The organism is Neoalteromonas flava (assembly GCF_002807685.1).
Lineage (GTDB): Bacteria > Pseudomonadota > Gammaproteobacteria > Enterobacterales > Alteromonadaceae > Alteromonas_E > Alteromonas_E flava.
Genome location: NZ_PEAX01000001.1, coordinates 115344 through 346029 on the forward strand (window position 1 = coordinate 115344; position 230686 = coordinate 346029).

Below are 230686 nucleotides of genomic sequence, written 5' to 3' on the forward strand. Positions count from 1 at the left end.
AATTATACCCAAAAACATTGCCTCTAACATGCTTTTTTAAGCCTTTAAACTAAAAAACCGGGCTAAACCCGGTTTTTTAACACTTTATTAACAGGGGTGACGCCCCCGTTTAACATCAATAGAACGTTTTACCCTCGGCTGCCATTTTGACCAACACCTCGGCTGGGGCAAACTTACTATCAATGCTGTCGGCATAATGTTGCAAACGATCGACCACAAATTGAATGCCTAAACGGTCCATGTAGCGGAACGGACCACCCAAGAATGGTGGAAAGCCAATCCCGAAAATGGCACCAATGTCGCCATCACGAGCATTGCGGATAACCCCTTCATCTAGACAGCGCGCGGCTTCATTTAGCATCATTAAAACACTACGTTCAGCAATAGTTTCGCCACTCAAGCGTTTCTCTGGGCTGATGCTTAGTAATTCGTACACTGATTCATCAACTTCTTTACCCGGTTTCTTACCTTCGTATAGGTAAAATCCTTTTTCGTTCTTCTTACCTTTGCGACCATCTTCTAAGACTTTGTCAAAAGCACTCGGCGCAGTAAAGCGGTCACCAAACTGCTCGACTAAAAACGGAATAATTTTAGTTCCAACATCGATCCCGACTTCATCCAACAATTTAACCGGCCCAACAGGGAAACCAAATTTAACTAGCGACTTATCAATATGATCGATGGGCTCACCTGCTAATACCATGCAAGCAGCCTCGTTCATGTAAGGTGCTAGAATACGATTAACATAAAAACCCGCCCCGTCTTTAACGACAACTGGCGTTTTACCCTGACGCTTAGCAAACTCAACCGTTGTTGAAATCGTTTGATCGGAGGTTTTATCATGCGCAATAACCTCTGCTAGAGGCATCTTATCCACGGGTGAAAAGTAATGTAGTCCAATCACGTTTTCTGGACGTGCCGCTTTAGCTGCAATTTGTCCAATTGGAATAGAAGAAGTATTGGACGCAAAGATAGTGGACTCTTGGCACTCACGCTCAATATCCGCAACCATTTGTTGCTTGAGATTAAGATCCTCAAATACTGCCTCTATCACCATATCGACATCTTTGAATCCGCTGTAGTCGGTGGCGCCAGTCAACAAGGCTAGTTGCTGCTGCATTTTAGACTTCATCAGGATTTTGCGCTTAACGCGCTTATTCAGAATGTCATAGCTGTAACGGATTGCATTAGCGATACCTTCTGAACGAATATCCTTTATCCGAGCCGGAACTTTGGCTTTGGTAGCGGTTACATACGCAATGCCACCACCCATTAACCCACCACCAAGTACACCCACTTTGCGTACTTTGGATGGCTCAACGCCAGCAACACCCTGCTCTTTTTTCATTTCCGTCGTAGCAAAGAAAATATTGCGCAATTGTGCAGACTCTGGCGTCATCACCAATTCACCAAAATGTCTTGCTTCAACCCGCAAGCCATCGCGCATACCGTCGCTCATGCCAGTTTCAATGCAATCAATAATGCGCATTGGTGCTGGGTAATTGCCTTTGGTTTTTGCCAACGTCTGTTTACGCGCTTGGCTGAACAAGGTATTGCGCCCAAATGGCGTCTCTTCGAGTACACGATTAACCACTGACAATTTGGGTTTGTCACGATTAGGCTTAGATTTTTTCGCCAACTCAACAGCAACGTCAAACAAAATCGATTGCGGCACCATGTCATCGACGATACCGTATTTTTTGGCCTGCTTGGCCCTTGCCGGAGAACCCGTTAGCATCATCTTCATGGCTTGTTGAATTCCGATCAAGCGCGGTAAACGCTGGGTTCCCCCGCTGCCTGGCAATAAACCAAGTTGCACTTCAGGTAATCCAAGTTGGGTTTTATCTGAATCACTACACACGCGATAATGACATGCCAAGGCGAGTTCTAAGCCTCCACCCAAGGCTGGCCCGTGGATTGCTGCAACGAAGGTTTTATTCATTTTTTCAATACGATTGAAAACGTCCTGCCCCGCCGTCGACAAAGCCTCAGCGTCTGCCGCAGTCTCACATGCCGCTAACATGCTAATATCGGCACCCGCCACAAAAGAGTCTGGCTTACCGCTCTGTAATACGACCCCTTTAATCGCGCTGTCATTTTCAATTTCGTCGAGCATCGCGGTGATCTCTTCACCAAACGCCTGTTTCAATGTATTCATTGACTCGCCAGGCACGTCCATGGTCAATACGGCAATCCCGTCTTCACGTTTGTCTAAAGTAAATGCACTTGCCGTCATTATTCTGTCTCCACAATCATTGCTGCTGCTAGACCGCCTGCCGCACAAGCGGTCAACAAACCAGTACCACCACCGCGTCGTTGCAGTTCATTGAGCATTTGCGTGATCATACGCGTTCCAGTCGCTGCAAATGGGTGTCCATAAGCGAGTGAACTTCCCATTACGTTAAATTTATCCATATCAATCTCGCCCGTCGCTTTTGCTCGCCCGAGTTTTTCTTGGGCAAATTTATCGCTAGCAAACATTTTCACATTGGCTAAAGTTTGCGCTGCGAAGGCTTCATGCATTTCAATCAGTGTTAAGTCCTGCAGGCTCATACCCGCACGATCCAACGCCATAGGCGTCGCGTAAGACGGCCCCATAAGCATATCTTCCCAAACGTCTATCGCTGCGAATGCATAGCTCTTGATGTAACCTAACGGCGTGTAACCGAGCGCTTTAGCTCGACTTTCGGTCATCATTAACACCGCAGAAGCACCATCGGTTAGAGGAGTTGCATTGGCCGCTGTCACAGTACCATGTTTGCGGTCAAATACAGGTTTAGGCTTGGCATAGCCTTCCAAAGTAGAGTCGAAACGCACGTTATTGTCACGCTCCAAAGCCCCTTTGAAGGGTTCAGCATAAGCGGTCATCACTTCATTAGCGAGTTTACCCTCTTCCCAACTTTGCGCTGCTAACGTGTGACTGCGGTGAGCAAGTTCATCTTGTGCTTGGCGAGTGATACCATGGGTTTTCGCCATTTGCTCGGCCGTTTGCCCCATAGATAAGCCTGTAGAGTACTCAGCAACCGCAGGTGGCACAGGGGCTAGATCGCGGATCGATAAACGACGGAAAATTGCGAACTTTTGACTAAACGTCTTGGCTTTCTGAAGATCCACGAGCGCGCGCGCTAAATTCTTTGATACTCCGATCGGCGATACAGAGGTTGAATCCGCACCACCGGCAACGCCAACGGTAATATTACCTGCTAACATCGACTCGGCAATATTTACCGTAGATTGAAAACTGGTGGCACATGCGCGCGACACGCTGTAGGCATCGGTTGCCACTGGCATATTGGTACCCAGAACGATTTCACGCGCGATGTTCGGCGCTTCTGGCATTTGCACAACCTGACCATACACCACTTGTTCAACCCATTGAGGATCAACATTGTTGCGGATCAATAATTCATTCACCACCATTTTGCCCAGATCGACGGCGGGTACACCATGAAAGTACGTCGCCATTTTTGCAAACGGGGTTCTGAGTCCTGCAACAATGGCGATGCGGTCACCGTCACGCGTTGTCAGATTCTGTTTCGTAGCCATATTCCGGTCCTGTAATAATTCAAACCAAGTGGTCTGACCTGTAGAAGTGTGCTGATTCTTACAAAGTGTGAGCGAAATTTCAACGACTATTCGAATCACCTTGCAATTCTTCCATTAGAGCATAGTGGCTATTTATAGATTTTGCTGTTGAGATTTAGAACAAAATCCCAATATCAACCAAATAAAAAATCAGGTTGATTCAGCGCAGTTGTGCCACTGTTAAACGGATTGTACTGGACAGTGAATGAAGGTTTGCTTACAACTGCTCAATCGATTAGAAAAATGCAAGGGTTGACCGGAACCAATACGCTTTCTTGTTGACAAAAGGAAGCGCAAACATCTCGGGTTAGTGAAAAAAGGATGTCATTGATGGCAGTATCGCAGTTTGAACAATTACAGCAGTATTTAGACTCACAAATCATCGGGCAGCAAGAACTGACCCGCAATATTTTAGTTGCATTATTGGCCGACGGACATTTATTAGTTGAAGGACCACCAGGACTCGCCAAGACGCGCGCAGTGAATGCCCTCGCTGATGGTTTAGAGGCAGACTTTCATCGCGTGCAATTTACCCCTGACTTGTTGCCTGCTGACCTAACCGGTACTGACATATATCGGCCGGAAACGGGGGAATTTATTTTCCAATCAGGTCCGCTTTTTCACAATCTCGTGCTAGCCGACGAAATAAACCGAGCCCCAGCAAAAGTGCAAAGTGCGCTGTTGGAAGCCATGGCAGAAAGACAAATAACGGTCGGTAATAAGACGTATCCTTTATCGCGACTATTTTTAGTGATGGCGACACAAAACCCGCTGGAACAAGAGGGCACATACCCACTGCCAGAAGCCCAGCTAGACCGTTTCCTGATGCACATTGAGATCACCTATCCTGATGCTGCGAGCGAACTACAAATTTTGCGCTTAACGCGCGATGAAGCCAAGCAATCCGTTCGCAAGCCCGCACACAAGATCACCCAAGAGATTATATTCGCCGCGCGGCAGGAAGTACTTGGTCTCTACTTAGCCCCCTCGTTGGAGGAATACATTGTGCAACTCATTATGGCAACGCGCACGCCGGCAAAATTTGATCCCACGTTGGCGAGCACGATTGAGTTTGGTGCCAGTCCGCGCGCCACAATTGCTTTAGAACGCTGCGCGCGCGCGCACGCGTGGCTTGGCGGTCGAGATTTCGTTGGTCCTGACGATATTCAAGCCGTGTTTCACAATGTGATGCGCCATCGCATCATTCTGAGTTATGAATCGCAGGCCGAAGGCAAAACAGCAAATCAAGTCCTGACTCAGGTGCTTAACGCGGTGGCCGTACCGTAGGGGCTGTGGCAATGCACCAGGATAAGACGCTTGAGCACTGGCTGAGTGAATATCTGACCGATGGTATTCACCTCAACGCGAATGAACTAATTCGCTATCGCCATCACACTAAGAAAATAAGTCTCAACCCTACACGGACCCCTGCCGCTCGCTTGGCGGGTAGCTACGTGTCTAAGTTGAAGGGTCGGGGCATGGAATTTGATGAGTCACGGCATTATCAAGCTGGAGACGATATTCGGGCCATCGATTGGCGGGTTACAGCACGCACCGGGAAGACACACACCAAAATTTATCGCGAAGAACGTGAACGTCCAATCTACATTGTGACCGATTTATCTACTTCAATGCAATTTGGTAGCGAGTTTATGTTCAAGGCGGTACAAGCTGCACACGTAAGCGCGCTGATCGCTTGGGCAGGGATCGCCCGCGGTGACAAACTCGGCGCATTGGCATTTAATCAAACGGCGCACATAGAATGTAAACCCAAGAGTCGACAATCTGCAGTGCTGCAATTAATCCATCAAATCATTGAGTTACAACAACAAGCGCTGGCTATGCAAAAAAGCAAGCCGCCCGCGACGACTGACAATGCATTGTTCAATCAAAATTGTGCCCGTTTATTACGTCTTGCTAAGCCTGGAAGTCTCATCTGGATAGTCAGTGATTTTCATCACCTAGATGAACAAACCCTGCGTATTTTGTCTGATCTTAACCGGCACTCAGAAGTACGCGCTGCAGCGATATACGATCCCATGGAGTATCAGCTGCCAGTGACGCAAAACAAACAGTTGTTAAGCATTACTGATGGCACCACCAAACGCGCCTTGACCCTGGGTGATAATACCGTTAACCAGCGCTATTCTGACTGGGCGACGCAACGTAACTCGCGACTTAGCGAAGCGCTGGAGCGATCGCAAATCGCAGGCTTTAATGTCAGCGCGGGACTTCCGTTATTGGCCCAATCGTTGGCAGTTCAACCACGACGCTACGTTTTGGAGAGCCAGTAATATGGATCCGCTCGCCCAGCTTAATGATATCGCGTTAACCGAGCCCGCCGGTTGGTGGCCGTTAGCATGGGGTTGGTGGCTGCTCATTGGGCTAACCATTGGCGCTGTAGTTGGAATAATCGTATTTGCGTTATACCGTTATCGCAAGTACCGCGTGTTACGTCTGGCAAGGCAGCGAGTGCAACAGTTAGATATGACGCAAACTCCTTGGCAAGGTGCACAACAAATTAATGCACTACTGAAACAAACATTAATGCATTATTTTCCACACTTGCAGCCCCAACAGTTACATGGCCAGCACTGGTATGACTTATTGAACGCTACCCTACCTAAGCGACACCGGGCAGTGTTTGCTGCCATGGGGAAACATAGTTTTGCGGTTCATTACCTTCCTCCGCAACAAGTTGAAGCACAGACAGCATTAGACTATCAAAGTGCAGCGTTGCATTGGTTAACAAAAACCAGATTGACTTTTACCGCGGAGGCAAGCCATGTTTGAGTTTGTCTGGTGGTATGCTTTTTTTGCATTGCCTTTGCCGCTGCTTTTTTGGCTCTTACCAGCAATTAAGCAACAACAGCAGAAAGCGCTGCGAATACCGGTGATGCCAAATGATTTGCCGCAATCCAGCATTTCTCGTTCAAGTCACTGGTTAATTCGCTGGCTAAGTATTCTCGCCTGGATCGCATTAGTGACTGCGGCTGCCCGTCCGCAATGGTTAGGCGACCCCATTAGTATTCCCAATCAAGCGCGTGAAATGATGTTAGCCGTCGACCTCTCTGGCAGTATGGAGACCAAAGATATGCAAATCAATGGTCGCCAAGTGGATCGACTCGTCATGATAAAAAGCGTATTAGACGATTTTATTGGACGCCGAGTTGGCGATCGCTTAGGTCTAATTTTGTTTGCTGATACTGCGTATTTACAAGCTCCATTAACCTTTGACCGCGAGACTGTGCGAACCCTTCTTAATGAGGCTGTAATAGGTTTGGTCGGTGAACAAACTGCGATCGGTGATGCTATCGGGCTGGCAGTGAAACGTTTCCAAGCTAAACAGGATAGCAACAAAGTCTTAGTTTTACTTACTGATGGGCAGAATACAGCGGGCAATATTTCGCCAGAGCAAGCGCTTGAATTAGCCAAGGCAGAGGGCGTTACTATTTATACTATCGGCGTTGCCGCCGACAGTATGGTAGTGCAAAGTATTTTTGGCAGCCGTCGGATCAATCCTGCCCGTGAACTTGATGAAAGCATGTTAAATCGACTCGCCGTAGAAACGGGGGGACAATATTTTCGTGCTCGTGACCGCGAAAGTTTAGATCAGATCTATCAGATGCTCGATCAACTCCAACCGGTCGCCGGAGAAGCGAGAAAGATGCGCCCTCAAACCAGTTTATTTATGTATCCACTCGCACTATGTCTCCTAATAACCGTATTACTGGCCTTAGTACCTCTCGCACAGCGTGGCTTTGATAAGCTATTTGCGCAACGCTCCCAACAATCAACAGGAGCGTCATCATGATGGAATTACTCACCGAATTTAACTGGCAAGATTTTCATTTTATTCGGCCTCAATGGTTGTGGGCACTGCTCCCACTGGCTGTAATTTACATAGCTCTAGTGACCTTGTACCGCCAGCTCAGTGGCTGGCAACAGGTTCTCCCCACGCATTTGCAAGCGGTTATCCTTAGCGATGCTGGGGGCACTAGAAAAAGTCGTCGCCCCCCGTTTTGGTTGCTGGCGCTGGCCTGGCTATTAGCGGTAATCATGTTAGCCGGTCCCACATGGGAACGATTGCCTCAACCGGTATTCAATTTGAAGCAAGGTAATGTGCTCGTGTTGGATATGTCACTCTCCATGCGATCCACTGATATTGCTCCAGACCGCGTAACGCGTGCTCGCTTCAAGGCTATCGATTTGGTTTCCCAACTCGGCGATGGCGAAGTGGGAATGGTAGCGTACGCTGGTGATGCCTTTGTCATCAGCCCTTTAACCGAAGACGTCAATAACTTGATTGCAATGATCCCCAGTATTAGTCCGGAGATAATGCCAATTCCCGGCAGTTCGCCATTACGCGGATTTGAGGTTGCGACTGAGTTACTGCAAAATGCCGGTTATCAACAAGGTAATATTTTTTGGTTTACCGACGGTATGGAGCAACAACAGTTCAAGCTAATTGCCGAATTTGTTGAGAACTCTCCTTATACGATTCATGCACTTGCAATCGGGACTCAAGAGGGTGCGCCTATCCGCCAAGTGAATGGTGAACTATTAAAAGACAGTCAGGGTGCAATTGTGGTACCACGTATGGACCCAAGTAAAATAAGAGCGGTCAGTGCCCGCAGTGGCGGCGACTTTGCCCGCCTTAGCGCCAATGACAGCGATATCCAACAATTAGTCCAAGCCGGCGGCAGCTATGCGGATGGGCAACTGTTGACTGAAGATGATAATCCCATGCAAGGTGACGTGTGGCGTGATATGGGCGCCTATTTAGTCGTACTTTTGCTGCCCTTCGCAGCATATGCATTCCGACGCGGCATCATCATGTGCGTCCCCCTGCTTGGACTTGGCTTCTTAGTCCCGCCCCCCGCTGCTTTCGCGTCCACAGAAAGTGCAAGCCCAAACTGGTTGACCAGTGCATTTGCAACGGCTGATCAGCGCGGTCAAGATGCCTACGCTTCTGAAGACTTTAGTCGTGCGGCTGATTTGTTTAATGACCCAATGTGGCAAGGCGCTGCGCATTATCGTAACCAAAACTACGAGCAAGCACTTGCGGCGTACTCTCAAGTGGATTCTACCGCTGCTCTGTATAATCAGGGCAACGCATTAGCCAAGCTTGGCCGTCTGGAAGAGGCCATTGAGAAATACACCCAAGTGTTAGCAAGAGAGCCAGAGAATCAAGCAGCACAAGAAAACAAAGCACTGCTTGAAGAACTTTTGCAGCAACAAGATCAGCAAAATCAGCAAGAAAGTCCGTCGTCGCAAGAGCAAGATGGACAGGACCAGCAACAACAATCAAATGCCGACAACCAGTCTGGCGGTGATGGCGAGCAGCAAGATGAAGCCAATCAGTCGCAGGGTGATAATTCTCAAGACGCGCAACAACAATCGCAAAGTTCGAGTGAACAACAATCCCAGGAGCCGGAAAATGAGTCTGAGCAAAGCGCTGAGAATTCGTCTTCAAGCGATGCACAGCAGGCGCCTATGCGGGATCAAGAACCAGTGCCTGAGCAGAGTGAGTCGTCAACAGGCGAAACAGACCAGCCACAGCCTGAGAGTTCTACCAGTCCACCAGACGCGCAAGGCGGCGAACAAGATGCAAAGCTTGATCAGCAAGAAACACAAGCAGCCCAGGCCAGAGAAGAAGCGTTAACCGATGAAGAAAAGGAACAATTGCAACGCATGCAGACCTTGTTGCGAAAAATTCCCGATGATCCAGCATTTTTACTGCAACGCAAAATGCAACTCGAAAGTCAGCAGCGGAGGCGTGAGCGCGCGCCACCTAATCAAGCAACTGAGTGGTAGATCTTATTGTGGTTAAATTGAATTCCTGTGGTTTTGTTTATAAAGCAGCCCCCAAAGATAGTAACAAGGAGTAATTCGGGTATGTTTCAGCGGTACATAGTTACGCTTTTATCGTTATGCATGAGCTTTTTTGTCACTTTGGCAAATGCAGATGTAACCGGCGTGACCGCGCAAATAGACAAAAATCCAGTAATGCTCGATGAGTCTTTTACACTGAGCATTACCGCTGATGGTGATGTCGACCGCAATGCGTTCGATGCCTCAGTCTTACTGAATGATTTTGTTGTCGGGCAAACTTCGGTGAGTAGTCAAACCCGAATGGTCAACTTTGAAACCTCACGCTCTACAACGTGGAATGTGATTCTATTCCCGCGTGCTGTGGGTAACTACACTATCCCAGCATTGACTGTCGCAGGTGCAACAACCGATCCTATCGAACTCGCAGTAATTCCTGTTAGTAATAACAATGATCAAGAGATGCGTGATATTTTCGTCACCACCGCGCTCGATAATCAAGAGGTATATATTCATCAACAGCTGATCTACACAGTCAAACTGTATTTAGCCAAAGACATTGAGCGCGGCAGCCTGCAAGCCCCTGAACTGGTTGATGCAGACATCCGTCAAATTGGCAAAGATGCGGAATACAGCGAAATTGTAAACGGGAAGCGCTATCGAGTCATTGAGCGCACCTTTGCTATTATCCCACAGAAATCAGGCAGTTACAGCATCAATGGTCCAGTATTTCAAGGCGAAGTAATCGCCAATACGCGACAAAGTTTTGGTTTCTTTAACCGAACACAAACGGTAAACCGTGTAGGCCCTGCTCAAGAACTAACTGTATTGCCTGTGCCGGACGACATTCAAGGAGTATTTTTACCCAGTGAATTTGTTGATATTAGCGAAGAATGGAGTAGTGATATTGCGGAGTGGACAGTGGGTGAACCTATCACTCGAACTTTAACGCTCACAGCGGTTGGCTTGACGGACGCGATCTTACCAGAAATCGATGACCGCTACCCGCCGGCAATCAAAACCTATCCGGATCAGGCCAACAGTACCAGCGCTGAAAATGCACAAAGTATTGTTGCTCAGCGGGTTGAAAGTATCGCCCTTATCCCTTCAAAGCCTGGCAGTTTTGTGTTGTTACCCGTTGAAGTTGAATGGTTTAACATCTTGACTAAGCAAATAGAGACAGCGGTTATACCGGCTCGCACCATTCAGGTTAAGGCTGCTGCAAGCAACAGCACAGCTGCACCGCTCAGTCCCCCCCCCTCTTCAGCTTCCAATACGGTAGAGTCCAGCTTATCTGTTCAACCTGACACACCCAATCAAACCGGGCCCGCACTTTCGTCCAACCGATATCCACAGCCCATATTTGAATGGCGTTGGAACAACGGCTGGATGTGGACAACAGTATTATTAGTGCTGGTTTCCTGTGGTCTGCTTTGGTCACGTTCAAGCGATAAAGTTGCTCAGCCTGTAGCTCATAAAGCTAAGCCATCACAACGTGAAAAAGAATGCTGGCAAGCCTTGCATGGAGCGCTAAAGCAAAACAATAAAACATTCATCCGACGCACACTGCATGATTGGTTGGAAGTACTCGCCGGTCGATCATTTACCTCGCTGGCACAAGCGCTAACTTGGATTGACAGCCGAGAGCTGCAACAATTGGTTGATGAGATGCAACAAGCAGAGTTTGCGCAAAATCCGAAGCGCTGGGATGGGCGCGCGTTGAACCAGCAGCTAAAATCGTTGCGTCAGTTGAAGTTAACCCAATCCTCGCAAGAGAAACCACTTCCTGGGTTGTATCCGACATAACGCACAAAACGCCACTTATAAGCCCCCTGATTGGCAGTTCGACGACGAAAAAAACTCGGATCTACCGAGTTTTTTTGTATAGTTACGTTAGTTCTTCGCTGGCAACACCATTAACCGTTGCTAAAAGCGTTAAAAGATTAAGCGATCATACTATTTGGGAATTTTTTCATGTTCTCGCGAAATAAAAAGAAAGCGTCTGCGGTCTCTATAGACATGATAAATAAACAGCAGCGTTATGAAGCTCTAGTCAACGCGACCCACGCCGACGTGTATCGCTATGCCTACTGGCTCATCAGAGATAAAGCGATTGCCGAAGACGTCGTGCAAGAGACGTATTTGCGCGCGTGGAAATCACTTGACTCGTTACAGGACCCCAAAGCGGCAAAGTCATGGTTAATCACTATTCTACGCCGTGAAAACGCGCGGCGTTTTGAACGCAAGCAATTTGACTTGGTCGACATCGATGATGTTGCTGTTGAAGACGAAAGTATTGGTAATGAAACGGAACTAGAACACGCCGAATTACGGAAATTGATGGCAAATTTAAGTGAAGAGTACCGCGAACCACTGATGTTACAAATATTATTTGGATACAGTGGGGAAGAAATTGCCGAACAGTTAGGCCTAAATAAAAATACCGTGATGACGCGATTATTTAGAGCCCGAAACCAGTTAAAAGAGGCATTAGCAGATAGTCATGAAACAAGAGGTCACGCCCATGGATGATTTAGCATTCAGAAGAGCAGTATATGCTGACCCGAATACTAAAGATCCCGAGATCATAGCGGCAGCAAATGCAGATCCTGCCAAAAAGGCATTGTTAAATGAATTAAAGGCTCTCGATAAACAACTTGCGAGCGCCAGTAAAATTCCAGTGCCTGATGATTTGGCGCACAAATTAATTTGGCAAGGCACGATTACTGATTTTGCCCGCCATAAAAAACGCTCGCGAATTTATCTGAGCATAGCGGCTTCGGTGGCATTCGTGGTTGGTTTGAGTTTTACCTTGTGGCAACAACATGCGACGGTGAATATCAGTAGTGAAGCTCTTGCTCATATGTATTACACCGATATGCAAGAGGCACCACGCGCCAGCGCAGTATCTCTGGATATCGTGAATGACCGGTTAGCCGGTTATGGAGCTTCATTAGCAAGTGAAATTGGGGTGATCAAGTCGGCCAATTATTGTCGCTTGGATTCGGTAAAGTCGCTGCATCTTATTTTAGAAACCGCCAGTGGATTAGTGTCAGTGTTTGTTCTCCCTGATGATCGTAAAATGGATGTGTTATCCACTTTTTCAGATACGCAGTATGCGGGCGAAACCCTCAAACCGGAGCGCGCAAACGTATTGGTTGTCGGTGATAAAGGACAAGATTTAACTCCGATTAAACAAGAAGTGGAACAAAAGCTATTGTTTTCCGCATAGGTTGCTGCGCGATGGGCGCACCTACTGTGCATTTCAGCAAGCCTGCACTAAATTCCCTCACAACCAGTGATAGGGTTTATCGAGAGCGAACACTCGCTCTCGAATGCTTGTTCGATACATGCAAATAACTGCTTTTTCTCCGCGTTGTACTCTCACATACAAATTCCTGCTATGCTGGTATTCCATTAATAACAATAATTAAAAAACTATGGAAACCGGTACCTTAATATCTTTGGCTGTGTATTTTCTCGTTATGCTTGGGATTGGTCTTTGGGCCTATCGCAAAAATGAAGTCAGTGTTGAAGGCTACATGCTCGGGGGCCGCCAATTAAGCCCATCGGTTACTGCATTGTCTGCCGGTGCATCCGATATGAGTGGCTGGATGCTGATGGGCTTGCCAGGCGCAATGTTTGTATCTGGGCTATCCGCGAGTTGGATCGCCATCGGTTTAAGTATTGGTGCATTGTTTAATTATCTGCTGGTTGCGCCCCGTTTACGTGTGTTTACTGAAGTCGCGCGGAACTCTATTACGTTGCCTGATTTTTTTGAAAATCGCTTTAACGACCAATCTAGAATCTTACGCGTAGTCGCCGCAGTCGTTATCGTTATCTTTTTCACCCTCTATACCTCTTCGGGTTTAGTCGCTGGAGGGAAGTTATTCGAGTCTTCTTTTGGTTTTGATTACCAAATGGGCATTTTCATTACTGCCGGTGTTGTCGTCTTGTACACCCTCTTCGGTGGCTTTATGGCAGTGAGTGTTACTGACTTTGTGCAAGGGTGCATAATGTTCGTGGCTTTGGTCATGGTTCCCACTGTCGTCATGTTTGAACTCGGCGGCATTGGACCGACATTAGATGCGATTGCCGCATTTTCTCCGCACGCTTTAACCTTATGGACCGATATGGCATCTGGAACAACGCTATCGTTCCTCGGGGTCATTTCTTTGATGTCATGGGGCTTAGGTTATTTTGGTCAGCCGCATATTATCGTGCGTTTTATGGCCATTCGTTCGGTTCAAGATATCCCGGCAGCACGCAACATAGGCATGAGCTGGATGATTGTCTCTCTGGTTGGGGCGCTTTCAACTGGTTTACTTGGCGCCGTATGGCTACAAGCACAACAAATCCCATTAGCCGATCCTGAAACGGTATTTATTCTGCTGGGGCAGCTGCTCTTTCATCCTTTGCTAGGAGGTTTCTTACTTGCCGCCATTTTAGCAGCGATCATGAGCACGATTTCATCACAATTATTAGTCACCTCTAGCTCTCTTGCGAATGACCTCTATGCGTCTTTGGCCAATAAAAATGCCTCACAAGCACATCTTGTTTTCGCTGGTCGGTTAGCCGTTGTCGCAGTCGCCTTGGTTGCGATCGTGCTAGCGTTCGACCGTAGCTCTTCAATTCTCTCCTTGGTGAGCAACGCATGGGCAGGCTTTGGTGCTGCTTTCGGCCCTCTGGTTTTACTCTCCCTGTTCAGTAAGTCAATGTCTCGCGCTGCAGCCATTGGCGGCATGATCAGTGGGGCCGCTACAGTACTTATTTGGATTTACGCCCCGCTGAGCTTGAATGGTCAACCATTAAGTAGTGTCATCTATGAAATTGTACCGGGCTTTATTGTTAGTACGTTAACTATTCTACTGATCAATAAACTTAAGCCGTGCCAGGATCCGCAGGTACAGCAGTTTTTTACCGAATTTGAGTTATCAATAAAGAAATAGGTAGAGAAAAAAGTTATTAGCAAGCTCATCATTTCGGCACAACCTGTGTGCCGAATATGGTAAAGTTCTATACATAGAACTACTGGCTATATAGCAAATGGAGATCCGTCAGAGTATGACCGCTACAATCCCGAGCTTAACCCACTTAAAAGAACTAGAAGCTGAAAGCATACATATTTTCCGTGAGGTTGCGGCTGAATTTGATAACCCTGTTATGCTCTATTCAGTTGGAAAAGACTCTTCTGTTCTGCTGCATCTCGCCAGAAAGGCCTTTGCCCCAGGTAAAATTCCGTTCCCTTTGTTGCATGTTGATACCACGTGGAAATTTCGTGAAATGATCGAGTTTCGCGATCACATGGCCAAGAAATACGACCTCAACTTGTTGGTTCACACTAACCCCGATGGAATAGCGCAAAACATCAACCCATTTGATCACGGCAGTGCGAAGCATACGGATATCATGAAGACCGTCGCCCTTAAGCAAGCGCTGGATAAATATAAATTTGATGCTGCATTTGGTGGCGCCCGCCGCGATGAGGAAAAATCTCGCGCCAAAGAACGGGTATATTCTTTCCGTGATGAAAATCACCGCTGGGATCCGAAAAATCAGCGTCCTGAATTATGGAATATCTACAATAGCCAAATCAATAAAGGTGAAAGTATCCGTGTTTTCCCAATGTCCAACTGGACCGAGTTGGATATTTGGCAATATATATACCTTGAGAACATTGAGATCCCCTCTTTGTATTTATCTAAACCTCGCCCCGTAGTTGAGCGCGATGGCGTCTTGATTATGGTAGACGATGATCGTATGCCACTGCGCGAGGGTGAAACGCCGGAAATGAAGTCGGTACGCTTTCGTACCCTCGGTTGCTATCCTTTGACCGGCGCAGTTGAATCTGAAGCGAGCACGTTGCCGGAAGTGATTCAAGAAATGCTGTTAACTAAAACATCTGAGCGCCAAGGCCGGATTATTGATCACGATTCCTCGGGTTCAATGGAGAAGAAGAAAATGGAGGGCTACTTCTAATGGCTACTAACATTGTTTGGCACCAACACGAAATGAATAAACAGCGACGCGCTGAAGCCCTTGCCCAAAAGCCAAGAGTACTTTGGTTTACCGGGCTTAGTGGCTCTGGCAAGTCAACATTAGCAAACTTGTTGGAACAAAAGTTAACGGCTCAAAACAAACATACCTATTTACTTGATGGCGATAACATCCGCCATGGCTTGTGTGGAGACTTAGGCTTTAGTGCGCAAGATCGCGTGGAAAATATTCGCCGTATCAGTGAAGTCAGTAAGCTGTTTGTAGATGCCGGATTAATTGTAATCACTGCGTTTATTTCCCCTTTCCGCGCAGATCGCGATTTTTGTCGCAAGTTGTTGGCTCAAAACGAATTTATCGAAGTATTTGTGGATACACCACTCGCAGTATGTGAACAGCGCGACCCCAAAGGGTTATATAAAAAAGCGCGTAGTGGCGACATTAAAGACTTTACCGGTATCGATGCTGATTATGAAGCACCGCATAACCCAGAGATCCACCTCAATTATTTAGATGAATCTGCCGAGCAAACGGTTGAACGCCTCTATGCCGCGTTAGTTGAAAAAGGATTGTTGTAATGACGCAAAGCGAACTGATGGAACAGGTACTAGCCATCGCTAAACAAGCCGGTGACAAGATTATGCAAATCTATGCGCGCGACTTTGCGGTGATGGAAAAAAGTGATGAAAGCCCACTTACCGAAGCCGATCTGGCTGCGCACAATACGATTTGTGCAGGTTTAGCCAAGCTTTCTGATTTACCCATCCTTTCTGAAGAGTCCGCAGACATTGCATGGACGGAACGGCAAAACTGGACACGTTATTGGCTCGTTGATCCGTTAGATGGGACCAAAGAATTTATCAAGAAAAATGGTGAATTTACCGTCAACATCGCGCTGATTGACAATGGCGTGCCAGTAATGGGTGTTGTTTATGCTCCCGCCTTAGAGCAAGCATTTTTGGGGAGTCACGGTGAAGGCGCTTGGCGTGAACGAAATGGCTCACGCGAACCGGTAAAAGCCCTGCCGCATAAATCGGGTGACGCCTGGAAAGTAGTTGGTAGTCGCTCGCATCAAAGTCCAGAAATTCAAGCGTTGTTGAGTGCTCTACCCGGCGAAACCGAGTTAGTTGCTATGGGCAGTTCGTTGAAACTTTGCCTTGTCGCTTGCAATGAGGCGCATCTGTATCCGCGCATTGGTCCTACATCTGAATGGGACACTGCGGCCGCACACGCATTCGTTTTAGCGGCGGGAGGCTCAGTTACCGTACTAAGTACGGAAACGCCTGCTGAAGATGTCCTTGCAGATAATCGTCCTGAGCTTAAATACAATCAAAAAGAATCGTTACTCAACCCCTATTTTTTAGTGAGCTGTTAATCATGAATAGCGAAAGTGAATTATTAAAGTCTGATATTCTTGAATATCTGCAACAACATGAACGCAAGAACCTACTCCGCCTATTAACCTGCGGTAGCGTTGATGATGGCAAAAGTACGCTGATTGGTCGATTACTGCATGATTCTAAGATGATCTATGAAGATCAACTGGCTGCGATTACGCAAGACAGTAAAAAAGTCGGTACCACCGGCGAGAAAGTCGATCTCGCCTTATTGGTTGACGGCTTGCAGTCTGAGCGCGAACAAGGGATCACCATCGACGTAGCGTATCGTTACTTCTCTACCGACAAGCGTAAATTTATTATTGCCGATACCCCGGGGCACGAACAGTACACCCGCAACATGGTAACCGGTGCATCTACCTGTGATTTGGCGATTATCTTGGTCGATGCCCGTGGTGGAGTGAAAACGCAAACTCGCCGCCATTCATTTTTAGTCTCTCTACTCGGAATTAAACACGTAGTTGTCGCAATAAATAAAATGGACCTGATGGACTACAGCGAGTCAGTGTTCAATTCAATCAAGCAAGACTACCTAGAGTTTGCCAAAGCGTTAGATATTCCCGATATTCAATTTGTACCAATATCGGCGCTTGAAGGCGACAATGTCGTCAATAAGAGTGACAACACACCTTGGTATGCGGGCGAGACGCTCATGAATACGTTGGAGACCATTGAGATAGGTGAAGACGCCAATCTCGAAGATTTCCGCTTTCCAGTGCAGTATGTTAATCGCCCAAATCTCAATTTCCGTGGATTTGCTGGCACTATCGTATCCGGTGAAATAAAGCCCGGTGATGCAGTTACAACATTACCCTCAGGTAAATCCTCTACTATAGCTTCAATTGAAACCTTTGAAGGGCAGCTGGAACACGCGTATACGCCGCAGGCCGTAACCCTTACGCTGACCGATGAAATTGATATTTCGCGGGGTGATATGATTGTGAAATCAGACAACCTGCCGCTGCACGCCAATCGGCTAAAAACCCATCTGGTCTGGATGTCAGATGAGCCGCTAATGCCGAATAAGCAATATAGCTTTAAGTTTGCAACTAAGATGGTCACCGGCAGTGTTTCAGCCATTGATTATCAGATTGATGTAAACACGATGGAGCATAGTGAAGCGGTGCATTTAAATCTCAATGAAATTGCAGTTGTTGATATTAAACTCACGCAACCTGTGGCCTGTGACCCTTATACCCGCAATCGTCAAACCGGTGCGTTTATTGTCATCGACCGTTTGACTAATGGGACTGTTGGCGCAGGAATGATCATTGAAGAAAGCCAAGCCAACACCACAAGCGAGCACAATTACTCTGAATTTGAACTTGAATTCAATGCGTTAGTGCGTAAACATTTCCCACATTGGAATGCAATTGACATAAGTCAGGGCTAACGCAGAGATATTCATGGATTTCAGCCAATGGATCGTACTGGCCGTATTCGCCAGTACGATTGGTGCGCTTGTTTTTTCACAGCAACGACCCTCGACCATATTTGCCGGGGCAGTGTTATTGTTGCTGGTTAGTCAATCACTGACATTTACTGAAGTTCTAACCAACGTTACGAACCAAGGCTTAGTCACTTTAGTCCTTTTATTGATGGTCAGTAGTGCTGTTGATAAAACAGCTCTACTCAAGCGCCTCGGACGCACACTGATAACGCCGAAGTTTGGCGCCAGTTACTGGCGCTTATTTGGCGTGACTTTTTTCAGTTCTGCATTGCTCAACAACACCGCGATTGTTGCCAGCTTAATTGGACCGGTGAAACAAAACCAGTATCATCCGCCGAGCCGTTTACTCATTCCCTTATCCTACGCCGCAATTCTGGGTGGTACCGTAACGCTTATAGGTACCTCAACTAATCTGATTGTAGATAGCTTTCTACTTGAACATGGCCACGACGGTTTTAAATTCTGGGATTTCACCCTGTTTGGTTTGGTGGCTGGATTAAGCTGCGGTTTATTAATGTTTTTATTGTCTCCTTTGCTGCCGGCTCTAGCCAATCCCAAAGGTAATTTTCAACAGTATTTTATTGAGGCCAAGGTACAAGAAGACTCTGAGTTGGTATGCAAGAGTGTTGAAGAAAATCACCTGCGAAACTTACCTGAATTGTTCCTCGTCGAGGTCATACGTGATGGTAATTTAATTTCTCCAGTAAAACCTGATTTGATTATCCAAGCCGGCGATAAACTTATCTTTTCGGGCAATATAAGTCGCGTTGACTCACTCTCACATATTAAAGGGTTGACACTGTTTGCCGAAACCGACGGATTGCTGCGTGACAACCTGACTGAAGTTATCGTATCGAATCGCGCTCAAATCATTGGCCAAACACTTAAAAAAGTTGGCTTCAGGGCACTTTTTGATGCTGCAGTAGTCGCAATTCGCCGGGATGGTGAACGGTTATCTGGTAAACTCGGAGAAATCCCGTTACAGGCTGGAGATTTTTTACTCTTAGCCACAGGGCCGGATTTTGATAAGCGGCATAATTTGGCAAAAAACTTTTTTATTCTCAATGACCAAAAAATTGCTCGGCCACTGTCTTCCATTAATGAATTAATTACTATTATTGGATTTCTGCTGACGGTTGCATTAGCCGCATTTGAAGTGGTGCCCTTGCCTATAGGACTGGTATTTTTTATCGCCTTACTGGTAGGTGCAAAAGTGACCTCAAATAATGAAGTCAAACGCAATCTTCCTTTAAACCTAATCATTGTCATCGTCGGCGCGCTTAGTATGGCTACGGCGCTGGAAAATGTGGGTGTCATTGCCCTTTTTACCGATACCCTTAAACCCGTTTTAACAACCACCAGTTGGTTAACTGCACTTATCGCCGTTTATATTGTAACCGTTTTGCTAACTGAGTTTGTCACCAATAATGCAGCGGCTGCCTTAATGTTTCCGTTCGCTTATGGTCTAGTAGAAGCAATCCAAGCCCCATTAATGCCCTTTGCGTTAGCGATTGCCTTCGCTGCTAGCGCCAGCTTTATCTCACCCTATGGGTATCAGACTAATTTATTGGTATATAACGCCACGACCTACCGGTTTAAGCACTTCAGTGCAATCGGGTTACCTATCTCAATCGTCTATTCAACAATTGTACTGAGCCTGTTGAATTGGGTTTATTTGTAACTGGTTGATTTCGCTCCAAGGCTCTTAATGCCTGACTTTTGCGCATTATCCTCGCCACAAAAAATGATGTTAGTTTTTATCTTCTGCGGGGGCCGCCTTGAAACACCTTTACTCATAAAAAAAACCGACATGCAGTTACCTACACGTCGGTTTTAATTCATCTTTGCGAACTCTTTTAATCAATCACCTAAACAAAACTTTCTCGCGGTTAAACCAGAAAATACAGAAGTAAATCAAGCCACCAGCGATCAGCGCAGTAGATCCAAAGATTGGTAACAACGCATAGTAGTCCATCGTCCCTTTAATCAACTCTTTAATCGCAAGGGCTACATTAGTCAGTGGCACCCACGCCCAACCACCTTTTAACTCAACTCCTGGTAACATTGCTAGGATAACCGGGATAATGACGGCAAATACGATTGGAGTCATGTAGCCTTGAGCTTCTTTAAAACTGCGGGCGTAAATTGAGAGACTAAGTAACGCTGAGGCAAAAATTGCTACTACTGGCACCAGCATTAAAAACATCAAGACAAAGTCTAGCGCGCTAATTGCAGCCATGAATTGCATCACTGCTTCAATGGCCATTCCCTGACTCAGTACGGTTCCCCACACGCCCATACTAAGCACTGTAATGAGCGCAGATACGACACCAGATAAGGCAATCGCGAAAAATTTCCCCAGTACCAATTGGTGTCGTTCAATCGGCGAAATCAACAGAGTTTCCAAAGTGCCCCGCTCTTTCTCTCCAGCCCCAATATCTGTTGCCGGCAACATAGCGCCTTGTAAACACAAGATAAATACTAAGTAGGGTACCAAGCCGCCCAGTTTTTCACCCCAGTTCTCACGTTGGTCAGCGACGTCGACCTTTTCTAAAACAATTGGCTCTAGCACACCTTGCTGTTGCGCGTCGGTCAACCCAAGCTGAGTGAACACGGCTTTTTGATTGTTTTCGGCAATCACATCAACCGTATCGCGTATTCGCCGTTCAATACGATTTAGCCCTGCGTCATTAAAATAGACTTTGAGGGTGATCTGTCCGCTCTGCAATAAGTCGTTGCTGTAGTTCTCCGGGATCTCGATAACGAAATCGCCTTTTTCCGCTTTGACCCATTCGGTGATAACTGCGTCAGCAGGTAATTCAATGCGTTCTAGCAATGTATCTGCTTCCAACGCAGCAACTAACTCTGGCGCATAAGACTCATTGACAACTGCAAACTTCAGTACCTTGCTCTCAGCTTTCTGTAATGCTTGAGAAGAAAAGTAACCGACAGCGCCAATAATCACCGGAAACAGCAATAACGGTAACGCAATCATAAAAAACAACGTTTTCCGATCCCGTAATAACTCTTTGATTTCTTTGAACATGACTAACCACATAGTTATGCCTCCCTGTTAATTGTGGCAAGAAAAGCCGCACTCAATGAATCACCAGCAACCTGTCTGAAGGCGTCAAGCGAATCATCAAAACGAGTTTCACCACGATCAATTACGGTCACGCGGTCACACAACTCGGCTACTTCTTCTAAGTGGTGAGTGGAAAAAATAACCGGTACCCCCTGTGATTTAAGGCGACGAATGAAATTCAGCACTGTCTGTGCGGCCATAATATCAAGACCTGTAGTGGGTTCATCCAGGATGACTACCTCTGGCTCATGAATAACTGCGCGGGCAATATTGGTCTTTTGTTTCATACCCGTAGAAAAGTTTTCACTGCGCCGATCGAGGTACTCGTGTAATTCGAGCAAATCGGCAAGCTCTTCTATTCGCTGCTCAATCTGCGTATCATTCATGCCGTGTAGCCGGCCAAAGTAGGCGATATTTTCACGTCCAGTTAACCGCCCATAAAGACCTGTAGAGCCGGATAGAAAACCGATTTTCTGACGCGCTACAAGCGGCTTATTAATAACATCAATACCATTAATAATAATACTACCTGCATCCGGCTGAAGGGCCGTTGAAAGCATACGCAAAGTTGTGGTTTTACCTGCTCCATTGGGACCTAGCAAGCCTAATACTTGCCCGCTATCGCAGTGAAAACTGACATCTTTTACACTGTGAAAAAAACGCCCCTGTAAACGCGGGTCTTGTTTTTCTTGCTCACTAAGTTTCTTGGGGTTTTCAACTGCAAATTTCTTTGCTAGTTGCCTAACTTCTATCATTCCATCGTCCTTTTTTAGTGGATGACTTGCATCGTTCGAGCTTATAGTCTTAAGCTTTTCGTTTTTATTACATTTTTTGCAAAAGTTATTTGAATCTTATAGCCACGTTGTAATAACGTAAACAAATAAACCTATCTATCTTCAAGGAAGTCATGATGCAAGCTGTTGCTAATCCGCTCCAGGCATGTAGCGAAATATTTTTTAAACCCAATGGCGTATTTGCCACTCTAAATGTTAAACATAACTGGTCTTGGATTCCTTTTTTATTGGTCATAATCATGGCCATATTACCGACCTATTTGTATTTCAACTTTGTTGATTTTGACTGGTATCGCGACCTAATTATTGCGACCAATTATGGCGACTCAAGCCCCAATGAACAGCAAATGATGCGCGCTAATATGTCGATAAATGGCATGATGTTGGTTGGTACCGTTGGTGGATTCATTGGTTACGTTTTAATGAATGCAATCATAGCGACATACTTAAACCTAATGACGCGCAATGACGAAACAAATACCAATGGCTTTACTGATTGGTATGGATTTACTTGGTGGATCAGCATGCCGGTAATATTTTCAGCCTTTATCGCTATTGTGGTAATTGCGCTGGCCAGCGACCACCAACTATCGCCAGTAAGTTTAAGTCCAACATCCTTAGCTTTTTTACTCGGCTTAGAAATGGATTCTGATTGGTTCGGACTTGCTCAAACCGTGCGCTTAGAGAGCTTTTGGACCATCTATTTAATGACCGTGGGCATCAGTCAATGGACCAGCTTCAGTAGCAAAAAAGCATTGATTACTGCATGTATTCCCAACGCATTACTGTGGTCAATTTGGACCTTATCAATCCTTATTTTCTAACTGGTTCTCCACTTCCCTGGTCGCGCTCCTGTCGGCGCGGCCTGAATACTTCGCGATTCTGGTAAAACACTTCATCTTGTGCGCTCGCCCAACCAGGAATACCAAGCAAAGGTAATGGCATTAATTGTCGCGGTTTAGACAACACGTCTTCACTTTGTAGCGTCTCTAGTAAAGCACTATCAACTGTCGCAGTTTGCGCGCCTGAAATTACCTGTAACAGCGGTGTTTCCAGGGTCACCTGACACCATTTGGCCGTTAGCCCCGGAAAAGGCGCGAGTAACATTTCTAAGTTGGCATGACCAAACACCAAAGGCACGATGTGCGTACCCCACGCTTCACGTTGCTCGTATAAAGCATATTCCCAGTTATGTTCCCGTAGCGCGGCGAGTATATCTTCAGCCTGCCGGCTATTGCTAACCAACACTAAACCGCACTCATCAAAATGCGTGATCCGATTGCGCCTCGGCGTTCTCGGATTTACACCGTAATCAACAATATCTTGCATATGCCAAAGATTAAGAGCGTGTTTGGTCTGCGGAAACTGTAGCCAGATTAAACCATTAAAGAAATCATGCCAGCTATCTTCGCGGGTTGGGATAACCCCTTCCTCAGCAATAATTTGTTCGTAATAGCGCGGATCGTTGTCCAATCGAGCTTGGTCAACAAATTCAACATTCAGCTCGGTAGATTGCGCGTTAGCTAGTGTATTTAATACACTGGCTACCGTTTTACCGCCGACGTTTAACTCTGCGAGGTCAAAGGCGTTTGTCAGCCAGGCGAGATACGGACCTTTAGTTGCCATTGCAGTAAAGTCTCCCCAGCGCAGATCATGGCTAAATTGTGCTTTAGTGGTTGTCTGCATGAAGCAATTCTCTATACTGCAAAGTCGGCACTATAAATCAACCATTACAACTAAAAAAGACAGAACTATGAAACATTACTTGTTCCCCTTTGCCGTGACTGCGTCATTGGTATTAGGTGCCTGTTCTAAACAGGCTGATACGCCAGCGGCGACGCCAGAAGATCCGGCTAGCACTAATTTCGCAGATGTGTATGCCAGTATTGATGCTGAAGCATTAAAAGCCCATACCAAAATCCTTGCTTCAGATGAATTTGAAGGGCGTTTACCGGCTACCGTCGGCGAAGAGAAAACATTGGACTACTTAGTCAGTGAGTTCCAAAAGGCCGGCCTAAAACCCGGTAACGGCGACAGTTTTTTACAACCGGTTGAGTTAATTCAAATAACTGCTGACCCAAATATGACTCTGATGATCGGCGACAATGCTTTCACCTATAAAGAAGACATGGTGGCATCATCTAAACGTGAGCAAGATGAGACCTCACTGAGCAATTCTGAGTTGGTCTTCGTTGGTTACGGTGTCAATGCGCCCGAATACGGTTGGAATGATTATGAAGGCCTTGATGTTAGCGGTAAAACCGTGGTGATTTTGATTAATGATCCCGGATTCGAGAATCCTGAATCGGGTAAATTTCAGGGTACTACAATGACCTATTACGGGCGTTGGAGTTACAAATACGAAGAAGCCAGCCGCCAAGGTGCTGCAGGCGCACTTATCGTGCATGAAACAGCTCCCGCATCCTACGGTTGGTCTGTGGTTGCTAATAGCTGGTCTGGACCTCAATATGGTCTTCCGTCTGCTGATCAAGGCGCCAGTCGCGTTGCAGTTGAAGGTTGGTTGACCTTGGAAGCTGCGACTAAAGTATTTGCAGACGCTGGGTTTGATTTTGCTGAGCAAAAAGCCAAAGCGATGCAAGGGCCATATAGCCAAGCTCTGCCGATCGCTGCCAGCGTAACGGTCAAGAATAGCATTCAGCGCTCAGAGAGCTACAACGTACTTGCTACCCTACCCGGCAGTGAAAAACCCGATGAACATATTATCTATACTGCGCATTGGGATCACTTAGGCAAAGACGAAAGCAAAGATGGTGATCAGATATACAATGGTGCGCATGATAATGCCACGGGTACAGCCGCCAGTTTAGTGATGGCACAAGCCTTTGCTGACCTCAATCCGCGCCCAGCGCGTTCAGTTAGTTTTCTGATAGTTACTGCTGAAGAACAAGGCCTGCTTGGCAGTAAATATTATGCTGAGAATCCAGTAATTCCGCTCGACAAGACAGTCGCCAATATCAACATGGACGCGATGAATGTGCTCGGAAGAACCAAAGATGTGGCCGTTATTGGTATGGGTAAATCTGAACTTGAAACTTACTTAGCGGACGCAGCCAAGCGCCAAGGCCGTGTATTAACACAAGAAGGTCGTCCAGAAGCTGGTTACTACTACCGCTCTGATCATTTCAGTTTCGCTAAGTTAGGCGTTCCAGCGTTGTACGCCAAAGGCGGCGATGAACCCATAGATGAAGCAACTGCTGAATACCGCAAACGCGCAAATGTGATTGTGACTGGATGCTATCACCAAGTGTGTGACCAGTTCCGCGAAAACTGGGACTTTGGAGGCATCGAAGAAGATACTCAATTGTTATTTGACGTAGGTTATGCTTTAAGCACTACAGATAAATGGCCGCAATGGAGTGAAACCAGCGAGTTTCAACGTTAATCACGTCTAAGCAAAGCAGAATAAAGCCGGTTTATGCAGTAAACCGGCTTTTTTGTGCATATTCCAAAAAAGCACTTGCAATTTATCCTCACGATGGCACATTCCGTTGTGTGCGATAACAAAATAAAACAAAAAGCACCGTTAGGTACCGCAAGTTCCCTACCTTGGGCATCGACAGAAATCCCGACAATTGAATTAAACAGAGAGAACGCATTATATGTGTGGTATTTTCGGTATCCTGGATATCAAAACAGATCCCATCGAGCTTCGCAGCAAGGCCTTGGAGCTTACTAAACTATTACGCCATCGTGGCCCAGATTGGTCTGGCGTATGGAACGATGACAACGCCATTTTATGTCACGAGCGCCTGGCTATCGTCGATGTAGATACTGGCGCACAGCCGCTACTCAATAATACTGAAGACCACGTTCTAGCCGTTAATGGTGAAATCTACAATCACAAAGCGTTAGCTACCGAGTTAGCGTCAGATTATGCCTTTCGAACGCGCTCTGACTGTGAAGTGATTCTGCCTTTGTATGCTAAGCATGGTGTGAATTTTATTGATAAGCTTAACGGCATGTTTGCCTTTGTGTTGTACGACAAAACCGAAAACGCTTATCTCATTGCACGCGACCATATGGGGATTATTCCGCTCTATACCGGATTTGATGAGCACGGAAACTTTTATGTTGCCTCTGAAATGAAAGCCCTGGTACCGGTATGTAAAACCGTACAAGAGTTTCCACCTGGACATTACTTATGGAGTAAAACAGGTGAGTTGAAAAAGTATTATCAGCGCGATTGGATGGAGTATGACAACGTTAAAGACAATACCACTGACTTAGAAGAGCTTAAGCAAGCCTTTGAGAAAGCGGTAAAGTCACATTTGATGTCTGATGTCCCCTATGCCGTTCTATTATCCGGTGGCTTAGACTCATCTCTGGTATCTGCAGTGGCCGCTCGCTACGTCGCTAAGCGGGTTGAAGACAATGATGCGTCTGATGCTTGGTGGCCACGCCTACACTCTTTCGCCGTGGGTTTAGAAGGCGCCCCAGACTTGGTCGCAGCGCAAAAAGTCGCTGATATGATTGGTACTGTGCACCACGAGATCCACTTCACCATTCAGGAAGGTTTAGATGCTATTCGTGATGTTATCTATCAATTAGAAACCTACGACACCACGACGATCCGCGCAGCAACGCCGATGTACCTAATGACCCGCAAAATCAAAGCGATGGGAATAAAAATGGTACTCTCCGGTGAAGGTTCAGATGAAATTTTTGGCGGTTATTTGTATTTCCACAAAGCGCCAAACGCCAAAGAGTTTCATGAAGAAACCGTAAGGAAGTTGGAACGCTTGCACATGTTTGACTGTGCACGTGCTAACAAAGCAACGTCTGCTTGGGGAGTAGAGGCGCGCGTGCCCTTCCTTGATAAAGCGTTTATGGATGTGGCGATGCGCTTAAATCCGGAAGATAAAATGTGCCTTGACGGTCGCATGGAGAAGTGGATTTTACGCAAAGCCTTTGATGACGGTTCAACACTCCCTGCAGAGGTGTTGTGGCGTCAAAAAGAACAGTTCGGTGACGGGGTTGGCTATTCATGGATTGATTCAGTGAAAGAATTCGTCGACACGCAAGTGACTGATCAGCAGCTCGCGACGGCCGAGTTCCGTTTCCCCATCAACACCCCTGATACCAAAGAGGGTTACTACTACCGCACCATATTTGAAGGCTACTTCCCGCAAGAAACCGCGGCCAAATGCGTGCCTGGTGGTAAATCGATTGCGTGCAGCACGGTTGAAGCTTTGGAGTGGGATGAGAGCTTTAAAGCCATGGCCGACCCATCCGGACGCTCAATGGTGGGTGTACACGGCAAAGCCTAATAACAATGCCAGTCAGCTTTGCTGGCTGGCATTACGCTAGTTTTTTTCACCGTCACATAGACTTATCAAGTTAGCAGCGCTTCGTGCTGCATTATCTGCCTAGTCAGGTTGGTGCTAATCGTTGGTGACATCAATCCATAAAGACGAATCATTCAATGGCGTTTGCTCACTTAACAAGGGATTGTCGAGTTGAAAAACACGACGGTTGCTCAGATTAAAAGTTTCAATCAAACCGCCATAGTGTTGCATGAATAGTTCATCAAAAGAGCCGTCTTCTAAGGCTCGACGTAATCCAGTTTCAAGCAATTTTGCCAACGTTGGATTAGCTCGGTTGACGAAGTAATACATGGCTGCTGGGTATTGAATAGCCAAGTTTTGTTCTAATACAATATCCGTATCGACCCCTGACATCCCAACTTCACTCATCACTTCCACGACTGAGCGAGGAAAAAAATCAGCTTGAAACCGACTTAGCATGGCAAAATTATCTAAGTATTCAGTAGCCGAAGCCACATCAAACCCATTCGATTGTAGAATTTTAGTGTCTGGCCAATCTTCTCCCTGCACGGGTACATACCGCTGCAAGGCTGCCAATGATTGTACAGCATTGAACTCGCGTTGTTTGTCACGATGGATTAAAAACACCCGCAATCCAATAAGGCCTTTAAAAATGGGGATACGGATAGGCAACAAGTCCTTCTCTCGTTGCTCATCGGTCATACTCCAAACCACATTAACCGAGCGATTCTCGCGCAATTGCCGCAAGGATTTGCCCTGCAGCATAATCCGATCAGACGACAACAGCTGATAGCGTACCCCCGTCTTTTCTAATGCTAACGTTAACAGCTCAACCGGGTAATTATTGCGCAAATCGCCTTCGTTTAAGGCGCGCGGATAGGTAATGTTCCATACGGCAGCAAAGCCATTGAACGACGGTATCAATCCCAGCACGATCAACCCAATATAAAACACACCAGGTATTCGACAACGGCTAAACCGTGAATTCATCTATGCCTCCAGCGTTGAACACATATCTTCAATCGCGCGCTCTTCCTCATCTATTACCGAGACAATAATATCAAATCCGTATTCACCGCCCTTCTCTAATGTGTAAGAGGTAGCACAAGTCAAACATACATCATTCTGGCTGTTTTTAATTTGCCACCTGACTTTGGCAAACAAGACTCGATCGGAAAGGGACATTGCGTGCACAATGGTTGCATCATGTTGGATTGCGTTGGCTTGTTGGCAGCGTTCAAATAGACGAGTTAGACGCTGGGTAACTTCTTCAGTGGTGGAGCATACGACTTTGTCGTCGTTAGAAACAAAAACGCTAGGCACATGATAGAACGCCAACAACTCGCTTAACGAGACTTCACTCATTGCATGACTGAGAGAGTTAAAGAACTGCTCAAGCGCCTGTTCATCCTGAGTACTGATCACGATCACTCTATCCCCAAATACTTATGTGTTTGTAACGATAGCCGCCAGTTTCGTTGGATACAAGTGCTGATTGCTAATTCTGTTGCACGTGGGCGTTGTGAGATTGGCTGCAGGCTAATGCTTACATCGTCGCGTACAGGGTTATCTGCGAGTAAAGCGTCTAAATCATCAATGTGTTTTTGCATGGCTATCGGGTGTTTCACTTCATTTGCGCGCGCCATCGCGCTTGGCAACACTGAATAACCTCCCGGCATATCAATTTTTGGTGATACGGTAACCCATGTGGCGTCATCACAGCGCACCTCGAAGGTACCGCTGGTTTCTATTTGGGTACTAAATCCTTGGGCATGCAGGGTTTGGGTCAAATCGGTAAGATCATACATACAAGGTTCCCCACCGGTGATCACAACGTGCCTTGCGGTGTAATGCTCCTGAGCAAAAACCTGGATTAAATCACTAACCGTTAAGTTGCTGTATTGCGGTGAGTCAGCGCGCTTTGCCAGAAGGTCCGTGACTGGGATTTGCGCACTGTCGTCTACAACCCAAGTATGCTGGGTATCACACCAAGGACACCCGACTGGACAGCCCTGTAAGCGCACAAAAATCGCGGGGACGCCGGTAAAACTACCCTCTCCCTGGATCGTTTCAAAAACTTCGTTTACTTTCAACATATCAATCTGGGTAAATACTCTATACTTGGGATTTTAACAGGGATCGCATACACTGCGCGCAAATTATTTAGATATAACGGAGATTTAAGCGCCTATGCCTAAAGATATCGCGGTCGTCGTCTACTCTGGTGGAATGGATTCTTATACGGTTTTACATAAGGCGCTGCAATCACACGCGCAGATTGCGGCTGTTTCATTCAATTACGGTCAGCGTCACAGTAAAGAACTAGACGTTGCCGCCAGTGTTTGCAGCACTCTGGGTATTGAGCATAAAGTCGTAGACGTCACCAGTATCAATCAACTACTCGCTGGTTCTGCACTAACCTCGGATATTGACGTTCCTGAAGGGCACTATGAGGAGCCGTCAATGCAGCAAACCGTGGTCCCCAATCGAAATATGATTTTGCTTTCGCTTGCCGTCGGTTATGCGGTGTCGATCGGCGCTGAAAAAGTCTACTACGGTGCGCATTCTGGCGATCATGCGATTTACCCTGATTGTCGACCTGAGTTTGTTCAAAAAATGAATGCAGTTTGTCAAATTGCCAACTATCAGGCTGTAGAAATCGCCACACCGTATCTATATGAAAGTAAAACGGCTATCTTAACTGATGGATTGGCGATGGGCTTAGACTACAGCAACACTTGGACTTGCTATAACGGTCGTGAACGTGCCTGCGGTAAATGTGGTGCTTGTCAGGAAAGATTGGAAGCGTTTCGAGATAATAATGCCGTCGACCCACTAAATTACGAGGACATTTGAGGCGCCTAGCTTTGCGCTAACCGCCTCACTCAATTGAAGTCCTACTTTTGGCTTTCAGTGATAAAATAAGAAAGTTCTTTGATGCAGTGTCTAAGGACCGGATTCAAGCGGGTGTTTTTGCCGTTCATAATGAATAACTCATGCGAGAATTTAAATAACTCACCATTCGCAATCGGAACCAGACCCAAGCTAGCACCCTGCTCCTTGCGCATGTAATCCGGTAATAAACCGACGTATTCGCCAGTCATGATTGCAGACATACAAGCGTCATAGGAGTCTGAGAAGGTTTGAATCGCTAAGCGGCGTTCGTCTTCAATATAATTCGCTGAGGAAAGGCCACTGATACCTATCGCAGGGTAATCTTCAATCCTTACATCCTGGGGTAATTCTATATCACGATACTTGGCCAATGGGTGGGTTGGCGCACAATATAACCGCCCATCGCACGAGGTTCCTGTGGGGTGAAAGGTTACCGATTCAGGTTTAACCATGTCATAGGTTGACACCACAAGGTGACATTCGCCAGAAACCGCCACATGCTCAACTTCATTGTATAAGCGAGTTTGAATGTTGACGTGGATATCATCAAACTTTTTCATCGTGCTCTTTACCGCTTTACTGATGGCTAATTGCATCGAAAGCGGCAAACCTGCCATCATTACAATAGTAATGTGGCCAGAATAATCGTCATGCAGGCTTTTAAGGTTAAACACAAAGTTATCGAAAGCGTTAAAAATACGTTTGGTTTCCTGGAAAACCATTTCGCCTTCTTTGGTCATTTGAAAGCCGCCTCGTCCACGATGACAAAGCACGAGGTCCAGACGTTCCTCTAACTTTTTGATTGCTGCACTGATATTCGGGCGTTGCATACGCAACACAGGCTCAGCGGCGGTAAAGCCATTACAGCTGGCTACTGCGTAAAAAACACGCAGCAACTTAATGTCAGATTCTTGAAGACGATTTAGCATGGTGCACCATTTATAGGTATAGTTATTGATACGCTTTGCTAATAGTAGGCAAGCGCGCAGCTAAATACAACGCTTAATTTACGATAGCGCAACGATTTGCTTGCGCAAATGTTCAACTTCATCGCGCAGACTAGCAGCCTTTTCAAATTCAAGCTCTCGTGCGTATTCAAACATCTGCTTTTCCAACGCAGCAACCTGCTCCATTAATTCTGTCGCAGTCAGAGCCTTGTAGGTCTTCTGCTTTTCAGCCACTTTGCGCAGTTTGATTTTACCGGAAGCAGGATGCGCACTGTCACCAAGATCCATGATGTCCGTTATCGGTTTATTCAGCCGCATGGGAACAACGTTATTGGCTTTATTATAAGCCTCTTGCTTTTCCCGCCGTCGATTAGTTTCATCAATCGCTTTTTGCATGCTGCCAGTGACTTTATCAGCGTACATTATGGCTTTACCATTCACATGTCGTGCGGCGCGGCCAATGGTTTGGATCAATGATTTCTCAGCCCGTAAAAAGCCCTCCTTGTCGGCATCTAGAATAGCAACCAGTGACACCTCCGGCATATCCAAGCCTTCACGCAAAAGATTGATCCCTACTAAGACATCAAATTTACCCAGACGCAGATCACGAATAATTTCAATGCGCTCGACGGTGTCTATATCTGAATGTAGGTAGCGCACTTTAACCCCATGCTCATTCAAATACTCGCTAAGGTCTTCAGCCATACGCTTGGTCAAAGTCGTGATCAATACCCGCTCATCTTTTTGCACGCAGGCGTGGATTTCTGAGAGTACATCATCGACTTGTGTCGCTACAGGGCGGATCTCAATTTGCGGATCCAGCAAACCCGTTGGGCGCACCACTTGTTCCACAACATCGTTATCACAACGTTCAAGTTCATAGTTGCCTGGCGTGGCAGAAACATAAATCGTTTGCGGTGATATGTGTTCAAATTCCTCGAACTTCAAAGGACGATTGTCGAGCGCCGACGGTAAACGGAAACCATACTCCACTAGGGTTTCCTTGCGTGAACGGTCACCTTTATACATGGCACCGATTTGCGATACTGTTACGTGAGACTCATCAATAAATAGCAAGCCATCTGGCGGGAAGTAATCCAACAAGGTGGGTGGAGGCTCGCCCGGCGCTCGACCTGAAAGGTAGCGCGAATAGTTCTCGATACCCGAGCAATACCCCAACTCAAGCATCATTTCGATATCAAACTGGGTACGTTGACTGATGCGCTGTTCTTCAAGCAGCTTTTGATTGTCTTTTAATTGAGCGCGACGTTCTTTTAACTCGACTTTAATGTGCTCAATTGCATTAAGAATTTTCTCACGCGGCGTAACGTAATGGGTTTTAGGGAAAACCGTCGTGCGCACAACCTGTTTATCTACAGCACCGGTAAGCGGATCAAAAATACTTATTTTATCGATTTCCTCATCAAACAACTCAACCCGCACTGCAAATTTGTCTGAATCAGCCGGATAGATGTCGATAACATCGCCCCGCACACGAAAGTTACCGCGTTCAAAGGCTATATCATTGCGTGTATATTGCAGTTCAGCCAAGCGACGCAAAATATCGCGCTGGTCCATAGTATCGCCCTGACGCAAATGCAACAGCATCTTCATATACGACTTGGGATCTCCTAAACCATAAATGGCTGAGACACTGGCAATAATCACCACATCACGTCGCTCCATTAGCGCTTTAGTCGCAGACAAACGCATTTGCTCAATGTGATCATTGATGGACGCGTCCTTTTCGATAAAGGTGTCTGTGGTCGGCACATAGGCTTCAGGTTGGTAGTAATCGTAATAAGATACGAAATACTCCACTGCATTATGGGGAAAGAATTCTTTCATCTCGCCATATAATTGCGCAGCAAGTGTTTTGTTGTGCGCTAAGATCAAGGTTGGACGCTGCACGTTAGCAATCACATTAGCCATGGTGAAGGTTTTGCCTGATCCCGTCACTCCCAGCAAAGTTTGCGTTGCAAGGCCATCATCCAAACCTTCGACCAGAGCTTGAATAGCTTTCGGCTGGTCTCCAGCTGGCTGGTATTGTGACACTAATTCAAACTGCTTACTCATGCTTAACCTTTACTATTCTCAAGCAGGGCATTGTCAATGTCGCGGTTTATTGCCCGGCTAAACCAGTAGAAAGACACTACTGCCATGAGCAAATTGGCGATAACACTTCCCCAGAATAAGCCTTCTAATTGGTACAAGAGACTTCCAATAAACGCGATAGGTACGAAGAAAACGAACAATCGGATGATACTCAATACTAATGCTGACATCGGTTTGTGCATCGCGTTAAACGACGAGTTGGTTAAAATAACGATACCCTGCAAACCATAGCCTAGCGGCACGATCATTAAAAACAATTGGATCAAGCCAGCAACATAGGTGTCATCGGTGAATGCAGCAGCTATCCACGGAGATATTAACGCCATGATGACGAATATGCCGAGTTGCCACAACAACACAAACTTAACGCTTAATGTGTACGCTTGCTGAACGCGTTCGACCTTGCCCGCACCAAAGTTTTGGCTAATAAACGGTGGCAATGACATAGACATAGCCAATATTACGATACACGCAATGGACTCTAACCGATTACCAACTCCCCAGGCAGCTACGGCGCCAGCCCCGTAAACTGATACAACTTTAGTCAGTACTCCTCCGGCAATCGGCGTCAGCATATTGGCACCCGCCGCAGGTAAGCCAATCTTTAAAATGTTTACACTGGTAAAACGTAATTCCGCGAGAGTGAGCAATCGAGGCATCATTAAATTGCGGCGGATCAACAACGCTAAAATCCAAATGACGCCAAATCCCCATGCGATCATTGTGGCAACAGCTGCTCCTTGGATCCCCATCGCTGGGATAGGCCCAAAACCAAAAATGAGTAGCGGATCAAGTAACGCGTTTATCCCGCCCCCGGCTGCCATAATAATACTAGGTGTTTTGGTATCACCGGACGCACGCAACACACTATTGCCGACCATGGGTAATGCCAGAAATACCCCGGCAGCGTACCAAACCAACATGTAGTCATAAATATAAGGCATTAAGGCAGGGGTTGCGCCAAGTAACAAAAAGATGGGTTCAATCGTCAGTACACCCGCAATAGCCAGTACCCCAACCATCAGCGTTGCCAACATTAAAGAGCCAGTCGCAAACTCACGGGCATGAGTTTGGTCACCACTGCCGAGATAGCGCCCAATAATCGCAGAGGTTCCAATCCCCAAACCGATATTTAGACTGATCAAAGTAAAGGTAACCGGAAAGGTAAAGCTGATCGCAGCGAGCTGCTCGGTCCCTAACAAGCTGACAAAAAATGTATCCACTAGGCCGAAGGTCATTAACATGATCATGCCAAGGATCATAGGCATTGTCATGGTTCTCAACGTTAGGGCAATATCGCCGGTTAGCATATTCGTAGGAGATTTAGCACTCACTTACATTCTCGATTAATTGAAAGCCGTCATCGGCGAATCGTCCATGGTAACAATAAAGTCTGCACTTGCCCTCATTCATTTATCGTTTTAATCACGTTTTCTATCGCTAACGATGTGGGCTAGCAAAACCATGACATTTCCTCCCTCTTGAGTAGCTTCCATACCAAATTCACCGACTTGCATTCAACGTCAATTCTATGACAAAGACGGGTGTAACTCCTTCAGCGGGGAGGAAAAAACGCTCCTTTTAGGCCTCGCTCGGTTAATTAACACACAGGCAGAACGGCGACGTAATTGATCATCTACACATGATCAACCATTATTTCACAGAAAAATTCCAGATCATTGTTTTTATTGATTATTTTTTAATTTTTCCATACTTATCTATTTTTACTATTGACATCATTTATAGATTTATATGGGGTAGTACAAATTGTTTATTCACACATTTATCCACAGATTTAGTGGATAACTAAGAAAACTCAATAAAACCGCCACGTTAATGGCGATTGGTTAAAAATTAGGTAAGTTGTTACTAACCTTTGTTTGCCCATCCTTTCATTACACTTTTATTAAACACTGAACAACCGTACAGTGGTCAACGGTTTTTTAATAACTTTTGTTCAGCATTTTGATTTTTTTATTTCATTTAGTAATTAGTAGTAGATTTAATAACCTGCGATGTAATCACGTTTTCGGCTTATTGTTTAAAAAAAGTTCGACTAAGAGATATTTTAAAAAATAGCTCATACAAATGTTGACACCAAAGCGCTTGCTCTTTAATATTCGCGTCCGTTGAAAAGCAGGTCCCCCTTAGCTCAGTTGGTTAGAGCGACGGACTGTTAATCCGCAGGTCCCCCGTTCAAGTCGGGGAGGGGGAGCCACTTTTCACGTGCAAAATTGTTCCCCCTTAGCTCAGTTGGTTAGAGCGACGGACTGTTAATCCGCAGGTCCCCCGTTCAAGTCGGGGAGGGGGAGCCACTTTTGTGTCGCTCCGCATATTTCTGCAATAACCATAGATTTATCAAGTTGTTAATTGTTGCGTAAACAGCGATAATCACGATTCGCTCGTAAGTTGTATTTCTGCCCCTGTGGCACCCAACGCAAAGACGCTTATTAGATGACTGAATTCTTCTTATTGTTGGTAAGTACCGTGCTGGTCAATAACTTTGTTTTGGTCAAGTTTCTCGGCCTCTGCCCGTTTATGGGCGTTTCCAGTAAATTAGAAACCGCAATCGGCATGTCTATGGCGACAACTTTCGTGTTGACGCTAGCTTCGATGTCATCCTATTTAGTCGAAACTTACATATTGTTACCGCTTGGTATCGAATACTTACGCACATTGAGTTTTATTTTGGTGATCGCGGTTGTCGTTCAATTCACCGAAATGGTCGTGCATAAAACGAGCCCGACCTTATATCGCCTGTTAGGTATCTTTTTACCCTTAATCACAACCAATTGCGCAGTTCTAGGAGTGGCGTTGTTGAATATTACCGAGCAACATTCCTTTTTAGAGTCCATCTTTTATGGATTTGGTGCTGCGGTAGGTTTCTCACTGGTTTTAATTATGTTTGCAGCAATGCGAGAGCGACTGGCTGCGGCAGATGTTCCGGTGCCCTTTAGAGGCGCAGCCATCGGTATGATAACGGCGGGACTGATGTCATTGGCATTTATGGGATTTGTGGGGCTGGTTAAATTCTAATGACGATGTTAGCAGCGATTATTTCACTCGGAGTGTTGGCGCTATTGTTTGGTGCGACTTTGGGTTTTGCTGCGATCAAATTTCGTGTCGAAGGCGACCCCTTAGTTGAGCAGATTGACGAGATTTTGCCACAAACCCAATGTGGTCAATGTGGGTATCCTGGTTGCAAACCATACGCAGAAGCTATTGCCAACGGTGATGATATTAATAAGTGTCCACCAGGCGGTGAAGCTACCATAAAAAAGCTCGCTGACTTGATGGGAGTGGAGGCTAAACCACTGGATGCTGCGCATGGCGTGGAAGACGTAAAAAAAGTCGCTTTTATTCGGGAAGACGAATGTATCGGCTGTACAAAATGCATACAAGCCTGTCCCGTTGATGCCATTCTTGGTGCAGCAAAACAAATGCACACGGTGCTTGTTGACGAATGTACGGGCTGTGATTTGTGCGTCGATCCTTGCCCCGTCGACTGTATTGATATGGTGCCAGTAAAGCCCACTACACAAACGTGGCAGTGGAATTTAGACAACGCGAAAACCGGCGATATCCCGGTTAAGATGGTGTCGTAATGGCAATTACACCTACGTATGAACAGATCATTAAGCAGCTGGATGCTGGGACGTTATGGAATTTCCCCGGTGGCGTACATCCCCCGCAAAGAAAGTCGCTCAGTAATACATCAGCCATTGCTAGGCCTCCATTACCTGAAGTCCTTTATGTCCCGATTAAGCAACACACTGGGATCGAAGGTGAACTCTGTGTAAAAGTAGGTGAGGACGTCCTCAAAGGGCAACCATTAACTCGTTCAGTACTCCCCTACTCCGTGCCCGTGCATGCGCCCACCTCCGGCACTGTAGTCGAAATCGGTGAGCACCCCAGTGCGCATCCGTCGGGCGTCCCAGAATTAGCCATTGTCATTCACCCTGATGGGAATGACAAATGGACTGAGCTTAAGCCTATTACAAACTATCAAACTCTTGCCAAGCAGGATTTGATTGAACGGATTTGTGATGCAGGCATTGCGGGTCTCGGTGGGGCCGGTTTTCCAAGCCACATTAAAGTCGCGCCACAGAAGCCGATAGAGTTTTTGATCATTAATGGTATTGAGTGCGAACCCTACATCACTTCTGATGATCGCTTAATGCGTGAACATGCTTGGCAAATTCGTCAAGGAATCGATGTACTTAAGCATCTAATAAGTCCCACGGAAATTATCGTCGCAGTAGAGGACAATAAGCCAGACGCGTTGAAAGCACTGACCATTGCGTGTCAGGATCAGACTCAAATACGCGTCATTAGTGTTCCTACCAAGTACCCTGCAGGTGGCGAGAAACAGTTAATCCAAGTATTGACCGGACGTGAAGTTCCACGTAGCGGATTACCCAGTGATGTGGGCTGCGTAATGTTTAATGTCGGTACCTGCTACGCCATAGCAGACTTGGTATTCTCAGGTAAGCCTTTAATCGAACGTGTGGTGACGATTACCGGTGATGCGGTTGACGCACCACAGAATGTTTGGGCGTTGTTAGGCACCCCTGTAGCCCACTTGTTATCTTACGCAGGGTATAAGCCACACCAACAAAATCAGCAACAGGTCATTATGGGTGGTCCCATGATGGGATTTACTGTCACCAGTTTGGCCGTTCCTGTCGTCAAGATTACCAATTGTTTATTGGTGCCAGCAAAAAGCGAACTAGTTAGTGCCCAGGATGAAAGAGCCTGTATTCGTTGTGGGTTTTGCACTGACGCCTGCCCTGCCTCACTGCTGCCACAACAATTATATTGGTATAGCAAAGCAAAAGAATACGACAAAGCTCAGGAATATAATCTTTTTGACTGCATTGAATGCGGTGCCTGTGCCTACGTATGCCCAAGTGAAATTCCTCTCGTACATTACTACCGGAAAGCCAAAGCTGACATACGCAATCAACAAGATGCGGATGATAAAGCTGAGAAGGCCAAGCAACGGTTTGAAGCCCGTAAAGCCAGATTGCTTGCTGAAAAAGAAGCGCGCGAAGAAAAGCATCGCCTAGCGGCAGAGCAACGTAAAAAGGCGCTTGAAAGCAAAGAAGAAAGTAGCGGTGCGAAGGATAAAATAGCTGCTGCGCTGGCTCGGGCAAAGGCTAAGAAAGCGCAAGTGCAGGCAACGGACGAACAATCGCCTACCGATGAAATCAATCCGCAGGAAGAGCAGCACAGCAAAGTGCAAGCTGCAATTGCTCGTGCAAAGGCCAAAAAGGCGGCTAGCAAATCCGTAGCGACAGAAGAAAAGTCAACGGCTTCTCCCAATACAAAGCCGTCGGTAACTAGCGAAAACGCGCCTGTTGATGCAGATGCGAAACAAGCTAAAATCATTGCGGCCGTTGCTCGAGCAAAAGCCAAAAAGACAGCCAGCAAGTCCGCCCAGGAAGAAAAAATGAAAGCGGCTTCATCGAGTGCTGAGCCATCAGGAAGTAAGGAAAGCGAAACTTCTGAAGCAGAGGCCAAACAAGCCAAAATCAAAGCAGCCGTTGCTCGAGCGAAAGCCAAGAAGGCTCAACAGCAAGCAGGCAAGGAATAAGATAAGTCGCTATGAAATTATCTCTCACCAGCTCCCCACACCAGCGTATTCGTCGTGATACCGGCCAGGTTATGCGCTTGGTTTGTTACGCCATGTTGCCAGGAATACTGGCTCAGCTGATTTTTTTTGGTTGGGGAATTTTGTTGCAATTAGCACTTGCAATCTTTTCCGCAGTGGTTGCTGAAGCATGTATTCTTAAACTCCGTAAAAAGCCTTTGCAGCGCACCTTAAAGGATTACTCGGCAGTCCTGACCGGTGCATTACTCGCAATAAGCATCCCTCCCTTGGCACCATGGTGGTTAGTGGTTATCGGCAGCTTATTCGCGATAGTTGTGGTCAAGCAATTGTATGGTGGCTTAGGATTCAACATGTTCAATCCAGCCATGGCGGCATACGTCATGTTGCTGATCAGTTTTCCAGTGCACATGAGTAACTGGTTGCCGCCACAATCACTCACTTATGAGTCTGTATCATTTTTTGATGCGGTAGCGGTTGTTTTTACTCAGTACACAGTTGAAGGTTATAGCCTGGCTCAATTGCAAAGCAATATTGATGGAGTGACCATGGCAACCCCACTTGACCATGTTAAAACGGCTTTACTCTCTGGGCAAACCTATCCTGAAGCACTGAACTCGGAGATTTTCATCGGTAGTCTTGGTGCTGGGTGGCTTTGGGTTAGCCTTGCCTATTTGCTCGGCGGAATTGTTCTTTTGCAACAACGTGTAATCAACTGGCAAATCCCCTTTGGTTTGTTAGCCGGCGTTGCGGTTTTCAGTTGCTTCTTTTACCTGCTCAACCCTGACGGCTATCCATCGCCGCTGTTTCACTTGCTCAATGGTAGCGCGATCATTGGTGCATTTTTTATCGCAACAGACCCCGTTTCAGCGAGCACAACACCACGTGGACGACTGGTTTTTGGTGTTTTGATCGGATTTTGGATTGTAATCATTCGACTGTTTGGTAATTACCCTGATGCGGTTGCTTTTGCCGTTGTGATAATGAACATGGCAGTGCCTTTGATCGACTATTACACCCAACCGCGTACATACGGACACAAAGCCTAATGGAATGTTCAAATGCTCAATAGTGTAACCAAAAATGGCTTAATACTTAGCGCCTTTGCCATTGTGACTACCGCGGCGATAGCCTTGACCTTCGTCGGTACGCGCGACGAGATTGAACAGCAACGCCTAGCACTGTTGCAGCGCACCTTAGAGGCGGTAATGCCACCGGCGTATCATGATAACTCGCTGGCAAGCGCTTGTACTCTTGTCGAAAATACACAATTACATGGTGAAGGTGCGCAACGAATTTATCGCGCTGAATTAGCTGGTGAACCGGCTGGGCTTGTCGTCGAATCCACTGCGCCCAACGGGTACAGCGGCAATATTCATCTCTTAGTTGGTGTAACCTTAGAGGGTGTCGTTACCGGAGTCAGAGTGCTCGAGCACAGAGAAACTCCAGGATTGGGAGACAAGATAGACTTACGCGTCAGTGACTGGATTTTGTCTTTTTTGGGTAAACAGGTCACCACTGAAAATGCCGACCGCTGGCAGGTAAAGAAAGATGGTGGTCAATTTGACCAGTTTACAGGTGCTACAATTACCCCCCGCGCCGTTGTCCGTCAGGTCAGAAAAACTGTGCTAACGGCTTTGGAAAATCAACAGCAGTGGTTTGCGCAGCCCACAAACTGTGCGTTAGCCAAGGGGCAAGCATGAGCGAGTCAAACAAAGCAGAACTCAACAATCTTACATGGCAAGGATTGTGGAAAAACAATCCTGCGCTTGTTCAGCTATTAGGCCTGTGCCCACTACTTGCTGTAACCGCGTCAGTGATCAATGGCTTAGGCCTAGGGCTTGCTACTACACTGGTATTAATAGGTTCTAACGTCACTGTTTCTTTGGTCCGTAACTGGGTTCCATCAGAAATCCGTATCCCTATTTTCGTGATGGTGATTGCCGCTTTTGTTACCGTGGTTGAGCTACTCATGAACGCGTTTACCTATGAGTTGTATCTCGCGCTAGGTATTTTCATCCCGTTGATTGTGACCAATTGTGCGATTATTGGGCGCGCAGAAGCCTACGCGTCGAAAAACTCTGTGGGCTTTGCAGCTTATGATGGTCTGGCGATGGGCGTGGGTTTCACGGCTGTGTTGGTGGTGTTGGGCGCTATTCGAGAGCTGCTTGGTAATGGTACATTGTTATCCGGCGCTGAGTTATTACTCGGCGACTGGGCCAGCGCCTTAACAATCACGGTATTTACCACCGAAAGTCCATTTTTGTTGGCTATACTGCCACCCGGCGCATTTCTCGCCATGGGCTTTATCATTGCGTTTAAAAATGCCTTAGATGCGCGCCTGGAGAAGCTAAAAGCCCCCTCGACCAAAGTGGTGGAACGTGCGCGTGTTACAGCAGAATAATTAAAATACAGTCAAATGAATAAACAAAAACGTCACGAAATTCTAACTCGGTTACGCGCAGCTAACCCACATCCTACCACTGAATTAAACTTCAGCACGCCTTTCGAATTGTTAGTTGCGGTAACTCTCTCTGCGCAAGCAACAGATGTTGGCGTCAACAAGGCCACGGCTAAGTTGTTTCCAGTGGCTAACACGCCCGAAGCAATATATGCATTGGGCGTAGATGGTTTAAAAGAATACATAAAGACCATTGGCTTATATAACTCAAAGGCTGAAAACGTTATCAAAGCCTGCAAGATCCTTATTGACGAGCACAACTCGCAAGTACCAGAAGATCGAGCAGCACTGGAAGCCTTACCCGGCGTTGGCCGCAAAACGGCGAATGTTGTGTTAAATACAGCCTTCGGCTGGCCAACGATTGCAGTAGATACCCATATTTTCCGCGTATCCAACCGCACTAAATTTGCCATGGGCAAGAACGTCGACCTAGTCGAACAAAAACTGATAAAAGTCGTACCCGCAGAATTCAAAGTCGATGTACATCACTGGTTGATTTTGCATGGCCGCTACACTTGTGTCGCACGCAAGCCTAGGTGCGGATCGTGTATTATCGAAGATCTATGTGAATTTAAAGAGAAAACCAGCGAGTAGAGGGTAACTATATGCGTATGCTACACACGATGTTACGAGTGAGTGATTTGGAGCGTTCCATTCAGTTCTACACCGATACTATGGGTATGCGCTTGCTGCGTACTAGTGAAAACCCTGAATACCGTTATACATTGGCTTTCGTTGGTTACGCAGATGAGTCCGAGCAAGCAGTCTTGGAACTCACCTATAATTGGGATACCAAAGAATACACACACGGTGATGCCTTTGGACACATTGCATTTGCCGTATCCGATATATACGCTTTGTGTGAACAACTCAAAGCAAAAGGGGCTGATGTTTACCGCCCTCCCGGCCCGGTAAAAGGTGGTAAAACGGTGATTGCCTTTGTCCGCGATCCCGATGGCTACGCCATTGAGTTAATCGAAAAAGCCAGCGTTTAATTAACCATGTCTGCACTTCGCCATTGTACTGTCGTCATTCTCGCCGTCTTACTGGCCGTGGGCTGCACAACGCCCCACCGAACAGACGATAGCAACGAAGCTGCAGCACTGATCATTGCCCATCGCGGAGCTAGTGGTTATTTACCCGAGCATACACTCAGCGCGGCGTTACTCGCATACCAGCAAGGTGCTGACTATATCGAACAAGATCTAGTCATGAGCCGCGATGGTCACTTAGTTGTTTTGCATGATATTCATATCGACCGTGTTACCAACGTTGCAGAGGTTTTCCCAACGCGTAAACGCCAAGATGGCAGATACTATGCGATTGATTTTGACCTTGCTGAGCTAAAGGAATTAGCCGTAATTGAACGCCGTAAAGTGGATGGTTCTAAAGTTTATCCAGCCCGCTACGGCGGTGACGCTACATTTAAAATCGCAACCTTTGAAGAACATATTCAATTGATCCAGCAATTGAATAAGATCTTCAACCAGCAAGTCGGTATTTACGCCGAAATCAAAGCGCCAGCATGGCATCGCCTGCAAGGCAAAGATATCACTCTGGCGACCGTTGTAGCGTTAGATAGATGGCAGTTAAATAACCCTACAGCCAACGTCTTCTTACAATGCTTTGATTTTGCCGAAATACAACGTCTACGCGATGAGTTGAAGGTTAAAGTACCGCTGATACAGCTGATTGGTGATGATAGTTGGCAGGAATCTGATACCGATTATGCTTATCTGCTCTCGACTGCTGGGCTTGCCGAAGTGGCGCGCTATGCAGACGGTATTGGTCCGTGGTTACCGCAAGTACTCGCCGAACCGGACAACAGCGGCCTTACGTTGGCACAACGTGCGCGCCAGCAACAACTTCTGGTCCACGCTTATACCTTTCGCAGTGATGATTTACCTTCTCAATGGGCCAGTCACACCTTGTTGGACGCATTATTTAATGAGCACGCCATCGACGGCGTGTTTACCGATCAAACCGACGTAGTACGCGCGTATCTAGACCACATAAGTGCCACTGTTCAGCGTTAGGACTTGGCCATGCGGATAACAACTCTGCGGTTTTGGGCACGAGATGCTTCGGTATTATTCGGCGCAATATGACGTTTTTCGCCATGTCCGGTCACGTCGATACGATCTGGTGAAACGCCAGCATTGGCAAAAAAGTCACGGATCTCATTGGCACGTCGAATCGACAACTGTTCATTGTTCCAACGGCCACCATAACTATCAGTGTAACCATCAAGTAGCACTAGTTCTAATTCAGGATCTTCTTTCAGGTAATCGGCAATCATGGCTAAGCGACGCTCGGAATATTTATTAAGTTCAACACTGTTTTTCTTGTAACTCAGCACTGTGTAAGCAATGTCTTCAAAACTATAGGGCAATAGGTTTGACACACAGGAAACGAATTGACGGTAAGCGGGAATGAAGTTGGCCGCATTCAAAGCAACAGCAACTTTATCAAAACGATTGTACCAATCTTGATAATAAATCGTTGGCCAATAGCCTTTTTCCAGTTCACTCAGCATAGTCCAAGCCGTCGTCTCGGGGAGATCGCCGTTGTATTGCGTCCGAATGGTCATTTCAGCCAATGACTTTTGTTGCTGACCGGGCATCCAGCTAGGAGGCACCGAATACACCGCTGCGACGTCAAAACGTTTGGGTAACATCAGCATATCAAGTTCAAACATCATGTTGAGTTGTTTTGATGCCTGACTAGTAAACACGGCTTGTCCATAACCTGGGATGTCATGCTGCAAGTCACAAGCAATTCTCGTTTCAGTACTCACTCGCCAGTCAGATTGCTCGACCTCGGCAGCGTATTGGCGCATGTTTGCTAATACTTCAGGGAAACCGGCGATTGCGGTCAAACACACCATTGCCAATGTTTTCTTAAACAACATAACAGCCTCTTTGCCTCAGTGGTCGACAAAATGATAATTTTTCAATAACCCAGCGACTTATTTAGCTCAGTCCCGATCATAACTTTTATCGTCAACTCGGCGCAAAAGTTTAATCCTCTACTAGATAGATAGCGCTTAAATTGTCATACTGCCAAGCATTACGCGTTCACCACGTTTTCATGCAGTTTTAAACGAATTTATAAGATTAGCAATACATGCCCTATGCCCTCAATGCAATGGTAAATCGGTTCCGCGGCTATTTTCCCGTTATCATCGATGTTGAAACCGCAGGCTTCAATGCCAACACCGACGCGTTATTAGAAATTGCCGCGGTCACTGTGAAGTATGATAGTGATGATATGCTAGTGCCCGATCAATGCTTTCATCGTCACGTAATTCCTTTTGAAGGTGCCAATCTTGAGCAAGCGGCGCTAGATTTTAATGGCATTGATCCTACCTGCGCTTTGCGCGGCGCTTTGGATGAAGCCGACGTGATGAAAGATCTTTGCAAAACGATCCGGAAACTACAAAAGCAGGCTGATTGTCAGCGCTCTGTTATTGTGGCGCATAATGCGAGCTTCGATCAGGGCTTTGTGAACGCAGCAATCGAGCGCCAAGGTATAAAAAGAACCCCTTTTCACCCGTTTGTATCTTTCGATACTACTAGTTTGGCAGCTCTTACCTTAGGCCAAACGGTTCTCATTAAAGCATGTCAGGCGGCAGGGATCCGGTTTGATGCGAAGCAAGCACACTCAGCGCTTTATGATGCGCAAAAAACCGCTGAATTGTTTTGTTATATGGTTAATCGCTGGCACGTACTCGGTGGTTGGCCACCATCGCCAACTGGCGAATAATTGATTCAGGCGACAAACAAAAAAGCCAATCTGACGATTGGCTTTTTTATTTTGCTGACGTTGTTATAGGTCGTCAGACTGCTCTGATAGATATTTAGCGACACCGGCTGGGCTCGCATCCATACCCGCTTTACCTTCTTGCCATCCAGCCGGACAAACCTCGCCGTGCTCTTCATGGAAACTTAAAGCATCAACCATACGCAGCATCTCATCAATGTTGCGGCCCAGTGGTAAATCGTTGACCACTTGATGGCGGACCATACCCTCCGCGTCAATTAAAAATGAACCACGGAATGCAACACCGTCAGTCGGATGCTCAACATCGTACGCTTGACAGATTTCGTGTTTAACGTCGGCTACCAAAGTATATTTAACCGGTCCAATACCACCATCGTTAATCGCAGTGTTGCGCCATGCGTTGTGGCTGAACTGTGAGTCGATTGATACACCAATAACTTCAACACCGCGTTTCTGGAATTCTGCATAGCGCTTATCAAACGCGATCAACTCAGATGGACAAACAAAGGTGAAATCCAACGGGTAAAAGAATACAACGGCTTTTTTGCCCTTAATTGCTTCACTTAAGGTAAATTGATCAACAATTTCTCCGCTGCCAAGCACTGCAGCTGCTGTGAAATCTGGGGCTGGACGGCCTACAAGTACGCTCATGCGAGTCTCCATTTTGTTTTGTTTATGTTGGTTCAAAAAGATTAGTTAAAGACAACAAAAAGCACCTTCACCAATCAGCTTCAGCATATATTGGTGCGCTTTAGGCAAATACAAGTAGCCTGCACACTTTAAATATTCAAAGATCAAGCTCTAAGGTTATGAGTCCTACTTTGATCAAACAAACCGCCGCACTTAGCCGGTAAATTTTATATATGCAACTTCTTGAAAGTAAAATAGCCTTGCTTTTGATGCAAATAACAATTATTATCATTTGCAATTAACTTCTTGGGGTCAAGCATGTTTATTTGTCTGTGTTATGGCGTCACTGACCGTGCGATAAAACAAGCCGTGGAAGAACATGGCGTGGGTAATTTGCGTGAGCTTAACCAAGTTCTCTCGTTGGGTACTGAGTGTGGTCGTTGTGTGCAAATGGCACAACAAATAATAGATAGCACGATTATCGATGAGTCCTTATTTAAAGAAGTCTGTTAGAAAAGAGGTTTCACTCATTTAGTGTTCGCAATACTAATCGAAAACCTAATAGCATAAAAAAGCCAGAGATATACTCTGGCTTTTTTTATAGCTAACCGGATGTTCAAGTAACGTTCTAGTTAGATACCTGCTTCGCAGCAGTTTCTTTAATCAGTGGCTGTAATTCGCCTTGCTGAAACATTTCTAAAATGATGTCACAGCCCCCCACGAGCTCACCATCTACCCACAGTTGTGGGAATGTTGGCCAGTCGGCATAGCGCGGCAACTCGGCACGAATATCTGGGTTTTGCAAAATGTCAACGTAAGCAAACTGTTCCCCACAAGACATTAATGCTTGCGACGCTTGGGCGGAAAAACCACAACTGGGTAATTTGGGCGACCCTTTCATATACAACAAAATTGGGTTCTCAGCGATCTGCTGCTTAATCTTTTCTACTGTCGCTTGACTATCGTATGCGTCCATAAAGGCCTCTATTTTTTGACATGTAGGCAATATAGGTACTACGCTTGTCACTTTCAAGGCTAATAATTGAGTAAAAATAAGTCCTTGCCCTTTAAAAAAATGACCCCATTTAGCTGATAATCAGTAATATCAATAACGTAAGTAAAATCTCATCAGGATTAACCGACGATTACACCTGATGAAGTTTACCAATTTAACCAAGGAAAATAACGGAGACCATCGCATGGCTTTTGAATTACCTGCTTTACCTTATGAAAAAAACGCACTTGAGCCGCACATCTCAGCGGAAACTTTGGATTTCCATCATGGTAAGCACCATGCTACCTATGTCACCAAATTAAATGGTTTGATTGAAGGTACTGATCTTGAGAATAAAAGCCTTGAAGAGATTGTGAAATCTTCAGACGGCGGAGTGTTCAACAACGCAGCGCAAATCTGGAACCACACCTTCTATTGGAATAGTTTAAGTCCAAATGGTGGTGGTGAGCCGACAGGCGCATTGTCCGATGCTATTAACGCGAAATGGGGCTCATTTGCAGACTTCCAGGCAGCCTTTAATGATAAAGCTGTTAATAATTTTGGTTCTAGCTGGACTTGGCTGGTTAAAACTGCCGATGGTAGCTTAGACATCGTTAACACCAGTAACGCTGCAACGCCAATCACTGAAGCCGGTGTAACCCCGCTAATCACAGTAGACTTATGGGAACACGCTTATTACATCGACTATCGCAATGTGCGTCCAAAATACCTAGAAGGCTTCTGGGCGTTGGTTAATTGGTCATTTGCGGCAGAGAATTTCGCCTAAAACTCAGGCCAAAGTTTCCCCAACGCAGAGTCGTTGGGTGAGCTAAAAACCTACTGATAGTACCAGATCAGGATTAGAAACCAGAATTCGATTAGTCGACATTCTGGTTTTTTTTATTCACTACTGAGAGCGCTGGCACACTAGCGCTAATTGAGTCCCCTGTGTACTGAAAACTAACCGGCTTGCGCCAGCAGGACACTGCTCTGCGATAGACACATAGGCTTGCCATCCATCTTTGGCACCATAAGCCCAGCTAATTAATCCATTTTGCTCTGCATTAACAGTTACAGCTCGGCCGTCGGGAGTCCAAGCATAGTATTGGCTACTGGTTGGAAGCAAGGCTAGGCGACGTGTGCGATGCGATGAAGCGTCATACTCCATGAGATAATGCACATCACCAATCCGCTTAGAATAGCTGAATTTATCTGGCTGTTGCGGGATTGCCCAAAGGCTCGCCCCAATGTCCGTATCGATTATTCTGGGGTTGTTTGACGTGGGTAAAATAGTTGCCCGTTGCAAGGAGTGCTTGCCGCCTTCTTCAGTGCTCAAAACAAAAACCAACACCTCAGAGTCATTCAACCAGACATGATAGCCAATCGGCTCTACGTCGAGTAATTTTTGTGGTTGCGGTGCATCGAATGACCACTGTGCTAACCATTGCTTACCATTTTTATCCACCCAAATGCCAGATAACGCGGGTTGTGTCGAGCGTGGTGTTGGCGAATATTCACTGGTTGACGATTGGGTGATATTGCGCGTCGTGCTGGTCGCCATGTTGTATTGATACAAATCAGTTTGCCCTGCGGCGTCGGCGGCGGTGTAATAAAGTACCGCCCCATCCGCGCTAAAGTAGGGTTGATTGTGATAAAACGGAGCATCCGTTATTTGCCGCCATTCAATCACTGTTACCTGAGATTCTTCAGCGGTTGCGGGTGACAACGTAAGCATCCAGATATCTGAGCCCGGTGGCTGCTGTGCTTGTGCTGAGAGAGCACCCAATAGCATAATGATTACAGATAGGGTTAGTCGCATAGATTTCTCCTGTATACGATTATGCGAGTTTTTCTTTCGCCAATGGTAATAATATGACCGCAGCTAACAGGGCTAACGCTGCTGCGATAGAAAAGCTTAGGGTTGCACCACTGCCTTGCTCCCACAAATGCCCGGCCAGCCAATTCCCTAGCGCACCACCAGCACCAAAAGCCACGCCAATATAGATGGCCTGCCCGCGGCTTTGAAAGTGTGCAGTAAAATAATGATGAATAAAAGCAACACTGACCGCATGGGTGAGGCCAAAGCTAAAAGCATGTAGCGTTTGCGATAGCACCAATAATGGAGTCGTGTCAGCAAAAAATCCAAGCATCCACCAACGCACAGCGGTTAGTGCCAAGCTTGTTATCAATAGCCATTTGATGCCAAATCGCTGAATAAGCCGACTGGCGAGCACAAAGATGATCACCTCTGCTGCAACCCCTAACGCAATAAGAAAACCAGTGAATTGCCCCGAGTGCTCAAGGTCACGCATGTATAAAGCAAAAAAGCCATAGTAAGGGCCAAAGCTCACTTGTAGCAGCGTTGCCGATAATAAAAACAACAGGAATACGGGAGTCATTACCTGCCGCCAACTATTGCCACTGGTGCTCTCGAGGTGTTCATCGCGATTAACGTCTGCTAACAATAAGGTCGATAGAAACAGCAATGACAAAACTGTCACACTCACCCAGATAGGGACTTCAGTCCCAAAAATGTCGAGCAAATAGCCTGTCAGCATGGTTAGCAAAATAAAGCCAACGCTGCCCCATAAGCGTACACTTCCGTAGTTCTTCTCTCGGATTTTAGCTTGTTTTAGAGTGATAACTTCTAATTGTGGCAACACGGCCGTCCAAAACATCATCATCAAGCCGAAGGTCAACGTTAACGACCAAAATGACATAGCCCAAAATACACCAGCAAAGCTGAGTACCGTCAGCAGACAGCCCACGCGCAGTACCAATAACGTATGGCCTGTTCGATCGGCCAAGCTTGCCCAAATCCCTGGACCAAAAATGCGCGCAAAAGTGATTAATGCAAACAACTCTCCAATTTGCGCTGAACTAAAGCCTCTACCATCAAGGAACAAGCCGAGATAAGGAACAATAATCCCTAATTGCGCAAAATACAGAAAGTATGTGGCCGATAGACGCTTCAATCATCGACCCTAGCATAAGCTATATCATTCATTCGATAGCGCCTGGGATGGTCGGCGTAATGCGTTGAACGTGGGCGTTTTGCGCAGTATGCCGCAATAAGTGATCCATTATCACAATGGCCAACATAGCCTCAGCTATCGGCACTGCGCGAATACCCACACAGGGATCGTGACGCCCTTTAGTAACAATATCGGTTGCTTCACCACTAACCGTGATGGTTTCACCCGGGACTGAAATGCTGGATGTTGGCTTTAGCGCCATATGTACAATCAAGTCTTGCCCACTGGAAATCCCTCCCAATACGCCACCGCTGTGATTGCTGGCGAAACCTTCTGGGGTTAAGGTGTCGCGGTGCTCGCTACCTTTTTGTTCGACGACAGCAAATCCATCACCGATTTCTACACCTTTTACCGCATTGATCCCCATCATCGCATGTGCAATGTCCGCATCGAGCCGGTCAAACACAGGCTCACCTAATCCCACAGGCATGTTGGTGGCTATGACTGAAACTTTAGCGCCAATAGAATCACCGGATTTTTTCAATTCCCGCATGTACTCGTCAAGCGCGTCTAATTGAGCAGGATCCGGACAAAAAAATGGGTTGTCATTAATTGTTTCTGGCGCCTTTAACGCCATTGCGATCGGTCCAAGTTGTGAGAGATAACCGGTAATTTCAATCCCATGCACTTGCTTCAAATATTTTTTTGCAATACCTCCGGCGGCTACCCTTATGGCCGTTTCTCGTGCCGAAGAACGACCACCACCACGATAGTCACGTAATCCATACTTCTGTTGATAGGTGTAATCCGCATGTCCTGGGCGGAAGCGGTCGGCAATCTTGGAATAATCCTGGCTGCGCTGATCTTTGTTTTTTATTAACAGTCCAATCGATGTACCGGTCGTTTTGCCTTCGAATACGCCAGATAAAATCTGTACTTCATCATCTTCACGGCGCGCCGTGGTGTAGCGTGATGTACCGGGTTTACGCCGATCAAGGTCACCTTGCAAATCTGATTCATGTAACTCTAACCCTGGAGGACAACCATCGACTACCCCACCAATCGCAATCCCGTGGCTTTCACCAAAGGTAGTAACGGTAAATAATTTGCCAAAACTATTTCCTGACATGAATTATCCTTTTAAATAATCTAATAACGCGGCTTTAGACACAGCAAAAATGCCGTCCCCCCCCTGTTCCAGTTCAACCCACTCCACCGTTAATCCGGGGAAACGATCAGCGAAATGCACCATCGAATTACCGACTTCTACAAATAACCAACCGCTATCAGTTAAATAGTTTGCCGCTTGATTGATAATTGTCTCAACTAAATCCAACCCGTCCTCTCCGGCTGCCAGGGCTAACTCAGGCTCATGCTGAAACTCTGCCGGCAAGTCAGCCATATCCTCGGCGTCAACATAGGGCGGATTGGAAACAATTAGGTCATAACGTTGTTGAGTCAGCGCGGAAAAGACATCCGATTGCATTGCTACCACACGGCTCTCCAACCCATGCTCTTGAATATTAATGTTCGCAACATCAATTGCATCTGTGCTGATATCCAACGCATCCACATCGGCATCAGGGAAGGCATGAGCAAGCGCGATAGCAATACAGCCGCCGCCAGCGCATAAATCTAAAATAGTCCGTGGTTCATTAACATAACCAGCAAACGCTTGTTGTATAAGCTCTGCAAAGGGCGAACGCGGGATCAACACGCGTTCGTCAACATAAAACGGAAAGCCACAAAACCATGCTTGATTAGTTAAATAGGGTAAAGGCAAACGGGTTTGTACGCGTTTTAATACTAACTCAGCAATTTTTTGGCGCTCGCTGTGGGTCAACTTTGCATGAAACAGCGCTTCGCCGGTTACGTCGGAAAGGTTTTGTGGCAGATGCAACGCTGACATCACCAAGGTTACCGCTTCATCCCAGGCATTGTCAGTTCCATGTCCAAAAAACAAATCGGCATCATTAAAGCGACTCACGCTCCAGCGCACGAAATCCAAAATACTGGCCAAATCGTTAATGGCTTGATCAAGATAAATTTTATCAGTCATTGCAATAGTTAAACCCACGAGTAATGCCTGCTATCATACCGAAAATATTTGGCTTTCGGGCGTGCTATTTTGAATTTTTTTCACGGGGATAAAGAGTTTGGTTGAAGATGACGACATGCTGCTGTTTCGCCAGTCGATTGGTGGTGTCAAACCACTGCCTGAGAATGAAAAAGTCGCGCTTACCCAGCAACAACGCTTGCATGCAAAGCGGCAACGCAAACGTCAGCATGACAGCACAGACCAAAAGGATCAACGCCAAGCCAATGCGTATTTTACCTTTTCCGACGCATTTCATGGCTATATCCCACCCGAGGGGCCAACTCGCTATGCCGTCGATCGTGAACATCACGATCAAATTAAACGATTACGCCGGGGTGATTTTGCACCCGAGATCATTCTCGATCTGCACGGATTGTCGCGCGAAGAAGCAAAACTCGAAATCGCTGCCCTGTTATATCATGCGAAACAACAACATGTGCAATGTGTCTGTATTGTCCACGGTGTCGGTGCTGGGATCTTAAAGCAACAAGTCCCGCACTGGTTAATCCAGCACCCAGACATTGCTGCCTTTCATCAAGCACCATTGGAGTGGGGCGGTAAGGGTGCCCTATTAGTCAAGCTAGTACACGCCGATCCTAAGTTGGGTTAATTATTTATCTGCGTCTGCACTATTGTGTAAAAACAGGTAGGTATAGTAACCACCCATCACGCAAATAATGGCAATCAACAACAATGACATCCACACAACGGGATCTAGGAATAACTCTAAAGGCATGGTGCTTTCCTCCTGCACATCAACAATGCCTTTATTGTCGCCTACACCGGTAAACAGGTACTGATCTTGATCAATATTTTGGGACACGCGCAGAGTAAAGTTTGCGCTAGATCAAAAGAGTATACAGGAGGCGTTCTTATGCCAACCAAACACGCTATTACTGCGCCATTAGAATAATATTTTTACATTAAACGCAATATTGATTCGCGCACGATCGGAGGGGTTTGGCAATACTTCATGGATAAGATAACTCGGAAACATCACCATCAATCCATCTTCTGCTGGCACCGTAAATGATTGTCCAAAAGGCAAACCATGGGAGACTTGCTGATTAACAAAAGCATGACTATACAAGGCAAGATCGCCGGTTCCCGTGCCCTGCACATAATAAACCCCCGACCAATGCCATTTTGAGTGCGTATGAATGGCGTTGGCGCTGCCCGGCTGATTAACATTTGCCCAGTAGTTCATTTCAAAACGATCGGCTGAAAATGATTCGAGCGGCGCACACGGCGCTCCAATGTTTAGATAGTGGCGATGAATCGCTTTCACGTTATCAATAATAAAACGTTGCAATGGTCGCCAACCATTAAAGTCACTGCTGCCGCGCCAACAACCAGGATTAGCTAACGGATCAATGGTTGGGTTAGTTTGCTGATATTCGAGTATTTCCTGCTTAAGCGTTGCGTTTAATTCGACATGTCGCGGTACCATGGTGCGCCATATATCTGTATGCAAAATTCCCCCACGTGCAAGCATGATCCGTTCGTTATCAGCATTTACGTATTGCATTCCGGCCGGGAAAGGCGTGGGTTGTGTCATTTAGCGATATCTCTCAATATAAGGCGTTAAAAATTCAGTATAGCGTTGCCAGCGCGCAACGGCGTGAGTCGTAATGGGTTGTCTAACTTGCCAAATACTGGGCGTCTCAACATGGTTGGTCGACTCACGAATCACTTCTGCTGGCGGCAATGATACGCCAAGAAAATCACCGATACGTGCGGCGCCGGGCGCATAATCTGCAACTAACTGCTGATAGGATACATGAAGAATATCATCGCCAAACATTGACTGCCAATGGCTCATTAAGCGTTGATATTGATCGTAAACAAAGAAAATATCATCTAAGTCGTTGGTGTAGGCAAAGTAACGCGAGAAATTCTCAAAATAAATGGATACAGCAAGGTCCAGTGGGTCGCGCTGCATATTGATGATTTTGGCGTGCGGGAATAGCAGCTTAATCAATCCGATATGAAAAAAGTTAGTCGGTACTTTATTCACAATCCGCTCACCTGCAAAATTGGCAAATTGCTGGAAATAGTTTTCATATGCTTTGATCGTGGCTTGCCAATCAATACGTTCTTGCCGCATCAAACGCTGAAGGTATTGCTCATCTACTCCAGAAGCTGCTATGGCAACTTCCAAGGCGGGTGTCTCGCCACCGGCATAATATTCGGGTACTGATGATAAAATTTGCTCTACTAATGTCGTGCCAGAACGGGGCATACCAACCACAAAAACATGCTCGGTCACGCAATTCGATTTTGCCGACTGGTAGTTGTCCATGCTAAAAGCGGTTAGCAAACCGTCCACTTGCTGCTGCAGCATCGTTGAGCTAAAACGGCAAGTTTTGCTTTTTAACGCGTTGGCTCGAGTTGCCAACTGCCACGCCACCCCATAATTCCCTCGGTCATTTTTTGCTTTCGCTTGAGCAAATAGAACACGAGCAGCAGCTTCAGGATCATCATTCACAAGTGGAAGCATGGCTAAATGTTCATCCAACTCCGGTGTGAGCTTTTGCGACTTAGCTAACCCCGCAGCCGCATAACTATTGTCTGGCTGCTCCTGCAAAATTGCCAAATAATCCGCCTGTGCAGCGTCAAAATCACCAAGCATTGCTGCAATATTAGCACGCATTAAGCGGGCCTTAGGAGCCAATTCTGGCGCTGCGGGTTGAATATCCAGCCATTGCCGCGCAGCCGTCAGCGCTCGGGCTTGGACGGCGACATTGCAGCGCGCGACCAAAACATCCTGATTAGCTTGCAACACCTTGGGCACGCGCTTTGCCACTGTTAGCGCTGCGGCATACTGATGATATTGACAAAGTAAACGCAAAACGTGGACGTACAGATGGGCGTCTTGTGTGTGCGGAATGACTATGCATAAACGTTTGATATATTCATCGGCTTGTTGCTGTTTGCGCCCGAGTAGAATTCCGACCATGTGGGTGAGTAATTCTACATTTTCGGGCGCTAGCGATTCGATTTCACAAAGCTTTTGCCATGCGGGCTCGATCCTACCAGCCCCTAGAAGTTGGCGTACAGTTTCTAAGGCTTGGGAAGTCGTGAGTGATTGGTTACCAATTACCATATTAATCGCCAAAACCACCCGCGCTGTAATTCTTCTTCACAGCCTTTGAGCTGAGTGGCATAGCGCAAAGAACGCGCTTTTACGATACTTGCGACATTCACTAACCAGCGTTTCTTTAAATAGGAACGCCGTTTAAAACCGCCCCACCCTTCGTGATAATTGAGATACTGTCCATGCGCATCCCACTTTGAAATTCCATTAATCGTGTGCGTTTTGCTGATAAACCACCCCATAAAATCTATCGCATCGGCAAAATCATCACGGTCAGCCCATGAGTTGCCGGTTTCACGCACGTAGTCTTCCCACGTTGGTGTCTTCGCTTGCGAATATCCGTAAGCAGAACTGACTCTACCCCATGGGATCAAGCCGAAGAATACGTAGTCACGCGGTGGCAAGGCGTCGGCCTTAAATGAGCTTTCCTGATACATCATTGCCATCGGTACATGAATGGGTACGCCCCATTTATCACGCACATCAGCAGCTGCATCATACCAGTCAGGTTTTTCTTTAAAGATTGCGCACAGATTACTAATGTCACTGGGCGGGGTTGTAGTGCAACCGACAAGCATAACGAGCAGACTGATCAGACCAGCGAAAAAAATTGACTTGCTCAGGAACTTTATGCTCATTTTTTATTCAAATCTAGTGTTCTAGTATTGTGTGTGTTTCCCTGGAACCTTATCTGCCTGGCTAGCACCAGGCTTTTTTTTGTGCCCTGTTTAGCGTGCAAAATAGGCTTTAAGAAACGCATCAAAATCTTCTTTATCGTTTGCTTCAATAATCTTTTGCTGCTGCAGCGACTCGCGACTCTGCTGTTCGAAAAATGCCTGATCAAAATGCTGATAACCCTGACTTAAAAACGACGCCTTATATTGCCGCGACAATTCAAGCCCCCACTGACCGTTGTCCACGTTGCGACTCTGCAAGGTCGCTAAAATTTGCGCAGAGGGAGTTTTACCGCTGTCAGTGATTTTTTCGAATTCTCGCGCAACTGCCGCGCTATATTGCGAAGTTGCAGAAGCGCTATCCAGGACTTTTGCGACCTTTGCAAAGGTTTCAAATAATGAGATTGCCCACTGCTGCAGTGGAACTTCATTACTCGTCTGGTCTTGTCCTTCTTGCAGCAGCGTTAATGCCGGATCACGACCTTGGGTCACCACCCGCTTAATATTACGCTCGGTTTTGGTGTAAGCTTGTTGCGTGAAGTCGGGTGATTCCGTCAACAAACAACTTAACAAGAAGACATCTAGAAAATAGAACTGCTGCAAACTGATCCCAACCGGTTGCATGGGGTCAACATCTAACGCCCGTACTTCCACGTATGCAACACCACGACTCTCTAGCGCGTCAGTCGGCTTTTCTAGCGATCGCGCCACTTGTTTAGGGCGAATTGGCGAATATAACTCGTTTTCGATTTGCAAAATGTTGCTATTCAACTGCTCGTAAACGCCTTGCTCACCAGCCGCAAAACGTGCGTACTCAGCACTTGGCGTCCGAATCGCTTTACGCACAGAGGCAACATAATCCGACAAATTGTTGTAACACACGTGTAGGCTTGATTGTTGACTGTTGGTATAGCCAAGATCGCTCATGCGCAACGACGTTGCATAGGGTAAATACAAAGTGCCTTTGCCAATTTGCTGAAAATCAAAATTATGCTTTTTGCCACGTAGGAAAGAACCACACAGCGCAGGAGAGGCACCATATAGGTAAGGGATCAACCAGCACCAGCGACGATAATTTCTTATTAAGTCAAAGTACTGCTGGGAAACAAAAGCTGGACTGAAGACGCTACCTTTAAGTTCAGCATAAAGTTGCCAAAAACTCTCAGGAAGTGAAAAATTAAAATGGATCCCTGAAATTGCCTGCATCATTGCGCCATAACGATTTTTAAGGCCTTGCCGATAGGTGCTCTTCATCCGGGCAATATTAGAAGTGCCATATTGAGCGATTGGGATCTCGTCTTCGCTATCGACGTAGCAAGGCATACTCATTGGCCACAGCGCCTCATCACCCATTTCACTCAGCACAAACTTATGAATATCGCTTAATTGCGCCAATGTTGTATGGGGATCTTCCTCAGGGGGTGTAATAAATTCCAATAAAGCTTCAGAAAAATCCGTAGTAATACTGTCGTGAGTAAGCGCTGACCCTAATTGCTGAGGATGGGCTTGTTGCGATAATTTTCCTTGCGGGGTGATCCTCAACGCTTCACGCTCTACCCCATGCTTGATACCGGTTAACGCTGTACGAAAATGCGCAGTATCAAGACCGGCAAGAATTTTCTCTAAACTCAACGGATGATTCGACAATGGATCACTCACTTTTTATTGAAAATAGTTTCCCGACAAGTATATCGCTTTTTAACCGCAAAACTTGCCTTACTTAGATTTTGTTACACTAATCTAGATCAATCGTCTACCTCGTAGTCTAAAACTGTGCGACCCAGAGTTTCGAGCTGCGGCTTAAGTGCTGCTGCGTCGCCCACAACAAAGATGTGCATATCGCTCAAATCCATGTATTGCTGTGCCCACTGTTGCAATTGCTCGGTGGTTAACGCTTGAATAATACTGAGCTGTTGCTCAGTAAAATCTGGGGACAAATCATAGACCAGTAAATGCCTAAGAAAACGCGCTTTATTCGCTGGCGTTTCATAGTCCAAAGCATCTCCTTGGGTAAACGCTTTTTGCAACAAAGCCAATTCTGCGTCCGTCACTCCGTGCATTTTATACTCGCGAACCTCGCGCAACATTTCTTGAATACTTTCAAGTGTCGCAGTGGCATTAAAGTCACCACCCATAGAGAATGTACCTAAGGTTTTACCACCGCTGAAATAGCTTCCAGCGCCATAGGTAAAACCCTTATCCTCACGCAAATTGAGGTTTATTCGACTATTAAAATGCCCACCTAACGGGAAATTAGCCAAGCGTGCTTGAAAATAATCCCCCGTTGCATCGTAAGGCATTGAGCGTTTAGCAATACTTATGACAGATTGCACCGCATTGGGTTTATCGACTAAATAGATATTACCCGTCGCATATTCAGGAAAGGGCTGATACGTGGGAATTTCATAGGGTTTCACTGACCATTCTTGGAGCGGCAATAGCGCAGCTAATGTGTCGGTTTGGGAGATATCACCCACCACCACGATATTTGCCTGGGCTGGATTGTAATACGTTTGGTAAAACACTTTGATATCATCCAGAGTAATCGCCTCTACGGTAGTGGTAGTTCCGCTATCCGGTAAACTGATGCGATTATTTTCACCGTAAAGAATGGCGTCTTGCGCACGTCGAGCTAGTGTATTGGGATTTTTTATTTGTTGCTGCATGGCTTGTAATGTGCGCTGCTTAAGTTGCTTGAAATCAGCAACTTCAAAGCCTGGATTAAACAATTTTTCAAATAAAATGGCTAACGTTGGCGCGAGATTTTTACTCAGACTGCTCACATATACGGTAGTAAACCGACCCGACGCTGAGAACTGGATGTCACTGCCCAATTTAGCCAGTTCATTGGCTAGTTCAACGCCCGAGCGTTGCGCACTGGATTCATTCATCATTTGAGCAGTAAGTGAGGCTAATCCCGCTTTTTCAATAGGATCTAACAGCGGACCACCTTCGAGATTAATCGTTAGGCTAACTGTTGGTGTCTCATCCGTATTGATACCCAACACAGGTATCCGCGACGCTATTTTTGCTTGCCAGAATTCCGGCACGCTAACCAGCGGCGCTGGCGCTGTCGGTGGTATTTGACTGCGATCAAAGGTATCAACAATCTCCATAGGCTCAACGTCGGCATGTTGGCGAAGTGGCGGAATGTCACGTGCTGGAATACTATATTCCGGCAGATTAACGGCTGCTTGATTCTGGCCTTCAGGCACAATACTCAGTACAACGGCTGGATTGTTCTTAATGTACTTTTTGAACACCCGCATAACGTCATCTGCCGTTACTGCATTGTAGCGGTCAATATCCACTTGCACGAGGTCGGGTTGCTGTGCATAGAGCTCACCATTAGCCAATGAACTCACTTTCCGCGCGACACTTTGCAGACCAAAAATCGTACCTGCCTCAATGCTCATCTTCACTCGTGTTAAATCATCCGGTTCGACGCCACGTTGCTCAAAATCAACGAGGGCTTGTTTAAACGCACTGTGCAAATCATCTAAGTCTTGCGTGATCGCAGGATTGGCCAGTGCCAGCATCTGGAATTCACAGGCTAATTCACGGCAGGGGTGCATAACAGCAGCCTGTACTGTTTTGCCTGTCGACACGAGATCTTGATAAAAAATAGAGGTTTTGCCACCACCTAAAATATCCGCTAAAACATCCAGTGGTGCCTCATCAGGATGGCGGGCATGCACCGTTGGAAACGTCATTTGGATCAATGGCAAGTGCACATTATCTTCCAATACTACGTGTCTTGTTTGCGCTAAAGTTACCGCCTTTTTAGGGAGTTTCGTTACAGTCGGCCCAGCTGGAATTGGGGCAAAATATTTTTTCACCCAAGCTTTAGTTTGCGCGATGTCAATATCACCACCAATCGTTAGTATTGCATTATTAGGGCCATACCAACGCTGGAAAAAAGCTTTCAAATCATCAACATTGACGCGCTCTAGATCTTCTATATAACCAATAACTGGCCACGAGTAAGGGTGCCCCTGCGGATACAAGGCTTCACTCACGCGCTCAGTACGTAATCCGTAGGGTTGATTGTCTACGCGTTGTGCACGCTCGTTTTTGACGGTCTCACGTTGATTCTCAAACTTCTTTTGCGTAACCGCATCAAGTAAGAACCCCATACGGTCAGACTCCAACCAAAGCACTTTTTCTAAGTGGTTGCGTGGTACTGTTTGGTAATAGTTGGTGCGATCAGAATTTGTCGTACCGTTCATATCGCCACCGGCTTCGGTGATCATTGCAAAGTGTTGTTCGTCAGCGACGTGCTTTGAACCCTGAAACATCATGTGCTCGAAAAAGTGCGCAAAACCTGACTGCCCTGCTTGCTCGCGCGCCGAACCGACGTGATAGGTCACATCGACATGAACCAACGGGTCTGAACGGTCTTGATGCAGAATGACCGTTAAACCGTTCGTTAACTGATACTTTTCGTGGCTAATAGAAATCTGCTTTTGCCCACCTGAAGCTGGCTTATACGACGACGAACAACCGACAACGCTTAAACACAACGCTGCCAAAAACCATCCATATTTATTCATTTGCTACCAATCTTTATTTTCCAACCGATTCCAAAGCTACAACTGCCCAGAATATTCAAGTACACTCAAGCTACTATTTTTGTCAGAGGCTCACCATGAATGCTGAATTACTGCTTATCAATAAAGAGTTTGGTTTAAAACAACTCAGTGATAATGAAGCTCTGTATAAAAAATTATTACTGCGTTTTCTGCAGGAATACCGCGAAAGTGCCCAGAAGGTAGCGGAATTTCAAACGCAAAACAACCAGGACGCGATGCAATTACTTGTGCATACGATCAAAGGCGTCAGTGGCAATTTAGGGCTTGATTACCTGCACTCTATCGCCAAAGTGACGGATGATGATGTTAAAAGCCAAGGCGCGAGCGCAGAATTAAGTAGTTTACAATCCGCGTTAAGCCAGACATTAGCGCAAATTGAGGAATATTGTGATGCGTCTGCAGCTAATGCTGGCAACAGTAATCAAGCACTTGATGAGTTCAAGCAAGCGCTAAGTGCCCATCGTTTCATCAGTCCTGAACAACTTGACGACTTTCTGGAAGCAGCTCAAATCCCAGCACACAAACATGCAGCGATGCACGAGGCGATTGCTGATCTTGACTACACCACTGCGCAAACGTTACTCGGCGACTGATGCAACAATCCTGCATTGCGCCACGCGTTGAGGTTGTTTACCAGAATGACGCCTTCGCTATAGTCAACAAATCAGCTGGGATTTGTATGCATTACTCCGATGGCGAAAATAATTTGCAGCACCATCTAGCACAGGTCGGAATTGAGTCGTTTTTTCTCGTGCACCGTCTCGATACAGATACCTCAGGGTTAATGGTCATCGGAAAAAACAAAACTGTGACGGCCGAACTTAACAAACTATTCAGTAAGCGCTATGTACAAAAGTTTTACCTTGCCATCAGCGATAAAAAACCACAAAAAAAACAAGGCCACATAATAGGTGATTTACGCAAAGTCAGGCGTGGAAACTATAAGTTACAAAATAGCCAAGAAAATCCTGCCTATACCCAATTTTTTAGTTATTCCATCGCGCTGTCTGAAGCTCGCGCTCGCCTCTTTGTGCTCAAACCTTACACCGGTAAAACCCATCAATTACGTGTGTCTTTAGCTGCCATCGGTGCCCCCATACTGGGAGACCGTCGCTATGGCAAAAGGCCTGCTGACCGAATGTACCTGCATGCTGCCCAGTTGTCGTTTGTTTGGCGCAATCAACCTTACAGCTTCTCCGCATTGACGCCCGTAGGTGAACACTTTCAAGCGCCCGACGTTCACCGCATTCTAACCGAAATAGGGCCGTTTGGTGATTTACCGTGGCCGCGATCACAATTAGCCCAATGAATCAAACTATGCCGTTTAGACAGGTGGATATTATAGGTAATGGTGCAATTGGAAATGTCCTCGCCTACCACCTACAACACGTCAAAGAAATTGAACACTTAGCACGCCATGTTCGCACTGAGGCGGCGACTCGCTTTATCACCTTAGATGGCGCTGAACATAGTCTTGCAACGCAGCTTAACGTATGGCCAAGTGATTGCTCTTCTCATCTGGTGGTCATCCCAGTTAAGAGCTATCAGATAATTGCGGCATTAGCGCAGTTCAAGCAATATTTTTTGGCAAATACAACCCTACTGTTATTGCACAACGGGATTATTGAACCTGCGCTTTTGCAAGATTATGAAGAGCAACACCGGGTGTTTATTGCCACGACCAGCATAGGTGCATTCAAAGCAACGCCGAGTTCATGCCAACAGACCGGCAGCGGTGCTACTCTTGTTGGCAGTCGACAAGAGGTTTCACGCGCGGAAAAAGATGCGATTACACAAGTGCTTAATCATGGACTGGGTCCTGTAGAATGGACAACTAACCTTAAGCAAACGCTATGGGATAAGCTGGCAGTTAATGCAATTATCAACCCACTAACTGCACTCAACAACATGCGAAACGGTGGTTTACTCGCCGCAGAATGGCAAACCATGATTACTGCATTAGCCCAAGAAATAGCCTCGGTCATGCAAGCTGAAGGTCTCAAAGCATCTCCCCAGACAATTAGCGACAAGGTCAGAACCATTGCTACACTGACCCAGCGTAATTACTCTTCTATGCACCAAGATATCGTATTCGGACGGGAGACTGAGATTGAAGCCATCAACGGTTATCTGGCGAGGCGCGCTGACTCACTCGGTTTATCCTGCCCCAACAATCAGCGACTGTTGGCGGAAGTTACCGCACTATCATTTGACTCACGAAGATAAGCCGACACGCTCTGCGCCTCAAGAGGACGTGAAAAATAATACCCTTGTAAATAATCACAACCTAAATTACGCAAAACCTCTGCTTGTTCTGCTGTTTCAACGCCCTCAGCGACCACCAGCTTGTTAAGCGAATGACACAAGTCGACCATGCCTTTGATAAACCGTCCATCGCTGTCGCCTTCTTCTATGTCCACCACAAACTGTTTGTCTAGCTTAATAAAATCAACTTTTAGTTGGCGCAAATAGGCGAGCGAACTCATCCCAATGCCGAAATCATCCAAAGACAGTGTCAAACCTCGATTCTTTAGCTTACTAAGCACAGCAATTGTACTTTCTATATCCACCATAGTGGCACTTTCTGTCAATTCTAGCTCAAGGCGCTCAGGGTCAACCTGAAACTTTTCGAGTAAGTCAAAAATCTCGGGAACCAGCATTTCATCCAGTAGGTTATAGGGAGACAAATTGACCGAAACTTGCACATCAAAACCGGCTTGTAACCAATCTGCCAGCTGTTCAATAGCCTGCTTTAAAATTGTTCGAGTGAATTCGTTTATCAATTCGCTTTGTTCAAACAAGTCAACAAACATCGCAGGGGATAAACAGCCATAATCAGGATGCTGCCAACGAACCAACGCTTCCAGACCGTACACTCGGCCATCTTGATTGGCTATTTTGGGTTGGTAATGCAAGACCAATTGCTTTTCTTTTAGAGCGTTGGCTAGCTGACCGCGCAAAGCAAATTTAATGGTAGACACCTCGTCCTTTTCCGGATCGTAGAACTGAAACCCCAATCGCAGACGCTTCGCTCGGTACATGGCCATATCAGCATGTTGCAAAAGACCATTATTGCTGTGTTCGGCGCTATCGTTCAACGCAATGCCGATACTGGCACCGATTTCATAATAGGCATGATTGACTTGCAATGGCTCACGGAAGCACTTAATCACGGTTTCAGCGAAGCTTTGACATTGCTTGCGGTCAGCTCGCTTGAATAAGACAACAAATTCGTCCCCGCCTAAGCGCACTAACAATGCCCCTTTAGGCGTAACCTCTCGCAAGCGATCTGCAACCGCTCGCAAAACGGCATCCCCTGCAGTATGACCTAAAGTGTCATTGATCGCCTTAAATTTATCCAAATCGATAAGTACCATGGCCAACAGTGAGTCATTATCAGCGCTTTCAATCTCATGCAGGGTATCTGACAAATAATTTCGATTAGGTAATTTTGTTAATGTGTCATGTGTCGCTAAATGCCGTAAACGGCGCTGATTACTCTCAAACTGTCGAGTCACTATGGCACTAATTATCAGCGCAGCCCATATCGCTAGCCAAAAGGTCATAAAAGCGGTGATTGACAGTCGCTTTGCAACATATGACAAGGCTAGACTCAAAGCATCTGCGCGGCGCAATAAAATTAATGTATGCCCATCATAGGTCGCTTTTGCCCAGACTAATTCTTGCTGTCGCAACTTATGGTAGCCAGAGTCAGTTCGTTGCTGAGCTAAATCCTCAGCCAACGTTTGTAACTCTTCATTCCCATGCCCGGTTAACCATCGTGCTTGTTGAACATACCAAATCCCAACAATGGTGTTATCAATGCGTGATTCTGCAAACACGAGAAAGTCAGGCTCGGTCTGTTGAGGTTCAGAAAATAGTTGTTGCGAATAATAGATAAGTTGTGCTCGAGTGGTTTGTTGCTCCAACTCTAAACCTAGATCAGACGCTAATTTGTAGGCCACAAAGATAAAAATAACCGAGACAACAATCGCTAAACTAATCGAACCGAATAACAACTTACGCCGCAGACGAACGTCTTCTTCAGGCAAGAGACGTTCCTGTACCGACAGCATTACTCCATATGCTCCTTACAGGTACTGATGTTAGCCATGCCATATACCGGGCACCAACCAACAGCAAAGGAAATTAGATTCAGAACACCAAATATAATGACCAGCGTTTGCAGTAATAGGTCGCCAATATCGTCCCCGAAGAAGACTCCATAACCAATGGCAACGACGCTGATAACCCCTCTGATCATGCGATCAGCAAAGCACAAATTAATTTTTGGTCGCATCGCGCATCACACTCCAAAATAAGATTTAGGTACTTTTAGATTAGCACAGGCCGGAAACTTCTAGCTTTTTTACCCGCAAATAATTGTAGTAAACGCATGCGCTTAGAAAAGATTGAATCATTATGCCGTTCACCTCAGCGAACGGCAGGTCGATCAAAGTTCTGGTTTCATGTGTGGGAACAATATAACGTCTTTAATCGTTGGGCTGTCAGTTAGCAACATGACTAAGCGATCAATCCCAATTCCCTCGCCAGCGGTTGGTGGTAAGCCGTGCTCTAGAGCGCGGATGTAATCAGCATCAAAATGCATGGCCTCGTCGTCACCGGCATCTTTCTCTGATACTTGCTTAAGAAAACGTTCAGCTTGATCTTCAGGGTCGTTGAGCTCTGAAAAGCCGTTAGCAATCTCGCGTCCGCCGACAAAAAACTCAAAGCGATCGGTAATAAACGGATTCTCATCATTGCGTCGAGCTAATGGAGATACTTCCCACGGATATGCAGTGATAAATGTTGGTTGGTCGAGCCTTTCTTCTGCTGTCGCTTCAAAAATCTCACACAAGTATTTCCCTGCTCCCCAGATACCATCAACCTCTGGCTCTTTGATATGCAATTGCTTGGCTATCCGCTGCAACGTTTCGAGGTTTGCCTCTGGGTTCTCAATGGCGGCCTTATCTTCTGCTGAAATTGGGCCTAGTTGCTGTTCGGGCCAATAACGCAAAATCGCGTCATTCATGGTTAAGCGCACAAACGGTTGGGCAAAATCATAATCTGTCGATGCAACAACATTGCCTTCATTGTCTTTTTGCGTACTAGTGACTTTATGCGTGCCCAATACCTGTTGCGTGACCGAGCGTAACATTTCTTCAGTCAAATCCATTAAATCATAGTAATCCGCGTAGGCTTGATAAAACTCTAGCATGGTAAATTCTGGGTTATGACGGGTCGACAAACCTTCATTGCGGAAATTACGATTAATCTCAAACACACGTTCGAAACCGCCAACCACCAAGCGCTTCAGGTACAACTCAGGTGCGATACGCAAATACATATCGATGTCCATAGCGTTATGATGAGTGATAAATGGCTTTGCCGTAGCGCCGCCTGGGATCACTTGTAGCATTGGAGTTTCAACTTCAAGGAAATCGCGTTCGGCTAAAAATTGGCGAATTGCAGACACAACCTGACTGCGCACTTTAAAGGTCTTACGAGTTTGCTCAGACGTAATTAAATCAACGTAACGTTGTCGATATTTGGTTTCCTGATCGGCAAGCCCGTGAAACTTCTCTGGCAATGGTCGCAATGCTTTGGTTAACAACTCAAAGCTATGCATATCTACATATAAGTCGCCTTTCCCTGACTTGTGCAAAGGCCCACTGACGCCAATAATATCGCCGATATCCAGGCTGCCATAGCGCTCTTTAATGACTTTCTGGGTATCTTTACTGGCATATGATTGGATCCGTCCAGTCATATCTTGTAGGAGCAAAAATGGCCCGCGTTTGGCCATGATCCGGCCCGCAACGCTGACCGGAATATTCTGCTCAGCTAACGCGTCTTTGGTTTGCTCGCCATAATTATCTTGCAACTGTTGAGCGTAGTGCTCACGCCGGAAAGTATTTGGAAAGCCGTTAGCAGAACAATTTTCTCGGATACTGTCGAGTTTCGCGCGACGCTCTGCAATTAGTTTATTTTCTTCAAGTGTCGCCTGTGCCACAGTCGTGTTTGATTCAGTCATTGCAGGTCCTGTCTAAAGTCCAGATTTTAAGCTTGCTTGGATAAAGCGATCGAGATCACCATCCAGCACTGCTTGCGTATTTCGGGTTTCTACGCCAGTGCGCAGATCTTTAATCCGTGAGTCGTCTAACACGTAGGATCGAATTTGGCTGCCCCAGCCAATGTCAGATTTATTGTCTTCCATCGCTTGCTTTTCGGCCGTTTGTTTTTGCAGTTCATATTCGTAAAGCTTGGCCTTTAATTGCTTAAACGCTTGGTCTTTGTTCTTATGTTGCGAGCGGTCATTCTGACATTGCACAACAATGTTGGTTGGAATATGCGTAATTCGTACTGCAGAGTCAGTTCGGTTAACGTGCTGTCCACCCGCACCTGAGGCACGGTAGGTGTCTATTCTGAGATCGGCAGGATTAATCTCGATTTCAATATCATCATTAATTTCGGGATAAATAAACGCTGACGCGAAAGAGGTATGTCGACGATTACCTGAGTCAAAGGGAGATTTACGCACTAAGCGGTGCACTCCGGTTTCTGTGCGTAACCAACCAAATGCGTATTCGCCGCCAAAGCGAATAGTTGCACTTTTTATACCCGCCACATCACCATCGGACACTTCTATCAATTCGGTTTTAAAACCGTGCTCCTCTCCCCAACGCAAATACATGCGCAGCAGCATATTGGCCCAGTCCTGCGCTTCTGTCCCGCCGGAACCCGACTGAATATCCAAGTAGCAATCGCAACTATCATTTGGCCCAGAAAACATCCGTCGAAACTCAAGTGCTTCTAACTTTTCAGTTAACACAGACAGTTCTTGCTGTGCTTCGTCGAAGGTTTCTTGATCCTCCGCTTCAACCGCAAGCTCAACCAAGCCAAGTACGTCTTCGCTACCCTGATCCAACTCGCGAATGGTTTCTACCACTTGCTCTAACGCAACCTTCTCTTTGCCTAATGCCTGAGCCCGCTCTGGCTCATTCCAAACATCGGGACTTTCCAATTCACGATTAACTTCTTCGAGACGTTCTACTTTGAGATCGTAGTCAAAGATACCCCCTAAGCAACTGAGTGCGGGATTGAATATCTTCGATAGCGGTATGGACAGGATTCACTTCAAACATGCTGAGCTTCGGATTACAAAAATGATTGCGGATACTACCGAATTTAGCGCTGAGTTTACAGCTTGATTTGGTATAGATTAGATAAATTCAATACCGCAAGACGACTAATCGCAACCGAGTGATACTTACCTATTTTCTGGCTGTTCTAGCATTAACCTATTGGGTAGCGCTGCAATAACGATGTAGCATCAATCATTTTACCGCCCAATATACTATTAGCCACTTTCCGTGTAATTGCGCTAAGCATACGAAAAGTGGCATCGGTAAGGTTAATTTAACCCTTTAGTCCTTGAGTAAATGAAATCAAATTTCCGACTAAGCGGCCAATTTGCTGATTGGTCTTTTCGTCAGTTAACTCACCCGCGTCGTTGAGTAATGTGTTAACTTTACCAATGGCTTTTTGGTCTGGTATTACATGCACGCCGATATTTCCCAGCAACATCCGCAATACAACTAACACTCGCATACCCCCAAGGGCACCCGCCGAAGACGCCATAATAAGCGCACTCTTGCCTTTAAAGGCTTCAAGCGGCTTTTCGTCACCCACCTTGCGACTGGCCCAATCAATGGCATTTTTTAATAATGCAGGATAACTGGAATTATATTCCGGTGACACAATGATGAAACCGTCATGCGCCATTAACAGTTCTTTGAACGCTTGTGCATTAGCAGGAATACCTTGCTCGGCTTCATCATCTTCATTAAAAATTGGCATCGGATAATCTGCCAGATTGATCAGTGTTACTTCAGCTCCCTCAGCTTCAGCAGCCTTAGCTGCAGCTGCTGCGACAGCTTGGTTGTAGGAGTTTTTACGCGCGCTCCCTGAAAAAGCCAGTAATTTGATCATGCTATTTTCCTAAATTCATATTTTCAATTAAAGTGTTACGTGAATGGGCAGATAATGATCATCACAAGCCCGAAGCAGTAAAAGGCCTTTTATGTTTAAAAATCTTTTAAATTTAATAAACGGAACTAATGTAACAGGAATTTTAGAACAGGCAATCGATGCCATTATTAGCATCGATGCAAACAACAATATCACTTTTATCAATCGTGCCGCTGAAGCCTTGTTTGGCTATAAACGTGATGAAGTCTTGGGTAAGAACGTAAAAATGCTGGTACCCAGCGAATTCAGAGCGAACCATGATAATTATGTAAACGCCAACCGTCAGGGAAAAGCTGACAAGATAGTGGGTACCTCGCGCGATGTTCAAGTCGAAACGCGTTCAGGGGAACGCAAATGGTGCAACTTATCCTTGTCTAAGGTTCCTCACTCGGATGGCTTTCATTACACTGCGTTTATTAAAGATATTTCGGTGCAAAAAGAAGCACAAGAGCGTATCGACCAAACCTTAGAGCAGTGTATCGATGCGGTTGTTAGCATTGATGAAAATAACAATGTGACATTTTTCAATCATGCAGCTGAAAATCTTTGGGGCATTGGGAGAGATAAGGTACTTGGGCAAAATGTTAAAATGCTCGTGCCACAAATAATCCAAAGTCAGCATGATGAAATGGTCAACCGTAATCGTCGAACTGGTGAGGACCGCATTGTTGGTACATCACGCGAAGTCGAAATTGAGCGTGCCGATGGCGGTAAATTGTGGGGCAATTTATCACTATCTAAAGTCATGGTTGGCGATAAAATCACCTACACAGCTTTCGTAAAAGACATTACTGAGGAAAAAGCTCAACGTGATCAGATTGCGCTACTGTCGCTAGTGGCGAATGAAACTGACAACTCAGTGATAATCACTGACGCCCAAGGGTTAATTGAATACATCAACCCAGGATTTAGTAAATTAACGGGGTATAGCGCGGAAGACGTGGTGGGTAAAAAACCTGGGCAAATTCTGCAAGGCAAACACACGTCTGATGAGACTCGGAAGCGGATCCGCACAAAGCTCGAACGTCGTGAGCCGTTTTATGAAGAAATACTCAACTACACCAAGCAAGGTGAACCCTATTGGATAAGCCTCGCGGTGAATCCCGTTTTTGATGAGCATCAACAGCTCAAGCAGTTTGTTTCCATCCAAGCCAATATTGATAAAACCAAACGTCGCGCGCTAGAAAATGATGTCCGCATGGATGCCATCAGTCACGCTAATATCGTATTAGAGTTTAACGCTGAAGGACGCTTACAATTGGCCAATAAACTGGCAATAGATGCCTTTAAAGCCAAGGATCAAAGTACGCTGCAAGGTTCAATTAAGCTTTTAAAAGATTATATCAACGCGGAACATTGGCAACTATTGCATCAGGGGGAATTTATTAATACTGAATTCACAATCGCGGCAAACAACCAACAAGTTCGTCTTGCTGCTGCCATTTCTCCGGTGCAAGATGAAGATGGTAATCTGAATAAGATTCTAGTTTTTGGTGCAGATGTTTCTGAACGGAACGCTGTATTGTCACAAACACACACAGCCATGTCGCAGGTGCTTGCACGGATCAGTAGTATCATTGAAACCATCAATAGTATTTCGGATCAAACCAATCTGCTGGCCTTAAATGCAGCTATTGAATCTGCGCGCGCGGGCGAGGCTGGACGAGGTTTTGCCGTTGTAGCTGACGAAGTGCGCAGTTTAGCGCTACGCACAACTGAATCAGCCAAAGAGATTGGTTCTTTGGTCGACGAAACCCGTAAACATGTAGAAGGACTCAGCCAGTACATGGATGGTGGTCAATCATGACCACCTTCCAATTACATCCGTTTTGCAGTTCCAATACCTAACAGGTTTAGCCCTAACTGCAGTGTCTTTGCTGTCAAATGAGCTAGCGTTAAACGACTCACCTGAGTCTCAGCATCAACGCCTTCTTTAAGTATTGGGCAGGCTTCATAAAAGCGCATGAAACCACTGGCCAAATCGTATAGATAAGCACAAAGCACGTGCGGAGTAGCCTCTTCTGCTACGGTAAGTAGCGCGTCTTCAAACTGCAGTAGCTTGGTTGCTAGAGACTTTTCCTCATTGGCAACGATTTGCACTGCAGCGGGAGTAAACTCACCAGTAAACTTCTCAAAAATGCTTTGAATTCGGGTAAACGCGTACTGCAAGTAAGGCGCCGTATTCCCTTCGAAACTGAGCATCTGGTCCCAATCAAAGATATAATCTGTTGTGCGATTCTTGCTCAAGTCAGCATATTTCACCGCCCCAATCCCAATTTTCTTGGCTAGCTCAGGATCGACGCTTTGACCTGCCGCCCGCTCGATAAGCAGTTTTTCTGCCCGCTGCACTGACTCTACCAGTAAATCATGCAGTTTAACCGTGCCACCCGTGCGGGTCTTAAACGGCTTGCCATCTTTACCCAACATCATACCAAAGGGGCAGTGCTCATAGCTTTGCTCAGCGCGGATGAAACCTGCTTTGCGCGCCACTACTTCAGTTTGCTTAAAGTGTAAGCTTTGGCGCGCATCAGTGAAGATCAATGTACGATCTGCGTTTAGTTTGCCATTGCGATAGCGGATTGCAGCTAAATCGGTAGTCGCATACAGGTAGCCACCGCCTGATTTTTGAATAATGTAAACTGCTGGCTTGCCTTCCTTATCCGCCATTTCTGGCAAAAAGACCACTTGCGCCCCCTGATCTTCAACAGCAATGCCCTGGTTTTTCAGTTCACTGACTACGGCCGCAAGGTCGTCGTTATAAGCACTCTCACCCATTACGTCGTCACGCGTTAAACTAACATTCAGTAGTGAGTAAACGTCTTCGCTGTGCTGAATTGATACGTCAATAAATTGTTGCCACAGTGCCATACACTGCGCGTCTCCGCTTTGCAGTTTTACCACGTACTCGCGGGCGCGATCAGCAAACCCATCTTCATCATCAAAACGTACTTTCGCAGCACGGTAAAAGTCTTCCAAGTCACTCAGCGCTGTTTCAGCCACTGTGTTTTCAGCGAGTTGATCGCTTAAGTGCGCCAACAGCATGCCAAATTGTGTCCCCCAATCGCCCATATGATTTTGACGAATGACGTTATGACCAAGAAACTCAAGAACTTTAACTGTGGCGTCGCCAATAATGGTGCTACGTAAATGACCAACATGCATTTCTTTAGCGAGATTGGGAGAGGAATAATCTACTACAACTGTCTGCGCCGTTTGCTCATTGATTGACACTCGCGCGTCTTGGCTGGCTGTGGTTGCCCAACTGGCTAAAAAGTCATGGCTTAAATGAATGTTGATAAATCCAGGGCCGGCTATCTCGAGCTGGCTAGCAATGTCTTGTAATTGGACCGTTGCCAGAATTTGTTGCGCGATTTCGCGCGGGTTTTTCTTTAACGCTTTGGCCAGTGCCATCGCGCCGTTAAACTGGTAGTCACCAAACTCTGGCCGCGTGCTGCGACTTAGCGGTACTTTGCTGTCATCAAAGCCAAGTTGCTGCAAGGCCTGTTGAAATCGTTGAGTGATTAGCGCATGTAAATTCATAATCGATTAACTTTAGTGCTCTCGAGTGGTTTTAAAGGTAATGTCGGGGTAACGCTCCTGCGCTAATGACAAGTTCACCATAGTCGGCGCAATATAGGCGAGATTTTCTCCACCGTCCAACGCCAGATTGCTTTCAGATTTTCGTCTGAATTCATCCAGTTTCTTAGCATCGTCACAATAAACCCAGCGTGCAGTTGATACATTTACCGATTCATAAATGGCCTCAACGTTGTACTCAGCCTTCAAACGGGCTACAACGACATCAAACTGCAGTACACCGACAGCACCGACAATCAGGTCATTGTTGATCAGTGGCCGAAACACTTGCACCGCGCCTTCTTCAGACAATTGGATCAAGCCTTTCAATAGTTGTTTTTGCTTCAACGGATCTTTTAAACGGATACGTTTAAATAACTCTGGCGCGAAATTGGGGATCCCTTTAAATCGATGATCTTCGCCAGCGGTAAAAGTATCACCAATACGAATTGAACCATGATTGTGCAGGCCGATAATATCACCTGCATAGGCTTCTTCTAATAAAGCCCTGTCACCCGCTAAAAACGTCAACGCGTCAGAGATACGAATATCTTTGCCAACCCGGGTATGACGCATTTTCATGCCTTTCTCATATTTACCCGACACAATGCGACAAAAGGCAATACGGTCGCGATGCTTGGGGTCCATATTGGCCTGAATTTTAAATACAAAGCCACTGAATTTATCTTCGGTGGATTCCACCACCCGCGCATCTGTCTCGCGACTCTGTGGGGTCGGCGCCCACTCCGTCAAACCATCAAGCATATGGTCTACGCCAAAGTTACCTAATGCGGTACCAAAAAAGACTGGCGTTAATTGCCCCTGCATAAACAACTCGTGGTCAAACTCGTTCGAAGCGCCCACGACTAATTCGAGTTCGTCGCGCAATTGAGATGCTAAATCGCTGCCGATTGCAGTATCTAATTCAGGGTTATCCAAACCTTTAATGATCCTGACGGCTTGAATGGTATGGCCTTGCCCCGTCTGATACAAAATTGTTTCATCACGATGCAGGTGATACACACCTTTAAACAACTTGCCACAGCCAATTGGCCACGTGATCGGAGCGCATAAAATATCTAGTTCGGTCTCAACCTCGTCGAGTAGCTCCATGGGATCTCGAATATCACGATCGAGCTTGTTCATGAAGGTAAGTATTGGTGTATCTCGCAAACGCGTTACTTCCATTAACTTACGCGTTCTATCCTCTACCCCTTTTGCCGCATCGATAACCATTAAACAAGAATCAACCGCTGTTAGCGTGCGGTAGGTATCTTCAGAAAAGTCTTCGTGCCCAGGCGTATCTAACAAATTAACCAAACAGTCAGCATAGGGAAACTGCATAACCGAGGTGGTTACCGATATTCCCCGCTCCTTTTCCATTTCCATCCAGTCTGATTTAGCATGTTGACCAGATTTTTTACCTTTTACCGTGCCTGCAGTCTGTAGCGCATTTCCAAACAACAATACTTTTTCAGTGATGGTTGTTTTACCCGCGTCCGGGTGCGAGATAATAGCGAAGGTTCGGCGTTTGTTGATTTCACTTAAAAGTTTGGCATTTGCCATGTTCAATTCTGTCCCACTTTGCGTGCGTCAAAAGCACGCGGTTAATCATTGTGATTGAGCTGCTGCTGTTATGATCGTAAGCATTTTGAATGGGGCGTATTATACAAGGGTTTAGCAGTAAGTCTTGGGCAAAGTCCAAGTTTCATGAATTTTTTAAAGTCCGTTGCATGATGAGCGCATCTTCTTTAGCGTTGGCATCGCCAGCCATAGCGTAATATCCCTTTCTGCGCGCAATCTGGACAAAATGGAACTGCTCATACAACGCGATAGCAGCAGTGTTCGAAGCGCGCACTTCGAGCCAACAACTCATTGCGTTGAACTGTTCGCATTGAGCAATGAAATGGGTCAACAAACGGCGTCCGACGCCTTGCTTCCGGGCAGAAGGATGCACTGCTATATCCATAAGGGTTGCTTCATCCGCAACCATCAGTCCGATGTAATAACCCTGTAAGGTTTTACCGTCTAAAATAGCATTTGCGAAATAAGGTGAGCTCAAGCAATCGTTAAATACGCTTTCTGACCAGGGTACCGGATGAGAATGCTTGCATACCTGATACGCTTGTCTACAGAGATCCGAGGCTGCGCCTAACTGACTAATTTGACTAGCCACGATGGATCAATTGTTGCCATATTTGCTGCTTCAAGGCAGGCGTCACGGTTTTTACGTCTTGCGGTAAGCTGATGTTTGCGCCTTCGACGACCAACGTTCGTGTGCGAGTAGCTGATTCTGTTATCGGCGCACTGTCTGGGTCCAGGTTCTGTGCAGCAATAGTAAGATCGTGTAAAAACTCAGCTGACAATAGTTTTGCAACCTTCGGCTTTTCGTCAGTCAACATGACTTCGCCATGCCCCAATTCTGTCGGCATTGCAGCGCAAACATCCTGCTGAACCTGTTCGGCTTGATCATTTGCCTGCCACGATGTGACGCCCATGGCTTGAAGCACAGCATTTTGATAATTTTGTCTGGATGTCGACATTGCGGACCGCCTTAAAGAGGGTTCTCAACAGACGCTTAGTGTAGCAGAGAAAAGTGGCAGGGGTGGAGGGACTCGAACCCCCAACCGTCGGTTTTGGAGACCGCTGTTCTACCAATTCGAACTACACCCCTAGCGCGCTCGCATTATACGTATGCGCGCTTAAAGGTAAAGAAAAAAGTCACTTTTCGGTGATTTTTGTGAAGGCCTTAACCGCACCGTACCAAAGCTGATAGGTTAATTCGACCAAATCATGAACCCTCGCCAAGCCAGCCTTCACGTCGGCTGCGCTGAAACCTGAAAAATGCGCATAATGTTGAGTCAGATATTCGATTTGCTGGCGGTTTAATTGGTTAATCTTAATGCTGGATGCGATATCAAAAAAACGATTGCCGGTCGCCGCATATTCCCAGTCGATAATAACAGGCTTGGTATGGTCGATAATATGATTTAACGCCAAGTCATTGTGACAAAATACACGATGCTCAGTATCGGCAAACTCCCTTTCATAGCTGCTATGAAGTTGCTTTATCTTCTCCTGCAACACCTTATGTTCTTCGTATGGAATGGTGGTTAAATATTGTGCCCATTGACTGGGCAAATCATTGATGACCGTTGAAATCGCTAAATCATGAGTAAGCGCGAGTGCTTTAGCCAGTCGCTCCATTTTTAACTGATCATCAAGCACTGTGAACGGTTCAATCGAATGTCTTACCCAGTCCTCAGCATAAATACCCTGAGTTTGATTAAGGTACAGTGGCATTGGTGCCAATCCAGTACGCGCGATTTTACGCTGCATGGCCATTAATGCAGGCCGAGCTCGGCCAGTTATATGATCAGCGTGAAATTGCTTGATCAGAAATCGCTCACCTTCTGCGGAGATACAATACGTTGTATTGACTGGAGTCGCGTTGATTTCGCGGATTTGGTAGTCAGCGTCGATACCTAAAGAATCGAAAAATGACTGCGGTAAATCCTTATTCGCAAGCATAAGCGTTAGTCCCTCGCTGGAGTCAGGCTATGACTTTTTCGCCACTGCAGTAAACCATAGACTGACAACCCAACATAAAGCAAGAACAACAGACTGGTTAGATATAATTCCACCTGCCAATAGAGCCAACAAGAAACAGCGTTGATCACCAACCAGTAAACCCAATTATCAAGTTTCTTGTACACCACCATCACTGTTGTTATAACGCTGGCGATAGTAATAAATGCATCAACATACACATATTGGGTGTCGACGTAACTAGATACGGTATGAGCAAGAACAGCAGTAACAGTGAAGATAACGGCAATGATCACACTATTTTGCGTCAACGTTAAGCGCGAGACATCTGCCTCATCACCACTGCGTTGCCATTGCCAATACCCGACAACAGCCATCAGCACATAGTAGGCGTTTAACACGACTTGGAAAGGCAAATTAACGTGCCAAAACACAATTGTATACAACAGTGTACTGATTCCAGCGCACAGCCAGCACCAGATATTTTTGTGTGCAGCCAACACCACATAGGCGATGGCCAGCACCACTGCAATTGCCTCTAATCCCTGCAACGCAATGAACTGTTGCCACAACACTTCGCTCATTGCATCATTACCACTACTCATCTTTATACAGTCCCGGCGCGACCTGCTCTCCAGCTAGAAATTTACACACCAGTATGGCTTGCCCTGTCGTCTCGTGTAATGTTTCAATTTCACGCGCAAGAATCGCAAATAGATGACTGTATTCTCCTCGCACTTGAGTGCTCGTTGTCGTCGTAACAATCTCGAGTTCGGGGTAACCGTGTAACTTATTAATAAAGCCTTTGATAACACTTAAGTAATCATTCGCCAATGGATAAAGCGATAACTCAGCGGTACATAGCGCCATGCCAATACTCCTTGTATTGCGTTAAAAATACCAATTGAGGGTGGCACCTAACTGGCGTTCACTACCAAATTGATAGTACGGCTCTGGTTGCGCATACCCGAATTCACCGTCTCTGGGGTCATTACTAAAACCACCAAAACCGCGCACATAGTAGTCGCGATCAAATAGGTTTTTGACCCACAACTGAAGCTGCAATGCCTGCCACTGCCACTCTAGCGAGGTGTCGACTAATGCATAACCCGGTGAAGTAACGTCGTGCCCATCGGAAAAACGATAATCGTCGGTAAAATCCAATTCAATTCGCCACAGCCCATTATCTGCAAATGCGAAGCGCGAGGCGAGGTTAGCGGTAAATTCTGGCGCTTGAGCTTGCCGCTGTTTATTCACGCGCTCACCATTACTGGTAACATAACCTGCAAAAGTGGCATCCAAATAACCAACTGCAACATCAATTCCCCAATGTTTAGTCACTTGCCACTGCGCTTCAAATTCAATGCCGCGATTGGTTCCAACATCAGCATTGCCAATAATGTCGATAAAATCCGTCGAGCCATTATCACGCAACAAGGTATCAAAATCGGCGACTTGGGTATCCTCTCGATCCATATAAAATAGTGCTACACGATAGCTCGCATTGGTGTCGGGCAAGCGCTGTTTCAGTCCAATTTCATAATTCCAGTTATACTCCGGCGCATATAGCCGTGCATTCTCCGACACCCGCTCATCAGGGTTAAACCCAGCCGTTTTATAACCCCGCGAGAGACTCCCGTAAATCACCCCATCCGCAAGCAGATAGTTCAAGGCGATTTTCCCTCCCAGTAGGGTATCACTTCCATCATCCGTAAAACCGGTATTGTCAGCGTAATCTAATTCAGAATGCTCTACCCGCATTCCCCATTGCAATCCAAACTTACTATTAATTTCAGTATCCACACGCGCATACAGCGCAAAATTAGTCGGCGAGTATGCACTGCTAAACGGACCATCGGCGAACGTGTATTCTCGCTGCAAATCTTCATCGCGTGAGCGATAGACAGCGCCAACCACCCAATCAAAGGCGTGCTCGCTGATTAGTAATGGTTGTTTAGACGTAGCGCGAATCTCTAATGAACGTGACGCCACATCGCGATAATAGGCATCAAAAGAGGTATATCCATTCGGGTGAAAACCGGTAAAAGTCCAATCTTCGTCATAGCCGTAGCCCATTTCACTTTCAGTGACCGAAAGAATCGTCAGCCAATCCGCCAGCTCAGTGCTGGAATCCAAGCGCACACTGACTGCGTGTGTTTCATTGCGATCAAATCCAGGTTCGTCAGAGCGTGTATTGCGATCATTATCGAGAGAAAACGCGTCGTAGCCGTTGTCGATATCAAAGTAGCGGTAATTCACCAATAAGTTATGCGTGTCGTTTAGCTGAAGCATATAGGCCAAACGCCCCGCTTGTTCATTAATATTATCGGTATCTGCGCGGTTTAAAAATGTGTTGGTGATATCGCCATCACTGCGCTGCTCTAGCCAAGATGCACGGAAGCCTGAAGCAGGAGACAAATCCCCTCCTACGGCCACACCAGCACGCCATGTATTGTTGCTGGCCAGCGACAGAAGCAACTGGTTTACCTGTTCTGCACCAGGTTGCACGCTTTGCATATTCACTGCACCCGCCAATGCCCCTAAGCCGAACTCAGTAGCTTGCGGTCCTCGCAGCACTTCTACCTGAGCAATATCAAAGGGTTGAGCAAGCGCAAATAGTCCGGTTAGATCAATATTATCAAGGGTGAAATTGACCGAAGGGTTTAACGGTTCACTGAATTGACTACGTTCCCCAATCCCGCGTATTTGAATAAAGCGCCCACGCGATGCACCGCTGGCGAAATTGACGTTTGGGATTGCACCGATGAGTGCATCAATATGTTGTGCTTGACGTTGCGCAATAGTTTCACTCGAGAGGACAGTCGCGCTGGCGGCCAATTGTTCAAGTGCAGTCTGGCGGAAGTCAGAGGTAACAACGATGCGCTCAATTTCCGCATCCTTGGATCCCGCGGCGGCATCACTCTGCGCATAGGCGAATGATTGCGCATTGCTGGTTATTAAAAACGCAGCTAACGGAGTTAACTTAAAGTGTTTCATGGTTATAGGATCTCTTCGTAAAATACATGAAAAGACCCGGTTTTCACGGCAGGTGTTAAAGATGATGCTTTACCATTCCTACGCCGGTATTATCCGGATCAGGTATAAGGGTTTCCCAATGGATCTCAGCTTACGTCGCATTAAAACGCGACTAGCACCCCTAGGTTATGTGTCCCAAAAGACGACTGAAGTCTAACATGCCATCCGCCCTATCACTATCCCTGTAATAGCGGATTAACAATTTTTTACGCGTCAGGTAAAAAGTTTAGGGTTTTTAATTCATCTTTGGTTTGCTTTTCTAAATGCTCAAGTGTCTTGCCATGAGCTACGGGCTGGCGCGTGCTCGGGTCGACCTGAACAAAAACAATATCATCGGCAAGACAAATCGTTTTTTTCGTCGCTTTGTTGCGGACTAGGCAAGTGACCGTTATCGATGTCCTGCCTACCGCCTTAGTCGCTAAACCAAACTCGACAATATCCCCTTGTAATGCAGGTGATTCGAAGCTGATTTCACCGATGTGTTTAGTCACCAAACAATTGGTTTCAAGCTGGCAAATGGCATATATCGCCGCCTCTTCATCGATCCACTCTAAAGCTCGCCCACCGAACAATGAACCGGCATAATTGAGATCGCCGGGCATAACCAAACGACGAGATAAAAACCGCATACAAATTCCTATACACTATAGCTACATAATAACGATAGCGTTGAGTATAGATGATTGCCCCAGCGGATGCTGTTAAACAAATAGCTAATTGGTTAAACCAACGTAGCCAAACTGTTAATCATCGTCAGTTATTATTGCTCTGTGGCGAGCAAAGCTGGGGTGAGCGCATTGCTGAACACATTTGGTGTAACTTTTCCTCGCGCACTAACAATGAAGTATTGCGACTCTGGCTTGGCACTCGCGGTAGCGATGAGCAACATGCAGCGTTAAGTAATGCAAAGCAATGGTTAGGGCAAGAGCTCGACCTCATTATTTTTAATGCCCATGCGCACTTAGACATTGATGCACTACTCGCCGTCAGTGGCACCTTGCGTCATCAGGGACTCATTGTGTTGCTTTGTCCTGCGCGGGAAAATTGGTCCAGTGAGCTAGATTGCATACAACGACCCTCTTTGGGAATCGAGATCTCACACAGCTATTTCGCCGAATGGTTTAATAGCGTGCTCGCAGATGAAGCCACGATCGCCTCAATAGAACAAAAAACAGCACAGGTAAAACTACCGATATCACCTGTTGCAGCTGCTGACAAAACACAGTTTGACGTTGCCGCACCATTTAAAACCCAAGACCAAAGCGACATAGCAAAGAATGTCTTGCGACAACTTGCATCACCGCACAAGGTTTGTGTGGCCATAACTGCACCTCGTGGCCGCGGCAAAAGCTGGCTAGCCAGCTGGCTTATCCAACAATATATTCAACGCTCTCAGTCTGTAATACTGATTTCATCGCGTGCCAAAGCTGCGCAAACAATATTTCAGCAAACGGATCCAATGAATGCCAGAGAGCACCTTCAATATGCAGCGCCGGACGATGATATCAGCCGTTTATCTGAGGTCGATTTAGTGGTCATTGATGAAGCTGCCAGCATCCCCGTGCCAATGCTTGAACGTATATGCCAAGCAGCACCAAGTTGCCTGCTAACAACCACCACTGATGGATATGAGGGAACTGGTCAGGGGTTCATACAGCGCCTACTCCCTGGCATTGAACCTTTATATCAATCGTTAAGCCATTACCAACTTGAGCAGCCGGTCCGGTGGTACCGTAATGATCGTCTCGAAAGCATACTCGCACAAATGACTTGCCAAACGTTGGCAAAAGCCGTCCAACCTAAAAAAATAGACCTTTCGCTAACTTATACCCTGCGCCAGATTGAATCCCCGGCTTTGCTGAGTTCCCCGCAGAAACTGTATGCCCTGTTTACACTTTTACGAGATGCACACTATCAAACAAAAACTGCTGACCTTGTGCGCTTACTTGACTCACCAGACCATGCTATTTATATCGCTGAAAATAGCACTTCGTTATTAGGTGCATGCGTGGTGATCAAGGAAGGAAATTCACAGTTAGCTGAACTTGCCAGCCCCATCTCACAAGGCCAAAGACGTCCACAAGGACACCTGTCATTGCAGCTCATGGCTTTTCATACTGCATCTCCTGAGTACTGCCATTTGAGTGCATGGCGTATAAATCGGATAGTGGTGTTAGAACAAGCCCGTCAGCATGGCGTAGCTAGTGCGCTTTTAGGCTTTGTCGAACAACAAGCGAAAAGCAAACATGTTGATGTTATGTCTACGCTATTTGGTGAAAAAGCGTATTTAAATAACTTTTGGGAGAAAAACGCATATTCAAGGTTCTATAGTGGTGATCGGCAAAATAAAGCCAGTAACAGTCAAAATGTTTTGTACACCAAAGTGTTAAACCCAGCGCTAAAGCAATGGTTTGACCATGGAGGAGCGCTAACCACATTGCAACAGACGCGAAAACTGTATGATTTTATCGCTGGATGGCGAGGGCTTGCCTCTATTCAGGAGGCGTTGCTAGCTTTTAGCGATATAGCTACTAATACCGAAAACCTACCAATATTAAACCACATCGCTAAGCAACAGCGCTGCGAATTAACAGAACTGGTTAGTGTATTTGCGCTAGAGGGTAAGAAACAGCTTGCTGAAAAATTGCGCGATGAATTGCAAATAGCGCTAACAGCGCTTGAAACAGACGACTAGCATGGCAAGACTCGCTCATTGCTTGGGCCTAACACATGCCGGAATTAGGGCTACCAGCACTCGAAAACAAGCATAAAAAAAGCCCCTTACGGGGCTTTTGATTAGGAAAGATTAATTCCTCTGTTCTTCGCCTTTTCGCGAATATACGGTTCCCACGCAAGTGCATTGCGTCGAATTGAATTGTCTTTCTTCGCTTGTTGCACATGACGATAAGCTTCACGGAAATTACCCGTATAGAAGTTTGCTTCCATTAATGAGAAATGGATACGCCCTTCATCCGGTGCGCCACGCTCTAATGCACTATTCAATGCAACAATCGCGTCTTTGTAGCGCTCGGCAGTTAACAACAACACACCTTGCTTACGGAAGTGTTCGGGATCTGAGCTTAAGCTCGCCGCTTGTCCGTAAAACTTGGCAGCGTCCAGATATTCTTTTGCCTGGTGCAGCGTATTGGCAAGTGCTGCCAAACTATCTGCATCACGCTTGATCAAACCCTGCTCAATATACTTCTGTTGTATCTTGGCTGATTTGTAAGGAATATCGTTTGTCGCATACAACTGCGCCAACGCCTTAACTTCAGACGTTTTGGTTAAAAACCCTTGGTCATGAGCAATTTCAAATATTGAAAGTGCGCGCTTATAGTCTTCGACCAGCATGTAGAAGAAACCTAACTGGGTCCACCACTGCTTAGTTTCAGGAAATAGCTTAACCAACATTTCTGCCACTTCTACCGTTTGCGGATATAGCTTACGCTCATAATAAGAAGTCAACTTAAGAACGTGAGGGTTCTTATTTGGCTCGTCATACAAAGCAATCGCTTTATCAGCGGGATCGATCATTTTATCGAGCTGGCCATTCTCATAGTAAGCCTGTGCAATTCGCGTATAAACGTCTGGATCTTGCTTACAGGTAATGTCCATCCACTTTGTATACCAATCGATCGCATCACCATACTTTTTCTCTTGCATACTCAAATCGCCGAGTAACTTCAGCGTTTGCGTATATTCAAGATCATTAAGTACGCGCGTACTTACGGCACCTTTAAGATAATCCAAGGCTTTAGTGCCCTGCCCCTCTTGTGCAGCAAGCAAGTTACCGATAAAACGGTCTACGTAGGCTCTGTCAAAATCATCGGAGGCGTCAATATCGTATAAAACTTCAAGCGCTTCAGTCATCAAGTCCTGATTGTAAAACTCAAATGCCTGTTGCACTTTTTTACCGGTACGCTCACCCACTAACTGGGTCTTACCTTTTTGGTATCCCGGACATTCAATCGGTTGTGACTGCGCATATACTTGCGCCGACAACAAAAACGTACCTGCAAGCATTGACCCGACGATTGAACGATTAAACATTTTCTTCATCATGATTATTGCTCCAAGGTAAAGTCTAGTTGCACAAACATGTTGAACTGCTTAACTGGCTTGCCATCAACGATTTTTGGTCTGTATTTCCATTTCGCTAGCGCGCGACGCGCTTCGCGATCGAATAGACGTTTAGGCTCAGCTTCAAGAACAACAATGTCCTCTACACCACCCACTTCGTTGATTGTGAACTGAAGTTTTACCCAACCTTCCTTACCGTCACGAGCAGCCTGTACAGGATACTTCGGGTCGATACGAACGATAGGAGTTGCTTCACCATCACGCGCCATAGCGCCAACACCACCGATATCCACACCAACACCACCAGTATCAATACCTGGAACAACTAAACTAAAGCCGTCAGTGCTAGGCTCTTCAGCCTCTGGCTCAGTTTGTTCTAACTTAGGTGGCTCTTGCGGTGGTGGCGGAGGCGGAGGCGGCTTACGAGTACGCGTTTGCGTCTCTTCATCCGGCTCAGCCATGACAATGTCGATAATCGGAGCAGGTGCTACTTCATCCGCCGGACGAGCTGAATTTTCGATTAGTTTCGCCATAACAACGAACAAACCAAACGCAACAGCCGCGCCGACTAGAATAGATAGTATAAATCTAACCATCTTACCCCCTCGCCGCTACTGAGACACGGTCGACACCTGCAGCTTTAACCTGATCCATAATCTCTACCACTAAGCCGTGTTTAGCTTTCACATCGGCTTGGATGATTACGTAATCTGTTGGCTGTTCGGTCAACAAGCGTTCAACATTAGCTCTGACACTATCGGCAGAGACCTGGCGCTTATCTAACCAGACATCACCGTCTTCGGTGACCGCAATAAAAATGTTAGCATTTTTATGCAGCACAGCGCGGCTAGCATCTGGCTTATTTACTTCTATCCCGGCTTCTTTTACGAAAACCGTGGTTACGATGAAGAAGATCAGCATGATAAACACGATGTCTAGCATCGGTGTCATGTCAATTGCTGCATCCTCTTCTGGCTCTCTTACTTTACGACCCATATCAATCTCTCTTTAGTGATGCGGCAGGCTATCGACTAAGCCTTCTCTGGCGATCTTTGCTTTAGCCTCAAGACGAGAGCTGACAAACAAGCCAGATAACGCCGCAACCATTCCAGCCATTGTTGGGATTGTTGCCATTGAAATACCAGCGGCCATCAAACGGGCATTACTAGTACCTTGTGTCGCCATCGTTTCAAATACTGTGATCATTCCGGTAACGGTTCCCAATAATCCTATTAGAGGACACATGGCAACTAAAGTTCGAATAATCAACAAACGAGCATTTAATTCGTCTGACGCTTGTGAAATCCAGGCATCACGGATTCTATGCGCATACCAAGAGGTAGTGTCTTTGCGTGCTTCCCAATCAGCAATAATTTTGCTTTTTACTTTTGGGAACACAGCAGACAGGTACCAGTAGCGCTCTATCATCAAAGCCCACATGAGAAAGAGCGCAGCGGCGACGAAATACAATACGTCACCGCCAGTAGCGATAAACTCCCTGACCGATTCCCATAATCCAATCAGGTAAAGCATATTAAGCTTTCTCCGTCTCTGCGTGAGTTGCGATGATGCCAGCAGTTTGCTCGTCTAAGATATGTACAATAGACTTGCTGCGTGACGCCACGATGCTATGCGTTAGGATAAGTGGTAGTGCTGCGATAATACCTTGAGCTGTTGTTACCAACGCCATTGAGATACTACCAGCCATCATACGAGGGTCACCTGTACCGAACAATGTGATTGTTTGGAAGGTTGCAATCATACCCAATACCGTACCCAATAGACCGAGCAACGGAGCAATGGCAGCGAAAATCTTGATGACATTGATACCTGCTTCAATACGCGGTAGTTCACGCAAAATGGCTTCATCAAGTTTCAATTCTAAGTTTTCAGCATCTGCATTCTTATTCTCATGGTAAACCGCAAGAATTCGACCTAACGGGTTAGAGCTAGATGGGTTGTCAGGGTTGTTAAGCTGTGACTTGATTTTGCCACCAACCAAAGTCAACGTAATTAGTTTGTACAAACCAATCAATAGACCGATAACTAGCATGCCTGTGATTACATAACCAACCACACCACCAGCATGATAACGCTCTTCTAATGTCGCTTTTTGCTTCAAGAGGCCTAGGATCGCGCCACGAGAAGGGTCTGCGTAGAATGGGATAACACCAGAGTTTGCACCGCGCAACTCCATTGCTGAATCCACTAAATAACCATCTGGCTGACGGCCAAGAGGCTGCACAGCATCATTAGCATCGTCGTAGACTAAGTAGCCTTCATCACCAATAAGGTTGAACGTACCCACACGCACAACTTCTTGTGTAGTCGTACCACCATCCAAGCTAATAACTTGTGTAGTGAAGCGAGATACTTGACCTGATTCGGTCATTTCGGTTTGTAGTGCGAACCAAAGATCTTCCAACTCACCGATATTCGGTAAGCCTTTAGACTCTTCAGACATTTCTGCTAGGAAAGCGTCACGCCCAGGATATTCAGCACTTACGATCGACGTAGCAATGCGGCCATAGGCTTCAGAAGCTGCCTGACGTACCACACCGAACATTTCACCAAGCGTACCGGTTGCATTGTCCAGCTCAATTTCTTTTTCAGTTAACGTGGTCTCGTTATCAGCGAACTGCTGCTGTAAACGGTCGCCGCGATCCTGCTCAGCTTTTAATTGAGCTTCTGCACGACGCAATAACGCTTGCTTGTCAGCACGCTCACTGCGGAATTCCGCTTCACGTTGTTCGTTAATACGCGCTTGAGAAACACGATTTTCTTTAACTTCTTCAAGCAGTTCTTTTAGCGACTTAGCGTCCTGTGCATAGGCACCTGCAGACAAAACCGTTACAGTTGCCGCTGTCAGTAATGTTTTAATAATCTTATTCATTACTAATTACTCCGCAGCTTTGATAGGTAATTTAATAAGGTCAGCAGGAATGATGCCTTGTGCCATCTTCACTGCATCAACAACTGAGTTAAGATATTCATCACCTAAGCGTTCCCACTTACGTGCATCGTTATCCCAACGCCATGCTGCGGTTTGATCCAACGATAATGCTAGCAACGCTGTACGTCCCAAGTTAAAGAAATCAACCGTGACTTCAGTGCCTGCATCATCCAATGTGCCTTGATAAGACTGGATGCGCGTGCCGTACTCGTTTTCAATTTGGTAAGCTTCAATAACCTGACGGAACTGTTCAGAAACAGTTACGTTTGAGTTGCTCATAATATCGCGCAAACGTTGAACACGCTCTTTACGCTCAACTAGATTGATTGGAATATCCAAATCAATGAACTTATCCAAGCTGTCGATCATGCGATACATCAATGGCACGATACCTTTCTTCGTGTCTTCAATGCTATCGATCTGGCGCTGCAATGAATCAATCGCGCGCTGCTGGTCTGCAACTAAGCCTGCGAGATAGTCGTTGTAGACCTTTAAGTTTTCTGTTTCATCAACGACCGAACGATACTCAACAAGCAATTCCTGTGATTGCTCAAACAAGGCGTTAATTTTTTCTTGAGATTTTGCAGCCGCAGCGTGGATCTTGAATTCTTCATCATGAAGATCTTTAAGCGGATCTGCAGAGACAATGGCGCTACTACCAAGTGCGAAAGCACCCATGACGGTAGCAGCAATAAGAGTTCTCTTGCTCATATTGGACATAGTTCCCAACCAATTTTCTTGTTCGAATCCTCGCGTGTAACCGAATGTTTCAGCGAGGGGCTATTAAACCGTTAGTTAATTTTCTGATAGATGTGTGCAATCGAAAATTGCCCAGGACTTGCGGATGGTCACATGGATACGCTAATAAAGTCAAGCTGGCTGGGATCAAATGCAGATTATTTGTTACAGATTTGTAAGCAGCTCGTACCAGTTTTACTGGGCTGACGAATACCCACCACAGGTAATGAAACAGATTTTACAATTCGTAACAATGGTACAGGTGCATTTTTAACCTCACATCGTATCCTTATATACAACGACGAATCACAGCGTAAAGGAAATATTATGTCGATTAAAAAGCAACTGTTGGTGTGTGCGGCGCTTGTAACATTAAGCTTACCATCGTTAGCTCAAGAACGAACTAGGGATGGGATGTGGATGACTGAATACACCAATACCGTACAAAACGGTTTGTATGCCCTGAACTCAAAGAATTACGAAAAAGCTTTTAACAAGCTGTCTGAAGGCGCAAAGCTAGGGAGTAAAGAAGCACAATTTTACCTCGCGCAAATGTATTTAAATGGCTGGGGCATGGAGCCAGACTATAAGTTGGGCTGGATGTGGTTTAAAGTCGCGATGGAACAACGCACACAGGAATGGCGCGATGCTGAACGCCAACTAACGGCCGCCTTGCCTGCAGACTTTATCAAAGCCATGGAGCCCTTTGTTGCAGAGCATATTGCTCAATACGGCGCTGAAGCACAGGATTTGAGGTGTTTAAAACGTACTCAGGTAGGCTCCAACATTCGTGAAATTATTTGCGAAAAGCGCTCTTACTGATCTCTTAAAGACGCGGTATACTGAGAAGACTTGTAACGCCAGCTTTTGCTGGCGTTTTACTATCATTTAAAATAATAAATTAACATGAAGTACAAACCCAGTTACCAACTTGACGTCGATGGACGTCCCGTATACGTATTTGACGACGTCTGTGATTTAACCGAAGTAAAGTCGCTCTATGCCGGATTAGACAATAGTGCCTACCGCAAAAATGAAGTTGCGCGTCCTGACACGCAGGACTTCAAACATTGGGCCGTGAACCTCAATAGCGAACAAATCTTGGCATTACCCCTCTATCAGAAACTGATGAATGCGGTAGAACAAAGCGCTGGCAAACGCTATCAAGCTTATCGTGGATACTGTAATCATGCAGCGTTTGGCGACATGCTGTTTACCCATACCGATTGTTTACCTGACAGTGATGAAATGACGGCGTTGGTTTACATTTGCCCTGAATGGGACATTGAATGGGGGGGCGAAACCTTGTTTTTCAATAAGCATGATGATTGTGCCTATGCCTGTACCCCGAAACCGGGTCGTGTCGTGGTTTTTCACGGTGCGATCAAACATGTTGGCCGGCCGCCAAACCGAATTTGCTACAAACCACGTTATACGTTGGCGTTTAAACTCGAACCCGCGCAATAATGCAGGCTACATTTTCGTTGGTATAATATCGAATGCCACCGTCATTCTTCGAGCGCCCGCATTGAACGGGCGCGTGCCGTGCCACATGTAAGAAGGAAATAGCACTAAACGTCCATTCTCTGGCTTGACCACATAGTCAGCTGGTAATGAGAGCTGGCTAATTTCGGGTACGCCGAATTGCAACCAACCTTGACCATCGTGGTTCACATCCTCAGGAACATCTACATAAAATACGCCGCTTAGCCAGCCCTGCGGATGGAAATGCGAGGTGTGGTAGCCCCCCGTTCTGAGGCAAACCGACCAAGATCCAGTGAAAGAAATATCCTGACCTACTCGACTTAGAAACGGATGTTTGGTTTGCTTTGGTAAATGCTTGGTGAAGCTTTCCGCTTGGTCTTTAATCCAAGCTTTTAAGGATTGAATAATCTCATCCTGATCATCAAAGATATCTTCATAAGTTTGCGTACCATTGCGTAACGACTGACCAATCGGATGATGAGTGTTGGCATGCACCTGCTCTAACTTGCGCGTTAACTGCTGCACAAATTCATCGCCCTTATCGTTTTGGATAAGAGCACTATGGACCAGCGAGTAATCACACAAGGCCATGTAATCGGCTGACAACGGTGCGGTCAATTTAAGTGCCGTGGAATATAAGGTCCACCACCCTTGGTCTGCGGGCTCTCGCTGCTGTAAACGGCGATACAACTTCTGCGCTGCCGTACCATCACCCAACGCTAACAATATATAGCCACGTTCATTCTCCACAGATACTGGAACTGGCTTGGTACTGTATTTGATGGCATTTGTGATATGCGATTCTGCTCGCTCAAGTTCGCCCGTCAAACGCGCAATCCTGGCCGCCAACATTAGCGTCATGGGATCGTTATCAAGCGCAGGGAGTGCGCGCGTAAGTAACGTTTGCGCTAATTCATATTGTTCGGCATTGATCAACAGGTCCAACGTCGCGATGGTCAAGTCATATTGCTGCTCAGGTTGCGCAACAGCAGCTAGCAAGGGAGCAAAAGGCTGCTCAATGCCTTGTGACCAGCGAAAGTGCGCAAACTCTATTTGCACAGTCACATCAGTCGGAGCAAGTGCAATAGCTTGCTCGTAACAACTTTGTGCCTTATCCATCTGCTGATCTAGCGCGTAGTTTGCCGCCATCATTGCATGCACTTCTGCATCATTCGGATTAATCTGCTGTGCTCGTTGCAACAATGCCAATGCGTCGTGATATTGTTGCTTAGTGCGCAGTAACCCAGCGTATTGCGTCAACACACGATAATCATTCATTCCCATTGGCGAAGCCAATAAACGTTGAAAAATCGTCTCGGCATCACTTAATTTACTTTGCGCAACCAGAGCGCCGGCTAAGCCGATTTGAATATTGGGATCCTGGGGTCTGAGTTGAGCGGCCTTTGTATAGGTTTTAATTGCCAGCTCAGGTTTATCTTGCATTAGCTGTAAGCGCGCGAGATTAACGTAAGCATCACAGAAATTCGCATCTAAGCGAATCGCTCCCTTTAACTGCTTTGCAGCGTCATCCCAGCGGTTTTGTGCGATCAGAAAATTGGCATAGCTGTTCAGGACTGGGGGCAATGCAGCAAATCGCTTAACTAAAAGTTCAAAAGCACGTTGGGCTAGTTTGATTTGTCCGCTATGGCGTAATGCGTTGGCATAACACAAACCAATATTGGGTTCGCAGTGTTTGATTGATAGCTGCGCATTAAACAAGTTGATGACCAGCGCATAATTGCGTTGTTGATACGCACCAAGAATTTGTTGAGTTAACTGCATATTCATTTACTTAATACTTATCTAATCCAGCCAACCTACCCACATTATTCGACCAGTCATTGTGCTCTGCAATAAAGTGTTGGATAAAACCCTTTTCTGCTTCGGTTAAATCGGGGTGCCATACATCAAAAATCAAAACGCTTCTTAGTGTATCACCGGCATTCTTTGCACTATGTTGATATGAATCATCAAAAATCATGCAACTATCACTTACCTGCCATGTAAAGGTGTCTTGACCTGCTTTTAACCAGGCCTGAGGATTAACCCGCAATGGTACATGCACAGTCAGTTTTATGTTGCTTAACCCAAAATGCGGAGGAATATAACCGCCCGGCTCAAGATTTGAAATAAACGCCTCGGGCGCTAACGGTGAGCACTTGGGTAATAACGACTGCTGTAAATACTTTATACAGCTAGGTATAGAAGTGAGACGCCGATTGAGGCCATGTCCATCGATGAAATGTGTCGCCCGCCAGCTTTGTTTAAGTGCATTCCATTCTTGAGTATTCGGTGCACTGCCGATGTGCTCAATATAACTCTTCTCACTCTCACCTATAAACTGCAGAAGCAACGGTAAATCTGCCTGAATATGGGAAATCGTATCAGCTAATCCGACTATCTCTTGTGCTTGGTAAAACGGCTTTGCAGTCAAATCCGGGAAATAAAAAAAACTCGGCTGCTGCAACCTATCTTGCCAAGGCTCTCTGTGCAAACCGATGAAATTAGATACCGCCTTTTGACAGCGCTCAGATACTTGTGCTTCTTCAGCTACACGTTGAAAAAAGTTTTGACGAGCTAGGTTTGCCGCATTCGCACGGTGTGTCGGATGCCAGCTTCGCACAGCTTCCTCATGCTCATTTTGCAACGCTTCAAACCATGCAAGGTATTGTTCTAAAGCCGTTGCAAAATCACCGTTATTAAGAGACAGCTCAATTTTATTAGTAAATTCTTTCATTATTCATAAAAAAACGCCCATAAAGGGCGCTTTTATTAAATCATTTATACAATTACTCGCCGTCAGCACCTGATGTCATGCTGCCACGTTGTAAACGCAACATACCTTCACGACCAGCTTCTTCTTGTGCAGCGCGCTGCTCTGCGGTACGGCAAACACGCGTCATCATGTTTGAACCGATGCGTTTTTCCATTTTACACACAACCCCATCGTCATCGCTGACCGACGCGACTTCACTGTTGCTTTCCTGCGCACTTGTCTTAGAAGAAGACGTACTGTTACACCCTGCAAGCGCCAAAAATGCTGCTAATACTAATAAGTATTTCATAAACTATTTACCTTTTTTGGATATACAACACTGCCATAGTGTGTTGCTGATTCTCGGATCCATTTAGTTAGGATCCACTTCGTTCCTTCAGTAACTGGCGCACCAGCGTGATAAGAATCGCGATCTACATTACCACTTTCGTCCAAATTATCAAAGACTAGAACGTCACCAATCGTCGCATTTACCTGCATGCCCAAGCGTGGGAATTGGGTTTCCCCGCCAATGTAGCCCTTCGATAGATAGGTAATCGCCGTGCGCATGCGTTGGCCCCCATCTGCGAGTATTTGCTCGAAATGTGGCCCCTGCCCCACAATGGCATCGTAATGCGGCTTATACTGCTGGCCATTTTCATAGCGCAACAAATTCATTGATTCCCCGCGTGCGCGCGAAATACCTGTCAGTTTCTCTAATATCATATCCAATTGCAGGGCGAACCAATCGAGATGCTCAGGGGTGACATGCACGATATAACTGGTTCTAACATCATTCTGGATACCTTTCCCAGTTACGGGGTCATGCACTAAAGATGGCTTTAAATGGGGCTGTAAACGCAATTTTATATAGTTGCATGCAAGCTCTGAGTACACCCCTTGAAAAAGGCGAATACCGCATGCTTTCATTGAGATAATCGGCGTGTTAACGCCCAGTTGTTGCCAATGCGAAAGAGCAAAATCAAAGAGTTGTTCCTTATCTTCTTTTGATAATGAACTCGACTCTTGCAGTGATTGGACTTTAACCCCCAAGTCTGCCAATAAACCCGGTGCAAACTGCTGTATTAGCTGCTTAAAAACACCGCTGTTTGGATGTAATTGAGTGAAATCCAATAGAATCAGCGCTGATTCCACGTGGCCCTGCTGAGCCTCAGCATATAGAAATTCAAAATCTTCACGAGTGAGAGACTCTTCCGTAAAAAAGGCCCGCAGTGTAACCAACCGGTGAAGCGTGCCTTTAACACCTCTTTCCCATTGGCGCTGTAAAAACTCGAACGCGCGTTGCGGATCAACCCTAAAGTATTGCTCTGCTAAGTACAAGGTAGCCATTGGGTGGCCCATTTGTGCCGACTGCTCAAGGGCTTGTGTTGCCGCTGCATTGTTTTGCTGAGCGTAGAACTGCATGGCTTGTTGGAATAAGGCTTCACTATTCATATTTCAAATTTCTTATCGCTTATTTTGTATTACTGATTCTTATTATTGTTCTTACTTATTCTGCTTAATTCGTTTTTGTTTTTTGTTCTTTGTTCTTTGTTCTTTGTTCTTTGTTCTTTGTTCTTTGTTCTTTGTTCTTTGTTCTTTGTTCTTTACCAAAGTTTAAGCTCAATGAGGTTTACATCATATTGATAACGCATTTTCTAGAGTCAATCCATAACACGTCGTGCATGTGTGCCTTTGCTAAAGCCTTTGGTAAGGCCCGCGCGTAACAATCAACATAACCTATATTTTTTTAGAGTGATTGCACACTGCAAAATGAGTTTGAAAAAAGTCGGCTCAATTGTTGCGGGTTAACAGCAAAAAAAAAGCCTCTCAGAGAGAGGCTTTTTAGAGTACTAAGAAACTCTTAGAACGTCATGCTGAAACGAACATAACCGAACTGTCCAGGTACTTCGTACATTGACGGGTCGAAGCTGTTCGCGAACGTTGTGAATGATACTGGTGGATCTTGATCCAACAAGTTGTTGATACCAGCAGTTACACGTAGGTTATCGTTAATGAAGTAACCCACTGAAACGTCATGGTAACCCATTGCACCCAACTCGTTGTAATCTTCACCATCAGGGCCACTGTTTGGTGCGCTACATAGTTGGTCGTTCAAGTCCACACCACCAGCTGAACCGATATTACAGTTTTCTACAGTAGAACCGATGTGACGGATCAAGTAGTTCGCAGTCCAGTCGCCGTTAACCCAGTTCAAGCTGATGTTAGAACGGATGCGTGGAACAACATCACGGTCGAATGCACGGCCAGCTTCACGGAAAGGTGTTGATGTGCCAGCTACTGGGTCAACGATGATTATGCTACGATCGTCAACATACGTTGCGTCTAAGCGGAACTTGAAATCACCGAAGTCAGTTTCGAAGTTATAAGCCAACTCCATATCGAAACCTTTAGTAGTTTGACCACCAAGGTTTACTAGACCGTTGAACAAGTCGATAACCTGACCTTGTGAACCACGTTGAATTAGTGAACACAATGTAGTACCTGTTTGCGCACAGGCGTCTAAGATAGTCTGAGCGCCAACACCAGATACTGCACCGTCAACTTCGATATCGAATACGTCAAACGTTAATGACGCACCTTCTAACCAAGATGGCGCATACACTACACCGTAAGTGAAGCTTTCTGCTTCTTCAGCATTTAGGTCTGGGTTACCACCAACAGTGATACGGATCTGTGAGTTAGGCTGTTGATAGCCAGCTGGAATACCCGCACAACCTGGAAGGTTCGGGTTAGCAGCCGCACCGCCATTACACGGGTCAGTCAGTGGTGGGAAGCTGTCACTTTGTCCGCGGAATAACTCTAGGATTGACGGAGCACGGAAAGCCTCAGACCAAGTACCACGAACCATCAATTCTTCGTTGATGCGCCACTTGATACCAATTTTAGAATTCGTAGTGTCACCGAAGTTGCTGTAATCTGAGTAACGAGTCGCAAGTTCTAAGTCTAGCGCTTCAACAAACGCTACATCAGCTACTAATGGAACCGCTAGTTCTAAGTAGAACTCTTCAACACTAAAAGAACCTTCAGTTGGTTGACGAGAGTTACCTGAAGTTATACCTGCCGCAATCAACGCGTCTGGCTGATCATAACCATTCTGCCAGCGTTTCTCGTAACCTGCTGCGAATGACATGAAGCCAGCTGGTAGTTCCATTACGTCACCGGTGATGTTTGCTTGATAACTTTCTAGCGAAGTACCAGATGCGTCTTGCGCAGTGAATGTAATATAGTCTAGTTGAGCTTGGGTAATCGAGCCCTGGCCAATACCAGTTGAACCATTGAACAGATCAAGCGGTACGCAGCTTGAGTCTGAAACACATGCATCACTTAAAGCAGCTTTAACGCGGTCGGTGTTTAATAGACCGTCGGTAATTGTGTTCTGTGCGATATCAGCATACGTGTAGCCAACATCCCAGTAGAACTCGCGGTCGCCAAGCTCAAGAACACCTTCAAAGCCACCGTTAAACTGGAACTGGTCAACGTTTTGTTTGAATTCGCGGAAACCCGCTTCAAACATACGACGGCCAACTAAGAACAACCAACCTGGATCGCCAGGAGCCACGTCAGTAGACAGCTCGTAACCCAGTGGGTTATACGGGTTATTTGCACCGATCACATAACCTGTGTCACCAAAGGCAGCACCGAAGAACAATGGCGTAGGTGCTAGCGCCTGAGCAGATTTACGATTACCGTAGAACGCAGTTGCTACAGCAGATACGTTGTCACTTAGCTCGTAACGGCCCTGAGAATAAATATTAGTACGCTCTTGTGGAGTAGATAGGTAGTTGAATGGAGCATAGTTGAAACGGCTACCAACGTTATCCCACGGTTCGAATCCACCATTACCGTCGCCACTTAAGTTATTGAAACCGCCTTGGTCATCATAAAACATGAAACGACCGTTAGGTGTACCAGACGAACCGTTGAAGCCAGTAGGTGTACCAAACGTTGGTACTGCAGAGATTTCACGATCACCCGCGAATGTTGGCTCTTCTTCTACATAAGAAACGTTGAAATAAACGTTGCCTTTGTCGTTAGACGCACCGAAACCGATGTCATACTGTTCTTTGTTGCCGTCGCCTTCGCTGATGTACTCACCTTGGTAAGCACTTGCGTGTAGGCCGTCGAAATCTTGCTTAGTGATGATGTTAACAACACCAGCGATTGCGTCAGAACCGTAAACCGCAGAAGCACCGTCTTTCAATACTTCGATACGCTCGATGATTGAAGAAGGGATGTTGTTCAAGTCAACAGAACCGCCAAGGCCTGGAGACCAACGCTTACCGTTTACCAATACCAACGTACGGTTAGAACCGATACCACGGATGTTAATAGTAGTAGTACCATTACCACCGTTGTTGTTGTTAGTGTTGATTGCTGAACCAGCTGCAGGAATTGACTGAAGTACGTCACCGATTGAAGTGATACCGAACTTTTCAATTTCAATTGAGTCTAGAACAGATACTGGGTTCGCACCTTCGATGTCTGCACGACGGATACGTGAACCAGTTACCTGGATTTTTTCAACAGCGCCTTCATCTGCACCAGCGTCTTGAGCGATTGCTGGAGCGGCAAAACCGAGTGATGATACTGCGCCGAAAGCACAAGCCAACTTGACTGACTGTGCCAGCTTAGAGTTTGTAAACATGTATTGTCTCCCTGGACCACTAATATGTTTAGTGATTTGTTATAACCGTTTAGGCGGTTTTTTATTAGTAAGGTAGTGAACCTCACGTTGATAATAACCACATCCCTAGGGCGCGGTCAACAGCGTTTACGACGAGAGGAAAAAAAGTTCATTATTTTTTTTGCTTATTTTTACTGGCCGTAAACAAAAAATTACACACTGGCGCTAATTAACGCTCCACTTGATATAAATGAAACTCTAAATAACGCCTTACTTGTTGTGGCAATTGCGGTAATAAGGATTTTGGCAATAAGAAAGTTGCCATGTCGAAAAAGTCGGTGAATACTCTATTTGCCTGTGTTGTGCGGTGCAGATAATGGTGTCCTGCTGACCCTCCCGTACCAATCTTGCCCCCCAACATGCGGTGTACCATCATGGCATGACGATGACGCCAAATGGTTAATTTCTCATCAACTTCAGTGAGCAAAGTGATAAATTGAAAGGGCAAATTAAAAATCGGCTCTTCCGCGTATTGCTTGATAAATAGTGCAGATAGCATGGCTTTTTGGCTGAGTCGAAATTGGCCACTCGTCAACAACTCTGCGTATTTAGTTTCATCGAGTAAGGCATCAAACTTTGCTTGCGTCTCATCTAAACCAGCCAATTCTCGTGCCTTATCTTCACCAGATAATCCATCATTGGTTTCTACTACCTCTCGGTCTTCAGCAAGATAGGTAGAGGTTACATCTTTGTACAACTGCCAGAAAGAAAACCCATCGATTTCCAACAGAGGCATGCGTGCCAGCCAACGATCCACTAACTCAAATAAACTCGGTTGCGATTCAAGCTCAGTAAGATAAGCCCGGTCTTCGTCCGTCAAACGCAAGTAAAAAGACTGCTTATCAAAATCAATGCGATACTCACGTTTTAGACCAAGCGATATTTCTAGCTGTTTGAACTGAATACTTTGAAAACCCGATGCTGGCACCAAATAATCGCGAAATGCCAAAAACTCCTGTGGTGTCATGGTTTCCATAACGCTGATCTGATCATTCATTAACTGCTGTATCGCCGTTACCCGACGCAAGCGATGCACTACAGTTGTAAGGTCACGATCATCGACAACGTCTGCAGAAAATACCTTAATAATGCTGTTTAGCTCGTGCAGGATTTGTTTGAACCATAACTCATATACCTGATGCACAATGATAAATAGGGTTTCTTCGTGGGCAGGCGTGGCGTATTTGGCACTTTGTAAGTGCTGGGCAGAGAGGATTTTATCCAATTGCAGGTAATCGCCGTAATAAACGGGTGGGACTTTATTTTTCATAATAATTATTCTTTTTTTGCTTACACATAGATTACCAGAACATCGCTATAGTTGGCTATTTATGAAGCGCTGCTACAGCTATGAACTTCGCGTCCGCGACGGAACCAAGTCTTCACTCCGCAGCGGCAACTACACAACTTGAATAAGCGCAAGTTCCAAGCCCATGATTAGATAACAGCAACAATTCATCACTGATAATAAAGAGATAATGAGTTGTTAAGTTCACACTTTACAATCCACTTAGTTGCATAGAATGAGATCCTGTGTTGAATGAAAAGCTAATATTGACCGGGTCAGTGATTATTCCGACTCGGTTAAAACTCGTATTTATGGTGACAAATTAGTCGACAAATAGGCTCGGCAGTGCCTATAGTTATTGCAGTATAAAACGTGGAGGTAACTATGAAACTAGATGATGACATTCATAATTATTATGAGCATCTGGTAATTGAACGGATCGCGAAATTGAATTTGGATAAAACCAAGGATAGCGATTTTCTAGCAGATTTGTGTTGCTTGGCTTTGAATCAAGTGCCGCCTCGATATATCCGCTACGAAGTGGATATGGCATTTTACCTGCCGCAAAATGAGCGCCAACAAATGGAAATGAATGTTGTTAACGCTGTTGACAAGGCGCTTTCGTTTTTGAATCAACATAAAGAAAGATAACGATAATAAGGGTGGCAGGCACCTAGCCACACTCCGGCACATGAGTCATTCGCTACGGCTGCTCCCTTCCGGGCCTGACCGGGTTTACGAATTATCATTGCGGAGGAACCAGGCACCCACCATTGAAGTGGTATGCGCTGCCTTCACAGCGGCGCGCATTATCCCTAGTAACGGTGGCGATTGCAACCGCTCTTGGAAAAATTCACCTACTGCAGATTAACCGTTAAAGCGTTCTTCTGCGATTGCGTTTGCTATTTTGTTAGTAGCTGCCTGTTCAGACTCGGCACGGGCAAATATATCTGCCAAGTTATCACCAATACGCTCAATATGGGTTTTCATCGCAGCGGCATTGGACTCAAAACGTTGATGATAAATATCAATTACACCACCAGCATTGATTACATAATCAGGGGCATACAGAATGCCCTTCTTGCGCAACTCCTCACCCATTGATTCTGTGCTCAGCTGATTATTTGCAGCCCCAGCTATAACCTGAGCTTGAATTGTCTCCAAACTTTGTGGATTTATAGTCGCCCCCATTGCGCAAGGTGCTAGTACGTCAGCTTTGACTGCATTAATCTCCTGTGGTGCCACTACAGTAGCCCCAAACTCATTGCGTGCTCGCTCCGCATTTTCAGGATAAATATCGGCGACCACCAAATTCGCACCTGCTTGGTGTAAATGCTGCGCTAAACGATAACCAACATGCCCGAGCCCCTGAATAGCCACTGTTAGCCCTTTAACATCTGCGTTGAACTTATGTTTTACTGCCGCCAACAATCCAACATAAACACCGTATGCTGTCGACGGAGCAGGATTGCCATCAGACGGCTCACCGGTATAACGAAACTTAGCGTTGATTCCAGCGATGTACTTTGAATGTTTCGCCATATTTTGCAAATCATCAACGCTGATCCCGGAGTCTTCTGCAGTAAAATAGCTCCCTCCCATAGAGTCAACAAAGCGACCCATGGACTCCATCATTTCCGTGGTTTTGATCTGACGCGGATCCCCCATTATCACCGATTTTCCTCCACCAAGTTTGAGCTCAGCCATTGCCGCTTTGTAAGTCATACCACGAGACAATCTGAGTACATCTGTAAGTGCTTCTGCGCTATCCGCATAGGGCCACATCCGGCAACCGCCTAAAGCGGGTCCTAGATTGGTATTATGCACAGCAATAATAGCCTTTAAACCTGTCTTACTATCATGCCAAAAGGCCACTCTTTCGTGGTTGTCAAATTCACTATGATCAAAAACACTCACTGTCAGGGTACTCGTAGGTTTGATTTATTATTTCGCCATGTTAATGGAATCTCTTGAGGACACGTGTTGCCTTTTTAATCATGCTAAACAAATAGCTTGAATAACAGTTGCAAGCTGCTCGTAAATGGTAGGATACTTGTCCTATAATTATTAAATAATCAAAACAGCCCTACGGCGTTAAGAAGGAAGTCAATGAAGCTGGACAAGTTCGACCGAGAAATACTGCGCGTCATGCAACGTGATGCAACTGTCTCGATGGCTGATTTAAGTCAGCGTGTGGGTTTATCACACACGCCATGCTGGCGCAGAGTAAAGCGCCTTGAAGCAGAAGGTATTATTAAGGGTAAAGTCACCCTACTTGATGGCAAAAAGCTGAGTCTTGGGGTGTCCGTGTTCATCTTCGTCACATTAAAAAATCATGATGGCGAATCACTCAATGATTTTGAAAAAGCCGTGCAAAATATCGATGAGATTGTGGAGTGCCACACCACCAGTGGTGACCGCGACTACCTACTCAAAGTGATCGTGGAAAGCATCGAAGAATATGAACACTTACTGAAGTCGAAGCTCACCCATTTACCGCTTGTCGATCACCTCAGTTCGACCTTCGCTTTGAAGCAAGTCAAAAACACCACTGAACTGCCCATCAAAAACCAGTAGCGGGCGCTAACCGCTACTGTGAATCAGGCTGATTTTCCGGGCGTGCGCGATCAAACGCGTCCAACTCCTGACAATTATTGTAAATTGACCAAATCAGTGGGTATTGCTGCATATCCACATTGAAACGCTGTGCGTTGTATACTTGTGGCACTAATACGATGTCGGCAAGCGAAACATCAAACCCGAAACAATATTTACCCGCCCGAGTTTGCAGGCGTTTTTCAATACCGGCAAAACCTTTCTCTATCCAATGCCTTGCCCACTTCGCTTTTGCGTCATCAGCGTCACTAAGCTCAGCGACAGCATTAAGCACGCGTAAATTGGCCAGAGGCTGTATGTCACAGGCTATATCTTGTGCAATTGAGCGAATTCGAGCTTTATCCAACGCGTGTTCGGGTAAAAATTTCAATGGTTGAGGATATCGCTCATCTAAATATTCAATAATGCTAAGAGACTGATTCAGGGTGAAATCTTCATCATCATCCACGAATGTCGGCACTAAAGCAGAAGGATTCAAATGCAGGTAATCTGTGGAGTGCTGTTGGCCCCCGTCTTTAACTAGATGGATTGGGATGTATTGATATTCAAGTTCTTTCAAATTAAGCGCAATACGTAAACGATAGGTGGCTGATGACCGCCAATAACCATAAACATGTAAACTCATATCTACCTCTTAAATTGACCGGCTAAAGTATGCCCTTTCACCTTGGACTATTTAGCTCTACTTTTATTTTTTGCTAATACCATAATCGCGCAGTTTGTTGGCGATCGCAGTGTGGCTCAAACCCAGCTTTTTCGCGAGTTGTCGAGTGCTGGGGTAAAACGGGTACAGCCTCGCCAACACTTGTTTTTCAAAACGTTTAACCTCTTGATCCAAACTGCCTTCGAAATTTTCATCGACAAAACTGATGTGTGAGGTTGGTGTTGGTAACTGTAAATCCTCAACTTTAATTTCCAACTGTTCAGTTAAGGCCACTGCGCGCTGTAAGATTTGCTCTAACTGTCGAACATTCCCTTGCCATGGATAATTGACCAAATAATCACTGGCAGATTTCGCCAACCTTACGCGTTTGCGCCCCAAAGTCATGCAGTGCTGTTGAATGAAATGTTCGGCCAAGGGCAATATATCTGCTTTGCGTTCCCGCAATGAAGGCATCGCTAGCGCAAATGGCGACAGCCGCACTAATAATTCTGGCAAGATAGCGCCCTGCTCAGCTGCTCGCTCTAAATCCTGATTGCTACACGCAATCACTCGAACAGCAATATCAACATTGTCATTACTATTCAAAGGCGTAAATTGCTGCTGTTCGATTAATCTTAGTATTCGCTGCTGACTTGCAATATCCAAATAAGTCAGCTCATCAATAATCAGAGTCGCCTGTGGCTGAGTTTGTGCGTGCGTATCGACGCTGTTAAGCGCCGACATCAGGCAGCCATTGTGCGCAAACATTTCGTTTTCGATAACATCAGCCGTTTTACCAGCTGTCTTGATGAAGAGCATTTGTGACTCATCCAACGAGCACGCATGATGGATTGCGCTGGCCAACAATTTCTTTCCACTGCCTATTTCACCGAGGATCAGTAGTGGTTGCTCAAGCGTCGCTAAGCGCTGTGCATTTGCTAACGTTCGTTGCATCGCCACTGACTGGGCCATAAAGCGGTCAAAATTTTTGGTATTTGGACGATTAAATGCCGATAGTTGTTCGCCTAATCGAACTTCTGATTTTAATAACACAACCGCGCCGGCTAAAATCTTTTCGTCATGCGAGTCGCTGATATATATCGGTAATATATCTGCTAAGTAGTCTTGTTCAGCAAATTGTAGTTTGTGAGCTTGAGCAAGCACCTGTTCGCCATCCAGCCATTTAGCAAAGTTAAAGCCTTTGACTACTTCACTGATTTCAGCCCCCAGAAGCTCATGTTGAGGATCGGGCATGCCGAGTTCCACGGCATCATTGATTTGTGTGATGGTGCCTTTCCGATCAATCGAAAATACCGGGTCGGGTAAAGTTTGCAGTATCGCCCGTAATTGATGCTTTTCCCTTTCAACTGGCATAAACGCAGTGGTTTTTACGTCCGTAATACCCTCAATTCGGCGGATTTTGGGCATCAGATGCTGAAAGTCAGCGAATTCGATATTCGGAAAATTCAGAAAAATTTTACCCGCACGATCAATTTCAATTCCGCGCAAATCAATTTTATGCTCGACCAATATATCGAGCACGTCTTGGGTGATTCCCAAACGATCTTGGCATGTAATTTCTAGGCGCATAGGGTGTTTGTAAAGTTTTTTGTACATAATAGCATGCACATATAAACTTCGTAATGTTTATTTTACACCCACGCGCCAAAGTGCAGGATTAGTTAGACCAATCAATAGTTAAACGATGTATTTAGCTCGCCATCGCCTCTTTAGGCGGAAAGGCTGGCGCAAACAGACCCAGCGATTTTGCCTTTTCGATCATACCCATGATGTCTTGATCGGCAAGTGCATCCAAATCATCGGCTTGCTCTAACACATAATAGATAGGCTGCATTATATCGATGCGATAAGGAGTGCGTAACACATCTATAGGATCAAACGCTTTGCGCTCAGGCTTATCACTTTCAAGCGCATACAAGGTCTCTCCAGGGGATGAGAGTATTCCACCGCCATATATTCTCAATCCTTGCGCAGTCTTCATCAAGCCAAACTCAACAGTAAACCAATACAACCGCGCGAGGAATATACGGTCTTCCTTACTTGCTTCCAGGCCGAGTTTGCCATAGGTATGGGTGAAATGCGCGAATGCCGGATTAGTCAATAACGGGCAATGCCCAAACAACTCATGAAAAATGTCTGGCTCCTGCAAATAATCAAACTCTTCACGAGTTCGAATGAAGGTCGCCACAGGGAATTGTTTATTGGCTAGTAAGCGAAAGAATTCACCAAACGGGATTAACGCTGGTACTTCTGCAGTTTGCCAACCAGTGGTTGCCATTAATACTTCATTTACGTCGGGTAATTGCGGAACCTTTTGGGTATCCATGCCGAGCAGGTCGAGGCCTTTTATGTACTGGTCACAGGCGCGTCCATCCAGCAACTTGACTTGCCGCTCGTGCAATTCTGACCAGATTTGATTTTCTTCATCAGTCCAAGCGATGAAACCTTTCGAATCGGACTGCTTTGATTTGTACTGAGTTTGCTTTTTCATAACCACTACGTCACAACAAATAATAGCGACAGTTTAATGCTTTGCGACGGCAACATCAGTGTTTCCCCCGTAACCCAATTTACCAGAATGTAACAGTTTTTTTACACCCAATAAAAAACCACCGCGACGGTGGTTTTTTCAATATCTTAGCAATATCAAATTACAAGCGACTTAACTCTCGGTTCAATTGGAACTCCTTCGAGGTCACGTATGACTCAATCTTACGAAGTCTTTCTTCTGCACTGCGATAGCGTTGTTGAATATCGTAAAACGCCTGTTTAGGTGGCTCGCCCGCCTGCCAAACTCTAGCTTTTACTTCAATCGGCTTACTCTCTGCACCACTAACCCAGCCTTTACCTTGTGTTTTATGTGACGCTGCTGTGTAACCTTTACCTGTATGCATGCCGTCCCCAACCTTCGGCTTTTTGTCCATGATGAACCAACATGCAACATAGGCAACGAAGATAAACGGACCCGCCAGCAGAAAAAAGCTAGTCACAGTCAGAATTCGAACCAACCAAGTTTCGATCCCAAAGTACTGGGCGATCCCTGCACATACTCCAGCAATCTTGCCATTCGCTTCATCTCGATAAAGGGTTTTGTTTATGTTCATACTTTTTCCCTCCACTGCGGCGCTTCAGTATCTAAGATAGACTCTAGCGTATTTATCCGCTCACTCATTAGCTCAGCTTTATTAGCCAACTCTTGCAAGCGCATGTACTCTTCTTGACTCAAGCCTTGATTGACTTGCTTCTTACTGCGGTAATGCAAGATCAGCCAGATAGGTGCCACGAAAATTAAAAACAACAGTATCGGGGCTACAATTATGGCGATAATTCCCTCATTCATGTGAATACTCCTCAATCACTCAATGCGTAAATGCTAACCGAGACTGGTGTTTATTTCTTGGCTTTTGTTTTCGCTTGCATCTTTTTCTTCAATGCTGCGAGTTCATCATCAACTTTTCCGTCTGATTCTAAGTCAGCAAATTCATCTTGCAGGGTCTTTTTGCCTAAATCATAGGCTTCAACTTGTGACTCTAAATCATCAATTTTGCGCTCATACTGCTCGAAACGCCCCATTGCTGAGTCAACTTTGCCGCTGTCCAGGCTTTTCTTAACTTCCAAACGTGAACTTGCAGTCTTCTGACGCATTACAATGGTTTTCTGACGCGCTTTAGCATCCGCCAATTTGTCTTGTAACTGTGCCGTCTCATCCTGTAGTTTACTGATTTGTTCTTCAATAATGGAAAATTCTTTTTCTAACGTACTGGCCGCGTCTTCACATTTACTTTTTTCTTGTAAAGCAGCGCGTGCAAGATCTTCACGATCCTTGCTAAGGGCTAATTCAGCTTTCGCTTCCCAATCCGCTGCTTCAGCCTTTAATTTAGCAATTTGTGCGCTTACTTCTTTTTTCGAAGCAATCGTTTTAGCTGATGCTGAACGTACTTCAACAAGTGTATCTTCCATTTCTTGGATAATAAGGCGAACCATTTTTTCTGGATCTTCTGCCTTATCTAATAAAGCATTGATATTTGAATTTACGATGTCTGAGAAACGCGAGAAAATTCCCATGTTTAATACCTCTTGGTTAAAACTCATACTAAAAGTCTGGATAAACTTATTCAAATACGATGCCAACAAAATGAACGCGCTAACTCTATGTTTTTAATACAGTTATGACTACTACATAAAAACACTATCATTTCATTGATAATCAATTACACTAACAGTTAGCGAAATTAACCAATCTTTTAAGCAAATGAGTCGATTTAGCAAGCAAGACAATTTACTCGGCCAAGCCAATGCGTTTTTAGAGGTTCTGGAACAAATCTCACAGATTGCTCCATTAAATAAACCCGTATTGGTTATCGGCGAGCGTGGTACCGGAAAAGAGCTAGTCGCGGCGCGCTTGCATTACTTGTCTAAGCGTTGGGACCAAAATTATCTCAAACTCAATTGTGCCGCATTAAGTGAAAGTTTGCTTGAATCAGAATTATTTGGATACGAAGCGGGAGCATTTACCGGTGCTACCAAGCGACGCGAAGGCCGTTTTGAAGTGGCCCATAACGGTACATTGTTTCTCGATGAACTTGCCAATACCTCAGGTATGATCCAGGAAAAACTCCTGCGTGTGATTGAATATGGTGAATTCGAGCGGGTTGGCGGATCGCGCCCAGTTAAGGTTGACGTGCGTCTTATCGCTGCCACTAATGAAGATTTGCCCAGTTTAGCAGATAGCGGCGAATTTAGGGCCGACCTGTTGGATCGCTTAGCTTTCGACGTTATTACTATTCCGCCTTTGCGCGAACGTCGTGAAGATATTTTGATGTTGGCAGAACACTTCGCAATCAATATGACGCGTGAATTAGAACTAGAATTATTTAGTGGTTTTACTGAAAAGGCTAAACGCACGCTATTGGACTATGACTGGCCGGGTAACATTCGCGAATTAAAAAACGTGGTAGAACGTGCAGTTTATCGAGCCAACAATCCTCATCTCCCTGTCCACGAAATTGTACTCGATCCCTTTGTGTCAATTTACCGTCCGAAAAAACGAATTAAGACCGTTGACCGACAACCTCAGGCCAACGATCCAGTGGAAGCTTCTGAAGCTCAAGCACTACAATCTGCTACTGTGCCAGAAAATTCTGTAAAACCACTGACAACGCCCAGTGAAGCATCACTTGAATACCCCATAGACCTCAAGCAAGCGGCTCAGAATTTTGAAATTGAGTTAATCCAACAAGCCTTGCAAGACAGTCAATTTAATCAGAAGAAAACGGCAGAAAAGTTGTCGCTCACCTATCATCAGTTACGTGGCTATTTGAAAAAATATAATTTACTTGAATCAAGCGGTGCGCAAGACGGTGATGATGAAGCTTAAGTTTTTACTGGTTGTTTTGAGTGCAACGAGCTGTCTTGCCTGCACGCCGGTGGAACAGGCAGCAGGACGCGACAAAGGGGTGGTGTTTTGTTCTGAAAGCGATCCCAATACATTTAACCCTCAATTGGATACTTCTGGCACCACAGCTGATGCTACCGCCCACCAAATCTATGATCGGCTGATTGATTTTGATCAGGAAACAGGCACTATTATGCCGGCACTAGCAGATAGTTGGTTAGTGAGTGACGATGGGTTGGTGTACACCTTTCAGTTACGCCGTAATGTGCAATTTCATCAGACCGAATACTTCACCCCGTCGCGCAGCTTCAATGCTTATGATGTATTATTTAGTATCAACCGTTGGCGCCAGCCCGAGCACCCCTACAATAAGGTTTCGGGTGGCAGCTATCCGTACTTTCAAAGTCTCGGTTTGGCGGAAATTATTGCCGATGTTAAACGTATCAACGGCTATCGAGTAGAAATTCACCTTCGCCGCCCTGACAGTGCGTTTCTGGCCAATTTAGCCACCGATTTTGCGGTTATACTTTCCGCAGAATACGCTGAGCAGCTATTAGTCAAGCAACAAACTGACTTAATAGATAAACGTCCCATCGGCACTGGTCCTTATCGTTTTGTTAGCTACCGACCTAATCAATACGTACGTTACGCGCGCCATGAAAATTATTGGCAACACCCAGTGAACAATCAACATCTGGTATTTGACATCACGCCCAAAAGTGCATTGCGCCTGGCGAAATTAATCACTGGCGAATGCGATATTTCAGTTTTCCCAGCGCAAAGCGAGTTAGATACCATTCGTGAAAATGAACAACTCATGTTGCTTGAACGGCCTGGGTTGAATGTAGGTTTTTGGGCTTTCAATACGCAAAAACCGCCGTTTGATAATCCCGATGTCCGGCGCGCATTAGCCATGGCAATAGACAAGAGCACACTGCTGGATACTGTATACTTTGGTAGTGCGAAACGCGCGACTAGTATATTACCTCCAACCTCATGGGCGTATCAGCCTAACGCCGATGATATCAACTATAATCCCGTGCAGGCAGAGCGGCTACTGCGAGCTGCCGGCATTGAGCCGGGCTTCAGGATGACGCTTTGGGCAATGCCCGTGCAACGTGCGTATAACCCGAACGCCATGAAAATGGCGCGCCTGATGCAAGCCTACCTCGCCGAGGTAGGTGTGGTTGCGACTATTGTCAGTTACGATTGGACAACCTTTCGAAATAATCTCCAACAAGGCATGCATGATTCAGTCTTGATAGGTTGGTCAGCTGATAATGTTGACCCCGATAATTTCTATCGCCCACTCCTCACATGCAGCGCTATTCCCAGCGGGACGAATCGCGCGATGTGGTGCAACAAGGCCTACGATGAATTAATAGAGCAAGCGTTGTTGGTGAATGATACTGAGCGGCGTCGACAATTGTACGCACAAGCGAACCGTATGTTATACGAAGAGATGCCATTGATGCCTATAGCTCACGCGTTTCGTTATCAAGCACAGCGACGCGGCGTAGAAAATGTGGCTATCAACACCTTTGGTGGCGTGCGATTAGGTGAGGTAGAGAAAAGTAATGATTAGTATTTTTCTGCGCTACCTTAACCTTCTGGTGTTAACTTTAATCGTCATTACGGTTTTTTCTTTTGGCTTGGCTTATCTTTTCCCTGGTGACCCCTATACCAACCTAACCGGTCTGACTGATGCTGAGGGCATGCGTGCATTCCATCAACAAGGAGTTATCAGCGCTTTTGGCGGGTATGTTGAAGCAATAATTAATGGGCAATGGGGGCAAAGTCTTAATACCGGTCAATCCTTGTATACAGAAATCACCCTTACCCTGCCAGCGACCTTAGAATTAAGCTTTTATGCTTTGCTACTGGCCCTAGTGATTGGTTTACCCTGTGGTTTCTTGGCTGCTCTCAATCCGCACAGAACAATTGATTACGGGGTGCTTGGGATCAGTGCGGTTATGTACTCCTTTCCCGTATTTTGGCTGGCTATGCTGTTTGTCCTAGTGTTTAGTTTAACCATGGGGTGGCTGCCAATGTCAGGACGTATCAATCTATTGTTGGATGTCCCGCATCAAACCGGGTTTATCTTGATTGATATTGCACTCGCCGACGATATTGATCGATCCGTTGCTTTCAGTGATGCTATCAAACATATGATTTTGCCAACCGTTTCAGTGGCAATAATAACCATGGCGACGATAATCCGAGCGGTGCGTCGGTCAACCATAGACGTGATGCGCAAGCCTTATATTATTGCGGCTCAGTCGCGTGGTTTAAGTAATGCACAAATCTTTTTTAAACATGGTTTGCGCAATGCCTTACTGCCGATATTACCAATTCTTGCGATGCAGGTGACGGCAATCATTACCAACGTCATGATTGTAGAATCTATATTTTCCTGGCCAGGTATAGGTAACTGGCTATTACAAGCCATTTACCAACAAGATTATCCCGCGATCCGCGCGGGAATGTTAGCGGTAGCAGGTGCAGTCATTGTCGTTACTATTTTTATCGAGTTATTGAATCGGTTAATCGACCCAAGCAGGGAGAAGTTCGAACGTGTCGCGCTTTGATCTTTACCAAGACGAACATCATCCCTCCCCATGGCAACAAACGTGGCGAGAGTTTAAAGACAGTCACGTAGCAATGGCTGGACTCATTATGCTGGGTTTATTCACGCTTATCGCGATCATTGGGCCATTACTTGCACCCTACGATCCACTAATGCAAAACACCGATACCACGCTAGTTCCACCGTCTTGGGACGCCAGCGGTACGGTGCGTTATGTGCTAGGTACAGATGCACTTGGAAGAGACTTATTCTCACGTCTCATATATGGCGCACAAGTTACTTTTGGTACCAGTGTGATGCTAGTTATCGTTGCCATGTTAGTGGGGGTTGCAATTGGCGTCATGGCTGGGATGAGCAATGGCGTTAGAGCCAGTATCATTAATCACCTGCTTGATGGACTCATGGTGATCCCAACATTGCTGTTGGCCATCATTATTGTCGCGATTGTCGGCACCGGTTTGGTGAATAGCATGTGGGCGATCACTCTCGCGCTGATCCCGCATTTCGTGCACCATACGCGTAATACCATTCGTGAACTCATGAAAAAAGAGTTTATCATTGCGACAAAATTGGATGGCGCGAGTAAACCGCATATATTCGTCTACTCATTGTTGCCTAATATGATTGAAATGCTAGTCGTTCAAGGTACTATCGCTTTGTCCATTGCGGTGTTAGATATTAGCGCATTAGGTTTTCTAAACTTAGGGGCACAGGGCACAACAATTGAGTTGGGAGCAATGCTCGCAGAAAGTCTCAATGTGGTTTATATCGCTCCTTGGAATATTGCACTACCCGGTTTGACGATCTTTCTGATGGTATTTTCAATCAATGTAGTTGGTGATGGGTTGCGAGCTGCATTAAAACGACGACTACGACACTAATGGCATTACTTGACATTAAAAACCTTACTCTTGAGATTGACACCGAGTCAGGCTGGATAAAGGCATTGGATAAGGTCAATCTGCACGTTCGAGATGGCGAAATTCAAGCGCTCGTAGGTGAGTCGGGTTCAGGCAAAAGTTTAATCGTTAGAGCCATTTCCGGCGGTCTCCCGCAGCAAATGCGTTTGACTGCCGACCGGCTAACGTGGCGCGGTAACAATTTATTGGCTATGTCGAGTGCCCAGCGCCGCGAAATTATGCGCCGAGATATCGCTGTCGTGTTCCAAGATCCTTTAGCAACTTTAGACCCGACCGTGTCGCTGGGTGAGCAGTTAGAAGAGAGCGTGCCCCGCGAATTTGTGGGGGGTGGCTGGTTTTGGCAAAAACAACAGAAACGCAGAAAAATTGCCACGCAACTGATCCATAAAGTGGGTCTGCGCGACCATCAAAGTATTATGCGCTCATTTCCTCATCAGATAACCAACGACATTGGGCAAAAATTTATGATCGCAATGGCGTTGGTGTCTCAACCGGCTTTATTGATCGCTGACGACCCAACACGCGGCATGGAGGCAACTACCAAAACTCAAATTTTGAAGTTGTTTAAACGGCTGAATCAAACGAAAGGATTAAGTATTCTGTTTGTCGGTCACGACCTGCTAGCCATTTCGAGTATGGCAGATTCAATGACTGTGTTATATAGCGGTCAAACCGTTGAGTCGGGACCGCTAAAACAACTGCAAAGACGTCCTTTGCATCCCTATACCAAAGCGCTGCTCGACAGTGCGCCGAGTTTTAGAATCGATTTACCACCAAAGTCGCCTTTAGTTACATTACCAGGAACCATTCCTACCTTGCAGCATTTACCCATAGGTTGTCGCTTAGGTCCGCGTTGTGACCGTGCACAGAAAACTTGTGTGCAAACGCCATCAGTGCGCAAAATACACGACCATGAGTACAGTTGTCACTTCCCGTTGCATACGAAGTCATCATGAATACACTACTTTCGGCTAAGGCGCTGACTTACAACCCCAAACAACACTCAATCTTTGAGCGAGATACGGGTAAAGCATTTGTTTTAGGACCTATTGATTTAACCATCGAACGAGCTGAGACCGTGGCTATTATTGGTGGTAACCGCTCAGGTAAGTCGGTTTTAGCTAAGCTTTTGTGCGGCGCGTTAATGCCTACTTCTGGGGAGATTGTATTCCATCAAGACGCCCTGCAAGATAACAGTAGTGCCCAAAGGCAATGGCAGAAATGCCAAGTCCGAATGATATTTCAACGCAGTTCTGAATCGTTAAACCCGGCGTTAACTATTGGTGGAATTCTGCAGGAACCGTTAAAGCTTAATACTAATTTAAGCGCCAGCGAACGTGACGAGCGGATTGAACAAACTCTGACACAAGTCGGTTTACTACGTGAACACTATTTCTTTTATCCACACATGTTATCGGATGGACAACAACAGCGTGTCGCCATGGCGCGGGCCCTGATTCTAAACCCCAGTATTATCGTTGCTGATGAGCCGTTTGCCGCACTAGATCCATCTGTACGCTCGCAAACGGTCAACATGATCCTGCGCTTACAACGCGATTTAGGTTTATCCTTCGTCTTTATCAGTCACAATTTAGGCATTGTCCGTCATATTGCTGATCGTATGCTAGTGATGGACAATGGTAAAATCGTCGAATCCGGCAAAACCGACACACTCTTTCGTTGGCCCAAGCATGAGGTGACCCAGAAACTCATTTCCGCCCACCAATCATTGCTACCACAATCACAACGGACAAAGTAATCAACTGGCGACACCGGTTTCTCTGCTAGAACAGATTACAAATTAGCTCACCAGCATACACTCTCGCTAACCCACCAGTGACAGCAAAATACCCGCTGCTACTGCAGAGCCTAATACGCCAGCTACGTTGGGGCCCATCGCGTGCATTAATAAGAAGTTATGAGGGTTTGACTCTAACCCAACTTTATTTACCACCCGCGCAGCCATGGGAACGGCACTCACTCCAGCAGCCCCAATCAAAGGGTTAATCGTGCCGCCGCTGAGTTTACTCATGATCTTAGCCATAATGACCCCTGCTGCTGTGCCGATTGCAAATGCCACGGCACCTAAACCCAAGATCCCTAAGGTTTCCACGGTAAGAAATTTGTCTGCCGATAGCTTGGAGCCAACGGCCAAGCCAAGGAAAATGGTCACAATATTAATCAGCTCATTGCGTGCGGTGTTGCTTAAACGCTCAACCACACCACATTCACGCATTAAATTGCCGAAACAAAACATACCAACCAAAGGTGTCGCCGTTGGGAGGAATAAAATCGTTAGCAACAACACCGCAAGTGGAAACAATATTTTTTCCCTTTGAGATACCGAGCGCAGCTGTTCCATTTTTATCGCGCGTTCTTCAGGAGTCGTTAATGCCTTCATAATCGGAGGCTGAATAATCGGTACCAAGGCCATATAAGAATAGGCCGCGACTGCAATGGCTCCGAGCAAGTCTGGCGCAAGCCTGGAGGCAAGGAATATTGCAGTAGGTCCATCTGCACCACCAATAATGGCAATAGCAGCAGCATCCTTTAAACTAAATTCAAAACCAGGAACTGCATTTAGTGCAATAGCCCCAAACAGGGTGGCAAAAATCCCAAACTGGGCTGCAGCCCCTAACAATAACATGCGAGGATTTGCTATCAGGGCGCCAAAATCGGTCATGGCACCTACGCCCATAAAAATCAATAACGGAAATACGCCGGTTTCAATACCAACCGCATAAATGTAGTGTAGCAAGCCACCCGCTTCAGAAAACCCTGCTAAGGGAATATTAGTCAGCAATGCGCCAAAGCCAATCGGGAATAACAAGAGCGGTTCAAACTTACGTACAATGGCCAGGTATAGCAGTAATAACCCGACCGCCATCATTACTAACTGCCCAGTTGTGAAGTGTGGCAAAGCTGTGCTCTGCCACAGGATCATTAGTTTTTCCATGGGTTATACCACTATTAATGCTTGGCCAGATTGCACACTATCGCCTTCAGCCACACTCACTTGAGAAACAGTACCGCTAATCGCACTACGAACTTCCGTTTCCATTTTCATAGCTTCTAAAATGATAACCACTTCACCTTCTTCAACTTGTTCACCCGGCTTAACGAGGATTTTCAAAATAGTCCCAGATAAAGGCGCGTCAATTGATTGAGCAGACGCGGACGTATTTACCGTGGTTTGCTGTGCATTCGGGAGCGCGGCAGCTGGTTGAATTGATTGCAATTCACCACTAGGCGCTACATCAACGTGATACAATGTGCCATTCACATTAACGTCATACGATGCGCTTGCAGTTGCTGCATGGCTTGTTTGAGTTGCTGCCGGTTGCTGACTCTCTGACTCAGCCCCAGGCACCGGTTCAAAGGCCTCTGGATTGCCGCGGTTTTGCAAAAACTTAAGCCCCACTTGAGGGAACAAAGCAAAGGTGAGAGTGTCATCAACAACCGCATCAGCGAGTTGAAAGCCTTCAGACTTTGCAAGACTCTCCAAATCTGCCTGCAAGCTCTCTAACTCAGGCGCCAAATGGTCTGCTGGGCGATCGGTTATTGGTGAGCCGCCTGCCAGCACGCGTGCTTGTAGGTCAGCATTTACGGGTGCGGGAGTTGCACCGTATTCACCTTTTAAAACACCGGCTGTCTCTTTACTGATCCCTTTGTATCGTTCGCCAGATAAAACATTCATTACTGCTTGTGTGCCAACAATTTGTGATGTTGGCGTAACTAATGGAATAAACCCCAAGTCTTCGCGAACCCGAGGGATCTCATCAAGTACGTCGGCAAATTTATCTTCGGCGCCTTGCTCACGTAGCTGATTTTCCATATTAGTTAGCATGCCACCAGGCACTTGAGCAGACAAAATACGCGCATCGATACCTTTGAGACTGCCTTCAAATTTTGCGTACTTGCTGCGCACTGCACGGAAGTGATCAGCGATTGGCGCCAGTTGGTCTAAATTTATTCCAGTATCTCTGGGGGTATCTTGCAACATAGCCACAATGGTTTCGGTGGCAGTATGTCCATAGGTCATACTCATAGGCGATATCGCTGTATCAAGCATGTCGATTCCGGCATCAATCGCTTTTTGATACGTCGCCGTACTTAAGCCGGTTGTGGCATGACATTGCATGGCAATCGGCACGTCCACAGTACGCTTCAGCTCGGTTATCAGAGTTTCACATTCGTAGGGTTTAAGTAAGCCCGCCATATCTTTAATACAGATACTGTGGACGCCCATATCTTCAAGTGCTTTTGCCATATCCAGCCACATTTGCAAGGTATGCACTGGACTTACGGTGTAGGAAATGGTCCCTTGTGCATGAGCACCTATATCAACTGCTGTCTTTATGGCTGTTTGTAGATTTCGTACATCATTCATCGCATCAAAAATACGAAAAACATCGACGCCATTGGTGTGTGCACGTTCGACAAATTTGGCTACTACATCATCTGCATAATGGCGATAACCCAATAAATTTTGTCCGCGCAGTAGCATTTGTTGACGAGTATTAGGCATGACAGCCTTTAGCTCACGAATGCGCTCCCAAGGGTCTTCTCCCAAATAGCGAATACATGCATCAAATGTTGCTCCACCCCAAGATTCAACAGACCAGTACCCCGCTTTATCCAGTTGTTCAGCCACAGGGAGCATATCCTCGATACGCATACGCGTGGCTAATAATGACTGATGTGCGTCTCTTAGCACTAGCTCGGTTAACGCTAATGGATGGCGCATAAGATCTCCTTGGACTGATTATTTTGATTGGCGGTATTGGTGAACTGCTGCCGTTATGGCCGCTACGACTTGCTGATCAGGATGGCCCGCTTGGATCGACTTATTCGGTTTCGCTGGGGCAGGCACTTCGGGTGGAGGAAAACGTTCCACAAAGCGTTTTAGCACACTCATTGCCACAATAAGTAGCGTTAAGAATGCAAACACAGAAACCATACCAACGCCCATAAGGAGGGCGGCTTCACTGAGCTGTGATGTTAAGGAATTAACTGGTGGCATAACTAATCCTGAACATAGTTAGTTGACTAACATTAATCATGCATAAGTAACATGTGACCTATACATTTGCAATCGCCGCAAACACCAATATGCATAAAAATATACCTGGCAGGGTAAAAGCCCGAACATACACACTATTTATTCATTATTTTTACATATTTATCACAACCGCCGATTTAAAACTCATACTCAATGGCAAATCTCAAGGTATGATTTTTACCCGAGTGGGCGATTTCAGTTATAAACCCAGATTCCCATTTAATCTGTTCTTGGCCGTCAATCCGGTATACCCCCATGAAGCCGGGACCAATACCGACAAAATCTTCACCGGTGTATAGCTCAAATGAGGGCTGGACAGCAGGTAAGTAGCGATAGCGATATTGCAACCTAAACTCAGTTTCCCACTCACTAGCTATTGTTTCGCCCCATTCTCGGATGAGGAAGAGATTCATTGTAATACTGGTTTTGCCAATTTCTTTTTCAAAAATTAATCCGGCCGTGGCTTCATAATTGTCGAGCGCTTTACGCTTTTCAAATTCGAAAACGGCTCCCCAATCTGCCCAATACTGGCCCTGTTGAGTGAGCATCCAACGGGTTTCTATCTCGTATCCGGCAAGTTCAAAATTAGCGTCCTCATCACGCTCACCAAAGAGGTAAAATTCTAGTGTCACTGATTCACTTAATGCATGCCCATATCCTACTCGTTGAGCCAGCACATTGGCGTCGTCAGTTTGACTAGACATGAAACGCCACTCAAATTCACGTTCATTCGCAGTGACGTAAGGGTGATAAACTTTATCGACTACCATACCGTCGGCCAGAGCACTAGAAGCCCAAATAGCAACAAAAATGATTAACCACCTACGCATGGCGATTACTCCTACCTTGACGATTGCCAGATGTTATTCGCAAGTAATAGAAAGCTAACGGCGAGAACATAGCTAACAGATAAACCAGCAAAAAGTGTAACGAGGGTGATGCTTCATAACCGATAAGTGTGTTTAGCACGTGTCCGTACTCAGAACTATCTGCGACCCAATGATTGAGATTGACTACGGGTGCTCCTAACGAAACAAGGTCAACCTGCGCCAGTAATCCTGTGACTTGAGCCAACTGCCCAGCGATAAAGGCAGTCCAAAGGAGCAATACTATGGCGGAGAATGAAGATTGATAGAGCTCATTAATTAAAAAGTGAAAAATAATTGCGAAACTAAAGCAGATCCCAAGCCCAACGACTATCCCCATTAATACGGTTTGCAACGCTTCAGCATGTTGTAGATATACTCCAAAGAAAATAAACAGTTCTATCAATTTGCTGGCCACTAATGCCGCAGAGCCAAGTAACAGCAACGTATTTGCTAATGCCGAGCGCGTCGCGCTATACAAACAAATTGCTGCGCCCAACGCTAATCCACCATAGGCGACTATAAGCATGGCCGCATTGAATACTTCCAGGCCAGCGCCAGCAAAAGCTGCAGCAATCGATTGAATGAAAAATATCGTAATTGTGGCCAAACCGAATCCCGGCAAAAACCATTGTTGCCAGACCCCAGCAGCAATAATAGGTTGTCGAGTCAATACCGCGAGATAAGACAACAGAATAACGATAGGCAAAAAATCCCGTAAAAAAACAATCACTGTATTAGTTAGCATTGACGTCCTCCTTCACAAGGATATAACCGCGCGCTGAAACCGGATGGTATTCACCAAAATATTCATAGCGTCCTGGAGGTAAAGGACCAATAAAAATCGTTGAGCTACTATTAGCGAAAATAACCCGCTCACGATTGAGATCAAAGCTATCGAATTCTTCTGCGGTCGCATCTCGATTGTTGATAACTAAGCGAATTTTGGTGTTCGCCGGGATCACCAATTCACTGGGAGAGAAAGTATGCTCAACAAGCTCTAGCTCGAAAACCTGCCCTTGCGCCAAAACCGCGCTCGCATACACAACCAGCAAACAAGCCAAAGATCTTTTAAGCGTGCTACTTAATAACTTGCCCTGCACTTTAGTCCCCCGCCGGCAGATTAACCTGAGTTTTTAATCCACCCAGAGTTGAACGCGAGACAGCAACTTTGCCATGATGTAAAGTAACGATGTGGGCCACAATCGATAACCCCAACCCTGAACCTTTCTCTCTAATTGCGGCCGACTCACTGCGGTAAAAGCGACTAAATACTTTGTCCAATTCGGCATCATCGACCCCTTTACCAGAGTCTTCAATAATGATTTCAATCTGTTGACCATTGCGCTGAGTCGCCACCTGGATCTTGGCACCAACGCCAGCATACTTAATCGAGTTGCGAACAATATTCTCAAACAATGTATACAGCGCAAAATAATCACCGTGCACCATACACTGCTGAGCATCTAATTCAATAGACTGCTGATTGTTGTCAATCTCGGTAAAATTACCGCTAATTACGTCTTGCAAGACTTGCTGAATATCAACCTGCTGCATTTCACTAGAGAATTGTTCAGGTGAAAATCGATACAGCGCAATCATTTGCTCAATCACATGTGCCATGCGCTGAATGTTTTGCTTTAGCTCATAAAACCCGGCGGCAGAAAGCTGTTGATTAGTAAAATCCTGCTCTAAGTTATGTGCCGTTAGGGTTAAAACACTTATGGGCGTACGCAATTCATGTGCAGCGTTTGCGGTCAATTCGCGTTCGCGTTCAAAAGATTGCGCCAAGCGTTCAAACAAACTATTAAGGCGCTCAACTACGGGAACGAGTTCATCGGGACTGTCTTGCAATGAAACGGTGGTGAGATCGTTTGCCGTCTTGCGTTTTAATTGATGGGAGAGCGAGATTAAACCCGACAAACTGCGTTTGATAATGTAGTAAATCAGCAGCGCAATAAGGGGAATAGTCAAGATAATAGGCGTAATCGTAACACGTAAAATAGACTCTGCAGATGCTGCTCGCAGATTAATAGGTTGCATAACAATCACGTCAAATTCGACCTTTGCAACACGAAAAACACGCCACCGTTTACCGTTAAAACTTTGCTCAGAAAATCCAGCTGGGAGATTGGCTATTTGTTGGCGAGTAACGTTATTGCTAGTTTTCGTTACCACTCCCTGCTGAATCACCTGAAATGCCAATTCGCCATCAAAATCTGTAGGGATCCGAGAATCTGATTCAACAAGATTAACTAACAACGCAGCTACCGTTCGCAATTCTTGATCAAACAATTCGTCCAACTGCGCTAAACTATTCCGGTAGCCATGCAATGCTGCTAAAAACGTCGCCAGCACAAACGTAGAAATGGTTAACAGCGTAAGTTGGCGCTTTATTGACACTACTTATTTCTCATTACATAACCGACACCACGTACCGTTTGAATGAAGCCATCGGGTAACTTTTTGCGGGCATTGTGCACATGCACCTCAATGGTATTACTACTGACTTCTTCACCCCATTCATATAATTTGGTCTCGAGTTGACTTTTCGACTGGATCCGCCCAGCCCCCTCCATCAGAGATTTAACGATCATATATTCACGTCGCGAGAGGTTAACCGGCAGGCCATCGCACTCTAGCGTGTTTGCTACGCTATCCAGCACCACATTACTGATGGTAATTAATGAAGCGTTAGCGGTACCTTGGCGTCGTTCAATAACCCGGATCCGAGCCAACAGTTCAGCCATTTCAAAGGGTTTTGCTAGATAGTCATCGGCTCCTAAATCAAGTCCTTTTACTTTACTATCAATACCATCTCTTGCCGTTAATACTAATACAGGCAGGGATTTCTGCGCTTGCTTAGCGTGTCGCAAGACCTCTAATCCATCCATATCCGGCAAGCCTAAATCTAGGATCACCATGTCTGCTGTTGCAGCAGCAATTGCCGCAATAGCATAGCGGCCGGTTTCCACCCAATCGACCGCATATTGCTCGCGCTTCAGCGACCTTCTTAGCCCTTCTGCGAGCGGAATATCATCTTCGACTAGCAATATACGCATGAATTAGATTTATCCCTCTTGAATTCAGAATACACATCTTTGTTTTGCATGAGTAAACGTAAATAAGTTTTCTTAAGGTTAGCTTAAGGTTGCTTGGATTTGTTAGAAATATAATGGTACTAACCTACAACGACATAACACTCGGTTGTGAAAGTGCCTAGATGCTGAAAATCGTACAGATTACCAGATTGACGAAGTATATAAGTGGTAGTGTAAGTTTGGTGCAAAAACGTAGTATGAGGAGATTGAGCCCTAGCCATGGAATCGTCTGAGAAAAAGAAATGGCGCGTGTGAAAGGATTCACCTCTCCGGTCACCGGGCCGACTGCCCTAGCCATGGAATCATCTAAGAAAAAGAAATGGCGCGTGTGGAAGGATTCGAACCTCCGACCGCCTGGTTCGTAGCCAGGTACTCTATCCAGCTGAGCTACACACGCGCAGATACATTTTAATTTAGCGTAAATTACCATTTAAGCAAGTGGCGCGTGTGGAAGGATTCGAACCTCCGACCGCCTGGTTCGTAGCCAGGTACTCTATCCAGCTGAGCTACACACGCGTAAAAGCAAAATGGCGGAGAGGGAGGGATTCGAACCCTCGATACGCGCAATACGTATGGTTCCTTAGCAGGGAACTGGTTTCAGCCACTCACCCACCTCTCCAAAATGTGGAGTCGCAGTTTAATGATTCACAAAGGGAAGTCAAACCTTTTTTAGCGCTAAAACTGCGGGTCGCGGATATTTTAACCAATTGATTCAAAAAGCTTCATTTATTGCGCAAATTAAAGCCAATAGTACTTTTTAACAGAGCAAAAAAAGGCCGAACGCATATCGTAGCTCGGCCTCTTGTTCCAATGTATAAAAATCACTCGTTACCGGGATTCTTCGCCGCGTTTCCACCCTTTTCAGCTTGGATCCGCATGTAAATCTCTTCCCGATGGACTGAGACTTCTTTCGGAGCATTAACGCCGATTCGAACCTGATTTCCTTTTACTCCCAAAACGGTAACGGTTACTTCGTCACCTACCATTAATGTTTCACCTACACGACGGGTCAAAATAAGCATTCTATTGCTCCTGTTCCTTAACGATTAGTTTTAGTCCCTAACTTAAAACGTTAATTACTTAGCTCTAGCAACTAACGACGGCATTCCTTGTAGCTTGATGTCACTGCAAACCACTCGACCTTTTTTTTATAACTTTTCCTGTAACCAAGTATTGACTGAATTTAGCGCATTTGCCAAGTTTTCTGGCTGATTACCACCGGCTTGTGCCATATCCGGTCGACCACCACCTTTTCCACCTACTTGCGCCGCAACAAAGTTCACCAATTCTCCGGCTTTAACTTTACTGGTTAAATCGTTGGTTACACCAGCAATCAAACCCACTTTATCGTCGCTGGCCGTCCCTAAACAAATTACTCCGGAACCAATCTGGTTTTTAAGGTCATCCAAAATGCCACGTAAAGCTTTACTTTCGATACCGGGCATTTCAGTCACCAATACTTTTACCCCATTAATCTCGGTGGCTTGGGACAGAACGTCTGCACCTTTTTGTGCATTGAGTTTTTGGCTTAGTTGTTGATTCGCCTTTTCCAGCTCTCGATTACTTTGTAGTACTGCTTTAATTCGCTCAACCAGGGCATTTGGATCAGCCTTGACCAATTGCGCCGCCTGAGCGACTCTGGCTTGCTGTTGCTGCACGTAATTCAACGCAGCCTCACCAGTAATAGCTTCGATACGTCTTACACCTGACGCAATACCGCTTTCCGATACAATCTTCAACAATCCAATTTCGCCGGTGCTAGTTACGTGTGTGCCACCACATAACTCAGTGGAAAACTCCCCCATACTGACCACGCGAACTTCGTCATCGTACTTTTCACCAAACAGCGCCATCGCACCAGCCGCTTTGGCCTCTTCTAACGCCATTAAACGTGTCGTTAATGTATGATTGGCGCGCACTTGCTGGTTAACCATGCGTTCAATGGTAACCAATTGCTCTTCTGTTACCGCCTCAAAGTGCGAGAAGTCAAAACGTAGTTTATCGCTGTCTACCAAACTACCTTTTTGGTTTACATGCTCACCCAACACTTTTCTAAGCGCCGCATGCAATAAATGAGTCGCGCTGTGATTGAGTTTAATGCTTTGACGTAAAGCTGCATCAATGGTTGCAGTCACGGTATCACCGACGCTAAGCGAGCCTTGCACATTACCTTTGTGCGCAAATGCACTGCCGAGCTTAATGGTATCGACGATATTAACCGATGCATTCGGCGCAGCGAGTAACCCTGTATCACCGACCTGACCACCCGATTCCGCGTAGAATGGCGTAGTATCAAGTATGATCAGCGCATCATTGGCATCAGCGACTTGCTCTACCTGCTTGCCATCAACAATGATTGCCTCGACGGTACTGGTCGCTTCTAATTGCTCATAACCGGTAAACTGAGTCACGCTATCAACGCTCACAACATTGGCATAATCAGCGCCAAATTGGCTGGACTGCTGCGCACGCTTGCGCTGTTGTTGCATATTCTCTGCGAAGCCAGCTTCATCAATACTGAAGCCTTTTTCACGCGCCACATCGGCGGTTAGATCAGCCGGGAAGCCATACGTGTCATAGAGTTTAAACACGACATCTCCTGGCACGGTATCACCCGTCATTTCATCTAACGCCTGATTCAACAAGTTCATTCCGCGCTCGAGGGTGCGACTGAATTGCTCTTCTTCAACGCGCAAAACCTTTTCGATAACCACACGCTGTTCAACCAGCTCAGGATAGGCATCTCCCATTTGCTCGCACAACACCGCAACAAGACGATAGAAAAAGATGTCGCTTGCGCCAAGCTTATAACCATGTCTAACCGCACGGCGAATAATCCGACGTAAAACATAACCACGGCCTTCATTTGAAGGCATTGCACCATCACAAATCAAGAAACTACAGGAACGAATATGATCCGCAATTACACGCAATGATTTATCTTCCAAGTCATTGGTGCCAACGATACTTGCCGCGCCCTTGATTAACGCTTGAAATAAATCGATTTCATAATTGCTATGCACATTCTGCAAAATTGCGCTGATCCGTTCTAACCCCATTCCAGTGTCAATTGAGGGACTAGGAAGCGGCTGCATTTCACCATCCGCTTGGCGATTGAATTGCATGAAAACCAGGTTCCAAATTTCGATAAAACGATCACCGTCCTCTTCTGGAGAGCCTGGAGGACCTCCCCAAATATGTTCACCGTGATCGTAAAAGATTTCTGAGCATGGACCACAAGGGCCTGTATCTCCCATGGACCAGAAGTTATCGGAGGTAGAAATACGGATGATTTTTTCGGCCGGAATTCCAATTTCATTGAGCCAAATGTTGTAAGCTTCATCATCTTCTGAGTAAACCGTGACCAATAATTTTTCTTTCGGAAGTTTTAGTTCTTCGGTCAAAAACTGCCATGAGAATGCAATCGCTTGCTGCTTGAAGTAGTCGCCAAAGCTAAAATTGCCTAACATCTCAAAAAACGTGTGGTGACGTGCGGTATAACCAACGTTATCCAAGTCGTTATGTTTACCACCGGCACGCACGCAGCGTTGCGATGACACTGCACGAGTATAAGAACGCTTGTCGGTACCTAAAAATACGTCTTTAAACTGGTTCATTCCCGCGTTAGTAAATAGCAAGGTGGGATCATCATGGGGGATCAACGAAGAGCTCGCCACTTCTTGGTGACCATGTTTGGCAAAGAAATCGATAAACTTACGTCGAATCTGAGCAGTTGATAGCGTCATGAAAAATCCTGTCTAATAGAAAAATTAAAAGTCGCTGCGACTCGCGCAAGCCCCCGAATTCAAGGGCGCAAAGATAGCATGTTTTACTGTGCACTGTTAAGCGTCAGATGGTGGTTCAGCGTTAATTGCGTAATTTATTTGTTCAAAAGTGAAACCGCGCCCAACTAAAAAGCGCTGTTGCTTTTGTTTTTGCTTTAAATCTGTCTCTACGGCGTCACCAAACTTCTTCACTTTGGCCATTCTTGCCATTTCCCACCAATCGATCTCGATACCTTCCAATACCTGTTGAATTATCGACTTTGCCACACCGTTTTGCTGCAGCTGTTGTTGCAAGCGTTGTGGTCCATGCCCTTTAAGTTGGGCCGCTCGAACCATCATTTCGGTATAGCGCAGATCAGATTGCAAGCCTTGCTCAATTAAACGCTCGATAACTTCCACAACAGCAGCACTAGCGAATCCATTCTGGGTTGACTTGCGTAACAATTCCTTCTGACTGTGCTCGCGGCGGCTCAGCAATCGCACCAACGCATGATAAATTTGTTGTTTGTCATCTTCACGGGCATTATTTATCAAACAGAAACAACCTTAAACTGATAGTTATAAAGAGTGCAGTATACCCAAAGTGACCATGAATTTAGTGCTTAAATCTGTTCCATCTATTCGCCACTGCAATCGTGCACGTTGGAACGAGCTCACAACTGAATTACCGCCTTTTCTGCACTACGACTTTTTACAGCTATTAGAAACGAGTAGCAGCGTCGGCTCTGACACAGGATGGCTGCCAAATTATCTCATTGTGGTTGAACAAGAAAGCGAACGCGAGGTTGCCTACATACCGGCTTTTCTTAAAGAGCACAGCTATGGCGAGTACGTTTTCGACCACGCGTGGGCAAATGCGTATCATCAACATGGACTTGCGTACTACCCTAAATTGGTAATTGCTGTACCGTTTACACCTGTCACTGCAAAAAAGGTGCTGTGTGAGGTTCAAGACTTAGAAAGGGTTGTGGCCTATTTACCTGCCGCAATTGCTAGTTATTGCCAGCAGCATCACTTGTCCTCTTTTCATTGGCTATTCGATAACAGCTTGGAAGGCTCGCCGAAAGAACCTTTACTCACCCAACGCTTGTCGGTGCAATTTCAGTGGCAAAATAATCAATACACTAACTTTGATCACTTTTTACAACGTTTCACTTCACGTAAGCGTAAAGATATCCGTAAAGAAAGAATCAAAGTTACGCAACAAAACATCCGCATAGAACGGTATTGCAATACCCAGATTACCGACAATTTAATGGACTTTTTTTATCGTTGCTACCAGTCTACCTACCTTAAACGCAGCGGGCATGCAGGTTATCTCACCGCGGATTTTTTCTCCCAGCTTTGTGGTATGTTAAAAGATTCGTTGATGCTGGTGCTCGCATATCAAAACGAGCAGCCGATTGCAGCGGCGTTGTACTTATATGACCACACAGGATTGTATGGCCGCTATTGGGGCTCGTTGGTAGATGTCGACAGTTTACATTTTGAATGTTGCTACTACCAAGGCATAGAGTTCGCTATCGAACGGCAATTACCCCTTTTTAATCCAGGGACGCAAGGGGAGCACAAATTACTGCGCGGGTTTGAACCGATATTTTGTCAGTCTTACCATCATTGTTGTGAACCCGCATTTCAACGAGCAGTAATCGATTTTACTGAGCAGGAGCGTCGAGCAGTTCAGGCGTATCATGCTCAATTACAGGCTGTTGTGCCATTTAAGAAAACAGAGTGACAAGCCCATGTTAAGGCCAAGTCACCTCACTAATTAAACAGGAATATCATGAAAAAATCAGTAATAGCTTTAGCCATTGCGACGAGTTTAGGACTCGCTGCATGTAGCCCTCAGTCGACAGAACAAGTGGCGAACAATGCGCCAGCAGCGGAAGCGGAAGCGGCAGCCGTGAATACAGCAGCAGAAATTGGCAGTTTCGGCGTTGATTTGAGCGCACGAAATGAAGCGGTTAAACCCGGCGATGACTTCTTCATGTACGCCTCTGGCACATGGTATGACACCTATGAGTTACCGGCAGACAAGACGCGCTTTGGCGCCTTTTCTGCATTGGCTGACCGCAGTGAGGAACAAGTAAAAAGTATCATCGACGATTTGAACAACAGTGAAAATCTTACTGGTGAAGCCAAACTGATTGCCGATTTTTACCACAGCTATATGGACACCGAAGCACTCAATGCCAAGGGTATCGCAACAATACAGCCAATGCTTGAGAATATAGCTGCAATTGCGTCGGTAACAGACCTAACCCGCGAATTTGGTAAGGCTTGGTTAACCGATAGCAATTCTCCTTTATGGGCTGGCATGTGGTATGACCGTTTAGATCCTAACAAATATCAAGTTAACGTCGGAGTGGCCGGCTTAGGGTTACCGGATCGCGATTATTACTTAAGTGACGATGAGCGCTTTGTGAAAATTCGTGAAGCTTATCAAGCGCATATTGCGGAAATGTTGGCGTTTACTGGTAGCGAAACAGCTACTGAAGACGCTGCAGCGATTTTAGCCTTAGAAACCAAAATCGCTGAGATCCAATGGCCACGTGAAAAACGTCGGAATCGCGATTTAACTCTTAACCAAATTGAACGTAGTGAACTGGCAGATGCCTACCCCTATTTCGATTGGACCGTTTTCTTTGAGTCTTCAGGTTACCAGGTACCTAACTTAAACATCACACAGCCCGACCCCGTGCGTGGCGCAATCACATTAATCAACCAAGAACCCCTGGAAACGTGGAAGGCGTATCTGCAATACCACACCATTAGCAATAACGCTGAGCTTCTCTCAGAAGACATCTATAACGCCAACTTCGCGTTCTTTGGCAAAACGTTAAATGGTCAGCAAGAACCCCGGGATCGCTGGAAGCGTGCCGTCAGCCAAATGTCGGGGACTGAGTCTCTAGGCTTTGCGATTGGTAAAGTTTACGTTGACCGCTTCTTCCCTGAAAGTTCAAAAGCGCAAATGGCGGAGCTCGTCGAGAACCTGCGTACCGCATTGGGTGAACGCATTGAAAATCTTGATTGGATGGGCGAAGAAACCAAGAAAAATGCACAAGCCAAGCTCGCAGCATTCAATCCTAAAATTGGTTATCCAGATGTTTGGGAAAGCTTTGATGGATTAGAAATCTCGCGCGACGATCTCGTAGCGAACGTGCAACGTATTCGTCAGTTCTTCCAAGATAAATCTGTCGCACAGGAATTAGAGCCTACTGATCGCAACCGTTGGGGCATGACACCGCAACGTGTGAATGCATACTACAACAGTTCATTCAACGAGATCGTATTCCCTGCGGCGATTCTGCAACCACCATTTTTCGATCCTAACGCCGACCCAGCCGTTAACTACGGTGCAATTGGCGCCGTTATTGGACATGAAATGGGGCATGGATTTGATGATCAAGGTTCGAAGTCAGACGCCAACGGTATTCAACGCAATTGGTGGACGGAAGATGATCGCGCCGCTTTCGAAGCCAAGACTCAGCAATTGATCGCTCAGTATAGTGCGTATGAGCCAATTGAAGGGAATTTTGTTAATGGGCAAAACAGTTTAGGCGAAAACATTGGTGACGTTGGTGGGCTTGCGATGGCATATCACGCCTATAAGCTTAGCCTGAATGGTAAAGAAGCGCCGATTATTGATGGTACCACCGGTGATCAACGCTTCTTCCTAGCCTGGGCCCAAGTCTGGAAAGAAAAGCGCACAGAAGAAAGTATGCTTAACCAATTGCGGGGTGGCACGCACTCACCAGGTCGCTACCGCGCATTAGCACCTCGTAACCACGATGCCTGGTACGAGGCGTTTAATGTTCAACCGGGTGATGCGTTATACCTTGCACCAGAAGAACGCGTGCGTATATGGTAAAAGTTGACTAATCGCTAGCAATTAAAAAAGGGAGCCGAGGCTCCCTTTGTTTAATAAGACGATAGCTTATGCGCTTTTAGCAGCAGTTTTAGTTGCTGGCTTTGCGTTTAACTTAGCTACTGCTGCAGTCAATGCATCGATTTTAGCATTTAGCTCTTCGATTTTTACGTCAGCATCAGTCTTGTTTAGACCAAGTTTAGTGCGCACGGTCTCAACACGAGCTTCAAGATCAGCTTTAGCAGTAACTGAAGATTTAACTTCTGCTACTTTCGCTTTACCTTGAGCTTCGATTACTTCACCTTTCGCTACTAACTCTGCAAACAATTTGTTTGAATCAGTAGAAAGTGCGTCAAAACGACCTTTAACTTCTTCAACACCTTTGCCGTATGCACCGATACCTGCTAACCAGATGTTACGGGCCATTTCTTCAGCATTAGCAGCAGTTTGTTTAATCATTTCGATATTGTTGTTCATAATAGTCTCTCCCAAAATGTAAAATAAAATCAGTGAATCGCTTGATGGTGTGTAGAATAAAGATCACAGTTAGAAATCGCATACTAATTAATCATTTTTTTATTAAAATTTTATAACCAACTGTTTTAAAAGAGATTAAATTTGACATCAGCAATAATTACATTTTGGAACGGCAATAAATCATCGATCCGCAGGCAATATGAGAGAGCCTTAATTGAGTTATGCCTGAAACACGCGGGGATGAGTGACGTAAGCGTAGTTGTCGATGACACCAACTATCCGAGTGCTGAAGATGAGGGCAACATCTTTGCTACTGGGTGTGACGTGCTAGTGACTGTAGATGGCAATCAAAAATTTGCTGGAAAACCGTTGATTAAAATTAATAAACCGCTGTGTAAAGATTTACTGAGTCACCGCTTACTGATCATTAAACAAGACCGACAACACATCTTCACAACTGCCATGACAAATACTGATTTGCGGCAGCTGAAGGCAGGAATTCCTGCGACGTGGGCAGATGCTGAGATCATGCGCAGCAATCATTGTCGGGTGTTTGAATACGGCGAGCTAAATGATATTTTTCTCGCTCTTGAAGACGGGCAATGCGATTACGTCCCCCTTGGTGCTAATGAAATTGAAGCCATCTATGCTGACTTTGATTGCGCCGCAAACGGATTGTTCATCGAGCCAAACCATGTCATTCACTACCCGTTACCCTTAGTGTTTTATGTTAACGCTAAGCGCGGCGAGCTAGCTCGAAGGATCGAAACTGGACTTTCTGACGCAATGAAATCAGGAGCTTTTGATGCGCTTTTCAACGCTCATTTTCCGGCTGTGTTTCAACGTCTTGATGTCGCTAAACGAAACTTGCACCGGTTTTCGAATCCTAACCTAGTGTGACTGTACCCTCTGTTTTTATTGAATTTACTGTCTCATGTGAGGCTTTTGAGCTAGTCTGAAAAGACGTAAGTTTGATTTCGCTTAGTTCAGGTCATATTTCAAAGTGCAGAATATCCGCGTTAAATATTTTTTAGCAGTCTCAATTCTAGCCTGTATGGTCACCTTTACCTGGGGTTGGCTAAGCTACCTGATTGGCCATCAGCGCAATGATGCATCGATCATCAATGTGGCTGGTCAGCAACGAATGCTGAGTCAGCGCATTGCGCTACTAAGCTATCAACAACTGGAAAATGAAAAGCACCTGGAAACACTATCCAGAGCAGTCAATCAGTTCAAAGAGAACAATCAGTATTTACTAGAATTAGAAGTACTACCTTCGCGTGTCTCAGAGCTTTATTTTGGATACCCAGAGCTGCAGCAAAGAGTTATCCAATACATCGATAATGCAGAAGCTTTTGTAGAACAACCAACGCCACAGATGCAACAAGTATTGGGTCAGAACGATGTCGACACTTTACTTTATGATTTAAACGCCGTTGTTGAGGCATTTGAAGCAGCGGCAAATGAGCGAACTGATAAATTATTTCAATTAGAAACTATTATTTGGTTGGTCTCACTGCTGATCCTCGTCCTCGAAGTCTTGTTTATCTTTGAACCCATGCGAGCACAAATTTTACAGCAAATCGACAAATTAAAGTTAGCGATAGCCGAGGCGAAACAGGCAGAGCAAAAGGCCATTGAAGCAAAACAAGTCAAGTCGCAGTTTTTAGCTAATATGTCGCATGAACTGCGTACGCCAATGACGGGTATGTTTGGCATGCTGGACCTAGCTGAGTCCAATCCAGATAAGGCGCAATCTTTCATCACTAAAGCCAAACGCTCAGGTCAACAATTACTTGACCTGATCAATGATATTTTGGATTTTGAAAAAATTGAGTCGGGCAAGATGACGCTAAGCCCTACCGACTTTTCTCTTCTTGAGTTAATGGACAATATTTGCACAAATGCAGACATTTTGTGTCGTCAAAAGGGCATTTACTTTGTCTACGAGTGCCCCAATGATTTGCCACATTATGTTCATTCAGATCCAAGCAAACTTTCTCAAATTCTAACCAATATTGTAACTAATGCTGTTAAGTTTACTCATGAAGGCGAAGTGCGCTTGACTGTTACCACCCCGGTAATAAATAACGCTCATCATATCGAAATGCGCATAAAAGATACCGGTATTGGTATGACATCAGAACAACAACAGAAAATATTTCAGGCGTTCACCCAAGCTGATAGTTCGACATCTCGAAAATTTGGCGGGACCGGATTAGGACTAAGTATTGTAAGCAAGCTGGTCGAAATGTTTAATGGCAACATACGCGTAGACAGTGAAGTTGGCAAAGGAAGCACATTCATAGTGTGTATCCCTGTCAAAATTGCTGAACCGCCAGCAATTCAAGAACATCAGATCAGCATCGGCCGTAAATTAACTTGTGCTATCGTGGACGATCTCGAAGCCACCCGCGAATTCATAGATGCGCAAGCGTCAGCATTAGGCTATGAAGTACAGCGATATGAATCTGGTGTTAAGTTTCTTAATGATTCACCGTGTGTGGATGTTCTGATCATTGATCTGTTCATGCCCGATTTGGATGGTTTCGATGTTTTACGCAAGTTACGACAATTTTGTAATACATATCCATCGCAAACCATAATGATAACCGCGGCTTACGATCAAGTAGATATTCCCGAAGATCTGGCAGATGATATACAACGACTGACTAAAAAACCGCTGGACAAACAACAGGTTCGGCAGTTGCTCTTGAACGCCAAAGATAAAGTTCTCAACCGGCGCAGCGAAAACCTAAGCGGAAAATTCATCTTAGTGGTTGAAGATAACCCTATCAATGCTGAAATAGTTAAGACAATGCTAACTACCGAAAACTACAAAACTCTAGTTGCCGTGAACGGACAGGAAGCAATAGATGTACTCAATAGTTTAAGTAAAAAACCTGATTTAGTGTTGATGGACATGCAAATGCCGGTATTAGACGGTGTTGCGGCGACTACTATTATTCGAGAAAAACTGAATCTAAAAGCACCAATTATTGGACTAACCGCAAACGCACAGCCATCCGATAGAGTCGTATGCATCGAAGCAGGCATGAATGACGTTGTGACCAAGCCCATCGACAAGGCGCTGCTACTGGATACTATTGAGCAATACTTGAACCCTTAAATAATTTGCCGCCGTAAAGCTCTCTGTATTGCGAGTTTTATTTTTCGGGCTTCAAGTCAGCATGAATGGAAATGGTTTGATTCGTTTAGAAACCAAGGTGACTATATCGCACCGTTTGTGCGCATGTCGTCAAGCCCGAATTGGTTTGACAGCTTTTGCTCTCTCATAGATTCGCTCAGGGAGTTGCTAAGGCGGAGTAAATTTCCGCATCTCAATCTAGGGTAATAAAAAAGCGAACAATGTCGATATAGAAATCATTGATTTACTTTTACCCGTCAGCATAACTCTATGAAAGATCTAGTATTCGCAGAAAAACACCGTCAAAGAGCACTCTCTATCAATATCGAATCATCTCCAGTGCTAGATAGTTTTAACAAAAAAGTGGTAGCGACAGGCAGTTGTTTCGCTTATGCGATTTCGAAAAATCTAAATGACTTAGGATTTAAGATACAGTTCGACGGACGAAGTGCAACGCGTTTTAGTGTCAAAAGCTTTGCTTCTTATATGCAGCATTTAATCGAGTTACCAAGCACTCATGCTGACTCCAAGGCAGTCTACGAGAATTCGACATACAAGAACCAGAAAAAAGACGTCATAACTTCAACATTGCATAACGGCCTGTACGGCATAAATACAAACATTGATATGTTCTCTCAGCAATGTTTTCAGATTGATAAAACGTTTAAAGAAAAGTTGAAAAACGCGGATCTGGTTATTGTCACATTGGGTACGAGTCAGTATTTGAAATTAAAACGGAGAGGAAATGTAGTAACAAATTTCCAAGGGATTGATCGCTCAGAGTTTGACTTTATTGAGCCCACTACAAGTGAAGTCACAAATGATGTGCAATATATTCTAAAAGCTCTCGAAATTCTTACTAATGAGTCAGCTATGATTTGTTTTACAGTGAGTCCCCAAAGATATGCATGGGGGCCAATTGGCGACTTCAAAGATCAAGAAACCGAGTGGAGTAATGAACTTGGTGCGTTTCCAAAGGATGGATTGGTAGCAAATTGTTATGATAAGTCTAAAGTGCGTGTGGCCCTTCAAGATGGAATTCAGGGAACCTCAATAAATCGTGATATCAGATATTTTCCTTCTTATGAAATGGTACTCGATGAACTACGTAGTAAAGAAGCTTTTGGTGTTCGAGATTCCGATTACGGGCACGTGGCACAAACCACCTCGGCATATGTAGTCAATCGTTTTGTGAATAAATATATGAGCGAGGAACTAAAAACTTTCATCGAAGTTCAAAAAAGCTTTGCTAAAGACGTTCAGGGATTTAAGCAATTATCGGTTCAAGAGCGCGTTACTATCTTGGTGAGGGCAGCAGAAAATCTAGAGCGTCACAATTTCCTTCCCGTCCCGCAAGGCTTTGTGCAACCGTTAAGACAAGCATACACTCAACTTGTAAATTCGGGCATCGAGATTGAACCATCTCGTCGCCTATACCTTGACCGTCTTTTTGCCTGCGGAACTGACTTAATCGCTGAAGTACAACGGGCACTGGAACAGCAAACCAATGATATTGATATCATTCTTTATGGCGCTGGCATAAGTGCCAAAAACTTGCTCGAGAAAACAGATTTACTAAATAGAAATATCGTGATGATTTGTGATCGTAACGCCGCAGTAATTGATAAGTTTTTTGGGTTTGAAGTTCAGCCCCCTGAGGCTCTGGCTCACTTTCCAAATGCTAAACTTTTGATTAGCGCTCAAGAAAGCAGAGAATCAATCATCGCTGATTTGTCTGAACAAGGGATAAGCCGCGATCGCATAATATGTTAAAAAAAACTTGCATAGCAACAGATACCTAATATAGACAGTTTGCTTAATGTACTACTCAACATAAGAAGGGCTCTTGATGCTAAACCATTAGTTTCCATTATAAAAACGTTAAGCTAGTTTTTTATCCACTAAAGTTTTTAACTGTTAGCGTTGAATCATTTGACTTGTTTAAGTTGAAACTCTACTGGTCAATAATATAGAAAACGCATTTCATAGGGTCTAGTTTACGTATGCAGCAGACCCTTATTTTCACTCGGATGAAGCGCTATAAACAAATAACAATTACTTCTGCCAAACTAATAAATGGTTATTCGCTGGCATGTCATGCATTTCGATCAGTGTGAGTGGCTCAGCCCATTCGATAAGTTCTTCAACATCACGATAGCCGCCGTATCCTTGCGCTAGCAGTTTGTGATGAAATGCTTGATTACTCGCACTGGTAAACTGGCCTTGCTGAGTAAATGGACCGTACTGGCAAAACACGCCGCCCAGCGGCAAGTGCTCAGCAATCAGCGACATCATCAGTTTAACTTCATCATGCTGCATAATGTGTGCGGAATTAGCCGTAAAAACCGCATCGCAGGCTTCAGCTGGCCACTCGTTTAGCCCAATTGAAAATGCTAACGGCGCTCGCACATTGGCTTGGTGAAAATCGGCTAAGTGCAATGATAAAAGACTAAAAAACTCTATCTGGTTAGTTGACTATCAGTTCTATCAAATCACAGTTGTAACACTTGCGTTAATAAAAAAACTATGGTTTATTACTCCAGCCTCTAATAAAAGAGGTAAAAAAAAGGACTATTTTTTAAGGATGAAGATATAATGGTGTCGCAAGGTTTGTTCGAAAAAAAAACAACGGAACATTCAACCTTTCTTCCTGTACTGCCAGAAGTTGATGACGATAAATCAAAAAAATACAGTCACTTATTCAAAAAAAATTCTTCTTGCGGTTTGCTGCTATGTAAACCTCTAGTCTTATCAGCAATATATGATTTAGAGAAAGGTTTAACTCAATCAAGAAGTCTTCAAACAGACGTATTCTTAGAATCTTTTGCAAACAATCTCATTTCAGAAATCGTACCTATAACTACGCCAACTTTTGTTCTTGAATTAAATAATCAAAGAGAATCGAAAAAGCTAGCAGGAAATACTGATGACGAAAAATACGAATACTTTCTTAATGTCTGTGACACAGATAACTTTAGAAGTTTAATTTATGCGAAATACCCTTTACTGTTGTCCGACTTAAGAAGGGTTTTAAACAACTGGGTAACCAACAGCTTAGAGTTGGCTCAAAGGTTCACGGTAGACTTTAATGAAATAAGAAAAGAATTCAAAACAACAGGAAAACTTGTATCAATTAAGGGAAATCTCAGCGACAAACACAGAGGTGGAAAACGTGTTCACGAACTTAATTTTTCTGATGGAAAAAAACTAATATATAAACCACGTAGTTGCGGTGTAGAGAAGTCCTATCAACAATTACTGAGGTGGCTGGAAAAAAAAGATAGCAACCTCAATCACCATTCGTTTTCTATTCTGGAACGTGGTCTTTATGGCTGGTGCCAATATGTTGAAGCAAAGAGTTGTGTAACAGAACAAGAAGTTGAAAAGTACTACTTTAGAGTAGGCTCTTTGATTGCCTTAATGTACTCGCTCTCAGCGACTGATTTCCATTTTGAAAATTTGGTTGCTCATGGAGCTTTTCCCGTTGCTGTAGACCTTGAATGCCTTTTCCATCCTCATATTTCAATTGATTTCGAATGTAAGTTTGATGTACCTAGTGCTAAAGCTTTCGACTACTCAATATTAAATTCTCACATACTTCCAGTCCGGCATATCAGTCCGACAGGAGAGTTAGGCTTTGATTTTTCTGCATTAGGAGCGCGAAAAGGCCAGCGGACATCTTCAAAAGTCGCAGTGATAAAAAATAAAGCTACAATCCATATGCGCATTGAAAATGAGTACCGTGAAGTTAACTGCCAATCTATTGATCCTATTTATAATTCAGTTGCTCAATCAGCTCATCAACACGTAGATTCGATTTTATCCGGATTCCAAAATACGTATCGCATCTTATCCGACCATAAAGATGAACTCATTAGCTCAAATGGACCTATATATCAATTTGCGGAGACTGAAACTCGCATAATATTGAGACCGACGCGCCAGTACGCCAGACTCTCTGCTTTACTATCCCATCCCTCTTTGCTCGTATCTAAGGAAGCACGAGCTGTTTTCCTTGAAAAACTAAGAATTGGAGCTGCAGATTTTCCAGCACTTTCTCATGTTATTAGCATTGAAAGCACTATGCTCGACAAAGGTGACATACCGGCATTTACGACGACTCCAAACAGTAAGACATTAAAAGAACTAGATGGAGGAGCAACAGATGAATTTTTGCATCGATCCGGATTAGAGCGCTCATTAGAGATTATACGCAATTTATCTAAACAAGACCTTGACGTTCAATCTTGGATTCTCAAGAGCAGCTTGAAAACGACCACTAGCAGTCTGAATAGTTTCGATGAAACGCAGTATCGCAGCTCAACAATAAATCCAACACTGGCATCAGATGCAAACTCCTCTGTTCACCAGCTTTACAAACGCATTAAAGATATGGGAATGGAAAATGACACCCATGTCATGTGGCTAGGAATAGAGAACCAACAATCCCATTGGATGTTTAGACCTTTAAGCTACGACCTATACAACGGAACATCAGGGATAGCGCTGTTCTTAGCCTATTATGCGCATAAGTATCAATCTAACGATGCCAAGCTACTGGCTTTGAAAGCTCTGAGTTACGCTAGATATCAACTAAGCAAAAGTAGTGATAAAAAAATAGGTTTATTTTCAGGAGCTTCAGGATACATATATACATTATTGCATATGGGAACACTTTTTAGTGATTTCAGTTTAATTGAGGAAGCAAATTCAGTTGCAATTGATCTCTCAGATTTTATATCGCAAGACGAAAAGCTGGACCTAATAGATGGCTGCGCAGGATTTATCATGTCCATTACGCAATTGTATGAAATAGTGCCTAGTCCTCAACTGCGACAATTAATAGAAAAAGCTCAAGGACATCTAGTTAAAAATGCAAAGAAAAACAAATTTGGGGTTTCTTGGCCAACCAATAAGAGATCTGCAATGGCCGGGATGTCCCATGGAAATGCTGGAATCCTGCTATCATTAGCTAAGGCTTTTTCCATAACAAACAACCAATCATTATTAGATACTATTTTACAAGGCTTAAGCTTCGAGAACTCTTTATTCAACGAAAACAAGCTGGGCTGGCTAACTCGTATTGACCATAATTCTAAGACTGAAGACAGTGAGCCAACTATGCTTTCATGGTGCCATGGAGCTCCCGGAATACTGCTTGCGAGAGCAGCAATGAAACAAGCAATAGTCTTCCCCGAAGACATACACAAAATTCTCGACAAAGATATACAAAGGGCCGCTAAAATAACTGCAAAATCAAGCCTTTTCGGAAGAGATTGCTTATGCCATGGAATATTAGGGAACTTACTTGCTTTATTTCAAGCGAAAGAAAGTGGAGTTAATGAGTTCAACTACGAATTGCAAAAATCACTAACGAATACAATAGCCATAGGCAGTTGTGATGGTTGGAAAAGCGGAATTCCTTTTGACGAGGACACGCCTGGATTGATGACCGGACTAGCAGGCATAGGTATGGCACTTATGCGATTGGATACACCAGAACTAGTTCCTTGTGTCTTATCAATACAGTCACCAACTTCAATATTCTAATTGTATAGGTATGATTGTTGGCAGTACTTATACAACCTATTTAAGCCAACACCTTATAATTCCAGGAGAATTACTATGATTAAAAGTGATAAAAATTTAAATAAAGAAGCATTTACAGGTAATGATGCAGCAAAGTCTGTTCAGAATGAGATCCAACATCCTGCTGGTGCAATTGAGATCAGTGATGATGAACTTCGAGCTGTTCAAGGAGGTTTCGGTGGAACTACTGTTCCAGAAAATGCAGGTATTTCGTTTACAGATTGCTGTCACGCTCTCTAACGTGTCGAGTCGGCGTCTAGCCGACTCTTTTTTTCAATTTTAATATGTTCAAGACTTTTCCACTAATAAAGCAAATCGATCAGCAAGACTGTGGTCCAACGTGCTTAAGAATGATAAGCCTGTTCCATGGAAAAAGTTTATCGCGAAAGAGAGCGGTATTTCTCTGTCAAAAAGCTAATCAAGGAACAAATTTACTCGCACTAATTGACGGAGCGAAAGCAATAGGCTTAAGAAGTTCGGCCTTTAAACTCGATACAGAATCTCTCTCAGCTAGAGCTGAGCTTCCTTGCTTATTATATTTAAACAATAACCATTACGTTATTTTATATAAAATTAGAAAAGATAAATTTTATATCGCAGACCCGAAACTAGGAAAATATGCTCTTTCCACAGGTGATTTAGAGAGCAAGTGGCTCAACTCAGAGGGACTCGGAGTTGCATGCGTTTTCTCGCCTACCATCAGTTTTTCCAAAGATCATATTGAAGAAAAAAGCAACAAAAAAGACGGTGTGAGATTCATATTTAAATATTTGTTCCAATTTAAGCGTTATCTTGTACAACTTGCATTAGGGGCTTTAGTGATATCACTCTTGAGCTTTATAGCCCCATTCTTAACAAAATCTGTCGTTGACTACGGAATAACTAACAGCGATAAAAACTTTATCTTACTGATTTTTATTGCTCAATTAGCATTATTTTTAGGTCGTACCGCTACAGAATTCATTAGAGGTTGGTTGTTAGTACATATAGGTGTTCGTGTCAACGTCGCGGTGGTATCTGACTTTCTACAAAAAATCATGCGTCTTCCTATGACATTTTTCAATTCAAGAAATATGGGAGATATTTTGCAACGAATAGCTGACCACCACAAAATAGAGGAATTGATAACCTCTCACTCAATTACTTTCATTTTTTCTTTACTTAATGTTTTAGTATTCAGCCTAATACTGTTTTTTTACAGTACAAGCATTTTCACAATATTTATTGTTGGTAGCGTTGTTGCCGTTCTTTGGCCTCTTCCGTTTCTAAAGAAACGAAGATTATTAGATTATGATTATTTCACGCAATTGAGTTCTCATCAGCATGCCGTCGTACAAATTGTCTACGGTATGTCAGAAATAAAGATGAACCAAGCTCAACAACAACAACATGAAAATTGGTCAAGAATTCAATCTAGAATTTTTTCTAATAAAGTTCGAGCCCTTACCATCGAGCAATATCAGCAAATTGGCACCAAAATTTTTAACGATGGCAAAAGTATTCTCATTTCTTTCGTAGCTGCCTTACAGGTCGTCTCAGGTGAACTTACACTAGGAATGATGATCGCCACTACTTACATCCTAGGACAAATGTCAGCACCTATGGAGCAACTCATCGGCTTTATTCATAAGTTTCAAGACGCAAAGCTTAGTATGGAACGCTTAAATGAAATTCATGATCTCAGCGACGAAAACGAAGCCCGAAGTCATGTAAAATTCAATTTTGATGAACACACAATTATCAAAGCCAACAATGTCAGCTTTGCTTATCAAAAATCCGATAAAAAGTTAACTCTTAAAAATCTAAATTTTTCGATACCGTATAAAAAAACTACAGCTATAGTAGGAACTAGCGGAAGTGGAAAGACAACACTACTCAAATTATTGTTGAAGTTTGCGGACCCCACGTCAGGTAATTTAAGCGTCGGAGGTATTGACTTAAATGATGTTTGCCCCGAATACTGGAGATCAAAGTGCGGTGTCGTGTTTCAAGATGGTTATATTTTCAGCAATAGCGTAGCTGAAAATATTGCTTTCGGCGATGAGAATATCAATATGCAAAGAGTTGTGAGAGCAGCTCAAATGGCTAACATTCATGATGAAATTAAGCTTTTAAATCAAGGGTACGATACTAAAGTTGGAGAGGAAGGTAGAAGTCTCAGCGGGGGGCAAACCCAGCGAATATTAATAGCCAGAGCAATATACAAAAACCCAGAGGTTTTATTTTTTGATGAAGCCACTTCTGCACTAGATGCAAATAATGAACGGATAATCCAGAAAAATCTTGAGAATTTCTTTGACGGCAGAACTGTTCTAATAGTTGCCCATCGACTCAGTACTGTTATGAATGCTGACAACATAATCGTTTTACATAATGGAGAGATTGTTGAACAGGGTACTCACCAAAGCTTAATCAAAGCAGAAGCAGCCTATTTCAATCTGGTGAAAAACCAACTAGAGTTGGGCTCCTAGACTTATGGATTTGCGCAAAACCTCTCTAGACGTTTTAGCTTCTCGCCCACCAAGTTGGGTAATTATGAGTGGTATCTCACAAATCGCGATTACTTTGCTCGTGATCTTGATTATTTCATCCTTTGTTGAGTATTCAGAAGAAACATCTCTAGAAATAACAATTTCCTCAACTGCCCCCCCTATTCTTTTAAACTCGCGTCTAGATAGTTTTATTGCAGAACTTTACGTTGAAAATGGTCAAGAAGTGTCTAAGGGGCAAGCATTGGCGCGCCTACATAGCGAAACAAAATATTCCAGTGTAGTAGAATTATCTGCATTTCTAAAGCAAATTAAGTCTGCAATCTACAATGAGGACGATTGCCAGGACTATTCTAGGATAGAGCATTTAGGCTCTTTACAATCTGAATTTAACCAACTTATAGAAGAGTTAATCAATGTAAAGCAGAGAAAAATAGCGCTCCAAGAACTACTCGGAGATGAATCATATAAAAAGTTACTTTCTGAGTACCAAAATTTCGAAAAACAACTCAAGAAAAAAAGTGAACTACTCGTAATGCATATGGCTGAAGAAAGAGAGCAATTAAAATCGGCTAGCTCACTTCTCAGCAGGGGGTTTGTTTCAGAATTTCAACTAACAGCTATGAGAAAGTCGCTACTTCAAAACCAGCTGACATTAGAAGACATAACTGTTCAACGTAATAACAATAGAATAATTACTATTGAATTTAAGAGAGACTATGACATTAAATTAAATCAACTAAAAAGAGAGATTAAAAAGAATCTAGAGTTGGCGCTAAGCAAAATTGCTTCGTTAGAATCCGCTATAAGCAAATGGGAAAATGACCACATCGTAAAAGCAACGAATAAAGGCATAGTATCGTTTACAAAATTCTGGGGGAGCAACCAGAGTGTAAAGGTTAATGATACAATTATGATTATTTCTTTTCCTAATAATAAATTTATCGCTACAGGCATTATCTCTCACGATAGTTTGGGGAGATTAGAGCCAGGTCAGTTAGTGAATATTGAATTACACACTTATCCAGCCACACAATTTGGTGTTTTAAAAGGGCGATTGAAAAATATCTCGCATGTGTCAAGTGACATGGGACACTTTGTTTCAATAGAACTTCCGAGTCAACTGACTACCTCACACGGGAAAAAAATCCCAACTGCCCCAGAGCTCAAAGGGAACGCTTTTGTCGTTACTAAAAAAACCAGTGTTCTTAACAAGATTTTCCGTAATTTAAGATACAAATTTGAGTGAAATAGCGATATTTCAACTGTAAATACTTAAAAAACTATGATTCTTTGCAGAGAAAATTGAGCATTTGGGAAATTAATTTAATGGTAAATGGATACTTATGGCAGATTGACTTTCCGAAAATACTTATGACTATTTCTCAATTGCAACGGTTACTTCTGCCAAACCAATAAATGGTTATTCGCTGGCATGTCATACATATTGGTAAGTGTGAGTGGCTCAGCCCATTCGATAAGTTCTTCAACATCACGATAGCCGCCGTATCCTTGCGCTAGCAGTTCCTGATGAAACGCTTGGTTACTTGCACTGGTAAACTGGCCTTGCTGAGTAAATGGACCGTACTGGCAAAACACGCCGCCCAGCGGCAAGTGCTCAGCAATCAGCGACATCATCAGTTTAACTTCATCATGCTGCATAATGTGTGCGGTATTAGCCGTAAAAACCGCATCGCAAGCTTCAGCTGGCCACTCGTTCAGCCCAATTGAAAATGCTAATGGTGCGCGCACATTGGCTTGAGGAAAAGCGTTCAAGCGCAAGGACAAACGGTCTAGGTATTCGGGCTGTTCTGTGGGTTGCCACACAACGTTGGGTAGATTCTGGGAAAAGAACAGAGCGTGCTGCCCTGTTCCTGAGCCAATTTCTAATACTCTACGCGCTTGTGCAAAGTGGCTGTTAAGCTTTTCGAGGATAACCGCTTTGTTATTCTCACAGGCCTGACTAAAAGGAAGCTCCTGTTGCATTGCGGCCTGCTAGTCGTTGAGATTAGGCATTAGCCACTTACTGGCCTGCTCTAACGACCAGTCCTTGCGCGCAGCATAGTCTGCTAATTGATCCTGCTGGATCTTAGCAACCGCAAAATAACGCGAATCAGGGTGCGCGAAGTACCAGCCCGACACAGACGCACCTGGCCACATAGCATAACTTTCTGTCAGCTTCATACCAGTGTGCTGTTCTACATCGAGCAAATCCCATATGGGTTGCTTTTCGGTATGTTCTGGGCAGGCAGCGTACCCGGGCGCAGGTCTTATCCCCTGATACTTTTCTGCGATCAACGCGTCATTGTCGAGAGTCTCGTTTGGCACATAACCCCAATAGAGCGTGCGCACCTGCTGATGTAAATACTCGGCAAACGCCTCTGCAAGACGGTCACTCACTGCCTTAACCATGATCGCATTGTAGTCATCACCTTCTTGTGTGAAGGCATTGGCCAGCTCGTCTTCTTCAACACCTGCGGTAACCGCAAATGCACCGATATAGTCGGTATAGCCACTGTCTGCTGGCGCAACAAAATCGCTCAAACAATAATTGGGCTTGCCGCCTTTGTGAGTTTGCTGCCTTAAATGATGGCAAACCAAGCGCTTGTTTTCTCGCGACTCATCAGTGTAAACCACAATGTCGTCTTCAACAGCATTGGCCGGAAACAGACCGATCACGCCTTTAGGGCTTATGAGGTTTTCTGCTGCGAGCTTATCTAACATTTGATTTGCATCAGCAAACAGCTGCTGCGCTTCATTACCTACAACCTCGTCTTGCAAAATGCGCGGGTATTTGCCTGCCAAGGACCAGGTCATAAAAAATGGCGTCCAATCAATGTAATTACGCAATGTTTCAATCGTTGCAGAGACCGCGGTCACACCCAAGTGTTTAGGTTTAACCGGGGTAAAGTTCGCCCAATCCGTTGAAAATTTGTTCGCTCTAGCTTCAGTAAGGGTCACCGGCTTCGTGCGCGGGCGCTTATTGGCGTGTTGTTCCCGCACCTTGGCATATTCGACATCCAGCTGAGCCACATAATCATCACGCGTAGTCGCGGAAATCAACTTTTGACAAACGCCTACCGCACGACTTGCATTTGGCACGTATACCACAGGGCCAGAGTAATTCTGTTCGATTTTCACAGCAGTATGCGCTTTGGAAGTGGTAGCACCGCCAATCAGTAAAGGAATATCAAAGCCTAAACGCTCCATTTCACTGGCTACATATACCATCTCATCCAGAGACGGAGTAATTAAACCCGATAAGCCTATCATATCCACATTTTGCGCTTTGGCTTCTTCCAGGATCTTGGCACATGGCACCATTACGCCAAGGTCGATGACCTCAAAGTTATTGCACTGCAACACTACGCCCACGATGTTCTTACCAATATCGTGTACATCCCCTTTAACCGTGGCCATGAGTACTTTGCCATTGCTGCTACTGCCGCCGGCTTTCTCTGCCTCGATAAATGGCTGTAAATGCGCCACTGCCTTTTTCATTACCCGCGCCGACTTAACCACCTGCGGCAGGAACATCTTACCTTCACCAAATAAGTCCCCTACCACATTCATACCGTCCATCAACGGGCCTTCAATTACATGTAATGGCCGTTCAGCAGCTAGCCGTGCCTCTTCGGTATCTTCCAGAATGTAGTCGTTAATCCCTTTTACTAGGGAATGCTCCAAGCGCTTAGCTACCGGCCATTCACGCCAGGACAAATCTTCCACAGCAGCAGCTTTACCATCACCTTGATATTTGGGGGCTAAGTCAAGCAGCCGCTCTGTTGCATCGCTGCGCCGGTTGAGAATTACGTCCTCTACCGCATCACGAAGTTCCAGCGGGATCTCATCATAAACTTCCAATTGGCCCGCATTCACAATCCCCATATCCATACCGGCGCGGATCGCATGATAAAGAAACACTGAATGCATGGCTTCACGCACGGGGTTATTGCCGCGGAATGAAAACGAAATGTTGGATAATCCACCCGACACATGTACATGCGGGAGGGTTTGCCGGATACGGCGTGTTGCCTCAATGAAATCTACCGCATAACTGTCATGCTCTTCGATCCCTGTGGCAACGGCAAAGATATTCGGGTCAAAAATTATATCTTCAGGTGGAAAATTCACCACTTCAGTCAAAATCTGATAACTGCGGGTACAAATCTCGACTTTGCGATCTTCGGTATCTGCCTGTCCCTTTTCATCAAATGCCATGACAACGGTAGCTGCACCGTATTTTTTTATCAAACGCGCCTGCGCAATAAAGGGCTCTTCGCCCTCTTTCAAACTGATCGAGTTAACAATCGCTTTGCCTTGTACACACTTTAAGCCCGCTTCAATAACTTCCCACTTGGAGGAATCAAGCATGATCGGCACACGCGAGATATCCGGTTCCGCAGCGATCAGATTCAAAAACTGCACCATCGCAGCTTTGGAGTCGAGCATCGCTTCATCCATATTGATATCTATAATTTGTGCGCCATTCTCTACCTGCTGACGCGCAACATCCAATGCCGCCTCAAAGTCACCACTGAGGATTAAGCGCTTAAATACAGCGGAACCCGTGACATTGGTGCGCTCACCAACATTGATAAATGTAGCTATCTCTTGAGTCACAATACCACTCCTAGTGAACGAAAGGCTCTAAGCCAGACAAGCGCATTTTTACCTCAGTTTGAGGAATTTGACGGGGCGGCTGGTCCTTAACCGCATTGGCGATTGCTCGAATGTGCTCAGGTGTGCTGCCACAACATCCACCAACAATATTCACTAAACCACTACTCGCCCACTCACGAATGTGCTCGGCCATTTCATCACCCTGCATGTCGTACTCACCAAACTCGTTGGGTAACCCCGCGTTGGGATGAGCGGACACATTGCACTCACTGACCCGAGCAATTTCGGCAACATACTGACGCAAGAGGTCGGGTCCAAGTGCGCAATTTAGACCGAAAGAAAACGGAGTAATATGGCGTAACGAGTAGTAGAAAGCCTCTGCAGTTTGCCCTGACAATGTCCGCCCCGATGCATCAGTTATTGTACCGGAAATCATCACTGGCAAGGCAACCCCCAGCTCTTCAAATACTTGCTGTACGGCAAATGCAGCAGCTTTGGCATTGAGAGTATCAAACACCGTCTCAATCAAGATGATATCGACACCGCCTTCAATTAAGGCTTCGGTTGACTCAGTATAGGCGACAACTAATTCATCAAAGGTAATATTGCGTTTAGCCGGATCGTTAACATCTGGTGAAATTGATGCAGTGCGGTTAGTCGGGCCCAATACACCCGCTACAAAGCGCGGTTTATCAGGCGTTTTCTGGGTAAACTCATCCGCCACTTCACGGGCTAATCGCGCGGCCGCTACGTTGATCTCGCGCGACAATTTCTGCATGTCATAGTCAGCCATAGAAATCGTAGTCGCGTTAAATGTGTTAGTCTCGATAATGTCTGCGCCAGCGGCAAAATATTCGGCGTGAATACCTTTAATAATATCGGGCTGCGTTATCACCAAAAGGTCATTGTTACCTTTTAAATCGCTATGCCAATCTTTAAATTGCTCGCCACGGTAATCGCTCTCGGTCAGCTTATGACGTTGGATCATAGTACCCATTGCGCCATCCAAGATCAGGATCCGCTGTTGCGCAATTTTATGTAATCGTTCAGTTTTGCTCATTAATACGTCTCAAGTTGAAGCTATACGCGATTTAAACGCTCGCACTTAATTCATCTAAGTTATATGGCGTTGTCTGGTAAACATAGTAGTTTAACCAGTTCGTAAACAGTAAATTGCCGTGACTGCGCCAGCGTACCATCGGTGGTTGGTGCGCATCATCATTAGCAAAGTAATTGACTGGCATTTGCGGAGAAAGTCCGGCTGCCACATCACGCTGATATTCCTGCAGTAAAGTATCTGCATCATATTCTGGATGTCCAGTAACGAACACCATGCGTTTGTCTTCAGACGCAACCAAATAGGCGCCGGTTTGCTCTGAGCGCGCGATCACATGCAAACCAGGCACAGCCTCATAGGTCGCTTCATCGATAATGCCATAGCGACTATGGGGGGCATAAAAGACTGGGTCAAACCCGCGTACCAATTCATTGGTCGGCACTAGCACCTGATGCTCATAAACCCCACACAGCTTTTCTTTACGCAAGGCTCTGTGCTGACCGTAAAAATGATACATCGCTGCGTGTGCTGCCCAGCACAGATACAGTGTCGATTGTACATGGCGCTTGGCCCATGCCATGATTTGCGTTATGTGCGACCAATACTTTACCTCTTGATAATCTAAGTGCGCTAATGGGGCACCTGTGATGATCAAGCCATCATAGCGTTTATGCGCAATTTCACTAAACGCATGGTAAAAGGCATTCATGTGTTGCTCTGGCGTGTGTTTAGACACCTGTTCATCAATCCGGATCAAGTCCACATTTATTTGCAGTGGCGTATTAGACAATAGCCGTAATAATTGGATTTCCGTTTCAATCTTGTTTGGCATCAAATTCAGAATACCCACCTCGAGCGGACGAATGTCCTGCTGTGCAGCACGCTCGGCGTCCATACAGAAAATATTCTCTTGCGAGAGAACATCTTGTGCAGGCAGTTCACTGGGTATTCGAATAGGCATTGGTCTCACTCTCACTGTTCCGTAGACGCAACAGTTTGCCGGATCTCGACAGATTGTCAACCAATTTACGTCTAGACGTCTAAACGTTTAGATGCTTTATTTATGTTCTTTATCAACAGCCATCAACAATTCCAGCTCAGCACGAGGAATGCCGCAGGCCTCAATGACATCATCAATATCTGCGCCTGACGCAATAAGGCGACGAGCCTGCTGATACAATTTCACCTCTGGATCTTGTAACTCCAAGTCACCGACTTTATTGGTTAAAGTTGCAGTTTCTTGAGCTAGTGTCTGCTGATGCTTTTCGTATTCAGCTAATTTGTCATAAAGGGTGTCAATTAGCTGCTGCTGTTTGCGCTGGGATTGCTTAGCTTGTTGCTGCGTGTGATTCATTTGCAACATTAGTTGTTGTTCTAACTGTTCCTGCCGCGTTATCGCCCGTTCTCGTTGCGAACGCTGCAAACGTAAAAAAACGAAGACTACAAGTCCAAGCGCGAGTAAATTGAAAATACTAAGTGCAGCGATTAAATCAAGCATGCAGATCGAGGGAAGCCCAAGTTTATGATATTAATAAAGGAGACGCGGCAAACAGGCGTTTGCCGCTGAAATTTGGAGCTTGTATTACAGACTGGAAATTTCGTCCCATTCTTCATCAGACAGCAGTTTATTAAGGTCGACCAAAATAAGTAATTCACCATCGCGATTACTAACACCCTGAATAAACTTGGCGCTTTCTTCTGTACCCACATTCGGTGCACTATCGATCTCAGAGGAACGCAAATAAACCACTTCAGCCACGCTATCAACCAAGATACCGACCACCTGCTCGTCAGATTCAATAATTACAATCCGCGTGTTATCAGTAATATCTGTTGGCGGTAAACCAAAGCGTGCTCGAGTATCGATGACCGTTACAACGTTACCGCGTAGATTAATTATCCCAAGCACATAATCAGGTGCACCTGGTACTGGCGCAATTTCGGTATGACGAAGGACTTCCTGCACTTGCATTACGTTAATGCCATAGGTTTCCTCACCTAAGCGATAGGTGACCCACTGCAAAACCTCATCGTTATTATCTACGACCGTATTACTTTTTTCACTCATCCTTCATGCTCCTGACACTGACGGTGATTATTTCTGATGACTGTTCAAGCCAGCGTTCAATAAATCAGTTAACTGTGTTACATCAATTAAAGCACACATCCGCTCTTTCACCATGCCCGCTAACCAAGGGCGTTTACCATCGGATTCTCGCCACTTAACATCTTGCTTCTCTAATTCAATAGTGTTGATAAGGGCATTACTCGACAATCCCCATTCACTATCCGCAAGCATAATGATGTACTTGTAGTGTAGCTTGTCTTCTTCAATTTGTGCGTATTTTTCCGGCATTACCCATTTTGCTGCGTCAACCACGTTTATTTTTTCTTCACGGTGCAGCATAACGCCCATAAACCAATCAGGCTTTCCAAACAACGGGCCAATTTTATCAATCTGATGAATGCCACCTAGGTCGATTAACGGAACGGCCATGGTTAGACCCGCAACATCAAAAAATAATGCTTGAAAACGCTTATCAAGGCGCTCTTTCAGTGCCTGACGGGTAGCTTTCTTATTGTTTATATTAGCTATTTCGGCTGTGTTTTGCGCATCTTTAGTTGCTTCAATAATTTCCTCAGCCTCAGCAACGTCAGTTTCAACCTCTACGGGCGAACTAACTTTACTGACTTGAGGTGCCTCAACTGCCGTAGATACGGCTATTTCTGGCGAAACTGTGGCCTGCTCTAACAGTTTTTCAACCCGCTGCGTGGCTTCGACAGGATCAGCTAAATCGACGAGCAAGCCGTCCAAATATTCCTGCATGATCTCTTCTTTAGCGAAGCTCTTTCCTTTACTCATGGTTTACTGCGACTCTAACTCTACTAATAATTTGGTGTATGCATAAGCCCCGCGCGAACGCGGTGCAAACAATGATAAGGGGGTTTGCGCCTGACTCGCCTCACGAAAACGAGTATCCACTGGTATTGTACTCTTCCACGTATTTTCGCCATATTCTTGCTTCAGCGTATTGTGGGCTTCAAGCGCAGCGTTGACCCGCTTATCGAACATGGTTGGTACGATCAACGCATCAAAGGTCTTGCGCAGTGAATGACTCATGATTTCCAGCGTATGCATCATTCGATCAAGCCCCTTTAGTGCTAAGAACTCGGTTTGCACTGGAACCAATATCCGATCACAGGCTGCCAAAGCATTCACCATCAGCACGCCCAACACCGGCGGACAATCAATTAGAACATAATCGAACTCGGTCTCTACTGCTTGTAACGCACGCGTTAGTACCAGCCCCATTCCCGTTTTTGCGCCGAGTTTACGATCAAGGGTCGCCAAATTCATTGTCGCTGGAAGCACAAACAGAGTATCCAACTTTGTGGGACAAAGGCAATCCAGCACCAGTTCTTTATCTAGCGGCCCGTCATGCACAAATATATCGTAGGTACTCTTTGTTAACGCTTCTGAATCAATGCCGAAGTAATAACTTAATGAAGCATGCGGATCAGTATCGATTAACAATACGCGATGCTTTCTTTCCGCCAGTATGCCACCCAGAGTAACGGTAGTCGTGGTTTTACCTACGCCCCCTTTCTGGTTAGCTATGGTCCAGATTTTCATCGTTAGCCTTTTACTTCATTCAGTACTTCAGCGCTCATGCGCTCAATGGGTAAACTACGCTCTGAAATGTTCGCCACTGTAACTGCTTGCGGCATTCCATAAACAACACAGCTTGCCTCGTCCTGCGCCCAAATAGTTGCACCCAGGGATTTGATCGCTTGACTTCCTAACTTTCCGTCGGCGCCCATTCCGGTCAGGATCAAGCCCAAAATGTCACCACCAAACACTTGACCGCATGCCTTAAATGTTAGGTCTACACTGGGCTTGTAAGTCAAATTTTCACCGGGAACGGAGTCAACGATTTTAATTCGTACAGCACTGCTCGTGCCTTCGACTAACATTTGCTTACCACCTGGAGCCAGGTATGCATGCCCTGATTTTAGCACATCACCATTTTGAGCCTCAGACACACCAATATTGCATAGGCTATTTAAGCGCTGTGCAAAGGCTGTAGTAAAGGTTCCAGGCATATGTTGAACCAACAGGATTGGTACAGGAAATGTTGCCGGTAGCGTCTGTAAGACTTTTTGTAGCGCAACAGGCCCCCCCGTGGACGAACCTATTGCAAGAAGTTTGTAACGCTTATTTTTACTGCGATACACAGGTGCAGTAGTTGTTGGGCCACTTAACACCGACGATGATTTAAAAAACTTTTGCGTCGCTGGTGTTCGCCCTGGTGAACTTGCTGGAGGAGTTGATAGTCCGCGCGCTCGCATCGACCGACCTGCAATCGCTCGAACCTTAGAACGCAGCACCATGGTTGCTTCGCGGCGGTCTCTGGCTATGTCCTCGAAGTTTTTGGGTAAGAAATCAAGTGCACCAGCTTCCAGTGCTTGAATAGTTGCTTCTGCACCATCTTGCGTAATTGAAGAGAACATCAATATCGGTGTTGGCGAAGTCTGCATTATTTTACGCACTGCCGTAATGCCGTCCATCACAGGCATTTCAACGTCCATTGTGATCACATCTGGTGCGAAGGTAGCTAGTTTGTTTAAAGCGTCTTGACCATTATTCGCTTCTGCGACAACTTCGAGCGCGGGATCCTGGTTTAGGATTTCTCGCACTCGGCGCCGATAAAACGTCGAATCATCGACCACCAACACCTTCAGTGTCATTACTATTCAGTTTCCTGTCATGCATGGCTTGGCGCTACGCCAAGCAGCGAATTAACCGTCTATTTATTTAAAGCCTTGCGCGCATACCGCTTAAGCAAGCCTGGGATGTCGAGTATCAGTGCGATTCCACCATCTGATGTTATGGTAGCACCAGCCATACCCGGTGTACCCTGTAACAGAGCATCGAGCGGTTTAATTACGACTTCTTCTTGACCAATCAAGGCATCAACCACAAAACCCATCTGCTGTGTACCAATCTGTACTACAACCACATGGCCTTTGTCTTTTTCAACTTTCCGATTACCACGGCGCAACCATTCTCCCAAATAGAACAATGGGATAGCTTTTGAGCGCACAATCATCGTTAGCTGACCATCAACGGTATTGGTCTTGGAAATATCCATGTTGATAATTTCGTTAACCGCACCAAGTGGTAAAGCAAAGGTTTGCTCACCGACGATAATCATCAAAGTGGGTAAAATCGCAAGGGTTAACGGAACTTTGATCTCAAGGCGTGTGCCACGCCCCAGCTGAGAATCAATATTTACGCTACCGTTAAGTTGATTAATCTTGGTTTTAACCACATCCATGCCGACGCCGCGACCCGAAATATCGCTGATTTCAGTCTTGGTCGAGAAGCCAGGTGCAAAGATTAAGTTAAACGCTTCAACATCAGACATTCGTGCTGCTGCATCTGCATCTAATACGCCGCGATTAATCGCTATCTCTTTTAGCTTCTCGGGATCCATACCCTTACCATCATCATCAATGGTTAGTAAAATATGATCACCTTCTTGCGATGCCGAGAGCTTAACCGTTCCCATGCGAGGCTTACCTGCCGCTTGGCGGTCATCCGGCATTTCAATACCGTGGTCAACCGAGTTACGCACTAAATGCACGAGTGGATCGGCCAACGCCTCAACAAGATTTTTATCTAAATCGGTTTCTTCGCCTTCCAGCTCTAGTGTTATCTCTTTCTTCAGGCTGCGAGCTAAGTCCCTTACAACCCGAGGGAAACGGCCAAATACTTTTTTGATTGGCTGCATGCGGGTTTTCATCACCGCACCCTGCAAGTCTCCAGTTACTACGTCGAGGTTAGCAATCGCTTTACTCATGCTCTCATCATTAACGTTGATACCCAGACTTAACAAGCGGTTGCGCACAAGTACTAACTCACCCACCATGTTCATGATTTGGTCGAGTCGTTTTGTGTCAACACGCACAGTAGTCTCGGCCGGAGGCGGAGCAGCTGCTGCTTTTTTGTCATCTTTCTTGGCTGCAGGTTGCGCTGGAGCCTTAGCTGCCGGAGCTTCTTTTGCGGCAGCGGCTGGGGCAGCCTTTTTGGCTACTTCAGCAGTTGGGCTTGATTTCGCAGGAGGAGTTTTGGCCGTTGGTGCAGGCTTGTCTTCTTTTACTGGCTCTTTGGGCTTAGCGGCCTCCGCTTTCGCTCCAGGGCCTTGACCTTGACCATGCAGTTGATCTAGTAATGACTCAAATTCATCATCGGTGATTTCATCACCACTGGCGGCTTTACTGGAGCTGCCGGCTTCAGCTTTTTCGCTAGGCGCTTCAGCTGCCTTGCTACCAGCTTCAAACTTACCCTTACCATGCAATTGGTCCAGCAAGGCTTCAAACTCGTCGTCACTAATATCTTCATCACCCGACGCGCTGTTTGCCTCAGGTGCCGGTGGAGCAGTCTCAGCTTTGGATTTTGCCGCCCCAGGAGCACCACCACCGTGCAATTCATCGAGTAGCGCTTCAAATTCGTCTTCAGTGATTTCGTCGATGCTACCGCTTTCATTTGCGCTGACTTCAACCGATTCACTCGGTTCTGTAGCTGTGGGTTCTTCCTCTACCACAAACTCTAATTCGTCAGCATTGTCTTCAACAGGTTCTGAGGCACTGGCATCACTGTCAAAAATAGCTTCATCGGGCGATTCTGGGTGACTGAGTTTGTGTAATAAATCGATAAGCTCCGGTTCCGCTGGCTCAAGCGGTTCACGAGCTTTGACCTTATCAAACATTTCCACAACCACATCAGTGGCACGCAAGATAACATCCATTAAGTCGGGTGTTAGCGTTCGTTGTCCATTACGCATCACGTCAAAAACGTTCTCTGCACCATGACAAATATCAACTAACTCAGTGAGTGATAAGAATCCAGCGCCACCTTTGACCGTGTGATAGCCGCGAAAAATCGCGTTCAGTAGATCTTTGTCTTCAGGATTATTCTCTAGATCAACGAGCTGTTCCTGTAATTGTTCAAGTATCTCTCCAGCTTCCACTAGAAAGTCTTGCAATATTTCCTCGTCTACATCAAACGCCATTAATACGCTCTCCTAAAATCCCAAGCTCGATAACAGGTCATCGACATCATCTTGGCCACTTACCACGTCATCACGTTGGTCAGCATCGATAATTGGACCTTCCGCTTCCACGTTATCGGTCTTTTTCTCAGATTTTTGAGGACTTTGCTTCATTTCTGGGTCACCAAACATGGTTAACATGTTAACCAAACTGTCCTCGACCTCTTTAACTAACTCGATTACCCGTCGAATTACTTGGCCGGTTAAGTCCTGATAGCCTTGTGCCATAAGGACTTCCGTCATTAAAGAAGTCAGCTTCGCCGAGTCCGTTGAAGCATCTTCCAGAAGCTTGTCCAAATCTGCGCATAAAGTTTTAAATTCACCTAGCTCAATTTGGCGCGTCATGAGTTTTTTCCACTCAGGTAACACCGCGCTAATGCGCTCATTGAGCTTCTCTGCTAATGGCATGCTCGTTTCAACCGCATCCATTGTAGTATTAGCTGCTTTTTCAGTTTCTTCAATGACGTACAACAAACGCGACTGTGCATCTGGGATTTCTTCGCTGGCAAGCCCTTTGATACGGTCATCTATCTGAAAACTATTCAGCGAGTCATGCAATTGACGAGTCAGTTTGCCAACTTCAGCAAACAACTCTATCGACTCTTTCATGGAGGCGACTTCTAGAAGCGCATTGGCAGACTCGTGATCACCCTCTTCCAGATAAGTAACGAGTTGCTTAGCTTCAGCTAAAGAAATTGGAACTGTGGATTTATCAGGCATCCAGTGTCTCCTTTTGTTGAAAGACCGTCTGGATTAACCTAAGCGTTCGAAAATCTTTTCGAGCTTTTCTTTCAAGGTAGCTGCAGTAAATGGTTTTACTACGTAACCATTTACTCCGGCCTGCGCCGCAGCTACGATTTGTTCCTTTTTGGCTTCAGCCGTTACCATCAATACCGGCAAGTGCTTAAGACCGTCATCTGAACGGATAGCGCGCAGCAAATCAATACCCTGCATGCCTGGCATGTTCCAATCGGTGACAACAAAGTCAAAATCACCTTGTTGCAACATCGGTAATGCCGTACTTCCATCGTCTGCTTCTTGAATATTCGTAAAGCCGAGATCTTTAAGCAGGTTCTTTATGATGCGTCTCATTGTTGAAAAATCATCAACAACAAGAATTTTCATATTTTTATCCAAAACAGCCTCCACTGAGGAACATTATCATTGTTATTGTTAAGCTTCAGTCATTCGCCAAGCTTGCATCCGCGCTTTTAGCTTCAGCATAGCTTGGCTATGTATTTGACTCACTCGCGATTCACTGACTTCTAATACCTCGCCAATCTCGCGTAAATTCAATTCTTCATCATAGTATAGCGAAAGCACAATTGCCTCTCGCTCTGGCAGTGTCGTAATTGCATGTGCCAACGCTTTCTGAAAAGCGCCTTGCATCAGGTCTTCAAAAGGTACATCAGAGCCCTTGCTCTGTTCATCCCCAATGACATCTTCAGATACGCCTAAGTCTTCTATTGCAACCAACTTTCCTGCATTAACTTCATTTAGCATTTGGTGGTACTGCGCCAGAGAAACGTTCAGCTTCGCGGCAATATCCACGTCACGCGCATCGCCACCAGTCTCTCTCTCAACTTGCGCAATCGCCTCCATAATGGTGCGACTGTTTTTATGCACCGAACGCGGTGTCCAGTCACCCTTACGTATTTCGTCCAACATAGCACCGCGGATACGGATCCCTGCGAACGTTTCAAAACTAGCTCCTTTAGAACCGTCAAAATTCTTTGCCGCTTCCAACAGGCCAATCATGCCTGACTGGATTAAATCATCAACTATGACACTGGCTGGCAGGCGAGCCATTAGATGGTGAGCAATACGCTTCACAAGCGGCGCGTGACGCTCCACAATGGCGTTTAAATCGACACTCTGTTGATATGCTGCCACCTTACTACTCACCCGTTATCACCTACCGCCTTGCGAGTTAATAACTGCTCTAAGAAAAACTCTAAATGCCCACCCGGTTGTTCTGGTATAGGCCAATGGCTCGCAGTGCGCGCCAAATCACTGATTGCAAGCGCTGCTGGAGACGCCGGAAAGGCATCTACAATCGGCGTTTGCTTACGTACTGCTTTACGAATATTTTCATCAAACGGCACCGTTGCCACTAACTCTAGTGCAACATCGAGGAATCGCCCAGTGACTTTCGAAAGTTTATTAAATAATTCGCGTCCTTCACGGTCACTTCGCACCATGTTAGCCACTACTTTAAATTTGAATACGCCGTGTTCACGGTTGAGGATTTTAATTAGCGCATAGGCGTCGGTAAGTGAAGTTGGTTCATCGCACACCACCACTAAGATGTCTTGCGCTGCGCGACTAAAACTTAACACCATATCGGAAATACCCGCCGCAGTATCGACGATTAACACATCAATAGGGGTTTTCAACTCACTGAAAGCGCGGATCAAGCCGGCGTGCTGGGTTGGCGTTAATTCGGTCATGCTCTGCGACCCTGATGTTGCAGGCGCAATTTTAATTCCGTGTGGGCCGGTGACTAACACTTCATCGAGTGTGCACTCACCAGAGAGAACGTGCGACAAATTTTTGTCGACCCGTAATCCTAACATCACGTCAACATTAGCTAATCCCAAGTCGGCATCCAAGACCAACACTCGCTGACCTTGTTTTGCCATCGCCACTGCAGTGTTCAGCGTAATGTTAGTTTTACCAACACCCCCCTTACCACCGGTGACTGCAATAACTTTAATTAAACGTGACTGTTTCATTCTTCGTAAGCCGCTAGCCTGATCTTCAATCATACTGCTTTTGCTGTATTTGCCGCTATATGGTTGCTAGTATGGTGCAACTTGTACTTTTTATAAAGCCTTGCTGCAAGAGAAATCAGATTTTTTCCACTTGCAGATGCAATATCTTCCGGTACTTTTTGACCATCCGTAACAAAGCTTAGCGGTAAGTTATAGTTTATGGCAACACTTAGCATTTCACCCAGTGAATAACACTCATCCAGTTTAGTGAATATACACCCCTGCAGAGATACGTTTTTATACGCATTCACGACACCTTGGAGGCTGGCGTATTGGGCGTTTGCTTGTGCAACCAAGTAATAGTTCACTGGCATGTTAATCCCACGTGATAACTCTTGCAACTGACCAATTAAACGCGCGTCACGTTGGGAGAAACCCGCGGTATCAATTAATACCATACTTTTATTGCGTAACTGGTGAATAACATTTGCTAACTCTTCACCTGTGTGGGCTTTTTTAACTGTGCAACCGATGATCTTGCCGTAAGTCGACAATTGTTCGAAAGCACCAATGCGATAACTATCGATAGTTACTAGCGCGACCTGATCGGCCCCATGTTTTTGCGCATATCGCGCCGCTAACTTCGCGATCGTTGTGGTTTTACCTACGCCGGTAGGCCCGACCATGGCGATAACTCCAGACTGAGAAAGCAGATTTTGACCACCAATATGCACGCGATTGGCCAATAACTTTAACAACATTAACCAAGCTTCACGTTCATTCGCTTCTGACGGCAAATAATTGATCAATTGGTCACTGAGAGATTCATCAATTCCCATTAATTGTAGCTGATCAAAAAGATAACCATGCAAAGGATTTTTCAGTTGCTTCCGTTGTTCAGTCAACGCCGCCACTTGGAAAGAAAGTATATTCCGCAGCGAAGCCAATTCTTGGTGCATATCGGCTAGCTGCTTGGGAACATCAGCATGGCTTTCAACCCCGACATGTGCAACATCAGGATGATTGACTTCCGTTGACGTAGTCTTTCGAGTTTGCTCGGTTTGTTGTTTAAATGCGCGGGCATAAGAGGAAGGGTTGGCACTTGCTCTTGCTGTATTACTACTTGCTTGCCTATTTTCAGCTGCTGTTTGCTTCGCGTTTGCCGCCTGCTGCTTTTCAAGTAACTGCTTTAAACTGTCAGGGCCATCATCGCCAATAATTTCACTTAATGTAGGCGTTCGTTGCGGAGGCTCTGCTTTGACCGTTTTTGCCGCGACCGGAGGCGCTTGTGTATGTGGATCATAAGCAGCAACTAATTCAATACCTGAGCCGGTTTTGCGGGTCGACATGATCACCGCGTCCGCACCAAGTTCATCTTTCACTTGACGCAAAGCTTCACGCATATCCTTGCCGACAAATCGTCTAATTTTCATTGCTAATGCTCCACTTCACTTATCTTTTTATTGCCCAACGGCACTTACAATTCGAATTTGTTTATCATCAGGGATTTCCTGATAGGACAGGACATGTAATCCACTGACTGCATGTTTCAGGAACCGCGAGAGCACTGGTCGTAACATGCCAGAGGTTAGGAGCACCGAAGGTTCACCTGCCAACTCTTGCTGTTGCGTCGCCTCACTGAGCGATTGCTGGATACGGTCAGCCAGACCCGGCTCTATACCAGCGCCGTCCTCGCCACCTGCTTGTAACGACTTGTGCAGTATTTGTTCCAACTCTGGCGCCAAAGTTATGACGGGCAGCTCGGCTCCACCATGATTGATTTCTTGAATAATTAAACGCTTGAGGGCAATTCGCACGGCGGAAACCAGTACGTCAGGATCTTGGCTTTTCGGGCCGTATTCACACAACGTTTGTACAATGGTGCGCATATCCCTGATCGGTACACCTTCATATAAGAGCGTACGCAGCACTTTAACCACAGTACTGAGTGATAAGATATCCGGGATCAGCCCTTCTACCAGCTTAGGATTACTCTTGGCTAACATATCCAAGAGTTGCTGCGCTTCTTCATGCCCAAGTAGTTGATAGGCGTTCGTTGTCAATAATTGACTCAAGTGCGTCGCGACTACGGTGGCAGTATCAACCACAGTGTATCCTAACGTTTGGGCATGCTCGCGTTGAGCAGGTTTAATCCAAACTGCATCTAATCCAAACGCAGGGTCTTTGGTCGGTTTACCGTCAAGTTTACCGAATACCTGCCCCGGGTTAATTGCAAGCTCGCTGTCGTGACTTATGTCTGCTTCGCCAACATTAACCCCTAACATGGCAATCGTGTACGTAGTAGGGTTCAAATCAAGATTGTCACGAATGTGCACTGGCGGGATCAGGAAGCCGAGTTCTTGCGACAATTTTTTCCGCACGCCTTTAATGCGTGTGAGCAACTCGCCTCCTTGCGCTTTATCGACTAGCGGGATCAGGCGATATCCAACTTCAAGACCAATGGTGTCGACTTGTTGCACATCATCCCAACCGAGCTCTTTTATTTCTGCAGGGACTTGATTGTCAGCAGGTAAAACCTCACCAGCCTTTTCAACTTTTTCTGGTTGCTGAGCCTGTCTGGTTTTGAAATAAGCCAGTCCACCGGCTAACGCACTAAAACCCAGAAACGCTAAATGCGGCATACCGGGAACTATTCCCATAACAAATAAGATACCGGATGCAATATACAACGCTCTTGGATTGGTGAGCTGTTTGTCTAACTCTTGGCCCATTTCTTGGGTTTCGTTTTCTCGAGTTACAATAATTGCGGTGGCGACTGACAGGAGCAATGAAGGGATCTGTGCGACCAAACCATCACCAATGGTCAAAATGGTGTACACCTCGAGGGCTCGACTAAAAGGTAAATCATATTGCACTAAACCAATAAATAATCCGCCGACAATATTGATTAGCATGATAAACAGGCCGGCAATTGCATCACCTTTAACGAACTTTGAAGCACCATCCATGGAACCGTAAAAATCGGCTTCTTGAGTGATTTCTTCACGTCGTTTACGTGCTTCATCCTGGTCGATGTAACCCGCATTCAAGTCTGCATCAATGGCCATTTGCTTACCCGGCATTGCATCCAAGGTAAAGCGAGCGCTCACCTCTGATATGCGACCCGCACCAGCGGTAACCACTTTAAAATTAATGATTAGTAAGATGGCGAAAACAACCACACCGACGGCGAAATTGCCACCGATGACAACCTCACCAAATGCCTGGATCACTTTACCAGCAGCATCACCACCCTCATGGCCATAGAGTAAAACCACGCGCGTAGAAGCGACATTAAGAGCCAAGCGTAAAACAGTTGCGATAAGCAAAACCAATGGAAATATACCGAAGTCGACCGGCTTCTGGGTAAAAACGGCGACGAGGATGATCACCAATGACAGCGCAATGTTAAAACTGAACAGCACGTCGAGTAAGAACGGCGGCATGGGTAGGATAACCATGCCCATAATGGCCAATAGAACCACCGGTGCACCCAACCCAGAAGTAAGGCGCTTAACTTGGTTCTTATCGAAATTTCGCCATTTAGCGGTTAATTCCATCCTGACAGCCACTCCTCTATAACGGAATTTTGACGCAAAAAGTACTTGTTTATGGTGTACTTCAACAACTGTGCCAGTCTCTGCAATGTGGCTTAACTTTTCTAACTATTGAATGCAAGCGTATGAGCTTTGCTTTGATTTGCTGTTATTTGCTTTGCTTTGCTTTGCGGTGAAGGTTGTCAGCAATGGAATGAACAACACAGTGTATTTAACATCCGGTAAGCACAAACGTTTATTCTGATGAAACACCCTCAATAAGCTTTTGTAATTATGAAGCAGTATCTGAACGACTCGGTTGTGCCTAGCTAGGGTTAATTAGCGACGATATTCTGGCGGAATAGGCAGATCTCGTTTCAGCGGTTTTGGTCGTGCGCCTTTACCAGCCTTGAATGCTTTCAGCTGATACACATAAGCGAGTACTTGGGCAACTGCCATAAATAACTTATTGGGGATTTCATGATCAGTTTCAGTACTGTAATAAATAGCCCGAGCAAGCATCGGCGAAGGAATTAATGGCACGTCATTAGCTGTCGCAATTTTCCGAATATGCATAGCCAATTCGTCAACCCCTTTGGCCACAACGACTGGCGCGCGATTGCCGTCTTCGTCATATTTCAAAGCAACCGAATAGTGGGTTGGGTTGGTGACAACCACGTCGGCTTTCGGTACTTCTTGCATCATGCGGCGTGCCGCTGCTTGAAACTGTAGTCTTCGGATCCGGCCTTTTACTTGTGGGTCGCCTTCTGCGTTTTTTCGCTCATCTTTGACTTCTTGCTTGGTCATTTTCATTTGTTCATGATGTTTATGACTTTGGTAAGGCACGTCAATCGCAACAATAGGAATCAATGCACAACACATAATCAAAAACGCCCACTCGATCATATCCAGAGCATGAAAAATACTTAGTGGGTAAAGCTCCTGGTCCAAATGTAAAGCTTCATCGCGGAATAGTAATAGTGAAAGATACGCAGCCCCCGCTACCACGATAAACTTGCCCAATGCCTTTAACAGTTCAACTAAGCCCTCTACGCCAAACATCCGTTTAAAACCATTGATTGGGTTAATCTTTTCCGCCTTTGGTGTTGCTGACTCCCACGTGAAATTATAACCACCTAAGGCTATTGAGCCGTAAATACCCGCTACCATAGCAATAACCATATAGAATAAAACGGGAGTGCTGACTTCAGAGAATGCCTGTCCCCAAATTTGGAACATGTGGTTCAGATCATAGGTTTCATCGCGCGATAAGGTAAAAGAGCGCTGCATAATCTGAAACAGCGCCGTCGCAATGTAAGACCCCATTAGCATAAATGCAATTGCACTGGCGATTAAAACCAATGCAGTGGACAGCTCGCGTGAGCGTGCGATCTGGCCCTTTTTGCGCGCATCCTGAATTTTCTTCTGTGTGGGTTCTTCCGTTTTTTCGTATGAATCAGCCATCGGTGTTTAAACTCCGCAAATACGCACTAACTGACACATCATTAATTGCGCGCGCTCCCACTGCTGTTCGAAATGGTTGGTAAAATTAGCCATCGTGATCCAAATGATCACCAAGCCCATTATTTGTGCGATAGAAAAGCCGATACTAAAAATGTTGAGCTGCGGTGCTGCCTTAGTCATTACACCAAAAGCGAGATTAACGATAAGCAACGATACAATTGGCGCCAGTGTCATGATCACGGCAGAAGTAAACATCCATCCCGCCCAATGTGCAATTGCTTGAAATTGCTCTGCCTGCCACCATCCTTCGCCAACAGGAAACGCTTGAAAGCTCATTGCGACCATTTGGATCATGGCAAGGTGTCCATCCAAGGTCCAAAATAATAGGGTGGCAAGGATTAAGTAAAATTGACCTACAGCCGGTACATTGATGCCATTGACTGGATCAACAATGGATGCAAAGCCAAGCCCGGTTTGCATGGCCACTATTTGACCAGCCAATACAAAGGTATTAAGTACTAAGGTAGAAATAAAACCCAATCCAATCCCAATCATCAGTTGTTTGCCCGCTTCGACAAATGATCCAACGCTGACCAAATCGGTTACCGGTGACGCGGGTATAATCGGCATCAACATGAAGGTTAATAAGACTGCTAAAAGCGACTTTATGGGAGTTGGAATACTCTTAGCGCTAAGCCCAACCATGCTTGCGAACATACCCGAGATACGACAAAACGCGAGTAAATAATCCGCCAAAAACTGCATAATTGTGGCTTCAGCAATGACCATGTTAGCCAACGACCTGAGGGATCTGATCAACCAGTGTAAAGGTAAAGTCCATGAGTTTTTGTACTAGCCAGTTCCCGCCATAACTCAACGCTAACAGCGTTACTATTAAGCGCGGCAAAAAGCTCATGGTTTGTTCGTTGATTGAGGTAGCCGCTTGGAACACAGCCACGACCAAGCCAACCAACAAACTGGGCACGATAATCGCGGAAACTAACAAGATCACGATGAACATGGATTCACGGAGTATTTCGACAAAGGCTTCTGGGCTCATAATCTTCTCCTATGTCCCCATACCAAAGCTTGTCGCCAATGTGCCGAAAATCAGATTCCAACCATCCACCAAAACAAACAGCATAAGCTTAAAAGGTAAAGACACGATCATTGGTGATAACATCATCATCCCCATCGCCATTAGAATGGATGCCACCACAAGGTCGAGGATCAAAAAAGGAATAAACAACATAAACCCAATTTGAAACGCCGTTTTTAATTCACTGGTGACAAAGGCAGGAATCAAAACCGTCATGGGTACATCGGCAGGGTCATCAAATTGGTCTTCGTAGCCGCCAATGCGGACAAAAGTTTCTAAGTCTTTAACCCGCGTTTGCGACAACATAAACTCTCGCATGGGTAACTTGGCAGCTTCAACGGCTTGAATTGAAGTCATCTCTTCAGATAAATAGGGTTGCAAAGCTGTAGCATTTATTTCATCAAATACCGGTGCCATGATGAACATGCTTAAGAATATACTCACCCCTATTAGGATCTGATTTGACGGAGACTGTTGCAAGCCAATGGCTTGTCGCAAAATTGATAACACCACAATAATCCGAGTAAAAGATGTCATTAGCATCACAAACGCCGGAATAAGACTGAGCGCTGTCATAATAAACAGCGCTTGTAATGTCATTGAATATTCTTGAGCACCATCTGCATTCGTGGTTACGGTTACAGCAGATATTCCTTGCTGCGCTAGGACCGGTGCCGATAATCCCAAAAACAAAAACGCAAGCGTCAAGAGTCTGACAATTCTCATGGCTTCTCTCCGACGCGCGCTGGGTTAAGCTTTCCTGCCATCGCTTGTACCAGCTTTTGTTTGAACTGGTCGGCAACTTCCGATTTTTTGGGCGTGATTTTATTTGGCAGCGTCGCGAGATGACTGATGTTGTGTGCCGTTACGCCAAGCAGGTACTGTTCATCACCCACTTCGACAACCATCACGCGTTCTTTGGTTCCAGCCACCATACTAGCTACGACCTTGAGATCGCCATTACCAGTATGAGCGACATTAAACCGACGCATCACATAGGCAAGCGCGAAAATAATCCCGATCACCACCAAAAGTGATAGAAAAATTGACACTGCTGAGCCACTGCCGGAGAAGCCTGAGTCTTTATCTGCGCTGAAAACGTTTGAGCTGAACGCCCAAAGTAAACCAGAAATGAACGCGTAGCCAATTGATTTGACTACGCTTTTTTTATTTAAGCTACCTGAGCTTTTTGATTCTCTCGATTTGACTAATAACATCCGTTAACCGAATACCGAATTTATCGTTGACCACTACTACTTCTCCATGAGCAATCAACGTGCCATTCACTAATACGTCTAACGGTTCACCAGCCACTCGGTCTAGTTCGACCACTGATCCCTGGTTCAATTGCAATAAATTTCTGATGCTGATCGAGCTTCTACCGACTTCCATCGAGATGGTTACCGGTATATCCAAAATCGTATCTAATTTCTTTTTCTCAGCAGGAGTAATTGGCTCGTCATCGGACAACTCATCTAATTCGGCGACTTGGACATCATCACCTTCAGCGCCTTCAGCCTCTTCTGCTTCTTCAGACTCAGCCTGTTCAGCCATGGCCGCAGCCCAATCGTCCATACCGTCTTCTTCACTCATGACGTTACCCTCTAGTTACAAATCTTCTTCTAATACTGATAGCTCAGCATCGTTATCAATTACCCGTCCGCCGCGAGTCAACAATTGCAGCTCTGACTTAACCGACGTGGGTCGTTCAATTTTTTCTGTGATTTTCAGCGCGACATTGTCACGTGAGCGACCGAGTTTAGCCCTAAACGTGGGTAATTCCTCTATCAACACGGTGATGTGTTCTGGCATTTCAATAGGAATAATATCCCCAGCTTTGAGCTCCATTATCCTGTGCAGTGGAATATCCACATCCAGCATATGTGTGCTGAGTTCAACTCTGACATCCATAATTTCATCGCGTAACGCTTTCGACCAGCGGAAGTCGGTGTCTTCTTTATCACTTTGCACACCCGCATCAAGTAACTCGCGGATAGGTTCGAGCATTGAATATGGCAAACTGACATGGAAATCGCCACCACCGCCGTCGAGCTCAATGTGAAAAGAACTTATCACCACAACTTCAGTTGGACTGACAATATTTGCCATTGCAGGGTTAACTTCAGAATCCAAGTACTCAAACGACACATCCATCACCGGTGCCCAAGCTTCTTTGTAATCCTCAAAAATAAGCTTCAGCAACATCTGGATAATGCGGCGCTCTGTGGGAGTAAACTCTCGCCCTTCGATCTTGGCGTGATAGCGTCCGTCACCACCAAAAAAGTTATCTACCAAGATAAACACTAAACGTGCTTCCATCGTAATCAGACCCGTGCCTTTGAGTGGACGAAAGCGCACCATGTTTAAACTGGTTGGTACGAATAAGGTGTGGATGTATTCACCAAACTTGATCATTTGGATGCCGTTAATCGAAACTTCGGCAGAGCGACGCATCATGTTAAACAAGCTGACGCGCATGTGCCGCGCAAATCGCTCATTAACAATCTCAAGGGTTGGCATGCGACCACGAACAATACGGTCCTGCGAGGAGAAATCATATTCGAGCGCTGACGAGTCAACCTCGCCATCACTAACATCTTCTTCCTCGACATCATCGACGCCATGGAGCAATGCATCTATTTCATCTTGAGATAATAAATCGCTCACAAGTCACCTCTGCTATTGCATCACAAAACCGGTAAACAGGACTTCTTCGACAATATTTTGTCCAGCAACTTCCTGCATTTTCGCCTGCACATCTTTAACGGACTGTTCGCGCAAAGCTATTTTTCCAGCTTCAGTGACTAAATCATCCGCATTGCTGCTACTAAAAACTTGCAGCAAGGTACCTTCGATCAGTGGAATATGTGACTTAGCGATTTCTTCACTGTCTGAACCACGCACCATTAATTGCACCTTAATTTCCACTAACCGGTCACGCCCACTGCCCGGAACGTTGAGGACAAATGGACGCGGCATGGCAACATATAATGCGGTCCCGGTATTCGTTGATACCTGTGCACTGCCTCCACCGCCAGTCTGGACAGCCTCTATCTCAGCCATATCGCTATCCTCACTGCCCATCAAAAAGTAGGCTGCTGCTGCCCCTCCCACCACAACTAAGGCCACCGCAATAATAAGGATCAGTTTACCTTTTTTACCGCCGTCTTCGATTTTTAACTCTTCTTCAGCCATAACCAGTCTCAAACGTTTTGTGTTTGCGTATTATGGGTAGCTTGTGAAGAAATCACAATGTTTGCCAGCCAATCTATATCAAGCATAGTAATCAATTCCGCCTGCACTGCCATTAACCACCCGCTGTTCAATAACCTCAGAAGCGATATCCTCCATCGCATCATCACCTTGACCTTGACCAAAATCCCCCTGCTGTTCACCTTGTTGCTGCTGATTGTCTTGCTGGACAAATGACTGCCCTAGCTCAATCCCCTGTTGATTGAGCATATCTTTTAATCGTGGGATAGCTTGATCTAACGCATCTCGTGCTTGCGGTGATTGAACGACAAAATTCACTTGGGCCGCTTCCCCATTCATATTAACGCGAACTTTAACCGAACCCAGCTCTGGTGGATCAAGGCGGATCTCAGCAAATGAAGAGCGCGCATTTACAATCCAGCGGATCTTTTCGGCAAATTGGTTTTGACCTTCAGCTTTGGTGATGTTTACTGGCTTGTCTAGCATGGCTTGCGTAGAAGCATTACGTTGAACTTCGGCTTGCAATGCTCCTTCAACTTTCGGCGCATCAGTACGCTGTACGTTTGCCAACATATCTTCAGCAGCTCCACGAGCGCGCTTCGCTGCATCAATTGCTGTTAAAGTTTGCATAACCTGCTCTGCCACTCGATTTGCAGCCACTTGTAATTGCTCTTGATTATTCAACCCAGCCTCTGCCAGAGCCTCGCTTAGCAGTGCCTTTACGCTCAAACCAGGTTCTCTACCTTGGTTAAGCTGTTGCTTGTACTCTTCTAACATCCCCTGCAATGCGGTCACATACGATTGTTGTTGCTGCGGTGTCACGGGTGTTGGCGCTTGGCGCAGCAGCGCATCTGCTAAAACATCGAGAGCTTTTACTTGTTGCTCCTCAGATAGGTTGGCTATGTCACGCAGTAGTTCAGAAGGATTTTTCACAAGGGTAACGGAAGCTGCAAATGTGGGCAATTCAGTACTCTCATTGTTCTTCGCGGCAATGTTTCCTTCAGCGGCTTCAAGCTCTGGAAATAACTCTGCTATGGCGTCAGTGCTAAGCCCTACTTCAGGTTCGGTAGTAGTCTCAGAGTGCTCTGCCATGATTGTTGATTCCAGTGCTGGCGTATTTGCTGGGTCTTCATCGCCAAGCAATATCGCAAGTAACTGTTGTGGTAAATTCTGCTCTGATGGAGTTAACGTTTGATTATCCAGCTCTACTCCTGTCAACACTCCATTATTTAGTTCTTCTTGTGGAATTATGAATAGGTCATTTTGAATATTTTGCTGCTTATCACTATCAGCCTGCAGTAATTTTATTAAATCATTGGCGATGCTATCGAGTGCGATGTTTAGCTCACTATTTTCATTAGCGGTATCAGCAATTGACACACTGAGTAGAATTTCTCCCGCTTCGGAAGTAGTAACTTCGAAACGAAGATCGCTGTCATATACTGCGTGCATTTCGGCTATTTCGCCATCCCAATTCGTTTGCCCATCACCATCGTTGTTTATCGCTTTAACCTGTTCAACCCAGTCAACCCAATTAATCGCTTCTTTTGCTGCCGACTTTTCAGCGAACTCGGCTTGCTCTACGGTAGCCTCATCCGCTTGCGCTGCTTGATTTTTGCTGGTTTTTTCTGGCGCAGCTTTATCCCGCGCCACTTCAGTATGGGCGGTCTCGTTGGTTTCTTTAGAATCGGGCTTTTGAGTTACCTCATTGGATTTTTGCTCGTTGCTAGGTTTGGCATTCGTGTCCGAGTTTTCAGGTTTACCGCTTGTTGAAGAGGCTTGAGAACCTGTATTTGATTCTCTGGAGTCTGTGCGCTGCGTTTTCCCTTCTGACTGCGAAGGTCGCTCTGGCTGGCTTGGGCGCTCAGCAGAAACAACAGATTTAGTCCGTTCTTGTGATGCTCGCTCTTGACTGAGCATATTGCCAAATTGCTGCTGTTCGCGATTATTCTCAAATGCGCTACCTAGCCATTGCTTTTCCACATCAAAACTGACCTCAGATTTAGCGGCAATATCTGTTTGTAGAGGGGCAATTTGTTGCATCATTCCGAAATCCTCAACTCAACAAAATCATATTTTTCAATAGTTTATGATATTTGTAGGCGATAAAAATTATAGTTACCAAGAAAGTTTGCAAGTAGTGTTCCAATCTTGAATATCGAGTTAAAGGTTTGTTTCTGGTAGTCAGAATATGCTTACGCGTTGCGGATGAATCGCTGTAACGCATATTCATCCGCTTGCTGTTGTTCTAGGCGTTCTATTCGCTTTGCTTTAGCTAGCTGTTTTTGTTCGATAACAAATTCAATTGCTTTGCGCTTACGTTGCTGGCCGAGCCACTCTCGCTTGCGTTGATCCACTACCAGTATGGCCTGACTAATAACCGTGTTTTGCTGCTGGCATGCCTGATCCAGTTGCGCTACAAAAGACAAGTGTTGAGTATAGGTTCGCGCGCCAAGACCGCCTTTGCCGTTGGCGGTAATTGTTTCAATATATTCTTTGCGGTATTGCTCGATATTATTTAAACGTTGCTGTTGCTGCTGCAAATATTGTTGCGCTTGATGAAATGCGCTGGCACAGCGGTCTTCCTTTTGCTGTTCCCAATCTGCTACTTTTTGTAGTTGATGCTGTGACACTAGGAGTTACCCTTAAGCCCCGATACCAACGCTTGCATCGCCTGCATACATTCGTCATATGGGATCACCTGTTGCATGCCTTGCTGAAAAAACGCGTTAATTGCTGGTTCAGCTTGAATGGCCAAATCAATACGAGGATCTGCGCCCTTGGAATAAGCCCCAATAGCGATTAAATCTCGATTTTGTTGATACAAAGAATACACTTGCCGGATCCGTCGCATAGACTCAAGGTGCTCCTCACTTACTACTTGCGGCATCACTCGACTTACCGATGCTGGCACATCTATCGCTGGATAATGTCCACTATCAGCTAGGTCCCTTGAGAGCACAATATGCCCATCTAGGATCGCTCGTGCTGCGTCTGCAATTGGATCTTGTAAATCATCGCCCTCAGTAAGAACAGTATAAAACGCGGTTATAGAGCCCTGCCCCTCACCGCCATTACCGGCGCGTTCAACCAATGCGGGCAAACGTGCAAATACCGACGGCGGATACCCTTTGGTGGCCGGTGGCTCACCAACAGCCAATGCAATTTCGCGCTGTGCCATTGCATAACGGGTAAGTGAGTCTATCAACAACAATACGTTTAAGCCTTGATCGCGAAAATATTCGGCAATTGTGACTGCGGTCTCACACCCTTTTAAACGCATTAATGGTGAAGTATCAGCAGGTGCTGCGACGATGACAGCGCGTTGCCGTTCTTCTTCGGTTAGAATATCGTGAATGAACTCCTTAACTTCTCGCCCCCGCTCTCCGACCAAACCAACCACGACGACATCAGCACTAGTGCCGCGCGTCATCATGCCAAGTAACACACTCTTACCTACCCCACTACCGGCAAATAATCCCATACGTTGGCCATTACCAACGGTGATCATGCTGTTTATTGCGCGTACACCAACATCAAGTGGGTGCTCGATTTGACGACGTGTTAACGGGTTTATTGGTGGTTTATTAGTTGAAACTCGAGTTTGTGCTTCAATTGCCCCCAACCCATCTAACGGTTGTGCATTCGCATCTACGACGCGTCCTAACAGCCCAACACCTACGGGCAGTCCCGGCTCTCTAGACAGTGGTTCTACTCGTGAGCCAGGCACAATACCTTTTACCGCTTCGGTGGGCATTAAATAGGTAATGTGTTCTCCAAAGCCAACCACTTCAGCTTCAATTTGACCATCTATGGTTTGCACCAAGCACTGACTGCCGACTGGTAACTGACACCCCACAGCTTCGAGAGTTAAGCCAATCCCACGTACCAGTTTGCCAGCACATAAAGGGGCTGATTGAGGAATTTGTTTCGCCAGCTTAGTCAGGTGATGGTTAAATGGCGCGATAGGATCATGCAACACACTGTCAGACATCACCCAACCCTTGCTGCAATAAGAAAGTTTCAAGTACGGCTTTACTGCGTCGCTCTATGGAATGATCGACCGCATTACTCTCTGTGCTGACATCACAACCTCCGCGCGCCATTTCCGGAGTCGCGATTAAGTGCCATTGATTCTGTTTGATGGTGTCTTCGTCAAAGGCTCCTTTAATTATGGCCAAATCGTCTGGATGAAGACGTATGTGGATGCTTCGGTCATTGATAGGTAACGTTTTAACAGCTTCATTCAATGCCGTTAATATGATCTCAGGCTGCGTTTCTACTTCTCTGCGGATCACTGCTTTTGCTAACGCAACCGCTAAAGTCACCAGTTGCTTTTGGGTTTCTTTATTGGTGGTCAAAACCGGCGTGTGTAGTTCCTTAATCAAGGCTTGCCATTGCTCGGTTAAGCTATCGATTTGTTCTTGTCCTGCAGCCAATCCCTGCGCAGTGCCTTCCTCTAACCCCTGAGTTACACCTTCAGCGTGCCCATTTTCTAAGCCTTCGGCATGTCCTTCTGCATAACCGGCTTGCTTGCCTTCGTCGAACCCTTCTTGATAGGCCGCGGCGCGAATTGCTTCAATTTCCTCAGCCGTTGGCGGCAAGATTTCTTCTTCAGCCTCCGGCGGTTCGTACTTCCAATCCGAGCGGCGATTAAATGCATTAGTTTTGCGCTCGTCTATAAGCTCTTCTGCTTCGACAAACGGCAGTTCCCATGAGCGAATGTCTTCATCCGCATCAGGGTTAAAGGGGATATTACCCATACACTAAACCCACCTTGAGTTCGCTATTAAAGGAACTCATCGCCACCACCACCGCCAAGCATAATTTCACCAGCATCGGCGAGTCGCCGTGCCACAGACAAGATTTCCTTCTGCGCGGTTTCAACCTCGCTGATCCGGACCGGTCCGAGAGCTTCGAGATCATCAAGCAACATTTCTGCAGCGCGTTTCGACATGTTTTTGGTGATTTTTTCTTTAAGTTCATCGTCAGCACCTTTGATCGCTTTAAGTAGCGATTCTTGCTGAACTTCGCGTAGGATTGCTTGGATCCCGCGGTCATCGACATCTACCAAATTATCAAATACAAACATCAAGTCTTGGATCTGTTGGCTCATCTCTTCATCTTGCTCACGGATCGCATCCATGAGCTGACCTTCGATATTGGTATCTAAGTAGTTCATGATGTCCGCCGCAGATTTCAGGCCGCCCATTTTCGCAGCCTGGGCACCCGCTTGGCCAGCAAATTGTTTTTCCATAATTTCGTTTAATTCTTGTAGGGCTGCTGGCTGAACCTCTTCCAAGTTTGCAACCCGCATAAGTAAATCAAGGCGCACTTTCTCAGGGAATTGCGACAGGATCTCAGCGGACTGTTCAGGCTCTAAATAGGACATAACAATAGTTTGGATCTGCGGGTGTTCATTGCGGATGATGCTAGCCACCTGCTTGGAATCCATCCACTTCAATGAATCCAAGCCTTTTGCGCCAGAACCCATCAATATTTGATCAATTAAGTTAGCCGCCTTATCTTCACCCAACGCTGCAGTTAGTGCACGTTTGACGAAGTCTTGGCTTTGGAATCCAATGGTACTGTAATTCTGGATTTCTTCGATAAAATGTTTATGTACAGCGGTTATCTTTGACTGCGTCATGTCATCGATTTTTGCCATTGCCGTACCAAGTTTTTGAACTTGTTTTGGCTCTAGATGTTTAAGTATCTGCGCCGCATCTTCTTCTGATAAACTCAACAACAAGATGGCTGCCTTATCAACACCTTCTAACTTACTTACATCGTAGCCAGAATCATCAGCTGTAGCGAGATCGTTTGCCATATTAAAAACCTTTACTCATCTTGCAAAAGCCAGCCTTTAACCACTTGCGCTGACAACTCTGGTTCATTGGCTACCAGCGCACGGACCGCTTTTAGCACATCTTCATCTTTATGCAGATCAGGCAGCATTAGCGAACCATCTGGAGCAAAACCTACCTGACCTTCATCAAATTCTTGCGACAACATGCTGATAGTTTCATCACCCAGATCGAGCGCCGAATCAGCTTCAAATCCGTCAGCATCGATACCATCGTCAGGATTGATTAACTTGCGCAGCATAGGGCGAACGACAGCCAAGATCAGTACGATAATGACTAATCCCCCAACTACCACTTTAAGTATAGGCATGAATTGAGGTTGCTCCCAAATAGGCGCTTCCACGATCTCACCAGTATCCATGCGGCTAAATGGAATACTTACGACTTCTAAACTGTCACCACGAGTAACATCAAAGCCGATCCCGCCCTGCAATAAACGGCGGATATTCAACAACTCGGCCTGCTCACGCGGAGCGTTAGTCACTGTGCCATCCTCTGCAGTACTTGAAACATAATCCACGGCAACTGATACGCTCAAACGACGAATGACACCCGTCTGCTGTTTGGTGTGACTAATGGTAGTGTCAAGCTCATAATTTCGCGTTTGTTCTTTGCTATTGCGGCCAGGTACGCTTTGCTGCGAATTGCTGCCAGTGGCCTGTTCTGGAATGTTAGCGTCTAAAGGGGGTTGGTTGGTCAACGCGCCCGGGATCCCAGCCACCGTTGAACCGACACTATTTTCCTCAACAATCATTTCACTGCGTACAGCTGGCAAATCAGGATTATAACGACGCTGGGTTTGCTCCACGGCAGTGAAATCCATGGTTACATCAGCTTGTGCCGTGTAGTTGCCCACGCCCAATACAGGGATTAAGATAGAATCGATTTTGGCTAAATACTCATCTTCGCGCGCTTTTTCAATCTCATATTCTTTGCGTGCTCGCGCACTCATTGAATCTTGCGAACCTGAATTTAATAGTCGTCCATTACTATCGGTTACGGTGACTCGGCTCGGTTCCATGCCCTGCACCGCTGAGGCGACGATATCTACTACGGCATCGACTTCTTCACCAGAAATAACTGTGCCACGTTTAGCGGTTAATACAACGGTCGCACTGGCCTTTTTCTCACGGCGCGCGAACACGTTTTCTTTGGGCATGGCAAGCAACACGCGGGCTTTAGAAATGGCCGCGATATCTTCGATAGTTCGGGCTATCTGTTGCTCACGCGCATGTTTGAGGCGTTCCATCTCTACCCGCTGACTAACCCCAAATCCCATGTCCTGCATGATAATGTCAGTGCCTTGAGATGCCTCTTGTGAAATCCCTTGGCGGGCCATGCCGAGACGAATATTTTGCACCTGATCTTCACGCACATACACGATATTACCTTCTAAGCGGTAATCAATTTGGTTTTGGTCGAAGTAATCAAGGGTCTCAATGAGTTCGGCGGTTTCCATTTTAGCTAATGGACGATAATCCGGCTCTTGCGTCCACATCAAAATAAATACAGCTATCGCGACGCAGATCACCAACGCCACGACCAGCATCAACTGGCGCATGATGTCGGTTGATCCCAACGCATCCATGAAACCGGATTTTTGCTCTACCTCAGTGTCATTTCCGTATCCACCACTGACGGCGAGTTCTGTACTGGTTGCCTCAGCCACAATGCTTCACCTTAAACTGGCATATTCATTATTTGTTTATAGGCTTCAAGTAACTTATTACGAACTTGAAGGGTTGCTTCGAATGCGATACCAGATTTCTCTTTCATTACCATTACATCCGCTAAGCTCAAACCGGGCGCGCCCATTTCAAACGCTTTCTGCGCTTCTCTTGATTGACGCTGCATATCATTCACGTTATTGACCGCATCCGACAACATATCTGCGAAATTGTCGCCACTTTTGTTGAGGTTTACCCCTGGTACTTGCTCCATGCTAGGCCTAGCTTCTAACGCCATAGCTTGCATTTCTTGATAGAGAGCGTTTGCTTTGATATCCATCAGTAGTACTCACACGTTTTTGACTTCTTAATAGTTTTAGCAAAAGCCACGCCAGTTTATTTTACCCTTAATAATCAATAGCTTATTAGGTTAATGTCATTTTTTTGACAAAAAAAACCGCGATACTACTGATCGCGGTCAAGGGGTAACGCAGCGCTATTTAAGCCGGCACATCAATACCATCCTCACGCATCCGTGCAAGCTTGTAACGCAAGGTACGCGGACTGATCCCAAGCTTTTCTGCCACTTCCTTACGTTTACCATTACATGAAACTAGTGTATCCAGGATGATTTGATGCTCTTGCTGGCGTAACTCTGAACCGAGCAAACTAGTATCTTCCGGATAGGGTGCTGCAGCTTCATGCGGTGCTAAAGAAGGACCATCATTGAATTCAATAAGTAAATCGTTTGCATCAATTTGTTCCGGCGCGGCAAGTATAAGTGCCCGCTGAATCACATTTTCCAATTCGCGAACGTTACCGGGCCAATCATGACTTAATAATTTATTGCGCGCAGCTGCGGATAGCTTGGGTACTGCCGTTCCGTTGGCGGTTGCATGACGCTGGATCAAGTGCTCGGCCAACGGCAGTATGTCTCCCGTGCGCTGAGATAGGGGCCGCCACGTAATCGGAAACACATTCAGACGATAGTAAAGGTCTTCTCTGAATTCTCCATTTTCTACAGCGCGACGTAAGTCGCGATTACTGGTGGCAATAACGCGCACGTCAAGTGCAACAGTCTTACGAGAACCTAACCGTTCAACTTCTTTCTCTTGTAGCACCCTAAGTAACTTGGCTTGCAACGACATGTCCATCTCGGTTATTTCATCGAGCAATAAGGTACCGTTTTGCGCCTGCTCAAATTTACCTGGACAGGCTTGGATAGCGCCGGTAAACGCGCCTTTTTCGTAACCAAACAGAGTTGCTTCCAGCATATTCTCAGGGATCGCTGCACAATTAATTGCCACAAAAGGCTCTTTTACTCGCGGTGAAAGGTCATGGATGTAACGAGATAATACCTCTTTCCCCGAACCGGAAGGCCCTAGCACCATGACCGTTGCATCAGAGCGTGCGACTTTGGCTGCTAATTCGAGCAATGACTGGCTGCTTGCGTCGCCTACTATCGGTGTACGCGAAACTACCTTTTGTGCCGGTGCATAGCGCCCAACTAGGTTGAGTAACACTTGTGGAGCAAAGGGCTTAGATAAATAATCCGTCGCGCCATCGCGCATCGCTTGTACTGCATCATTGATAGTTGCAAACGCAGTCATTAAAAGCACCGGCAATTGTGGGTAGCGGCTCTTAATACTGCGTAATAAGGAAAGTCCCGACATTTCACCCATTTGGATATCACTGACAACCAAATCCACGGTGTGTTGGTTCAGCGCCACCATGGCGGCCTCCGCACTGTCTGCTTCGACCACTGCATATCCGCCAAGCTCTAGGGTATCTGTTAGTGCCTCGCGTAAACCGGCATCATCTTCAACAATCAGAATCTGAGTTTTTGACATACTAATTCTCCACGTCTGCCAAGCTCATAGACTTGGGCTGACTCGTTTGTTGGGCGCTACTCTTAAGCGGAAGCCACAGAGTGAATTTTGCCCCACCATGCTCACCGTTACTCGCTTTGATGCGCCCCCTATGAGCTCGCACTGCTTGTGCGACTACGGCTAGGCCCAATCCAGTACCATTAGTTTTCGTGGTGTAAAAAGGTTCGAATATGCGCTTCATTTGTACAGGCGCGATCCCTGGTCCAGAATCACTGCACGTGATGACAACTTCCTGATTATTACTATCAATCAATGCCGAAACGGTAACTTCAGCACCAACTGCGGATACTTGAACGGCATTGTCAACGAGATTTACCAAGGCCCCCTGCAGCGCAGTTGTGTTGCCCACAATATGCGCATTTGCAGCTGCCTCTTGCATATATAAGTTTAACCGTACTTGTGCCTTGTTGAGCAACGACTGACTGCTCGATTCCACTTGCTCTAATAATGTCGCAATATTGACGTCTGCAACTACTTGCTGTTCACCGCTCTTGGCAAATAGCAACATATCATTCACTTGCGATTCTAATTCGTGCAATCTGTCGATTAAGCGCGAAACGAACTTGTTACGAGTTGCAGGCTTTACTGACTCTTGCCCAAGATTCGCGGCATACAATATTGCCGCTGATAGTGGTGTGCGGATCTGGTGAGCCAAAGATGCCACCATTCGTCCCAGTGAGGACAAACGTTGCATATGACTAATGCGTGCTTGGAGTTGGCGGGTTTCGGTTAAATCTGTAATCACTATCAGTTGACCCGGCTCCTCAATCAACGGCGTAATCGATAACTTTACTCGACGACCATCGTGCAATGAAACTTCGTGGCCATCATCTGCGCGAGGATTAAAAGAACGCGCAATGATATCTCGCCATATCTCTTGCTCCAAGGGTTCACCCAGTAGTTCGCGCGCCAACTTGTTAGCCTGACGAACCACGCCTTTCCCATCAATAACTATGACACCAGCGGGCATAACCTGAAGCAAGCGTTCAAGACGCTGAGATTGCCGCTTTAAAGATTGATAATTAGTATTATCAACAGCGACTGAACTGTTACTGTCTGACTCATCCTCACGCAATGGAGATGAAGAAAAACTTTCACTAGTACCGAGCTCAATGGTGCGATTTTCGAATAACATGACTACCTCGTGTCAAAAACCCGTCATTGGTTTTATCTAAAGGAGTAAAAGCACGAGCCATGCCATTATTTTATCGTTTACATATCAGTACATTAGGAATGTTTTGAGGTGATACTAACTAATTTGCTAGAGGGGAAGTGAATCATACAATTCGTCAAGTTTAAGCGCTCTCCCCCTTAGCACCATACCCTGAACTTATTAAGCTGGATAGGTCAAACTGACCCGTTCGTTGCCGTTATGAGCACTGTATCTGCGCATCATTATGCAACCCATCAATCCTAGTAGAAATAGCATGAAAGGTAGGGGTTCACTCACTCTAGCCGCAGGCTGGTCAACTCTGAATGGTGCATCATTAAGCTGAATATTCCCGGCAAAACTATTTGCGATGATCTGTCCGTTTAAAACTCCATGCCCGGTAACCACATCAGCATTGGGTGCTAATATTGAGCCATAGATACCACCACTGATGCTTAACTTTTTTGCTTCATAAAAATTGAAAAGCACATTGTTTGCCGCATGATTGAAGGCGTAATTGACATCCTTTACCAGCCAGTCTTTTTGACTACTTAATACAACATCTTCACCGGCAACGTTGAAGACCACCCGCACACCTGCGTTAACATCCTGAGTAAACAGACCCCATGCTGAATCTAAGAGTTGTTGATTGACATTGATAAACAAGGTATCGATTTCTGTACTGCCTAGCGCCGTTAGTGCACCGTACTTTAGGTTCGTGCTTACTGCAGCTTGGGTACTTAAACCATCTGCAAGCGCACTAAAAAATGCTTGATTGTATAGATACTCACTGTTAATCAGACGCGGCTGAGAGGTCTTTGAAACTGAGGCAGTACCATCAATAGAGGTCAATCCATTGATATCACCTCCTACAATGGTTAGGTCCCCGCGCACGTCGAGTGCTAGCGCATCCCAAGCATTCAATGTAGCCACTGAGTATCCTTCTAGCGCCGCATTACCACCAACTAAAAGTGCACCTTGGCTATCAGAAAATGAAGCCGAAAAATCATTGAATATATAGGCATTAGCCTCGCCCATGTCATCAAAATAGATGGGCGCCGCAAACACCATTTGATGCAATAAAAGATAGCAACTACTTAAGGCGACAATAACATTTTTCATCAAGATCCAACTCAGTAATATAAACCGCGCGGATTATACTGGTACGATGAGTTGGTGATAGGGCATTTTACGCCAAGTTATAGACTGCAAACGTATGCAGGGTAAAGAAATTTAAAATACTGGTTTACGCGTCTGATTCACGTTGGATGTTGTACTTACGCATTTTTTCAACCAATGTCGTACGGCGCATACCGAGTTTATCGGCGGCACGAGCAACCACCCATTCCGACTGCTCGAGTGCCTGCACCACTAGGTTGATCTCCAATTCAGAGAGGTATTCTTTCAAATTAACCCCTTCGTCTGGTAGCTCTGTCTCCCCTGCTTGCGGCAAACGAGTATCAGTATCGATCTCATCCTCTTCTGCACTTTCAGCAAAGAGCTCGTTAAATGCCTGACGTTCAAGAACCTCTTCGGGATAGTCGGGCTCATAATGTTCTATGTCGCCGTGCTGATACTTAACTGGCAGCTCGCTGACGTCGATTAATTGCTGCGGGTGCAATATAGTCAAACGCTCAACCAAATTACTCAGCTCACGGACATTTCCTGGCCAAGGATGCTCCATTAACGAACGAATGGCTTGCTCGGTAAATCGTACCGTTTGCGAGTTGTCATTCTCATCCTGTAATCTTGCGACCAATTCCTGCAACAACAAAGGAATATCTTCTTGTCGCTCACGCAATGCTGGGCTTTCTATTGGAAAAACATTCAAGCGATAATACAAATCTTCACGAAACTTATCTTGTTCGATCATGTTTTCCAAGTCGCGGTGAGTCGCAGCAATAATCCGCACGTTACAGGCGATAGGTTTAGTACCACCTACACGCTCAAAAGTGCGCTCTTGCAGCACACGCAAAAGTTTGACTTGCATTTGTAACGGCATATCGCCAATTTCATCGAGGAAAAGTGTACCTCCCTCAGCTAACTCAAATCGGCCCTTACGACTGCTAACTGCGCCAGTGAAGGCACCCTTCTCATGGCCAAAAAGCTCACTTTCGAGTAATTCACCCGGAATTGCTCCACAATTAATAGGGATAAATTGATTGTCTTTTCGCGCTGATAAAAAATGAATGTTGCGGGCGATAACTTCTTTACCCGTACCTGACTCCCCCAACACCAAAACATTCGCATCGGTGGGCGCAACCTGTTCGACCAACTTCCGAACCGCCTGAATTTGAGCACTCTTACCCACTAAACTGCGAAACAAGCGGGTTTTACTTTGTACCTGCTTGCTATTGCTAGGATGTCTTTTTAGATATTCCTGACCGCGGTAAAGCGCCTGTGTCAGATTTGGATAAGTAACCGGCAAAACCAAATTTGCGACAATGTTCTTATAGGTGGAAATCTCGCTCTCGGAAGCTCCAACACTGACAAAAGGGGTGCTTGGGAAGGCCTTTAAAAACGCTTCATGGTTTTGCTGTTCCGTGCAATCCAAAATAACAATAGTACCAGATGGATTGTTTTGTAGGGCATCGGCCCCTTGGGCTTGAGAACTTGTGCTAAAGGGTTCTGAAAGGAACTGCAGCACAGTCTGCAATGTCTGAAAAACTGCCGAATTGTCGCTGACAATCAGAATGTGGTTCATTGGTTCCCCGAGCGCATTAAGAAATTATTATTGTTATGCAGCTAGTTTGATTGTAACCATAACCGATTTTTACGCAACTAGATTAACCAGTTAGCATAAAAAAAGACGGCCGATGCCGTCTTTTTATACTGTTCAACGCTTACTATGTTAGCTGAGCAGCGCTAACACTTGACCTTGCTGTTGATTCGCTTGCGCTTGTACGCTTAGCGCTGATTGCCCTAATACTCCAGCGGCTGCATTTTCAGAGGCTGCTTGCGCGTAGTCAGTGTCTTGAATACGGCTACGCGCGGCTGCTGTATTAACGTCAGCCTGCGACAGATTGCGCGCCGCACTTTCAAATTGATTCTGCGTAGCTCCCAAGTCTGAGCGCGCACCGCCAATTACATTGAGCGCTTCGTCCGCTGCAGTTAAAGCTTCTTGAATACCGCCAGAAGTGGTCACATCAGCGTTGAGTAATCCTTCTAACTCACTTTGGATATCGCGAGTCTGCAAGCCAATTTGTTGACCTGCGTTAGCACCGACCTGAAAATCAATATTGCCATCTTCACTCAACAATGGGCGACCCGCAAAGTTTGTCTGCTCAACTGTTTGTGAAATATTTTCCTGCAGCTGCGAAATTTCAGATTGAATCGCTCTGCGGTCTGCATCGTTTAACGTTCCATTACCTGCCTGTAAGGTTAACTCACGGATACGCTGTGCATCTTCGTTGATACCTTGTAGACCACTTTCGGCCACTTGAGCCACGCTGATCCCGTCGTAAGCATTGCGGATCGACTGGCGATTACCCTCTACCTGTGAGGTTAGTCTATCAATAATTTGTTGCGCCGCAGAATCATCGGCTGCACTATTAACCCGCCGCCCACTGGCCAAGCGCTCAAACAGCGTCTCTTGTTTTTGCTGAACTTGCTGCAACAGAGATGCATTAGAATCTGTGTTGAAATTAATCATAATTTCCCCCTCATACCTCATTAGGAGTATAGCAAACGCTGTGCAAAATGTAAGCAGAATAGGCTGTATTAGGTATTTAATGAGATACCTATGTATACCATTAAGTTGGTTTACTGATCCTTTACAACTCAAATTCACTTTTGTGAGGGAGAACGCGAGTAAGCGCCTTTTGTACTCTTGCTATGCAATCTTCAAATTCTTTTGGCGTTACATCTCGCTCGGTAAAGCGGCCTTTAGACATTGAATCATTTAAGCAATACATCTCATACTTACCTGACTCAATATCTTCACATGCAGCCTTCACGTCAGCCACCGATCGCAACTCGACATATTTTCTGCGTTTAAACGCATTTTTTACTGAATCTGGGGAGAACTTACCGCTGGCAAACTGCCAGTAACGAAATAGATATTGATTCACATCCGTATTGGCCCTGAACTTAGAAGCGGAAACTTGTTGCATTACTGCAGGTTCTTTTTCCCAGACCTCTCCATACACTGATTTTAAAAATGGCTGCGCATGATGATAATTAACGAACCCACTAAACGTTTTCCAATACATCAGCAGCAAGGTATCAAGCAGCCGTAGACCATACCCGGGATAAAACCATTTCCAGAAATGCTTCAATGCAATCCCTCGTTTAGTTAGTTTTTCACCTTTGTGACGATTAAAATTCTTATTTATGAGTTCAATATCGTTAAGCACAATGGGAGCGATAACACCTTCATGCATAATATTCGATATCATCGCATTGACCGGTAAACCTTTCTTAAAAAACACTTCCGGTGTAAACGCTTTTAATAAAAACGTATCATCATTGAAGTATACGAAGTGCTCACTTAACCCACTAATCCTGTGAAAATTAGTCTCAATTGCGTTTATGTTAAATACAGGTAGGTTCTTCGCGTCCAGAAAATCTTCGTGGCGAACAATTTTCAATTTGGGGTGGTCAGTGTTCAGCCAACTGGGTAGATGCCCCCAGGTGACAAAATAGATTTTATTCACCCATGGAGTGAAAGTTTCGAAAGCACGAAACAAATACTGGAGGTTATCCCAGTCACGAAAACGCTCAGTTCCATTCATCTGCTGATTATCAGGCGAATACTGATTGCGCTGTGCAAGCCAATCCGGATCATTACCGTCGACCCAAGTAACAACAAAATCAATCGGGGGGTGAAGACCACTACTCATGCACTAATTCCACGTTCATAACCACTGTATAGTATGTGGTTTCGCCCTCGCATACCACTCAACCAGCCTAACCTTCTGTTTTAAATAACGGTTATTTGTTCAAAAACTTGATAATGCAGAGTGGCACTTCTGTCACGGTGCCAGTAATTTGACGACAAACTGGCCTGCCAATTGCTCTCATTTAATGATTTATAAAACATCATGAATATTGCGTAGTTAGGCAGAATTTGCCATCCTTGGAGCAAGTTCAAGACTATGTCGACTTAGCCGATAACAGTAATACATCATGATCCGAACGATAGATGAGCAAACGATGAGTACATTCGGCTTAATGGGCGCAGCAGGTTATATTGCGCCAAGACATATGCAGGCAATAAAAGCGACAGGCAACGACCTGGTCGCCGCTCTCGATCCTAGTGACTCCGTTGGGATCCTTGATAGCTATTTCCCCAACTGTCATTTTTTCACCGAGTTTGAGCGCTTTGACCGGCATATCGATAAACGCAAGCGTAGCGAACGCAAAGTGGATTACATGTCGATTTGTTCGCCGAATTATTTGCATGATTCACATATTCGCTTTGCGTTGCGCTCAGGGTGTCATGCGATATGCGAAAAGCCCCTGGTACTCAATCCATGGAACATTGACGCATTAAAAGAATTTGAGCGTGATTATGACCGCCGTATCAATACTATTTTGCAGTTACGGCTACACCCCTCAATCATTGCATTGAAAGAGCAAATAGCGAGTGAGACGCCGCGTAAAAAGAAATATGACGTTGACCTGACTTATATCACCTCGCGCGGGCATTGGTATCAAACCTCTTGGAAAGGCGACGAAAAGAAATCTGGGGGTATAGCAACCAATATTGGTGTGCACTTTTTTGATATGTTGCATTTCTTGTTTGGGGATTTACAAGACAACCAACTCTTCCACTCCTCTGCACAAACTGCTTCAGGTTTCTTGGAGTATGAACACGCGAGAGTGCGATGGTTTTTGTCTACTGACTTTGACCAATTACCAGGCGTCGCAAGATTACAAGGGCAACGCACCTATCGCAGTATTACACTAAACGGTAATGAAATAGAATTCTCTGGTGGTTTTACGGACTTACACACGCGCAGTTACGAAGCTATTCTGGCGGGTAAAGGTTTTGGGCTGGATGACAATGTTGTGGCCATTAATACCGTTGCGGATATTCGCAATATGGCGACTAATTCCAGCAGTTCTTTGGCACATCCGTTTTTAGTAAACGTGTCTTAGATGCCATCAATACATACAACAGCGATTGTTGATGACGGCGCTCAGATTGGCGCGAAAACCGCACTTTGGCATTGGGTTCATGTGTGTGAAAAGGCGGTAATTGGTGAAAATTGTTCTTTAGGACAAAATGTATTTGTTGCTAATAACGTGATGATTGGGAACAACGTCAAAATTCAAAACAATGTTTCTGTGTATGAGGGCGTGACTTTACAAGACGATGTTTTCTGTGGCCCCTCAATGGTGTTTACCAATGTCTACAATCCACGTTCAGCAATCTCACGGAAGCACGAGTACCGTAAAACGCTGGTCAAGCGCGGCGCAACATTAGGAGCCAACTGCACGGTCGTATGTGGTGTTACTATTGGGCAATATGCCTTTATTGGTGCCGGTACGGTAGTTAATCGAGACGTTCCCGACTACGCGTTAGTCGTCGGTGTTCCGGGCAAGATTATCGGTTGGATGAGCGAGTTTGGCGAGCAACTGAGATTTGTGGAAGAAGATGGCATTGAGCAAGCCGTTTGCCCTCATTCAGGAAGCATTTACCACCGTATTAATGAAACGGTTACCAAAATCAAATAATTGAATATGCAGCTTATTGATTTACAGTCTCAATTACATCGGCTCCAACCTGCGATTAATGAGCGGATTAACACTGTGTTGTCTCATGGCCAGTTTATTCTTGGCCCTGAAGTTAGTGAATTGGAGGCAGAGCTTGCAGGGTATGTTGGCACTGAGCATTGCATCACTTGTGCAAATGGTACAGATGCATTACAGATTGCTTTGATGGCGTTAGACATCGGGCCCGGTGACATCGTGTTTACCACAGCTTTTTCCTTTTTCGCGACTGCTGAAGTGATTGCCTTGGTGGGTGCAACACCCTATTTCGTCGATATCGATAAGCACACATTCAACCTTTGCCCCGAAAGCTTAGCTTCTGCCATAGCCGCCGCGAGGCAGGCGGGCTTAAAGCCTAAGGCGGTCATTGCCGTCGACCTATTCGGACTTCCAGCAGACTATCCTGCGATAAGCGCTATTTGCAAACAGCACAACTTAAAATTGATAGAGGATGGAGCCCAAGGGTTTGGTGGAACCATAGCTGGCCACAAAGCTTGTAGCTTTGGCGATATCGCAACCACTAGCTTTTTCCCTGCCAAGCCTCTGGGTTGTTTTGGCGACGGAGGGGCTATTTTCACAGCGAACGCTACCCTAGCCGAACGTTGCCAGTCAATTCGAGTACACGGTAAAGGTTCGCATAAATATGAGAATGTGCGTATAGGGTTAAACAGTCGCTTAGACACACTACAAGCGGCAATACTATTGGAAAAGCTTTCAATATTTGACCAAGAATGCATCTCGCGTCAGCGTAATGCCGCGTTTTTAAGTGAGCATCTAATAAGCTCAATAGTAACGCCACATATTCCACACACCTATTCAAGTGCTTGGGCACAATATTCGATATGGCACCCAGAAGTACCGCGTGAAACCTTTTTGACACACTTATCTGAAAGTAATATTCCGCACGCTATTTACTATCCTATCCCGTTAAATCAACAAACGGCACTTAGCCAAGTGCCAAGTGTGGCGACTCCTAACAGTATCGCTATGAGTCAGAGAATTTTCAGTATTCCAACCCATGCGTACTTGACTGCCGCAGAGCTTGATCTCATCGTGGAGACTCTCAATGGCTGCCTTACCTAAAGTTCTCGTGTATGGCGCTGGCCAATTATTTCAGGATTTTGTTGGCTTAATTAGCGCACACTTTGAAATTGTTAGCATTGTAGAAACCCACCCGAAGCAAACTGCGATTGGCGAATATTCAATTATAAGTGTTGACGATATTCATACTGTCGAATGGTCGATGGTAATCGTCGCCAGTAACTTCCTTAGCGCTATAAGTGACGAGCTACTAAAGCGCAATGTGGATCACGAAAGCATCAAAGCGTTACACGAGATTCCGGAAATAGTTGTAGCAGCCAATGCCTATGTCACGGCAGCCTCGCGTGCCATGCAACCAATATCCAGTGCAAATTCATCGGCCACCAAGATACGTTTTGTCATCAACTCTTTAGGCGCTGGAGGTGCAGAAAAGTCTCTCTTGTCATTGATCGCTCAATTATCGCAAACAAGTCACTCTGTTACCGTTTTATCCTTGTTCGACAACAACCACTATCGAGACCAGTTTCCAGATTATATTGATCTTGTATGCCTGAGTGATTTTGCCACTAATCAGAACGTAGTTAGATTGGCTCTGCGCATGGCTGATAGCAAGCTCATAAATCAATGGTTTGGCGAACAGTCATACGACCTCGACATTGCCTATCTAGAAGGTTGGGCAACCAAAGTGGTCGCTTATAGTCAGGCACACAGAACCATTGCTTGGTGTCACACTAACCTACAAACGAATCATTGGACGCAGAATTATTGCTTCGCAGATTGTTACGCTGAGCAGGATTGTTACGCAGCTTTCAACGATATCGTGTTCGTTTCACAAGATGCCAAAGACGGCTTTAATCAACTCTTCAACAACTCAGTGAAACAACAGGTTATCGCCAACTATATTGGCGTAGACGCCGCATCGCAGCGACACCAATCGAACTCGGCAATCCCCCACTTTTTTTCTGTTGGTCGTTTGGCCAAAGTCAAAGGTTATGACCGTTTACTGAATGCATGTAAAGCATTACACGACCACGACCTAGCCTTTCAACTAACGCTTTTCGGGGATGGGCCCGAGCGCGAGGCTCTACAGCAGCAAGCTATCAAGCTGGGTATCGACACAAAAGTAGTTTTCGCTGGTTTTGTCGAAGACCCGTTTGTTCAGGCCCGTGATTGTGACTGTTTTATATCGGCGTCATATACCGAGGGTCACCCATTGGCAGTTGCAGAAGCTCTGCTGACTGGTTTTCCTGTTATAGCGACAAACTGTGGTGGCAATAGTGAAATTTTAGATGCTGGTGAGTCCGGGCTTTTAATTGATAATTCAGAGGCAGGACTTTTTTCCGGTTTATCTCAATTTTGCAGCGACAAGGCTTTATCCAACAAGCTTACTGAGGCTAGCCGGCATGCCCAAATTCATCAGTCAAACCAGTCTGTGTTAGCAAAAATTTTTGCACTCTTGGAGGTCTCTGGCACTGAGCCTCTGCATGAGGTGGAATTCAGTGAAGCTAACTGATTTTAGCCATATGGTCTTATGGGGTGCTAATAGAGCAGCTTCTTTTGCCAAAGTCATATGCGAGCTGAACAACCTGAAATGGTCTATCGTCGATAGGTCACCCAAGCAGCGTCAGCACCTATTCGGTCAACAACCCATAATGAGTGCTGATGAGCTCACTCAACTTCCAGCAAACACCTTAGTGGTTATCTGTGCCGACGCACAGCGTTTTGGGACCGCCATTGAGCAGCGTGCCGTTAGACTCGGAGCAAGTAAGTGTATTGACTACCGCACTTTTTGCGCAGTCGTTCAGGCGGACCTTGTACAGAGTGAAAACAAGCCTTTGGCGCAAACGAGTAGAACACAAAAGGTTGCCATTGTTGTGCCAAGGCTTGCTATTGGTGGCGCCGAGCAGCAAGCCATTTTAGTCGCTGAAGCTCTGCGTAACGCTGGGAAAGAGGTTGTGCTACTGGCACTATCCGCACAAGACAAAAACGCTCCTGGCTTTATCGAAAAAGCTAAACTAGCCAATATTCGCTATGACAACCTCAGTGCATTAAACACCCCAATTATATGTGAGGATTTAGTGGCGCAGCTTTGCACGCACAACAGTTTTTACGACCTTTCACTATCCGGCCAGCATTACTTGGTAGAACTGTATCACTGGGTCAGCGAAGAACAGCCAAGCTCGGTGATCAGCTTCTTAGATGAAGCCAACATTATTTGTGGCGATCTAACTTCTACCTTCATCGCCTTGCCTGCCATCCTGTGGTTTCGTTCATTGTCTCCCCCTGAGCTGGTTAGCAAGAGTGCACAAATGACTTTCTGTGTTAACTTAACCACGATGGCAAAACGCTATCAGTGCTATGCCAAATACGCACATATTCAATTAGCTGCCAATTCGCTCATGGGATTAGTTAGCTATGCGAAATGGTTAGGTTTTGAGCCCACGCAAATACAGCACATCCCAAACATCGTCCGTCACCCCGCAGACAATCGTCCAATTAAGCCTGAAATAAACGTACCGACTATCGTCGGCATAATGCGTCTGGAACAAGAAAAAGGCCCAGACGACTTCGTGAGAGTAATCGAGCATCTTGTGCAAATTTATGGCCCAGTAAATGCTGTTCTAGTCGGCGCAGGTAGTATGCACGAAGCACTAATTGCCATGATCAGAGCAAAGGGGCTTGAATCCTATATTAAGCTTGTTGGCGCAGTTACTGATCCAAATCCATACCTGCTTGAGAGCGATATTTTAGTCCAAACGTCGCATATTGAAGGGCTGCCGAACGCGCTGCTAGAAGGACAAAGCTGTGGTTGTATGATAGTCGCTACCGATGTGGGTAGCTCCAAAGATGCGTTGGCTGATGATTATCATAAATACATGGTAGCTCCGACAGATATCTATACCCTTGCAAACAGAGTTAGTTCACTGCTGAAATTGTCGCGCTTTGAACATCAGAAACTGATTCAACAGGGTTATGCCTTTATTGAAAAGCATTACTCTGCGACATCTACATTAAAAAAAGTTTTACCATTGATTCGCTCGTAGTTACTGATTTAAGCTCAACATCGTTTGGTGGGTGCCGATACCCAAAATAGACAACTTACACAAGGTTTACACATGAATGTAATTGCAGTTTTTGGTATGAGCTACTCAGGCAGTACATTACTAAACTTTATGCTTGACTGTGTAGATGGTGTATACGGCGGCGGTGAACTTCACTGGCTGCGCACTCAACATAACGACAATTGCAATTACGTTGCGCATTGCACCAACTGTAAAGATGAATGCCCGATTTGGACACCCAACGCATGCCAAAAAGCACCGCATGACGACTTTTACACTTTTGTGGGTAAACAAGTTAACTCATCAGTAATCGTTGATACTTCCAAGACTATAGGTTGGTTTTCACAGCGGAAAACATTTGATACCAACGTTAATTTGCACAATTTTTTACTGACGAAACACCCAATTAGACATTTGGCATCATTCGTAGTTAATCAAAAGTTAGATTCAGAAAGCGACTCTAGTCAGACAATTGATAAAGCGATAGACGCGTATACTCAGTACTATGATGAAACACTCGAATATTTGTCTAGACGAGACTATCAGATTGTTCACTACGAAGACTTAATCTTGCGCAACCTAGAAACGATAAATAATATTCTCGCTAGCGTGGGTTTGAGTATTGATAAAGACGTCTTAGATTGCTTTAAACAGCCGCATCACCAAATTGCTGGAAATGGTGCTGCGATTTACATGGCAACTCAAAAATGGCCATCAAGTAGACAAAATCAACCGCCCAAAAAGCTCGCACAATACGAGTCAAAATCCGGTGTTTTTCTTGATAACAAGTACCAGCAAGTACTGGATGAAGGACAAATAGAGCGGATTTGCAGTGACCCAAGAATAGTTAAGGTAGCTACTATTCTAAACTACGAGTTAACTGCTGTTGCATGAGTGTGTTCACCTTCTCCGCAACCTTTTTATCAACGCCAATCCAACGTAAATTGCAGCCCAAATACCCGAGGTTAATCCTAAAACGCGTGCGAGCCCATCTATACCGACGATAGCGAGAAAAATAGACAACATAAATATGACAATAGCTAGGTTGAGAATTTGTATGAGCGCTCTATTACTGAATGATAAAAACAATCACTCATTCAAGAGTTTGGTTTATTCAGTCCATTCGCTTGGTGGCATTATTAATAATGACCAGATCATCCCACTCTCCTAGCTCTTAGTGCTATTAGACTAGATCTGCCGAGTGATTTACATCGTTCTTTTACGCATCAGCCTCCCCTCGATTTTTTAACTTGCTTTAATACAAGCTCAATAGGCTGCTCAACCACATGTTGTTGAAACCACTCAAATGCTTCACGACCTGTACGTCGAACTTTTTCTGGCTCGTTACTGAAAGCCTCCAACCCCGCTACGACGTCTTCGCAGCTATCGACACTTAAAATCGGGTATAAACTGTCAAAGCGATCCGCATAAGCCGCATCGTCGCGAATTTGCATGATAGGTAAGCTGCAACTCATAAACTCGTACAATACACCGCCAGAGACCCATGAGTTTCCAAAGTCAACTGCACCAATATCCGCATAAGGGATTAGCCTGAAGATGTCTTTGCGATTTAACTGAGGAAACCAGTACACATGTTCCTGAATACCCAGTTCATTGATCAATTTCTTTGATGCCTGTACATCAACTCCGTACTCCAAAGTCACTAACGCTACTCGTTTTGCACCTTGAGAATGTGAATACTCAGCAATTCCCCGCAACAAAATATCGTTGCGTTTATTACTCTGGGGATTAGGCGAATTTTGCCAAGAATGACGCGCGTGATGAAACACCACAATATCGTAATTTTGCCTTATCTTGGCGACTTCTTCCTCATAAGGCAGTTTGACATTGTCGGTCGCTGACTCTCTATAAACACAGGGAATTGGAGACTGGCTGAGCTTGGCTGGTTCGATGAGCTGACTAGCGAATTTTTTGAAGGTATCTCCAGACGCCATACTCAATGTGTGCTTGGCACTTCGTATGCCAATGCGTTGATACTTTGCCAAGGCGTATGCTCGATAGTCTTTGGCGGTGTTATCTAGCCCTAGCTTTCGTAGCACATGTAATGCTTTATCTCGATGAGTTATGCGCCTATAGATACGATCTAAACCAAATGCCAGAGCGAGAAAACAGCGCTTAAGTCCGGTACTTGAGTCAAACGGAACCTGATACAAGTCCGAACCGTAGGGCAAGAACAAATCTAAGGTTAAGCCTGACCGCGCTAAAAAAAAAGGAGCAAAGCCACAACCTATCAGCACGTCACAATCACTTACCGATTCACGGATGCATTCGATATTATCGACATCGTTATTGAAGTAACCTTTATCTATCCAATCTAACGTGTGAGTGTATGCTTTGTAGTCTTGGCTATAACTGTCTGATGAAGGATGGAAATGGCTATGCTCACCAAGTAAATACAAATGGGCGTCTACGCCACGATCACGCAGATAACGCGCTATTGCGAAGAAGTTATTATTCATGTTGCAGATGAGCGCGACTTTCACAAATAACCTTTACAACAACGTGTTGTTACTTAACTAACGTAAGTTCATAGATGAACTCTTCACCCATGTACTCTGTGCGGTCGTAAAAACTTGCCCGTCCATTAATCTCTCCCTCAGATGCATATTGGTCAAGACGCAACCCTGACGCCTGTGCTTCTTTTATCATCGTTTCGGAGGGAATGACGACTTGTCCCGGAGAGCGCTTCTGTTGGTTACCATCAAAATAGTCTAATGAGCGACCTATGGCATCAATCGCCAACTGACGAGGATCGTAGTGTGCAGACTTGTTGCGCTCATCGAACAATAAATGCAGGTACCAACCCAATCCGTTGGCTGTGACATACAGCTTGCCACCCGTTTTTAATACTCGGCTGAATTCGCGCAGAGATTGGCGAAAGTCAGTGATAAAAATTACGCCATAACAAAATATCGCATCGAAAGATTGATCCTCATAAGGTAGGTTTTCAATACTGCCTTGGCGCACGTTGGCATTATTAACCTGCAACTGAGCGAATATGGTGTTGACCGAATCCACCCGCACCTGGCTATATTCTAGACCATCAACCAGCGCATTCATTTGACTTAAACAGTATAACCACTGTCCCATGCCACATCCTGCGTCCAGTACTCTTGATTTGTTGCTAAAACCAATGTTATTTAGACGCTCGTGGTATTTGGTTAATTCACCGTCATTCCATACACGTGAAAAAAATTCTGCATCGTTGCCCTTAAGGCTGGCATTAATCTTGGTTATTAAATGCTTATCAATTTGCATGATTTCTATTTTCCTCAAGTGCATCCACCAGCTGTTCAAAGCGTTGCTTTGTGCCAAAGCCATCATTCACTAGCGGCGCATATGCATTGGCATTTCTAGCGGCACTTTTAGATGCAGAATAACGCTCTATTGAATCACTATTTAAATACAAGTGAATCGGGTGAAAGTTGAAAATTTTAAGTCCATCTCGCTGCAGCAATTTGCTCGCAGACACCGCTTTTGGGTCACTAAATGCAGCATAATCGCCCCAAAAGTACGGCGCTCGCTTTAAGCCTGAGTAGTCTTGTAACAGTGTTAAACTGGCTGAGTTACTGCTGGCGGGCACAAACAGGCTTGAATCAATTTGAATTCCCTTTTCAAGTGCATGGGCAAAAATTGCCGGGCCTTGCACCAACGAATGACTACGCATGCTTACTGCATTAGGAACAAGGTGCATGTAGTGATCAATCACCTGCTTGTAATCGGTCAACCCTAGCGGATCTCTTTGACCTGTTAGCAAGAAATTAAAATTGGGGTGAATACCAAGTTCGAACTTTGGATTTTGCGCCAGTGTCTCAAGTAGCGGTGTATTATGAGTAATAAACCACGTTGCATATACATTGGCTTTTGCAACCATTTCAATGACGCTTTCAAGTACAAAGTCCGGGGCCCAGTCGATATCCAAAGTGATATATGCGAATGATTGACCTACAGGATCGGTGAGTAAGTTATTCAGTTTTGCCGTTTTAATCATTGGCCTTACGCGCCTCAATTGAGAACCTAAACAACTCTTTATAGCGCGCAGTGATGGCACTTAAGATTGTATCGGGATTACTGACAAGGGCATCAAACTCTATTTTCATTACCGCATCGGGCTGCTCAGCATGAGCACTTGCCAATGCGCTATACATACGCTCAAACTGCCAATCAACTTGTTTCTCGGGGGAGTATTGCAACGTAGATTCGAAACCGCGCGGCCGGATACTCCACCAATTATTAACACTGCCCAACCGCTCCTCTCTGGCTGTTAGTATTGAGCGACAATTATCCTCTTTAGCTCTATCAATCCATAACACCAGCGCATTAAGGTTTTGCAATAGCGCAGGTAGTAAAAACACCGCTATGGAACACTTCAAGACCATCGGTACTTGAAACACGCGACTCATACTATCGAGCTCTTTTTTGAGATTACACCAGTCAATTTCAGCCAATTCACTGCTTGACGCTGGCTCGTGATAGGTGTCACTAAAACTTAAATGGCGGGACCAAAAATAGCCAAACTCATGTGGCTCCTCAACTAACTTAGTCGTACCGAAGTCACTGGAAAAGCACTGCAAAGACGCGATTCTATTACCCAGCATTTTTCGTTGCAATGCAGCTCCGAGTGCAGGTTTTTGATGGAATGCGGCAAGTAAATTAGACGTATAGCCAAGATTTAGTTTGACTGACAGCAACTGATTTAAAAAAGTGCTACCACTGCGTGGCGGTGAAACGATAATGATCGGTGGATAACTATCACCCTCAGGTATAGCTATATCATCACCGGTATTAAGCGCATCTATTGCACGCTCAAAAGACGGGTCTTTTTGATACTTTGCCACTCGCATTTCCGAATCAAACGAAGAGAAATGCTTAAAGTCACCTAAGCGCATAAGGTACTTCGCTAATTAAATGGCCTAACATAAAAATACGGATACTCTGCAACAGTTTCTTCTGGACTTCTATGCAGTATATCGGCGCTTTCGTCGTAATGCTTACTGAAATAGTGATATTCGCGGTCTATAGCCCCGAAACGTGACTTGAAACGATAGACGCCATCTTGGGTCACCCATGTCCCGCCCCAATTCCATAATTTAAAGCCGCGTGTTGCAAGTATTGTCATTGCATTAAAAATTAAACCACTGAGTGGCTGTTCAGCACGATATTTATCATTAATCACTGGAGTGAAATACTCCACACCTGAACCACAGTAAAGCAGTAACAGGCCTGCGCAAAGCTCACCGTTCAGCTCAGCTCGCCAGATATCATAAGACTCTCCAGCAGACAAACTTGCAAATAGTTCAGCAAATACGTGATCCGATTTGGGGCGACCACCGATTGCCTGCATGTTTTTTTGATGCCAGAAAATCAAATCTCTTACGGAATTCTCAGAGTTATCGACTTTGTAGATAAACTCAGACTTTAGCGCTTTGCGAACCATGTTGCGGGTTTTCGAGTGATACATGGCCATCAAAGTATCGCCTAGCGATACGTCATTGATACCTTCAGTAGGCAAATTCGTAAACTGCCCGATACGCTTATCGACACTTTCAAAACCGGCGGCTAGGTATGTTGCAAATTGTTGCTCGAAAAGGTTATCTATTATGGTCAGGGTATCGACCTTTCGCTTACGACATTCTGTGTCGAGTGTCATTAACGTCTCTTGGGCTAGGTCTGCAGTGCAAGTTGGATCTCGCAAAAGCCCACCGTGGCTACCGAAAAAAGGCAGTGAATTAGCGACTTTGCCAAAATTGCCGGAACGTATAAAGCAGGGTAACACCGCCACTAATTTATCATTTTGATACCCCAGAACAGCAAAACAATCAGTTTTATCCGCGGGCAAAATAGCCCGCACAAATTGCAAGTAATTAACCGAGTAATAGATGGCTGTGTGGGAGTGGCTTGCGACAAATTTTGTATACTCGGCAAAGCTATCTTTTCCTAGTCGGCTAACGATGACTTTATTCATTCGATCAAGTCTTCCATAGCACATTTAACGCTCTCAATTTCAGCCTGAGTCAATGCCGGATAAAAGGGGATTGAGACTGTTGACCGATACAAGGACTCTGCATTTTTAAATGCTTGCGAATCCATCGAAGTTATACGATGTAAAAGTGCATCTACGCCTTGTCTAATCGCGATGCCACGCTGCGCAAACGCTTGCTGTAACTCTTCAAATACTCCCCCTTCGGATTGAAAAACGAATCTAAATAAACACTCATCATTTCTCACCGTAGGTAATCGAACAGACTTGTGCTGCAACACTTGAGCATATTCACGAGCCAATTGCCGCCTGAAAGTTAGCGCGCTATCAAAGTGTGCTAGCTGGCTGACGCCGAGCGCTGCTGATAGGTCTGACATTCGATAGGCTTCGCTGAGCGCGGTAACCTTATCACTTAGTGCTTGTGAGTGGGTTGCCACAGCACCTCCCTCACCAGTCGTTAACATTTTGGTGGCATGAAACGAAAATACACCAATATCAGCAACTGTTCCGGATAAACGGGCATCGGTGGCACTACCAAAGGATTGGCATGCATCTTCAACTAGTGGGATATTATATTGTCGAAACGCTTCTACATTGGTAACAAGACCAAAGATATGGACGATGATAATCGCTTTAGTTGCGGGCGAAATTAACGGTTCCACAAATATTGGAGTCATGCGCCAGTCAAGACCAATGTCACACAATATCGGTGTTGCTCCACAACGTTCGACTGCAGTGAGGACATCTTTGCATACATAGGTAGGCAAAATCACTTCATCTCGCAGCCCAACACCGAGTGCTTTAAGCGCTATCTCAATCGCCACGCTGCCACTCGCCACTGTATGCACAAAAGGGGTATGCAAAAAATCGCTTAGCGCTTGCTCAAACTGGGCGACCTGACGACCGTTCGAAATATTTCCTCCAGCCAATACATCATTCACGCGCGCTAAATCGGTAGTCGTTATGTTGGGTTTTGAGTGAGAAATCATGATAGTTGGTGATGTCTCTTCTGATGCTGCAAGTAAATTTCAAAATACAATAACGACCAAATAAGCAAGCGGCGATTTTGTTTACCGCTCATGTGTTCGGAAATCAAATTAGTGACTGTAGTAAAGTCAAAGTAACTATAGATTTGTGCGCTTTGGGTCATCAATGCATCATTGATGTAGTCAATGCTCTCACCTTTAAACCAGCTTGCATCGGGCGCGGAAAACCCTTGTTTAGTATCGCTAGAGATTGTGCCTGGAAGCTTGCGCTGCATCGCACTACGCAATATCTGTTTTCCATCACGTGTCTTCTGATAGTAATCCCGCAACTTATTACCTGGGTCGTTCTCGTTAAGCCGAATGACTTTATCCAAATTGTTTAATTTCATACGGATCGGGCAGCGCATGGCGAAATCAACAAGGTCATTGTCTAAAAACGGTACTCGCGATTCTAATGAATGAGCCATACTCAATTTGTCTTCAACCATTAACAAGCCAGATAAAAAGGTCTTACTCTCAAAATACAACGAGGCGTTAATGTAGCCTTCAGGCGTTGATAATTCTGGCGAGTTAGGTGTGAAAACGGTTTTAAATATATCACGTGTCCAGACGCCGGAAACTTGTTCACTGATCGGCGCGAACATTTGAATCAAATCCTTATTGGGCGCAAGTCGCTGCCAGAATGCATAGTAATCATCAATGTAATGGTCAAAGGATTTACTACCAACCGAGCGATAATAGCGCCATGGATAACCGGCAAACAGCTCATCACCGCCGGTGCCACTTAATACTACTTTAACAAACTTTGACGCCAGTTTAGACGCATATAAATTCGGATAGCTTTGTCCAACTCGTGGCTCTTCCATATGCCAGACCAGCTTCTCCATGCAACGTTCCATGTCACCTGATTTAAGCACCATTTCATAGTGCTCAGTCTTAAACTTATATGACATATATTCGGCTTTTTGCCGCTCGTCATAGTTAAGCTCAATACCTGACGCCGAGGATAAATCAAAACCGCAGGTAAAAGTTTTAACGTACGGAAGCTGCTGAGCAGCAATACTGGTAATACTGCCTGAATCTATACCGCCAGATAGGTATGCACCAAGCTCTACATCACTGACTAGTTGCCGCGTTACTGCCTGAGTCATTAACCGATCAAGTTCTTCCTCCGCTTCTGCTTGACTCATATCAGACGCTTGTTCGGCAAACTCAAAATCCCAATAGCGCTGAATTTCAAACTTAGCGCCACTGACAGAAATTTCTAGATAACCATAATGACCAGCCGGCAAAACTTGAATCGCACTATCTAAGGTTTTGTCGGTAAAAATGTTTTGAAAAGTGAAATACTCAAGCAGGGCTTCATGGTCAAGTTCGTGCTTTTGCGCTGGTAGTGTCCATATTGCTTTTTGTTCAGAAGCAAATGCGAACTGTTCGGCACCCGATGAATAGTACAGAGGCTTAATACCATAACGATCTCTAGCGACGAGCAAGCGTTGCAACTTACGATCGTAAAACGCCAAAGCAAACATTCCATTAAATCGCAATAATGCAGCTTCTCCCCATTGAATTAGGGCGTTTAGAACAACCTCCGTATCTGAATGGGAGGTGAATTGATAACCGGCGGCTTGAAGCTCCTTGCGCAATTCGCGAAAATTATATACTTCGCCGTTATAGCTCAACACATATCGAGGATCGTGCGATAGCATCGGTTGCTTAGCGGCATCGCTAGTGTCGATTATCGCTAGTCGTCGATGGCCAATTGCGACCGGTCCATTAAGCCACTGACCTTCTCCATCCGGGCCTCGGTGCGCAATAATGTCAGTCATAGCTTGCAAATCATGAGGATTTGCCGCCTGACCATTAGTATTTACAAATCCGGCTATGCCACACATTATAGGTCACACTATTTTTCTTATCACTACATCCTAAGCCGTTTGGGCTTAAAAGTATAATATCTTGAGTGATTTAATACGCGTTATATCAATATCTTACAATGGCCTACATCATCAGTTCCGTCAGCGTATCCACTACATATTGCAAATCATCCTGCGTCATTTGATTATGCAAAGGGATTGCTAAAGACTGATCATTGAGCATTGCGGCATGCGGGAAATCATCAGGCTGCAAACCAAAGGTTTCTCTATATACCTGCAACATGTGCACGGCATGCGTACCCGGACGCGTAGAGATCCCTCTTACTTGTAGTTGCTCCATTAAATCATTCCGCGCAACCACAGCAGTATCGGGATCAACTACGGTTACATATGCCTGCCAAGAATGCCCACCACACTCTGGGGATTGGGGTAAGAACAACCCTTTAATTGCAGACAATTGTTGGCGATAGAAATCTGCCATTTCATTCCGTTGTTTAACCAATCCGCGCAACTTACTCAGCTGTACGCAACCAATAGCTCCTTGCATATCTGTCATGCGATAGTTGAAACCCACTTCGCCAAATTCAGGCAAAATATAGGGTTTTGGACCATGATGGCGCTGCTCTTCGGAAATACTAGCACCATGATTACGTAAGCACAGAATGCGTTCAGCTAAGGCCGAGTTCTGCGTCGTTACCATCCCGCCCTCACCGGTAGTGATAATTTTGCGAGGGTGGAAAGAAAACGCGGCCGCATCGCCTAATCCGCCCGCGAAGGTGCCTTTATAGCTAGCCCCGGATGCACACGCGGCATCCTCTAGCAAAGCCACCTCATCAGGAAGTATTGCTTTGATTGCATCCATATCAGCGCATAAACCAAATAAGTGCACAACTATGACCGCTTTGGTCTTATCGGTTAACTTGTTAGCGACCTCTGCGGCAGAAATGTTGTAGGTTTGAGGGTCAACATCCGCGAAAACTGGGGTTGCTCCGCAATATAGAACAACGTTAGCCGTTGATACCCAAGTAAAAGCAGGCACGATAACTTCATCACCAGGCCCAATATTGAGTGCAGCTAACATTAAATGCAAACCAGTGGTGCAGCTGGTTGTTGCGATGGCAGAGTTCACTTGATGATAGTCAGCAAAAGCCTGCTCAAATTCCCTGACTTTAGGCCCTGTGGTTAACCAACCCGATTCAAAGCATGATTTAGTGGCTTGCCACTCTGCTTCACCTAAACTCGGTATCGCGATGGCAATGTTACGCTCCATGCTCTGCTCTCCAATCAATCAGGTGCTGTAAACCTTCAGTCAGCGAAATCGCACTTTTAAAACCTAAATCCTGCGCAGCTTTTTCTGGGCAACCAATTCGATTCTGTACCAGCGCCCGGCTATCTGATTCACTGTAAGGGTTGTACTGGATGGTTAAGTCACTGTTGCGCAACGATAAAATAGTCTCACATAAGGTTTTAATCGATGTTTGAATGCCAGTTCCTACGTTGTAGAAATCGTCTGTGGCATCGCTTTGCATGGCTAAAACATTGCATCGAGCTACATCACGAACATCAATAAAGTCATAGGCTTGCGAACCATCACCATTGACTGTTGGCGACTCGCCGGCATCGATCTTATTCAACACAATCGGAATCACCCCGGTATAGGCAGCCGTCTGGTCTTGGTGAGGCCCGTATACGTTCATATAGCGCAAGCCCACATAATCTAGTCCATAGCGGTCATACATCGCGCGGCACATTGCTTCACTGGCAATCTTGGTTGCGCCATAAAAATTACGGTTGTTAAACGGATGGCTCTCTTTCATCGGAACCTCAACCGCATCTCCATACACCGAGGCTGACGACGAATAAACCAATCGTTTGACATTATTTTTGACGCACGCTTCCAGTACATTGAAGGTGCCTTGCACGTTCACATCAAATGCCGTACGCGGGTAATCTCGACAATGTAGAAGCCACATGGCGGCCAACAAAAATACGCCATCCACTCCCTGCAAAGCATCATTTAATACATCAATATCACGAATATCACCGCCGTTAGCAAACAGAGTGCAACGCGGGTCCGATAAAAACGGTGCAATATAGGATTTTTGACCACGAGTGAAGTTATCGTAAACAATGACTTCAGCTACATCGGTTTTCAATAATTCTTCAACCACATGGCTGCCAATAAATCCAGCACCACCGATAACCGCAATACGCTTATTTGATAAATTCAAAGCCATTACTCCCCAGAGGTTATTGCTTGAATACCTCAGTATTATTTAAATCTTGTAAGCACCAATCGGGATCCGGTACTCGCCAGTTCCCATAATGGTATGTCAGGTAACCTTCAGTGTCGCCTGGAATTGGCCACTCATATCCCTGGCACGAGAAGGTTAGGATATTCGTTGTAAACTTCGCAGGCATTCTAATTGCACGTGATGCCAAGCAGTAATCACTAAATTCACTGCAACGATATTTCACAAAAAAATCGATAGAGGGTAACGAATCTTCAACCTCACAGCTAAACTTAAACGCCCGTATAGCGCCGGCCGGTACGTTACCAAAAGCCTGCTCGGTATAGCAGATTGTGGCTTGCCAAGGCTGACCGGAAATATTTACCAGACGTTGTACAAAAACGTTCAAGCATTCAGCCACCCGCTCAACCGCGTTTGCATCGATTGCAATATCCATATCATCATCCCATGGGATCAAACTGTTGTCGCGGTACACACCAAGTAACGTGCCAGCATCAATATGATGGGAAGCATCGAGTTCTTGTAATGCCTCACAACACGTATTTAATAACTTCAATGACATTGCAATAGAGACTGGGTCATGCTCAAACCGTTTAGCGGTTAGCATGCGAGCAGGAAGTGGTGATATCCGACTCGGCACAATGTCTAACTCTGTGCAGAGTTGATGTTGGATTTGCTCAAAAAATTCACTGGCGATAAAGATCGTTTCGGCTTCAGTTACGGTCATTTTGTGCGGTGCTATGATGGGTAAACCAAATAGCGCTGTTCCCTGCTTATCCTTATCGTTGTCTATGAACCCAAGAATATGGTAATCGTTCTGCAAATTTTTAAATGCGCGCTGACCTGCCATACCTGCACCGAAAATATAGGCCTTTTTGTTTCCTGCTGGGACGAGGTTTTTGTGCATTTACTATGACTACTACTACTTAATCTTGGTTAAATTATCGGCCGCTTTCGCCAAAACTCGACTCAGAAGCTTTCTAACAGTCTCGAAAAACTTAACGGATGCTGACGCGCCGACTCAACATTGCAAAAAGATCCATGCCATCCCATACCGACATAAAATCCAACGCTTGACCAATCGCAGCGACACGGTCAACGCCTTGCAGCTCAGGTTGACTCAAAAACGCAATTAACTCCCGGGTTTGAATACCCGCATAGGTCAGCGTCTGTAACTTGTCACTAATTTGCGAGGTTATCTGCTCAAGTGAAGATAATGGCACTAATAGGTAGGTCATTTGCCCGGCATGATATTCGATTGCTGCCGCTGGATCTGCGACTTCAATGACGCTGATTATCTCGTACTGTTGAAATTGAGCTGGAGCAGTGGCCGCGACAAACTGACTATAGACGAGTTGTTCATTACGCAGTTGAGGTGTTGGCTCAATGCGTTGTTTGGCGTATTCATCGACTTTAGCGAAAAAAGTCTGCATTTTCGATGTATCACCCAGCCAATAGACCACCCGAGGTGATGAACAAGCTTGTTGCAAATGGGGCTGGGTATCGTTCCATAAGCGCTCAGCAAGAGCGTCGATCTGGTCGTCTCCGTCTAGCGCATCAGAATGGATGAGTGCTGCAGAATAACGGTCGGAAAAACTAATATCCCGCGTTCTTGGTTTACTGGCTAACGCGCGAATTGCCTGCACGCTATCATCGCCGCCCCAAAGTAAGCGCGCATCTGCCAATAAACTCAGTCTTGCCGTCCATGCCGAGGCCTTATCAGTACGCACAAATATATTCCGCGCCGCTAAATCACCATAGTTAGGTTGCTTAAAAAGTTCGCGTAGCTCTGCAATAAGTAATGCTTGTACCTGCGTCTCAGTAGATGCAAGACGCACCACATTGTTATTACCCATCAACGCGCTACACACCCAACTATACATGAACATGGTATCTACGTTACTGGGGGTAAAGTGAACAGCGAGCCCGAGCGCTTTTATCAGCGTTGACTCATCCGCGACCAACTGATTGGGCGCATCACGTAACATATTGCGTAACCAAAAACCTAACGCGACAATTTCGGGATGCTGTTTATATTTTGCTTGTAATAAGCTTTTTGATAAACCTGTCAACATTGCCAAGATTTCAGGATTCAAGGGCTGCAGCGGGTTGAACTGCGATAGATTGTTAAGAATATGCATACCGTCTGCTGATTCTGGAACCAAGACCTGAAGTTCATTTTGCATAACTTACTCCTGCAGCATGAGTATCACTGCACCCTCTTACTTCAGCTTTAGGTAACCGGCCGCTAACGGAAAAATATTTACCCGACCAACCACAGGGGCAATCATCTTCACCATGAATAACACCCAAGTCTTCCGTCAAAATGCTGTGGCCGGGGTAACTACTTGGGATCGCGGAGAGTACTTGAATAAGTCCCGCTTGACCGTGCGCACAAACTGAAAGATCGCGGGTATCACGCACGATGACATCGGCGTAACTTGGCGCATGCAGGTAGCCATGCTCACACTCCACAAATATGGAACCTACCTGTTCTGCCATCCCATAAAAATTGTGCACTTTAGCTATAGCCGTGAACTCCAACAATTGCTGTTTGAACTCATGGTTCGTCACCTTTTCGTGCTCTAGCTTCTTCCATCCACCGCTGTGCAATAAGATACCCTGCGGTAAACTGAGCTTGCGCTGAGATTCTTGTAAGGCTTGGATAAAATAGCGCCATACCATAAAGGTAAAGCCAAATACCAATACTGGACCATTGCCATACTGTGCGCAAAATTCATCAATTGCCGCCCAATTGGGCGTCATATCATCATGTAATGCATAAGTATGGTGACGCCCAAAGAATGCCAACCCTTGAATACCCGCAGCGCGAGCGTTAAAGGCTGGCCCGTTCACTGTGGCCGGTGCATCAATAATCAGCATAGGTAAGCGCTTTTTACCTAACACTTGTTGCAAAATGGCCACTAACACTTTGGATTGACGCTGGCTGGTTACTTTGTCTAAAAACACTTTGGCTGTCACTTGGGAAGTGGTTCCTGACGATTGTAAAACGCGGAAAACGGCCTCTTCAGGGACACTTTTTAAGGCTAATAATTTAAACAACCTGACCGCAATGTAGGGTAACGAGCTTATGGTGGGTGTCACATTCGCACTGGGTATTGCCGCAACGATGCGTTGATACTCGGGACAATGTTCACAGTGCAAGTGGTGCAATTCATTTAGCGCCTTATACAACACCACCGCTTTATCACTATTTTCACAGCCAAAAACCTCTCGGCTCGCAAGTTCGCTAAATATATGTTCATATCGGCTCAGATCCGTCAAGATACCTACACCCGTTTAGTGGACTGCTCAAAGGCTTGCACGATAGCTTGATAGTCGGGCTTACCATTTGCTGTTATGGGTAAAGAACTTAACGTTATCACACGCGCTAATGTAGGATGAACTTTCATTTCTTGATGCAAGTGATGCTTGATTGTTGCAGCGACTGTAGCAGGCTCATGCTCCACATCTGTCTCTACGCCAATTAACAAACACTGGTCATCACCACAACATAAGGCGCGCATTCCTAACTCCCGCAGATTATGCTCGATGGCATCTAAATCGGTACGTACCCCGTTTAACTTTAGAAAACGTGCTTTTCGCCCAATGATCCGATAATCACCTTCTTCGTCAACTTCTGCCAAATCTCCAGTGTAGAGCCAATCAGCTGGGGAAAAATTTTCAAGATCAACACGGTCTTGGCTATACCCTAACATTACATTTGGCCCCCGATAACAAAGTTCTCCCGTATCAAGCTTGAATTCTCCAGATGGAATGGCCTGTCCGATGCATTCGGGCTTACGCTGCAATTTTTCTGGCGTCAAATAAGCCATCCGCGCGGTGGCTTCGGTTTGTCCATACATGATAAAGAATAGTTTGCTGTGTGCTTGTGCATAGTTTGCGAAATAGGTGATTAATTGCGGCGACAGTTTCCCTCCAGCTTGAGTGAAATAGCGCAAGTCAGGCAACTGCTGCCGGTCAAATCGCAGTCGGTGAAGCATCTCGTAGGTGTGTGGCACCCCTGCGAATGAACTGATGTTGAATTCGCGCATGATTTGCCAAAACTCGCGGTTAACCACCGAGAAATCTGATAGCACTAAACAAGCACCACGCATTAGATGGGTATTAAGCACCGAAAGGCCATAAGAATAAAACAGCGGTAGCGTATTCATCGCGCGATCTGTGGCCGTAATCGGCAGAAAATCACAAATCGATTCAGCATTGCTGTGCAAGTTTACATAGCTAAGCACTACCGTTTTGGCCGCTCCGGTTGAACCTGATGTTGGCAGTAGCAGAGCAACCTGCTCATCAATCGGGGTTGGTTCTAAATGAATCTTATCAATCTGCGTGTGCTCTACCCAAGCATTGGGTTGAAAGCGCTTTTGCAATGCGGTTAATTTATCAGCTGAACACTGTGGATCGATCAACAGCACAGCAATCCGAGCCGATAATAAAGCCAAGTACTGCACAATACTGGCGTAATCGGTGTGCATTTTTAACGCCACCAGATAGCGCGATTTATTATCGGTTGGCGGAAATACCTCCGTCAGTTTCTGTCGAGCATCTTGGACTGCAAGACTCAAATCCGCATAGCTATGCTCAATATGCTTCAACGACTTATTTGCGTCTGCAGTAATGGTAATAAAGGCTGGCCTTTCAGGCGCATGATCTAACGTATCAAAAAACACCCCTAGCCCCCTCTATATTTATAAACGCATGCCGCCATCGACACCGATAATCTGTCCGGTAATATAACTGGCGTGATCGGATAATAGGAAGCTGATCAGATCTGCTATGTCTTGTGGACTACCCGCTCGTCCAAGGGGAATTGCATCAAGAATTGATTGCCGTTGCTGAGAGTTAAAGTCAGCGGTCATGGCCGTATCAATAAAGCCAGGTGCCACACCGTTCACGCGAATATTATTGCTGGCTAACTCTTTCGCTAGAGATTTTGTCATGCCCGATAGCGCAGCTTTTGAAGCGGCGTAGGCGGTTTGGCCGGCAGCGCCTTGCTCACCCACAATAGAGCATAAATTCACAATACTACCCGCTCCTTGACGCGTCATTAGCCGAGCACCGAGCTGCATATGCTGAAATGCCGCCACAGTATTAATTTCAAGTTGCTGTTGCAAGTCCGCCAAGCGAGTCATTGCTAATGCACCCGTATGCATATCACCGGCATTGTTAACCAAACCATCGATATGACCGATATGTTGTTTAATATGGGCAAACGCAGCTTTGACTTGCGCTTCATCGGTGAGCTCATAACTCATCGCAATGGCATTGTCACCTAACTGCTCAGCAACAAGATCCAATTCAACTTCATTACGCCCCGCGAGTAACACGATGGCGCCCAACCGAACACACACCTGAGCCGTGGCGAGCCCAATGCCTTTATTCGCACCAGTAATAAGAATGACTTTATTGGCTAGCACCTTCGACTCCGCTTCAACATTGGATGTCGTATTTGTGTAAGATTTCTTTGGCTTTGGCGACCGAGCTCATATCAATAATATCGTCGGTATCTAGCATTATGTCGAACTTGTCTTCCAATTCTGCAATGAGGATCATATGCGCGGTTGAATCCCACTCAGGGATCGTATTGTAGGTTAATGCATCAGATACTTGGCTAGCATCGATACCTAGCGCCGTTGCAAAAACAGTGATCAATTGTTGTTCATTTGTTGCCATGATAACCCTTATTTTTTATCTCGCGGCGGCCTCTTGAGAAGCGCCTTTAGCCCTTTTGCGTGATGGGCATAATTCTGTTCGGTTAATATCAAATCAACCAAGTCGCCCTGCTGAGTCACTGTATACCCTAATTGTTCGTTATATCGCAGTGCAGCGACATTATCTGATTTTACAACCGCATGTAATAGTTTGGCATTTAACTCACTGAAACAATAGTCGTTCATGACAAGCGTCGGCGAAAAAGCTACCAGATTACCTGCGTAACGTTGGTCACCAATATATAAACCCAATTCAAAGTGCTCTGCATTATTAATATCGACGCCTTGCCCGCGAGTCTTAATATTACATGAGCCGATTGCCCCCCCCCGATATTCGATCACGAAGTGGATCTGATTCGTTGCACGGCCAATATGCTCAAACCAGGCATGTTGTTGTTCACATGAAATATTGTTTGTGGTCAGCATGAAACGCTTAACATGTTCGCTGTTGCGCCACGCTCTTAACTGCTCAAGATCACTAACTTCAACGTTGCGCAGTGTGACTTGATATCCGACTAATGGCTTTTCTAAACGCATCAACTTAACGCCATTAATGCATTTAATACCCGCACACTACCGCCGGCATCATACGAGTGGGGTATCAACTGCTGCATTTCGCGTAGGGTTTCGGGCCGTGCCCAAAGTTCACAAATGGTCTGCGCAATAGTCTTGATACTTACTTCTTGCTCTGCCATCGCAAGGCCTTGCAGTTCAAACACTTTGCACCAGCCTTCGGCTAATGCTTGACGACTTGCCGTAACCTGATTATCTGCAACCACAACGACTACGGCGGGGGTTTGACATACCGCGAGCTCAAACTGACTGCCACCGGCGGCCGATACCGCGAGCTTTGCATGGCTCCATACATCAGCCATATCCTGAGCATCATGCACGTGTTGTAAAGTTAATTTGGTCGAATGAATAATTTGCTTAAGCTCATCCAAGGCAGGAAATGCGGCACCGGTAATCACTCGTATCGGCGCAGTAAACCCCATAGATTCTAATCCCTGTAATACGGGAATGGTTAACTGCATTGGGTCACTGCCGCCAAAGTTAATGGTCAAGTGGTGACGTTGTTCAATGGGAAATGGTGAAACCATCGAAAATTCCCGGCGTAGCAAGCGAAATTCAGGACCAAACAAATGATTAGACTCAGCATCTGGTTGCGCAGCAGCGTTCAATATGGCATCTGCCTCAATAGACTCAATATGCACACCATCATCAAATAACGCTATTTTCAGCCCTGTTTCACGCCAAAAATTGCAATAAGCAGCGTCGAACTGGTAACCGTCGATAATCAGCCAATCTACAGGGCCTGAGATAGCGCGAACAAGTGATTGGTATTGCTCCGTTACGTTCGCCGTATAGTCATGACTAATGATTTCCCCCTGCCATTCATGCCGGGCCAAGGCAAACTCGTGCGTTGCTTGGTCAAGTAGAAATATTGCATCCATTTCATCAGCAACTATCTGTTGCGCCAGAGCCTGACAGCGCATCAAATGCCCCAATCCCATTTGCGCGGACGCTTGTACCAAGAAGACAAAGCGCATGGATTACTCGAAATCATCCCAGTGTAGCGGCTTTCCTTTGGGTAACGCCTGCTTGGCTTTTTTACCCAATACCGACTCCCAGTGCTTAGGCTGCAATCCAAATGCCGGACGAACAATTCGTAAATTGCTGCGGTCTAGAATTTGACCCGCTTGCACATCTTCGGCGACGTAGATGGAACGGCGGTACTGCTTCGATTTCTCTTCAGATACGACTCCTCCGTAGCGGACATTTCCCAATGCTAACCATGCCCGTTTGGTTTCTTCAACCAATAACTTAAGCTCATGAGGTTCAAGTGAAAACTCGGCATCTACCCCACCCGCTGTGCGATCCAATACAAAGTGTTTTTCAATCACTGTTGCCCCCAGTGCAACAGATGCAACAGCAACGCCAACACCGCGGGTGTGGTCGGACAAACCGACTTGGCAACCAAATGCGTCTCGCATGTGTGGGATGGTGACTAAATTAGTATTTCCCGCATCCGCGGGATAGGTACTGGTACATTTCAATAAAATAATATCGTCGCAGCCAGCATTTTTAGCTGTAGTTACGGCCTCTTCTATCTCAGCTAATGACGCCATGCCCGTCGACATAATCAAAGGCTTACCTTTACTGGCGGCTTTGGTAATTAATGGCAAGTCAGTCAGCTCAAACGACGCGATCTTAAAACACGGCACATTTAAATCATTAAGAAAATCGACTGCGTGTTCATCAAAGGGGGAACTGAATGCAATCAATCCGCGTTTAGCCGCGTGCTCAAATAACGGTTTGTGCCATTCATAAGGAGTTGCGGCTTTGGCGTACAATCCATGCAAGCGCTCTCCATGCCAAAGACTGTCCGTTTCCTGAATAACAAAATCATCACTATCGACATTTAACGTCATTGAATCAGCGGTATAGGTTTGCAGCTTCACTGCATCTGCCCCAGCGTTCGCTGCAGCATCGATCATGGCGATTGCTGTGGTTAAGTCTTGACCATGATTACCGCTTAATTCGGCAATTATGAAAGGCTCATCACTAAAACCAATGATACGGTTATTGATCCGAACATCATGCATCAGTATTTCCCTCCAAAATTGCCATTACACCCGCAACAAGAATTTCTGGCTCAATAGGCTTATCACTCATATCGGTAGCGTAGTCTGGCATGAGTGTGCGAGGGTCGACTAACCCTGTGATCACTAAAGAACGGCAGCCTACTGTGGTTGCCAACCATTGTGGTGCCGATGGAACGGTGATCAACAAATCCGAGCTTTTGAGCATCCTTAACGTTTGCGCGAGCGGCACCGAGCCGTCAAATCCTGTCCAGACATGCACGCCCTTCGCTTCAAGCAACGCCTGTACTTCATCGGCGTAAGGATAGTGGCGTTCAGGAGTACGGGCATCACACGCTATAGCGACAATCGATTGGCCTTGCTGGCGCAACTGCTCAATGGCTGGGTCCGTATCGACATCAATGTGCATATCCAACGCTATCCCAGCGAAGTTACAGCAGGTCTTAAGATAAAATTCTGGATAGCCGCCATCCGGCGCTAATCCGTTTTGCCACCAAGGAGTGTTCCAGCGATGCATACTGAACCATGTACTTTGTAGATAGGAAGCAGGCTCGTTGACAAATTCTGGCTTGAGCGTCTGTGCTTGAAATTGACTGATCAACTCGCCAACCGACATCCCTATAATATTGCCCTTAACAGGCTCGCCAGCATCCTTTAAAAAACGGGCTAAGAAGCATGGCATAAACCAGGTGTCGAGGTTAATGATCTGTTGATACCCCTCACCTACGATAGTTTCTGCCAGGCCCAAGAACGTCTCCATGGCATATACGATATTATCTGGCCAATCACCTTTGTCGAGACCAAAAACATGTACGTCAGGCTCAGCAAGTTGCACTATTTCTTTACCCGCTGCAAAGGTTAAAAAATGAATTTCAGCGGTCGGATTTTGCTGTTTAATGTAACGCAGCGCTGGTAATCCGATGCAAGTCACGTCGCCCAACCCCAACATACGTATGATTAGAATTTTGGATACTTGATTTTCTTGCTCTGTCATAACGAAACTTCTTTGTTCATATAAGCTTGATACATCAATTCAGCTCTTGACCAATCTTCCTCAGTATCAATATCTTGGACCAAATAACGGGGTAACTCTACGGCAATACTGTGCTCTGAAAACATGGCTTTGTCAGATAAATAACCGGCATAACTGCCCCAATAAAATTGACCAGCATCATGCAAGCCCTCTTCTAGATCTTGTGAACGTGTAGCGGCAAATTCAGGGTACATACTTGTCACCCCATCACCGCTGCGTTTTAAAGCTCGTTGCACGGGAAAAGCAAACGTTGTAACTGAAAACGCAAAGGCTTTACTCGGGTTGGCCGACAACGCCTCATACCCTTGACGCAAATATTTGGCTTGTAGGAAGGGCGCTGTGGCATAGATACAACAGCAATAATCTGGTTGCGTAAAGTGTTCTGCGTAGGCAACCATGGCTTGATTAGTTACAGCTCGGGTACCAGTATAATCATCCGCCAGCGCATTGGGACGTAAAAACGGTACTTCCGCGCCCCATTTTCGTGCGACCTCAGCAATTTCTTCATCATCCGTTGAAACCATCACAGCATCGAACAACTGGCTTTGGATTGCAGCCTCAATACTGTAAGCCAACATAGGCTTGCCACAAAATGGACGAATATTTTTCCGCGGGATCCGCTTACTCCCACCTCGCGCAGGAATAATCGCTAAATTCACGAGAGTACCTCGTGCAATGTTTGTACAACCTTGTCTTGATCCTGCTCAGTTAACTCAGGATAAAGCGGCAACGTAATGGCACGCGTGTAGAACATCTCGGCGTTCTCAAACTGGCCAGGCTTGAATCCCAACTCGCGATAATAAGGTTGCAAATGGATGGGTATATAATGCACGTTAACCCCGATATTTGCCTTACGTAAAGCATCAAACACACTTTTTCGCTCGTGCTCGAGCACTTCAATCATATATAAGTGCCAAGCACTTTGATCACTGTCGATGTTGTTTGGCTGGGGTAATTGCAAGGGTAAATCCTGCAGTAAATAATGATAACGGTGCGCCAGCGCTCGCCTCTTTGCAATAAAGTCAGGTAACCGCTGGAGCTGGCTTAGCCCCAACGCAGCATGCAAGTCACTCAAGCGATAGTTATACCCCAAGGTAAGCTGCTGATAATACCAATCGCCCTGTTGCTCAGTCATTTCTTGCGGATCACGCGTAATCCCGTGTTTGGCAAACTGCACTAAACGTTTCGCTAGTGCAGTGCTATTAGTGACCACTGCCCCGCCCTCGGCCGTAGTAATACTTTTGACGGGATGAAAACTTAGAACTGCCATATCGGAATATTGGCATTTACCAATCGGTAATGATTGATAATGCCCACCCAACGCATGCGCTGCATCTTCAATGATAACAATACCGAGAGGCTCTGTTAGTGCATGAATCGCCTGCATATCGCAACTTAGACCAGCAAAGTGAACTACAATTAATGCCTTGGGCAAACGACCTGCGTGTTTAGCCACCTCCAATTTTGCTTCAAGAGCCAACACTGAAAGATTTCTGCTCTGTGGGTCAATATCAACAAAATCAACATCTGCACCACAATAGCGAGCACAATTGGCCGAAGCCACAAATGAATTGGGTGAAGTCCAAACAAGGTCACCAGGGCCAACTCCAGCTGCCAAACAGGCGACGTGCAAACCGGATGTTCCACTATTTACGGCCACGCAATACGCAGCACCAGTATAATCACACAGTGCTGCTTCAAACGCAGGAACTGTCTCTCCTTGCGTTAAAAATTTATTGTTTAGCACGTCAACGACAGCATCAATATCCTGTTGCGCGACACTATGCTTGCCGTACGGGATCATTCGGTCACTTTGTCCAGTGCTTTTAGTTCTTCAACCGTCAAGAAATGTGGATTCGTGCCGGAATTATATTCGAATTTATCAGTCACCGGCTTGCCGCTTTCTCCCAAACGATTAGAACCATAATCAATATTTTTATCAAAAAACTTGATCGCAGGAGTTATCACGTAATGATCGTCAAATTCGTAGGAATGATGAGCCATCTCTTCCGGCACCATCACTTCATGGAGCTTCTCGCCAGGCCTTATACCGACTAAATCATAGTCTTTGGTGCCGCTCATCGCTTCGATCAAATCGGTAATTCGGATCGACGGGATTTTCGGGACGAAAATCTCGCCACCTTGCATACGCTGAAAATCTTTGATTACGAAGTCAACACCTTCATCAAGCGTAATCCAAAAACGTGTCATCTCTTCGTGAGTAAGAGGCAACGCTTTACAGCCTTCAGCCAATAAGCGGCGATAAAAGGGCACAACCGAACCTCTCGAACCGACAACATTGCCATAGCGTACCACCGCAAAACGCGGCCCTGTTGCACCACTAATATTATTGGCCGCGACAAACAACTTATCAGACGCCAATTTTGTGGCGCCGTATAAGTTAACTGGGTTGGCCGCTTTGTCAGTAGATAATGCAATCACGCGACGAACATTCGTAGCGATAGCCGCATCAATGACATTTTGCGCGCCATTGATATTTGTCTTTATGCACTCATTTGGATTGTACTCTGCCGCAGGTACCTGCTTGAGCGCGGCCGCGTGCACGACATAATCAACATCCCGCATCGCCGCTTTTAAGCGCTCTTTATCTCTTACATCACCCAAGAAGTAACGCATGCAGGGAGCGTTGTATACTTGCTGCATTTCAAACTGTTTAAGTTCGTCTCTGGAATAAATAATCAACTTCCGAGGGGAGTAGTGTGCGAGTAAGTGAGTAATAAATCGCTTGCCAAAAGAACCGGTTCCGCCAGTGATAAGTATTTGTTTATCATCAAACATATGGTTGTTCCGTTAATATAAATGGGCGCGATTTGTACGCGCAATCAAGAGCTTCTTGTATATAGTGCTCCGTCACCGTAGTAGCTGTAGCGCTTCCATCTATATCCTCATACTTGAGGCTATAAAATGGATCACCGAAACCATCAAACTCAACCTGAATAGGATTGCTAGCAGTAAAAAAGCCAAGCAACCAATTTTCAGAAGCAAACCAGTCAACTTCGCATTCCATCACCATAGGTTGAGATGTTGTAAGTTTCATCTCTAGTTGCGGCTCTTTCCGCATTAGTTTCGGAATAACAATACGTGCATTGCTTCTGTCACACAATAAACGTAACACATGGAAAACACTATTGAGCTTAGTACTAAAAGCAAGATTAGTGCCTATATCCATATCGCCAACAACTTGACAGAATGTAACCTTATCTATATTTCGCACCCAGTTGCCAATAAGATCCTCATCAAAAACAACTTTTGTCATCCCCGTTTTGGGTTTTAACAACTCCACTTCGCCGCACCGCAGCTGTTCTATAAATCGACACTCATCATGCAAAGAATGATAAAAATACAGGACGTAATCAAACTGCTTTTGATACTCGGCGAATTTTTCTTCTGCCTCTGCAATAGAGATTGTTGTTAACTCCACCTCAACATCTTGATTATCCAAACCCCAAGTAAGCGCTTGTTTATAACTGAGCGAATTGGTCACTAATAAAATCGATTTCTGCGCCAAATGAGAATATAAAATTGAGCGCACACGCAGCCAGCGCATGGAGGATGACTCATCAGTCCGATGCGGAGACTGGATAAACATTTGCTGTATTGATAATAAGCACGTTTGCCACTCTTCTAAACAGACAGGCAAGCATTTTTCCTTGACTACCTCATTTGAATAATTAAGTTTCGAAAGTGCGGCACTGGCGTAGTTCACACTACCATATAGATAATAGAAGACCAGTGACGTATTTTGTTGGACTGAATCAACTAGCACTCCGCGCTGCGCTTCAACCAGAGCGTCTATATCAGCCTGCATAGGCTCCCTTAGAGAGTTCTCCACCAGCGTAATCATTTTGTCGACATCTGCAATAATGGCGTCAACGTTTAACAAATCATCAAAACGAGATAGAGCAGTCTGATTAAAGTCATTATTGAATAATTTAGATTTGATTGCCGCAGTGCTTGCGCGCTTTTGCTGACTATCATTGGTCAACAGTATGTGGTCGATATTTAATGGAATGGTGCCCTGAATAAAAGCGCCATTAGAGCAGTTGTATACCTCAATGCGCTTGGCTTGGAGGGTTTCTTCCATCACCATTTTAGAAATTTTAAATTCGTGCTTGGTATAAACCGTGGGTTGGAAATTCCCTTTTATTTGTAAGACTGAATGATTACTCGACACGTAATCGTAAAGCTCTTCACCATTTTCATCGTAATAACCAGAACTTTGTGAGTGGTGTTTTTTTAAGTCGCAATAGCCTAAATCGATACCCAGTAAGTAAATCGAATATGGATTAAATGATGAAAACAAATCGAGAGCAAAATTGGCTACCGTCGGAAATGCAAATTCCATCAGGTGTAAGGCAGCTTTGTTAATTACGGATGACCAGGTAACTGTTGAAGCCTCACCCTCCTTAAAACACAAATAAATATCTTTATATAACGCACAGGTGTCGGGATGTATCCCATTGCATGAAATAAGTGAAATTGTCTTTAAGTAATCGAAACTGCCGACTCTAGAGGCCCAATCAAAAGTAGAACGATTTTGCTCGATTTCACAATGAAAATCAGGCGTAATTTGATGTTCATACAGTGTCTTTAATGCGGTTCCGCAACTGACTATAATCGCTTGGTCGCTAATTTCCTTGAGCGCATTTAAGCTTTCATCGAGTGAAGGGCCATTACCGACCAGAACTATAGGAACGGATTTCTCATCAACCGACAGGCGCTTACCCGGGTTATTGAGCAAAATTGGCGCTCCAGATTGAATAACCTGACGAGTATGGTTAATGCCATAAAATGCATGGTCAAAATAATCGCCCATCGACAGCAGTAACTTCAGCTGTTCCTGCAGGTTCACTAAAGCGCTGTCCATCAATTCATTTGCGTAGCCTTGATAAATGTATGTCTGCGCCAATAAATACGGGCCAAGCGAATAAAATTGCTTTATCAAATCTTTGGTTAGATTGCTGCCATCGTCACCAACGTTGATGTAAACATGTCTATTTTGCTCATTTAATTGATGCAATAAAGCAGCCCAGTCTAAATTGAAAAGACTGGCGTAAAACAGGTCAAGGCTAGGCTCACAAATAAACAGTTTTTCAACCTCGTGCTTTGCGAGTAACTCTTGTAACACATGCGCATTACTCATACCGAAGAGAATAAATGACTTTACCTGTTCCGGTAGCTCGGCCACTTCCTCCTCCACACTCTCAATCAATGCTTCGGTTTTTATAACAAATTGATAATGATGGTAGTGTTTAAGCTTTTCACCTGTATACCCAAGGATCAGTCCGTTTTTATTTGGATAGCGACTGAAAAATTCAAATTCCTGCGCCGCAATATCAGTAGCATCAGAGTCAAAATAAAGAGCTTGAGACTTATTATTGAGAAGGTTAAAACTACTATAAGATTGCCTGACTGGGAACCAGTTCACCGGCGAATAATCACGAAATTGCTTTGCTATATCAGGAAAGTATTCTTGAAATGCTGCGATATTGCTTTTAAATAATTCGAATGACCGATCAAACGCAGCAAGTTCGGCAACTATTGGCGCGGGAGTCCACGTGGGGCAACAATCATTAAATCCATAATGCTGCTGAAACTTAAATCGTGTTTTGACCAAGTCAGGCCAAGGTCTGCTAACGAGTTGATGACAAATCGCATCGAAAACTGGCGTGTTGTAATGCTTGTAGATATAAAATTCATTAAAACTAGTTGCTTGGGATAACTCGGCAATATCGTCGAGCAAGTTTGCACCGTTTTTCCCAATTTGAAAATAAAGCGCGGTCGATTTGCGTTGACACAATGCTAAAAGCGCACGCCAGTCTTTAACAAAATTAGCACACTTAAAGTAATCCCGACTGGGTTCATAAATCACTACATGTGATACATCATGCTGTTGCAGTAGATGCTCTAACGCATGACCTAATCCAATACCTAATACAATTAGTACATTGACTTTATCTGGCAACGGTTGTCTATGTTTAAGCCACTCTAATGGTTCTGAATGCCCCTTATCCTGTTCATTAAGAACAACTTTTAAAGCGTTTCTCCTGAATCCATCAACGTGCAATACTGACTCAGCCAGCGGCGCCTCACCATAGAGAGTTCGACCATTAGTGTAATCGACAATATTTGCTTCACCGGACTTATTAACGAACAAAGACATTCGCTCTGGAGCGCCAGATTCAAGTTCGTGCTTTATACCGGGTATTGATTGTTCGAAGGCCCTGCGGTTCCTTCGATAGAGTGTTTCAATCTGTGCCGCAAACGCCTGTTCATGAGCCTGCTGACGAGTGTTATCTTGGTCGATGTGAAACTGAATAAGCTGTCGCATACTACTCTAGATACTTATTTGCGGCTTTGCGCTTGCGAATTTGGGAGGTAGCTTCGATTAGCGTACTCTTACCAATTTCAGCGACTCGCGCAATGAGGTAGTTATTTACATCTATCTCCGCAGAGGAAAATGCTTTTCTCTCTTCGCTGTCTAGTGTGTTTAGATACTGTTGAATAAAGTCGTCACGCTGAGCAATTAGCGTCAACAGGGCTTCACTGTCAGTATCCTCTTCACACAATACATTTTGTATCGCTTCGTTAATCGTGCGAAGAGGCTCTGGTGTTGAGGCGTGATTTAAGTCTTTAAGATTCACACAGCTTGTTGTTTTTGACGCTTGGCTTCATAAGCCTGTTGCTTTGCTTCCTCAGGAATTTGCAGCCATGCGTCACGAATCGGTGATAATAGGCTAATCACTTCATCTACGATCTGCAAGCTATTTTCAACGTTAGCATCGGTCAAACGACCAATCATAAATTCATATAGTGCATAGAGGTTTTCAGAAATTTCCGCACCGGCTTCCATATCTAATGTATCACGCAAATTAAGAATAATTGCCGTAGCACGAGACAAATGCTCAGAACGACCAGCGAAATCTTTACGCTCCATACAGCCTTTTGCATAAGCCATTTTGTCTAAAGCCCCTTGCATAAGCATCAAGGTTAGCTTGTGTGGATCCGCACTTGCGACGCTTTGCTTTAATCCACCTTTTTTGTAGGCATTAATACCTGTTAAAGCCATTTAATGTCTCCTTAACGCAATGACGCCAATAATGCCTGCCCGGTTTGATTCAACCGAGCGACTGTCTGGTCAAGATTTAAATACTTGTCACGTAACACCTGCTCATAACTTAACATGCGTAACTCAAACCGTTCACGATCATCAAACACTTGATCTTTATCGTCTTTTGCAGCTCGCTCGCGCGTGCTCAGAATGCCGCTGAATGAAGTATACTGTTCTATGTAGTCGTATAAGCGAGTTGCAATTCCGTCATCTTCACTAGAAAATAATTTAGCAACTTCGTCAAAATTGTCCTCTAGCGCATCTTTTAAACGATCCTGACCACTGCCTAGACCAAAATCAAGATCACCGATTTCAAGTTTCCCATCTTGATCCACTTCAATACCAATACTGAACAAGCCCCCGAGGTCCGAGGAATTGACTGCGCCACCAACCAGACTTGCCAATCCACTTTGAATACTTCGCACTAAAGAATCACCTGCCAGTGCTCCATCTTTTTCCAGTTCAGATTCACCGTAGCGGGTAAGCGTTTTAATCTCTTCGATAACACTGTTGTAGTTTTTAACGAAATCATTAATTTTTTCTTCAAGACCGGTTTTATCAAAACCAATGTTTAACTTAGACGCACTGTATATTTTTCCGTCAGGATAATTAGCAAGGTCCGTTGTTTCGGTAAACCTTGACAATTCGTTCGCGGTAAACGATACGTTTTGAATAGTGTTCTCAAATTCATTTGATGCGCTTTGTACTTCAATACCATCGACGGTCGCTATGGCATTTTGTGCACTTTTAATCGGACTCAAGTAGCTCGCTGTTTCCGCCGAGTCAGTTGTCGCTACGCGATTCAAATCCGCTAGATTATTATCGTTTACAATAACGAGATCGTTGCCCGCGCCTGTAACTTCAGAGCTGAAAACCAACTTTGCTCCAGCAGCAGTACCAGTGGATATAATATTCGCATTGACGCCAAAATTGTTGTCCGATGCATTAATCGCTTCGCGTAGCTGAGCTAAAGTCATACCTGCAGTCACATTCACACTGAAACTGTCTCCAGTACTACCGACTTTAAAAGTAAGTGAACCGCTGCCCGCAGATAAAACAGAATCTGTAGAGCTATTAAATCCACCAGAGGTCGCATCAGCAGTCTCTATGCGGCTACCGCTTGCCAGTTGTTTCACCGCGATCGCATATTCACCTTGCAAGGCACTGTTTGAGGCTTCAGCTGAAATCGTATCGTCATCTTCGGTAGGATTAGTAATCGTCGGTTCACGCTTATTAATTGCGTTATCACGGCGCAATTCATCAACCGAGTCTTGAAAATCTTTCAGCTTAGATTTTATCTGTCCCAAGCCAGAGATCTGCGCTTCGATCGTTTCCTCGCGCTTATCCAGTCTGTCTTGCTTCGGCTTCCGCTCTGCCTCTAATAACTGCGTAACTAGGTCATCGAGTGCTAACCCGGAACCCACACCTAACGATTGAATAGTCATACCATACCTCGATCACATACCTTTTTTCAGCACGCCAAAACAAAGAAGCCGCAAAACACCCACTACGGTGATCTACGGCACTCAAACAGAAAGTTAACGCTTTCTTTTTTGGCTAAACCTGATTATTAAACAGGACCCCTACACTACTGCCAACATCGGTCTGAAACTCGCGTAATCGTTCAGCGAGTCTTAGCACTTCGTCAGACGGAATTTGACGAATAACATCGCCACTGTCCGCTTCAGTTACGGTCACAATTGACCGTTGCGTGTCTTGGTCTACCGAGAAGCTCAAGTTTCGATTTTGCGATTGTAAAAATTGCTCAATCTCACGCGAAGCTTGCTCTACTGCTTGGTTATCAGATTGCTGCTCACCACTTTCAGTATCGGCTGAAGTAAAACTATCTTGAGCTTCATTTCTAGCCTGCTGTAAAGGTGAGTTGCCATCAGTCACCGCAGCGCGTGGCTCCGAATTTTGCGTCTCTTGTTGCCGAATTGCATTCTCGGCTTCTAAGTTTCGCGTCGAAGGAGCTACGCTTGCCTGTGATGTTACAGCAAAAGTCTGGCCAATTTGCGAATTGATAGCGTCCACAATTAACCTCCTTTAATCTTTACCATACCAGTATAGTCTATCCTAGCAATGATAGTGCCGCTTGCGGGCGCTGATTTGCCTGTGACAGTACAGAGATAGACGCCTGTTGCACGATTTGGTTCCGTGTCAGTTCAGCGGTTTCTGCAGCAAAATCGGTATCTTTGATCCGCGAACGTGCAGCTGCAACGTTTTCCGAGATGTTACTCAAGTTGCGGATCGTAGATTGGAAACGGTTTTGCAATGCACCTAAATCAGCACGGATGCCACCAATAGCAGAGATCGCAGTGTCGATTGCACCAATCGCTGCAGAAGCATTTGACGCTGAAGTTACTGACGTATCAGTAATACCCAAACCGGCAGCGCTGAAGCCAGATGCGCCTTGGATTTTACCCGCAGATAGATTAACCGAGATAGTTTGACCACCTTCAGCACCCACTAAAAACGCGGCAGAGAAACCTGCATTCAACAATTTAACACCGTTAAACTCAGTATCTGTTGCAATCCGTGTGATTTCACTTTTCAGCGCTGAAACCTCTTTCTGCAGTGCAGAGCGGTCAGACGAAGAGTTGATCCCATTTTGGGATTGGATTGCCAGTTGACGGATACGCTGCAAAGCAATCGTTGTTTCGCCCAGCGCACCTTCAGCTGTTTGCGTTAGTGAAATGGCGTCATTAGCATTTCGTACCGCTTGATTCAGGCCTTGAATTTGCGATGTGAGTCGGTCAGTAATCTGCAAACCCGCAGCGTCATCGGCTGCACGGTTGATACGAAACCCTGATGACAAACGTTCAAATGAAGTACTCAGTGCTTGGCCAGAATTGAACAACTGGCGTTGTGCATTAATGGCTGACACATTAGTGTTGACGTATAAAGTCATAATTTTACCTCCTGGGAAACAGCTTGCTTTGAGAGAACCAGCTATTCCTTCCACATTTAAACTCAAGGCCAAAACCCAGAGTTCCCTCGAGCGCTAAGCGCTACCACACGCTTAACAATTTAGTAATTAAATTACCCCTCAGCATCTTTATCGGCCATTCCATAAGAGTCTTTAGCTTTTTTTTTAATTTTTTTGAAAAAAAATATAATTAATTGTTTTTAAATGAAAAATTAGTCTTAAAGTTTTTCTAAAAACTGATTTAAGAAACGTTTTTCGGACACTTTAATTGATTGATGCAGGGGGCAAGGTGGAGTTGAAAATGCAAGCAGTCGCAGGTAAGTAAAGTACCAACCAATTCGCAGTGGAATATTGTTTAAGGTCGATTGTACTTCTCATAGTTGATGCAAAAAGACTGTTAAGAAAATGTCAGCTTACTGATTTTTTGTATTGCATAACTGCGTTTTGAGAAGCGATTGGCCAACAATTTTGGGCGCAGGAAGTTGCTTTTTTGTTCTCAGAGAAGGGTTGCAGAATACATAAAAAGCTTTGATGGTTGGCCTGACAGCTTTTTTTGGTGACTAAATTATGCAAAACACAGAGTTGGCACAATGCATGCTTTGGTTTGTATGCCGACGCTGATGTCAATTCATTGGCGCCAATAATAAAAAAAGGCCGAGTCATAAGACCCGGCCAACTTGCTCACGTTAGGAGATGGAGCAAATTCGGTTTCAGTCGGCTGGCAGGATTATTAGTAGATTTTAAACTGGCCTCTCAACCATAAATTCTACACTCTCGGTCCTGTTAGTCGGCGTTTTAATTAATACCTGTTGTATCGTTGGCCTTACGGCCGCCATCCCTGGCGAGGTTGGCCTCTCAGTTCCACCCTCTCTTGCTATTGCTTACTGTAATAAACTCAATGCTGATTGCGGTCGCTGATTTGCTTGCGATAGCACTGTTGTGCTTGCTTGCTGAATGATCTGCCAGCGGGTCAGTTCTGCCGTTTCGGCGGCAAAATCTGTATCACGAATGCGCGATCTTGCCGCTGAAACATTTTCAGAAATATTCGATAGATTCCTAATCGTAGATTGAAAACGATTCTGAATAGCCCCCAAATCGGCGCGTTTTGCATCAATGCTGGAAATAGCACTATCGATCGATGTTAAAGCGGCAGATGCAAGTGCTGTAGTTAACACGGATACTTGAGCACCATTTGTGAGCCCAGAGAATCCATAGCCACCGGCGCGGGATATATTGACACTTATCGTTTGACCACCGTTTGCACCAACTAGGAACGCGGCAGAATAATCACCTCGAAGTACATTCACACCAGCGAACTGAGTGTAGGCAGCAATCCGACTGATTTCATTTTTAAGTGCCGTGACTTCCTTCTCTAACGCAACCCTGTCCGCAGACGTATTGATGCCGTTTTGTGATTGAATAGCCAACACACGTATCCGTTGCAGCGCGTTTGTCGCTTCAGCTAGCGCTCCCTCGGTTGTTTGCGCGAGAGAAATCCCATCGTTTGCATTTCGAGTGGCTTGATCAAGCCCTTTGATTTGTGAGGTCATCCGGTCGCTGATCTGCAAGCCGGCGGCATCATCGGCAGCGCGGTTAATGCGAAACCCTGAGGATAACCGTTCGAAAGCGGTGGTCAAATTAACCCCCGAATCGATAAGCTGTCTACGTGCATTCAATGACGAGACATTAGTATTGACGTAAATAGTCATGGTCTCTCTCCTAACGTTTTCTAAATTGTGTTTTTCGTTACACGAAAAACATTACCCTCAAGAAAACAATGGATTACCAATATATAAATATTGGCACGACCTATGCTTATTTAATATCGTCACCTGATGTTATGTCAGGTTGATATTTTTTGCTAGGCATATGTCGAGCGAAAGACTAAGCTAAACAGAGCGTTTGCTCTTGCTGACTGGCAGGTATGATGTTCCAGACCTCATACCTCTCACTACCTCCTGGCGTTATACTTGTCAGTTGGCAGCCTTAAACCAGACGCATTTGTTTAACTTACCTTTTACTCCCATTGTCTTGTGAAAAATTGCTTACTTACCGGTCGGTTGCAGTCTGCCCCCACATATTGCTTTCCGACCGTTTTTCTCTTACTTACCGTGTTGCCTACTGCCCCCGCTTACAGCAACCCAATTAAGCATAATATTCTCCATATTCAATAACTTACTGAAGAAGACTAAGTGCTTGCTGTGGGCGCTGATTCGCCTGCGATAGTATTGTCGTGCTAGCTTGCTGAATGATCTGCCAGCGCGTTAACTCTGCCGTTTCCACCGCAAAGTCAGTATCGCGGATCCGCGACCGTGCCGCAGATGCGTTTTCCGAAATACTACTTAAGTTTCGGATGGTTGATTGAAAGCGGTTTTGAATTGCACCCAATTCTGCACGTGCACCACCAATGGCTGATAAAGCACCATCAACGATGGTTAACAGTGCTGATGCACCCTGAACGGTCTCTACTGATTGCGTAGAATCCAAACCAAGTCCAGTCGCACTGAATCCATTGATACCAGGGATCTGCGCCGCCGAAATATTGACAGATATAAACTGACCGCCATTCGCACCTACCAAGAAGGCTGCTGAGAACCCACCGGTCAGCAAATCAACACCTGCAAACTGCGAAGTGAGTGCGATCCGACTAATTTCAGTCTTCAATGCCGTGACTTCTTTTTGCAGAGCCACGCGGTCTGCAGAGGTGTTAATCCCGTTTTGCGCCTGAATGGCAAGTACCCGGATCCGTTGCAAAGCGACGGTGATCTCTTGCATTGCACCTTCAGCGACTTGAGATAATGAAATGCCATCGTTGGCGTTACGGACCGCTTGATCAAGCCCTTTGATTTGGGATGTCATACGATCCGAAATTTGCAAACCAGCAGCGTCATCTTTGGCGCTATTGATCCGAAAACCAGACGATAAGCGTTCAAACGCAGTATTTAATTGATTGTTTGATGTGAATAATTGTCGTTGAGCATTCAACGACGACACATTCGTACTTACGAATAAAGACATGTTACTAATCTCCTAACGATTTTTTAGTGCCAGACTTTATTTTTATTATTGACGTCTGGTGTTCACGTTCTGAAACTAACGCTCAGATACGCAAATACTAATGCTTTCAGTCTTGTTTGCTGTCGGTCATTAGTTGATCAAGTCCGTTATTATTGTTTTTAGTCGGTACTCAATCGTAAAGTGCCTCGCTATTATTATTTTTTTCTGCGAGTGCCTTTGATTTGGTTATCGTGTGAGATTTGAGAATGCTTTAGAAAAAAATTTGACTAAATTTTTTATGCTATATAATTCAATTGCTTAGAATAATAAAAAAGGCCAGGAAAAACCTGGCCTGATGCTCTTTCGTTAGGAGAGAGTGAGCAAACTCTCGACTGTTTGATGCAAAACCAAAACTACCTCCTGGCGCTATGACCAAACAGTAATTCGGATTTATTAACCCAATAACTGAAGTGCTGTCTGAGGACGCTGATTCGCCTGCGACAATACTGTTGTACTTGCCTGCTGGATAATCTGGTTACGTGTCAATTCATCCGTTTCAGAGGCAAAGTCAGTATCTTTGATACGTGAGCGTGCACCTGATACGTTCTCAGCGATGTTGCTTAAGTTACGGATTGTTGACTGGAAACGGTTTTGCAATGCACCCAAGTCGGCGCGAGCGCCACCAATGGCTGACAATGCTGAGTCAACAGCAGTCAATACCGCAGATGCACCCGCAACGTTTGCTACGGTTGAGTCTGCTAAGCCAAGACCTGCAGCACTAAAGCCGTTCACGCCCTGTAGGTTCGTTGAAGACAAGTTTACAGAAATCGTTTGGCCACCGTTTGCGCCTACCAAGAATGAGGCTGAGAAACCACCGGTCAACAAGTCTACACCGTTAAACTGTGTGTCTGTTGAAATCCGTGTGATTTCAGTTTTAAGGGCAGAAACTTCTTTCTGCAGCGCTAAGCGGTCAGCAGAAGAGTTAATACCATTTTGCGCTTGCACTGCAAGCTGACGAATACGTTGCAACGCAACAGTAGTCTCACCTAGCGCGCCCTCAGAGGTTTGCACCAAAGAGATAGCATCGTTGGCGTTTCTCACCGCTTGGTTCAGGCCTTGGATCTGTGAGGTCATACGGTCGGTGATCTGTAGACCAGCCGCATCGTCTGCTGCACGATTGATTCTGAAACCCGATGATAGACGCTCAAATGAAGTACTAAGTGAATTAGATACATCATACAACTGACGTTGGGCGTTCAACGCTGAAACGTTTGTATTTACGTAAAGTGACATAAGGAAACTCCTACACTCTCAGTCCAGCGCACGCTGGCGTTCGGTTTGACCCGACATTTAGTTCAAATTAGTAGAACACGACTCCCTTAAATCGGGGTTCATGAACTGGCTCTCTCGTGTACTGTATCGACGAGCCATAAGAACCCTTTAATAAAAAAATTAAAAAAATTGCCAATGCGGCAAGTTTTTGCCGCCTATAATCAGGATAATTATTTGGTTTTACGGCTATTTTTTTGCGTGAAAAAAGTACAAAAACTTTCTCTCCAATGGCTAAAACGGGTCACTTTTAAGCACAACCACAGTGCTTTCACTGATTTAATTGAGTTTAAAACCAACCTCTGGCTATGTTTTCGAGAGGCGACAAATCACATCAGTGGCGATGGTAAAATTGTGGTTTTGCAACTACGCGCTGACGGTAGCGTAATCTCACGCTATGCGTTAAACCTGCCTGGAGCGGACCTACGCGACCCAAAATTAAGTGTTACGCCAATGGGAGAGCTACTGTTGCTCGCCTACGCCCGCTTTACTGATAACGACAATCGTACATTACGAACCGACAACGTTGCTTGGACATCGCAAAGTGGACTAAGCTGGTCTAGCCCTATCAGTCTAGGGCCTAACACGTGGTGGCTATGGCGGATCCGGTGGGACACGCAGAACAACCAAGCATTTGGCTTGGCCTACAATCGACGCGCTAACCGTATTGACCTATATGCTGGAAATCCCAAGCGCCACATGCAACGAGTTTACCCAGGAGTATTAAGCCTCAGCAAACACGGACTTGGTTACCCCAATGAAAGTGATTTACATATTGCTGATGATGGTCAGTTACATGCACTTGTGCGACGCGATGCAGACTCATTTCATGCCATGCTTGGAACTGCAAGGGCGCCTTATACTCACTGGCATTGGCGGGATTTAGGCTGCTACATCGGTGGTCCAGTGTGGTTTGCTCTAGATAAGAAAAACTTTATCGTCGCTGGGCGGACTTGGAATGGTAAGACCATGATTACTCGCCTGTGGCAATTGAATATTGATACAGCCCGACTACTGCCGCTGCTCGATCTACCCAGTGGGGGTGATAATAGCTACCCAGGATTAGTTGTCAGAGGTCACACGCTTTACGTGAGTTACTATTCGAGTCATCACGATAATTGCAGTGAAATTTATCTCGCTGCACTAACCTTAGAATAATGAGGCTTAAATAAAGTCGAATAACGATAAGCTCGTTACCCGCGGAAATGTTGCCAGAGCTGCATTTAACGCAGTTTCTTGTTTGGCAAATTCAGCCGATGCTTTTGCATAGTCGACGTCCTCAATGGCCGAGCGCGCCGCTTTATTAGCAATTTCTAAGTCTAAATTAGTTTCTTTAATGGATTGAGCAACGTTAAGACGCCCACCAATTGAAGAATTTTCCAGCCCCATTTTGGCCAAACTATTATCTATGCCTACAAGAGCATCATTAATAGCTTCTTTAAAATCACTGTCGGCAAAATTCTCGTTGGTCAACGCCAGAAACATATCATTTAGCGTTTCTGCTACGTTTTTCTTTTCTGGAGTATTGAGGGTGATTTCAAGATTGGCTCCGACAGCACCATCAATATCTAACTCTATTCCCTCATAATTGACCTTCTGACCTGATTGGAAATCGAGTGTATCCACCACTGCACCGGTACCCACATTGGTCACCTGAAGCTGATTACCGGCTTGAATAGTAAAGCGAAAGACATTGTTTGCTGGAGTGACCGGGTCGTAGTTATTCTCGAAAAAATTATCAAAAGAGCCTTGCTTAGTCACTGCTGCAGTGTCAACGGTAACACCGCTATTTCCCGAAACAGTAAAGTTATAGCGAGCAAGTACATCTTCAAAAACGGTTTTCCCAGAAGAGGTACTTTGCACTGTCACACTGTCGGACAATTGCACCTTATTGATCCCATCATCGCCTACAAATACGATCTTGTTACCGGTTGCTGCAGGGTTAAATTCGAAAGCTTGAGACTCAGATTGAAAACCTGCGAAGATATACTCGCCATTCGCATTCTGGGAGTTCATCAAATCTAACACTTCGTTTCTAATTTGCTCAATTTCCGAGGCAATCGCTTCACGATCCGCTTGCGTATTGTAGCCAGCTCCAGATTGAATAACCAACACACGTGCACGATTGACTGAATCATTGATACCGCGTAATACAGCTTCTTGCTGCTCAAGCGAGCTAGTAAGTAAATCGTTGTTTCGCTGATACTGGGTAATTTTATCTAGCTGTTCGGTTAACCGAACCACTTGCGCCGCGCCGACAGGATCATCAGAGGGTTTATTGATCCGTTTGCCCGTTGCCAGCTGTTGCTGGGTGTCAGTCAACCCGCGCTGATTATCTAATACAGAACGGATATTTTGATCAAATATCTGATTGGTTGAAATTCTCATGCTCTGTTACCTACCGCGCCACTGATAAAATCGTATCAAACAAGCTTTGCGCCGTACTGAGGATGCGCGCTGCCGCTTGATATGTTTGCTGATAGCGGATCAAATTGGCGGCTTCTTCGTCTAAACTGACACCAGATACCGATTGATTCCACTCAGTCGAGTCAGCATGCATGGCCTCTGCCGCACGCAATGATACATTCGCACTGGCAGCATCCTCACCAATTCGACTCACAACAGACGCATAGGCTTCATGAAAACTGCGCGGCGTTGAGCTGCTATTACTACTCAACTGCACTGTATCAGCTTGTTGCAATGCGCCCAAAGCGAGCCCGTTACGGTTGTCATTTACGCCATCCGTATTATAACTAATGGTAAACGAATCACCCGGTGAGGCTTGGCCATCAAGACTGAAATCATAACCAGGATAGTCATCCAAAGCTGCAAATGCAGCTGGCCAACCTGGCGCGCCAGCAGCCTGTTCTAATAGATTATTATAGTCGGTTACACCAGTCACAGTATTAATTAAGTTACCTGCACCATCCCTGACTTCGTAGGCTGTTGCCGAGGTGAAAATAATTTGCGCAGGTGCACCAACCGTTCCACCGGGCGCTTGCGCCGCTGTGTGTATAGTGCCGTTGCCGAAGAACGCTGACGCTTCGTTGCCGAGGGTATTATCTACGACAGTGTTAGTAACCTTAGTTGATACCAAAGAAGCATCACCTAAGTTATTCAAATTAGAATCCACTCTAATGGGTAAAGCAAAAGCTAAATCTTCCGCTCTGCGAGTGGCTAATGATATGTCTGACGCTGCACGACGGGTCGGTTGTAAGAGAAATTCATTACCCACCGCATAACCAGAGGCTGAATCGAAGTCGATCTCTATACCCCCAGCCAACTCAGTAAACCCTGTTGCGTTAATAGCCACGCCAGTAAACACGATGGGGTTGTTATTCTCATCTACTTTAGGCGTGCCGTTGGCATTGATTAATTCAACGGTCACTTCGTCAGGAACGCCGCCGCTGACACTGGTGACGGTAATTTTGTAGTCCGCATCGGTTAAGGTCGCGCCCTCACCACTGGTTACTCGCCCAACCATTGATAACGTAGGTGTAGTGCCTGTATAGGTAAGCCCTTGAAATTCAGGTAAACTAAAAATGTCTCCACCTAACTGCAAATCGAGATCCATGCCCAAGCGATTTTGCGCATTAACGGCATCACCAAATGCCAAGGCCAACTGACCGACATCTCGCTGCGCTGGATTTAAAACTTCATCCCGATAACGGAACAGGCCGCCCATGCTGCCGCCAAGTTCATCTTCAAATATATTGAGCGTGGTGTTTTGCTTGGCACCAGTAAAGCTCGTGCGCAGCTGCAGTTCTTTGAACGTTGGATCAGCATCGCCACCCAGTTGGAATACATTAAACGAACCATCTTCCAGAACTAGCGACTCACCACTGGTCAAATTAACAACCTTAGAGCCGTTTTGATTTGGACTTTCACGAACTTCAATTGACATAAGGCTGGCCAATTCATTGATCGCTAAATCCCTTTCGTTTAACAGTGACCCGGGAGCATCAAAACGACTGTTGCCCTCAGCCACAATAATGGCTGCATTTAGCTCACCAATTGATTGGATTAGAGAATTAGCCCGATTGACCTGTGATTCAAACTCCAGATTAAGCTCTTTTTCCTTAGCTAACATAAAATCAGACAAGGACTGCATCCGCCGCAGTAGTGCGTCGCCGTCACTCAAGACTAAATCGCGGCTAGCTAAGTTTGTAGGATCATCAGCGGCGGTTTGCAAAGCAGCAAAAAATTGACTGAGACCGTCAGCAATACTATTGGCTTCATTCGCTAATATGTTGTTAATCGCGTCGGTCTTCTGGGTATATGCTTGATACTCTCCTAACTGAGTTGTATCGCGGCGTAGTTGGTTTTGAGCAAACGTGTTAATGATACGCTCGGTTGTGCCTTGATCGACACCACCCACCAACTGCGATTTGAATTCTGTACGCTCGCGCACGTAACCTTCAGTATTGACATTCGCAATGTTATTACTGGTGGTATTAAGTGCACGGTTACTGGCGTTCAGTCCAGATGTTGCAATTGAAAACAAATCGGTATTGCGGATCATTTATGCTTACTCCGATTCACTACTGTTTTGTAGGATGGGGCTATTTAACACCGCCATCACCTTTTCAGCATACTTAGGGTCGGTGGCATAGCCCGATTGTTGCAAATGCTTAAAATACGCATTTGCATCATGGCTATTCTGCACCGCTCTCTCATAGCGCGGGTTGTGTTGAATAAATTCGACATAGTCTCGCATACTGTCAGAAAAAGAGTTGTAGACTCTAAATTGTGCTTGCTGTTGTTGGGCAACCCCAGCGCTGTATTCGAGTGTCTTAACCGTCGCTTTTTCACCCTGCCAACGTTTATCGGCTTTAATGCCAAATAAGTTGTGAGCATTCTCACCACCACCTTTGTGGATCATATGCTGGCCCCAGCCGGTTTCGACAGCAGCCTGGGCTAATAGTGCTTTGGGATCAAGTCCAAGCGTTTCGGCATGCTCCTGAGCCAACGGCAGCAGTTGTGCAACAAACTCTTGGGGAGAGGCAAAAGCCGCTTGTTTGCTCGGTGTTGCCGCGATTGCATAATTACGCTGAGCGCTCTCAATCACCCGGCTAGCCTGGCGGTTGTAACTGGCGATATCACCATTACCAGGGTTTAACCCGGCGTTATTCAGTAGGTGCTCATTACTGAGCTGCCGCACAATAATATCAGCCAGCCCCAAGGTGCCACTGCTGGCTAAGTCCGTAGCTAATTGTTGATCATGCATGTCGCGGTAAAATTTTACTTGTTGGCTATTGAATGGACTATCTTCGTCCGCCAAGGCCTCTTGCGCCTTGCGCATAGACTTCAGCAGCATATTGATAAAGATCGCTTCAAATTGCGCAGCAGCTTCTTCCAATGCACCCTCTTGGTTGCTATTGGCCGCACTACGAAGTTGATTCAAGCTGCCCATGTCATGAACGTTACGGGCCAATTCAAGTTGTGATTTTACCGCTGAGCTATCCATTAGATCACCACCAATTCACCCTGCAGAGCACCGGCTTGTTGGAGTGCTTCTAAAATAGCCATCACATCCCCTGGTGCAGCGCCGACCTCGTTCACCGCTCGCACCAACTGATCAAGGGTAACGCCAGGATCAAACTTAAACATCCGACTATCCGCTAAGTTCACATCAATGATTGATTGCGTAGTCACCACTGTTTCTCCCTCAGCGAGAGCGTTAGGCTGTGATACTTGTTGATTTTCAGCAATCGTCACGGTTAATCCGCCGTGAGTGATCGCGGCAGGTAAAAGTCTTACTTCGCGACCGATGACTATGGTCCCGGTTCGGCTATTGATAACAACCCGCGCTGGTGCTTCTGCTGGCGCAAAGGTAAAGTTTTCGATCGTTGCGACAAAGCCAACACGCTGTCCGACATCACGGGGCGCATTAACTCTAACGGATGCGGCGTCAAGCGGTGTGGCGATACTGTAACCATTTTGGGCTGAAGCGCCCAAGCGCATGTTGATTGTGTCGGCTAACGCCTTGGCAGTCGAAAAGTCAGGGTTATGCAGATTCAGAGTAAGAAAATCGCCTTGCATCAGGCCACTGGGTACGGCTCGTTCTACTAAAGCGCCATTGGCAATTCTTCCAACAGTTGGAGTGTTTACTACAACTCGTGAACCATCGCCACCTTGCGCACCAAAACCGCTCACGACTAAGCTGCCCTGAGCGACGGCATAAACATTACCATCTAAGCCCTTCAACATTGTTTGCAACAGCGTACCACCTTGTAAACTGCTCGCTTCACCGACCGATGACACGGTCACATCAATGGTTTGCCCTGGCTTAATAAATGGCGGTAATTCCGCATGTACTGCAACTGCCGCAACATTTTTGATTTTTGGCTTTTGATTTGGATCGAGCGCAATACCAAAGTTCGCTAACATGGTTCTAAAGCTCTGTTCAGTGAAGGGACTTTGCTCACCTGTACCCGGTAGGCCCACCACTAACCCATAGCCGACTAACTGATTACTCCGTACGCCCTGAATACTGGCCAAGTCTTTAATTCGCTGGGCCTGTTGCGCTGAAACCGAATGAGAAATAGCGCCGCAAACCAGCGCAAAAGCTATCAATAGGCGCTTCATAATGGCCACCACTCAGAAGAGAAGAACTTAGATAACCAGCCTTGTTTTTGCGCAGTAGAAAACGACCCTGTACCACTATACTGGATGCGCGCATTGGCAATTTTACTTGAATCAATTTCGTTATTCGGACTTATGTCAGCCGTGCGAATAATACCGGTCAGACGAATATATTCGTCACCGTTGTTCAAGGTTAGCCATTTTTCGCCGCGAATAAGCAAGTTTTGATTTGCCAAAACTTCAATCACAGTGACCGATATATTTCCGCTCAAGCTGTTACTCTGATTGGCTTGTGCATCGCCATTAAATTCATTCGATGAGTCCATCCCTAGCTGAATAGATTCATTACCAATATTCACAGCATTGCCACCCAAACCAACTATCGGTTGCAGATCCAATGTCGATTCTCTCGATGTCGTTGTACCAGCGGATTTAGAGGCGTTAGTATTTTCACGTAGATTCACAGTAATGATATCGCCAATACGTCTAGCTTTAACATCTGAATACAAGCTATTGGCCATACTGCTATGGAATAACCCACCATTTTCTACAATCGTTTCCTTCGGCATGTCTGGAACAACTGGTGCGTAGTATGGATCATTTGCTCTAATTTGGCTGTCTGCCGTTGAATAGCATCCGCCGAGCAATAGCATCAAGCCTACTGTTAGGATCCGCTTCATCATTTCTACCTCAGCTTAAAGCTGTTGAATTACCTGACCTAACATTTGGTCAACCGATGAAATGACTTTTGAGTTCATTTCATACAAGCGTTGGCTCTCAATGAGATTAACCAATTCCTCAGTCACGTTGACATTGGATGTCTCCAATGCACCTTGAATAACAGTACCGATTCCCTCTAAACCGGGAATGCCCTGAATAGGAGCTCCGCTTACTGCGGTTTCAACAAACAAATTCTGCCCAATCGGTTGTAGTCCCGTCGGATTAATAAAATCGGATAAGTTAAGCTGTCCCAACACCTGTGGCTCTGCTTGTCCACGCAATGTTGCCGACACTTCACCATCTTGGGAAATCGTTATTTGTTGTGCATCTTCAGGGATTGCGATCTCTGGTTGCAGTAAGAAACCCGCTCCAGGAGTGACTATTTGACCTTGGTCGTTTAGGGTAAATTGACCATTACGGGTGTAGGCGATACTGCCGTCGGGTTGCAAAATTTCAAAAAAACCACGGCCCTGAATCGACATATCTAATGCATTTTCGGTCGTTAGCAAATTGCCTTGAGTGTGTGATTTTTGCGTGGCAACTACTTTCGAACCAGCCCCCAGCATCAAGCCAGAAGGTAATTCAGTATCCGCCGATGAACGACCGCCCGGCTGGTTGATGTTTTGATAAAGCAGATCTTCAAAAATTGCGCGATCTTTTTTAAATCCAACGGTACTGGCATTTGCTAAGTTATTCGACACTACTGACACATCAGTTTGTGCCGCGTCGAGTCCTGTTTTGCTTATCCATAGTGCTGGATGCATATTTCACCTCACAAAACGCAGTGTATTGCGTTAAACATTCGATTTAGATAATGCGCATCAGCATATTGCCGCGCATTGAGAGTTCGTCCGCTTTCTTCATTAACTTAACTTGCATTTCGTAATGCCGTTGTAGCGTGATCATACTCACCATTTCTTCAATGGCATTCACATTAGAGCCTTCGAGCATGCCGTTGCGGATGCGTACATCGTCATTTTGGTCGGCAATACTGCCGTCCTTTAAGCGGAATAATCCGTCCGTACCACGCTCCATCTGCTGGTATTCAGGATTTACCAGCTTCAAGCGCCCGATCTCTTCGAGTACCGTTTCAGGAGCACCAAGTGGCCGCAATGAAATAGTCCCATCCCCAGCAATATCGATATTGTCTAATGGAATGGGTAATGTAATGGGTCCCGCATCGCCCACTACCACATTCCCATGTGCATCTTCTAAAATACCTTCTGCACTCAAGCGCATATTGCCCGCCCGGGTGTAAGCTTCATTACCTTGCGAGTCTTGAACGGCAAACCAACCATTACCCTGAATAGCAAGATCTAACGGCCGATTGGTCTGGATCATGGCACCATCGTCGTAGTTATTACTTGGACTTTCAGTCATCGAGAATACGCGAGTCGGCAAACCTTCGCCGTAGGAAGGCATCGCCCTTGCCTGTTCTAGCTGCGCTTTAAACCCTGTCGTCTGCGCATTAGCCAGATTATTGGCCCTAACGGCAGTACCTAAGAGGTCTTGCTTAGCGCCACTTGCTGCGATGTATAAAAACTTGTCCATGCCAAACTCTTGACGAATAAACTTAATTAACCCTAAGTAAAGCAAAGGAAGTGCCAATGTTTGGCTTTATGAAGATTTAGTCACAGCTGGGGGAAGAATATGTGTAACGGTGATAACCAAAAAGTAAGGGGCTTAAAAAAGCCCCCTCAACTTCATAAGATTAAGCTAAATCAAATTATCGAATATTCAGGATCGTCTGATTCAGCTGATTATTGACTTCCAGCGCTCGTGAGTTTGCCTGGAAGTTCCGCTGGGCAATGATCAAATCAATCAATTCAGTGGTTAGATTAACATTAGCTTGCTCTAGCGCAGATGAGTTGATGTCACCAAAGGTACCCGTAGTGGCTTCACCGGCTAACGCCTCGCCTGACAAAATACTCTCTTTCCATTGAGTATTACTTTGCTGCGTTAACCCTTGTTCGTTTGAGAAGCGCACTAGAGCAACTCGCACGATTGGTTCTGAGGTACCATTAGAAAATGTCGCTCGCACCAGGCCATCCGGACCAATGTCAATACCGGTTAACCGTCCTACCGGCAAACCATCCTGCTCTAATGATGTGACTTCAAAAGCTGAAGCGAACTGAGTCGGCTCTTCGGGCGTCTGTCCACCTACAGAAAAGTTCAGATCAATACCAATACGCTGTGCAACGTCAGAACCATTCGCCAAAATCGTACCACCAAGTTCAGCGGTGAGTAGCTTGTTCGCCTGCGGCGAGACTGGTGCTAAGTTATCCGCACCAAGGACTGCTAAAAATTCACCACCTGACGTAAATGTCAATCGCGCTGCTGACACAGAGTTAGCACCATTCCCCGCCACGTTGACCGCAGCACCAGGCAAAACTTCGTTACCATTGGTATCGCTTTGGTTGACCAAAACATCATCTACAGCAGTAACCATCAACCACTCGTTTGAACCCGCAGCCTGATCTTTAATAAAGTAGTAAGTCATAACGTGGCTATCACCTAATGAGTCATAAATGGTGACCGAGGTGGCTGCGTTATAGGTAAGAGGATCGGTTGGATCAAACGCTGAAACATCTTTCGCTGGATCGCCCGCCGGTAAGTTAAAGCGCAGATCAACTTCAGACGTCGGTTGCGGAGAACCAGATGAATCAGGGATCCGCACGGGAACGGTGGTACTTAAGGCGACCGATGCTGAGGTGCCATCAGAGTTTACCGGAAAACCAAGCAGATTATCGCCATTTGAATTGACCACAAAATTATCTGAATCTAATTTAAATTGGCCTGCGCGAGTAAATGAGAAGTCACGCGAGTCAATTTCTGGAACAGTCGCAAAGAAACCATTTCCGGTAATTGCCAGATCCAGTGCGGTATTGGTGAATTGTAAACTCCCCTGAGAAAACTGCTGAGCTACTTCTTGCGTCAAAACACCATCACCAACTTTTGTTCTACCACCGGATAGCAATGAGGCTGCATATACGTCGCCAAATTCAGCACGCGACTCTTTAAAACCGACGGTGTTTACATTGGCTATATTATTCGCTGTGACATCAAGGTCACGCTGAGCTGCGGCAACACCGCTGAGTGCTATGTTAAAAGACATACTTCTCTCCTATTAGCTGCCAATCTGAATGACATCATCTAATTTAATACTTTTATCGCCATCCAAATTCAGAATGACCCCTTGACTGCTGCCGGCTAAACTGACACTAGCTACATGCCTGTTGATAGCGGTAGGGATTGCAACGCCCTCACCAAATACCTCACCTTGAGCACTCACAAAATACTCGCCCGGCGGCATGGGATTGCCGCGTGCATCTGTGCCATCCCAATTAAATTCAATGTTGCCAGGAGCTTGAGTTCCCGCATCAATCTTTTTGATCACTTCACCAAAACTATTTGTGATAGTTATTTCGAGGTTTTGCGCAGTTTGGTCATTGACTACAACCCCAGAAATCCCTTCTCCTGCTGTGGCCATGTAGCCCTTATTATCAGCAATAAGCACATCCTGACCAATTAAGCTGGAAGCCTGCAACGCTTGATTCGATGTCATGGAGGATGAGAAACTCTCAAATTTTTCATTTAACTTGCTAATACCATCAGCTGTAGTAAATGATGTCATTTGCGCCACCAACTGATCATTGTCGACGGGCTTAGTTGGGTCTTGATTTGACAATTGCTCAGTCAGCAATGCAAAGAAGTCTTCCTGTTTGAGGGTTTGCTCAGAACCATCAACCACCGGCACTGATTCTTCTTGCCAATAAAGTTGTGAGTTGAGACCGGTATTTCTGATCGTGTCCACAATAAATATCCTCTATTAACGGCCTTGACCAATTTGCAAAACACGACGGAACAAACGTTTAGTAGTGTCTGCCACTTGGACGTTTGTCTCGTAACCTTTAGATGCTGAAAGCATATTTGCCATTTCTTCAACAACGTTCACGTTCGGCTTATAGATGTAACCATTTTCATCTGCTAATGGATTTCCAGGGGCATATTCCACTTGTAATGGCTTTTGACTTTCTACGATGCCAAGCACGTTTACCTTTGAACCCGAACCTTGCTCCTGTGAAGCACGCTGCAGTTCAGCAGCGAATACAGGATGACGTGCTTTGTAGGTATCTTCATAGCTGCTACTGACGCTGTTTGCGTTGGCGATATTACTTGCCGTAGTATTAAGCCGCACGTTTTCGGCGGACATGCCTGTAGAGGCAATATCCATCACTCTAAATAAGGTAGCCATTAGCCTTGACCTCCAGAACTTAACGCTTTCTTCATGCCCTTAATTTTGCCACTTAAAAGTTCAGCAGTTGCTTGATAGCGCATTCCGGCATCCAAGAAAGCGTTTCTTTCTTGTTGAATATCCACCGTGTTGCCATCCCCGGTATCAGGCTGGGTTGGAACACGGAATTTCAAATCCCACTGCGGCTGCATTTTGCCGTCAATGTGTTTTTCGTGAGTTTTGGTTAAGCCGTGAGCTTGATCATTCCGAGCACTACTCATAGCTTGTTTGAAATCAATCGCTCTGGCCTTGTACCCTGGGGTGTTAGCATTGGCCAAGTTGCCAGAAATGACCTCCATCTGCTCAGTTCTAACTTGCAGTGCTTTATGATGAAAACCGACAAGGCGGTCAAGATTAATTGCCATAACGTACTCCTACTCTGAGTTCGATACAGCAAAGGGTGTGCCAATCTATTAATCGCGATTTAAAAGAAATGAAGTGAGTGCGGCTTTAGTTGATTTTCTTTTTATAAAACAATCCAGTAGACTCTTTTTGCATACTGAAAAGATCGGCAACAGCCGAGGCAGATTCAGATGCCCCTAGGATCAAACTTCCATGTGCCGAGAGGCAAGCGGCAATTTGTTGCAGTATGAGCTTTTTGTTCTCCGCAGAAAAATAGATCAGTACGTTGCGGCAAAAAATGACATCAAACTTACCCAATGTAGAGTAGGAACCTAATAAATTTAAATTTCTGAACTGAGTATGACGGGCAAGATCAGGCTTAACTTTTACTAAGTTGTTCGGGCCTCGGTCGAAATACTTTTTTTGCATGTGATCGGGCAAGCCTCGCAATATGGCCATCTCATTATATTCACCTAATGTTGCCTGCTTAACCACGCGCTCGGAAATGTCAGTGCCAATAATTTCAAATCCACTCTTAAATGCATTGGGACGTTTGCTTTGAAATTCTTTTACCGTCAT

At 45.5% G+C, this 230686-nt stretch carries 212 protein-coding genes, 6 tRNA genes, 1 other RNA gene and 1 riboswitch (1 of these 220 running past the window's edge); of the genes, 64 read left to right on the plus strand and 155 right to left on the minus strand.

The annotated features are described in order from the left end of the window. Positions 1–115 precede the first annotated feature (115 nt). Both fadJ and fadI read right to left on the minus strand, forming a co-directional pair. Positions 116–2236 (minus strand): fatty acid oxidation complex subunit alpha FadJ, encoded by a 2121-nt coding sequence (gene fadJ / locus CSH92_RS00560; protein ID WP_100655667.1) that lies wholly within the window; start codon positions 2234–2236, stop codon positions 116–118. Beyond that, entirely contained in the window at positions 2236–3546 is a 1311-nt protein-coding gene (gene fadI, locus CSH92_RS00565) for an acetyl-CoA C-acyltransferase FadI (protein WP_100655668.1), read from the minus strand. The genes fadJ and fadI overlap by 1 nt, the downstream gene beginning before the upstream one ends. A 369-nt stretch (positions 3547–3915) precedes the next feature. Between fadI and CSH92_RS00570 the strand changes: the two genes are divergently transcribed. The 14 genes from CSH92_RS00570 (at position 3916) to CSH92_RS00635 (ending at position 19939) form a co-directional block, all read left to right on the plus strand. Further along, positions 3916–4872, plus strand: coding sequence for an AAA family ATPase (locus CSH92_RS00570; protein ID WP_100656268.1), 957 nt, complete (start codon positions 3916–3918; stop codon positions 4870–4872). 11 nt (positions 4873–4883) lie between these two features. Then, positions 4884–5879 (plus strand): DUF58 domain-containing protein, encoded by a 996-nt coding sequence (locus CSH92_RS00575; RefSeq protein ID WP_100655669.1) that lies wholly within the window; start codon positions 4884–4886, stop codon positions 5877–5879. A 1-nt stretch (position 5880) separates the two neighbouring features. Continuing rightward, positions 5881–6378: a DUF4381 domain-containing protein gene (locus CSH92_RS00580; RefSeq protein WP_164084621.1), complete on the plus strand. Its 498-nt coding sequence runs from the start codon at positions 5881–5883 to the stop codon at positions 6376–6378. Beyond that, the gene (locus CSH92_RS00585) at positions 6371–7399 is read left to right on the plus strand and encodes a vWA domain-containing protein (RefSeq protein WP_100655671.1); all 1029 of its coding nucleotides are present in this window, start codon (positions 6371–6373) and stop codon (positions 7397–7399) included. Before CSH92_RS00580 ends, CSH92_RS00585 begins: the two co-directional genes overlap by 8 nt. Then, the gene (locus CSH92_RS00590; RefSeq protein WP_100655672.1) at positions 7396–9402 is read left to right on the plus strand and encodes a vWA domain-containing protein; all 2007 of its coding nucleotides are present in this window, start codon (positions 7396–7398) and stop codon (positions 9400–9402) included. Before CSH92_RS00585 ends, CSH92_RS00590 begins: the two co-directional genes overlap by 4 nt. Positions 9403–9483: 81 nt before the next feature. Continuing rightward, entirely contained in the window at positions 9484–11223 is a 1740-nt protein-coding gene (locus CSH92_RS00595) for a BatD family protein (protein WP_100655673.1), read from the plus strand. Between the two features lie 168 nt (positions 11224–11391). Beyond that, the gene (locus CSH92_RS00600) at positions 11392–11949 is read left to right on the plus strand and encodes a sigma-70 family RNA polymerase sigma factor (RefSeq protein ID WP_100655674.1); all 558 of its coding nucleotides are present in this window, start codon (positions 11392–11394) and stop codon (positions 11947–11949) included. Then, positions 11921–12649, plus strand: a complete 729-nt coding sequence (locus CSH92_RS00605; RefSeq protein WP_100655675.1) for a DUF3379 family protein — start codon at positions 11921–11923, stop codon at positions 12647–12649. The genes CSH92_RS00600 and CSH92_RS00605 overlap by 29 nt, the downstream gene beginning before the upstream one ends. Before the next feature lie 208 nt (positions 12650–12857). Next, entirely contained in the window at positions 12858–14366 is a 1509-nt protein-coding gene (putP, locus tag CSH92_RS00610) for a sodium/proline symporter PutP (protein WP_100655676.1), read from the plus strand. Positions 14367–14481: 115 nt separating this feature from the next. Next, positions 14482–15396: a sulfate adenylyltransferase subunit CysD gene (cysD, locus tag CSH92_RS00615; RefSeq protein WP_100655677.1), complete on the plus strand. Its 915-nt coding sequence runs from the start codon at positions 14482–14484 to the stop codon at positions 15394–15396. After that, a complete protein-coding gene (cysC, locus tag CSH92_RS00620) occupies positions 15396–15989 on the plus strand; it encodes an adenylyl-sulfate kinase (RefSeq protein ID WP_100655678.1) in 594 nt (197 codons plus the stop codon). Before cysD ends, cysC begins: the two co-directional genes overlap by 1 nt. After that, the gene (cysQ, locus tag CSH92_RS00625; protein ID WP_100655679.1) at positions 15989–16786 is read left to right on the plus strand and encodes a 3'(2'),5'-bisphosphate nucleotidase CysQ; all 798 of its coding nucleotides are present in this window, start codon (positions 15989–15991) and stop codon (positions 16784–16786) included. The genes cysC and cysQ overlap by 1 nt, the downstream gene beginning before the upstream one ends. Positions 16787–16788: 2 nt before the next feature. Then, on the plus strand, positions 16789–18201 hold the full coding sequence (gene cysN / locus CSH92_RS00630; protein WP_100655680.1) for a sulfate adenylyltransferase subunit CysN: 1413 nt from the start codon (positions 16789–16791) through the stop codon (positions 18199–18201). A gap of 13 nt (positions 18202–18214) precedes the next feature. Continuing rightward, positions 18215–19939: an SLC13 family permease gene (locus CSH92_RS00635; RefSeq protein ID WP_100655681.1), complete on the plus strand. Its 1725-nt coding sequence runs from the start codon at positions 18215–18217 to the stop codon at positions 19937–19939. A gap of 183 nt (positions 19940–20122) precedes the next feature. Here the strand turns inward: CSH92_RS00635 and CSH92_RS00640 are convergent, their stop codons facing one another. Continuing rightward, a complete protein-coding gene (locus CSH92_RS00640; RefSeq protein ID WP_100655682.1) occupies positions 20123–21316 on the minus strand; it encodes an ABC transporter permease in 1194 nt (397 codons plus the stop codon). A gap of 2 nt (positions 21317–21318) precedes the next feature. Further along, positions 21319–22098: an ABC transporter ATP-binding protein gene (locus CSH92_RS00645; RefSeq protein WP_100655683.1), complete on the minus strand. Its 780-nt coding sequence runs from the start codon at positions 22096–22098 to the stop codon at positions 21319–21321. 152 nt (positions 22099–22250) lie between these two features. Between CSH92_RS00645 and CSH92_RS00650 the strand changes: the two genes are divergently transcribed. Continuing rightward, complete coding sequence (locus tag CSH92_RS00650) at positions 22251–22961, plus strand: Yip1 family protein (protein ID WP_240612694.1); 711 nt, start codon at positions 22251–22253, stop codon at positions 22959–22961. Here CSH92_RS00650 and CSH92_RS00655 read toward each other — a convergent pair. Then, a complete protein-coding gene (locus CSH92_RS00655) occupies positions 22951–23823 on the minus strand; it encodes a DUF3025 domain-containing protein (protein WP_240612695.1) in 873 nt (290 codons plus the stop codon). The two genes, CSH92_RS00650 and CSH92_RS00655, sit on opposite strands and share 11 nt — an antisense overlap. 67 nt (positions 23824–23890) lie before the next feature. On the opposite strand from CSH92_RS00655, the gene CSH92_RS00660 reads away from it, so the two are divergent. Next, entirely contained in the window at positions 23891–25540 is a 1650-nt protein-coding gene (locus CSH92_RS00660; RefSeq protein WP_100656270.1) for a M28 family metallopeptidase, read from the plus strand. Positions 25541–25757: 217 nt separating this feature from the next. Beyond that, entirely contained in the window at positions 25758–27425 is a 1668-nt protein-coding gene (asnB, locus tag CSH92_RS00665; protein ID WP_100655685.1) for an asparagine synthase B, read from the plus strand. A 114-nt stretch (positions 27426–27539) separates the two neighbouring features. Here the strand turns inward: asnB (CSH92_RS00665) and CSH92_RS00670 are convergent, their stop codons facing one another. From CSH92_RS00670 to queE, 3 genes are read right to left on the minus strand one after another with little or no spacing between them, the layout of a single operon-like run. After that, positions 27540–28433 (minus strand): amino acid ABC transporter substrate-binding protein, encoded by an 894-nt coding sequence (locus CSH92_RS00670; RefSeq protein ID WP_240612696.1) that lies wholly within the window; start codon positions 28431–28433, stop codon positions 27540–27542. After that, a complete protein-coding gene (locus tag CSH92_RS00675) occupies positions 28434–28868 on the minus strand; it encodes a hypothetical protein (protein WP_124916892.1) in 435 nt (144 codons plus the stop codon). It abuts the gene before it with no gap. 2 nt (positions 28869–28870) lie between these two features. Further along, complete coding sequence (queE, locus tag CSH92_RS00680; protein WP_420807482.1) at positions 28871–29539, minus strand: 7-carboxy-7-deazaguanine synthase QueE; 669 nt, start codon at positions 29537–29539, stop codon at positions 28871–28873. 94 nt (positions 29540–29633) lie between these two features. Between queE and queC the strand changes: the two genes are divergently transcribed. Further along, a complete protein-coding gene (gene queC / locus CSH92_RS00685) occupies positions 29634–30299 on the plus strand; it encodes a 7-cyano-7-deazaguanine synthase QueC (RefSeq protein ID WP_100655688.1) in 666 nt (221 codons plus the stop codon). A gap of 41 nt (positions 30300–30340) precedes the next feature. Here queC and CSH92_RS00690 read toward each other — a convergent pair whose 3' ends face one another. The 3 genes from CSH92_RS00690 to CSH92_RS00700 form a co-directional block, all read right to left on the minus strand. Continuing rightward, positions 30341–31267 carry a LysR family transcriptional regulator gene (locus CSH92_RS00690; protein ID WP_100655689.1) on the minus strand — a complete coding sequence of 309 codons (927 nt, stop codon included), beginning with the start codon at positions 31265–31267 and terminating at the stop codon, positions 30341–30343. Between the two features lie 78 nt (positions 31268–31345). Beyond that, positions 31346–33361: an excinuclease ABC subunit UvrB gene (gene uvrB, locus CSH92_RS00695; protein ID WP_100655690.1), complete on the minus strand. Its 2016-nt coding sequence runs from the start codon at positions 33359–33361 to the stop codon at positions 31346–31348. A gap of 2 nt (positions 33362–33363) precedes the next feature. Next, positions 33364–34710: an MATE family efflux transporter gene (locus CSH92_RS00700; protein ID WP_100655691.1), complete on the minus strand. Its 1347-nt coding sequence runs from the start codon at positions 34708–34710 to the stop codon at positions 33364–33366. Between the two features lie 831 nt (positions 34711–35541). On the opposite strand from CSH92_RS00700, the gene CSH92_RS00705 reads away from it, so the two are divergent. From CSH92_RS00705 to glpQ, 11 genes are all read left to right on the plus strand, one after another. Then, positions 35542–35618, plus strand: a tRNA-Asn gene (locus tag CSH92_RS00705). A gap of 20 nt (positions 35619–35638) precedes the next feature. After that, positions 35639–35715 (plus strand) — tRNA-Asn (locus tag CSH92_RS00710). A gap of 139 nt (positions 35716–35854) precedes the next feature. Beyond that, positions 35855–36436 (plus strand): electron transport complex subunit RsxA, encoded by a 582-nt coding sequence (gene rsxA / locus CSH92_RS00715; RefSeq protein ID WP_100655692.1) that lies wholly within the window; start codon positions 35855–35857, stop codon positions 36434–36436. Beyond that, the gene (gene rsxB / locus CSH92_RS00720) at positions 36436–37005 is read left to right on the plus strand and encodes an electron transport complex subunit RsxB (RefSeq protein ID WP_100655693.1); all 570 of its coding nucleotides are present in this window, start codon (positions 36436–36438) and stop codon (positions 37003–37005) included. Before rsxA ends, rsxB begins: the two co-directional genes overlap by 1 nt. After that, positions 37005–38996 carry an electron transport complex subunit RsxC gene (gene rsxC / locus CSH92_RS00725; RefSeq protein ID WP_100655694.1) on the plus strand — a complete coding sequence of 664 codons (1992 nt, stop codon included), beginning with the start codon at positions 37005–37007 and terminating at the stop codon, positions 38994–38996. The genes rsxB and rsxC overlap by 1 nt, the downstream gene beginning before the upstream one ends. An 11-nt stretch (positions 38997–39007) precedes the next feature. Next, on the plus strand, positions 39008–40060 hold the full coding sequence (gene rsxD / locus CSH92_RS00730; RefSeq protein ID WP_100655695.1) for an electron transport complex subunit RsxD: 1053 nt from the start codon (positions 39008–39010) through the stop codon (positions 40058–40060). Between the two features lie 12 nt (positions 40061–40072). Next, positions 40073–40714 carry an electron transport complex subunit RsxG gene (rsxG, locus tag CSH92_RS00735; RefSeq protein WP_100655696.1) on the plus strand — a complete coding sequence of 214 codons (642 nt, stop codon included), beginning with the start codon at positions 40073–40075 and terminating at the stop codon, positions 40712–40714. After that, entirely contained in the window at positions 40711–41415 is a 705-nt protein-coding gene (locus CSH92_RS00740) for an electron transport complex subunit E (RefSeq protein ID WP_100655697.1), read from the plus strand. The genes rsxG and CSH92_RS00740 overlap by 4 nt, the downstream gene beginning before the upstream one ends. A 15-nt stretch (positions 41416–41430) precedes the next feature. Next, positions 41431–42066, plus strand: coding sequence for an endonuclease III (nth, locus tag CSH92_RS00745; RefSeq protein WP_100655698.1), 636 nt, complete (start codon positions 41431–41433; stop codon positions 42064–42066). An 11-nt stretch (positions 42067–42077) separates the two neighbouring features. Then, complete coding sequence (gene gloA / locus CSH92_RS00750; protein WP_100655699.1) at positions 42078–42467, plus strand: lactoylglutathione lyase; 390 nt, start codon at positions 42078–42080, stop codon at positions 42465–42467. A gap of 6 nt (positions 42468–42473) precedes the next feature. Then, positions 42474–43508 (plus strand): glycerophosphodiester phosphodiesterase, encoded by a 1035-nt coding sequence (gene glpQ / locus CSH92_RS00755; RefSeq protein ID WP_100655700.1) that lies wholly within the window; start codon positions 42474–42476, stop codon positions 43506–43508. On the opposite strand, the gene CSH92_RS00760 is transcribed toward glpQ, so the two are convergent. Further along, entirely contained in the window at positions 43505–44359 is an 855-nt protein-coding gene (locus CSH92_RS00760) for a flagellar protein MotY (protein WP_205662119.1), read from the minus strand. The genes glpQ and CSH92_RS00760 overlap by 4 nt on opposite strands. A gap of 239 nt (positions 44360–44598) precedes the next feature. Here CSH92_RS00760 and rnt point away from each other — a divergent pair, with 239 nt between their 5' ends. Then, entirely contained in the window at positions 44599–45237 is a 639-nt protein-coding gene (rnt, locus tag CSH92_RS00765; protein WP_100655702.1) for a ribonuclease T, read from the plus strand. Positions 45238–45300: 63 nt separating this feature from the next. Here rnt and CSH92_RS00770 read toward each other — a convergent pair whose 3' ends face one another. Continuing rightward, entirely contained in the window at positions 45301–45906 is a 606-nt protein-coding gene (locus CSH92_RS00770) for a peroxiredoxin (RefSeq protein WP_100655703.1), read from the minus strand. Positions 45907–46203: 297 nt separating this feature from the next. On the opposite strand from CSH92_RS00770, the gene CSH92_RS00775 reads away from it, so the two are divergent. After that, positions 46204–46398 carry a (2Fe-2S)-binding protein gene (locus CSH92_RS00775; RefSeq protein WP_100655704.1) on the plus strand — a complete coding sequence of 65 codons (195 nt, stop codon included), beginning with the start codon at positions 46204–46206 and terminating at the stop codon, positions 46396–46398. 115 nt (positions 46399–46513) lie between these two features. On the opposite strand, the gene CSH92_RS00780 is transcribed toward CSH92_RS00775, so the two are convergent. Continuing rightward, on the minus strand, positions 46514–46861 hold the full coding sequence (locus tag CSH92_RS00780; protein WP_100655705.1) for a Grx4 family monothiol glutaredoxin: 348 nt from the start codon (positions 46859–46861) through the stop codon (positions 46514–46516). 223 nt (positions 46862–47084) lie between these two features. Here CSH92_RS00780 and CSH92_RS00785 point away from each other — a divergent pair, with 223 nt between their 5' ends. Further along, the gene (locus tag CSH92_RS00785) at positions 47085–47666 is read left to right on the plus strand and encodes a Fe-Mn family superoxide dismutase (protein WP_100656272.1); all 582 of its coding nucleotides are present in this window, start codon (positions 47085–47087) and stop codon (positions 47664–47666) included. 120 nt (positions 47667–47786) lie between these two features. Here CSH92_RS00785 and CSH92_RS00790 read toward each other — a convergent pair whose 3' ends face one another. Genes CSH92_RS00790 through prmB form a run of 4 tightly spaced genes read right to left on the minus strand, consistent with a single transcriptional unit; the run spans position 47787 to position 51913 of the window. After that, entirely contained in the window at positions 47787–48698 is a 912-nt protein-coding gene (locus CSH92_RS00790; protein ID WP_100655706.1) for a TolB family protein, read from the minus strand. 19 nt (positions 48699–48717) lie between these two features. Then, a complete protein-coding gene (locus CSH92_RS00795) occupies positions 48718–49854 on the minus strand; it encodes an MFS transporter (RefSeq protein WP_100655707.1) in 1137 nt (378 codons plus the stop codon). Between the two features lie 28 nt (positions 49855–49882). After that, positions 49883–50983, minus strand: coding sequence for a chorismate synthase (gene aroC, locus CSH92_RS00800; protein ID WP_100655708.1), 1101 nt, complete (start codon positions 50981–50983; stop codon positions 49883–49885). Positions 50984–50986: 3 nt separating this feature from the next. Then, the gene (gene prmB / locus CSH92_RS00805) at positions 50987–51913 is read right to left on the minus strand and encodes a 50S ribosomal protein L3 N(5)-glutamine methyltransferase (protein WP_100656273.1); all 927 of its coding nucleotides are present in this window, start codon (positions 51911–51913) and stop codon (positions 50987–50989) included. A 97-nt stretch (positions 51914–52010) separates the two neighbouring features. Here prmB and smrB point away from each other — a divergent pair, with 97 nt between their 5' ends. Further along, complete coding sequence (smrB, locus tag CSH92_RS00810) at positions 52011–52562, plus strand: endonuclease SmrB (protein WP_240612697.1); 552 nt, start codon at positions 52011–52013, stop codon at positions 52560–52562. Here smrB and CSH92_RS17400 read toward each other — a convergent pair whose 3' ends face one another. The 6 genes from CSH92_RS17400 to CSH92_RS00840 all read right to left on the minus strand — a co-directional run bounded on the left by CSH92_RS17400 (position 52563) and on the right by CSH92_RS00840 (position 60276). Continuing rightward, positions 52563–52775, minus strand: coding sequence for a DUF3149 domain-containing protein (locus CSH92_RS17400; RefSeq protein WP_420807483.1), 213 nt, complete (start codon positions 52773–52775; stop codon positions 52563–52565). It abuts the gene before it with no gap. Between the two features lie 81 nt (positions 52776–52856). Then, positions 52857–53510: a putative 2OG-Fe(II) oxygenase gene (locus CSH92_RS00820; protein WP_100655709.1), complete on the minus strand. Its 654-nt coding sequence runs from the start codon at positions 53508–53510 to the stop codon at positions 52857–52859. Next, complete coding sequence (locus tag CSH92_RS00825) at positions 53511–55058, minus strand: sulfotransferase family protein (protein ID WP_100655710.1); 1548 nt, start codon at positions 55056–55058, stop codon at positions 53511–53513. Then, complete coding sequence (locus CSH92_RS00830) at positions 55052–55687, minus strand: transglycosylase SLT domain-containing protein (RefSeq protein ID WP_100655711.1); 636 nt, start codon at positions 55685–55687, stop codon at positions 55052–55054. The genes CSH92_RS00825 and CSH92_RS00830 overlap by 7 nt, the downstream gene beginning before the upstream one ends. Positions 55688–55777: 90 nt before the next feature. Beyond that, positions 55778–57370: a glutamate--cysteine ligase gene (gene gshA / locus CSH92_RS00835; RefSeq protein WP_100656276.1), complete on the minus strand. Its 1593-nt coding sequence runs from the start codon at positions 57368–57370 to the stop codon at positions 55778–55780. A 98-nt stretch (positions 57371–57468) separates the two neighbouring features. Beyond that, positions 57469–60276: a M16 family metallopeptidase gene (locus tag CSH92_RS00840; RefSeq protein ID WP_100655712.1), complete on the minus strand. Its 2808-nt coding sequence runs from the start codon at positions 60274–60276 to the stop codon at positions 57469–57471. Between the two features lie 95 nt (positions 60277–60371). On the opposite strand from CSH92_RS00840, the gene CSH92_RS00845 reads away from it, so the two are divergent. Genes CSH92_RS00845 through CSH92_RS00855 form a run of 3 tightly spaced genes read left to right on the plus strand, consistent with a single transcriptional unit; the run spans position 60372 to position 62541 of the window. Next, on the plus strand, positions 60372–60908 hold the full coding sequence (locus CSH92_RS00845) for an Hpt domain-containing protein (RefSeq protein ID WP_100655713.1): 537 nt from the start codon (positions 60372–60374) through the stop codon (positions 60906–60908). Beyond that, positions 60908–61624, plus strand: a complete 717-nt coding sequence (locus tag CSH92_RS00850) for a TIGR01621 family pseudouridine synthase (RefSeq protein ID WP_100655714.1) — start codon at positions 60908–60910, stop codon at positions 61622–61624. The genes CSH92_RS00845 and CSH92_RS00850 overlap by 1 nt, the downstream gene beginning before the upstream one ends. A gap of 8 nt (positions 61625–61632) precedes the next feature. Next, positions 61633–62541: a ketopantoate reductase family protein gene (locus CSH92_RS00855; RefSeq protein ID WP_164084622.1), complete on the plus strand. Its 909-nt coding sequence runs from the start codon at positions 61633–61635 to the stop codon at positions 62539–62541. On the opposite strand, the gene CSH92_RS00860 is transcribed toward CSH92_RS00855, so the two are convergent. The 5 genes from CSH92_RS00860 to CSH92_RS00880 all read right to left on the minus strand — a co-directional run bounded on the left by CSH92_RS00860 (position 62490) and on the right by CSH92_RS00880 (position 68307). Further along, complete coding sequence (locus tag CSH92_RS00860; RefSeq protein WP_100655716.1) at positions 62490–64391, minus strand: putative bifunctional diguanylate cyclase/phosphodiesterase; 1902 nt, start codon at positions 64389–64391, stop codon at positions 62490–62492. The two genes, CSH92_RS00855 and CSH92_RS00860, sit on opposite strands and share 52 nt — an antisense overlap. Continuing rightward, positions 64391–64615, minus strand: coding sequence for a YgaP family membrane protein (locus tag CSH92_RS00865; RefSeq protein ID WP_100655717.1), 225 nt, complete (start codon positions 64613–64615; stop codon positions 64391–64393). Before CSH92_RS00865 ends, CSH92_RS00860 begins: the two co-directional genes overlap by 1 nt. Before the next feature lie 153 nt (positions 64616–64768). Continuing rightward, the gene (lysS, locus tag CSH92_RS00870; RefSeq protein ID WP_100655718.1) at positions 64769–66349 is read right to left on the minus strand and encodes a lysine--tRNA ligase; all 1581 of its coding nucleotides are present in this window, start codon (positions 66347–66349) and stop codon (positions 64769–64771) included. Between the two features lie 12 nt (positions 66350–66361). Further along, a protein-coding gene (gene prfB / locus CSH92_RS00875; protein WP_100655719.1) for a peptide chain release factor 2 occupies positions 66362–67460 on the minus strand; the annotation gives its coding sequence in 2 pieces (ribosomal slippage) (positions 66362–67384 and positions 67386–67460; 1098 coding nt in all). 274 nt (positions 67461–67734) lie between these two features. Then, positions 67735–68307 carry an NADPH-dependent FMN reductase gene (locus CSH92_RS00880; protein WP_100655720.1) on the minus strand — a complete coding sequence of 191 codons (573 nt, stop codon included), beginning with the start codon at positions 68305–68307 and terminating at the stop codon, positions 67735–67737. Between the two features lie 91 nt (positions 68308–68398). On the opposite strand from CSH92_RS00880, the gene CSH92_RS00885 reads away from it, so the two are divergent. Next, a complete protein-coding gene (locus tag CSH92_RS00885) occupies positions 68399–70153 on the plus strand; it encodes a PAS domain S-box protein (RefSeq protein WP_100655721.1) in 1755 nt (584 codons plus the stop codon). Between the two features lie 11 nt (positions 70154–70164). On the opposite strand, the gene argS is transcribed toward CSH92_RS00885, so the two are convergent. The 10 genes from argS to CSH92_RS00935 all read right to left on the minus strand — a co-directional run bounded on the left by argS (position 70165) and on the right by CSH92_RS00935 (position 79136). Continuing rightward, entirely contained in the window at positions 70165–71886 is a 1722-nt protein-coding gene (gene argS, locus CSH92_RS00890) for an arginine--tRNA ligase (protein ID WP_100655722.1), read from the minus strand. A gap of 12 nt (positions 71887–71898) precedes the next feature. Then, complete coding sequence (gene prfC, locus CSH92_RS00895; protein WP_100655723.1) at positions 71899–73488, minus strand: peptide chain release factor 3; 1590 nt, start codon at positions 73486–73488, stop codon at positions 71899–71901. A 142-nt stretch (positions 73489–73630) separates the two neighbouring features. Further along, a complete protein-coding gene (gene rimI, locus CSH92_RS00900) occupies positions 73631–74098 on the minus strand; it encodes a ribosomal protein S18-alanine N-acetyltransferase (RefSeq protein WP_240612698.1) in 468 nt (155 codons plus the stop codon). Further along, on the minus strand, positions 74091–74465 hold the full coding sequence (locus CSH92_RS00905) for a hypothetical protein (protein ID WP_100655724.1): 375 nt from the start codon (positions 74463–74465) through the stop codon (positions 74091–74093). The genes rimI and CSH92_RS00905 overlap by 8 nt, the downstream gene beginning before the upstream one ends. A gap of 54 nt (positions 74466–74519) precedes the next feature. Then, positions 74520–74596, minus strand: a tRNA-Trp gene (locus CSH92_RS00910). Positions 74597–74643: 47 nt separating this feature from the next. Next, entirely contained in the window at positions 74644–75453 is an 810-nt protein-coding gene (locus CSH92_RS00915; protein ID WP_100655725.1) for a phosphotransferase, read from the minus strand. 5 nt (positions 75454–75458) lie between these two features. Next, positions 75459–76076, minus strand: coding sequence for a nicotinamide riboside transporter PnuC (gene pnuC / locus CSH92_RS00920; RefSeq protein WP_100655726.1), 618 nt, complete (start codon positions 76074–76076; stop codon positions 75459–75461). After that, positions 76069–76341, minus strand: a complete 273-nt coding sequence (locus CSH92_RS00925) for a YkoF family thiamine/hydroxymethylpyrimidine-binding protein (protein WP_100655727.1) — start codon at positions 76339–76341, stop codon at positions 76069–76071. Before CSH92_RS00925 ends, pnuC begins: the two co-directional genes overlap by 8 nt. Positions 76342–76362: 21 nt before the next feature. Beyond that, positions 76363–78468 carry a TonB-dependent receptor gene (locus tag CSH92_RS00930; RefSeq protein WP_100655728.1) on the minus strand — a complete coding sequence of 702 codons (2106 nt, stop codon included), beginning with the start codon at positions 78466–78468 and terminating at the stop codon, positions 76363–76365. Positions 78469–78526: 58 nt separating this feature from the next. Beyond that, positions 78527–78640: riboswitch (TPP riboswitch) on the minus strand. Between the two features lie 73 nt (positions 78641–78713). Continuing rightward, the gene (locus CSH92_RS00935; RefSeq protein WP_100655729.1) at positions 78714–79136 is read right to left on the minus strand and encodes an acyl-CoA thioesterase; all 423 of its coding nucleotides are present in this window, start codon (positions 79134–79136) and stop codon (positions 78714–78716) included. Between the two features lie 50 nt (positions 79137–79186). Between CSH92_RS00935 and CSH92_RS00940 the strand changes: the two genes are divergently transcribed. After that, a complete protein-coding gene (locus tag CSH92_RS00940) occupies positions 79187–81202 on the plus strand; it encodes a tRNA(Met) cytidine acetyltransferase TmcA domain-containing protein (RefSeq protein ID WP_100655730.1) in 2016 nt (671 codons plus the stop codon). A gap of 101 nt (positions 81203–81303) precedes the next feature. Here the strand turns inward: CSH92_RS00940 and CSH92_RS00945 are convergent, their stop codons facing one another. Genes CSH92_RS00945 through CSH92_RS00970 form a run of 6 tightly spaced genes read right to left on the minus strand, consistent with a single transcriptional unit; the run spans position 81304 to position 86251 of the window. Next, a complete protein-coding gene (locus CSH92_RS00945; protein ID WP_205662113.1) occupies positions 81304–82569 on the minus strand; it encodes a tetratricopeptide repeat protein in 1266 nt (421 codons plus the stop codon). Positions 82570–82571: 2 nt separating this feature from the next. Next, positions 82572–83183, minus strand: coding sequence for an energy transducer TonB (locus CSH92_RS00950; RefSeq protein ID WP_100655731.1), 612 nt, complete (start codon positions 83181–83183; stop codon positions 82572–82574). Position 83184: 1 nt separating this feature from the next. Next, positions 83185–83583, minus strand: coding sequence for an ExbD/TolR family protein (locus tag CSH92_RS00955; protein ID WP_100655732.1), 399 nt, complete (start codon positions 83581–83583; stop codon positions 83185–83187). Positions 83584–83595: 12 nt separating this feature from the next. Continuing rightward, positions 83596–84120, minus strand: a complete 525-nt coding sequence (locus CSH92_RS00960) for a MotA/TolQ/ExbB proton channel family protein (protein ID WP_100655733.1) — start codon at positions 84118–84120, stop codon at positions 83596–83598. A 1-nt stretch (position 84121) separates the two neighbouring features. Beyond that, entirely contained in the window at positions 84122–85480 is a 1359-nt protein-coding gene (locus CSH92_RS00965; protein WP_100655734.1) for a MotA/TolQ/ExbB proton channel family protein, read from the minus strand. A gap of 6 nt (positions 85481–85486) precedes the next feature. Continuing rightward, the gene (locus tag CSH92_RS00970) at positions 85487–86251 is read right to left on the minus strand and encodes a DUF3450 domain-containing protein (protein WP_100656279.1); all 765 of its coding nucleotides are present in this window, start codon (positions 86249–86251) and stop codon (positions 85487–85489) included. A gap of 354 nt (positions 86252–86605) precedes the next feature. Here CSH92_RS00970 and CSH92_RS00975 point away from each other — a divergent pair, with 354 nt between their 5' ends. Then, entirely contained in the window at positions 86606–87100 is a 495-nt protein-coding gene (locus CSH92_RS00975) for an SEL1-like repeat protein (RefSeq protein ID WP_100655735.1), read from the plus strand. A gap of 84 nt (positions 87101–87184) precedes the next feature. Continuing rightward, on the plus strand, positions 87185–87745 hold the full coding sequence (locus tag CSH92_RS00980) for a 2OG-Fe(II) oxygenase (RefSeq protein ID WP_100655736.1): 561 nt from the start codon (positions 87185–87187) through the stop codon (positions 87743–87745). Between the two features lie 6 nt (positions 87746–87751). On the opposite strand, the gene CSH92_RS00985 is transcribed toward CSH92_RS00980, so the two are convergent. The 6 genes from CSH92_RS00985 to CSH92_RS01010 all read right to left on the minus strand — a co-directional run bounded on the left by CSH92_RS00985 (position 87752) and on the right by CSH92_RS01010 (position 96496). After that, entirely contained in the window at positions 87752–89551 is a 1800-nt protein-coding gene (locus CSH92_RS00985) for a putative 2OG-Fe(II) oxygenase (protein ID WP_100655737.1), read from the minus strand. 4 nt (positions 89552–89555) lie between these two features. Further along, positions 89556–90500 carry an aspartyl/asparaginyl beta-hydroxylase domain-containing protein gene (locus tag CSH92_RS00990; protein WP_100655738.1) on the minus strand — a complete coding sequence of 315 codons (945 nt, stop codon included), beginning with the start codon at positions 90498–90500 and terminating at the stop codon, positions 89556–89558. Positions 90501–90552: 52 nt separating this feature from the next. After that, positions 90553–90828, minus strand: a complete 276-nt coding sequence (locus tag CSH92_RS00995) for a hypothetical protein (protein WP_100655739.1) — start codon at positions 90826–90828, stop codon at positions 90553–90555. Next, positions 90825–91973: a prolyl hydroxylase family protein gene (locus CSH92_RS01000; RefSeq protein ID WP_100655740.1), complete on the minus strand. Its 1149-nt coding sequence runs from the start codon at positions 91971–91973 to the stop codon at positions 90825–90827. The genes CSH92_RS00995 and CSH92_RS01000 overlap by 4 nt, the downstream gene beginning before the upstream one ends. A 409-nt stretch (positions 91974–92382) precedes the next feature. Then, positions 92383–95187, minus strand: coding sequence for a TonB-dependent receptor plug domain-containing protein (locus tag CSH92_RS01005; protein ID WP_100655741.1), 2805 nt, complete (start codon positions 95185–95187; stop codon positions 92383–92385). A 208-nt stretch (positions 95188–95395) separates the two neighbouring features. Further along, positions 95396–96496, minus strand: a complete 1101-nt coding sequence (locus CSH92_RS01010; RefSeq protein ID WP_100655742.1) for a tryptophan 2,3-dioxygenase family protein — start codon at positions 96494–96496, stop codon at positions 95396–95398. A 402-nt stretch (positions 96497–96898) separates the two neighbouring features. Here CSH92_RS01010 and CSH92_RS01015 point away from each other — a divergent pair, with 402 nt between their 5' ends. After that, entirely contained in the window at positions 96899–97165 is a 267-nt protein-coding gene (locus CSH92_RS01015) for a late competence development ComFB family protein (protein WP_100655743.1), read from the plus strand. Positions 97166–97182: 17 nt separating this feature from the next. Here CSH92_RS01015 and ffs read toward each other — a convergent pair. Then, positions 97183–97279, minus strand: an RNA gene (ffs, locus tag CSH92_RS01020) — signal recognition particle sRNA small type. A 102-nt stretch (positions 97280–97381) separates the two neighbouring features. Then, positions 97382–98431 (minus strand): Glu/Leu/Phe/Val dehydrogenase dimerization domain-containing protein, encoded by a 1050-nt coding sequence (locus CSH92_RS01025; RefSeq protein ID WP_100655744.1) that lies wholly within the window; start codon positions 98429–98431, stop codon positions 97382–97384. A gap of 192 nt (positions 98432–98623) precedes the next feature. On the opposite strand from CSH92_RS01025, the gene CSH92_RS01030 reads away from it, so the two are divergent. Further along, positions 98624–99091 carry an Lrp/AsnC family transcriptional regulator gene (locus tag CSH92_RS01030; RefSeq protein WP_100655745.1) on the plus strand — a complete coding sequence of 156 codons (468 nt, stop codon included), beginning with the start codon at positions 98624–98626 and terminating at the stop codon, positions 99089–99091. A 13-nt stretch (positions 99092–99104) separates the two neighbouring features. Here the strand turns inward: CSH92_RS01030 and maiA are convergent, their stop codons facing one another. The 6 genes from maiA to pspA all read right to left on the minus strand — a co-directional run bounded on the left by maiA (position 99105) and on the right by pspA (position 103859). Next, a complete protein-coding gene (gene maiA, locus CSH92_RS01035; RefSeq protein WP_100655746.1) occupies positions 99105–99755 on the minus strand; it encodes a maleylacetoacetate isomerase in 651 nt (216 codons plus the stop codon). Positions 99756–99818: 63 nt separating this feature from the next. After that, positions 99819–101363, minus strand: coding sequence for a sigma 54-interacting transcriptional regulator (locus tag CSH92_RS01040; RefSeq protein WP_100656280.1), 1545 nt, complete (start codon positions 101361–101363; stop codon positions 99819–99821). A gap of 121 nt (positions 101364–101484) precedes the next feature. Further along, complete coding sequence (gene phhA / locus CSH92_RS01045; RefSeq protein WP_100655747.1) at positions 101485–102285, minus strand: phenylalanine 4-monooxygenase; 801 nt, start codon at positions 102283–102285, stop codon at positions 101485–101487. Positions 102286–102445: 160 nt separating this feature from the next. Then, positions 102446–102898, minus strand: coding sequence for an envelope stress response membrane protein PspC (gene pspC, locus CSH92_RS01050; RefSeq protein ID WP_100655748.1), 453 nt, complete (start codon positions 102896–102898; stop codon positions 102446–102448). After that, positions 102895–103134, minus strand: coding sequence for an envelope stress response membrane protein PspB (gene pspB, locus CSH92_RS01055; protein ID WP_100655749.1), 240 nt, complete (start codon positions 103132–103134; stop codon positions 102895–102897). Before pspB ends, pspC begins: the two co-directional genes overlap by 4 nt. A gap of 50 nt (positions 103135–103184) precedes the next feature. Continuing rightward, entirely contained in the window at positions 103185–103859 is a 675-nt protein-coding gene (gene pspA / locus CSH92_RS01060; RefSeq protein ID WP_100655750.1) for a phage shock protein PspA, read from the minus strand. Positions 103860–104046: 187 nt separating this feature from the next. On the opposite strand from pspA, the gene pspF reads away from it, so the two are divergent. From pspF to CSH92_RS01090, 6 genes are read left to right on the plus strand one after another with little or no spacing between them, the layout of a single operon-like run. After that, positions 104047–105171 (plus strand): phage shock protein operon transcriptional activator, encoded by a 1125-nt coding sequence (gene pspF, locus CSH92_RS01065; protein ID WP_100655751.1) that lies wholly within the window; start codon positions 104047–104049, stop codon positions 105169–105171. Continuing rightward, entirely contained in the window at positions 105158–106774 is a 1617-nt protein-coding gene (locus CSH92_RS01070; RefSeq protein WP_100655752.1) for an ABC transporter substrate-binding protein, read from the plus strand. Before pspF ends, CSH92_RS01070 begins: the two co-directional genes overlap by 14 nt. After that, on the plus strand, positions 106767–107777 hold the full coding sequence (locus tag CSH92_RS01075) for an ABC transporter permease subunit (RefSeq protein WP_100655753.1): 1011 nt from the start codon (positions 106767–106769) through the stop codon (positions 107775–107777). Before CSH92_RS01070 ends, CSH92_RS01075 begins: the two co-directional genes overlap by 8 nt. Next, complete coding sequence (locus CSH92_RS01080) at positions 107764–108657, plus strand: ABC transporter permease subunit (protein ID WP_100655754.1); 894 nt, start codon at positions 107764–107766, stop codon at positions 108655–108657. The genes CSH92_RS01075 and CSH92_RS01080 overlap by 14 nt, the downstream gene beginning before the upstream one ends. Further along, on the plus strand, positions 108657–109652 hold the full coding sequence (locus CSH92_RS01085) for an oligopeptide/dipeptide ABC transporter ATP-binding protein (RefSeq protein ID WP_100655755.1): 996 nt from the start codon (positions 108657–108659) through the stop codon (positions 109650–109652). Before CSH92_RS01080 ends, CSH92_RS01085 begins: the two co-directional genes overlap by 1 nt. Beyond that, complete coding sequence (locus CSH92_RS01090) at positions 109649–110455, plus strand: ATP-binding cassette domain-containing protein (RefSeq protein WP_100655756.1); 807 nt, start codon at positions 109649–109651, stop codon at positions 110453–110455. The genes CSH92_RS01085 and CSH92_RS01090 overlap by 4 nt, the downstream gene beginning before the upstream one ends. A 66-nt stretch (positions 110456–110521) precedes the next feature. On the opposite strand, the gene CSH92_RS01095 is transcribed toward CSH92_RS01090, so the two are convergent. The 14 genes from CSH92_RS01095 to CSH92_RS01160 form a co-directional block, all read right to left on the minus strand. Then, entirely contained in the window at positions 110522–111652 is a 1131-nt protein-coding gene (locus tag CSH92_RS01095; RefSeq protein ID WP_100655757.1) for a sodium ion-translocating decarboxylase subunit beta, read from the minus strand. 3 nt (positions 111653–111655) lie between these two features. Next, positions 111656–113443 (minus strand): sodium-extruding oxaloacetate decarboxylase subunit alpha, encoded by a 1788-nt coding sequence (oadA, locus tag CSH92_RS01100; RefSeq protein ID WP_100655758.1) that lies wholly within the window; start codon positions 113441–113443, stop codon positions 111656–111658. Positions 113444–113461: 18 nt separating this feature from the next. Continuing rightward, positions 113462–113719, minus strand: coding sequence for an OadG family protein (locus tag CSH92_RS01105; RefSeq protein ID WP_100655759.1), 258 nt, complete (start codon positions 113717–113719; stop codon positions 113462–113464). A 176-nt stretch (positions 113720–113895) separates the two neighbouring features. Then, complete coding sequence (locus CSH92_RS01110) at positions 113896–114588, minus strand: hypothetical protein (protein ID WP_100655760.1); 693 nt, start codon at positions 114586–114588, stop codon at positions 113896–113898. Beyond that, complete coding sequence (locus CSH92_RS01115) at positions 114581–115372, minus strand: hypothetical protein (RefSeq protein ID WP_100655761.1); 792 nt, start codon at positions 115370–115372, stop codon at positions 114581–114583. Before CSH92_RS01115 ends, CSH92_RS01110 begins: the two co-directional genes overlap by 8 nt. After that, positions 115362–115727 carry a cupredoxin domain-containing protein gene (locus CSH92_RS01120; RefSeq protein WP_240612699.1) on the minus strand — a complete coding sequence of 122 codons (366 nt, stop codon included), beginning with the start codon at positions 115725–115727 and terminating at the stop codon, positions 115362–115364. The genes CSH92_RS01115 and CSH92_RS01120 overlap by 11 nt, the downstream gene beginning before the upstream one ends. 1 nt (position 115728) lies before the next feature. After that, positions 115729–117027 (minus strand): sensor histidine kinase, encoded by a 1299-nt coding sequence (locus CSH92_RS01125; protein ID WP_100655762.1) that lies wholly within the window; start codon positions 117025–117027, stop codon positions 115729–115731. Next, positions 117027–117686 (minus strand): response regulator, encoded by a 660-nt coding sequence (locus CSH92_RS01130; protein ID WP_100655763.1) that lies wholly within the window; start codon positions 117684–117686, stop codon positions 117027–117029. Before CSH92_RS01130 ends, CSH92_RS01125 begins: the two co-directional genes overlap by 1 nt. Before the next feature lie 359 nt (positions 117687–118045). Next, positions 118046–118122, minus strand: a tRNA-Arg gene (locus CSH92_RS01135). A 42-nt stretch (positions 118123–118164) separates the two neighbouring features. After that, positions 118165–118241: transfer RNA gene (locus CSH92_RS01140), tRNA-Arg, on the minus strand. A gap of 12 nt (positions 118242–118253) precedes the next feature. Continuing rightward, positions 118254–118344, minus strand: a tRNA-Ser gene (locus CSH92_RS01145). A 202-nt stretch (positions 118345–118546) separates the two neighbouring features. Continuing rightward, positions 118547–118747 (minus strand): carbon storage regulator CsrA, encoded by a 201-nt coding sequence (gene csrA / locus CSH92_RS01150; protein ID WP_100655764.1) that lies wholly within the window; start codon positions 118745–118747, stop codon positions 118547–118549. Between the two features lie 126 nt (positions 118748–118873). Continuing rightward, positions 118874–121471 carry an alanine--tRNA ligase gene (alaS, locus tag CSH92_RS01155; RefSeq protein ID WP_100655765.1) on the minus strand — a complete coding sequence of 866 codons (2598 nt, stop codon included), beginning with the start codon at positions 121469–121471 and terminating at the stop codon, positions 118874–118876. 96 nt (positions 121472–121567) lie between these two features. Continuing rightward, entirely contained in the window at positions 121568–122044 is a 477-nt protein-coding gene (locus tag CSH92_RS01160; RefSeq protein WP_100655766.1) for a regulatory protein RecX, read from the minus strand. A gap of 55 nt (positions 122045–122099) precedes the next feature. Here CSH92_RS01160 and CSH92_RS01165 point away from each other — a divergent pair, with 55 nt between their 5' ends. Beyond that, on the plus strand, positions 122100–123245 hold the full coding sequence (locus tag CSH92_RS01165) for a GNAT family N-acetyltransferase (RefSeq protein ID WP_100655767.1): 1146 nt from the start codon (positions 122100–122102) through the stop codon (positions 123243–123245). 48 nt (positions 123246–123293) lie between these two features. Beyond that, positions 123294–125381: a M13 family metallopeptidase gene (locus CSH92_RS01170; protein ID WP_100655768.1), complete on the plus strand. Its 2088-nt coding sequence runs from the start codon at positions 123294–123296 to the stop codon at positions 125379–125381. Positions 125382–125447: 66 nt separating this feature from the next. Here CSH92_RS01170 and CSH92_RS01175 read toward each other — a convergent pair whose 3' ends face one another. Next, on the minus strand, positions 125448–125855 hold the full coding sequence (locus CSH92_RS01175) for a phasin family protein (RefSeq protein ID WP_100655769.1): 408 nt from the start codon (positions 125853–125855) through the stop codon (positions 125448–125450). Positions 125856–125996: 141 nt separating this feature from the next. On the opposite strand from CSH92_RS01175, the gene CSH92_RS01180 reads away from it, so the two are divergent. From CSH92_RS01180 to CSH92_RS01190, 3 genes are all read left to right on the plus strand, one after another. Continuing rightward, positions 125997–126755, plus strand: coding sequence for a type 2 periplasmic-binding domain-containing protein (locus CSH92_RS01180; protein ID WP_164084623.1), 759 nt, complete (start codon positions 125997–125999; stop codon positions 126753–126755). A 103-nt stretch (positions 126756–126858) separates the two neighbouring features. Further along, the gene (locus tag CSH92_RS01185) at positions 126859–128985 is read left to right on the plus strand and encodes a response regulator (protein ID WP_124916895.1); all 2127 of its coding nucleotides are present in this window, start codon (positions 126859–126861) and stop codon (positions 128983–128985) included. A 288-nt stretch (positions 128986–129273) separates the two neighbouring features. Beyond that, positions 129274–130776 (plus strand): GSCFA domain-containing protein, encoded by a 1503-nt coding sequence (locus tag CSH92_RS01190; RefSeq protein ID WP_100655772.1) that lies wholly within the window; start codon positions 129274–129276, stop codon positions 130774–130776. 282 nt (positions 130777–131058) lie between these two features. Here CSH92_RS01190 and CSH92_RS01195 read toward each other — a convergent pair whose 3' ends face one another. After that, a complete protein-coding gene (locus CSH92_RS01195) occupies positions 131059–131442 on the minus strand; it encodes a DUF938 domain-containing protein (RefSeq protein ID WP_240612700.1) in 384 nt (127 codons plus the stop codon). A gap of 156 nt (positions 131443–131598) precedes the next feature. Here CSH92_RS01195 and CSH92_RS01200 point away from each other — a divergent pair, with 156 nt between their 5' ends. The 4 genes from CSH92_RS01200 (at position 131599) to CSH92_RS01215 (ending at position 138330) form a co-directional block, all read left to right on the plus strand. After that, positions 131599–134553, plus strand: a complete 2955-nt coding sequence (locus tag CSH92_RS01200) for a type 2 lanthipeptide synthetase LanM family protein (protein WP_100655774.1) — start codon at positions 131599–131601, stop codon at positions 134551–134553. 75 nt (positions 134554–134628) lie between these two features. Beyond that, complete coding sequence (locus CSH92_RS01205) at positions 134629–134832, plus strand: mersacidin/lichenicidin family type 2 lantibiotic (RefSeq protein WP_100655775.1); 204 nt, start codon at positions 134629–134631, stop codon at positions 134830–134832. A gap of 44 nt (positions 134833–134876) precedes the next feature. After that, positions 134877–137063 carry a peptidase domain-containing ABC transporter gene (locus tag CSH92_RS01210; RefSeq protein WP_100655776.1) on the plus strand — a complete coding sequence of 729 codons (2187 nt, stop codon included), beginning with the start codon at positions 134877–134879 and terminating at the stop codon, positions 137061–137063. A 4-nt stretch (positions 137064–137067) separates the two neighbouring features. After that, positions 137068–138330 carry an HlyD family secretion protein gene (locus CSH92_RS01215; protein WP_124916896.1) on the plus strand — a complete coding sequence of 421 codons (1263 nt, stop codon included), beginning with the start codon at positions 137068–137070 and terminating at the stop codon, positions 138328–138330. Between the two features lie 149 nt (positions 138331–138479). Here the strand turns inward: CSH92_RS01215 and CSH92_RS01220 are convergent, their stop codons facing one another. The 37 genes from CSH92_RS01220 to CSH92_RS01400 all read right to left on the minus strand — a co-directional run bounded on the left by CSH92_RS01220 (position 138480) and on the right by CSH92_RS01400 (position 177316). Beyond that, positions 138480–139067: a DUF938 domain-containing protein gene (locus CSH92_RS01220; RefSeq protein WP_100655778.1), complete on the minus strand. Its 588-nt coding sequence runs from the start codon at positions 139065–139067 to the stop codon at positions 138480–138482. Positions 139068–139076: 9 nt separating this feature from the next. After that, the gene (metH, locus tag CSH92_RS01225) at positions 139077–141704 is read right to left on the minus strand and encodes a methionine synthase (protein WP_100655779.1); all 2628 of its coding nucleotides are present in this window, start codon (positions 141702–141704) and stop codon (positions 139077–139079) included. 10 nt (positions 141705–141714) lie between these two features. After that, complete coding sequence (locus tag CSH92_RS01230) at positions 141715–142764, minus strand: homocysteine S-methyltransferase family protein (RefSeq protein WP_100655780.1); 1050 nt, start codon at positions 142762–142764, stop codon at positions 141715–141717. A gap of 31 nt (positions 142765–142795) precedes the next feature. Continuing rightward, positions 142796–143722, minus strand: a complete 927-nt coding sequence (gene metA / locus CSH92_RS01235; protein ID WP_100655781.1) for a homoserine O-acetyltransferase MetA — start codon at positions 143720–143722, stop codon at positions 142796–142798. A 96-nt stretch (positions 143723–143818) separates the two neighbouring features. Further along, entirely contained in the window at positions 143819–144259 is a 441-nt protein-coding gene (locus CSH92_RS01240; RefSeq protein ID WP_100655782.1) for a DUF2802 domain-containing protein, read from the minus strand. 84 nt (positions 144260–144343) lie between these two features. Continuing rightward, positions 144344–144829, minus strand: coding sequence for a chemotaxis protein CheW (locus CSH92_RS01245; RefSeq protein WP_100655783.1), 486 nt, complete (start codon positions 144827–144829; stop codon positions 144344–144346). Between the two features lie 27 nt (positions 144830–144856). After that, a complete protein-coding gene (locus tag CSH92_RS01250; protein ID WP_100655784.1) occupies positions 144857–145624 on the minus strand; it encodes a chemotaxis protein CheW in 768 nt (255 codons plus the stop codon). 3 nt (positions 145625–145627) lie between these two features. Further along, complete coding sequence (locus tag CSH92_RS01255) at positions 145628–146395, minus strand: ParA family protein (RefSeq protein ID WP_100655785.1); 768 nt, start codon at positions 146393–146395, stop codon at positions 145628–145630. A 2-nt stretch (positions 146396–146397) separates the two neighbouring features. Beyond that, positions 146398–147510: a protein-glutamate methylesterase/protein-glutamine glutaminase gene (locus CSH92_RS01260; protein ID WP_100655786.1), complete on the minus strand. Its 1113-nt coding sequence runs from the start codon at positions 147508–147510 to the stop codon at positions 146398–146400. Positions 147511–147569: 59 nt separating this feature from the next. Next, on the minus strand, positions 147570–149837 hold the full coding sequence (locus CSH92_RS01265) for a chemotaxis protein CheA (RefSeq protein ID WP_100655787.1): 2268 nt from the start codon (positions 149835–149837) through the stop codon (positions 147570–147572). 12 nt (positions 149838–149849) lie between these two features. After that, positions 149850–150596 carry a protein phosphatase CheZ gene (locus tag CSH92_RS01270; protein WP_100655788.1) on the minus strand — a complete coding sequence of 249 codons (747 nt, stop codon included), beginning with the start codon at positions 150594–150596 and terminating at the stop codon, positions 149850–149852. A gap of 33 nt (positions 150597–150629) precedes the next feature. Next, entirely contained in the window at positions 150630–151013 is a 384-nt protein-coding gene (cheY, locus tag CSH92_RS01275) for a chemotaxis response regulator CheY (protein ID WP_100642107.1), read from the minus strand. 36 nt (positions 151014–151049) lie between these two features. Next, a complete protein-coding gene (locus CSH92_RS01280; protein WP_100655789.1) occupies positions 151050–151781 on the minus strand; it encodes an RNA polymerase sigma factor FliA in 732 nt (243 codons plus the stop codon). Next, positions 151778–152644 (minus strand): MinD/ParA family ATP-binding protein, encoded by an 867-nt coding sequence (locus tag CSH92_RS01285; RefSeq protein ID WP_100655790.1) that lies wholly within the window; start codon positions 152642–152644, stop codon positions 151778–151780. Before CSH92_RS01285 ends, CSH92_RS01280 begins: the two co-directional genes overlap by 4 nt. Then, positions 152641–154023 carry a flagellar biosynthesis GTPase FlhF gene (gene flhF, locus CSH92_RS01290; RefSeq protein WP_100655791.1) on the minus strand — a complete coding sequence of 461 codons (1383 nt, stop codon included), beginning with the start codon at positions 154021–154023 and terminating at the stop codon, positions 152641–152643. The genes CSH92_RS01285 and flhF overlap by 4 nt, the downstream gene beginning before the upstream one ends. 27 nt (positions 154024–154050) lie before the next feature. After that, a complete protein-coding gene (gene flhA, locus CSH92_RS01295) occupies positions 154051–156150 on the minus strand; it encodes a flagellar biosynthesis protein FlhA (protein WP_100655792.1) in 2100 nt (699 codons plus the stop codon). A gap of 315 nt (positions 156151–156465) precedes the next feature. Then, complete coding sequence (flhB, locus tag CSH92_RS01300; RefSeq protein ID WP_100655793.1) at positions 156466–157590, minus strand: flagellar biosynthesis protein FlhB; 1125 nt, start codon at positions 157588–157590, stop codon at positions 156466–156468. A gap of 6 nt (positions 157591–157596) precedes the next feature. Next, positions 157597–158379 (minus strand): flagellar biosynthetic protein FliR, encoded by a 783-nt coding sequence (fliR, locus tag CSH92_RS01305; protein ID WP_100655794.1) that lies wholly within the window; start codon positions 158377–158379, stop codon positions 157597–157599. A 1-nt stretch (position 158380) separates the two neighbouring features. Then, the gene (gene fliQ / locus CSH92_RS01310) at positions 158381–158650 is read right to left on the minus strand and encodes a flagellar biosynthesis protein FliQ (protein WP_100655795.1); all 270 of its coding nucleotides are present in this window, start codon (positions 158648–158650) and stop codon (positions 158381–158383) included. A 9-nt stretch (positions 158651–158659) separates the two neighbouring features. Then, the gene (gene fliP, locus CSH92_RS01315; protein ID WP_100655796.1) at positions 158660–159415 is read right to left on the minus strand and encodes a flagellar type III secretion system pore protein FliP; all 756 of its coding nucleotides are present in this window, start codon (positions 159413–159415) and stop codon (positions 158660–158662) included. After that, positions 159412–159741 (minus strand): flagellar biosynthetic protein FliO, encoded by a 330-nt coding sequence (gene fliO / locus CSH92_RS01320; protein WP_338063723.1) that lies wholly within the window; start codon positions 159739–159741, stop codon positions 159412–159414. The genes fliP and fliO overlap by 4 nt, the downstream gene beginning before the upstream one ends. A gap of 124 nt (positions 159742–159865) precedes the next feature. Then, positions 159866–160282 carry a flagellar motor switch protein FliN gene (gene fliN, locus CSH92_RS01325; RefSeq protein WP_100655798.1) on the minus strand — a complete coding sequence of 139 codons (417 nt, stop codon included), beginning with the start codon at positions 160280–160282 and terminating at the stop codon, positions 159866–159868. 15 nt (positions 160283–160297) lie between these two features. Next, complete coding sequence (fliM, locus tag CSH92_RS01330; RefSeq protein WP_100655799.1) at positions 160298–161356, minus strand: flagellar motor switch protein FliM; 1059 nt, start codon at positions 161354–161356, stop codon at positions 160298–160300. Positions 161357–161368: 12 nt separating this feature from the next. Beyond that, positions 161369–161884 carry a flagellar basal body-associated protein FliL gene (fliL, locus tag CSH92_RS01335; protein ID WP_100655800.1) on the minus strand — a complete coding sequence of 172 codons (516 nt, stop codon included), beginning with the start codon at positions 161882–161884 and terminating at the stop codon, positions 161369–161371. Between the two features lie 78 nt (positions 161885–161962). Then, complete coding sequence (locus CSH92_RS01340; RefSeq protein WP_100655801.1) at positions 161963–163948, minus strand: flagellar hook-length control protein FliK; 1986 nt, start codon at positions 163946–163948, stop codon at positions 161963–161965. Between the two features lie 149 nt (positions 163949–164097). Beyond that, positions 164098–164535 (minus strand): flagellar export protein FliJ, encoded by a 438-nt coding sequence (gene fliJ / locus CSH92_RS01345; protein WP_100655802.1) that lies wholly within the window; start codon positions 164533–164535, stop codon positions 164098–164100. Continuing rightward, positions 164535–165896: a flagellar protein export ATPase FliI gene (gene fliI, locus CSH92_RS01350; RefSeq protein ID WP_100655803.1), complete on the minus strand. Its 1362-nt coding sequence runs from the start codon at positions 165894–165896 to the stop codon at positions 164535–164537. The genes fliJ and fliI overlap by 1 nt, the downstream gene beginning before the upstream one ends. Beyond that, entirely contained in the window at positions 165889–166665 is a 777-nt protein-coding gene (gene fliH, locus CSH92_RS01355) for a flagellar assembly protein FliH (RefSeq protein ID WP_100655804.1), read from the minus strand. Before fliH ends, fliI begins: the two co-directional genes overlap by 8 nt. A 26-nt stretch (positions 166666–166691) precedes the next feature. Further along, positions 166692–167732: a flagellar motor switch protein FliG gene (fliG, locus tag CSH92_RS01360; protein ID WP_100655805.1), complete on the minus strand. Its 1041-nt coding sequence runs from the start codon at positions 167730–167732 to the stop codon at positions 166692–166694. 11 nt (positions 167733–167743) lie between these two features. Next, positions 167744–169438, minus strand: coding sequence for a flagellar basal-body MS-ring/collar protein FliF (fliF, locus tag CSH92_RS01365; RefSeq protein WP_100655806.1), 1695 nt, complete (start codon positions 169436–169438; stop codon positions 167744–167746). Positions 169439–169449: 11 nt separating this feature from the next. Then, positions 169450–169776: a flagellar hook-basal body complex protein FliE gene (gene fliE / locus CSH92_RS01370; protein ID WP_100655807.1), complete on the minus strand. Its 327-nt coding sequence runs from the start codon at positions 169774–169776 to the stop codon at positions 169450–169452. A gap of 160 nt (positions 169777–169936) precedes the next feature. Then, on the minus strand, positions 169937–171286 hold the full coding sequence (locus CSH92_RS01375; RefSeq protein ID WP_100655808.1) for a sigma-54-dependent transcriptional regulator: 1350 nt from the start codon (positions 171284–171286) through the stop codon (positions 169937–169939). Position 171287: 1 nt separating this feature from the next. Further along, entirely contained in the window at positions 171288–172460 is a 1173-nt protein-coding gene (locus CSH92_RS01380) for a sensor histidine kinase (protein WP_100655809.1), read from the minus strand. Between the two features lie 198 nt (positions 172461–172658). Beyond that, positions 172659–173597 carry a choice-of-anchor A family protein gene (locus tag CSH92_RS01385; RefSeq protein WP_100655810.1) on the minus strand — a complete coding sequence of 313 codons (939 nt, stop codon included), beginning with the start codon at positions 173595–173597 and terminating at the stop codon, positions 172659–172661. Positions 173598–173721: 124 nt separating this feature from the next. Further along, complete coding sequence (locus tag CSH92_RS01390; RefSeq protein ID WP_100655811.1) at positions 173722–175179, minus strand: sigma-54 dependent transcriptional regulator; 1458 nt, start codon at positions 175177–175179, stop codon at positions 173722–173724. A gap of 147 nt (positions 175180–175326) precedes the next feature. Further along, positions 175327–176127 (minus strand): flagellin N-terminal helical domain-containing protein, encoded by an 801-nt coding sequence (locus tag CSH92_RS01395; protein WP_100655812.1) that lies wholly within the window; start codon positions 176125–176127, stop codon positions 175327–175329. A 121-nt stretch (positions 176128–176248) separates the two neighbouring features. Then, positions 176249–177316, minus strand: coding sequence for a Stealth CR1 domain-containing protein (locus CSH92_RS01400; RefSeq protein ID WP_100655813.1), 1068 nt, complete (start codon positions 177314–177316; stop codon positions 176249–176251). Between the two features lie 286 nt (positions 177317–177602). On the opposite strand from CSH92_RS01400, the gene CSH92_RS01405 reads away from it, so the two are divergent. The 6 genes from CSH92_RS01405 to CSH92_RS01430 all read left to right on the plus strand — a co-directional run bounded on the left by CSH92_RS01405 (position 177603) and on the right by CSH92_RS01430 (position 184189). Further along, positions 177603–178577, plus strand: coding sequence for a Gfo/Idh/MocA family oxidoreductase (locus CSH92_RS01405; RefSeq protein ID WP_276307847.1), 975 nt, complete (start codon positions 177603–177605; stop codon positions 178575–178577). Beyond that, positions 178578–179156 (plus strand): acyltransferase, encoded by a 579-nt coding sequence (locus tag CSH92_RS01410; RefSeq protein ID WP_100655815.1) that lies wholly within the window; start codon positions 178578–178580, stop codon positions 179154–179156. Positions 179157–179162: 6 nt separating this feature from the next. Further along, positions 179163–180275 (plus strand): DegT/DnrJ/EryC1/StrS family aminotransferase, encoded by a 1113-nt coding sequence (locus CSH92_RS01415; protein ID WP_100655816.1) that lies wholly within the window; start codon positions 179163–179165, stop codon positions 180273–180275. Further along, a complete protein-coding gene (locus tag CSH92_RS01420) occupies positions 180259–181746 on the plus strand; it encodes a glycosyltransferase (protein WP_100655817.1) in 1488 nt (495 codons plus the stop codon). Before CSH92_RS01415 ends, CSH92_RS01420 begins: the two co-directional genes overlap by 17 nt. After that, on the plus strand, positions 181733–183277 hold the full coding sequence (locus tag CSH92_RS01425; protein ID WP_164084624.1) for a glycosyltransferase: 1545 nt from the start codon (positions 181733–181735) through the stop codon (positions 183275–183277). Before CSH92_RS01420 ends, CSH92_RS01425 begins: the two co-directional genes overlap by 14 nt. A 72-nt stretch (positions 183278–183349) precedes the next feature. Continuing rightward, on the plus strand, positions 183350–184189 hold the full coding sequence (locus CSH92_RS01430; protein ID WP_100655819.1) for a hypothetical protein: 840 nt from the start codon (positions 183350–183352) through the stop codon (positions 184187–184189). 332 nt (positions 184190–184521) lie between these two features. On the opposite strand, the gene CSH92_RS01435 is transcribed toward CSH92_RS01430, so the two are convergent. From CSH92_RS01435 to CSH92_RS01590, 31 genes are all read right to left on the minus strand, one after another. Further along, positions 184522–185799: a glycosyltransferase family protein gene (locus CSH92_RS01435; RefSeq protein ID WP_124916897.1), complete on the minus strand. Its 1278-nt coding sequence runs from the start codon at positions 185797–185799 to the stop codon at positions 184522–184524. Positions 185800–185824: 25 nt separating this feature from the next. After that, complete coding sequence (locus tag CSH92_RS01440; RefSeq protein ID WP_164084625.1) at positions 185825–186574, minus strand: class I SAM-dependent methyltransferase; 750 nt, start codon at positions 186572–186574, stop codon at positions 185825–185827. Beyond that, positions 186564–187307 carry a polysaccharide deacetylase WbmS family protein gene (locus CSH92_RS01445; RefSeq protein ID WP_100655822.1) on the minus strand — a complete coding sequence of 248 codons (744 nt, stop codon included), beginning with the start codon at positions 187305–187307 and terminating at the stop codon, positions 186564–186566. The genes CSH92_RS01440 and CSH92_RS01445 overlap by 11 nt, the downstream gene beginning before the upstream one ends. Beyond that, a complete protein-coding gene (locus CSH92_RS01450; RefSeq protein ID WP_164084626.1) occupies positions 187300–188154 on the minus strand; it encodes a sulfotransferase in 855 nt (284 codons plus the stop codon). The genes CSH92_RS01445 and CSH92_RS01450 overlap by 8 nt, the downstream gene beginning before the upstream one ends. A gap of 62 nt (positions 188155–188216) precedes the next feature. Beyond that, entirely contained in the window at positions 188217–189281 is a 1065-nt protein-coding gene (locus CSH92_RS01455) for a GNAT family N-acetyltransferase (protein ID WP_164084627.1), read from the minus strand. After that, positions 189278–190285, minus strand: a complete 1008-nt coding sequence (locus tag CSH92_RS01460) for a DegT/DnrJ/EryC1/StrS family aminotransferase (protein WP_100655825.1) — start codon at positions 190283–190285, stop codon at positions 189278–189280. Before CSH92_RS01460 ends, CSH92_RS01455 begins: the two co-directional genes overlap by 4 nt. Further along, the gene (gene asnB / locus CSH92_RS01465) at positions 190282–192177 is read right to left on the minus strand and encodes an asparagine synthase (glutamine-hydrolyzing) (RefSeq protein WP_100655826.1); all 1896 of its coding nucleotides are present in this window, start codon (positions 192175–192177) and stop codon (positions 190282–190284) included. Before asnB (CSH92_RS01465) ends, CSH92_RS01460 begins: the two co-directional genes overlap by 4 nt. Before the next feature lie 106 nt (positions 192178–192283). Then, entirely contained in the window at positions 192284–193429 is a 1146-nt protein-coding gene (locus CSH92_RS01470; RefSeq protein ID WP_100655827.1) for a DegT/DnrJ/EryC1/StrS family aminotransferase, read from the minus strand. Next, the gene (locus tag CSH92_RS01475; protein WP_205662115.1) at positions 193419–194390 is read right to left on the minus strand and encodes an NAD-dependent epimerase/dehydratase family protein; all 972 of its coding nucleotides are present in this window, start codon (positions 194388–194390) and stop codon (positions 193419–193421) included. The genes CSH92_RS01470 and CSH92_RS01475 overlap by 11 nt, the downstream gene beginning before the upstream one ends. 19 nt (positions 194391–194409) lie before the next feature. Beyond that, the gene (locus tag CSH92_RS01480; protein ID WP_100655829.1) at positions 194410–195318 is read right to left on the minus strand and encodes a nucleoside-diphosphate sugar epimerase/dehydratase; all 909 of its coding nucleotides are present in this window, start codon (positions 195316–195318) and stop codon (positions 194410–194412) included. Between the two features lie 91 nt (positions 195319–195409). Beyond that, entirely contained in the window at positions 195410–196597 is a 1188-nt protein-coding gene (locus tag CSH92_RS01485) for an acyl-CoA reductase (protein ID WP_100655830.1), read from the minus strand. After that, positions 196587–197696 (minus strand): LuxE/PaaK family acyltransferase, encoded by a 1110-nt coding sequence (locus tag CSH92_RS01490; protein ID WP_240612702.1) that lies wholly within the window; start codon positions 197694–197696, stop codon positions 196587–196589. Before CSH92_RS01490 ends, CSH92_RS01485 begins: the two co-directional genes overlap by 11 nt. A 5-nt stretch (positions 197697–197701) precedes the next feature. Next, on the minus strand, positions 197702–199102 hold the full coding sequence (locus CSH92_RS01495; RefSeq protein WP_100655831.1) for an AMP-binding protein: 1401 nt from the start codon (positions 199100–199102) through the stop codon (positions 197702–197704). Positions 199103–199120: 18 nt separating this feature from the next. After that, positions 199121–199849 (minus strand): SDR family NAD(P)-dependent oxidoreductase, encoded by a 729-nt coding sequence (locus CSH92_RS01500; RefSeq protein WP_100655832.1) that lies wholly within the window; start codon positions 199847–199849, stop codon positions 199121–199123. Positions 199850–199862: 13 nt separating this feature from the next. After that, positions 199863–200105, minus strand: a complete 243-nt coding sequence (locus CSH92_RS01505) for an acyl carrier protein (protein WP_100655833.1) — start codon at positions 200103–200105, stop codon at positions 199863–199865. Between the two features lie 8 nt (positions 200106–200113). Then, positions 200114–200680: a GNAT family N-acetyltransferase gene (locus CSH92_RS01510; RefSeq protein ID WP_100655834.1), complete on the minus strand. Its 567-nt coding sequence runs from the start codon at positions 200678–200680 to the stop codon at positions 200114–200116. Further along, complete coding sequence (pseG, locus tag CSH92_RS01515; protein WP_100655835.1) at positions 200680–201693, minus strand: UDP-2,4-diacetamido-2,4,6-trideoxy-beta-L-altropyranose hydrolase; 1014 nt, start codon at positions 201691–201693, stop codon at positions 200680–200682. Before pseG ends, CSH92_RS01510 begins: the two co-directional genes overlap by 1 nt. 3 nt (positions 201694–201696) lie before the next feature. After that, positions 201697–202749 carry a pseudaminic acid synthase gene (gene pseI, locus CSH92_RS01520; protein ID WP_100655836.1) on the minus strand — a complete coding sequence of 351 codons (1053 nt, stop codon included), beginning with the start codon at positions 202747–202749 and terminating at the stop codon, positions 201697–201699. Then, a complete protein-coding gene (locus CSH92_RS01525) occupies positions 202742–203740 on the minus strand; it encodes a glycosyltransferase family 9 protein (RefSeq protein WP_240612703.1) in 999 nt (332 codons plus the stop codon). The genes pseI and CSH92_RS01525 overlap by 8 nt, the downstream gene beginning before the upstream one ends. Further along, entirely contained in the window at positions 203737–204438 is a 702-nt protein-coding gene (gene pseF, locus CSH92_RS01530) for a pseudaminic acid cytidylyltransferase (protein WP_100655837.1), read from the minus strand. The genes CSH92_RS01525 and pseF overlap by 4 nt, the downstream gene beginning before the upstream one ends. Continuing rightward, on the minus strand, positions 204435–205583 hold the full coding sequence (gene pseC / locus CSH92_RS01535; protein ID WP_100655838.1) for a UDP-4-amino-4,6-dideoxy-N-acetyl-beta-L-altrosamine transaminase: 1149 nt from the start codon (positions 205581–205583) through the stop codon (positions 204435–204437). The genes pseF and pseC overlap by 4 nt, the downstream gene beginning before the upstream one ends. Then, positions 205580–206578: a UDP-N-acetylglucosamine 4,6-dehydratase (inverting) gene (pseB, locus tag CSH92_RS01540; RefSeq protein WP_100655839.1), complete on the minus strand. Its 999-nt coding sequence runs from the start codon at positions 206576–206578 to the stop codon at positions 205580–205582. The genes pseC and pseB overlap by 4 nt, the downstream gene beginning before the upstream one ends. Then, a complete protein-coding gene (locus CSH92_RS01545; RefSeq protein WP_100655840.1) occupies positions 206571–210131 on the minus strand; it encodes a motility associated factor glycosyltransferase family protein in 3561 nt (1186 codons plus the stop codon). Before CSH92_RS01545 ends, pseB begins: the two co-directional genes overlap by 8 nt. Before the next feature lies 1 nt (position 210132). After that, positions 210133–210444 (minus strand): hypothetical protein, encoded by a 312-nt coding sequence (locus CSH92_RS01550; RefSeq protein ID WP_100655841.1) that lies wholly within the window; start codon positions 210442–210444, stop codon positions 210133–210135. Then, on the minus strand, positions 210441–210869 hold the full coding sequence (gene fliS, locus CSH92_RS01555; protein WP_100655842.1) for a flagellar export chaperone FliS: 429 nt from the start codon (positions 210867–210869) through the stop codon (positions 210441–210443). The genes CSH92_RS01550 and fliS overlap by 4 nt, the downstream gene beginning before the upstream one ends. Positions 210870–210880: 11 nt before the next feature. Then, positions 210881–212356 carry a flagellar filament capping protein FliD gene (gene fliD / locus CSH92_RS01560; RefSeq protein WP_100655843.1) on the minus strand — a complete coding sequence of 492 codons (1476 nt, stop codon included), beginning with the start codon at positions 212354–212356 and terminating at the stop codon, positions 210881–210883. Between the two features lie 112 nt (positions 212357–212468). Continuing rightward, positions 212469–212945, minus strand: coding sequence for a flagellar protein FlaG (locus tag CSH92_RS01565; RefSeq protein WP_100655844.1), 477 nt, complete (start codon positions 212943–212945; stop codon positions 212469–212471). A gap of 37 nt (positions 212946–212982) precedes the next feature. Continuing rightward, a complete protein-coding gene (locus tag CSH92_RS01570; RefSeq protein ID WP_100655845.1) occupies positions 212983–213822 on the minus strand; it encodes a flagellin N-terminal helical domain-containing protein in 840 nt (279 codons plus the stop codon). An 899-nt stretch (positions 213823–214721) separates the two neighbouring features. Further along, positions 214722–215549, minus strand: coding sequence for a flagellin N-terminal helical domain-containing protein (locus CSH92_RS01580; protein WP_100655847.1), 828 nt, complete (start codon positions 215547–215549; stop codon positions 214722–214724). Between the two features lie 466 nt (positions 215550–216015). Next, entirely contained in the window at positions 216016–216858 is an 843-nt protein-coding gene (locus CSH92_RS01585; RefSeq protein WP_100655848.1) for a flagellin N-terminal helical domain-containing protein, read from the minus strand. A 432-nt stretch (positions 216859–217290) separates the two neighbouring features. Continuing rightward, positions 217291–218130: a flagellin N-terminal helical domain-containing protein gene (locus CSH92_RS01590; RefSeq protein WP_100655849.1), complete on the minus strand. Its 840-nt coding sequence runs from the start codon at positions 218128–218130 to the stop codon at positions 217291–217293. 237 nt (positions 218131–218367) lie between these two features. Between CSH92_RS01590 and CSH92_RS01595 the strand changes: the two genes are divergently transcribed. After that, positions 218368–219324, plus strand: a complete 957-nt coding sequence (locus tag CSH92_RS01595; RefSeq protein ID WP_100656284.1) for a hypothetical protein — start codon at positions 218368–218370, stop codon at positions 219322–219324. A 6-nt stretch (positions 219325–219330) separates the two neighbouring features. On the opposite strand, the gene flgL is transcribed toward CSH92_RS01595, so the two are convergent. The 12 genes from flgL to CSH92_RS01655 all read right to left on the minus strand — a co-directional run. Beyond that, positions 219331–220554 (minus strand): flagellar hook-associated protein FlgL, encoded by a 1224-nt coding sequence (gene flgL, locus CSH92_RS01600; RefSeq protein ID WP_100655850.1) that lies wholly within the window; start codon positions 220552–220554, stop codon positions 219331–219333. A 10-nt stretch (positions 220555–220564) separates the two neighbouring features. Then, the gene (gene flgK, locus CSH92_RS01605) at positions 220565–222688 is read right to left on the minus strand and encodes a flagellar hook-associated protein FlgK (protein ID WP_100655851.1); all 2124 of its coding nucleotides are present in this window, start codon (positions 222686–222688) and stop codon (positions 220565–220567) included. A gap of 6 nt (positions 222689–222694) precedes the next feature. Next, positions 222695–223633, minus strand: coding sequence for a flagellar assembly peptidoglycan hydrolase FlgJ (flgJ, locus tag CSH92_RS01610; protein WP_100655852.1), 939 nt, complete (start codon positions 223631–223633; stop codon positions 222695–222697). Beyond that, positions 223633–224754: a flagellar basal body P-ring protein FlgI gene (locus CSH92_RS01615; protein WP_100655853.1), complete on the minus strand. Its 1122-nt coding sequence runs from the start codon at positions 224752–224754 to the stop codon at positions 223633–223635. Before CSH92_RS01615 ends, flgJ begins: the two co-directional genes overlap by 1 nt. Further along, positions 224751–225431 (minus strand): flagellar basal body L-ring protein FlgH, encoded by a 681-nt coding sequence (flgH, locus tag CSH92_RS01620; RefSeq protein WP_100655854.1) that lies wholly within the window; start codon positions 225429–225431, stop codon positions 224751–224753. Before flgH ends, CSH92_RS01615 begins: the two co-directional genes overlap by 4 nt. Positions 225432–225446: 15 nt before the next feature. Next, the gene (gene flgG, locus CSH92_RS01625; protein ID WP_100655855.1) at positions 225447–226235 is read right to left on the minus strand and encodes a flagellar basal-body rod protein FlgG; all 789 of its coding nucleotides are present in this window, start codon (positions 226233–226235) and stop codon (positions 225447–225449) included. 43 nt (positions 226236–226278) lie between these two features. Further along, on the minus strand, positions 226279–227022 hold the full coding sequence (gene flgF, locus CSH92_RS01630; protein WP_100656285.1) for a flagellar basal-body rod protein FlgF: 744 nt from the start codon (positions 227020–227022) through the stop codon (positions 226279–226281). A 175-nt stretch (positions 227023–227197) separates the two neighbouring features. Then, positions 227198–228586 carry a flagellar hook protein FlgE gene (flgE, locus tag CSH92_RS01635; protein ID WP_100655856.1) on the minus strand — a complete coding sequence of 463 codons (1389 nt, stop codon included), beginning with the start codon at positions 228584–228586 and terminating at the stop codon, positions 227198–227200. Positions 228587–228598: 12 nt separating this feature from the next. Then, positions 228599–229285, minus strand: a complete 687-nt coding sequence (locus CSH92_RS01640) for a flagellar hook assembly protein FlgD (protein WP_100655857.1) — start codon at positions 229283–229285, stop codon at positions 228599–228601. Positions 229286–229300: 15 nt separating this feature from the next. Continuing rightward, a complete protein-coding gene (gene flgC / locus CSH92_RS01645) occupies positions 229301–229726 on the minus strand; it encodes a flagellar basal body rod protein FlgC (RefSeq protein ID WP_100655858.1) in 426 nt (141 codons plus the stop codon). Next, entirely contained in the window at positions 229726–230130 is a 405-nt protein-coding gene (gene flgB / locus CSH92_RS01650) for a flagellar basal body rod protein FlgB (RefSeq protein WP_100655859.1), read from the minus strand. The genes flgC and flgB overlap by 1 nt, the downstream gene beginning before the upstream one ends. Before the next feature lie 85 nt (positions 230131–230215). Further along, positions 230216–230686 carry the 3' portion of a CheR family methyltransferase gene (locus CSH92_RS01655; RefSeq protein WP_100655860.1) on the minus strand. It continues 366 nt past the right edge of the window, so only the last 471 of its 837 coding nucleotides appear in the window; the start codon falls outside the window, past its right edge; it ends in the stop codon at positions 230216–230218.

What these genes read in the sequence shown, in the direction of transcription:
- fadJ (WP_100655667.1), bottom strand. Translation starts at nt 2,236, where the DNA reads ATGACGGCAAGTGCATTTACTTTAGACAAACGTGAAGACGGGATTGCC.
- fadI (WP_100655668.1), bottom strand. Translation starts at nt 3,546, where the DNA reads ATGGCTACGAAACAGAATCTGACAACGCGTGACGGTGACCGCATCGCC.
- CSH92_RS00570 (WP_100656268.1), top strand. Translation starts at nt 3,916, where the DNA reads ATGGCAGTATCGCAGTTTGAACAATTACAGCAGTATTTAGACTCACAA.
- CSH92_RS00575 (WP_100655669.1), top strand. Translation starts at nt 4,884, where the DNA reads ATGCACCAGGATAAGACGCTTGAGCACTGGCTGAGTGAATATCTGACC.
- CSH92_RS00580 (WP_164084621.1), top strand. Translation starts at nt 5,881, where the DNA reads ATGGATCCGCTCGCCCAGCTTAATGATATCGCGTTAACCGAGCCCGCC.
- CSH92_RS00585 (WP_100655671.1), top strand. Translation starts at nt 6,371, where the DNA reads ATGTTTGAGTTTGTCTGGTGGTATGCTTTTTTTGCATTGCCTTTGCCG.
- CSH92_RS00590 (WP_100655672.1), top strand. Translation starts at nt 7,396, where the DNA reads ATGATGGAATTACTCACCGAATTTAACTGGCAAGATTTTCATTTTATT.
- CSH92_RS00595 (WP_100655673.1), top strand. Translation starts at nt 9,484, where the DNA reads ATGTTTCAGCGGTACATAGTTACGCTTTTATCGTTATGCATGAGCTTT.
- CSH92_RS00600 (WP_100655674.1), top strand. Translation starts at nt 11,392, where the DNA reads ATGTTCTCGCGAAATAAAAAGAAAGCGTCTGCGGTCTCTATAGACATG.
- CSH92_RS00605 (WP_100655675.1), top strand. Translation starts at nt 11,921, where the DNA reads ATGAAACAAGAGGTCACGCCCATGGATGATTTAGCATTCAGAAGAGCA.
- putP (WP_100655676.1), top strand. Translation starts at nt 12,858, where the DNA reads ATGGAAACCGGTACCTTAATATCTTTGGCTGTGTATTTTCTCGTTATG.
- cysD (WP_100655677.1), top strand. Translation starts at nt 14,482, where the DNA reads ATGACCGCTACAATCCCGAGCTTAACCCACTTAAAAGAACTAGAAGCT.
- cysC (WP_100655678.1), top strand. Translation starts at nt 15,396, where the DNA reads ATGGCTACTAACATTGTTTGGCACCAACACGAAATGAATAAACAGCGA.
- cysQ (WP_100655679.1), top strand. Translation starts at nt 15,989, where the DNA reads ATGACGCAAAGCGAACTGATGGAACAGGTACTAGCCATCGCTAAACAA.
- cysN (WP_100655680.1), top strand. Translation starts at nt 16,789, where the DNA reads ATGAATAGCGAAAGTGAATTATTAAAGTCTGATATTCTTGAATATCTG.
- CSH92_RS00635 (WP_100655681.1), top strand. Translation starts at nt 18,215, where the DNA reads ATGGATTTCAGCCAATGGATCGTACTGGCCGTATTCGCCAGTACGATT.
- CSH92_RS00640 (WP_100655682.1), bottom strand. Translation starts at nt 21,316, where the DNA reads ATGTGGTTAGTCATGTTCAAAGAAATCAAAGAGTTATTACGGGATCGG.
- CSH92_RS00645 (WP_100655683.1), bottom strand. Translation starts at nt 22,098, where the DNA reads ATGATAGAAGTTAGGCAACTAGCAAAGAAATTTGCAGTTGAAAACCCC.
- CSH92_RS00650 (WP_240612694.1), top strand. Translation starts at nt 22,251, where the DNA reads ATGATGCAAGCTGTTGCTAATCCGCTCCAGGCATGTAGCGAAATATTT.
- CSH92_RS00655 (WP_240612695.1), bottom strand. Translation starts at nt 23,823, where the DNA reads ATGCAGACAACCACTAAAGCACAATTTAGCCATGATCTGCGCTGGGGA.
- CSH92_RS00660 (WP_100656270.1), top strand. Translation starts at nt 23,891, where the DNA reads ATGAAACATTACTTGTTCCCCTTTGCCGTGACTGCGTCATTGGTATTA.
- asnB (WP_100655685.1), top strand. Translation starts at nt 25,758, where the DNA reads ATGTGTGGTATTTTCGGTATCCTGGATATCAAAACAGATCCCATCGAG.
- CSH92_RS00670 (WP_240612696.1), bottom strand. Translation starts at nt 28,433, where the DNA reads ATGAATTCACGGTTTAGCCGTTGTCGAATACCTGGTGTGTTTTATATT.
- queE (WP_420807482.1), bottom strand. Translation starts at nt 29,539, where the DNA reads ATGTTGAAAGTAAACGAAGTTTTTGAAACGATCCAGGGAGAGGGTAGT.
- queC (WP_100655688.1), top strand. Translation starts at nt 29,634, where the DNA reads ATGCCTAAAGATATCGCGGTCGTCGTCTACTCTGGTGGAATGGATTCT.
- CSH92_RS00690 (WP_100655689.1), bottom strand. Translation starts at nt 31,267, where the DNA reads ATGCTAAATCGTCTTCAAGAATCTGACATTAAGTTGCTGCGTGTTTTT.
- uvrB (WP_100655690.1), bottom strand. Translation starts at nt 33,361, where the DNA reads ATGAGTAAGCAGTTTGAATTAGTGTCACAATACCAGCCAGCTGGAGAC.
- CSH92_RS00700 (WP_100655691.1), bottom strand. Translation starts at nt 34,710, where the DNA reads ATGCTAACCGGCGATATTGCCCTAACGTTGAGAACCATGACAATGCCT.
- rsxA (WP_100655692.1), top strand. Translation starts at nt 35,855, where the DNA reads ATGACTGAATTCTTCTTATTGTTGGTAAGTACCGTGCTGGTCAATAAC.
- rsxB (WP_100655693.1), top strand. Translation starts at nt 36,436, where the DNA reads ATGACGATGTTAGCAGCGATTATTTCACTCGGAGTGTTGGCGCTATTG.
- rsxC (WP_100655694.1), top strand. Translation starts at nt 37,005, where the DNA reads ATGGCAATTACACCTACGTATGAACAGATCATTAAGCAGCTGGATGCT.
- rsxD (WP_100655695.1), top strand. Translation starts at nt 39,008, where the DNA reads ATGAAATTATCTCTCACCAGCTCCCCACACCAGCGTATTCGTCGTGAT.
- rsxG (WP_100655696.1), top strand. Translation starts at nt 40,073, where the DNA reads ATGCTCAATAGTGTAACCAAAAATGGCTTAATACTTAGCGCCTTTGCC.
- CSH92_RS00740 (WP_100655697.1), top strand. Translation starts at nt 40,711, where the DNA reads ATGAGCGAGTCAAACAAAGCAGAACTCAACAATCTTACATGGCAAGGA.
- nth (WP_100655698.1), top strand. Translation starts at nt 41,431, where the DNA reads ATGAATAAACAAAAACGTCACGAAATTCTAACTCGGTTACGCGCAGCT.
- gloA (WP_100655699.1), top strand. Translation starts at nt 42,078, where the DNA reads ATGCGTATGCTACACACGATGTTACGAGTGAGTGATTTGGAGCGTTCC.
- glpQ (WP_100655700.1), top strand. Translation starts at nt 42,474, where the DNA reads ATGTCTGCACTTCGCCATTGTACTGTCGTCATTCTCGCCGTCTTACTG.
- CSH92_RS00760 (WP_205662119.1), bottom strand. Translation starts at nt 44,359, where the DNA reads ATGGTGTGTTTGACCGCAATCGCCGGTTTCCCTGAAGTATTAGCAAAC.
- rnt (WP_100655702.1), top strand. Translation starts at nt 44,599, where the DNA reads ATGCCCTATGCCCTCAATGCAATGGTAAATCGGTTCCGCGGCTATTTT.
- CSH92_RS00770 (WP_100655703.1), bottom strand. Translation starts at nt 45,906, where the DNA reads ATGAGCGTACTTGTAGGCCGTCCAGCCCCAGATTTCACAGCAGCTGCA.
- CSH92_RS00775 (WP_100655704.1), top strand. Translation starts at nt 46,204, where the DNA reads ATGTTTATTTGTCTGTGTTATGGCGTCACTGACCGTGCGATAAAACAA.
- CSH92_RS00780 (WP_100655705.1), bottom strand. Translation starts at nt 46,861, where the DNA reads ATGGACGCATACGATAGTCAAGCGACAGTAGAAAAGATTAAGCAGCAG.
- CSH92_RS00785 (WP_100656272.1), top strand. Translation starts at nt 47,085, where the DNA reads ATGGCTTTTGAATTACCTGCTTTACCTTATGAAAAAAACGCACTTGAG.
- CSH92_RS00790 (WP_100655706.1), bottom strand. Translation starts at nt 48,698, where the DNA reads ATGCGACTAACCCTATCTGTAATCATTATGCTATTGGGTGCTCTCTCA.
- aroC (WP_100655708.1), bottom strand. Translation starts at nt 50,983, where the DNA reads ATGTCAGGAAATAGTTTTGGCAAATTATTTACCGTTACTACCTTTGGT.
- prmB (WP_100656273.1), bottom strand. Translation starts at nt 51,913, where the DNA reads ATGACTGATAAAATTTATCTTGATCAAGCCATTAACGATTTGGCCAGT.
- CSH92_RS00820 (WP_100655709.1), bottom strand. Translation starts at nt 53,510, where the DNA reads ATGACACAACCCACGCCTTTCCCGGCCGGAATGCAATACGTAAATGCT.
- CSH92_RS00825 (WP_100655710.1), bottom strand. Translation starts at nt 55,058, where the DNA reads ATGGTAATTGGTAACCAATCACTCACGACTTCCCAAGCCTTAGAAACT.
- CSH92_RS00830 (WP_100655711.1), bottom strand. Translation starts at nt 55,687, where the DNA reads ATGAGCATAAAGTTCCTGAGCAAGTCAATTTTTTTCGCTGGTCTGATC.
- CSH92_RS00840 (WP_100655712.1), bottom strand. Translation starts at nt 60,276, where the DNA reads ATGAATAAATATGGATGGTTTTTGGCAGCGTTGTGTTTAAGCGTTGTC.
- CSH92_RS00845 (WP_100655713.1), top strand. Translation starts at nt 60,372, where the DNA reads ATGAATGCTGAATTACTGCTTATCAATAAAGAGTTTGGTTTAAAACAA.
- CSH92_RS00850 (WP_100655714.1), top strand. Translation starts at nt 60,908, where the DNA reads ATGCAACAATCCTGCATTGCGCCACGCGTTGAGGTTGTTTACCAGAAT.
- CSH92_RS00855 (WP_164084622.1), top strand. Translation starts at nt 61,633, where the DNA reads ATGCCGTTTAGACAGGTGGATATTATAGGTAATGGTGCAATTGGAAAT.
- CSH92_RS00860 (WP_100655716.1), bottom strand. Translation starts at nt 64,391, where the DNA reads ATGCTGTCGGTACAGGAACGTCTCTTGCCTGAAGAAGACGTTCGTCTG.
- CSH92_RS00865 (WP_100655717.1), bottom strand. Translation starts at nt 64,615, where the DNA reads ATGCGACCAAAAATTAATTTGTGCTTTGCTGATCGCATGATCAGAGGG.
- lysS (WP_100655718.1), bottom strand. Translation starts at nt 66,349, where the DNA reads ATGACTGAATCAAACACGACTGTGGCACAGGCGACACTTGAAGAAAAT.
- CSH92_RS00880 (WP_100655720.1), bottom strand. Translation starts at nt 68,307, where the DNA reads ATGATCAAATTACTGGCTTTTTCAGGGAGCGCGCGTAAAAACTCCTAC.
- CSH92_RS00885 (WP_100655721.1), top strand. Translation starts at nt 68,399, where the DNA reads ATGTTTAAAAATCTTTTAAATTTAATAAACGGAACTAATGTAACAGGA.
- argS (WP_100655722.1), bottom strand. Translation starts at nt 71,886, where the DNA reads ATGAATTTACATGCGCTAATCACTCAACGATTTCAACAGGCCTTGCAG.
- prfC (WP_100655723.1), bottom strand. Translation starts at nt 73,488, where the DNA reads ATGGCAAATGCCAAACTTTTAAGTGAAATCAACAAACGCCGAACCTTC.
- CSH92_RS00905 (WP_100655724.1), bottom strand. Translation starts at nt 74,465, where the DNA reads ATGTCGACATCCAGACAAAATTATCAAAATGCTGTGCTTCAAGCCATG.
- CSH92_RS00915 (WP_100655725.1), bottom strand. Translation starts at nt 75,453, where the DNA reads ATGCTTGCGAATAAGGATTTACCGCAGTCATTTTTCGATTCTTTAGGT.
- pnuC (WP_100655726.1), bottom strand. Translation starts at nt 76,076, where the DNA reads ATGAGTAGTGGTAATGATGCAATGAGCGAAGTGTTGTGGCAACAGTTC.
- CSH92_RS00925 (WP_100655727.1), bottom strand. Translation starts at nt 76,341, where the DNA reads ATGGCGCTATGTACCGCTGAGTTATCGCTTTATCCATTGGCGAATGAT.
- CSH92_RS00930 (WP_100655728.1), bottom strand. Translation starts at nt 78,468, where the DNA reads ATGAAACACTTTAAGTTAACTCCGTTAGCTGCGTTTTTAATAACCAGC.
- CSH92_RS00935 (WP_100655729.1), bottom strand. Translation starts at nt 79,136, where the DNA reads ATGCGGTTTTTATCTCGTCGTTTGGTTATGCCCGGCGATCTCAATTAT.
- CSH92_RS00940 (WP_100655730.1), top strand. Translation starts at nt 79,187, where the DNA reads ATGATTGCCCCAGCGGATGCTGTTAAACAAATAGCTAATTGGTTAAAC.
- CSH92_RS00945 (WP_205662113.1), bottom strand. Translation starts at nt 82,569, where the DNA reads ATGATGAAGAAAATGTTTAATCGTTCAATCGTCGGGTCAATGCTTGCA.
- CSH92_RS00950 (WP_100655731.1), bottom strand. Translation starts at nt 83,183, where the DNA reads ATGGTTAGATTTATACTATCTATTCTAGTCGGCGCGGCTGTTGCGTTT.
- CSH92_RS00955 (WP_100655732.1), bottom strand. Translation starts at nt 83,583, where the DNA reads ATGGGTCGTAAAGTAAGAGAGCCAGAAGAGGATGCAGCAATTGACATG.
- CSH92_RS00960 (WP_100655733.1), bottom strand. Translation starts at nt 84,120, where the DNA reads ATGCTTTACCTGATTGGATTATGGGAATCGGTCAGGGAGTTTATCGCT.
- CSH92_RS00965 (WP_100655734.1), bottom strand. Translation starts at nt 85,480, where the DNA reads ATGAATAAGATTATTAAAACATTACTGACAGCGGCAACTGTAACGGTT.
- CSH92_RS00970 (WP_100656279.1), bottom strand. Translation starts at nt 86,251, where the DNA reads ATGAGCAAGAGAACTCTTATTGCTGCTACCGTCATGGGTGCTTTCGCA.
- CSH92_RS00975 (WP_100655735.1), top strand. Translation starts at nt 86,606, where the DNA reads ATGTCGATTAAAAAGCAACTGTTGGTGTGTGCGGCGCTTGTAACATTA.
- CSH92_RS00980 (WP_100655736.1), top strand. Translation starts at nt 87,185, where the DNA reads ATGAAGTACAAACCCAGTTACCAACTTGACGTCGATGGACGTCCCGTA.
- CSH92_RS00985 (WP_100655737.1), bottom strand. Translation starts at nt 89,551, where the DNA reads ATGAATATGCAGTTAACTCAACAAATTCTTGGTGCGTATCAACAACGC.
- CSH92_RS00990 (WP_100655738.1), bottom strand. Translation starts at nt 90,500, where the DNA reads ATGAAAGAATTTACTAATAAAATTGAGCTGTCTCTTAATAACGGTGAT.
- CSH92_RS00995 (WP_100655739.1), bottom strand. Translation starts at nt 90,828, where the DNA reads ATGAAATACTTATTAGTATTAGCAGCATTTTTGGCGCTTGCAGGGTGT.
- CSH92_RS01000 (WP_100655740.1), bottom strand. Translation starts at nt 91,973, where the DNA reads ATGAATAGTGAAGCCTTATTCCAACAAGCCATGCAGTTCTACGCTCAG.
- CSH92_RS01005 (WP_100655741.1), bottom strand. Translation starts at nt 95,187, where the DNA reads ATGTTTACAAACTCTAAGCTGGCACAGTCAGTCAAGTTGGCTTGTGCT.
- CSH92_RS01010 (WP_100655742.1), bottom strand. Translation starts at nt 96,496, where the DNA reads ATGAAAAATAAAGTCCCACCCGTTTATTACGGCGATTACCTGCAATTG.
- CSH92_RS01015 (WP_100655743.1), top strand. Translation starts at nt 96,899, where the DNA reads ATGAAACTAGATGATGACATTCATAATTATTATGAGCATCTGGTAATT.
- CSH92_RS01030 (WP_100655745.1), top strand. Translation starts at nt 98,624, where the DNA reads ATGAAGCTGGACAAGTTCGACCGAGAAATACTGCGCGTCATGCAACGT.
- maiA (WP_100655746.1), bottom strand. Translation starts at nt 99,755, where the DNA reads ATGAGTTTACATGTTTATGGTTATTGGCGGTCATCAGCCACCTATCGT.
- CSH92_RS01040 (WP_100656280.1), bottom strand. Translation starts at nt 101,363, where the DNA reads ATGCGCCTAGAAATTACATGCCAAGATCGTTTGGGAATCACCCAAGAC.
- phhA (WP_100655747.1), bottom strand. Translation starts at nt 102,285, where the DNA reads ATGAAAAAGCAAACTCAGTACAAATCAAAGCAGTCCGATTCGAAAGGT.
- pspC (WP_100655748.1), bottom strand. Translation starts at nt 102,898, where the DNA reads ATGAACATAAACAAAACCCTTTATCGAGATGAAGCGAATGGCAAGATT.
- pspB (WP_100655749.1), bottom strand. Translation starts at nt 103,134, where the DNA reads ATGAATGAGGGAATTATCGCCATAATTGTAGCCCCGATACTGTTGTTT.
- pspA (WP_100655750.1), bottom strand. Translation starts at nt 103,859, where the DNA reads ATGGGAATTTTCTCGCGTTTCTCAGACATCGTAAATTCAAATATCAAT.
- pspF (WP_100655751.1), top strand. Translation starts at nt 104,047, where the DNA reads ATGAGTCGATTTAGCAAGCAAGACAATTTACTCGGCCAAGCCAATGCG.
- CSH92_RS01070 (WP_100655752.1), top strand. Translation starts at nt 105,158, where the DNA reads ATGATGAAGCTTAAGTTTTTACTGGTTGTTTTGAGTGCAACGAGCTGT.
- CSH92_RS01075 (WP_100655753.1), top strand. Translation starts at nt 106,767, where the DNA reads ATGATTAGTATTTTTCTGCGCTACCTTAACCTTCTGGTGTTAACTTTA.
- CSH92_RS01085 (WP_100655755.1), top strand. Translation starts at nt 108,657, where the DNA reads ATGGCATTACTTGACATTAAAAACCTTACTCTTGAGATTGACACCGAG.
- CSH92_RS01090 (WP_100655756.1), top strand. Translation starts at nt 109,649, where the DNA reads ATGAATACACTACTTTCGGCTAAGGCGCTGACTTACAACCCCAAACAA.
- CSH92_RS01095 (WP_100655757.1), bottom strand. Translation starts at nt 111,652, where the DNA reads ATGGAAAAACTAATGATCCTGTGGCAGAGCACAGCTTTGCCACACTTC.
- oadA (WP_100655758.1), bottom strand. Translation starts at nt 113,443, where the DNA reads ATGCGCCATCCATTAGCGTTAACCGAGCTAGTGCTAAGAGACGCACAT.
- CSH92_RS01105 (WP_100655759.1), bottom strand. Translation starts at nt 113,719, where the DNA reads ATGCCACCAGTTAATTCCTTAACATCACAGCTCAGTGAAGCCGCCCTC.
- CSH92_RS01110 (WP_100655760.1), bottom strand. Translation starts at nt 114,588, where the DNA reads ATGCGTAGGTGGTTAATCATTTTTGTTGCTATTTGGGCTTCTAGTGCT.
- CSH92_RS01115 (WP_100655761.1), bottom strand. Translation starts at nt 115,372, where the DNA reads ATGCTAACTAATACAGTGATTGTTTTTTTACGGGATTTTTTGCCTATC.
- CSH92_RS01130 (WP_100655763.1), bottom strand. Translation starts at nt 117,686, where the DNA reads ATGCGTATATTGCTAGTCGAAGATGATATTCCGCTCGCAGAAGGGCTA.
- csrA (WP_100655764.1), bottom strand. Translation starts at nt 118,747, where the DNA reads ATGCTTATTTTGACCCGTCGTGTAGGTGAAACATTAATGGTAGGTGAC.
- alaS (WP_100655765.1), bottom strand. Translation starts at nt 121,471, where the DNA reads ATGACGCTATCAACTGCTCAGATTCGACGTAAGTTTATCGATTTCTTT.
- CSH92_RS01165 (WP_100655767.1), top strand. Translation starts at nt 122,100, where the DNA reads ATGAATTTAGTGCTTAAATCTGTTCCATCTATTCGCCACTGCAATCGT.
- CSH92_RS01170 (WP_100655768.1), top strand. Translation starts at nt 123,294, where the DNA reads ATGAAAAAATCAGTAATAGCTTTAGCCATTGCGACGAGTTTAGGACTC.
- CSH92_RS01175 (WP_100655769.1), bottom strand. Translation starts at nt 125,855, where the DNA reads ATGAACAACAATATCGAAATGATTAAACAAACTGCTGCTAATGCTGAA.
- CSH92_RS01190 (WP_100655772.1), top strand. Translation starts at nt 129,274, where the DNA reads ATGAAAGATCTAGTATTCGCAGAAAAACACCGTCAAAGAGCACTCTCT.
- CSH92_RS01200 (WP_100655774.1), top strand. Translation starts at nt 131,599, where the DNA reads ATGGTGTCGCAAGGTTTGTTCGAAAAAAAAACAACGGAACATTCAACC.
- CSH92_RS01205 (WP_100655775.1), top strand. Translation starts at nt 134,629, where the DNA reads ATGATTAAAAGTGATAAAAATTTAAATAAAGAAGCATTTACAGGTAAT.
- CSH92_RS01210 (WP_100655776.1), top strand. Translation starts at nt 134,877, where the DNA reads ATGTTCAAGACTTTTCCACTAATAAAGCAAATCGATCAGCAAGACTGT.
- CSH92_RS01215 (WP_124916896.1), top strand. Translation starts at nt 137,068, where the DNA reads ATGGATTTGCGCAAAACCTCTCTAGACGTTTTAGCTTCTCGCCCACCA.
- CSH92_RS01220 (WP_100655778.1), bottom strand. Translation starts at nt 139,067, where the DNA reads ATGCAACAGGAGCTTCCTTTTAGTCAGGCCTGTGAGAATAACAAAGCG.
- CSH92_RS01230 (WP_100655780.1), bottom strand. Translation starts at nt 142,764, where the DNA reads ATGAGCAAAACTGAACGATTACATAAAATTGCGCAACAGCGGATCCTG.
- metA (WP_100655781.1), bottom strand. Translation starts at nt 143,722, where the DNA reads ATGCCTATTCGAATACCCAGTGAACTGCCTGCACAAGATGTTCTCTCG.
- CSH92_RS01240 (WP_100655782.1), bottom strand. Translation starts at nt 144,259, where the DNA reads ATGCTTGATTTAATCGCTGCACTTAGTATTTTCAATTTACTCGCGCTT.
- CSH92_RS01245 (WP_100655783.1), bottom strand. Translation starts at nt 144,829, where the DNA reads ATGAGTGAAAAAAGTAATACGGTCGTAGATAATAACGATGAGGTTTTG.
- CSH92_RS01250 (WP_100655784.1), bottom strand. Translation starts at nt 145,624, where the DNA reads ATGAGTAAAGGAAAGAGCTTCGCTAAAGAAGAGATCATGCAGGAATAT.
- CSH92_RS01255 (WP_100655785.1), bottom strand. Translation starts at nt 146,395, where the DNA reads ATGAAAATCTGGACCATAGCTAACCAGAAAGGGGGCGTAGGTAAAACC.
- CSH92_RS01260 (WP_100655786.1), bottom strand. Translation starts at nt 147,510, where the DNA reads ATGACACTGAAGGTGTTGGTGGTCGATGATTCGACGTTTTATCGGCGC.
- CSH92_RS01265 (WP_100655787.1), bottom strand. Translation starts at nt 149,837, where the DNA reads ATGGCGTTTGATGTAGACGAGGAAATATTGCAAGACTTTCTAGTGGAA.
- CSH92_RS01270 (WP_100655788.1), bottom strand. Translation starts at nt 150,596, where the DNA reads ATGCCTGATAAATCCACAGTTCCAATTTCTTTAGCTGAAGCTAAGCAA.
- CSH92_RS01285 (WP_100655790.1), bottom strand. Translation starts at nt 152,644, where the DNA reads ATGATTGAAGATCAGGCTAGCGGCTTACGAAGAATGAAACAGTCACGT.
- flhF (WP_100655791.1), bottom strand. Translation starts at nt 154,023, where the DNA reads ATGAAAATTAGACGATTTGTCGGCAAGGATATGCGTGAAGCTTTGCGT.
- flhA (WP_100655792.1), bottom strand. Translation starts at nt 156,150, where the DNA reads ATGGAATTAACCGCTAAATGGCGAAATTTCGATAAGAACCAAGTTAAG.
- flhB (WP_100655793.1), bottom strand. Translation starts at nt 157,590, where the DNA reads ATGGCTGATTCATACGAAAAAACGGAAGAACCCACACAGAAGAAAATT.
- fliR (WP_100655794.1), bottom strand. Translation starts at nt 158,379, where the DNA reads ATGGTCATTGCTGAAGCCACAATTATGCAGTTTTTGGCGGATTATTTA.
- fliQ (WP_100655795.1), bottom strand. Translation starts at nt 158,650, where the DNA reads ATGAGCCCAGAAGCCTTTGTCGAAATACTCCGTGAATCCATGTTCATC.
- fliP (WP_100655796.1), bottom strand. Translation starts at nt 159,415, where the DNA reads ATGAGAATTGTCAGACTCTTGACGCTTGCGTTTTTGTTTTTGGGATTA.
- fliN (WP_100655798.1), bottom strand. Translation starts at nt 160,282, where the DNA reads ATGAGTGAAGAAGACGGTATGGACGATTGGGCTGCGGCCATGGCTGAA.
- fliL (WP_100655800.1), bottom strand. Translation starts at nt 161,884, where the DNA reads ATGGCTGAAGAAGAGTTAAAAATCGAAGACGGCGGTAAAAAAGGTAAA.
- CSH92_RS01340 (WP_100655801.1), bottom strand. Translation starts at nt 163,948, where the DNA reads ATGATGCAACAAATTGCCCCTCTACAAACAGATATTGCCGCTAAATCT.
- fliI (WP_100655803.1), bottom strand. Translation starts at nt 165,896, where the DNA reads ATGTCTGACAGTGTGTTGCATGATCCTATCGCGCCATTTAACCATCAC.
- fliH (WP_100655804.1), bottom strand. Translation starts at nt 166,665, where the DNA reads ATGGGTAATATCCCCTTTAACCCTGATGCGGATGAAGACATTCGCTCA.
- fliG (WP_100655805.1), bottom strand. Translation starts at nt 167,732, where the DNA reads ATGGCAAACGATCTCGCTACAGCTGATGATTCTGGCTACGATGTAAGT.
- fliE (WP_100655807.1), bottom strand. Translation starts at nt 169,776, where the DNA reads ATGGATATCAAAGCAAACGCTCTCTATCAAGAAATGCAAGCTATGGCG.
- CSH92_RS01375 (WP_100655808.1), bottom strand. Translation starts at nt 171,286, where the DNA reads ATGTCAAAAACTCAGATTCTGATTGTTGAAGATGATGCCGGTTTACGC.
- CSH92_RS01380 (WP_100655809.1), bottom strand. Translation starts at nt 172,460, where the DNA reads ATGTTATTCGAAAATCGCACCATTGAGCTCGGTACTAGTGAAAGTTTT.
- CSH92_RS01385 (WP_100655810.1), bottom strand. Translation starts at nt 173,597, where the DNA reads ATGAAAAATGTTATTGTCGCCTTAAGTAGTTGCTATCTTTTATTGCAT.
- CSH92_RS01390 (WP_100655811.1), bottom strand. Translation starts at nt 175,179, where the DNA reads ATGAACCACATTCTGATTGTCAGCGACAATTCGGCAGTTTTTCAGACA.
- CSH92_RS01395 (WP_100655812.1), bottom strand. Translation starts at nt 176,127, where the DNA reads ATGATTAATTTCAACACAGATTCTAATGCATCTCTGTTGCAGCAAGTT.
- CSH92_RS01400 (WP_100655813.1), bottom strand. Translation starts at nt 177,316, where the DNA reads ATGAGTAGTGGTCTTCACCCCCCGATTGATTTTGTTGTTACTTGGGTC.
- CSH92_RS01405 (WP_276307847.1), top strand. Translation starts at nt 177,603, where the DNA reads ATGATCCGAACGATAGATGAGCAAACGATGAGTACATTCGGCTTAATG.
- CSH92_RS01410 (WP_100655815.1), top strand. Translation starts at nt 178,578, where the DNA reads ATGCCATCAATACATACAACAGCGATTGTTGATGACGGCGCTCAGATT.
- CSH92_RS01415 (WP_100655816.1), top strand. Translation starts at nt 179,163, where the DNA reads ATGCAGCTTATTGATTTACAGTCTCAATTACATCGGCTCCAACCTGCG.
- CSH92_RS01420 (WP_100655817.1), top strand. Translation starts at nt 180,259, where the DNA reads ATGGCTGCCTTACCTAAAGTTCTCGTGTATGGCGCTGGCCAATTATTT.
- CSH92_RS01430 (WP_100655819.1), top strand. Translation starts at nt 183,350, where the DNA reads ATGAATGTAATTGCAGTTTTTGGTATGAGCTACTCAGGCAGTACATTA.
- CSH92_RS01440 (WP_164084625.1), bottom strand. Translation starts at nt 186,574, where the DNA reads ATGCAAATTGATAAGCATTTAATAACCAAGATTAATGCCAGCCTTAAG.
- CSH92_RS01445 (WP_100655822.1), bottom strand. Translation starts at nt 187,307, where the DNA reads ATGATTAAAACGGCAAAACTGAATAACTTACTCACCGATCCTGTAGGT.
- CSH92_RS01455 (WP_164084627.1), bottom strand. Translation starts at nt 189,281, where the DNA reads ATGAATAAAGTCATCGTTAGCCGACTAGGAAAAGATAGCTTTGCCGAG.
- CSH92_RS01460 (WP_100655825.1), bottom strand. Translation starts at nt 190,285, where the DNA reads ATGATTTCTCACTCAAAACCCAACATAACGACTACCGATTTAGCGCGC.
- asnB (WP_100655826.1), bottom strand. Translation starts at nt 192,177, where the DNA reads ATGTGTGGCATAGCCGGATTTGTAAATACTAATGGTCAGGCGGCAAAT.
- CSH92_RS01470 (WP_100655827.1), bottom strand. Translation starts at nt 193,429, where the DNA reads ATGGAGCGTAACATTGCCATCGCGATACCGAGTTTAGGTGAAGCAGAG.
- CSH92_RS01480 (WP_100655829.1), bottom strand. Translation starts at nt 195,318, where the DNA reads ATGCACAAAAACCTCGTCCCAGCAGGAAACAAAAAGGCCTATATTTTC.
- CSH92_RS01485 (WP_100655830.1), bottom strand. Translation starts at nt 196,597, where the DNA reads ATGCAAAATGAACTTCAGGTCTTGGTTCCAGAATCAGCAGACGGTATG.
- CSH92_RS01505 (WP_100655833.1), bottom strand. Translation starts at nt 200,105, where the DNA reads ATGGCAACAAATGAACAACAATTGATCACTGTTTTTGCAACGGCGCTA.
- CSH92_RS01510 (WP_100655834.1), bottom strand. Translation starts at nt 200,680, where the DNA reads ATGCGTTTAGAAAAGCCATTAGTCGGATATCAAGTCACACTGCGCAAC.
- pseG (WP_100655835.1), bottom strand. Translation starts at nt 201,693, where the DNA reads ATGCGCTTTGTCTTCTTGGTACAAGCGTCCGCGCAAATGGGATTGGGG.
- pseI (WP_100655836.1), bottom strand. Translation starts at nt 202,749, where the DNA reads ATGCATGATGTTCGGATCAATAACCGTATCATTGGTTTTAGTGATGAG.
- CSH92_RS01525 (WP_240612703.1), bottom strand. Translation starts at nt 203,740, where the DNA reads ATGACAGAGCAAGAAAATCAAGTATCCAAAATTCTAATCATACGTATG.
- pseC (WP_100655838.1), bottom strand. Translation starts at nt 205,583, where the DNA reads ATGATCCCGTACGGCAAGCATAGTGTCGCGCAACAGGATATTGATGCT.
- pseB (WP_100655839.1), bottom strand. Translation starts at nt 206,578, where the DNA reads ATGTTTGATGATAAACAAATACTTATCACTGGCGGAACCGGTTCTTTT.
- CSH92_RS01545 (WP_100655840.1), bottom strand. Translation starts at nt 210,131, where the DNA reads ATGCGACAGCTTATTCAGTTTCACATCGACCAAGATAACACTCGTCAG.
- fliS (WP_100655842.1), bottom strand. Translation starts at nt 210,869, where the DNA reads ATGGCTTTAACAGGTATTAATGCCTACAAAAAAGGTGGATTAAAGCAA.
- fliD (WP_100655843.1), bottom strand. Translation starts at nt 212,356, where the DNA reads ATGACTATTCAATCGTTAGGTGTGGGTTCCGGGTTAGCACTCGATGAC.
- CSH92_RS01570 (WP_100655845.1), bottom strand. Translation starts at nt 213,822, where the DNA reads ATGACTTTATACGTCAACACTAATGTGTCAGCCATTAATGCACAACGC.
- CSH92_RS01580 (WP_100655847.1), bottom strand. Translation starts at nt 215,549, where the DNA reads ATGACTATTTACGTCAATACTAATGTCTCGTCATTGAATGCACGTAGA.
- CSH92_RS01585 (WP_100655848.1), bottom strand. Translation starts at nt 216,858, where the DNA reads ATGTCTTTATTCGTAAGTACGAATGTGTCGTCGTTGAATGCTCAACGA.
- CSH92_RS01590 (WP_100655849.1), bottom strand. Translation starts at nt 218,130, where the DNA reads ATGTCACTTTACGTAAATACAAACGTTTCAGCGTTGAACGCCCAACGT.
- flgL (WP_100655850.1), bottom strand. Translation starts at nt 220,554, where the DNA reads ATGAGAATTTCAACCAATCAGATATTTGATCAAAATATCCGTTCTGTA.
- flgK (WP_100655851.1), bottom strand. Translation starts at nt 222,688, where the DNA reads ATGATCCGCAATACCGATTTGTTTTCAATTGCAACATCTGGACTGAAC.
- flgJ (WP_100655852.1), bottom strand. Translation starts at nt 223,633, where the DNA reads ATGGATAGCTCAGCGGTAAAATCACAACTTGAATTGGCCCGTAACGTT.
- CSH92_RS01615 (WP_100655853.1), bottom strand. Translation starts at nt 224,754, where the DNA reads ATGAAGCGCCTATTGATAGCTTTTGCGCTGGTTTGCGGCGCTATTTCT.
- flgH (WP_100655854.1), bottom strand. Translation starts at nt 225,431, where the DNA reads ATGAAGCGGATCCTAACAGTAGGCTTGATGCTATTGCTCGGCGGATGC.
- flgG (WP_100655855.1), bottom strand. Translation starts at nt 226,235, where the DNA reads ATGCATCCAGCACTATGGATAAGCAAAACAGGACTCGACGCGGCACAA.
- flgF (WP_100656285.1), bottom strand. Translation starts at nt 227,022, where the DNA reads ATGGACAAGTTTTTATACATCGCAGCAAGTGGCGCTAAGCAAGACCTC.
- flgE (WP_100655856.1), bottom strand. Translation starts at nt 228,586, where the DNA reads ATGTCTTTTAACATAGCACTCAGCGGTGTTGCCGCAGCTCAGCGTGAC.
- flgC (WP_100655858.1), bottom strand. Translation starts at nt 229,726, where the DNA reads ATGGCTACCTTATTTAGAGTGATGGATATTGCCTCTACAGGCATGTCC.
- flgB (WP_100655859.1), bottom strand. Translation starts at nt 230,130, where the DNA reads ATGGCAATTAATCTTGACCGCCTTGTCGGTTTTCATCATAAAGCACTG.